200 protein-coding genes, 5 tRNA genes and 10 pseudogenes (1 of these 215 running past the window's edge) are annotated in these 229958 nt (G+C 65.3%); 80 read left to right on the top strand and 135 right to left on the bottom strand.

The genetic code is table 11. From position 1 onward, the window contains the following. Nucleotides 1-1907: the 3' portion of a TonB-dependent receptor gene (locus CSW59_RS04915; RefSeq protein ID WP_099442975.1), read on the top strand. The gene continues 616 nt to the left of window position 1, outside the view; only the last 1907 of its 2523 coding nucleotides appear in the window; the start codon falls outside the window, past its left edge; its stop codon occupies nucleotides 1905-1907. Here the strand turns inward: CSW59_RS04915 and CSW59_RS04910 are convergent. The 4 genes from CSW59_RS04910 to CSW59_RS04900 all read right to left on the bottom strand — a co-directional run bounded on the left by CSW59_RS04910 (nucleotide 1885) and on the right by CSW59_RS04900 (nucleotide 4683). Continuing rightward, on the bottom strand, nucleotides 1885-2490 hold the full coding sequence (locus CSW59_RS04910) for a TetR/AcrR family transcriptional regulator (protein ID WP_099442974.1): 606 nt from the start codon (nucleotides 2488-2490) through the stop codon (nucleotides 1885-1887). The two genes, CSW59_RS04915 and CSW59_RS04910, sit on opposite strands and share 23 nt — an antisense overlap. 157 nt (nucleotides 2491-2647) lie before the next feature. Next, nucleotides 2648-3880, bottom strand: coding sequence for a polysaccharide lyase family 1 protein (locus CSW59_RS04905; RefSeq protein WP_099442973.1), 1233 nt, complete (start codon nucleotides 3878-3880; stop codon nucleotides 2648-2650). A 164-nt stretch (nucleotides 3881-4044) separates the two neighbouring features. Next, nucleotides 4045-4191, bottom strand: coding sequence for a hypothetical protein (locus CSW59_RS20725; RefSeq protein WP_161495017.1), 147 nt, complete (start codon nucleotides 4189-4191; stop codon nucleotides 4045-4047). Continuing rightward, nucleotides 4192-4683 carry a hypothetical protein gene (locus tag CSW59_RS04900; RefSeq protein WP_099442972.1) on the bottom strand — a complete coding sequence of 164 codons (492 nt, stop codon included), beginning with the start codon at nucleotides 4681-4683 and terminating at the stop codon, nucleotides 4192-4194. A gap of 226 nt (nucleotides 4684-4909) precedes the next feature. On the opposite strand from CSW59_RS04900, the gene CSW59_RS04895 reads away from it, so the two are divergent. Continuing rightward, complete coding sequence (locus tag CSW59_RS04895; protein WP_201722716.1) at nucleotides 4910-7393, top strand: TonB-dependent receptor; 2484 nt, start codon at nucleotides 4910-4912, stop codon at nucleotides 7391-7393. Nucleotides 7394-7535: 142 nt separating this feature from the next. On the opposite strand, the gene CSW59_RS04890 is transcribed toward CSW59_RS04895, so the two are convergent. Then, a complete protein-coding gene (locus CSW59_RS04890; protein WP_099442971.1) occupies nucleotides 7536-8495 on the bottom strand; it encodes an alpha/beta hydrolase in 960 nt (319 codons plus the stop codon). Between the two features lie 133 nt (nucleotides 8496-8628). On the opposite strand from CSW59_RS04890, the gene CSW59_RS04885 reads away from it, so the two are divergent. Then, entirely contained in the window at nucleotides 8629-9804 is a 1176-nt protein-coding gene (locus CSW59_RS04885; protein ID WP_099442224.1) for an IS481 family transposase, read from the top strand. Nucleotides 9805-10180: 376 nt separating this feature from the next. Further along, nucleotides 10181-11086: a LysR family transcriptional regulator gene (locus tag CSW59_RS04880; RefSeq protein WP_099442970.1), complete on the top strand. Its 906-nt coding sequence runs from the start codon at nucleotides 10181-10183 to the stop codon at nucleotides 11084-11086. Nucleotides 11087-11101: 15 nt separating this feature from the next. On the opposite strand, the gene CSW59_RS04875 is transcribed toward CSW59_RS04880, so the two are convergent. From CSW59_RS04875 to CSW59_RS04865, 3 genes are all read right to left on the bottom strand, one after another. Beyond that, complete coding sequence (locus CSW59_RS04875; RefSeq protein ID WP_099442969.1) at nucleotides 11102-12694, bottom strand: adenosine deaminase; 1593 nt, start codon at nucleotides 12692-12694, stop codon at nucleotides 11102-11104. A 67-nt stretch (nucleotides 12695-12761) separates the two neighbouring features. Further along, the gene (locus CSW59_RS04870; RefSeq protein ID WP_099442968.1) at nucleotides 12762-16004 is read right to left on the bottom strand and encodes a TonB-dependent receptor; all 3243 of its coding nucleotides are present in this window, start codon (nucleotides 16002-16004) and stop codon (nucleotides 12762-12764) included. 202 nt (nucleotides 16005-16206) lie between these two features. Next, complete coding sequence (locus CSW59_RS04865) at nucleotides 16207-17259, bottom strand: purine nucleoside permease (RefSeq protein WP_099442967.1); 1053 nt, start codon at nucleotides 17257-17259, stop codon at nucleotides 16207-16209. A gap of 320 nt (nucleotides 17260-17579) precedes the next feature. Here CSW59_RS04865 and CSW59_RS04860 point away from each other — a divergent pair, with 320 nt between their 5' ends. Next, complete coding sequence (locus tag CSW59_RS04860) at nucleotides 17580-18542, top strand: MBL fold metallo-hydrolase (protein ID WP_099442966.1); 963 nt, start codon at nucleotides 17580-17582, stop codon at nucleotides 18540-18542. Between the two features lie 139 nt (nucleotides 18543-18681). Here the strand turns inward: CSW59_RS04860 and CSW59_RS04855 are convergent, their stop codons facing one another. Genes CSW59_RS04855 through CSW59_RS04845 form a run of 3 tightly spaced genes read right to left on the bottom strand, consistent with a single transcriptional unit; the run spans nucleotide 18682 to nucleotide 22204 of the window. Further along, nucleotides 18682-20028 carry a DUF3526 domain-containing protein gene (locus CSW59_RS04855; protein ID WP_099442965.1) on the bottom strand — a complete coding sequence of 449 codons (1347 nt, stop codon included), beginning with the start codon at nucleotides 20026-20028 and terminating at the stop codon, nucleotides 18682-18684. Next, nucleotides 20025-21473, bottom strand: a complete 1449-nt coding sequence (locus tag CSW59_RS04850; protein ID WP_099442964.1) for a DUF3526 domain-containing protein — start codon at nucleotides 21471-21473, stop codon at nucleotides 20025-20027. Before CSW59_RS04850 ends, CSW59_RS04855 begins: the two co-directional genes overlap by 4 nt. Continuing rightward, nucleotides 21470-22204, bottom strand: coding sequence for an ABC transporter ATP-binding protein (locus CSW59_RS04845; protein WP_099442963.1), 735 nt, complete (start codon nucleotides 22202-22204; stop codon nucleotides 21470-21472). The genes CSW59_RS04850 and CSW59_RS04845 overlap by 4 nt, the downstream gene beginning before the upstream one ends. Nucleotides 22205-22343: 139 nt before the next feature. On the opposite strand from CSW59_RS04845, the gene CSW59_RS04840 reads away from it, so the two are divergent. Then, a complete protein-coding gene (locus CSW59_RS04840; protein ID WP_099442962.1) occupies nucleotides 22344-24425 on the top strand; it encodes a TonB-dependent siderophore receptor in 2082 nt (693 codons plus the stop codon). Between the two features lie 116 nt (nucleotides 24426-24541). Here the strand turns inward: CSW59_RS04840 and CSW59_RS04835 are convergent, their stop codons facing one another. Further along, nucleotides 24542-25639, bottom strand: a complete 1098-nt coding sequence (locus CSW59_RS04835) for a CapA family protein (protein WP_099442961.1) — start codon at nucleotides 25637-25639, stop codon at nucleotides 24542-24544. Between the two features lie 292 nt (nucleotides 25640-25931). On the opposite strand from CSW59_RS04835, the gene CSW59_RS04830 reads away from it, so the two are divergent. From CSW59_RS04830 to CSW59_RS04820, 3 genes are all read left to right on the top strand, one after another. Further along, entirely contained in the window at nucleotides 25932-28823 is a 2892-nt protein-coding gene (locus CSW59_RS04830) for a TonB-dependent receptor (protein WP_099442960.1), read from the top strand. Between the two features lie 231 nt (nucleotides 28824-29054). Then, entirely contained in the window at nucleotides 29055-30941 is a 1887-nt protein-coding gene (locus CSW59_RS04825) for a CocE/NonD family hydrolase (RefSeq protein ID WP_099442959.1), read from the top strand. A gap of 19 nt (nucleotides 30942-30960) precedes the next feature. Continuing rightward, nucleotides 30961-31863 carry a LysR family transcriptional regulator gene (locus CSW59_RS04820; RefSeq protein WP_099442958.1) on the top strand — a complete coding sequence of 301 codons (903 nt, stop codon included), beginning with the start codon at nucleotides 30961-30963 and terminating at the stop codon, nucleotides 31861-31863. A 32-nt stretch (nucleotides 31864-31895) separates the two neighbouring features. On the opposite strand, the gene CSW59_RS04815 is transcribed toward CSW59_RS04820, so the two are convergent. After that, complete coding sequence (locus CSW59_RS04815; protein WP_099442957.1) at nucleotides 31896-32519, bottom strand: response regulator transcription factor; 624 nt, start codon at nucleotides 32517-32519, stop codon at nucleotides 31896-31898. Nucleotides 32520-32527: 8 nt separating this feature from the next. Next, nucleotides 32528-33520: a sensor histidine kinase gene (locus tag CSW59_RS04810; protein WP_099442956.1), complete on the bottom strand. Its 993-nt coding sequence runs from the start codon at nucleotides 33518-33520 to the stop codon at nucleotides 32528-32530. 463 nt (nucleotides 33521-33983) lie between these two features. Between CSW59_RS04810 and CSW59_RS04805 the strand changes: the two genes are divergently transcribed. The 7 genes from CSW59_RS04805 to CSW59_RS04775 all read left to right on the top strand — a co-directional run bounded on the left by CSW59_RS04805 (nucleotide 33984) and on the right by CSW59_RS04775 (nucleotide 40478). Next, a complete protein-coding gene (locus CSW59_RS04805; protein ID WP_099442955.1) occupies nucleotides 33984-34820 on the top strand; it encodes an alpha/beta fold hydrolase in 837 nt (278 codons plus the stop codon). A 309-nt stretch (nucleotides 34821-35129) separates the two neighbouring features. Then, nucleotides 35130-35786, top strand: coding sequence for an isochorismatase family protein (locus CSW59_RS04800; RefSeq protein WP_099442954.1), 657 nt, complete (start codon nucleotides 35130-35132; stop codon nucleotides 35784-35786). Between the two features lie 50 nt (nucleotides 35787-35836). Then, entirely contained in the window at nucleotides 35837-36094 is a 258-nt protein-coding gene (locus CSW59_RS04795; RefSeq protein ID WP_099442989.1) for a DUF1427 family protein, read from the top strand. 86 nt (nucleotides 36095-36180) lie between these two features. Beyond that, nucleotides 36181-38040, top strand: coding sequence for an amidohydrolase (locus tag CSW59_RS04790; protein WP_099442953.1), 1860 nt, complete (start codon nucleotides 36181-36183; stop codon nucleotides 38038-38040). A 1-nt stretch (nucleotide 38041) separates the two neighbouring features. Then, entirely contained in the window at nucleotides 38042-38458 is a 417-nt protein-coding gene (locus CSW59_RS04785) for a DoxX family protein (protein ID WP_099442952.1), read from the top strand. After that, nucleotides 38455-39141, top strand: a complete 687-nt coding sequence (locus CSW59_RS04780) for a YoaK family protein (RefSeq protein WP_099442951.1) — start codon at nucleotides 38455-38457, stop codon at nucleotides 39139-39141. The genes CSW59_RS04785 and CSW59_RS04780 overlap by 4 nt, the downstream gene beginning before the upstream one ends. Next, entirely contained in the window at nucleotides 39138-40478 is a 1341-nt protein-coding gene (locus CSW59_RS04775; RefSeq protein ID WP_099442950.1) for an alginate export family protein, read from the top strand. Before CSW59_RS04780 ends, CSW59_RS04775 begins: the two co-directional genes overlap by 4 nt. Here CSW59_RS04775 and CSW59_RS04770 read toward each other — a convergent pair. After that, entirely contained in the window at nucleotides 40475-41035 is a 561-nt protein-coding gene (locus CSW59_RS04770; protein WP_099442949.1) for a gluconate 2-dehydrogenase subunit 3 family protein, read from the bottom strand. The two genes, CSW59_RS04775 and CSW59_RS04770, sit on opposite strands and share 4 nt — an antisense overlap. Next, nucleotides 41035-42782 (bottom strand): annotated as a pseudogene (locus CSW59_RS04765) (GMC oxidoreductase). The gene CSW59_RS04770 and the pseudogene CSW59_RS04765 overlap by 1 nt, the downstream one beginning before the upstream one ends. 176 nt (nucleotides 42783-42958) lie before the next feature. On the opposite strand from CSW59_RS04765, the gene CSW59_RS04760 reads away from it, so the two are divergent. Further along, nucleotides 42959-43786 (top strand): DUF1080 domain-containing protein, encoded by an 828-nt coding sequence (locus tag CSW59_RS04760; protein ID WP_099442948.1) that lies wholly within the window; start codon nucleotides 42959-42961, stop codon nucleotides 43784-43786. 15 nt (nucleotides 43787-43801) lie between these two features. Here CSW59_RS04760 and CSW59_RS04755 read toward each other — a convergent pair whose 3' ends face one another. From CSW59_RS04755 to CSW59_RS04735, 5 genes are read right to left on the bottom strand one after another with little or no spacing between them, the layout of a single operon-like run. Then, entirely contained in the window at nucleotides 43802-44164 is a 363-nt protein-coding gene (locus CSW59_RS04755; protein WP_099442947.1) for a cytochrome c family protein, read from the bottom strand. Between the two features lie 27 nt (nucleotides 44165-44191). After that, entirely contained in the window at nucleotides 44192-45247 is a 1056-nt protein-coding gene (locus tag CSW59_RS04750) for a sugar phosphate isomerase/epimerase (RefSeq protein WP_099442946.1), read from the bottom strand. Beyond that, the gene (locus tag CSW59_RS04745) at nucleotides 45247-46377 is read right to left on the bottom strand and encodes a Gfo/Idh/MocA family protein (RefSeq protein ID WP_099442945.1); all 1131 of its coding nucleotides are present in this window, start codon (nucleotides 46375-46377) and stop codon (nucleotides 45247-45249) included. Before CSW59_RS04745 ends, CSW59_RS04750 begins: the two co-directional genes overlap by 1 nt. Further along, nucleotides 46377-47342, bottom strand: coding sequence for a sugar phosphate isomerase/epimerase (locus CSW59_RS04740; protein WP_099442944.1), 966 nt, complete (start codon nucleotides 47340-47342; stop codon nucleotides 46377-46379). The genes CSW59_RS04745 and CSW59_RS04740 overlap by 1 nt, the downstream gene beginning before the upstream one ends. A gap of 19 nt (nucleotides 47343-47361) precedes the next feature. Beyond that, nucleotides 47362-48609, bottom strand: a complete 1248-nt coding sequence (locus CSW59_RS04735) for an MFS transporter (protein WP_099442943.1) — start codon at nucleotides 48607-48609, stop codon at nucleotides 47362-47364. Between the two features lie 178 nt (nucleotides 48610-48787). Between CSW59_RS04735 and CSW59_RS04730 the strand changes: the two genes are divergently transcribed. Continuing rightward, nucleotides 48788-49795, top strand: coding sequence for a LacI family DNA-binding transcriptional regulator (locus tag CSW59_RS04730; protein WP_099442942.1), 1008 nt, complete (start codon nucleotides 48788-48790; stop codon nucleotides 49793-49795). On the opposite strand, the gene CSW59_RS04725 is transcribed toward CSW59_RS04730, so the two are convergent. From CSW59_RS04725 to CSW59_RS04695, 7 genes are all read right to left on the bottom strand, one after another. Further along, nucleotides 49792-50568: a DUF1080 domain-containing protein gene (locus tag CSW59_RS04725; RefSeq protein ID WP_236632154.1), complete on the bottom strand. Its 777-nt coding sequence runs from the start codon at nucleotides 50566-50568 to the stop codon at nucleotides 49792-49794. The two genes, CSW59_RS04730 and CSW59_RS04725, sit on opposite strands and share 4 nt — an antisense overlap. A 138-nt stretch (nucleotides 50569-50706) precedes the next feature. Next, on the bottom strand, nucleotides 50707-50913 hold the full coding sequence (locus CSW59_RS04720; protein WP_099442941.1) for a hypothetical protein: 207 nt from the start codon (nucleotides 50911-50913) through the stop codon (nucleotides 50707-50709). Nucleotides 50914-51049: 136 nt separating this feature from the next. Continuing rightward, complete coding sequence (locus CSW59_RS04715) at nucleotides 51050-51871, bottom strand: MBL fold metallo-hydrolase (protein ID WP_099442940.1); 822 nt, start codon at nucleotides 51869-51871, stop codon at nucleotides 51050-51052. After that, nucleotides 51868-52656, bottom strand: a complete 789-nt coding sequence (locus tag CSW59_RS04710; RefSeq protein ID WP_099442939.1) for a TatD family hydrolase — start codon at nucleotides 52654-52656, stop codon at nucleotides 51868-51870. The genes CSW59_RS04715 and CSW59_RS04710 overlap by 4 nt, the downstream gene beginning before the upstream one ends. Beyond that, nucleotides 52653-53663: a DNA polymerase III subunit delta' gene (locus CSW59_RS04705; RefSeq protein WP_099442938.1), complete on the bottom strand. Its 1011-nt coding sequence runs from the start codon at nucleotides 53661-53663 to the stop codon at nucleotides 52653-52655. Before CSW59_RS04705 ends, CSW59_RS04710 begins: the two co-directional genes overlap by 4 nt. Continuing rightward, complete coding sequence (gene tmk / locus CSW59_RS04700) at nucleotides 53660-54286, bottom strand: dTMP kinase (RefSeq protein ID WP_099442937.1); 627 nt, start codon at nucleotides 54284-54286, stop codon at nucleotides 53660-53662. Before tmk ends, CSW59_RS04705 begins: the two co-directional genes overlap by 4 nt. A gap of 41 nt (nucleotides 54287-54327) precedes the next feature. Further along, a complete protein-coding gene (locus CSW59_RS04695) occupies nucleotides 54328-55314 on the bottom strand; it encodes a septal ring lytic transglycosylase RlpA family protein (RefSeq protein WP_099442936.1) in 987 nt (328 codons plus the stop codon). A gap of 128 nt (nucleotides 55315-55442) precedes the next feature. On the opposite strand from CSW59_RS04695, the gene CSW59_RS04690 reads away from it, so the two are divergent. The 7 genes from CSW59_RS04690 (at nucleotide 55443) to CSW59_RS20535 (ending at nucleotide 63780) form a co-directional block, all read left to right on the top strand. After that, nucleotides 55443-55532 (top strand) — tRNA-Ser (locus CSW59_RS04690). 514 nt (nucleotides 55533-56046) lie between these two features. Next, nucleotides 56047-56913 (top strand): DUF2726 domain-containing protein, encoded by an 867-nt coding sequence (locus CSW59_RS04685; protein WP_161495016.1) that lies wholly within the window; start codon nucleotides 56047-56049, stop codon nucleotides 56911-56913. Between the two features lie 449 nt (nucleotides 56914-57362). After that, nucleotides 57363-58655 (top strand): metallophosphoesterase, encoded by a 1293-nt coding sequence (locus CSW59_RS04680; protein WP_099442934.1) that lies wholly within the window; start codon nucleotides 57363-57365, stop codon nucleotides 58653-58655. Further along, complete coding sequence (locus tag CSW59_RS04675; RefSeq protein ID WP_099442933.1) at nucleotides 58652-59752, top strand: GTPase-associated system all-helical protein GASH; 1101 nt, start codon at nucleotides 58652-58654, stop codon at nucleotides 59750-59752. The genes CSW59_RS04680 and CSW59_RS04675 overlap by 4 nt, the downstream gene beginning before the upstream one ends. Nucleotides 59753-59761: 9 nt before the next feature. After that, nucleotides 59762-60787 carry a hypothetical protein gene (locus CSW59_RS20540; RefSeq protein WP_255408966.1) on the top strand — a complete coding sequence of 342 codons (1026 nt, stop codon included), beginning with the start codon at nucleotides 59762-59764 and terminating at the stop codon, nucleotides 60785-60787. Beyond that, nucleotides 60787-61722 carry a hypothetical protein gene (locus CSW59_RS04670; RefSeq protein ID WP_099442932.1) on the top strand — a complete coding sequence of 312 codons (936 nt, stop codon included), beginning with the start codon at nucleotides 60787-60789 and terminating at the stop codon, nucleotides 61720-61722. Before CSW59_RS20540 ends, CSW59_RS04670 begins: the two co-directional genes overlap by 1 nt. Next, complete coding sequence (locus CSW59_RS20535; RefSeq protein WP_143754946.1) at nucleotides 61723-63780, top strand: hypothetical protein; 2058 nt, start codon at nucleotides 61723-61725, stop codon at nucleotides 63778-63780. It begins immediately after the preceding gene. A gap of 275 nt (nucleotides 63781-64055) precedes the next feature. Here the strand turns inward: CSW59_RS20535 and mobF are convergent, their stop codons facing one another. The 7 genes from mobF to CSW59_RS04640 form a co-directional block, all read right to left on the bottom strand. Beyond that, on the bottom strand, nucleotides 64056-66797 hold the full coding sequence (gene mobF / locus CSW59_RS04665) for a MobF family relaxase (RefSeq protein ID WP_099442931.1): 2742 nt from the start codon (nucleotides 66795-66797) through the stop codon (nucleotides 64056-64058). Continuing rightward, the gene (locus CSW59_RS04660) at nucleotides 66797-68608 is read right to left on the bottom strand and encodes a type IV secretion system DNA-binding domain-containing protein (RefSeq protein WP_201722715.1); all 1812 of its coding nucleotides are present in this window, start codon (nucleotides 68606-68608) and stop codon (nucleotides 66797-66799) included. Before CSW59_RS04660 ends, mobF begins: the two co-directional genes overlap by 1 nt. Continuing rightward, complete coding sequence (locus CSW59_RS04655) at nucleotides 68605-68985, bottom strand: hypothetical protein (protein ID WP_099442930.1); 381 nt, start codon at nucleotides 68983-68985, stop codon at nucleotides 68605-68607. Before CSW59_RS04655 ends, CSW59_RS04660 begins: the two co-directional genes overlap by 4 nt. A gap of 247 nt (nucleotides 68986-69232) precedes the next feature. Next, the gene (locus CSW59_RS04650; protein ID WP_099442929.1) at nucleotides 69233-69718 is read right to left on the bottom strand and encodes a hypothetical protein; all 486 of its coding nucleotides are present in this window, start codon (nucleotides 69716-69718) and stop codon (nucleotides 69233-69235) included. A gap of 53 nt (nucleotides 69719-69771) precedes the next feature. Continuing rightward, on the bottom strand, nucleotides 69772-69954 hold the full coding sequence (locus CSW59_RS04645; protein ID WP_099442928.1) for a helix-turn-helix domain-containing protein: 183 nt from the start codon (nucleotides 69952-69954) through the stop codon (nucleotides 69772-69774). Between the two features lie 95 nt (nucleotides 69955-70049). Then, nucleotides 70050-70685, bottom strand: a complete 636-nt coding sequence (locus CSW59_RS20530; RefSeq protein WP_143754945.1) for a hypothetical protein — start codon at nucleotides 70683-70685, stop codon at nucleotides 70050-70052. A 17-nt stretch (nucleotides 70686-70702) separates the two neighbouring features. Continuing rightward, a complete protein-coding gene (locus CSW59_RS04640; RefSeq protein ID WP_099442986.1) occupies nucleotides 70703-71935 on the bottom strand; it encodes a site-specific integrase in 1233 nt (410 codons plus the stop codon). Between the two features lie 215 nt (nucleotides 71936-72150). On the opposite strand from CSW59_RS04640, the gene CSW59_RS04635 reads away from it, so the two are divergent. Genes CSW59_RS04635 through CSW59_RS04625 form a run of 3 tightly spaced genes read left to right on the top strand, consistent with a single transcriptional unit; the run spans nucleotide 72151 to nucleotide 74028 of the window. Beyond that, complete coding sequence (locus CSW59_RS04635) at nucleotides 72151-73065, top strand: class I SAM-dependent methyltransferase (protein WP_099442927.1); 915 nt, start codon at nucleotides 72151-72153, stop codon at nucleotides 73063-73065. Next, on the top strand, nucleotides 73062-73802 hold the full coding sequence (locus CSW59_RS04630; protein ID WP_201722713.1) for a pseudouridine synthase: 741 nt from the start codon (nucleotides 73062-73064) through the stop codon (nucleotides 73800-73802). The genes CSW59_RS04635 and CSW59_RS04630 overlap by 4 nt, the downstream gene beginning before the upstream one ends. After that, nucleotides 73795-74028, top strand: a complete 234-nt coding sequence (locus tag CSW59_RS04625) for a sulfurtransferase TusA family protein (protein ID WP_099442926.1) — start codon at nucleotides 73795-73797, stop codon at nucleotides 74026-74028. Before CSW59_RS04630 ends, CSW59_RS04625 begins: the two co-directional genes overlap by 8 nt. On the opposite strand, the gene CSW59_RS04620 is transcribed toward CSW59_RS04625, so the two are convergent. Together CSW59_RS04620 and CSW59_RS04615 are read right to left on the bottom strand one after the other, a co-directional pair. Beyond that, entirely contained in the window at nucleotides 74000-74986 is a 987-nt protein-coding gene (locus CSW59_RS04620; RefSeq protein ID WP_099442925.1) for a YihY/virulence factor BrkB family protein, read from the bottom strand. The genes CSW59_RS04625 and CSW59_RS04620 overlap by 29 nt on opposite strands. A gap of 137 nt (nucleotides 74987-75123) precedes the next feature. Next, nucleotides 75124-76248: a CaiB/BaiF CoA-transferase family protein gene (locus CSW59_RS04615; RefSeq protein ID WP_099442984.1), complete on the bottom strand. Its 1125-nt coding sequence runs from the start codon at nucleotides 76246-76248 to the stop codon at nucleotides 75124-75126. A gap of 228 nt (nucleotides 76249-76476) precedes the next feature. Between CSW59_RS04615 and CSW59_RS04610 the strand changes: the two genes are divergently transcribed. The 3 genes and pseudogenes from CSW59_RS04610 to CSW59_RS21750 all read left to right on the top strand — a co-directional run. Further along, nucleotides 76477-77802 (top strand): diguanylate cyclase domain-containing protein, encoded by a 1326-nt coding sequence (locus CSW59_RS04610; protein ID WP_099442924.1) that lies wholly within the window; start codon nucleotides 76477-76479, stop codon nucleotides 77800-77802. Nucleotides 77803-77883: 81 nt separating this feature from the next. Next, entirely contained in the window at nucleotides 77884-78534 is a 651-nt protein-coding gene (locus CSW59_RS04605) for a DsbA family oxidoreductase (RefSeq protein WP_099442923.1), read from the top strand. Nucleotides 78535-78556: 22 nt separating this feature from the next. Continuing rightward, nucleotides 78557-78633, top strand: a pseudogene (locus tag CSW59_RS21750) (hypothetical protein); the annotation flags it as partial. 266 nt (nucleotides 78634-78899) lie between these two features. Here the strand turns inward: CSW59_RS21750 and CSW59_RS21175 are convergent. From CSW59_RS21175 to CSW59_RS04590, 4 genes and pseudogenes are all read right to left on the bottom strand, one after another. Beyond that, a pseudogene (locus tag CSW59_RS21175) lies at nucleotides 78900-79045 on the bottom strand (hypothetical protein); the annotation flags it as partial. A gap of 119 nt (nucleotides 79046-79164) precedes the next feature. Then, nucleotides 79165-79240: pseudogene (locus CSW59_RS21745) on the bottom strand (hypothetical protein); the annotation flags it as partial. Nucleotides 79241-79283: 43 nt separating this feature from the next. Next, the gene (gene mfd, locus CSW59_RS04595; protein WP_099442922.1) at nucleotides 79284-82751 is read right to left on the bottom strand and encodes a transcription-repair coupling factor; all 3468 of its coding nucleotides are present in this window, start codon (nucleotides 82749-82751) and stop codon (nucleotides 79284-79286) included. 24 nt (nucleotides 82752-82775) lie between these two features. Further along, nucleotides 82776-83069 carry a succinate dehydrogenase assembly factor 2 gene (locus tag CSW59_RS04590; RefSeq protein WP_099442983.1) on the bottom strand — a complete coding sequence of 98 codons (294 nt, stop codon included), beginning with the start codon at nucleotides 83067-83069 and terminating at the stop codon, nucleotides 82776-82778. A 197-nt stretch (nucleotides 83070-83266) separates the two neighbouring features. Here CSW59_RS04590 and CSW59_RS04585 point away from each other — a divergent pair, with 197 nt between their 5' ends. Further along, the gene (locus tag CSW59_RS04585) at nucleotides 83267-84907 is read left to right on the top strand and encodes a DEAD/DEAH box helicase (protein ID WP_099442921.1); all 1641 of its coding nucleotides are present in this window, start codon (nucleotides 83267-83269) and stop codon (nucleotides 84905-84907) included. Between the two features lie 65 nt (nucleotides 84908-84972). Here CSW59_RS04585 and CSW59_RS04580 read toward each other — a convergent pair whose 3' ends face one another. Then, nucleotides 84973-85656, bottom strand: a complete 684-nt coding sequence (locus CSW59_RS04580; RefSeq protein WP_099442920.1) for an HTTM domain-containing protein — start codon at nucleotides 85654-85656, stop codon at nucleotides 84973-84975. Beyond that, entirely contained in the window at nucleotides 85653-86090 is a 438-nt protein-coding gene (locus CSW59_RS04575) for a hypothetical protein (RefSeq protein WP_099442919.1), read from the bottom strand. The genes CSW59_RS04580 and CSW59_RS04575 overlap by 4 nt, the downstream gene beginning before the upstream one ends. Before the next feature lie 153 nt (nucleotides 86091-86243). Here CSW59_RS04575 and CSW59_RS04570 point away from each other — a divergent pair, with 153 nt between their 5' ends. Next, nucleotides 86244-86534 carry an aa3-type cytochrome c oxidase subunit IV gene (locus CSW59_RS04570; RefSeq protein ID WP_099442918.1) on the top strand — a complete coding sequence of 97 codons (291 nt, stop codon included), beginning with the start codon at nucleotides 86244-86246 and terminating at the stop codon, nucleotides 86532-86534. Here the strand turns inward: CSW59_RS04570 and CSW59_RS04565 are convergent. After that, complete coding sequence (locus CSW59_RS04565; RefSeq protein WP_099442917.1) at nucleotides 86529-87686, bottom strand: DUF563 domain-containing protein; 1158 nt, start codon at nucleotides 87684-87686, stop codon at nucleotides 86529-86531. The two genes, CSW59_RS04570 and CSW59_RS04565, sit on opposite strands and share 6 nt — an antisense overlap. 63 nt (nucleotides 87687-87749) lie before the next feature. Then, nucleotides 87750-89204, bottom strand: a complete 1455-nt coding sequence (locus CSW59_RS04560; protein ID WP_099442916.1) for a coniferyl aldehyde dehydrogenase — start codon at nucleotides 89202-89204, stop codon at nucleotides 87750-87752. Between the two features lie 194 nt (nucleotides 89205-89398). Here CSW59_RS04560 and CSW59_RS04555 point away from each other — a divergent pair, with 194 nt between their 5' ends. Next, nucleotides 89399-90460, top strand: a complete 1062-nt coding sequence (locus tag CSW59_RS04555) for a GGDEF domain-containing protein (RefSeq protein WP_099442915.1) — start codon at nucleotides 89399-89401, stop codon at nucleotides 90458-90460. 135 nt (nucleotides 90461-90595) lie between these two features. Continuing rightward, the gene (locus tag CSW59_RS04550) at nucleotides 90596-91411 is read left to right on the top strand and encodes an enoyl-CoA hydratase/isomerase (protein ID WP_099442914.1); all 816 of its coding nucleotides are present in this window, start codon (nucleotides 90596-90598) and stop codon (nucleotides 91409-91411) included. Here CSW59_RS04550 and CSW59_RS04545 read toward each other — a convergent pair. The 11 genes from CSW59_RS04545 to CSW59_RS04495 all read right to left on the bottom strand — a co-directional run bounded on the left by CSW59_RS04545 (nucleotide 91408) and on the right by CSW59_RS04495 (nucleotide 100046). Beyond that, nucleotides 91408-91803 (bottom strand): DUF6165 family protein, encoded by a 396-nt coding sequence (locus CSW59_RS04545; protein WP_099442913.1) that lies wholly within the window; start codon nucleotides 91801-91803, stop codon nucleotides 91408-91410. The genes CSW59_RS04550 and CSW59_RS04545 overlap by 4 nt on opposite strands. Then, nucleotides 91803-92774 (bottom strand): glycosyltransferase family 9 protein, encoded by a 972-nt coding sequence (locus CSW59_RS04540; protein ID WP_099442912.1) that lies wholly within the window; start codon nucleotides 92772-92774, stop codon nucleotides 91803-91805. The genes CSW59_RS04545 and CSW59_RS04540 overlap by 1 nt, the downstream gene beginning before the upstream one ends. 42 nt (nucleotides 92775-92816) lie before the next feature. Continuing rightward, nucleotides 92817-93017 carry a hypothetical protein gene (locus CSW59_RS04535; RefSeq protein ID WP_099442911.1) on the bottom strand — a complete coding sequence of 67 codons (201 nt, stop codon included), beginning with the start codon at nucleotides 93015-93017 and terminating at the stop codon, nucleotides 92817-92819. Beyond that, nucleotides 93017-93409: an iron-sulfur cluster assembly accessory protein gene (locus CSW59_RS04530; RefSeq protein WP_099442910.1), complete on the bottom strand. Its 393-nt coding sequence runs from the start codon at nucleotides 93407-93409 to the stop codon at nucleotides 93017-93019. Before CSW59_RS04530 ends, CSW59_RS04535 begins: the two co-directional genes overlap by 1 nt. Before the next feature lie 117 nt (nucleotides 93410-93526). After that, nucleotides 93527-93901, bottom strand: coding sequence for an SUF system Fe-S cluster assembly protein (locus CSW59_RS04525; protein WP_099442909.1), 375 nt, complete (start codon nucleotides 93899-93901; stop codon nucleotides 93527-93529). Nucleotides 93902-93909: 8 nt separating this feature from the next. Then, a complete protein-coding gene (locus tag CSW59_RS04520) occupies nucleotides 93910-95178 on the bottom strand; it encodes an aminotransferase class V-fold PLP-dependent enzyme (protein ID WP_099442908.1) in 1269 nt (422 codons plus the stop codon). Beyond that, a complete protein-coding gene (gene sufD / locus CSW59_RS04515) occupies nucleotides 95175-96203 on the bottom strand; it encodes a Fe-S cluster assembly protein SufD (RefSeq protein WP_099442907.1) in 1029 nt (342 codons plus the stop codon). Before sufD ends, CSW59_RS04520 begins: the two co-directional genes overlap by 4 nt. Continuing rightward, nucleotides 96200-96949: a Fe-S cluster assembly ATPase SufC gene (gene sufC / locus CSW59_RS04510; RefSeq protein ID WP_099442906.1), complete on the bottom strand. Its 750-nt coding sequence runs from the start codon at nucleotides 96947-96949 to the stop codon at nucleotides 96200-96202. The genes sufD and sufC overlap by 4 nt, the downstream gene beginning before the upstream one ends. After that, the gene (gene sufB / locus CSW59_RS04505; protein ID WP_099442905.1) at nucleotides 96950-98419 is read right to left on the bottom strand and encodes a Fe-S cluster assembly protein SufB; all 1470 of its coding nucleotides are present in this window, start codon (nucleotides 98417-98419) and stop codon (nucleotides 96950-96952) included. It abuts the gene before it with no gap. Continuing rightward, nucleotides 98419-99573: a cysteine desulfurase family protein gene (locus CSW59_RS04500; RefSeq protein ID WP_099442904.1), complete on the bottom strand. Its 1155-nt coding sequence runs from the start codon at nucleotides 99571-99573 to the stop codon at nucleotides 98419-98421. The genes sufB and CSW59_RS04500 overlap by 1 nt, the downstream gene beginning before the upstream one ends. Beyond that, nucleotides 99570-100046, bottom strand: coding sequence for an Rrf2 family transcriptional regulator (locus CSW59_RS04495; RefSeq protein WP_099442903.1), 477 nt, complete (start codon nucleotides 100044-100046; stop codon nucleotides 99570-99572). The genes CSW59_RS04500 and CSW59_RS04495 overlap by 4 nt, the downstream gene beginning before the upstream one ends. Nucleotides 100047-100228: 182 nt before the next feature. On the opposite strand from CSW59_RS04495, the gene CSW59_RS04490 reads away from it, so the two are divergent. Together CSW59_RS04490 and CSW59_RS04485 are read left to right on the top strand one after the other, a co-directional pair. Continuing rightward, on the top strand, nucleotides 100229-100879 hold the full coding sequence (locus CSW59_RS04490; protein ID WP_013079273.1) for an alpha/beta hydrolase: 651 nt from the start codon (nucleotides 100229-100231) through the stop codon (nucleotides 100877-100879). 128 nt (nucleotides 100880-101007) lie between these two features. Beyond that, nucleotides 101008-102288 (top strand): NAD(P)/FAD-dependent oxidoreductase, encoded by a 1281-nt coding sequence (locus CSW59_RS04485; RefSeq protein ID WP_099442902.1) that lies wholly within the window; start codon nucleotides 101008-101010, stop codon nucleotides 102286-102288. Nucleotides 102289-102331: 43 nt separating this feature from the next. Here CSW59_RS04485 and CSW59_RS04480 read toward each other — a convergent pair whose 3' ends face one another. Next, nucleotides 102332-103435 (bottom strand): anhydro-N-acetylmuramic acid kinase, encoded by a 1104-nt coding sequence (locus CSW59_RS04480; RefSeq protein WP_099442901.1) that lies wholly within the window; start codon nucleotides 103433-103435, stop codon nucleotides 102332-102334. A 42-nt stretch (nucleotides 103436-103477) separates the two neighbouring features. Here CSW59_RS04480 and CSW59_RS20910 point away from each other — a divergent pair, with 42 nt between their 5' ends. The 5 genes from CSW59_RS20910 (at nucleotide 103478) to CSW59_RS04460 (ending at nucleotide 107398) form a co-directional block, all read left to right on the top strand. Next, complete coding sequence (locus CSW59_RS20910; protein ID WP_024265744.1) at nucleotides 103478-103528, top strand: hypothetical protein; 51 nt, start codon at nucleotides 103478-103480, stop codon at nucleotides 103526-103528. 97 nt (nucleotides 103529-103625) lie between these two features. After that, nucleotides 103626-104951 (top strand): tyrosine--tRNA ligase, encoded by a 1326-nt coding sequence (tyrS, locus tag CSW59_RS04475; protein ID WP_201722712.1) that lies wholly within the window; start codon nucleotides 103626-103628, stop codon nucleotides 104949-104951. A gap of 129 nt (nucleotides 104952-105080) precedes the next feature. Beyond that, entirely contained in the window at nucleotides 105081-105542 is a 462-nt protein-coding gene (locus CSW59_RS04470) for a peroxiredoxin (RefSeq protein WP_099442899.1), read from the top strand. Nucleotides 105543-105777: 235 nt separating this feature from the next. Continuing rightward, a complete protein-coding gene (locus CSW59_RS04465) occupies nucleotides 105778-106929 on the top strand; it encodes a peptidoglycan DD-metalloendopeptidase family protein (protein ID WP_099442898.1) in 1152 nt (383 codons plus the stop codon). Then, nucleotides 106910-107398 (top strand): polymer-forming cytoskeletal protein, encoded by a 489-nt coding sequence (locus tag CSW59_RS04460; RefSeq protein ID WP_099442897.1) that lies wholly within the window; start codon nucleotides 106910-106912, stop codon nucleotides 107396-107398. Before CSW59_RS04465 ends, CSW59_RS04460 begins: the two co-directional genes overlap by 20 nt. 67 nt (nucleotides 107399-107465) lie before the next feature. Here the strand turns inward: CSW59_RS04460 and prfB are convergent. The 3 genes from prfB to CSW59_RS04445 form a co-directional block, all read right to left on the bottom strand. Further along, a protein-coding gene (gene prfB / locus CSW59_RS04455; protein ID WP_099442896.1) for a peptide chain release factor 2 occupies nucleotides 107466-108588 on the bottom strand; the annotation gives its coding sequence in 2 pieces (ribosomal slippage) (nucleotides 107466-108518 and nucleotides 108520-108588; 1122 coding nt in all). Between the two features lie 67 nt (nucleotides 108589-108655). Then, nucleotides 108656-111022, bottom strand: coding sequence for a penicillin-binding protein 1A (locus tag CSW59_RS04450; protein WP_201722711.1), 2367 nt, complete (start codon nucleotides 111020-111022; stop codon nucleotides 108656-108658). Between the two features lie 125 nt (nucleotides 111023-111147). After that, nucleotides 111148-112347, bottom strand: a complete 1200-nt coding sequence (locus CSW59_RS04445; RefSeq protein ID WP_099442895.1) for an N-acetylmuramoyl-L-alanine amidase — start codon at nucleotides 112345-112347, stop codon at nucleotides 111148-111150. Nucleotides 112348-112751: 404 nt separating this feature from the next. Between CSW59_RS04445 and CSW59_RS04440 the strand changes: the two genes are divergently transcribed. From CSW59_RS04440 to CSW59_RS04425, 4 genes are all read left to right on the top strand, one after another. Further along, nucleotides 112752-112970 carry a hypothetical protein gene (locus CSW59_RS04440; RefSeq protein ID WP_099442894.1) on the top strand — a complete coding sequence of 73 codons (219 nt, stop codon included), beginning with the start codon at nucleotides 112752-112754 and terminating at the stop codon, nucleotides 112968-112970. Next, entirely contained in the window at nucleotides 112894-115599 is a 2706-nt protein-coding gene (locus CSW59_RS04435) for a ribonuclease E/G (protein ID WP_099442893.1), read from the top strand. Before CSW59_RS04440 ends, CSW59_RS04435 begins: the two co-directional genes overlap by 77 nt. A 139-nt stretch (nucleotides 115600-115738) precedes the next feature. Then, nucleotides 115739-117175, top strand: coding sequence for a M48 family metallopeptidase (locus CSW59_RS04430; RefSeq protein ID WP_099442892.1), 1437 nt, complete (start codon nucleotides 115739-115741; stop codon nucleotides 117173-117175). A 27-nt stretch (nucleotides 117176-117202) separates the two neighbouring features. Beyond that, nucleotides 117203-117943: a DsbA family protein gene (locus CSW59_RS04425; RefSeq protein ID WP_099442891.1), complete on the top strand. Its 741-nt coding sequence runs from the start codon at nucleotides 117203-117205 to the stop codon at nucleotides 117941-117943. A 3-nt stretch (nucleotides 117944-117946) separates the two neighbouring features. Here the strand turns inward: CSW59_RS04425 and CSW59_RS04420 are convergent, their stop codons facing one another. Then, a complete protein-coding gene (locus CSW59_RS04420) occupies nucleotides 117947-118771 on the bottom strand; it encodes a thiazole synthase (RefSeq protein WP_099442890.1) in 825 nt (274 codons plus the stop codon). Between the two features lie 129 nt (nucleotides 118772-118900). Further along, nucleotides 118901-119101, bottom strand: a complete 201-nt coding sequence (gene thiS / locus CSW59_RS04415; RefSeq protein WP_099442889.1) for a sulfur carrier protein ThiS — start codon at nucleotides 119099-119101, stop codon at nucleotides 118901-118903. Nucleotides 119102-119180: 79 nt separating this feature from the next. On the opposite strand from thiS, the gene aroQ reads away from it, so the two are divergent. The 4 genes from aroQ to aat all read left to right on the top strand — a co-directional run bounded on the left by aroQ (nucleotide 119181) and on the right by aat (nucleotide 122214). Continuing rightward, the gene (aroQ, locus tag CSW59_RS04410) at nucleotides 119181-119621 is read left to right on the top strand and encodes a type II 3-dehydroquinate dehydratase (protein ID WP_099442888.1); all 441 of its coding nucleotides are present in this window, start codon (nucleotides 119181-119183) and stop codon (nucleotides 119619-119621) included. A 64-nt stretch (nucleotides 119622-119685) separates the two neighbouring features. Further along, nucleotides 119686-120195 carry an acetyl-CoA carboxylase biotin carboxyl carrier protein gene (gene accB / locus CSW59_RS04405; protein ID WP_099442887.1) on the top strand — a complete coding sequence of 170 codons (510 nt, stop codon included), beginning with the start codon at nucleotides 119686-119688 and terminating at the stop codon, nucleotides 120193-120195. Nucleotides 120196-120200: 5 nt separating this feature from the next. Continuing rightward, the gene (gene accC / locus CSW59_RS04400; protein WP_099442886.1) at nucleotides 120201-121547 is read left to right on the top strand and encodes an acetyl-CoA carboxylase biotin carboxylase subunit; all 1347 of its coding nucleotides are present in this window, start codon (nucleotides 120201-120203) and stop codon (nucleotides 121545-121547) included. Between the two features lie 13 nt (nucleotides 121548-121560). After that, a complete protein-coding gene (gene aat / locus CSW59_RS04395) occupies nucleotides 121561-122214 on the top strand; it encodes a leucyl/phenylalanyl-tRNA--protein transferase (RefSeq protein WP_099442885.1) in 654 nt (217 codons plus the stop codon). Here aat and CSW59_RS04390 read toward each other — a convergent pair. After that, a complete protein-coding gene (locus tag CSW59_RS04390; RefSeq protein WP_099442884.1) occupies nucleotides 122151-122810 on the bottom strand; it encodes a DUF2155 domain-containing protein in 660 nt (219 codons plus the stop codon). The two genes, aat and CSW59_RS04390, sit on opposite strands and share 64 nt — an antisense overlap. A 5-nt stretch (nucleotides 122811-122815) precedes the next feature. After that, nucleotides 122816-123211, bottom strand: coding sequence for an NADH:ubiquinone oxidoreductase subunit NDUFA12 (locus CSW59_RS04385; RefSeq protein WP_099442883.1), 396 nt, complete (start codon nucleotides 123209-123211; stop codon nucleotides 122816-122818). Nucleotides 123212-123492: 281 nt separating this feature from the next. Here CSW59_RS04385 and CSW59_RS04380 point away from each other — a divergent pair, with 281 nt between their 5' ends. Both CSW59_RS04380 and CSW59_RS04375 read left to right on the top strand, forming a co-directional pair. Further along, entirely contained in the window at nucleotides 123493-126210 is a 2718-nt protein-coding gene (locus CSW59_RS04380; RefSeq protein WP_099442882.1) for a ribonucleotide reductase, read from the top strand. A 158-nt stretch (nucleotides 126211-126368) separates the two neighbouring features. Next, nucleotides 126369-127262, top strand: a complete 894-nt coding sequence (locus CSW59_RS04375; RefSeq protein ID WP_099442881.1) for a pentapeptide repeat-containing protein — start codon at nucleotides 126369-126371, stop codon at nucleotides 127260-127262. A gap of 99 nt (nucleotides 127263-127361) precedes the next feature. Here the strand turns inward: CSW59_RS04375 and aspS are convergent, their stop codons facing one another. After that, nucleotides 127362-129200: an aspartate--tRNA ligase gene (gene aspS, locus CSW59_RS04370; RefSeq protein WP_201722710.1), complete on the bottom strand. Its 1839-nt coding sequence runs from the start codon at nucleotides 129198-129200 to the stop codon at nucleotides 127362-127364. Between the two features lie 120 nt (nucleotides 129201-129320). Beyond that, the gene (gene tpiA, locus CSW59_RS04365; RefSeq protein ID WP_099442880.1) at nucleotides 129321-130082 is read right to left on the bottom strand and encodes a triose-phosphate isomerase; all 762 of its coding nucleotides are present in this window, start codon (nucleotides 130080-130082) and stop codon (nucleotides 129321-129323) included. A gap of 139 nt (nucleotides 130083-130221) precedes the next feature. Here tpiA and CSW59_RS04360 point away from each other — a divergent pair, with 139 nt between their 5' ends. Continuing rightward, a complete protein-coding gene (locus CSW59_RS04360) occupies nucleotides 130222-132183 on the top strand; it encodes a peptidyl-prolyl cis-trans isomerase (RefSeq protein ID WP_099442879.1) in 1962 nt (653 codons plus the stop codon). Beyond that, nucleotides 132183-133718: an anthranilate synthase component I gene (gene trpE, locus CSW59_RS04355; protein ID WP_099442878.1), complete on the top strand. Its 1536-nt coding sequence runs from the start codon at nucleotides 132183-132185 to the stop codon at nucleotides 133716-133718. The genes CSW59_RS04360 and trpE overlap by 1 nt, the downstream gene beginning before the upstream one ends. Nucleotides 133719-133743: 25 nt before the next feature. Here the strand turns inward: trpE and CSW59_RS20905 are convergent, their stop codons facing one another. After that, nucleotides 133744-133953, bottom strand: coding sequence for a hypothetical protein (locus tag CSW59_RS20905; protein ID WP_099442877.1), 210 nt, complete (start codon nucleotides 133951-133953; stop codon nucleotides 133744-133746). Between the two features lie 115 nt (nucleotides 133954-134068). Between CSW59_RS20905 and CSW59_RS04345 the strand changes: the two genes are divergently transcribed. The 5 genes from CSW59_RS04345 to lexA all read left to right on the top strand — a co-directional run bounded on the left by CSW59_RS04345 (nucleotide 134069) and on the right by lexA (nucleotide 137952). Continuing rightward, on the top strand, nucleotides 134069-134665 hold the full coding sequence (locus CSW59_RS04345; RefSeq protein WP_099442876.1) for an aminodeoxychorismate/anthranilate synthase component II: 597 nt from the start codon (nucleotides 134069-134071) through the stop codon (nucleotides 134663-134665). Nucleotides 134666-134675: 10 nt separating this feature from the next. Next, complete coding sequence (gene trpD / locus CSW59_RS04340; RefSeq protein WP_099442875.1) at nucleotides 134676-135701, top strand: anthranilate phosphoribosyltransferase; 1026 nt, start codon at nucleotides 134676-134678, stop codon at nucleotides 135699-135701. Next, on the top strand, nucleotides 135698-136486 hold the full coding sequence (gene trpC / locus CSW59_RS04335) for an indole-3-glycerol phosphate synthase TrpC (RefSeq protein WP_099442874.1): 789 nt from the start codon (nucleotides 135698-135700) through the stop codon (nucleotides 136484-136486). The genes trpD and trpC overlap by 4 nt, the downstream gene beginning before the upstream one ends. A 38-nt stretch (nucleotides 136487-136524) precedes the next feature. Next, nucleotides 136525-137130, top strand: coding sequence for a lysophospholipid acyltransferase family protein (locus CSW59_RS04330; protein ID WP_099442873.1), 606 nt, complete (start codon nucleotides 136525-136527; stop codon nucleotides 137128-137130). A gap of 120 nt (nucleotides 137131-137250) precedes the next feature. Next, complete coding sequence (gene lexA / locus CSW59_RS04325; protein ID WP_099442980.1) at nucleotides 137251-137952, top strand: transcriptional repressor LexA; 702 nt, start codon at nucleotides 137251-137253, stop codon at nucleotides 137950-137952. 119 nt (nucleotides 137953-138071) lie between these two features. Here lexA and CSW59_RS04320 read toward each other — a convergent pair whose 3' ends face one another. Together CSW59_RS04320 and CSW59_RS04315 are read right to left on the bottom strand one after the other, a co-directional pair. Beyond that, entirely contained in the window at nucleotides 138072-138827 is a 756-nt protein-coding gene (locus CSW59_RS04320; RefSeq protein WP_099442872.1) for an oxaloacetate decarboxylase, read from the bottom strand. Between the two features lie 32 nt (nucleotides 138828-138859). Further along, nucleotides 138860-141012 (bottom strand): annotated as a pseudogene (locus tag CSW59_RS04315) (ComEC/Rec2 family competence protein). A gap of 178 nt (nucleotides 141013-141190) precedes the next feature. On the opposite strand from CSW59_RS04315, the gene gltX reads away from it, so the two are divergent. Both gltX and gltA read left to right on the top strand, forming a co-directional pair. After that, nucleotides 141191-142618 carry a glutamate--tRNA ligase gene (gltX, locus tag CSW59_RS04310; RefSeq protein WP_099442870.1) on the top strand — a complete coding sequence of 476 codons (1428 nt, stop codon included), beginning with the start codon at nucleotides 141191-141193 and terminating at the stop codon, nucleotides 142616-142618. A gap of 67 nt (nucleotides 142619-142685) precedes the next feature. Further along, nucleotides 142686-143966 (top strand): citrate synthase, encoded by a 1281-nt coding sequence (gene gltA, locus CSW59_RS04305; RefSeq protein WP_099442869.1) that lies wholly within the window; start codon nucleotides 142686-142688, stop codon nucleotides 143964-143966. A 76-nt stretch (nucleotides 143967-144042) separates the two neighbouring features. Here gltA and CSW59_RS04300 read toward each other — a convergent pair whose 3' ends face one another. The 17 genes from CSW59_RS04300 to rpsB all read right to left on the bottom strand — a co-directional run bounded on the left by CSW59_RS04300 (nucleotide 144043) and on the right by rpsB (nucleotide 160947). After that, a complete protein-coding gene (locus CSW59_RS04300) occupies nucleotides 144043-144306 on the bottom strand; it encodes an EscU/YscU/HrcU family type III secretion system export apparatus switch protein (RefSeq protein WP_099442868.1) in 264 nt (87 codons plus the stop codon). Further along, the gene (locus CSW59_RS04295; protein WP_099442867.1) at nucleotides 144303-146045 is read right to left on the bottom strand and encodes a flagellar hook-length control protein FliK; all 1743 of its coding nucleotides are present in this window, start codon (nucleotides 146043-146045) and stop codon (nucleotides 144303-144305) included. Before CSW59_RS04295 ends, CSW59_RS04300 begins: the two co-directional genes overlap by 4 nt. Nucleotides 146046-146109: 64 nt before the next feature. Further along, nucleotides 146110-147282 carry a lipid-A-disaccharide synthase gene (lpxB, locus tag CSW59_RS04290; protein WP_304441813.1) on the bottom strand — a complete coding sequence of 391 codons (1173 nt, stop codon included), beginning with the start codon at nucleotides 147280-147282 and terminating at the stop codon, nucleotides 146110-146112. After that, nucleotides 147279-148121: an LpxI family protein gene (locus CSW59_RS04285; RefSeq protein ID WP_099442865.1), complete on the bottom strand. Its 843-nt coding sequence runs from the start codon at nucleotides 148119-148121 to the stop codon at nucleotides 147279-147281. Before CSW59_RS04285 ends, lpxB begins: the two co-directional genes overlap by 4 nt. Before the next feature lie 9 nt (nucleotides 148122-148130). After that, nucleotides 148131-148922, bottom strand: a complete 792-nt coding sequence (gene lpxA / locus CSW59_RS04280; protein WP_099442864.1) for an acyl-ACP--UDP-N-acetylglucosamine O-acyltransferase — start codon at nucleotides 148920-148922, stop codon at nucleotides 148131-148133. Beyond that, nucleotides 148919-149398, bottom strand: coding sequence for a 3-hydroxyacyl-ACP dehydratase FabZ (gene fabZ / locus CSW59_RS04275; protein ID WP_099442863.1), 480 nt, complete (start codon nucleotides 149396-149398; stop codon nucleotides 148919-148921). Before fabZ ends, lpxA begins: the two co-directional genes overlap by 4 nt. Beyond that, nucleotides 149395-150420, bottom strand: coding sequence for a UDP-3-O-(3-hydroxymyristoyl)glucosamine N-acyltransferase (gene lpxD, locus CSW59_RS04270; RefSeq protein WP_099442862.1), 1026 nt, complete (start codon nucleotides 150418-150420; stop codon nucleotides 149395-149397). The genes fabZ and lpxD overlap by 4 nt, the downstream gene beginning before the upstream one ends. 54 nt (nucleotides 150421-150474) lie before the next feature. Continuing rightward, complete coding sequence (locus CSW59_RS04265; RefSeq protein ID WP_099442861.1) at nucleotides 150475-151122, bottom strand: OmpH family outer membrane protein; 648 nt, start codon at nucleotides 151120-151122, stop codon at nucleotides 150475-150477. 5 nt (nucleotides 151123-151127) lie between these two features. Further along, complete coding sequence (gene bamA / locus CSW59_RS04260; RefSeq protein ID WP_099442860.1) at nucleotides 151128-153488, bottom strand: outer membrane protein assembly factor BamA; 2361 nt, start codon at nucleotides 153486-153488, stop codon at nucleotides 151128-151130. A 17-nt stretch (nucleotides 153489-153505) separates the two neighbouring features. Continuing rightward, nucleotides 153506-154702: an RIP metalloprotease gene (locus tag CSW59_RS04255; protein WP_099442859.1), complete on the bottom strand. Its 1197-nt coding sequence runs from the start codon at nucleotides 154700-154702 to the stop codon at nucleotides 153506-153508. Between the two features lie 20 nt (nucleotides 154703-154722). Next, complete coding sequence (dxr, locus tag CSW59_RS04250; RefSeq protein WP_099442858.1) at nucleotides 154723-155919, bottom strand: 1-deoxy-D-xylulose-5-phosphate reductoisomerase; 1197 nt, start codon at nucleotides 155917-155919, stop codon at nucleotides 154723-154725. Continuing rightward, nucleotides 155907-156752, bottom strand: coding sequence for a phosphatidate cytidylyltransferase (locus CSW59_RS04245; protein ID WP_099442857.1), 846 nt, complete (start codon nucleotides 156750-156752; stop codon nucleotides 155907-155909). Before CSW59_RS04245 ends, dxr begins: the two co-directional genes overlap by 13 nt. Beyond that, nucleotides 156712-157491, bottom strand: coding sequence for a polyprenyl diphosphate synthase (uppS, locus tag CSW59_RS04240; RefSeq protein ID WP_099442856.1), 780 nt, complete (start codon nucleotides 157489-157491; stop codon nucleotides 156712-156714). Before uppS ends, CSW59_RS04245 begins: the two co-directional genes overlap by 41 nt. Nucleotides 157492-157538: 47 nt before the next feature. Beyond that, nucleotides 157539-158105, bottom strand: a complete 567-nt coding sequence (gene frr, locus CSW59_RS04235; RefSeq protein WP_099442855.1) for a ribosome recycling factor — start codon at nucleotides 158103-158105, stop codon at nucleotides 157539-157541. Between the two features lie 27 nt (nucleotides 158106-158132). Continuing rightward, complete coding sequence (pyrH, locus tag CSW59_RS04230) at nucleotides 158133-158876, bottom strand: UMP kinase (protein ID WP_099442854.1); 744 nt, start codon at nucleotides 158874-158876, stop codon at nucleotides 158133-158135. 177 nt (nucleotides 158877-159053) lie between these two features. Further along, nucleotides 159054-159992 (bottom strand): translation elongation factor Ts, encoded by a 939-nt coding sequence (tsf, locus tag CSW59_RS04225; RefSeq protein ID WP_099442853.1) that lies wholly within the window; start codon nucleotides 159990-159992, stop codon nucleotides 159054-159056. Nucleotides 159993-160104: 112 nt separating this feature from the next. Beyond that, a complete protein-coding gene (gene rpsB, locus CSW59_RS04220; RefSeq protein WP_099442852.1) occupies nucleotides 160105-160947 on the bottom strand; it encodes a 30S ribosomal protein S2 in 843 nt (280 codons plus the stop codon). 459 nt (nucleotides 160948-161406) lie between these two features. Here rpsB and CSW59_RS04210 point away from each other — a divergent pair, with 459 nt between their 5' ends. Continuing rightward, on the top strand, nucleotides 161407-162045 hold the full coding sequence (locus CSW59_RS04210) for a haloacid dehalogenase-like hydrolase (protein WP_099442851.1): 639 nt from the start codon (nucleotides 161407-161409) through the stop codon (nucleotides 162043-162045). Between the two features lie 644 nt (nucleotides 162046-162689). Here CSW59_RS04210 and dnaE read toward each other — a convergent pair. After that, nucleotides 162690-166121, bottom strand: a complete 3432-nt coding sequence (gene dnaE / locus CSW59_RS04200; protein WP_099442850.1) for a DNA polymerase III subunit alpha — start codon at nucleotides 166119-166121, stop codon at nucleotides 162690-162692. 23 nt (nucleotides 166122-166144) lie between these two features. Further along, the gene (gene sidA, locus CSW59_RS04195; protein WP_099442979.1) at nucleotides 166145-166234 is read right to left on the bottom strand and encodes a cell division inhibitor SidA; all 90 of its coding nucleotides are present in this window, start codon (nucleotides 166232-166234) and stop codon (nucleotides 166145-166147) included. Nucleotides 166235-166385: 151 nt separating this feature from the next. Between sidA and CSW59_RS04190 the strand changes: the two genes are divergently transcribed. Further along, a complete protein-coding gene (locus CSW59_RS04190) occupies nucleotides 166386-167342 on the top strand; it encodes a nucleoside hydrolase (protein ID WP_099442849.1) in 957 nt (318 codons plus the stop codon). Nucleotides 167343-167346: 4 nt separating this feature from the next. Here CSW59_RS04190 and CSW59_RS04185 read toward each other — a convergent pair whose 3' ends face one another. From CSW59_RS04185 to CSW59_RS04050, 27 genes are all read right to left on the bottom strand, one after another. Next, nucleotides 167347-168051: an ABC transporter ATP-binding protein gene (locus tag CSW59_RS04185; RefSeq protein ID WP_099442848.1), complete on the bottom strand. Its 705-nt coding sequence runs from the start codon at nucleotides 168049-168051 to the stop codon at nucleotides 167347-167349. Beyond that, nucleotides 168044-169324: a lipoprotein-releasing ABC transporter permease subunit gene (locus CSW59_RS04180; RefSeq protein WP_099442847.1), complete on the bottom strand. Its 1281-nt coding sequence runs from the start codon at nucleotides 169322-169324 to the stop codon at nucleotides 168044-168046. Before CSW59_RS04180 ends, CSW59_RS04185 begins: the two co-directional genes overlap by 8 nt. Continuing rightward, the gene (gene proS, locus CSW59_RS04175) at nucleotides 169324-170655 is read right to left on the bottom strand and encodes a proline--tRNA ligase (protein WP_099442846.1); all 1332 of its coding nucleotides are present in this window, start codon (nucleotides 170653-170655) and stop codon (nucleotides 169324-169326) included. Before proS ends, CSW59_RS04180 begins: the two co-directional genes overlap by 1 nt. A 436-nt stretch (nucleotides 170656-171091) precedes the next feature. Next, nucleotides 171092-171352, bottom strand: coding sequence for a DUF1467 family protein (locus CSW59_RS04165; RefSeq protein WP_099442845.1), 261 nt, complete (start codon nucleotides 171350-171352; stop codon nucleotides 171092-171094). Further along, nucleotides 171352-171771 (bottom strand): methylmalonyl-CoA epimerase, encoded by a 420-nt coding sequence (mce, locus tag CSW59_RS04160; RefSeq protein WP_099442844.1) that lies wholly within the window; start codon nucleotides 171769-171771, stop codon nucleotides 171352-171354. Before mce ends, CSW59_RS04165 begins: the two co-directional genes overlap by 1 nt. Nucleotides 171772-171878: 107 nt before the next feature. Further along, complete coding sequence (locus tag CSW59_RS04155) at nucleotides 171879-173558, bottom strand: ribonuclease J (protein WP_099442843.1); 1680 nt, start codon at nucleotides 173556-173558, stop codon at nucleotides 171879-171881. Further along, nucleotides 173558-174343 carry a type III pantothenate kinase gene (locus tag CSW59_RS04150; RefSeq protein ID WP_099442842.1) on the bottom strand — a complete coding sequence of 262 codons (786 nt, stop codon included), beginning with the start codon at nucleotides 174341-174343 and terminating at the stop codon, nucleotides 173558-173560. The genes CSW59_RS04155 and CSW59_RS04150 overlap by 1 nt, the downstream gene beginning before the upstream one ends. Continuing rightward, nucleotides 174340-175092 (bottom strand): biotin--[acetyl-CoA-carboxylase] ligase, encoded by a 753-nt coding sequence (locus CSW59_RS04145; RefSeq protein ID WP_099442978.1) that lies wholly within the window; start codon nucleotides 175090-175092, stop codon nucleotides 174340-174342. The genes CSW59_RS04150 and CSW59_RS04145 overlap by 4 nt, the downstream gene beginning before the upstream one ends. A 1-nt stretch (nucleotide 175093) precedes the next feature. Then, a complete protein-coding gene (gene nuoN, locus CSW59_RS04140) occupies nucleotides 175094-176539 on the bottom strand; it encodes an NADH-quinone oxidoreductase subunit NuoN (protein ID WP_099442841.1) in 1446 nt (481 codons plus the stop codon). A 7-nt stretch (nucleotides 176540-176546) separates the two neighbouring features. Beyond that, on the bottom strand, nucleotides 176547-178049 hold the full coding sequence (locus CSW59_RS04135; RefSeq protein WP_201722709.1) for an NADH-quinone oxidoreductase subunit M: 1503 nt from the start codon (nucleotides 178047-178049) through the stop codon (nucleotides 176547-176549). Further along, the gene (gene nuoL, locus CSW59_RS04130) at nucleotides 178046-180121 is read right to left on the bottom strand and encodes an NADH-quinone oxidoreductase subunit L (RefSeq protein ID WP_099442839.1); all 2076 of its coding nucleotides are present in this window, start codon (nucleotides 180119-180121) and stop codon (nucleotides 178046-178048) included. Before nuoL ends, CSW59_RS04135 begins: the two co-directional genes overlap by 4 nt. Nucleotides 180122-180129: 8 nt before the next feature. Beyond that, a complete protein-coding gene (gene nuoK / locus CSW59_RS04125; RefSeq protein ID WP_013079344.1) occupies nucleotides 180130-180435 on the bottom strand; it encodes an NADH-quinone oxidoreductase subunit NuoK in 306 nt (101 codons plus the stop codon). After that, the gene (locus CSW59_RS04120) at nucleotides 180432-181049 is read right to left on the bottom strand and encodes an NADH-quinone oxidoreductase subunit J (RefSeq protein WP_099442838.1); all 618 of its coding nucleotides are present in this window, start codon (nucleotides 181047-181049) and stop codon (nucleotides 180432-180434) included. The genes nuoK and CSW59_RS04120 overlap by 4 nt, the downstream gene beginning before the upstream one ends. An 83-nt stretch (nucleotides 181050-181132) precedes the next feature. Further along, nucleotides 181133-181624 carry an NADH-quinone oxidoreductase subunit NuoI gene (nuoI, locus tag CSW59_RS04115; protein WP_047405879.1) on the bottom strand — a complete coding sequence of 164 codons (492 nt, stop codon included), beginning with the start codon at nucleotides 181622-181624 and terminating at the stop codon, nucleotides 181133-181135. A gap of 10 nt (nucleotides 181625-181634) precedes the next feature. Continuing rightward, the gene (locus CSW59_RS04110; RefSeq protein WP_099442837.1) at nucleotides 181635-181859 is read right to left on the bottom strand and encodes a hypothetical protein; all 225 of its coding nucleotides are present in this window, start codon (nucleotides 181857-181859) and stop codon (nucleotides 181635-181637) included. Beyond that, nucleotides 181856-182095 (bottom strand): hypothetical protein, encoded by a 240-nt coding sequence (locus CSW59_RS04105; RefSeq protein WP_099442836.1) that lies wholly within the window; start codon nucleotides 182093-182095, stop codon nucleotides 181856-181858. The genes CSW59_RS04110 and CSW59_RS04105 overlap by 4 nt, the downstream gene beginning before the upstream one ends. Then, complete coding sequence (nuoH, locus tag CSW59_RS04100) at nucleotides 182095-183156, bottom strand: NADH-quinone oxidoreductase subunit NuoH (protein ID WP_369825741.1); 1062 nt, start codon at nucleotides 183154-183156, stop codon at nucleotides 182095-182097. The genes CSW59_RS04105 and nuoH overlap by 1 nt, the downstream gene beginning before the upstream one ends. Nucleotides 183157-183159: 3 nt before the next feature. Next, a complete protein-coding gene (nuoG, locus tag CSW59_RS04095; RefSeq protein WP_099442834.1) occupies nucleotides 183160-185223 on the bottom strand; it encodes an NADH-quinone oxidoreductase subunit NuoG in 2064 nt (687 codons plus the stop codon). Between the two features lie 5 nt (nucleotides 185224-185228). Further along, nucleotides 185229-186548, bottom strand: coding sequence for an NADH-quinone oxidoreductase subunit NuoF (gene nuoF / locus CSW59_RS04090; RefSeq protein ID WP_099442833.1), 1320 nt, complete (start codon nucleotides 186546-186548; stop codon nucleotides 185229-185231). Nucleotides 186549-186551: 3 nt separating this feature from the next. Next, complete coding sequence (locus tag CSW59_RS04085) at nucleotides 186552-186815, bottom strand: hypothetical protein (RefSeq protein ID WP_099442832.1); 264 nt, start codon at nucleotides 186813-186815, stop codon at nucleotides 186552-186554. Next, nucleotides 186812-187036, bottom strand: a complete 225-nt coding sequence (locus CSW59_RS04080; protein ID WP_099442831.1) for a hypothetical protein — start codon at nucleotides 187034-187036, stop codon at nucleotides 186812-186814. The genes CSW59_RS04085 and CSW59_RS04080 overlap by 4 nt, the downstream gene beginning before the upstream one ends. A gap of 1 nt (nucleotide 187037) precedes the next feature. Beyond that, nucleotides 187038-187727 carry an NADH-quinone oxidoreductase subunit NuoE gene (gene nuoE / locus CSW59_RS04075; protein WP_099442830.1) on the bottom strand — a complete coding sequence of 230 codons (690 nt, stop codon included), beginning with the start codon at nucleotides 187725-187727 and terminating at the stop codon, nucleotides 187038-187040. A gap of 3 nt (nucleotides 187728-187730) precedes the next feature. Beyond that, on the bottom strand, nucleotides 187731-188066 hold the full coding sequence (locus CSW59_RS04070) for a nuclear transport factor 2 family protein (RefSeq protein WP_099442829.1): 336 nt from the start codon (nucleotides 188064-188066) through the stop codon (nucleotides 187731-187733). Continuing rightward, nucleotides 188063-189313, bottom strand: a complete 1251-nt coding sequence (locus tag CSW59_RS04065) for an NADH-quinone oxidoreductase subunit D (RefSeq protein WP_099442828.1) — start codon at nucleotides 189311-189313, stop codon at nucleotides 188063-188065. Before CSW59_RS04065 ends, CSW59_RS04070 begins: the two co-directional genes overlap by 4 nt. 4 nt (nucleotides 189314-189317) lie before the next feature. Next, nucleotides 189318-189947 carry an NADH-quinone oxidoreductase subunit C gene (locus tag CSW59_RS04060; protein WP_099442827.1) on the bottom strand — a complete coding sequence of 210 codons (630 nt, stop codon included), beginning with the start codon at nucleotides 189945-189947 and terminating at the stop codon, nucleotides 189318-189320. Next, complete coding sequence (locus tag CSW59_RS04055; protein WP_099442826.1) at nucleotides 189944-190543, bottom strand: NADH-quinone oxidoreductase subunit B family protein; 600 nt, start codon at nucleotides 190541-190543, stop codon at nucleotides 189944-189946. The genes CSW59_RS04060 and CSW59_RS04055 overlap by 4 nt, the downstream gene beginning before the upstream one ends. Further along, the gene (locus CSW59_RS04050) at nucleotides 190513-190890 is read right to left on the bottom strand and encodes an NADH-quinone oxidoreductase subunit A (RefSeq protein ID WP_099442825.1); all 378 of its coding nucleotides are present in this window, start codon (nucleotides 190888-190890) and stop codon (nucleotides 190513-190515) included. Before CSW59_RS04050 ends, CSW59_RS04055 begins: the two co-directional genes overlap by 31 nt. A 314-nt stretch (nucleotides 190891-191204) precedes the next feature. On the opposite strand from CSW59_RS04050, the gene CSW59_RS04045 reads away from it, so the two are divergent. The 3 genes from CSW59_RS04045 to CSW59_RS04035 all read left to right on the top strand — a co-directional run bounded on the left by CSW59_RS04045 (nucleotide 191205) and on the right by CSW59_RS04035 (nucleotide 192492). Next, a tRNA-Asp gene (locus CSW59_RS04045) sits at nucleotides 191205-191281 on the top strand. A 66-nt stretch (nucleotides 191282-191347) separates the two neighbouring features. Next, nucleotides 191348-191424: transfer RNA gene (locus CSW59_RS04040), tRNA-Asp, on the top strand. A gap of 78 nt (nucleotides 191425-191502) precedes the next feature. Then, a complete protein-coding gene (locus tag CSW59_RS04035) occupies nucleotides 191503-192492 on the top strand; it encodes an LLM class flavin-dependent oxidoreductase (RefSeq protein WP_099442824.1) in 990 nt (329 codons plus the stop codon). A 7-nt stretch (nucleotides 192493-192499) separates the two neighbouring features. Here CSW59_RS04035 and CSW59_RS04030 read toward each other — a convergent pair whose 3' ends face one another. The 7 genes and pseudogenes from CSW59_RS04030 to clpX all read right to left on the bottom strand — a co-directional run bounded on the left by CSW59_RS04030 (nucleotide 192500) and on the right by clpX (nucleotide 200453). Further along, the gene (locus tag CSW59_RS04030) at nucleotides 192500-193654 is read right to left on the bottom strand and encodes a glycosyltransferase family 4 protein (protein ID WP_369825743.1); all 1155 of its coding nucleotides are present in this window, start codon (nucleotides 193652-193654) and stop codon (nucleotides 192500-192502) included. Between the two features lie 236 nt (nucleotides 193655-193890). Next, nucleotides 193891-193965: transfer RNA gene (locus CSW59_RS04025), tRNA-Val, on the bottom strand. Nucleotides 193966-194076: 111 nt separating this feature from the next. After that, nucleotides 194077-194355: an HU family DNA-binding protein gene (locus CSW59_RS04020; RefSeq protein ID WP_013079364.1), complete on the bottom strand. Its 279-nt coding sequence runs from the start codon at nucleotides 194353-194355 to the stop codon at nucleotides 194077-194079. 143 nt (nucleotides 194356-194498) lie between these two features. Further along, nucleotides 194499-196897 (bottom strand): annotated as a pseudogene (gene lon / locus CSW59_RS04015) (endopeptidase La). A gap of 352 nt (nucleotides 196898-197249) precedes the next feature. Then, the gene (locus tag CSW59_RS04010; protein WP_143754944.1) at nucleotides 197250-197891 is read right to left on the bottom strand and encodes a hypothetical protein; all 642 of its coding nucleotides are present in this window, start codon (nucleotides 197889-197891) and stop codon (nucleotides 197250-197252) included. 3 nt (nucleotides 197892-197894) lie between these two features. Further along, nucleotides 197895-199052, bottom strand: a complete 1158-nt coding sequence (locus tag CSW59_RS04005) for an alpha/beta fold hydrolase (protein ID WP_099442821.1) — start codon at nucleotides 199050-199052, stop codon at nucleotides 197895-197897. Between the two features lie 138 nt (nucleotides 199053-199190). Then, nucleotides 199191-200453 (bottom strand): ATP-dependent protease ATP-binding subunit ClpX, encoded by a 1263-nt coding sequence (gene clpX / locus CSW59_RS04000; RefSeq protein ID WP_099442820.1) that lies wholly within the window; start codon nucleotides 200451-200453, stop codon nucleotides 199191-199193. Nucleotides 200454-200790: 337 nt separating this feature from the next. Between clpX and CSW59_RS03995 the strand changes: the two genes are divergently transcribed. After that, nucleotides 200791-201465 carry an HAD-IB family hydrolase gene (locus CSW59_RS03995; RefSeq protein ID WP_099442819.1) on the top strand — a complete coding sequence of 225 codons (675 nt, stop codon included), beginning with the start codon at nucleotides 200791-200793 and terminating at the stop codon, nucleotides 201463-201465. Nucleotides 201466-201545: 80 nt separating this feature from the next. Here the strand turns inward: CSW59_RS03995 and CSW59_RS03990 are convergent, their stop codons facing one another. The 6 genes from CSW59_RS03990 to CSW59_RS03965 form a co-directional block, all read right to left on the bottom strand. Continuing rightward, nucleotides 201546-202178 (bottom strand): ATP-dependent Clp protease proteolytic subunit, encoded by a 633-nt coding sequence (locus CSW59_RS03990; RefSeq protein ID WP_099442818.1) that lies wholly within the window; start codon nucleotides 202176-202178, stop codon nucleotides 201546-201548. 177 nt (nucleotides 202179-202355) lie between these two features. After that, a complete protein-coding gene (gene tig / locus CSW59_RS03985; protein WP_304441814.1) occupies nucleotides 202356-203714 on the bottom strand; it encodes a trigger factor in 1359 nt (452 codons plus the stop codon). Nucleotides 203715-203897: 183 nt separating this feature from the next. Further along, nucleotides 203898-203982, bottom strand: a tRNA-Leu gene (locus CSW59_RS03980). 44 nt (nucleotides 203983-204026) lie between these two features. Continuing rightward, nucleotides 204027-205478 (bottom strand): NAD(P)H-hydrate dehydratase, encoded by a 1452-nt coding sequence (locus CSW59_RS03975; RefSeq protein ID WP_099442816.1) that lies wholly within the window; start codon nucleotides 205476-205478, stop codon nucleotides 204027-204029. A gap of 10 nt (nucleotides 205479-205488) precedes the next feature. Then, a complete protein-coding gene (locus tag CSW59_RS03970; RefSeq protein ID WP_099442815.1) occupies nucleotides 205489-206058 on the bottom strand; it encodes a histidine phosphatase family protein in 570 nt (189 codons plus the stop codon). A gap of 4 nt (nucleotides 206059-206062) precedes the next feature. Beyond that, entirely contained in the window at nucleotides 206063-207613 is a 1551-nt protein-coding gene (locus tag CSW59_RS03965) for an acetyl-CoA acetyltransferase (protein WP_099442814.1), read from the bottom strand. 237 nt (nucleotides 207614-207850) lie between these two features. Here CSW59_RS03965 and CSW59_RS03960 point away from each other — a divergent pair, with 237 nt between their 5' ends. The 3 genes from CSW59_RS03960 (at nucleotide 207851) to CSW59_RS03950 (ending at nucleotide 212125) form a co-directional block, all read left to right on the top strand. Next, a complete protein-coding gene (locus CSW59_RS03960) occupies nucleotides 207851-208189 on the top strand; it encodes a P-II family nitrogen regulator (protein ID WP_013079372.1) in 339 nt (112 codons plus the stop codon). A 45-nt stretch (nucleotides 208190-208234) separates the two neighbouring features. After that, the gene (gene glnA / locus CSW59_RS03955; protein WP_099442813.1) at nucleotides 208235-209644 is read left to right on the top strand and encodes a type I glutamate--ammonia ligase; all 1410 of its coding nucleotides are present in this window, start codon (nucleotides 208235-208237) and stop codon (nucleotides 209642-209644) included. A gap of 300 nt (nucleotides 209645-209944) precedes the next feature. After that, nucleotides 209945-212125 carry a TonB-dependent receptor gene (locus CSW59_RS03950; protein ID WP_099442812.1) on the top strand — a complete coding sequence of 727 codons (2181 nt, stop codon included), beginning with the start codon at nucleotides 209945-209947 and terminating at the stop codon, nucleotides 212123-212125. Between the two features lie 59 nt (nucleotides 212126-212184). On the opposite strand, the gene CSW59_RS03945 is transcribed toward CSW59_RS03950, so the two are convergent. After that, the gene (locus CSW59_RS03945) at nucleotides 212185-212604 is read right to left on the bottom strand and encodes a putative quinol monooxygenase (protein ID WP_236632153.1); all 420 of its coding nucleotides are present in this window, start codon (nucleotides 212602-212604) and stop codon (nucleotides 212185-212187) included. 171 nt (nucleotides 212605-212775) lie between these two features. Here CSW59_RS03945 and CSW59_RS03940 point away from each other — a divergent pair, with 171 nt between their 5' ends. From CSW59_RS03940 to CSW59_RS21740, 4 genes and pseudogenes are all read left to right on the top strand, one after another. After that, entirely contained in the window at nucleotides 212776-214248 is a 1473-nt protein-coding gene (locus CSW59_RS03940; RefSeq protein WP_099442811.1) for an amidohydrolase, read from the top strand. Beyond that, nucleotides 214248-215600 (top strand): amidohydrolase family protein, encoded by a 1353-nt coding sequence (locus CSW59_RS03935; protein ID WP_099442810.1) that lies wholly within the window; start codon nucleotides 214248-214250, stop codon nucleotides 215598-215600. The genes CSW59_RS03940 and CSW59_RS03935 overlap by 1 nt, the downstream gene beginning before the upstream one ends. A gap of 117 nt (nucleotides 215601-215717) precedes the next feature. Beyond that, nucleotides 215718-217820, top strand: a complete 2103-nt coding sequence (gene parE, locus CSW59_RS03930; RefSeq protein ID WP_099442809.1) for a DNA topoisomerase IV subunit B — start codon at nucleotides 215718-215720, stop codon at nucleotides 217818-217820. Between the two features lie 53 nt (nucleotides 217821-217873). Continuing rightward, nucleotides 217874-218129: pseudogene (locus CSW59_RS21740) on the top strand (hypothetical protein); the annotation flags it as partial. Nucleotides 218130-218199: 70 nt separating this feature from the next. Here the strand turns inward: CSW59_RS21740 and CSW59_RS21165 are convergent. From CSW59_RS21165 to CSW59_RS03915, 3 genes and pseudogenes are all read right to left on the bottom strand, one after another. Then, nucleotides 218200-218340: pseudogene (locus CSW59_RS21165) on the bottom strand (hypothetical protein); the annotation flags it as partial. A 125-nt stretch (nucleotides 218341-218465) separates the two neighbouring features. Next, nucleotides 218466-218541, bottom strand: a pseudogene (locus CSW59_RS21735) (hypothetical protein); the annotation flags it as partial. A gap of 17 nt (nucleotides 218542-218558) precedes the next feature. Beyond that, complete coding sequence (locus CSW59_RS03915; RefSeq protein ID WP_099442808.1) at nucleotides 218559-219281, bottom strand: EcsC family protein; 723 nt, start codon at nucleotides 219279-219281, stop codon at nucleotides 218559-218561. Nucleotides 219282-219467: 186 nt separating this feature from the next. Between CSW59_RS03915 and CSW59_RS21160 the strand changes: the two are divergent. Next, nucleotides 219468-219579 (top strand): annotated as a pseudogene (locus tag CSW59_RS21160) (hypothetical protein); the annotation flags it as partial. Nucleotides 219580-219879: 300 nt separating this feature from the next. Here the strand turns inward: CSW59_RS21160 and CSW59_RS03910 are convergent. Beyond that, nucleotides 219880-221100, bottom strand: a complete 1221-nt coding sequence (locus CSW59_RS03910; RefSeq protein ID WP_099442807.1) for an STAS-like domain-containing protein — start codon at nucleotides 221098-221100, stop codon at nucleotides 219880-219882. Between the two features lie 170 nt (nucleotides 221101-221270). Between CSW59_RS03910 and CSW59_RS03905 the strand changes: the two genes are divergently transcribed. The 4 genes from CSW59_RS03905 (at nucleotide 221271) to CSW59_RS03890 (ending at nucleotide 226405) form a co-directional block, all read left to right on the top strand. Further along, on the top strand, nucleotides 221271-221960 hold the full coding sequence (locus CSW59_RS03905; protein WP_099442806.1) for a chromosomal replication initiator DnaA: 690 nt from the start codon (nucleotides 221271-221273) through the stop codon (nucleotides 221958-221960). Nucleotides 221961-222160: 200 nt separating this feature from the next. Beyond that, on the top strand, nucleotides 222161-224389 hold the full coding sequence (locus tag CSW59_RS03900) for an RNA degradosome polyphosphate kinase (RefSeq protein ID WP_099442805.1): 2229 nt from the start codon (nucleotides 222161-222163) through the stop codon (nucleotides 224387-224389). 83 nt (nucleotides 224390-224472) lie between these two features. Beyond that, nucleotides 224473-225966 (top strand): Ppx/GppA phosphatase family protein, encoded by a 1494-nt coding sequence (locus CSW59_RS03895; protein WP_099442804.1) that lies wholly within the window; start codon nucleotides 224473-224475, stop codon nucleotides 225964-225966. A 157-nt stretch (nucleotides 225967-226123) separates the two neighbouring features. After that, entirely contained in the window at nucleotides 226124-226405 is a 282-nt protein-coding gene (locus CSW59_RS03890) for a hypothetical protein (RefSeq protein WP_099442803.1), read from the top strand. A 9-nt stretch (nucleotides 226406-226414) separates the two neighbouring features. On the opposite strand, the gene CSW59_RS03885 is transcribed toward CSW59_RS03890, so the two are convergent. Beyond that, nucleotides 226415-228130: a response regulator gene (locus CSW59_RS03885; protein WP_099442802.1), complete on the bottom strand. Its 1716-nt coding sequence runs from the start codon at nucleotides 228128-228130 to the stop codon at nucleotides 226415-226417. 152 nt (nucleotides 228131-228282) lie between these two features. Then, nucleotides 228283-229452, bottom strand: coding sequence for a ribonuclease D (rnd, locus tag CSW59_RS03880; protein ID WP_099442801.1), 1170 nt, complete (start codon nucleotides 229450-229452; stop codon nucleotides 228283-228285). Between the two features lie 136 nt (nucleotides 229453-229588). On the opposite strand from rnd, the gene CSW59_RS03875 reads away from it, so the two are divergent. After that, a partial coding sequence (locus CSW59_RS03875; RefSeq protein WP_236632152.1) for an AIR synthase related protein occupies nucleotides 229589-229958 on the top strand: 370 nt, incomplete at its 3' end.

The raw sequence follows: 229958 nt of genomic DNA, 5'->3' as shown, positions 1-229958 counted from the left end.
CGGCCGGCTACACCACCTATGACGGCTACGCCAAGAACGCCTCGAACTCGAGCGACAATCTAGGCGGCTACAAGAAGGCCGCCATCAGTGGATCCCTTGAGTGGGAGCCGACGGACGCGTTTTCCGCCACCTTGGCCGGGTTTTATACGGACTCCAAGGCCGAGCCGACGCCTACCAGCCTGCTGGATCCCAAAACCTTCAACTGCGGGACCACTAACGCGGCGACAGGCCTCTTCACCCTCTATTGCGGAAAGCTGAAGCCGGGCTCGAGCGCGAACATCTCGTCCAACGTTCCAGACACCCACGCCAAGAACGCCCAGGTCTCACTGGACATGAAATGGGACTTCGATTGGGGCTCGTTGGTCAGCGTCAGCGGCGCCAACGCGTCCCAGAACATTGGCTACACGGACTACGACGTCTCGGGGACCGGGCAGCTCGCCGGCGTCTGCACGCTCGGCGCCAGCTGCGCCACCAATCCGACCTACGCGCGGACCCTCCAGCTCAACGCGTACTCCTCGGTTCGGGAGAAGGTGCGAACGGTCAGCCAGGAAATCCGTCTGCAGTCGCGCGACGACGCCAAGTTCAAGTGGATGTTGGGTGGGTACTATTTCAACTCGACCATCCCGCTCTACGCCAGCGGCCTATCGTTCGACTCCTCGAGCCTGGCCTCGAACGAGCGCTTCATCAGCTTCAACCAGCTGTCTCCCGCAGCCAGCGGCGTAGGAGCCTACAACGCCCTGGCCAATCTCTATGCCTCGGCCGATCCCGTGAACAAGCAGATGTTCGCCAGCTACACCAAGTCTGCGACCCGTACGACATCTATATTCGGATCGGTCGGATATAGCCTTGGCAAGATGAACTTCAGCGCCGAGGCGCGCTATAACGCTGACAGCAAGTGGTCGCAGAACTTCTCGACCACGGCCTATAAGACAATCGCCGGCGTGAATATACCGAGCGCAGGCGCGTTCGCCACTGCGGGCACGAAGTACCACGAAACCTTCAAGAACGTCACACCCCGCTTTAGCCTCGACTATCAGTACAGCCCGACGATCTTCTTCTATGGAACGGCGGCCAAGGGCGTTAGATCCGGCGGCTTCAATCCTAATGCCGTGGGCGGCACGGCAGGCATCCTCGCCAGCGAAGTCGCCTACAAGGAAGAAGAGAACTGGACCTACGAGGCTGGACTGAAGAGCCGCCTGTTCGACCGCCGGCTGCTCTTCAACGCGGCCGTCTTCCATACCGATTGGAAGAACGTTCAGAGCCGCGCCTATACCGCCAACCCCTCCCTCGTGGTGCCGACCGCAGTGATCCTCAACGCCGGCGCCATCAAGTCGAACGGCGTCGAGCTCCAGACCGACTGGCTGGCCAGCGACACCATCAGCCTGGGCGGATCGTTCACCTACGCCGACCCGAAGTTTCAGGGCGGCGCCTATGACTCTTCGTCCTCGATCTATTGCGTGACCTCGACGGGTACAGCGGCCCCGGGGTGCAGGATCACCACGGTCAGGCTGGCCAACGGAGCGACGGCGACCGTTCCGCTGATCTCCGGAAACCGGCCGACCCGCTCGGTGAAGACTCAATGGAATCTCCACGCCACCACCAAGCACGCCGTCTGGACTGACTGGATCGCCGAAGGTCGGGTGGACGTGAACTACACAGGCTCATCATATGTCAACCTGACGAACACCACCGAAATCGGCGCGAGAACGCTCACCAATGTCCGCCTGACCTTCAGCAAGGACGCGTATAGTATGGCGCTGTGGGCGACAAACGTGTTCGACAAGGCGTACGTCGCCAATTCATACCTTCAGTCCAGCCGGGTCGGCTATCCGTCCGCTCTGAACATTCCCGAGGTCTATGCCGGCGAAGGGCGCCGGATTGGCCTTACTGTGTCGGCAAGCTACTGACGGCTTGAGAAGGAGCGTGAAAATCGCGTCGCGCTCCTTCGTCCACCAGTCCCAGAATGGAAACGGCCATGCGCCAAGCTCGTCGCATAGCCTCATCCCGCTCACTATCGGAAAAGAGCGTCACAGACGCATTGAATAGGGATCCCAGCAGAGAGATATCGATCATGTCGACGTCAGGCCGGCAATGACCGAAACGTTTTGCCGCGAGCAGTGCGCGCTCGAATGGCTCCCTGTGTCGGGCCATCGCGCTTCGCATGGCTGGCAGATTGGGATCCATGCCACGCCAGTAGCGAACCATGGGGGCTTGGTTTGAGACTTCCTCCGCCGCTAGCCGCAGAAGACGAGCCAACCCATCAGGTTTGTCGACACAGGCGGCGGCGCGCTCTTCGTATCGAGCAACCATCACCTCCATGATCTCAACCATAAGAGCGTCTCGATCGTCGAAAAGCCTGAAAAGCGTGGCGCGAGAAACACCTGCTTCCGCCGCGACGAGCTCCAGAGAGGCGTTCACGCCATCCCTACGAAACACCTGCTCGGCCGCCGCGACAATTCTCGCGCGCGTTGCATCTTTGCCCGACTTCAAATCCTAGCCTCCGGTCTTCAGACAAGGTTGGTAGCAGCAATTCTTGCCACGACCACCCGCACCGTAAACTGGTAGCCATGGCCGGCTTTGGGCGCATCAGAAACCTCCAGCACATGGGACGCTTTCATGCGGCGATAGCGCGGGTCTAGTTCGGCCTTCAAGCTTTTGGATAGCCGCCCACTTCGGCCTCGTCGTCGATCACCTTGCCCTCACCCGTTTTGACCTCGCGGACGATCCGCTTGTCCACGGCGTCACGATCCCACGGCCGCGCGCCAGCGTTGCTCAGCACATGTCCAGCGACTTGGCTGGACGGCTTCAGCCTCAGGCCCTCCGGCCAGAAGGGCACCTTGCCCAGGAGCTTGATTTTGGGGAACGGGTCGGTGTTCAGGATCCGCACCGGCGGCATCTCGGTCCCATCGGCGTAGTAGGCCGGATTGTCGTGGGCGTAGAGCTCCAGGTCGCCCTGCCCCTCGACGATTAGGAATGGCAGGTCCGGCCGGGTCGACGCCCCGCCCTTCACGACATTGCCGGCGATGACCAACTGGCCCTTGCGCCAAGCGTGACGCACCCACTCCGAGGCGTTCAGCGCGTAGTGCATGCAGCGCGTGCCGGGATTGTAGATGTAGTTGTTGATCGTCACCGCCTCGACGCCGCCCTTGAACAACTGGTTGCGCTCGCGGTTGTGAGCATAGAGGTTGCCGACGATCAGCACCTGGTAGGCGTTGTCGTGGATCAGACTGCCCTTGGAGTGCTCGCCCTTCAAATGGCTGGCGTTCGACAGGCCTTCGGCGACGATGTTGTTGCTGAAGGTAATGCAGTGCGAGGTCCCGTCGCGCCAGCCGGCCGGATCCTCGCCTCCGGTGAAGCGCGGTCCCGAGGCCGACAGGTTCTCATCCGTGGCCCAGCTGACCGAGCAGTGGTCGACGATGACGTCGTGAGCCTTCCAGCAGGTGATACCGTCGACCTCCCATCCGCTCTTGAACGCCTCGCCGTCTCGGCCGGCGCGCACGCGTATATGGCGGACGATGACATTGTGACTCTCGATCGCCAGGCTGCCCCGGATCAGGGTGATGCCCGGCGACGGCGCGGTCTCGCCCGCTATCGTCAGGAAGGGCTCGACCACCTTGATGCTGTGACGCTTGAGGTCGATCACTCCGCCGACGTCGAAGACGATGGTGCGCGGGCCCTTGGCGGCGACGGCCTCGCGCAGAGAGCCCGGGCCGTCGCCCTCCAGGGTCTTGACCCGGATGACCTTGCCGCCTTCGCCGCCGGGCGTTTTGCCGGCCCAACCCAAGCGCTCGAACTTCGGCTTGCCAGGCGCCGCCAGCGCGAGACCGGGCGTCGACGAGAAGGCCGCAGCGGTCAGGAAAGTATCGCGTCGCGTTATCATGCCGCTTCTCCTCATGCGCCGCTCGACCGCCAGGCGATCGCGTTGGCCAACCAACGCTATTGAAGCGGTTTGACCATGTCCGGCAGGCGATGCACCAGCACACGCGCCTTATCTTTGCGAGCAATGATGCTGGCCGCGCCGTTCTTGCGGTCATGGTCGCGGCTTTAGGCGGCGATGACCTCTACGTCCTGACCGTCGATCAGGAGACCGTTCAACGGCTGTCCCTCGACTTGGTGCAGCACGCTCAGGGCCATATCGTCTGGCAGACCGGCAAAGGTCGAATGGGCGCGAACATAGTTCCAGTTGCCCATCTACGGCGCCCGCAGTCCGCCGACTTGGCCGGAATAGCTGAAGAGCCCCAAGGCCGACAGTTGCTTGGCCACACCGTCAGCGAGTCCGTCTTCCTGGACCATCGCCAGCAGCGGCGTGCCCGCCTGGATGGCGGTCAGCACCTCGGGCGGCAGCTCGCCCGGCACAAGCTTCGGCTTGCCATCCTTGGTGGGCTGGGCCTCGAGACCGGTCTGCTCGCCAACCTGGCGACGCACGATCTCGTCGGTCTTCAGGCCCGAGGCGACGATGGCTGTGTAGCGGGCAACAGGCTTGAAGTCCTCGACCACCACATTCGGCAGGGCCACGAGCTGCTCGCGCAGACTCTTGGCGATGCCCGAGACGCCGATCCTCGTCGTCTTGGCGGGCTTTAGCGCGGTCGCCGTCACCCAGATCTCTCGATCCGAGACGACCTCGCTGGTCGGGATCAGTCGCGGAAGCCCGCTAAAAAGCGCCAGCTGTTCGTCGCTAAGCACTTTGGTCTCGCCCTCGAAGAGGCGAAGGGCCCGCCAACCGGCGGTCTCTCCGCGCTTGTAGCGTCGAGTATGCCGTGCCCTTGCTGAGCGCGAAGGATCAGGAAGAGGCCTGGCGCAGTCAGCCGGTTCTTCAGCTCTGCTAATGGCTGCCCCAGCTAAATACATTTATTCCTATCGGATTTAAAGGGTATTGGTCCCTTCGTATTTTCAAACGAGGGGATCGGACATGTCTTTCAGCCAGCGTAACGATGCGACCAGGGCGCTGCTACTCGCGGCGCTGCTGTGCGGCGGCGCCAGCGGGGCCTATGCCGGCGTGATCGCGGACGCGACGGTTGCCGTTGCTGAGTCAACGACCGCCGAAGACACTGCGGCTGATCGCTCGAACGTCGCTGGGGCCACGGTAGAGGCTCTGACAATTACCGCCCGCCGCCGGTCCGAGACCGTGCAGTCGGTGCCGTTGGCCGTGTCGGTGGTCGGCGGCGACCGCCTGGACGGGACGGGGTCGTTCAATGTCGGCCGCCTGCAGCAGCTTACCCCGACCCTGCAGTTCTACTCGTCGAACCCGCGCAACACGTCGGTAAACATCCGGGGTTTGGGCGTGCCGTTCGGCCTGACCAGTGACGGCTTCGAGCAAGGCGTCGGAATTTATGTCGATGACGTCTATAACTCGCGGGTCGCCACCGCCACCTTCGACTTCCTGGACGTCGATCGGATCGAGGTCCTGCGCGGTCCGCAGGGCACGCTTTACGGCAAGAACACGACCGCTGGCGCGATCAACATCACCACCCGCCAGCCGACCTTCGACTTCGAGGCCAACGCTGAGGTTTCGCTGGGCAATCTTGAGTACAAGCAAGCCAAGGCGGCCATCTCCGGGCCGCTAAGTGACAAGGTCGCGGCGCGCTTGGCCGTGTCCAGCACCCACCGGCGCGGCACGATCTACAACGTCGCCAGCCGCCGCTACATCAACGAGCAGGACAATCTGGGCCTGCGCGGCCAGCTGCTGTTCAAACCCAATGAGAACCTGTCGGTCACGCTGGCCGCTGATTACAGCGCCCAGGATCCTGAGGGTTACGCTCAGATCTATGTGCGCACCGGCGCCACGCAGCGGGCGTTGAACCGTCAGTACGCGGCCCTGACTGCGGCCCTGGGCTATGCGGTCCCCAGCACCAACGCCTTCGACCGCGTCACCGATGTCGACGCCGAGCTCAACGCCGGCAACAAGATTGGCGGCGCATCGGCCAGGGTGGTCTGGAGCGTCGCCGGCGGCACGCTGACCTCGGTTTCGGCGTGGCGCTTCTGGGACTGGGAGCCGCAGAACGACCGCGATTTCCTGGGCCTGTCCATAGTGGCGAAGTCGCAAAACCCGTCGCAACAGGACCAATATAGCCAGGAACTACGTTTCAACCGCTCCTGGGACTCTCATGACTTGGTGGTCGGCGCATTCGCCTTCCAGCAGCGCATCGACACCCAGGGAACCGAGCAACAGGGCGTCTCGGCTAGCCGTTGGAACATCGCGCCCAGCAACGCCTTGTCCAACGACCCTAGCGTCTTGGCGGGCCTGACGGCGTTCAACACTCAGTGGTTGAAGAGCAAGAGCTTCGCGGTGTTTGGCCAGCTCAGCTGGAAGGTCACCGACGCCTTTGCCCTGACCCCGGGCGTCCGCCTGAACTACGACGAGAAGTCCGGCTACTACGAGCGCAAGGTCTTTGACGGTCAGGGATTGCCTGTGCTTCTGACCGACACGGGCGCGCGCCGAGCCGCGCAACTGGCCGTCTATACGCCGCAGGTGAGCGCTCCCAGCTTCGACGACTGGAACTTCACCTACGACCTTTCAGCCAGCTACCAGCTAAACCGCGATGTGCTGGCCTACGCCACCTACGCCAAGAGCTTCAAGACGGGTGGCATCAACCAGAACGGCCTTCCGACCGACGCGGCGGGCAAGCCGATCGAAGCGGCAGGGTCGATCAAGCCCGAGGACATCAATCACTTCGAGGGCGGCCTGAAGACCCAGTGGCTGGACCGCACTCTGACGGCCAACCTCGCGGTGTTCCGCAGCGACATCAAGAACTACCAGGCTACGGTGACCAACGGCCAGCTCGGCGTGTTGCGCGGCTACCTGGCTAACGCCGGAAAGGTGCGTACCCAGGGCGTGGAGCTGGATTCGGCGTATCAACCGAACGCGCGGTTCTCGACCTACCTCAACGCCGCCTACACGGACGCCAAATATGTGCGCTTCGTGGATGCGCCTTGCCCGCCTGAACTCTCCGGGGGAACGGTGGCGACGGGGACCCAAACGCCCGGTGCGGCCGGCGTGGCGGGGGCGCTCAGCCCGGCCAACTGCGACGTGTCGGGACAGCGGCTGCCGGGCGTCTCGAAGTGGAGCGTGGCCCTGGGAGTCGAGGCCAATGTTCCGGGCGACTTCCTCGGCAAGGCTGGTGAGTTCTATGTCGGCTATGACGGCAGCTACCGCAGCAAGTTCTCGTCCAATCCTTCGCCCTCGATCTACACCTGGGTCGATGGTTATTCGATCGCCAACTTCCGGGCTGGTTTCCGAACTCATGAGGGCCTTAACCTCTATGGCTGGGTCCGCAACGCCTTCGACGAGAACTACTTCGAGTTCTTGGCCGTGGGTCCCAGCAACACTGGTCTCATCGCTGGCCAGCCGGGCGATCCGCGCACCTGGGGCGTGACCCTACGGGCTTCGTTCTAGGCCATGTCTCCGCGCGTCAAACTGGCTGCCTCCGCTGGCCAGCCGTTTGGCGCGCGATGCTGATCCAACGACCAGAATGATCGGGGGCATCCAGGCTTAGAGAGCCTAGAGCGCCCTTCCCCTCGAATCGCGCGGCAGGCAATCAGCCGAGCGCTGCCCTGAAAAAATGGGTCATCTTGTCGAAGGGGATGATGTCCACGCGATCATAGAGATCGGTGTGAACGGCGCCGGGGATGATCATCAGTTCCTTGGGTTCGGCCGCAGCGGCGTAGGCGGTCTCGGCGAAGTAGCGGGAGTGCGCCTTCTCGCCGTGGATAAACAGGATCGGGCGCGGTGAGATCTCGGCGATGTAGGTCAGGATCGGCATGTTCATGAACGACAGCGGCGTCGTCACCGTCCAGGCGTTCTTCGAGTTGACCGCCCGCGGATGATAGCCACGCGGCGTGGCGTAGTAGTCGTGATAGTCGACCACGAACTGAGGCTCGCCGCCGCGCAACTCGGCGTTATAGGGCGGCTGGTAGGCCGGCTCGCCTTTCTCGGCATCGATCCAGCGCTGGCGGCTCAGTTGCTCTAGCATCTGGGTCCGCTGCGCGGGCGTGAGGCTGTCGTTGTAGCCCTTCGACATCACGCGGGTCATGTCGTACATGGTGCTGGCGACGACGGCCTTCACGCGCTTGTCGACCGCGACGGCGTTCAGCGCCATGCCGCCCCAGCCGCAGATGCCGATCATGCCGATCCGCTCGCGATCGACGTTCGGCAGCAGGCCGATGAAATCGACGGCGGCGCTGAAGTCCTCGGTGTTGATGTCCGGCGAGGCGACATCGCGCGGCTCGCCGCTACTTTCCCCAGTGAACGACGGATCGAACGCCAGGGTCACGAAGCCGCGCTCGGCCATGGTCTGGGCGTAGAGGCCCGACGACTGCTCCTTGACGGCTCCAAAGGGACCGCTGACCACAAGCGCCGCCAAGCGGCCCGCCGGGGCGGCCTTGGGCGTGTAGAGATCGCCGACGAGGGTCAGGCCATAGCGGTTCTTGAACGTCACCTTGCGGTGATCGACGGCGGCGCTCTTGGGGAAGGTCTTGTCCCACTCTTTGGTCGGCATGGGCGGTTTCCTGTTGGCTTGGCGGGCGCCCCCGGCCTGGGCCAGGTGTTCAGACCGGGGACATGCCTGACGGTTGTTCGGGGAGATAGCTGACACATCATCGGCTGGATGAGGCTCTTGAGGAGTGCGGTCCATGCCTTGGCGCGAGGTGTCGGCGATGGAAGAGCGGCGGGCGTTTGTCAGGCTTGCGCTGCTGGAGGGAGCCAACCGGCGGGAGCTATGCCGTCGGTTCGGGATAAGTCCGGACGTGGGCTACAAGTGGCTGGCGCGGGCGGCGGCGGGGGATGAGGGGCTGGCGGACCGCTCGCGTCGACCGCGTGAGAGCCCAGGACGCAGCTCATCGGAGATCGAGGCTGCGGTGCTGACGGCGCGGGAGGCGCATCCGGCCTGGGGGGCGCGCAAGCTGAAGGCCTGGCTGGAGGCGCGCGGAACGGCCGCGCCCGCGGTGTCGACGGTGCACGCGATCCTGCGCCGGCATGGGTTGATCGAGGCTTTCCCGCCCTCACCGGGCAAGGCCTGGAATCGGTTCGAGAAGAGCCATCCCAACGAGCTTTGGCAGATGGACTTCAAGGGCTGGATCAAGCTGACCAACGGCGAGCGCTGCCATCCGCTGACGATCCTGGACGACCATTCGCGCTTTTCGCTTGGCCTGCAGGCTTGCGCCGACCAGCGCGGCGCCACCGTCAAGGCTCACCTGGAGCGGGCTTTCCGCCATCACGGCCTGCCTCAGGCCTTCTTCGTCGACAATGGACCGCCCTGGGGCGAGGCCAGTGGCGAGCGTTGGACGCGACTGGCTGTCTGGCTGCTCAAGCTGGGCGTCCAGGTGCTCTACAGCCGCCCCTACCATCCTCAGAGCCGGGGCAAGATCGAGCGCTTCCACCGCTCCCTGGCCGCCGAGGTCTTCGACCTGCAGCCCTTCGACAGTTTCGCTCAGGTCCAGCGCGCCCTGGATCGCTGGCGCGAACTCTACAATCACGAGCGTCCCCACGAAGCGCTCGACCAGGCTTGTCCCGCCAGTCGCTATCGGACCAGCCCAAGATCCATGCCCCGCCAAGCCCCCCAGCCCCAGTACGACAGCGCCGATATCCTCCGCACCGTCTCCACCACCAAGGCCTACGTCCAGTTCAAGGGCCGCTTCTGGCGGGTCCCTAAGGCCTTCCAAGGCGAAACCCTCGCTCTGCGCCCCCTGGAACGCGACGGCCTCTACGGCGTCTTCTTCGCCTCACACCAGATCGCAACCATCGACTTGACCCTTCCCAAAAGTGTCCGCCATGTCTCCGAACAGGTGTCCGCTATCTACCCGGTCTGAACACCAGGGCGGGCAATGATATGAGGGCCAGGACCGATAAGGCGGCGCTTCGGACAAAGGACTGGCGCGATAGCATTGCGGCTCCGTAGGTTCGGTCGCGCGGAATGGCGACTTCGACCAAGGTGGAAGTCGGCTTCCCCAGGCATAAGTGGTCACTGGTCGAACAAGGCGATGAATGCCGCTCAGCCTCGACGAGACCCGACCTCCGGCTTCAATGAATAGATTTCATTACTGCGGTGAATGATGCGAGAGTCGCGAGCGGTCGCGCGGGGATTCACTCTCGGCGCGCCGCCGCCATGAGACGACCGCGCCTTGCGGGCGCGTCAGGCTATCAAGCAAGGCGGTCTAGAAACCCACGCTCCGGAGGCGCGCGAGTATGCAGTTTCGCCGATCGGACCTTGCCGATCTTTCGGCTTTCTTAGAGATCGCCCGGCGTCGCAGCTTTCGCAAGGCTGGCTTGGAACTGGGGATCAGTGCGTCGGCGTTGAGCCACGCCCTGCGCGGTCTGGAAGAGCGCCTGGGCGTGCGGCTGCTCAACCGTACGAGCCGAAGCGTCACCCCGACCGCCGCCGGCGAGGCGCTACAGCAGGTGATCCAGGGGCCTTTCGAACAGATCGGCCAGGGCCTGGATGTGATCAACCACTTCCGCGATGCGCCGATGGGACGCGTCCGCATCAACATTCCCACCGAGGCGGCCGCCCACCTGGTGGGCCCGGTCATGGCCGAGTTCATGCAGCGCTATCCGGACGTCGAGATCGAGATTTCGGTTAGCAATCGGATGATCGACGTCATCGGCAGCGGCTTCGACGCCGGAATCCGTTATGGCGGGACAGTTCCCGAGGACATGGTCGCGCAACGCCTTTCGGTCGATGTCCGCTGGCTGGTCGTCGGCTCGCCTGACTACTTCGAGTGCCATGGCGTTCCGCTTACTCCCGAAGATCTCTTATCTCATAATTGCATCCGCATCCGGATCGACGATGACAGCATCTATCGCTGGGAGTTCGAGCGGGGTGACGAGCGGGTCGAGATCAACGCGCCGGGCGCCTTGATCGTCGATCAAGGGGAGGTTGGACTGGCTGCCGTGTCGAGGGGCGCGGGCCTATTCTATGTCGCCGAGCCGATGGTCCGCGACGCCCTCGCCAACGGCGCTTTGAGGGCCGTTCTGCAAGACTGGTCACCGGTCGGCTCCGGGTTCCATATCTATTATTCATCGCGCCGACAGGTTCCGGCGGCGCTGCGCCTGTTCATAGAGCTGGTGCGCGAGCTCCAGCCCATGGGCTAGCCGCCGCTCCCCGTCCTACGGCGCCAGCTTCGCGACGATCGTCCTCAGCTCGATCTCGAACGCATCGAAGGCTCTCTCCAGGCGCCACTGATCGCGCGCCTTGGGACTTACCGTCAAGATGGCCTCGCAGGGCGCTGAGGGCGTAGGGCCCTTCAACGAGGCGCAAGGGCCATCCCAAAGGCTGACGCCCTGCAGGAACGAGTAGGTCAGACTGTTGCGTGACATCTGTTTGAGCTGGCTGTAGCGAACACCTTGTTCCACGACCGCGCGCATGTACTCGTTGGTGAGATCGCTGCGCGAGACCCCCAGATCGTCGGTCGAGAGGGTCACCGGCACACCCGCGGCCAGATAGAGCGACAGCGGGTGATCCTTGCCCTTCACGCCCAGGATCACGTCGTTGCTCGTCAGGTTGATCTCGACGGCCACCTTGTCGCGCGCCATACGCGCCAGGAGCTTTTCGGGGTTATCCTCATAGGCGATCGCCACGCCGTGACCTATCCGACGGGCGCCGGCGATCTCGACGGCTTCGGTGATGTGGAAGCGCATGTCGCGCGGCGGTGTCAGGCCCATGGCTAGCTCGCCGGCGTGCAAGGTCAGCGGCACATCCGGATAGAGCGCCTTGAAGAAGGCGAAGAGGCGCATGTGCAGGCTGTAATCTCGCAGCGACACCGGGCCGTCCTCGGGTTCGAGGATGTTGATCCCGACATAGCGCGGATCGGCCTTCACGAGGGCGAAGGCGGCGGCCATCTGGCCAAACACCACTTCAGGCGGTCGCTGACGGGAGATAGACAGCAGGTATCGCAGAGTCACCGCGCAAGCTGGCTCGGGCTTGGCTGCCCCGCAGCGATTGAGGGCCGCGATCGCTTTGTCGTTGGAGTCGGCCAAAACCGTGGCGGCCGCCGTGGCCTTGGCGATCACGGGTTCCAACCGATCGAGCCGTTCACGGAGAAGCTTTACGTCCAGACGATCAGGCGGCGAACCGTCGGCGGTCTTGATCCACGGGTCGACCCAGGGCAGCGCCGCCGACGCCTCGATTATGGGACGCGAGGCGCTCGAGCCCGCCATCAGCTCCAGATAAAGCGTATTGTCGAGAGCCGCCTGCCGCAGCGCCTCGGCCTGTATCCGCACGCCGCGATCGACACCGCCTCCCCTCCCCGAGCGCCCGAAGGTGCGGAAGAACCGGCGATGGCCGGAGATTTCCGGATCTCCGACGCCCTGGTCGAAGCGTCGCGTCGAGAGCGCGTCGATGATGTCGCTGTAAAGATCGGGATCGCGCTCTGGGAGTCCACGCAGCGGCGTGAGATCCGCATTACCCGCGCAGGGCCCCGGCTCCAACGACTGGGTCGACTTCGAGAAGCATCCGCCGGCGTCCGCCGCCCAGGCGATGAAGTCCTCTGCATAGGTACCGCCGCCGGCGTGGTTATGCAGGTCCGCCCCCTTGGGCAGCTTGGTCAAAAGAATGCGCAGCAATGGCCGCGAGGTCGCCGCCCGATCGAACAGCGCGTCCAGATCGGCGTCTGGCGCCGTTTGGGCCCTGGCCGGCGCGGCGAACACCAGACACGCGGCGGCTAGTAAGGCCGTCAGGCTAATCTTGTGCGCGGACGTCATATGTTCCTCTTGGGCTCGAAAACGGCCTCGACGCTTGCGCCGAGGCCGTCGCTTCAAGTCAAGCAGATCAGAACTCGAAGCGAACCCCAAGTCGCGCGCGCCACACGCCCAGTTGGGCGTTGGGTTGCAGGGTCGGCTTGGTGAAGGCGGTGTAGTTGTACTGGTTGCAGCTTGCGCCGGCTTGCTGGGCGCAGGCGACGTTCACGACCGAGGTCAGCGGGTTGTAGGTCCGATAGGAGCCCCAATCGCTGTTGATCAGGTTCAGGAGATTCTCGACGTCGCCGAACACCTTGAACCGCGCCCCGCCCAGGAAAGGCGCGGGCAGCTCCTGCTCAACATGCAGATCGACCTTGAAGTAGTCAGGCGACTTCTCGGTGTTCTTCTCGATGACCCCCTGCTTCAGGCCGTTGGCCTGCACGAAGTCACGGAAAGCCTCGTAGACGGCTGTCGAGGCGTAGGTGACCCTGGAGTCGGCCGTGATGCTGGACACGTTCGGCACGTACAGCAGGTAACGGTTGGAGCCTCCGGTCGTGCCGAACAGGGTCGAGCGGCTGTTGGACGTGGTTGTGTTCATTGTCAGGCTGTAGGGCGAGCCCGAGCGCAGCTCGCCGAACAGATTGAAGCTGGTCTTGTAGTCGCCAAAGAAGGCGTGGCTATAGTCGAGATTGAACTTCCAGTTATCCCGAACCTCATAGCTGGAGGTGCCGTAGGCGGGCTGGTTCGGATCGACCATCGGCTGAGCGCCGTAGGTGCCGCTGGCCGTCGAGCCGCCCGAGGCGTAGGTGCCCATGTCCGACAGCGACTTGATGTCCGAGTAGGTGTAGCTGACGCCCGCGTCGAGACCGAAGTCGAAGGACTTGCTGGCCCGCGCCACGGCGATCAGCGACCTGCCACGATCGGTGTGCTTCATGGCCAGATCGCTGTTGGCGGTGTTGGTGTAGGTGTCGGCGTAGATCGGACGGCCGTCCGGCGCCGTGCCTACCTGGGTCAGGCGGAAATCGGTGTAGTAGGCGGCGCTGTCGGTCTTGCCGTAGAACAGATCGCCCCCGAAGCGCCATCCGTCGCCCAGCGTCGAGCCGAGGTCGGCCACATAGTCGAGCGAGAGGTTGGTCTTCCACTGGGCGGGGAGCTTGAAGCTCGGCAGCATGAACGAGGTCGGCGAAGCGCCCAGGGCGGCGGTGTTCGTCTGCAGGTAGCCCGAGACCAACGGGTCGATCTTGTTGCCCTGCACATTGTTCAGCGCCGCCGCGCAGATGGCCGCCGCGTTTGGCACGCTGGCTGGGATCGTGCAGCCCGTGCCGCCCACGGCGCGTCCCACCGTGACGGTGTTGGTGTACACGCCGGCCGCCGAGAAGCTGTTGCCGACGAAGACGTCGGGCGAACCGCCGTTGAACAGGCCAAAGCCGCCGCGGACGGTCAGGCGGTCAGAAGGACGCCAGGTCAGGCCGACCCGCGGCTGGACGACTAGATCGCCGTCGATATTGGCGTTGTTGGCAAAGCCGTAGCGGTTGACGAAGGCCTGCTTGAGCGGGGCCTCGTCCTTCATCTTGTAGCCGTCTGCCCGCACGCCCACGGTGACGTTCACCTCCGGCGTGATGTCCCAGCTGTCCTGGGCGCCGAAGGTCAGCTGATCATAGTCGAAGCTCGCACTGGCGTCCGAAAGCGTGCCGGTGATCGAATACTGGTACAGGAGCTGACCCGCCTGCCGCGCCTGGAAGTCGGCCAGGGAGTCGAAATAGTAGGTCCCCAGCGAATTGGCGACGAAGGTGTTGGAGATCTTCAGCCGGCTGTAGGCGGCGTGCAGCTTGAAGGCGTGATCACCGAAGTTATAGCGGGCGATGAACTCGGCGCCGTATTGCTTTTGGCCGACGACATCGGCCTGACTGAACGCCTCGGTGCCAAAGATCAGACGCGGGGTCCCCGTCTGGGTGCACTGATTCAAGGAACCGACCGCGAGGGGGTCGAGGCAGACGGTGATGTCGCTATAGCCCGGCGAGCCGAACGAAACTGGGATCTTCATCGACTCGCGATAGTTCGCGCGCAACTCGGTGCTGAATGCGTTGGTCCACTTCGAATTCAGCTGCAGGACGTGGGTCTTAACCCGCTCGGGTTCGTGCGTGGCGTAGGACCCAAGGCCCAGGCTCGGCGAGGTGTTCGACGAGCTGCCGCCGCTCAGCGCCACGGTCTCGCCCTTGTTCTGGATCGTGGAGTAGGACAGGCGCTGATTGTCGCTGATGTTCCAGTCGAGCTTCAGCGTCCACTTGCGATCCATCTCGGGACGGCTGGTGAGCACGCCGAGCGTGTCGTAGCCGTAGATGCTTTTGGCGATAGACGTGACCTGGTCGATCTGGCCCTGGGTCAGGTTGGGAACCGCGTTGCCGGAACCAGGCGGGCCGAAGACGGACGGAACGGTCTCGTTCAGCTTCTCGTAGGCGAAGGCGAAGAACAGCTTGTCCTTGATGATCGGACCGGACAGGAACGCGTTGCGCGTCTTGGAGGTCATGTCCTGCGAGAAGGCGGCGCCCTTAGACTTGTCGCCCATCAGGCTGTCGTTCGAATAGGTGTAGCCTGCGGCGCCGGTGAAGCGGTTGCCGCCCGAGCGCAGCACGACGTTGATCGAACCGCCCTGGAAGTCGCCCTCGGAGACGTCGTAGGGCGCGATCTTGACCGAGAGCTGCTCGATGGCGTCCAGCGGGATCGGGCCACGCGCGCTCGGCAGCCCGCCTTGGTTCAGGCCGAAGTTGTCCGAGAAGCGAACGCCGTCGACCGAGAACCGATTGGTCCGGCCGTTCTGGCCGGCGATAGAGACGCCCCGGGTGCTGGGGTTGAAGGACGCGAACGGGTCACGCCGCGCGATGTCGCGGATGTCTCGCGACACCGAGGCGACGCTGGCGATGCTGTCGCGGTCGAACACCGAAACCAGGGGCCCCGAACGTTCAGCGCGAGCGGCCGTGACGACCAGCGCCTCGACCTCGGCGTCGCCGACGACGACCGGCAGGTTGTAGGGCTGGCCCACGGACAGGAAGACGTTCTGGGAGGTGACCGGCGTGAAACCCGGCGCGGTCACCGTGACGGTGTAGGGGCCGCCGGGGCGCAGACCGGTCAGGTTGAAGGCGCCGGCGCTGTTGGTCGTCGCGGTAGCTGTTGTGCCCGAGGGCTGGTGCACGGCGCTGACGCTCGCGCCCACGGCGGCGTTGCCTGCGGCTGTCACCGAACCACGGATCGAGGAAGTCGTTTCCTGTGCGACAACCGCCGTAGCGGTGGCCGACAAGGCGAGCGCGATGGCGCTCGCGGCATAAAGATGTCGCATCTTAGTCCCCCTGGATGGTGGTGCGCCGCGGTTCCCCCCGGGGCCGCACCGAACTGAAGCCGTTTCGCCGCCCGATCACCCGGCGCGCCAATGCGCGGCCAGCCCCGAGATCAGGGTTTCTGGCCGCTTCCTCCTCGATACGGGACGCTTGTCGCGTCCTCGCGGCTAAACCGACGCTCTGTCGGTTCGCCGTTCTAAAATCTCAGCGCGCGACGCTTGGAACCGTGTCGCGATAGACGCTCCAATTCGCCGTGAGGGCGTCGACGACCTGACCGGCCAAAGCGTGCGCGGCGTAGGCCGCCGCGTCGCCGACACCGGCGTAAGGGCGGTTCATGCTCTCGACCGCGTTTTCACCGGGCGCCTGTTGCGAATAGTTGCTGGCCGTGCGGAGCACGAGCAGTCGGCTATAGTCGGCTTTGCCGACAGTCGTGAGACGGCGCAGCGCGTTGGCCACCCCGGTGTCCTCCATGGCGGTCATCACGAACTGGCTCTTGCCGCCGCTGTAGTCGCTCGCCAGCTTGGCGTAGCGCTTGGTCAGCATCGCGCCGTGCCAGTAGGCCTGTCCGGAGATCTCATCCCCGGTCAGCACGAACGGCGGCTTGTAGCCATTGGGATAGCTTGAGAACGAGGCTCGGGCCTTGCGCAGAGCCTCGGTGTCGGGCAGCGGCGTGGCCTTGGTCAGTTCATAGGCCCAGTCACGCAGACCGATGTTGAGAGGGTAGTAGACGCTGTCGGGTCGGCCAGGACGCGGCGGCTGGAACGGCGGATAGCCGCCGGTCCACTCAGCGGGCGCCTCGCGCGGATCCACCCACTTGCCGAAGTCGACATCAATAACGTTGCCGATCCACGCCGCCGAGCCTGGCGAGGCCTGGTCTGGGTTTACCCCGGCGATGGCGGCCACCACCCAATAGGCCTTGGAAAGATCAAAGCGCGGATCGGTCCCTAAGGCGAAGGTGGTGATGGCGGCATGGTTGGTGCCCACGCCGGTGCGTACGATCAGGACACCCTTGGCGGGGTTGTAGCCCAGTGGCGCGACGCCGTTCGGAAAGTCGAACGTCTGCGGGGCCTGCGCCATCCAGGCCTTGTCCTCGAGCGCATAAGCGGTGACGACGACGACACGGATCGGAATGGGCGCGACGGCGCTGGCTGTTGTCGGCGGCAAGACGGGCGCCTGAGCCAGGGACGAGGTCGTCGCCATCCCCGCAAGGGCCGCCGCCAGTAGCGTTCGGCGTATCAGCGCGACCAAGCTCGACATAATCCTACCCCAAAACTAACCGTTCGATCACTATCGGATACGCCCTAACGGCTTCGCGACGGAGCGTTGCAAAATCGACATGACGTGTTCGCCAGGGATGCAAGGGCGCGGGGGCAGCCTGGGTCAAGCAAGCCCGGAAATGAAATAAAGCCTTACTTTAGTGTGACACCAGACTGAGCATCTTTGGCGTCGCCTGCCGCTTTGGGCGGCGGCCCTTCCGCCGCCCTCTACGGGCGCTTCAAACATGGCTGGCGCCTTAAGTTGCAACGCACCACGGTCGCGGCCATAGCTTGGGCTGCGAGCGAGTCGAGTGGAGCGGGATGAGACGTCGAGCCAATCTGCGCGCCTTGCTTCCAGCGCTTCTGCTGCTCACGGGCGCCGCGCCGCCCTCGCCCGCCTTCGACCTCGTGGCCCTCGGCGTCAACGGCGGTATCGAGGAGCCGACAAGCGCCTATCACATCACCGCGCGCGGCGCGCGATCGGGGGTAATGTGCGACGCCGGTACGCTCGCCGCGGGCATCGACCAGGCTCAGCGCCGCGGAGGCTATCCTCGCGCCGCGTCTCGCCAAGAGGTCATGGCCTCCATTAGCGCCTACCTGATCACCCACGCCCACCTCGACCATGTCGCGGGCCTCGTCCTAGCCTCTCCGAACGACACGAAGAAGGACATCATGGCGCTGGCTCCTGTGAACCAAGCGCTCGCGGATCACTATTTCAACTGGAGCGCCTGGCCCAATATGGGCGATCGCGGCGCTGCGCCCCGTCTTGCTCGATATCACTACCGCGACCTCGAACCCGGCGGTCCGCCCACGCTGATCGCCGGGACGGCGATCAGCGTCACCGCCTACCGGCTGTCACACGCCGGCTCACCGTCGACGGCGTTTCTGCTCCAAAGTGGATCAGACGCCCTGTTGTGCCTAGGCGACACCGGCCCGGACGCGGTCGAGGGGTCTACCCACCTGAATGACCTCTGGCGCGCGGTGGCGCCCCTCGTACAGCAAGGGCGGCTACGCGGAATCCTGATCGAGGCGTCCTATCCCGACCCCGTCCCCGACAATCAGCTCTACGGGCACCTGACTCCGTCATGGCTCGGCAAGGAGCTTCAGGCCTTGCGCGGCATGGTCGGAAACGACGCTCGTATGAAAGCGTTGCCGATCCTCGTCACGCACATCAAGCCGTCGGAAGCGCCGCCATCCAATCGGGAGACCGTGAGCCGACAGCTTCATGACCTCGGCTTTTTCAACTTCATCATCATGGAGCAGGGTCGGCCGTACGCGCTCTAGACCGGCGTTTTCTCCCCCTACCCTTCCCGTACCGACGCATCTGCTCAGGTAAAAAGACCCAGCACAAGCTGGGCCTTTTGGGGATCTTCCGAAAGCGCGAAGACTGGTGACGTCATTTTGCCCCGGACCTGGAATTTTCTCAGCGCCTTGAGCGCAGGACGCCAAGCGCTCCCACCAGACAGGTCATGAGGACCACGCCGGCGAGCAACGCTCCCGGCCAGCTACCGTCTTCCGAGGTCGGCTGGAAGGCCGGCGCACGATCGAAGTCGGCGCGATCGAACGGCTTGTCCCTAAAAAGATAGGGGTAGTAAAAGCGCCGCAACTGGCCGTGGAACGCTCGGATACCATCCTGATAGGCGATTTGAGCCGCCGGATCGGTGGCCGCCAAGCGATGAAGGGCCAACTGCGTGGCGACGCCGGGCGTGACCATGCCCAGCCGCTCGCTCCAGGCCGCTCGTTCCAGAACACCATCATGATAGCGACGGGCCAAATCGCCGGCCGCCTCGTCGCCCACCTGATGGAAGGCGAAGTACCATTTCCAATGGAACGCCTCGGTCAGCGGCGCGGTGTCCTTCCATTCGGGATGGGTGCGGAAGAAGGCGTTCATGGTTTCGGACTTTGGAACGTCCCAGGCGCGGTGAACGGCGGTACGCTGCTTCACGCCCAGTTCCATGCCCTGACGGAGAGGTATGGCGCTGTTGATGACGACATGGCCGATCGCGGGCAAGATCAGGGTCAGCGCCATCCAGGCTGCCGCCAGAGTCATGGCGTTGGCCAGCGAGCTGCGGGCCGCCCGCGCCACGACGAGGCCAAGCACGATCCAGAACGCGAGATAGGCCAAGATCACGGTCAGGACGGCCGCGACCTTCCAGGCTGCGGTTCCAGCTACTGCGGCGCCGACGAGGAAAGGGATCGCCAAGGCGATGAACAGCCCCGCTCCACGCACGGCGACGCGAGCGCCCCAGAATCCAAACGTCGACCCGACTGAGGCCTCAAGTGCGCGAAGGCGACCGGCCTCGCGTTCTCCGGAGTGCAGGTCATGGAACAGAAGAATGACGAACAGTGGCGCCAGATAGACCAGCACAAAGGCGAAGTCGAAGCGTCCGGGCAAGGCCGCTTCCGGATTGCCGATCTCGCCCTCATAGAGCTGAGCCTCAAGGCCCAGAGCCCGCACACGCAGGACATAGGGCGACACGTCCCGCGTTCCTATCGCAGCGAACGCGAGATCCGATGGCGGATCCCAGGTCGCATGGAAAGTGTAGTAGGCGGCGTCTCCCGGATCTCGCCCCTTGGACGCCCAGGCGGCGACCGCCGCGACATCCGCCTTCTGTTGGGGGCCGATCCGGGCGATGGCCGCCTCCTGACGTGCGACCTCGACGAGGCCCGCGCCAATCGCGACGGCAGTGAGCAGAAAAAGGCAGGCGATCGCCAAGGCCGCCGATCTCAGGCTGAGCAGGAAACGCGCTTCTCGAAGGAGGCTGGTCATGCGGCGCTCCTGTTCAGACGACGACCTGCCTGCGCGGCGAATAGGGCTCCAGCCACGACCCAGAAGAGAAGGGCGGCCAGCGCCGGCAAGGCGCGCCCCATGACGTCCGCAGCAGAGGGCCGTGCCGGGTCGAAATGCGGCATGGCGCGCCAATACTCAGCCGAGATTCGGCTTCGTGCCTCAGCCGAAGCGCTCTTGCTCTTGGCCGCGTCGTCGGCGGCCGTCACCGCCGTCGCCTGCAGACGGTTGAGCCGCTGCACGAGATCGTAGCGATACGCTTCTGCCTGCTCTAGGAACAGGCGATAGGCGAAGAGATCGGTCTCCGAAAGAGTCATGGACAGGCGCCGGATCGCCACGGTCGGACTGACCACGACCAAGGCGTCCATCACGCGACCTTGCGCCTCCATCGCCGCGAAGGCCTGGTTGGAGTAGCGATTGAAGAGGCTTGAGGTCAGCTTCTCGCCCTCCAGCGCCAGCAGGCCGCGATAGTTGACAGGCAGGTCTTCGACCCGTTCGACGCCATACGCTTTGAGCGTTTTTTGTTTGAAGGCCGCGAAATAGGGATCATTCGGGTTGTGGCTGTCGCCCATGGCGCGCAGGTCCCGTTGCACGGCGATATCGGTCTCGACTCGGGTCGGAAGCGGCGCGAGAGCGGCGGCGATCTCCGGCGAGACACGCGGCGTCAGCACCACGGCGAACGTCCAGGCGCCGACCAGAGCGATCAAGGCCGAGCGGCTGCGGCGCGCGGTGGCTGAAACGGCGATGATCAGAAGGGTCCAGAACGCCAGATAGGCGAGATAGCCGCCGGCGCTCAAGGCGACGGCTGAAAGCCTCGCGGCGCTGCTCACGCCTAGCCACAGCAGCAGGGCGAAAGCGGGCGCCGAGATAACGAGCGCGGCCGCGCCGAGCGCCAGGCCCTTGCCAGCCAGGAGCGCGCCGCCCGACACCCCCGCCAGCAGCGACTGCCGCAAGGTTCCACGCTCACGTTCCCCCGCCACCATGCCCGCGCCGATGAAGACCAGCAGCAGCGGCGCGATGACCTGCAGAACCAGCGCGGGCGACAGTTGCCCGAACCGCACCAACAACGAGGACTGCCGCGCGTCGCCGAAGTTGGCGCTGTTCTGGCGGTGTCCCTCGAGGAAGATCATGTTCCCGGTGTAGGCCTCCACGCCCGGATCCATCGCGGCCAAGCCGCTTGCGGGCCGGATCGCGAAATGGCCGAAGTGCACAACGCGATGGGGATGGCGGTTGGGTTGAGCCTCGAAGTCCTCGTCGGCCGCGTGCTGCAGGCGCTCGCGCAGGGCCGCTTGATCGGCTTGGTAGGCTTGCGACGTCAGGGCCGCGGCGAAGGTCAGCAAGGCGACCAGGATCAGCCCCGTGAGCGCCACGCGGCTACGAACGAGGTGGCGCAGCTCGTTATGCGCCACCGACAGGATCACGCTCATGCGGCCCGCACCCTCGCGAAACGATCGTGCAAGGCCCGCAGATCAAAGCGGTCGGGTCCCTCGGCGACCATCTCGTCGCCGATGCGCCCCTTCTCCAGGAAACCGATCCGATCGGCGATGTCGGCGACGCCGATCAGGTCGTGGGTGACTATGAGGATCGCCGCCCCCTCCCCGCGCAGGCGCGACACCAGGGCGTTGAAGTCCGCCGTTGCGCCAGGATCGAGGCCCGACGTCGGTTCGTCCAGCAGCAGCACCGAGGCGCGGCGCAGCAGCGCCAGGGCGATGGCCGTCTTTTGCCGCATTCCCTTGGAGAAGCCCGATACGGGGCGGCTCCAAGCCTCCTCCGCCAAGCCGACGGTCCGGAACGCCGCCTCCATCTCGTCTTGCTCGGGCCGCAACCGCGCCAGTCGCAGGAAATAGTCGACGTTCTCACGGGCGCTGAGATGATCGTAGAGGGCGACGTTCTCAGGGATGTAGGCGATAGCGCGACGCACGCCCACCGGCTCAGCCGAAGGATCAAGCCCAACGACACGAACACGGCCGGAGGTCGGTGAAACGAACCCGAGGATCGCCTGCAAGGTCGTTGACTTGCCCGCGCCATTGCCGCCCAGCAGGCCGTAGACCTCTCCGGCGGCGACCCCAAGCGACAGATGGTCAATGACCTGGCGGTCTCCGTATCGCACCACGAGGTCTTCGATCTGAATCGCCTTGCCTTCACCCTCTGTCGTCACGCCACACCCTCAAAACCGCTCGTGGCGCCACTTGCGCAGCCACGTGATGTTATACCGTAACAATTGCCTTGACCTGTAGGCAACCCCTCGCCTATCGACCGGCGCGTTAAAACCGCCGTTCTCCAGCGAGACCCATAGCATGACTTCCAAGGCTCTTCTGTTCGCCCTCTGCGCCAGCGTTCCCCAGTTCGCTCTCGGCGATCTGGCCGCAGCGCAAACGAGAGACGACGAGGTCGAAGGCGTCGTGATCACCGGCTCGCGGGCCGCCAGCGCCAGCATCAACGGGATCGTCATCGACCCACTTCGCCTGCCCCAGAGCGTTCGGGTGCTGGACGAGACCCTGATCGCCGACATGGGCATCACCAACCTCTCCGATATCTTCGATCTCGCGGGCGGCATGGCGCGCCAGAATAGCTTCGGCGGCGCCTGGGACGCCTACGCCATCCGAGGTTTCTCGGGCGACATCAATCAAGGCCCCGACCTGCTGGTAAACCGTTTCACCGCCAATCGCGGCTTCAACGCCCGTCGAGACGTCGCCACCGTGGAGCGTTTCCAGGTCCTCAAGGGTCCGGCCTCGGCCCTCTCGGGCAAGGGTGAACCTGGCGGTTCGATCAACATCGTCACCAAGGCCCCGCAGGACACCGCTCACGCCTCGGGCGAGCTTTCGTACGGCAGCTTCGACACCAAGCGGGTGGTCGGCGATGCGGGGGGGCCGCTTGGACATGGCGTCTCGGCGCGCATGATCGCGGTCTATCAGGACACCGACGGTTGGCGCGACTATGTCGGCAGCGATCGGCTGTTGCTGGCGCCCTCGCTGGCCTGGAAGCCGTCCGACGACCTGCGGTTCCTCTATCAACTGGAAGCCAACACCGTGCACTTCGTGCATGACCGCGGCTTGGTCGCGGTCGGCGGCAATGGCAAGGCCCTGCCCCGCGAGCGGTTCCTGGGCGAGCCGAACGACGGCGATATCACCCAGAAAACGCTCCAGCATCAGCTGAGCGCAACCTACAACTTCAGCCCCAGTGTCGCGGTCGAAGCGGGCGTGCAGTATCGCGACGGCTCGTTCAGGGGCCAATCCACCCACAACAGCGCCCTGATCGGGACGCAGCTGCGCCGTCAGCTTCGCATCCACGACTATACTTGGGACGATCTGTCGGGCCGGGTCGAACTGAGCTTCGACGGGCGCCTGGGTGGGCTGGAGCACCAGTTCCGCGCCGGCGCGGACGCCTTCTCCTACGAGCAGCACCGCATCTTTTATCGGTTCAACCCGACGGCGGCTTCGCCCTATGCGATCGATATCCTCAAGCCGGTCTATGGCCAGGCCAAGCCAGTAGCATCGCTGAACCAGAACCTCCTGGAGGAACTGAGCGGCGAAAGCCTGTACATGCAGGATCTAGTGACCCTCAGCAGCCAGTTCACGCTGCTGGTCGGCCTGCGCCAGGACTGGGTCCGGCAGACCAACACCAACTACCGCAACGGCGTGGTCACTCGGCAGTCGCCTTCACAGGCCTCGCCGCGCGCCGCCCTGACCTGGGCGCCCAGCGAGAGCGTCTCGGCCTATGTCAGCTGGGGGCGCTCGTTCCGCTACAACCAGGGCGCGGACGCGGCCGGCGGTGCGTTCCCGCCCGAGAAAGGCGAGGCCTGGGAAGCGGGTGTGAAGTGGGATGCGGCGGGTCGCCTGACCGGCACGGCCTCGCTGTTCCGCATCGACAAGGAGAACATCCTGGTCAACGACCCGTCCAATAGCGGCTTCTTCATCCCGGTCGGCGGGGCACGGAGCCAGGGCGTGGAAGTCGAAGCCAATCTACGCCTTCCAAAGGGCGTTACGGCCACCGCCGTCTACGCCTACACCGACACCGAGGTCACCCGCGACACCCGCGCCAACATGCTGGGCAGCCACCTCAGCAATATCCCCCTGCACTCCGGCGCGCTCTATGCCAACTGGCGATCGAACGGCGAAGAGCCCGGGTCGGTCACGCTCGGCGGCGGCGTGGTCTATACGGGCGAACGCGCGGGCGATGATGTCAATTCGGGCTTCAAGCTTCCGGACTACGTCACGGTGCGCGCGAACCTCGCCTACCGGGTTTCGAAGGCTGTTTCTCTGCACCTCGACGTCGAGAACCTGTTCAACACCTACTATCTCGAAAGCTCGTACAGCGACCTCTGGATCACCCCCGGCGCGCCTCGCACGGTCACCGGCAAGTTGCGCGTGAGCTTCTAATCTCGCTCTGTCCCAACCCCGCACCTCCTCGCGCCCTGCGTGGAGGTGCGGCCTGTGGATCGCGGACCTGAGGCATTGGTCGGCGGATCCGCGACAAGGGGCTTGTAGCAGCGCCCTTACCTGATGATCGCTTCTCCGCTAGAGCCCAAACGCAGCGACGGTCCCAATACGGCGCTACGGGCGGACAGGCCGTCGAGAATGGCCTGACGTTCCGTCGCGCTGGCGAGCCGTGGAAAGCCGCGCGTCTCCATGTCGGTCGGGCCGCCGCGACCGATCTCATTGAGGACGATCGGCTCAAAGCGCAGATCGACCATGCGGCCGCCGTCAAAGACGCATTCCGCGAAGACGCTCGACCAAGCCGACGGCGGATAGGCGCCTTGCGGTTTCTCTGTCTGAAAGATGAAGTTGCCTAGACCGTAAAGCAGCGGCGCACCCTTATAAATCTCCCCACCTTGAAGCAGGGGCGCGCCGTGACCGACGAAGGCAGCGGCGCCAGCGTCGACGCAGCGGCGCGCCAGATCGCGTTGCCAGGCCGGCACATCCACGATCGCAGGCTCCCAGTCGTGATTATGCTGATAGGCGATCACCACTTGAGCCGCGCTCCGCGCCTTGGCGATCGCGGCGAGCACGCGGGCAAGATCCTCTTCGACAGGATCACCGGTCGGTCCGCGACGCAGCTCATTAACACCCGGACGGCTCGGGGTGGCCGCGCCACCCTCCCGCACCTTGCCGGTCGCGAAGGCGACCAGCGCCACCGCGCCGGCCGGCGCCTTGCGATAGCCCGGCGCAGCGGCGGCGGCGAGGTTCGCGCCAGACCCGGCGAACGCCAGCCCCTGACGCTCCAGCGCCTCTATCGTGTCGAGAATGCCGCCGGATCCCAGGTCGAACGCATGGTTGTTCGCGGTGGCGACAAGATTGACGCCCATTTCGTCGAGCACCCGCAGGATCCCGGGCTCGCCCGCGTGCACTGTCAGGCTTTCACGGGTCGGCGCGCCAGCGCGGGCCCCGCGGATCACGGTTTCAAGGTTGGTGAAGCACACATCGTTGCGCCGCAGCCGCGCCTGCAGAGCTTGGCGACCCGGCCACGCGTCGTCATCGACGACGTGTTCAATCAAGGCTTGGCCTAGAAAGGCAACTCGCAAGGGACGCGATTTGGCGGTCGCCGGAACCGCCAGCAATCCCATCCCCGCGACCAATAGGTTCCTACGGTTCATGCGCTCTCCTCGACTTAACTCCTGATCATAGGTCGGGAGTCTTCGAGGCAGCCAGCCCATGACGGCAGGACATGTCGCGATGCTGGACACGGATGACCGCCGGGCGGCGCCGGAGGCATGGGTGAGCCCCATAATTAACATGCATAAAGGTTACACACCCTATGCGCTACGCGCATAAGTCGATCAGTCGACCCAATGTCATTGCGCGTTGAAATGACCGCCACCTAGGCTTTGTCGTGTCGAGGGGAACCGCGCGGTCGGCGCGGTAGATGGACGACAACGAGGGGGTAGAATGAACGTGTTGAACCCGCGCGCCCTGCGCGCCGGAGCCGCTTACGCCGCCTTGATGGCGGGGATGATCACCGCGCCAGCCATGGCTCAAGTCGCTGCGCCGGCCGCGACGCCGACCACCGACGTGGTCGAGGAAATCATCGTCGTCGGTTCGCGCATTCAGCGCAAGGATGCAGACTCCGTCGGCGTCGTCACGACCCTGACCGAGCAGGACATCAGGCAGTCCGGCGCCGGTTCGGTCGGCGAACTGCTGCAGAAGCTGCCGTCGGCGGGGGTCAGCCTCAGCACCAACGGCACGCAAGGCACCTCATACGGCGCCAGCTCGATCAACCTCCGTTACCTCGGCGGCGCCGAGGGGAGCGGCAACCGCGTGCTGGTCCTGGTCGATGGCCACCGTTGGGTCGACGGGGTCGGTCAACGCGGCTTCCGCGACTTCGTAGACCTCAACACCATGCCGCTGGGCATGATCGAAGGCGTGGAGGTGCTGAAGGACGGCGCCTCGGCGATCTATGGCGCGGACGCGATCGCCGGCGTGGTCAACATCAAGACCGCACGCGATTTTAACGGACTGAAGGTTCAGGCCAAGTACGGCGGCACGACGCACGGCGACGGCCAGACCTATTCGGGCGTCGCCAATTTCGGCAAGCGTTTCGACAAGAGCGCGCTTCTGGTGTCGCTCAGCTACGTCAAGGACAAGCCGATTCTGACCTCGTCGCGCGATCTGACCCGCGTCACCCTGGTCCCGGCAACATCTCCGGGCACCAGCCCGAACGGCCTCTTCATCCTGCCGGGCTTGTCGAACAATACCTATTTCGGCACGGCCTCGGGCTTTGCATCGTCCAGCGCGCCGGTAGCCTTCAACGCGGGCGCGACGATCGGCGCAGGCGGTCTCGCCGACAACGCCTTCCATACCGCAGCCCTGCCCGGCGACTACTACAACACCCAGGCTCAGGGCATCTATTCGACCGGCCCCAGCGAGCGCTACGGCGTCTACGCGCGCTGGACCTCGGACATCAGCGACAACGTCCGCTTCAAGGGCGAGGTGCTGTTCAACCAGCGCAAGTCCGATCAGCTGTTCTCGCCGGTCCTGCTCGATATCGGCGGCTCGGCCGGCACGATCCGCGGCTTCGCGATCCCCGCGAGCCAAGCCTACAACCCGTTCGGTACTGCCAACGGCGTCCCGACCGCCAACGCGCTCACCTTCGCGGCCAACTCCGCCTGGCGCATCCGCAAGGTGATGACCGACGTCGGCAACCGCGACAACGTGCAGGACGTAAAGACCTACCGTGTCGCCGGCGGCTTCGACGGCGAGCTGAACCTTCTGGGTCGCGACTGGAAGTGGGACGTCTACGCTCTCTATTCAAAGAACAAGATCGACAGCGAGGCGCGCAACGGCGTCAACTACGACAAGCTGGCCCTGGGACTGGGCGCAGCCTGCGCTACCACGGCCGGTTGCGTGCCGATCAACCTGTTCTCCGGCATGACCGCCGAGCAGGCCGCCTACATCCGCTACACGGCGCGCGAGTCCAACGAGACCGAGATCTATGATCTGACGGCCAACATCACCGGTGAAGTGTTCCAGCTGCCAGCTGGTCCGCTGGCGATCGCCGCTGGCCTCGAGCATCGGAAGAACAAAGCTTCGGATAGCCCAGATCCCTATGTCAACGCTCTGCCCACCAACATCCCGACGCCCGCAGCGGGCACGGCCTACGCCAGCAACACCACCACCACGGCTCAGACACGCAGCGCGACCAAGGGCCAATACAGCCTCAACGAAGTCTATGTCGAAGCGGCCATTCCGCTCCTGAAGGACGTTCCGCTGGCCAAGGCGCTCGATATCAGTCTGGCGGCTCGCTACTCGGACTACGACACCGTGGGCGGCGACAGCACCCTGAAGGCCGGTGTGGGCTGGCGCCCGATTCAGGACATCCTGGTTCGCGGCACCTACGCGCAAGGCTTCCGCGCGCCGTCGATCCTGGAACTCTATCAGGGCGGGCGTCAGACCAGCTTCCAGGGAACCGATCCCTGCAACGGCGGCGCCTCCGCCAATCCGAACCTGCCGGGCTGCGCCGGTGTGCCGACAGGCTACAACCAGGCCAACTTCAATCTGAACGGCCTGATCGCGGGCACGATCTCGGGCAACACCAAGCTGAAAGCCGAGACGGCCGACACCTACAGCGCCGGCGTCGCCATCAAGCCGCGCTTCGCCCCGGGGCTCAGCCTGACCGTCGACTGGTACCAAATCACGGTCCACGACGCGATCGCCAGCCAGTCGGCCACCCAGATCCTAAGCCTCTGCGCTCAGCGCGGCGGTGTATTCTGCAACCTGGTCACTCGCGACCCTTCGACCGGCGCCATCACCAATCTGCTGCAAGGCGTCCAGAACCTGGCCGAGGTTAAAACCTCGGGCGTCGACAGCACCCTGCGTTATGAGTTCAGCACCGATCTGGGCCGTTTTGCCGCCGTGCTCGACACCTCGTATCTGGAGAGCTTCAAGACCACGAGCCCGAACCCGGCCGGCGGCGCGGCCATTGTCGACGAACGTGCCGGCAAGGGTGACCAGCCGCGGTCGACCTATCCGCACTGGAAGGGCCAAGCGTCGTTCAGCTGGACCGGCGGCGCATGGAACGCGCTGTGGCGCGGTCGCTACATCGGCTCGACGACCGATGTCGCCAACGCGGTCAAGGACGCCAAGACCAAGGCGATCTTCTACAACGATCTTGAGGGCGGATATCAGTTCGACAAGCGTGACGCCTCAATCAGCATCGGCGTGAGCAACATCTTCGACAAGGCTCCGCCGGCTTCCTACGCGAACGCGCCGATCAACTACGACATCTACACTTACGATGCGCGCGGACGCTTCGGGTACGTCCGGGTCTCAGCCAAGTTTTAGACCCTGACGAGAGGCGGCCGGGGCTCCCATCCCTCGGCCGCCTCGACCTTTCTCGCTGGCAGGACGCGCCATGAGCCACTCCATAAATCTTCAAGCACCGCTACGCGGCATGCGCCTGCGCTCCCTGACCTCTACCGGCAGGTTCAAACGTGGGGGAGCTCTGAACGTCCCGACACTCTTGGATTTGCCCACCCTCGCCTTCGTCGGTCCCCCTCTAGCGGACGCGCGCCTATGAGCGAGAGCGGCAACCGGCGGAACGAAACATTCGTTCCGCCTTCGGATGTTCACGTCACACGAGACGTGATGGTCATGATGCGGGACGGCGTTCGCCTCGCGACCGACATCTACCGTCCAGCGGTCAACGGCAAGCCAAGCGATTTCGCGCGCCCGGTGCTGCTGGAACGGACTCCTTACGACAAGACCGGCGTCAATCATGGCGACCGAACACGTAGGAACCCCACGCCTAGATCAAAGCCGGAAATCGCCGTCGACTTCGTGCGCGGCGGCTATGTGGTGGCGCTTCAGGATTGCAGAGGCCGCTACGCTTCTGAGGGGGTGTTCGAGAAGTATCTGAACGAGGGAAGAGACGGGGCGGACACGATCGACTGGCTGATTCATCGCCCCTGGTGCGATGGCAAGGTCGGCACGCTGGGACTGTCCTACGGCGCGCACGTGCAGAGCGCCCTCGCCTGCCTTGATCCGCCGGGCCTGGCGGCGATGTTCCTCGATTCCGGCGGCTTTTCCAGCGCGTATCACTCCGGTATCCGCCAGGGTGGCGCGTTCGAGCTCAAGCAGGCAACCTGGGCCTATAAGCACGCCCTACTGAGCCCGGCGACCCGTGCCGATCCAGCGCGCCGAGCCGCCTTGGAGGCTCAGGATCTCAAGGCCTGGTTCAAGGCCATGCCCTGGTCGGAGGGCCACTCGCCGCTCGCCGCCGCGCCGGAGTACGAGGCCTATCTCCTGGATCAGTGGCGCAACGGCCTATTTGGCCCCTACTGGAAGCAGAACGGCATCTATGCGCGCGGCGCGTATGAGGCGTATTCCGACGTGCCCGTCGTGCACATGAGCAGCTGGTTCGATCCCTATTCGGTGACGGCGATCGAGAACTTCCTGGGTCTGTCGACGCGCAAGCACTCGCCGGTGAAGCTAATCCTGGGTCCGTGGACTCATGGACAACGATCAGTCACCTACGCGGGTGATGTCGATTTCGGCCTCGCGGCGCCCTTGGACGGAGCCTTGGCCGAGGATTACGTGTCCTTGCGGCTGGCTTGGTTCGATGCCTGGCTCAAGAGCCCCAAGGGGGGTGATCCTCTCCCGCCGGTGAAGCTGTTTGTCATGGGCGGCGGATCTGGGCGAAAGACCCCGGAAGGGCGGCTGGATCATGGCGGCGCCTGGATGGACGCTGCGGCGTGGCCGCCGGCTGGCGTCGTGATGACGGACTGGTTCCTGCAGGTCGACGGCGGGTTGACGCCTGGCCCTCCGCAAGCGGAGTCGGCCTTCCAGGAGTACACGCACGATCCACGGCGTCCCGTACCAACCATCGGGGGCGCCATCGCGTCGGGCGCGCCGGTCATGGAGGCTGGGGCGTTCGATCAACGCGAAGCGCTCGGCATATTCGGCTGCGAGGCCCCCTATAGAGCCCTCGCCGACAGGCAAGATATGCTCGTGTTCCAGACGCCACCACTGGAGCAGGACGTCGTGGTGGTGGGACCGATAACGGTAAAGCTTCACATTTCGTCCGACTGCGTCGATACCGATTTCATGGTCAAGCTGATCGACGCCCACCCTCCCTCGGAGGACTATCCCGAGGGCTATGCGATGAACCTCTGTCACGGGGTTCTGCGAGCGCGTTATCGTAACGGTTTCGATCAAGAGACCCGGCTGGAGCCTGGACATGTCTACGCGCTCACGATCGACGCGTTCCCGACGGCCAACCGCTTCGTAAAGGGGCACCGGATCAGGCTCGACATATCGTCGAGCAACTTCCCCCACTTCGACGTCAATCCGAACTCTGGCGAGCCCGAGGGGTATGGGCTTTCTCCCCGCGTCGCAACAAATCGAGTCTATATGGATGCGACGCACCCATCGCGCGTGCTTTTGCCGATCCTGGCGCCTTAGCGGTTCAACGGACGGGTGAATGAAGCTCAACCTGCGTAGTCTGGAAGCCTTCCGGGAAACCATGCTGAGCGGCTCAGCGACAGCGGCGGCGGCGCGCATGGGCTTGAGCCAGCCGGCGGTCAGCCGTTTGATCGCCCAATTGGAGCAGGATGCGGGCTTTGATCTGTTCTATCGCGAAAAAGGACGATTAGCGCCCACCCCAGAAGCCCTCATCATTTACGAAGAGATCGACCTGGCGTTCGGCGGCCTGGAGCGCGTGGACACCCTGGTGAGGGATCTAGCGTCGTTCAACACCGGCGCCCTGAAGATTGTCGCCCCGCCCAGCCTGTCCGAAGGCGTCTTGCCGCGCATCCTCAGTCGCTTCATGGAGCGCTTTCCTAACGTGCGCGTCTCGATCGACTCGCGCAGCACCGAGACCGCACGGGCGATGGTGGCCAACCGCACCGCCGATTGCGGTTTCGTGAAGTTGCCCATGGACCGCGCCGACATTTCCACGGTCCTTCTATCTTCTAGCGAAACCGTGTGCGTCCTGCCCGAGGCTCATCCGCTCGCGGCGCACCCCGAACTTACACCTCAGCTCCTGCGCGGCGAGCCTTTGGTCCTGCTCGGCTATGGCACCCGCACCCGGCGCCAGATCGACGATGCGTTCCGGGCTTGCGGCGCGCGTCCAGAGGTCAAGCTGGAGACCCACACCGTCGGGTCGGCTTGCGCCTTCGCCGCCGCCGGACTGGGGGTGGCGATCGTCAATGCACTGCTCGCCACGAACTACCGCAAGCCCGGCATGACGATCCGCGTCTTTCGCCCGCAGATCCTGCATGACTATGCGTTTATGACCTCGGCGCTGGCGCCGCCGGGGCGCTTGGCCAATGCGCTTCTGGAACAAGCGCGCGGCTATTTCGCCGAGACTGATCAACTCGCCTAGAGCCCGCGCGTTTTAACGCCCTATGGCGCGACCTAAAGCGCGATGATCCCTCGCCGATGGGCGATGGTGACCGCCTGTGTGCGGTCGGTGACGTCGAGCTTGCTGAAAATGCTCCGCATGTGGCCCTTCACCGTGTCCTCGGAAAGCGAGAGCGCGCGAGCTATCTCCTTATTGGCCGCGCCCTGCGCTACGCGTTTGAGGACGTCGATCTCGCGCTCGCTAAGCGGCTCGGCGATCGCATTGACGGCGATGTCGTGGGCGACGTCGGGATGCAGGTAGCGCTGTCCATCTAGCACGGTGCGGATGGTGTCGATCAGCTCTCGCCGAAGACTGCTCTTGAGCAGATAACCCGAGGCGCCGGCGCGAAGCGCGCTCAAGGCCCTCACATCTCCGGCGTAAGTCGTCAGGACGATGATCCGTGCATCGGGGGCCCGAGCTCGGATGGCCCCGATCGCCTCCACGCCGTCGACATCGGGCATCTGGAGATCCATCAGCACCACGTCTGGACGCAAGCGCTCGAACTGCGCGATCGCGTCTCGACCATCCACGGCCTCGCCCACCACCCGAATGTCTGGCTCGGCTTCGAGCACGGCGGCAACACCTTCCCGCAGTAGCGGGTGATCATCGACGATCAGGACCGATACGACGTCCCTCATTGCGCGCCTCACTTCTTCTCACCGCGACGAGGACCAACCAACCATCCTGGCCAGCCGATCCGGCGACGGGCATAGGCCATCGCGCTCGGCACGACGAGCTCCACGTCTGCTCCCCTCTCGGGAGTGGCGCGTACGGTAAGGCTAGCGCGAATCTTTCGCGCCCGCTCGCGCATGCCAGCCAATCCGAAGTGACCATCGCGCGCGGCGACCTCCAGAACCGCCGGATCAATGCCGACGCCATTGTCCCGGACATTGATGCGCAACCGCTTGCTCTCAAACGCCACAATCATCTCGATGAGCGACGCGCGGGCATGACGATGGGCGTTGAAAAGCGCTTCGATAACGATGCGCTCGACTTCGTCGGCCACGAGGGGGTGAAGGTCGATCGGACGTCCGATCGCCGTCGTAACGACTTCGGCCGAGTTCTCGGAGCGCATCGAGGCGGCGACATCTCGCAAGGTCGTCATCAGATCTCCGCCAACCGAGACGCGCAGGCTGCGGAAGCGATCGCGGGCCTCGACAACGACAGCCTCGGCGCGGTCGAGCGCTCGTTCCAGCTGGTTGCGGGCTGGTAGATCCGCCGGCACTTGGCGGGCGGCCGACTGGAAGGTGAGAATGAGGCCTTGGACGCCCTGCAAAAGCGTGTCGTGCAGCTCGCGCGCGATCCGTTCGCGCTCGGCGATCCGTTCGCGCAACCTGGCCTGGAGGCGCTCAGTGAGACGCCCCATGCGCCACTGGAACGCCACGACGAGCAGGGCCAGACTCAAGGCCACGCACAGCAGCTGGAATAGTCGGCTTTGGACAAGGGCTGGCGGCAGATCCAAGACCACGCGGGCTGGATCGAGCGAAGGGATCCCTGCGGGCGCGCCGTCTCCAACGATCCAGCGCGTATGCTTGTACTGACTGAGCGCATGCTGAGGATCCAGCGCCAAGACGGGTGACGCCAGCACCAGGGCGATCAAGAGCGCCGCCCAGCCAATCCTCGCAGACCCGTTCGCCATGAGCGCCTTCTACCACAGGCGCTATGCGTAAACGCCGACGCTTGCGGCATTCAATATCGACCGGGTTAGGCCGAGCCCACCCTTTCGGTGGGGCGAGGCGTCGCCAAAGCCCGTTCTGATGAAGATCAGCCGCCCATTCGTGTCGGCTCTGGATAGCCCGCCCGACATTTACACTTCCGCCCAGGCGCGTGACGCTTTGCTGCAAGAACGACCCATGCCGACAAGACCCGCGACGCCTCCGTTTGGCGCTTGAGCCTCGATCGCCGCGATCTTCTCCATTCCGCTCTGAACCTTCCTCCCGGGGGACAAGAAGATGACTGATCACGATCAAGACGAAACGGGCGCAACGCGGCGCCGCGTCCTAGCCACCGCCACGAGCTTTGCAGCCTTGGCGGCCCTGCCCTCCACCTCCCTGGCGCTGGTCACGCCCGCGCCTTCAACCCAAGGTAAAGGAACTCACGACATGAGCAGCGGTTACGTCACGACCAGGGACGGCGTGCAGATCTTCTACAAGGACTGGGGTCCCAAGACCGCCCAGCCGATCGTGTTCCACCACGGCTGGCCGCTGTCGTCGGACGACTGGGACGCCCAGATGATGTTCTTTGTGCTCAAGGGCTATCGCGTCATCGCCCATGACCGCCGGGGCCACGGCCGCTCGACCCAGACCGACAGCGGCAATGAGATGGACACCTACGCCGCCGACGTCATCGCCCTGACCGACCATCTGGACCTGAAGAACGCCTTCCACGTCGGCCACTCGACCGGCGGCGGCGAGGCGATCCACTACGCCGCCCGCGCCAAGCCCGGCCGCGTGGCCAAGGTCGTGCTGGTCGGCGCGGTGCCGCCGATCATGCTGAAGACCCCGGCCAATCCGGGCGGGCTGCCGATGGAGGTCTTCGACGGCTTCCGCGCGGCCCTGCTGGCCAACCGCGCCCAGTTCTTCCGGGACGTCCCGGAGGGGCCGTTCTACGGCTTCAACCGTCCTGGCGCGAAGGTCAGCCAAGGCCTGATCGACAACTGGTGGCGCCAGGGCATGGCCGGCGGCGCCAAGGCTCACTACGACTGCATCAAGGCCTTCTCCGAGACCGACTTCACCGACGATCTGAAGAAGGTCGATATCCCGGTGCTGATCATGCACGGCGAGGACGATCAGATCGTCCCGATCGCCGATAGCGCCGAGCTGGCCATCAAGCTGGTCAAGAAGGGCACGCTGAAGACCTATCCGGGCCTTCCGCACGGCATGGCCTCGACCCACCCGGACGTCATCAACGCTGACCTGCTGGCCTTCTTCAAGGCCTAAGGACTTCGGGGCGCCGCCATGTGCCAGGTAAATCTGACGCGGACTATGAACCGCGATCGCACACATGACGGCGCGCCTTGGCGCGTGCTGGGGCTCGTCACGGTCCGTACGCCGGAGGGCGTGCTCTTCGGACGGCTGGAGACCCGCGCGTCGGACACCGAGACGACAATCAAAGAGGCTCAATTTCGGAAATAATGAGTTTCATTCATTTCCATTTATGAGCCGGTTGTCACCCGGCACAGTTCCCTCATCAGACACCGAACACGGCGGCCCAGGGCACGGTCCGCTGACACTAGAAGGATCAAGACCATGACCCTGCAAGCCAAGGCCGCCGCGGGCGCGCGCCTCCTGACTCCCGCCGATCACACCCTGATCATGATCGACTTCCAGTCGCAGATGGCTTTCGCCACCAAGTCGATCGACGCCAGCCTGCTGCGCACCAACGCCGCCCTCGTCGCCAACGCCGCCGCCGGCTTCGGCGTCTCGACCATCCTGACCACGGTCGCCGAGAAGAGCTTCTCGGGTCCGATGTTCTCGGAGGTCACCGATCCTTTCCCGGGCAAGCGCCTGCTGGACCGCACCTCGATGAACACGTGGGAGGACGCGCCGGTCATCGCCGAGGTCAACGCCATCGGCAAGTCGCGCATCGTGCTCGCCGGTCTTTGGACCAGTGTCTGCATCGTTGGTCCGGCGTTGTCGGCGCTCGAACAGGGCTTCGAGGTGTTGGTGATCACCGATGCCTGCGGCGACGTCTCCTCGGAGGCCCACGAGCGCGCGGTGACGCGCATGGTCCAAGCGGGCGCCCAACCGATCACGGCGCTGCAATACCTGCTGGAAATGCAGCGCGACTGGGCGCGGAGCGAGACCTACGACATGACCACGGGCGTGGCCAAGCAGTTCGGCGGCGCCTACGGCCTGGGCATCACCTACGCCAAGGCGATGTTCGGCGCCTCGGAAGGCCATTGATCCATCAGGGCGAGGCCTTCGCGCCTCGCCCGTTCCCGCTGGAGGCCGTCATGAAACCCTACCTGCTTTCGATCGGCGCCGGCCTTCTGGTGGGCGTGATCTACGCCCTGATGGGCGTGCGCTCGCCCGCGCCACCGGCCATTGCGCTGCTGGGCCTTCTCGGCATGTTGCTGGGCGAGCAAGCCGCGCCTATCGCCAAGCGCCTGCTGACGAGGGCGCCGGTGAGCGCCTACCTCAAGACGCCCGAATGCGCTGGCCAGGTGCTCGGCCCCCAGGCCGTGACCAAGACGCCTGAAGACCAGGCATGACGCCGCTCAACCGCCGCCAGGCGCTGGCCTTGGGCGCGGCGCTCCTTCCTCATTCCCTTCTCGCCGATCCTCGGAGGTCCGGCCCCATGTCCGCTCAAGCCGATCTGCTGCTCGTCAATGGCAAGTTCACGACGCTCGACCGGAGCAATCCGCGCGCCGACGCCGCGCTGATCCGGGACGGCAAGTTCGCCGCCGTCGGCGAGGAGCGCGAGGTCCGCACCGCCGTCGGACCGAACCCAACGGTGATCGACCTTAAAGGCCGGCGCGCGATCCCTGGCCTGATCGACAGCCACATGCACATCATCCGGGGCGGGCTGAACTACAACATGGAGCTGCGCTGGGACGGTGTTCCGACCCTGGCCGACGCCATGGCCATGCTCAAGAAGCAAGCGGCCAACACCCCGCCGCCGCAGTGGGTGCGCGTGGTCGGCGGCTTCACCGAGCACCAGTTCGTCGAAAAGCGCCTACCGAGCCTGGACGAGATCAACGCCGCCGCACCCGAGACGCCGGTGTTCATCCTGCACCTCTACGACCGCGCGCTGCTCAACCGGGCCGCGCTTCGCGCTGTCGGCTACACCAAGGACACGCCCAATCCGCCGGGCGGCGAGATCCAGCGCGACGCTTCTGGCGAGCCCACGGGCCTGCTGCTGGCCCAGCCGAACGCCACGATCCTGTACGCCACCTTGGCCAAGGGCCCCAAGCTGCCGCCCGAATATCAGCTAAACTCCACGCGCCACTTCATGCGCGAGATGAACCGCCTGGGCGTGACCGGCGTGATCGACGCCGGCGGCGGCTTCCAGAACTATCCCGATGACTACGCGATCATTGAGAAGCTACATGCCGACGACCAGTTGACCCTGCGGATCAGCTACAACCTGTTCACCCAGAAGCCGAAGGCCGAGTTGTCGGACTTCCAGTCCTGGTCCAAGCAGGTGCGACCCGGCCAGGGCGACGACAAGTACCGCCACAATGGCGCGGGCGAGATGCTGGTCTACAGCGCCGCCGACTTCGAGGACTTCCGCGTCGAGCGCCCCGAGATGCCCGCCAACATGGAAAGCGACCTCGAGCCGGTCATTCGCCACCTAGTCGAGAACCGCTGGCCCTGGCGTCTGCACGCCACCTACGACGAGACCATCTCGCGGGCGCTGGACGTCTACGAGAAGGTCAATCGCGACATGCCGTTCGACGGTCTGCACTGGTTTTTCGACCACGCCGAAACGATCAGCGAACGCAACATCGACCGGATCGCGGCCCTAGGCGGCGGCATCGCCGTGCAGCACCGCATGGCCTATCAGGGCGAGTACTTCATGGAACGCTATGGGACCAAGGCGGCCGAGGCGACGCCCCCAATTGGCAAGATGTTGAGGGCCGGGCTCCCGGTCGGCGCCGGCACCGACGCGACGCGCGTGGCCAGCTACAACCCCTGGGTCTCGCTGAACTGGCTGGTCAGTGGCAAGACGGTTGGCGGCGCGCGCCTCTATCCGCCGACCAACCGCGTCGACCGCGAGGAGGCGCTGCGCCTGTGGACGAGCGCCAACACCTGGTTCTCCAACGAGGAAGGCAAGAAGGGTCAGATCGCCGTCGGCCAGCTTGCCGACCTGGCGGTGCTTTCGGACGACTACCTCACCGTTTCGGAAGACGAGATCCCGCACCTGTCATCGGTGCTGACCCTGCTCGGAGGCAAGGTCGTCCACGGCGAAGGCGATTTTCACAAGCTGGCGCCGGTCCTGCCGCCACCCATGCCGGACTGGTCGCCTGTGCGAACCTTCGGCGGCTACCAAGACCGATCGCGATCCCAGGCGCGCGCCCTAGCCTCGGCTTGCGGCTGTGCTAGCGCGTGCAACGTGCACGGCCATGACCACGCGGCGGCCTATGCCCGTGAGGCGCCGACCGTCGATGCACGCTCGTTCTGGGGCGCTATGGGTTGCGGCTGCTGGGCGGTGTGAGATGACGCCGCCCGCGCCCATCCGCGCGCTGTTGCGCGCGCCGGCCTTCGGCGTCTTGGCGCGCGCGATCCTGACCCTGCCCTATTGGTGGAGCGGGATCGCCAAGATGGCCGACTTGAAGGGCGCCCTGGCCGAGGCCGCCAGCCTTGACCTCAAGCCTGCCGCCTTGATCGTCGCGGCCACCATCTCCGTCCAGCTCGGGGGCGCCGTGGCGCTGATCCTGGGCCGCGGCGGCTGGCTTGCCGCCGGCGCGCTGGGCGTGTTCACTGCGCTCGCAACTTTGATAGCACACCCCTATTGGGCCATCGCCAGCCCCACCGAACACTTCCACGCCCTGAACACCTTCCTCGAGCATATCGGCCTGATCGGCGGCCTCATGCTGGCGGCGATCCTCGTGGAGAAGGAGCGTCGGGCATGACCGATAGCCGGCTGAACGTCGCCACGGGCATGGGCATGGCTTTCGTCGGCGGCTATGTCGACGTGGTCGGTTTCGTTCTTCTGTTTGGGTTGTTCGTCGCTCACGCCACCGGCAATCTGGTCATGCTGGGCGTCGCCCTGGCGGGCGGCGCTGGCGGCCTGGCCACCAAACTCTTGGCCTTGCCCGTCTTCCTCGGCGCCGCATCCTTGGCCTATGCTCTTGTCCGCTGGCGCAGGGCCCGAGACCTTCAGTGCGAGACGCTGGTGCTTGGACTGCAGGCGATGCTGCTGACCGCGTTTGCGCTCCTGACGATCGCGGCCTCACCGGGGGGCGCGGCCGATAGTCCCGACGTTATGATCGCAGGCCTGGTTGGCGTCGCGGCGATGGCGGTGCAGAACGTCGGCACCCGGGTCGTTTTCGGGCATCTTGCGCCGACCACCATGATGACGGGCAATGTCACCCAGATGGCCATAGATATCGTTGATTTCGTAGCGGCGCGCGGACAGCCCGATGACGCTCTCAAGGCCCGCCTGCTCAAAACTTGGCCGCCCATCGCCGCCTTCGCGCTCGGCGCGGCCGGCGGCGCTGCGGGGGTGCTGATCGCCGGAGCCTGGAGCCTGATGCTCGCGGTGGTCGCAGTCGCCGGCCTAGCGGCGCTCCACGCGACACCCCACCGCCGATGAGTATCAGCGCGGCCCTGCTCGCTGCCATCATGGCCGGCCCGATCGCGCCGCCCCCATTCAAACCCGTGCGATCCGACGAGGACTACGGCTACCTGAGCGACGTGCAGGCGCGGATGGGTTTGGATGCGCTGCGCTACATTCCGCTGGGCGGGGACGCCTATGTGGGTTTCGGCGGAGAGGCCAGGTTGCGGATCGACGCCGTCGGCGCGCCGCGCTTTGGCCTAGGCGGCGCTAAAGCCGACACCTTCGCCCTTGGCAGATTGCTGCTCAGCAGCGACCTGCATTTGGGATCGAAGGTTCGGGTCTATGGCGAGCTGGGCTTGCATCGTGATTACGGCAAGCGCGAAAGGCCCTCCGCGACCGATCGCGATCGCCTCGACACCCAGGTGCTGTTCGTGGATGTATCACCCGTCCCGGGCTGGCGCGTTCGCTTGGGCCGACAGGAGCTGCAACTGAACCCAACACAGCGTTTCGTCGCCGTACGTGAAGCGCCGAACATCCGACAGAGCTTCGACGGCGCCCGGATCACACGATCGGTCGGTTCGCTGAAGCTGGACGCCTTCTACCTGCAGCCCGTGGCCATCTCATCGGGCGCTTTCGACGATACGCGCAACCGCGCCCAGCGCTTCTATGGCCTTTATGCCTCGACCCGGCTCTCTCCTCGCCAGGCCCTGGACCTCTACGCTCTGGGGCTGGAACGGGACGCCGTGCGCTTTGGCGCGATAACCGGCGACGAGCGCCGCACCAGCCTCGGCGCGAGATTGTCAGGCGGCCAAGGCCGTATCGACTATGAGGCGGAGGGCGTCGTGCAGGGCGGCCGTTTCGCTGGGCGGCGTATTCAGGCCTTCGCGGCCTCAGCCGGCGGAGGCTATACGCTGGACCGACCATGGAGGCCGAGGTTGGGCGTGCGTCTGGACCTGGGCTCGGGGGATCGCGATCCGACGGACCGTCAGCTTGAAACCTTCAACCCGATGTTCCCTCGTGGCGGCTACTTCAACGAAACGGGCCTCGTCAGCTGGGGGAATCTGGCGGCCGCGCGCGCTAGCATCGGCGTCACGCCGCGAAGGGCGATCAGCCTTGAGGCCAGCTATACGGCGCGTCGCGTTTGGAGCGCCGCCGACGCCATCTATCTGCAACCCTTGGCGCCACTCGCCACCGCTCGTGTCGGACAATCAAAAGCGGTCGGTGACGCCGTGCAGCTGGATGGGGCTTGGCAGGTGACCCGGAACCTAAGGCTGCAAGGACAGCTGGCGCGCCAGAACGCGGGGCCGGCTGTCCGCGCCTTGGGCGGACGTTCGGCCGATCTGGCGGTCCTGTTCGCGCAGTTCAGGTTCTAGCGCGTCGCCCAGGCGCGCCCGACCTCCGCTAGGGGAATGCAGCCATTATAGGCGCCCGGCACCGGATCGTACTGCAGGGCCATCGTGGCGCCGGTTTCCGACGTGAAGTAGCCGATCGTCACCCAATCCTCGAGGGACGAGAAGAAGTGCGGCCGACCGGGACTCTGGCCAGTGCCGGTCGCGACTTCCTGGTCATAGGTAGTCAATAGCGCGACCTGCTGCTCGGGTTTCAGCGCCACGAACACATCGCCATGGGCAGCACGCGCATCGGCGTCTATGCGCGTCAAGCCGCCGATCAGAAGCTCCTTCTGGGCCTTGTCGCAATAGTTGGTGAGCGCCCGGTCGATGAACTGCGGTACACCGGCGGCGCGAGCGCCCGGCGTGTCCGTGGTCGGAATGATCCACTCGGAGACCACATCGAGAACGCGCGCCTGTTCAGTCGTAAGCGCGGTCGGCGTCCACTCAAGCGGCGCCGCAGCGGCGCGGCTGGCCCATCCGGTCGCGGCGGCGCCAACGGTGAAGGCCAAGCCCTTGAGGGCGTCGCGTCGGTGCAGCATCACAGGTCTCCCCGCTTGCGGGCCTTGACGGCATGGTCGACCGCTCTGGCCGTCAGCGCCATATAGGTCAGGGACGGATTCACGCAGGAGGCCGAGGTCATGGCCGCGCCGTCCGTTACGTACACATTCTTGCACTCGTGAACCTGGTTGTGGGCGTTCAGCACCGAGGTCTTGGGATCGCGCCCCATGCGGGCGGTGCCCATCTCGTGGATGCCCAGACCCGGCGCAAAGCCGCCGTCATAGCCACGGACGTTCTTGAAGCCCGCCGCCTCCAGCATCTCAACCGCAGCGCTCTGCATATCCTTGCGCATGGCGAGTTCATTCTCGCGCATGGTCACGTCCATAGTTAGGGTCGGCTGGCCGAACTCGTCCTTCACGTCGCGGTTCAATGTGACGCGATTGTCCTCGTAGGGCAGGATTTCGCCGAAGCCGCCGAGGCCCATCGTCCAAGGACCCGGCTGGGTCAGAGCTGCTTTGCGCCCCGCCCCGAAGCCTCTTTGGGCGCCTGCCTTCGCGCCAAGGTCACGATCCCAGCCGGAACGGCTGGCGCCGCCTTGATAGCCGAACCCGCGCAGGTAGTCCGAACGCTTGGTGGCGGCGTCGCCTAGGTTGCGGAAACGTGGCACATAGATGCCGTTCGGGCGACGGCCCGAGTAGTACATCTCGGCGAACTCAGGCGCTTCGCCGCTGGCGCCGACGCCCAGATGGTGGTCCATCACGTTCCGACCTAGCTGGTCGCTACCGTTCCCGAAACCGTTGGGGAACCGCGAACTGGTGGAGTTCATCATGACCCAGGTCGAGTTCAGCGCCGAGGCGCACAGGAACACGACGTCCGCATAGAACTCCTCGTCCTTGCGGGTGGTCGCGTCCAGAATCCGTACGCCGGTGGCCCGTCCCGCCTTCTCGTCATAGATCAGCTCGGTGACGATAGAGTTGGACCGGATCACCAGGTTGCCAGTCCGCTCGGCCGCGATCAGCCCACCCGAGTTGGAGCTGTAATAGCCACCGAACGGACAGCCGCGGATGCACATGTTGCGGTACTGGCACTTGGTGCGGCCAAGGCTCAGCTGCTCCTCGGTCGGATCAGTCAGGTGAGCTGTGCGGCCCATCGTGATTCGCCGATCGGGGAACTGCGACTCGGACCGCGACTTGAAGGCCTTCTCAACGCAGTTCATCTCCATCGGCGGCTGATAGACGCCGTCAGGAAGCTGCGGCAGGCCCTCGGCCTGCCCCGAGACGCCAATGAAGCGCTCAACGTGATCGTACCAGGGCGCCAAATCCTCGTATCGGATCGGCCAATCAACAGCGATGCCTTCCCGAGCGTTCGCCTCGAAGTCGATCGGGCTGTGCCGATAGCTCTGACGCCCCCAAGTCAGGGAGCGCCCCCCACGTGATAGCCCCGAATCCAGTCGAACCGATTGGTCTCGGTGTAGGGGTTGGTGTCGTCCCGGACGAAGAAGTGCTGGGTGTACTCCGTCATGGTGTAACCCGTGCGGCGCTGCACCTTGTAACGGGCTTCCAGCTCTTCCGGCGGCAACTGGCCGCGAGGGTACTTGGTCTGCCAGGGATCGAGGGTGGCGGTGGGATAGTCCTCGAGGTGGCGGACCATGCGTCCACGCTCTAGCACCAGGACCTTCAGCCCCTTTTCCGTGAGTTCCTTGGCGGCGATGCCGCCGGTCATTCCGCTGCCCACAACAATCGCGTCGTAGGTGTTCTTACGACGCGCTCGACCGTTCAGGTTGGCCATGTTCGCTCCCTCTGCGGTCCGCTCGCCAGACCACGCCGGCTTGCTTCCGCAACGCGACGCCAACTCTGGATGGAACCCCTCATTCTTGTCTGGAGGCTTCCATGAAATGGGTTACATTGCAAGAAAGCTCGACATTCGATCGTGAAAAGTGGGCGTTCGGGAGGAAAGAAACCATCATGACCATCTTGTCCGCTTCGGCGCGCCGTTACGGTTTGGTCGCCATCGCGCTTGGCCTGGTCGCCGCCAGCACGCCCACCCTCGCCCAGGACCTGAAGGCGGGTCCCTGGCGACCACTTTTCGACGGAAAGAGCCTGGATAGCTGGATACCGAAGATCGCCAAGCACCCTGCTGGCGAGAACTATAAGCAGACCTTCGTGGTGCACGACGGCGCGATCAGGGTGTCCTACGCCGGCTACCAGACGCTGGACGGCCAGTTTGGGCACCTTTTTTACAAGGCGCCGTTCAAGGCTTATCGCCTGCGATTCACCTATCGCTTCCTGACCGAGGGCGGCCTCCCCGACACCCCAGGCTGGGCGCGTAGCAACAGCGGGATCATGTTCCACAGTCAGAGTCCCGAGAGCATGACCGTCGACCAGCCCTTCCCGGTTTCGGTCGAGTTCCAGCTTCTTGGCAAGGAAGGTGATTCGGCCCGGCCGACCGGCGCGGTCTGCACGCCGGGAATCACCATCGCGATCGACGGCCAGAAGGTGAAGGAGCACTGCACACCGTCGGCCAATGCCCCGACGGTGCCGAACGGAACCTGGGTCAAGGCGGAACTGGAAGTGCGGCCCAACGGCGAAGTGTTCGAGAAGATCAACGGCGTCGTGGTGCATCACTACGCCGATCTGACCCTCGATCCAGAGGATACCGTCGCTGGCGGCGCCAAACCTTACATCCTGGCGCGCGGCGCTCAGCCGGTCACCGAGGGGTACATCGCCCTACAGAGCGAAGGTCACCCCATCGAATTCAAGGATATCGAGATCCAGGAGCTGACGGCGCGTTAGCGCCGTCAAGAAGGCCTATTTCTTCAGCGTGCCGAGGTACTGGATCACCGCGGCTCGCTGCTCGGCGTCCGGCGCGCCCAGCAGCATCTTCGTGCCCGGCACGGCCTTGCCCGGCGCCTTGATGAAGGCGTCGAGCTGGGCGGGCGTCCAGGTGATACCCGAGGCCTTCAGCGCGTTGCTATAGGCATAGCCCGGCGCGGTTCCAGCCTTGCGACCGACCACTCCTGCCAACGGCGGCCCCATCTTACCTGGCGCGGGTTGGACGGAATGGCAGACCGTGCAGCGCTGCTTGAACACTTGCTCACCCGAAGGCGGCGCGGCGGCGGCGCTGGTTGCGAGGCCGGCGAGAACGGCGACGAGGCTAAGCTGGAACTTCATCGGATACTCCGGTGGGGAACGGCTGAACTATAGGCCTAGGAGGCGGCGGTTGCGGCCGGGATCCGAGGCGCCGCCGGCGAAATCGTCAAACGCCTTGTCCGTGACCTGGATGATATGATCGCGGATGAACGGCGCACCTTCGCGGGCGCCCTGCTCCGGATGCTTCAACGCGCACTCCCACTCCAGAACCGCCCAGCCGTCATAGTCGTACTGCGCGAGCTTCGAGAAGATCGCCTTGAAATCAACCTGCCCGTCACCCAGCGAGCGGAACCGGCCGGGGCGCTCGGCCCACCCCAGATAGCCGCCATAGACGCCAGCCTGGGCCGAAGGACGGAACTCGGCGTCCTTGACGTGGAACGCCTTGATGCGCTCGTGATAGCGGTCGATGTACCCGAGGTAGTCGAGCTGCTGCAGCACCAGATGGCTAGGATCGTAGAGGATGTTGGCGCGCGGATGGCCGCCGACTTCGTCCAGGAACCGCTCGAAGGTCGCGCCGTCGTGCAGGTCTTCGCCCGGGTGAATCTCGTAGCAGGCGTCGACGCCGTTCTCTTCGAACACGTCCAGGATCGGCTTCCAGCGCCGGCCAAGCTCAGCGAAGGCTTCTTCAACTAGCCCCACTGGCCGCTGCGGCCAGGGGTAGAAGTAGGGCCAGGCCAGCGCGCCCGAGAACGTCGCATGGGCGTTCAAGCCAAGACGTCGGCTGGCGACGGCCGCGGCCTTGACCTGCCCGACCGCCCATTCCTGGCGCGCCTGGGGCTTGCCGCGCAGCTCCGGCGGCGCGAAGCCGTCGAACAGCTCGTCATAGGCCGGATGCACGGCGACCAACTGGCCCTGCAAATGGGTCGATAGCTCGGTGATCTGCAGCCCATGATCGGCCAGCAGTCCAGCGATGTCGTCGCAATAGGCCTGGCTCTCGGCGGCGCGCGCCAGGTCAAAGAACGAGTCCGCCCCGCCCGTCGGCATCTGCACGCCGACATAGCCGAGATCGGCGCCCCATTTGGCCATCGTCTCCAGCTTGTCGAACGGCGGCTTGTCGCCGATGAACTGGGCCAGAAAAATGCCGGGTCCCTTGAGCGTCTTCATCACGCGTCTCCTTCCAGCGTCACCCAGCCGGCGTCCTCACGGCTGGCGGCGACGGCGCGTTCCACGAAGGCCATACCGCGAACGCCCTCGGCGATGTCGGGAACCAGCGGTCCCTCCCTGCCTTCGATGACGTCGGCGAAGTCGCGATAGATGTTGGCGAAGGCCTCGATAAAGCCCTCGGGGTGGCCAGTTGGCAGGCGGGTGACCGCGCGGGCCGCCGCGCTGAGATAGCCCGAACCGGCGTGCAGCGTCTGGCTGGGGCCGTCCAGCCAGTCCAGGGTCAGGACGTTCGGATCCTCGTGCGACCAGGTCAGGCCGCCCTTCTCCCCATAGACGCAGAGCTTGAGGCCGTTGCGCGCGCCCGCGCTGATCTGCGAGGCGATCAGAACGCCCCGCGCGCCATTGTCGAAGCGCAGCAGCACGTTGCAGTCGTCATCCAACGGGCGCCCCGGCACGACGGTGGCGACGTCGGCGCAAAGCCGTTCGACCTGCCGCCCCGTCACGAACTCGGCGATGTTGAAAGCGTGGACGCCGATATCCCCGATGCAACCGCCCACGCCGGACTGGCTGGGATCGGCGCGCCAACTGGCCTGCTTATTACCCGCCTCGCGCTCCAGCGGTTTCGAAAGCCAGCCTTGCGAGTACTCGACAACCACCTTTCGCACCGCGCCAAGGTCGCCGCGCGCCACGATCTCGCGGGCTTCTCGCACCATCGGATAGCCGGTGTAGGTGTAGGTCAGGGCATATTGCTTGCCCGACGCCGCGACGATGTCGGCCAGTTCCTTCGCCTCGGCGAGGTTCAAGGTGGCGGGCTTGTCGCTGATGACGTGAAAGCCTCCACGGAGGGCGGCGCTCGAGACGTCGAAATGCAGGTGGTTGGGCGTCACGACCGACACCAGCTGAACGCCATCAGGGCGCGCGCGCTCAGCCGCGATCATCGCCTGGTGGTCCGGATATACCCGGTCTGGCGCGACGCCCCAGGCCGCGGCGGCCTGGGCGTTCTTGGCCGGGTCGCGGCTGAATACGCCTGCGACCAGACGGATGCGTCCGTCCAACTCGGCGGCCATGCGGTGCACCGGTCCGATGAACGAGCCGGGGCCGCCCCCGACCATGGCCATCCGCAAGCTCATCAGGCGACCACCTTGGCCAGATAGTCGAAGCTGATCTTGGCCGACTCCAGGCGCGCGCCCTTAAAGGGCGGCTCCTGCTCGTAGAAGAACCCGCGCACGCCGGCCTCATAGGCGGCGGGCAGGAGCTTGGGCCAATTGATCATGCCCGAGCCAACCTCGGTCGGATCCTGGCGTAGCTCGAAATTGGGCTTGGTCGTCGGCTTGATGTCCTTGACGTGCATGTGGGTGAAACGCCCCGCGTGCGCCTTGAGCATCGCGAACGGATCCTGACCGGCGGCCGTCACCCAGCCCGCGTCGAGTTCGAAGATCACCAGGCTCGGATCGGTGTGCTTGAGCAGGATTTCCATGCCGTTGGTGTCGGCGCCCTTGGCGTCCTTCACAGGCGTGAACTCGAAATTGTGGTTGTGATAACCGGTGACAATCCCGGCCTTCTTCAAGACGGCGGCCTTTTCGTTCAGGAAATCGGCGTTCCACTTCCAGTCATCAGCGGTCATTTGCATGCCGGCGTCGCGAAGGCCCACGCCGGACATGCGATCGGGAATGTACTGAATGGGCATGATCGCGGTCTTCACCCCAACCACATGAAGGTCGTCCGCCAGCTTGGAGAGATCGCCGCTGAAGCTGATAGCGGCGCCCTTGGGCGGGACGTGGGCGCTGGTGCAAGCCAGGCCCGCGCGATCAAAGGCGGCGCGCAGCTCAGCCGGGGTGCGGCCGAGATACCCAGCCAGCTCCACCGTCTTGAAGCCGATCTTGGCGACCGTCGCCAGTTGAGCGTCCAGCTCCTTCGCAAGGTCCGGACCCAGACTATAGAGCTGGATGCCGAGCGGCAGCTTACGGCGCTGGAAGAAGGTCGTTTCGGCCGCGCCAGCGGCGCCAGTCCAACTCGCGGCCAAGGCGGCGGCGCCGGCGGCGATGAGCCCGCGCCTGGAAAGGGCCGTTCGGGTTTCGTCAGCAATCGTACGCACGAGGCTTTCCTTTCAGGCTTTAGGGTTGCGCCGGGCTGGCCGCGCCGAGGGACTCGTCGTTCTCGGTTTCGGCGACCGGCCCCCGCGAAGGCGGACGGAAGAAAACGGCCATCAGCAGCACGGCCACCAGCGCCATCCCGGTCGGAACCATGAACAGGCTCGTGTAGTCGACCGCACCATTGGTGCTGAGACGGCCAATCAACGCCGGGAACAGGAAACTGGCCGCGACATTACCAACGCCCAGGATCAGCAGGTTGAACAAGCCTTGGGCGCTGGAGCGGACGTCCTTCGGGAAGACCGCATCCACGAAGATGTAGACCGTCGCGAAGAAGAAGGCGTAGCAGATCCCGTGCAGCAGCTGGACCGCGACAATCACGGGGATGCTGTCGGCGAAGAAAGCGAAGACGGCGAAGCGGGCGGCGTGGCCTAGGACGCCGATGATCATCGTGATCTTCCAGCCCAGCCGAGCCAGAACGCGCCCCAAGAAGAACATGGTGAGAATCTCGGCCACCTGACCAAGGCTCAGCACGACCATAGAGAGGTTGCCGGCGATCCCGACCCGATTGGTCAGGAAGGCGTCGGCCATCACGAAGTAGCCGTTGTGGATAACGGAATCTATGAAGGTGACGATGAACAGCACCAGCACGAACGGCGCGCCCAGGAGCTTGAAGGCTCGACGCCAAGCAAGCTTATCGACCCCGGCCTCGTCCTTGCGCGGCGGCGTGTGCGGCAGGGTCAGCGAATAGGCGGCGAAGACGAATGACAGGATCGCCGCGACCAGGAAGATCCAGCGGGTCTGTTCGGCGGTAGCGTGCGCGCCAAGCAGGAAGACGAAGGGCCAGCTGACCAGCACCCACCCCACCGTGCCGCCCATCCGCACCGGGCCGAATTGCCCCGCCGGATCTCGCAGGTTCGCGAACGCTATCGAGTTGGTGACCGATAGGGTTGGCACATAGACCAGGCTGAAGATCAGGTAACAGATGAAGAACGGCCAGAAGGTGGTGGAGAAGGCCGTGCCGATCAGGGCTAGGCCGCCAATGAGATGGCTGGCGGCTAGGAACCGCTCGGCTGAAAAGTTGCGGTCGGCGAACTGATTGGAAAAGAAGATGCCGACCAGGGCCGCGACGCCCCAAGCGCTGCCGACCAGCGACTGCTGCCAGGGCGCGAAGCCCAGCATGCCCATGTACGGAAAGATCTTGGGCGCCCAGGCGCCCCAGATCGCCAGCTGCAGCACCATCATCAGGAAGAGCCGGAAGCTCGTCGTCATGGTCCTGGTCCTCCCCGACCGGTTCTGGGCGGCGCTTCGGCCGCTTTGGCCCCGCCCGCTCTGATGTAATCGAAATCATCGATAACAGGGGTCGTGCCGGCGGGCAACTGGGTCCAGGGAGTTCCGGCGCTCCAGCTTCGCCTTGCCAAGCCTCGGAGCAAACGCCAGTGTCGCGCCAATGGCGACCATTCAAGATGTTGCGCGGGCCGCGGGGGTGTCGACGGCGACGGTCTCGCGGGTGTTCAGCGCCCCAGAGTTAGTGATTGAGACCACACGCCAGCGGGTCATGGCGGTCGTCGCCCAGCTTGGCTACGAGCCAAATTTCGCGGCCAAGAGCCTTCGCACCCTGCGGACTGAGAAAATCCTAGTCACTGTGCCGGATATCTCCAACCCGTTCTTCTCACAGGTGATCCGCGGGGTCGAGGAAGCCGCTCTCGCGGCTGGCTACTCAGTGCTGCTGGGCGACACCCGACACGAGGAGGCGCGCGAGGAGCAATACGCCGCGATGTTCCGGCGCAAAGAGGCCGACGGCTTGATCTTCCTGGGTCATCGTCTGCCCGAAGCCCTCGCCGACATGGTCGCCTCCAAGGGCGCGAGAACGCCGATCGTCAACGGCTGCGAGTTCCGCCCTGGCCTGGCGGTCTCCAGCGCCCACATCGACAACGAAGGCGCCGCAGCCGAGGTGATGGAGCATCTCTACGGCTTGGGCCACGCTCGCATTGGGGTGGTCACCGGGCCGCTGGCGAGCCCAATCAGTAGCGACCGATTGTCCGGCGTGCTGTCGGCCGCGCAGCGCCACGGCCGAGCCAGCGCTCTACGCATCTCGATTGGCGACTTCTCGATCGAGTCGGGTGTGCGCCAGGCGGGTGAGTTGCTGGACGAACTGGGGCGTCCCACGGCGATCTTCTGTTTCAGCGACGAGATGGCGATGGGCGCGCTGGAGGCCATTCGTCGCCGAGGGCTCTCCTGCCCTAAGGACGTTTCCTTGGTCGGCTTCGACGACATCCGCTTTGCCCGTCATCTCGACCCGCAACTCACCACGGTGAGCCAGCCCATGGAGGAGATCGGCCACGAAGTGGTGCGCCTGTTGCTAGATATCCTGTCCGGCCGCGCCACGACCTTGCAGAACGTCACCCTCCCGCATGAGCTTGTCGTGAGAGCCAGCACGGCGCCGCCGGCGGTCTAGGGTCTGGGCGGCAGCTCCCGCACCCAGATGTTGCGGAAGCTGATCGGCTTGCTGGGATCGCCATGAGCTTGCAGCTTGATCGGCGCTGCGCCGTGCGGCCTGTAGGCGGGCCTGCCGATGTAGACTGTCTCGCCGGCCAGAACCGCATTGTCCTGCACGAGTACGCCGTTGTGCAGCACTGTGACTGTCGCGGGTGAGGCCAGTATTCCGGCGGCGGTGAAGCGCGGCGCACGCCAGACGATGTCGTAGGCCTGCCACTCGCCGGGCTTGCGGCTGGCGTTGGCCAGGGGGGGATGCTGCTTGTAGACGCTGGCGGCCTGGCCGTTCACGTAGGTCTGGTTCTCGAAAGAATCGAGAATCTGAACCTCGTAGCCAGCATCGCGTGGTCCGGTGGAGGCTAGGAAGACACCGCTGTTACCGCGCCCCTGTCCGCTCCCGTCGATATCGGCTGGAATGCGCCACTCAAGATGCAGCTGATAGTCCTGGAACGCGCGTTTCGTCTCGATATTGCCCTTGGACTTATCGACCGTGATGACGCCGTCAGCGACCGTCCAGGCGGCTGGCGACTTGTCCGCGCTCGACACCCATTGGTCCAAGCCCTGCCCGTCGAACAGCACGATGGCGTCGGATGGAGGACCGCTGGCGGCGGCTGGGGCCACGAAGGCCGGCTTCGGAGCCCATACCTCGGTGTCCTCCGGTCGGCTCTGAGCGAACGCCGAAGACGACGCGACCCCAACCAAACCTAAGGCGCTCATGAAAACCCGGATCATCATGCGCAAGCTCCAGCGACTCCAGCCGGCTTAGCGGATAGGAACTCGACCAATCTGTCGACCCTGCTTCGGCGGCATGAGCGCGCCGAGCCCCGCCGGCCTACTGGGGCCTCAGGGTTTTCGAAGAGCAGTAGCCTGCGCTCAGGCCGCGAAGCGGGCGTCCAAGGCCTCAAGGCGAATCAGGACACGATCCAGGGTCGAGCGCTTAACCGGCTTGCCGTCGCGCAGCTTGGTCCAGGTGGTCTCGCTGATCGCGTAGCATTCGAACAGATGCTCGCGTGTGACGGCGGGCAGCCGGGCGCGCAGGCGCTGGAAGATTTCTCGGGAAGCAGTGACAGTTTCAGCCATGGGACAGCGCAGAACAGTTACGCACGAGAAGATGTCTCTAACGCGTCCCTATGACGGCCTTGTTGGTCGACCATATTTCAGAGCTGTTACGCAAGGCCAGGTTTCGAACGAAATCGTGACACTCTGCAATCAGCGGTTATGTTGCGGACGCTCGCAACTGCAAGCGCATGCCGTCAAAGCCCGGCTCGACCCCGGGCGGCAGGCGAGCAGCTAACGCGTTGTAGTCCAGGTCGATGTGTAAGTTCGTCAGAATCGCCCGCTTCGGCTTGGCGCGAGCGATCCATTCCAGGGCAAGTTCGACGTGCGCGTGGGTCGGATGCGGCGTCCATCGCAGGGCGTCGACGATCCAGACCTCCAGATCCGCCAGATCAGCCCAGCTGCTTTCCGGGATAGCGCGAACGTCCGGCGTATAGGCCACGTCGCCTATCCTATAGCCGACGGCGCGAACCTCGCCGTGATCAACGTCGAAAGTATGAACGGAAATGTCCCCGCTGGGGCCTGAAATCTCGAAGTCACGCCCCAGGGGCGGAAGGAGCCTAGGCTCACAGATCGCCGGGTAGCCGCCCTGGCTGTGAAAAACGTACTCGAACCGCTTCAGCAAGCCGTCGTGGGTCGCCTGGTCCATATAGGTCGGGATCCGGACGCGCTGGTTCAGGAAAAACGGACGCAGATCGTCGATCCCGTGCGCCTGATCGGCGTGGTCGTGCGTGAACAGCGCCGCGTCGATCCGCCGGACGCTGGCGGCGGCAGTCTGAAGCCGCAGGTCGGGCGCGGTGTCGATGATGACCGTCGTCTGGTGGGTCCGGCCGCCCTCGCCCAAGCGCCGGACCAGCAGCGAACAGCGCGAGCGATGGTTCTTCGGCTCGGCCGGATCGCAGTCTCCCCAGTTGCCGTCGGCGCGAGGCACCCCGCCGGAAGAGCCAGAGCCCAGAATGGTGAACTCCAGCGTCGCGCTCATGGCCGGGAAATCCGATCGAACAGGGCGAAGAAGGCCTCCTCGGTGCGTTGTTCGGTCTCCGACCGACTCCACCCCCGGATTTCCGCCAGCTTGTCGTAGATATGCGGCAGATAGGCCGGTTCGTTGCGGCGACCGCGCATGGGGACGGGCGCCAGGTATGGGCAGTCGGTCTCGACGATGATCCGGTCGGCCGGCATGTCGCGAATAACCGCCCTCACCTCCTCGGCCGCCTTGAAGGTGGCGATGCCCGACACCGAGAACCAGGCGCCCAGGTCGGCGGCGCGCCGAGCCAGCTCGGGACCGCTCGTGTAGCAGTGCATCAGGATCTTGAACGGCCCCGCCCGGTACTCGGTCTCCAGAATCTCGCCCATCGCGTCATCGGCCTCGCGGGTATGGACCACGAGTGGCAGGCCGCTTTCTCGGGCGGCGATGCAGTGTTGGCGGAAAACCTCGGCCTGAACCTCACGCGGCGACAGGTCGTAGTGGAAATCGAGACCGCATTCGCCGATACCGATCACGCGCGGACGACTAGCCAGCTCGACCAGACGCGCCGCAGTCAGCCCGGGATCTTCCTTGGCCTCGTGCGGGTGCGTTCCGACCGTGCACCAGATGTCGGGCTCGGCCGTGGCGATTTCATGCACCGCCTCGAAGGACGAGACCTTGTCGCAGATGGTGACCATCAGGCCGATCCCCGCCTCGCGGGCCCGGGCGATCACGGCGTCTTTGTCCTCGGCGAACTGCGGCGCGTGGAGATTCACATGGCTGTCGATGAGCATACGGCTCACATCGCCGCCTTGGCCGCCGCGCGCAAGTCCGAGATGACGCTCCAGAACACGTCGCCCCGGTCAAGGTTCACGGCTTCGGCCTCTCCGGGCACGTTTGACAGGCGCTCCCAGGCGGCCGCCCAGCGATCCAAGCCAGGGGAGTTCTTGCCATCGGCGGCGACCTTGGTCGCGAAGATCCGCACCTGGTCGGCCATGCGGTCCATCAGCAGCTCGAACCGCGCCGCGCCCTCCCCGCCCCGGAAGGTGTCGGCCATGGCCAGCAACGCGCCCTCGTCGATCTTGGGCAGGGCCCGCAGTATCTCATTGGCCGCGTCGTCCATGGCGATCGCGCCAACGGCGGCCAGCTGCAGCGCCTTTCCCGGCGCGCCGTGGGCCATGCGCGCCAGACGCTCTGCGTCCTTGTACGGCAGGTCGGCCATCCGCTCAACCATGTCGGCGGCGGCCGGAACACCGGGCGCGGGAACCGGCAGGCGTCGACAGCGCGAGCGGATGGTCGGCAGAAGCTTGCCTGGCGCATGGCTGATCAGCAGGATCACCCCGCGCGACGGGGGCTCCTCCAGCGTCTTCAGGACCGCGTTGGCTGCGTTGACATTCAAGTCGTCGGCGGCGTCGATGATGGCTACTCGGTAGGGCGAGACCGCTGGCGAGTTGGCGAAGAACTCCGGCAGCCTGCGCGCTTCGTCGACTGGGATCGCCTTGCGGGCCTTTCCGTCGTCGGTCAGCCGCTCAAGGATCATCAGGTCGGGATGCGAGCGCGCGGCGACCTGTCGGCTGACGACATCCGACGGCGCCGCGCCTAGAAGACCCAACGACGGTTCGGGGCGCGCGCCCAGCAGGCGCCTCGCCATGCGATAGGCCAGGGTCGCCTTGCCGACGCCCTCGGGCCCCGTCAGGAGCCAGGCATGGTGCAGACGGCCTCGCTCCAGCGCATCCAGGAACGCCGCCTCGGCCGCCGCTTGGCCTTCAAGCCTGTAGACGTCGCGGGGATGCGCTGGCGCTTGCATCAGCGTTCGAGCCTTTGGTCGACCGCGTCGCCGATCGCGGCGGTCACCGCGTCGATCTCAGCATTGGCTTCGATGACCACGCACCGCTCGGGCTCCCGTCGCGCGATCTCCAGATAGCCGGCGCGAAGGCGCTCGTGGAAAGCCAGCCCCTTCGACTCGAAGCGCGCGGCGCCGCCCCTGGCCTCGGCGCGTTGAAGGCCAATCTCGGCGGGAAGATCAAGGATGAGCGTCAGGTCTGGGACAGCTCCGCCCAGGACGTGGTCCTCGAGCGAGGCGATTAGGCTGGCGGGTGCGTCGCCGCCGGCGCCCTGGTAGGCGCGGGTCGAGTCGGCGAAGCGGTCACACAAGACAATGGCGCCGCGCGAGAGGGCCGGTCGGATCACCCGTTCAACGTGGTCACGGCGGGCGGCATACATCAGCAGCGTCTCGGTGACCGGAGACCAGCGGTCGGCGGCGCCGTTGACCAGCAGCTCGCGGATGGCCTCGGCGCCCGGACTTCCGCCGGGCTCGCGGGTCACGACGACGTCATGGCCGGCGGCGGTAAGCCGTTCGGCCAAACGGCGAATCTGAGTGGACTTTCCAGCCCCCTCGCCGCCTTCGAAACTGATAAAGAAACCTTGGGTCACCGGCCTCCATTCGACCGGATCGCGAGGCTTGTCCAGAGGGTCTAGGGACGAAGAACCGTAGCGCCCGAATAGCCCAGGGCCTCTACCCGCTGGCGCAGACTCCACGCCTCGCCCTCATCCTCGCCGGCGGCGACCACCACGCGGTACAGCGTGCCGCTGGGACGCTCCAGAGGCTCGATCGTCACGTTGCCGGCCAGCGCCAATTGCTGGACGGCCTTCTCGGCGTTCTCCCGGCTAGCGAAAGCGCCGGCCTGGATGCGGAAACCCGCCCCGGATGCGATCGTCGCCGGAGGCGAGGGCTTCACCGGGTCAGGCGGATTGATCGGCGGCGCCGAAAGGGCCTGCGAAGCCAACCGCTCCGGCTCGGACCTGGCCGGCAGGACCTGCACGCGCTGCGACGGCTCCTGGATATCCGCGAAACTGCGAGGCGGCGCTTCGGCTCGGACAGGCGCCTGAGCGTACTGGCGCGGCGGATCGAACACGCTCTTGGGCGCGGGCCCAATATATTTGACCCGAACCTTGGCGACGCCCTGACGACGATAACCCAGCTCCTCGGCGGCGGCCTTGGAAAGGTCGATAACGCGATCGCCCACAAAGGGTCCGCGATCGTTGACGCGTAGGATCATCCGGCGCCCATTGTCGAGGTTGGTGACCTCTACAAGGCTCGGCAGCGGCAGCGTCTTATGCGCCGCCGATGGGATATCCATGTCGAAGATTTCGCCATTAGCGGTGCGACGATTGTGGAATTGCTCACCGTACCAGGAGCCGGTCCCGATGACGTTGTAGTCGCGATCTTCCTTTGGATAGTACCAGACGCCGTTGATCTGGTAGGGCTTCTCGGTACCTCGAAGCGGCTTTCCGTTGGGGCCGACCATATCGCTGGGGCGCGGCGCTGCGTTGCGCACGCCGATCATCGGGCGGCCGACATCGTACTTGGGCGTAGCGCAGGCGGCTAGACTGAGGGCCACGAGGGCCACGAGCCCCTGCGTGCGAAGAATCCGCCACAAACGATAGGTGTCCTGGTCCATGCGCTTGCCGTCCAGACGAAGGGCCCGCCCCTTTGACTCAAATTATGGTGACCGAATTGTTTTGAAGTCTGGTTAAGGCGTTTGCGGTCTGGTTAAGGCGAAGAGGCGCTGATATAGCCGCCTGCTCCGGACAGGTGGCCGAGTGGTTTAAGGCAGCGGTCTTGAAAACCGCCGTAGGTGGAAGCCTACCGTGGGTTCGAATCCCACCCTGTCCGCCAAAATTCAATAATTATTCAATAAACTCAAAACCTTACTCCCGACACCTAGATCTTACCCCCACTTCTAAGCCCTAAGATAATTGTTGTTGAAGCTGGAGCTTTGATGCGTTCGGCGGCTGGCGGACCTGGGTTAAAAGCCGAGATGATGGCTCTGTCGGCGAATCGATTGTCCGCCAAACTGGCCACCAAAAATTAAGAGCAGTGCGACCAACGGGCGGGTGCTAAACCGCATGGCGCTTCCATACCTAACCTACCGTCCGGGTCAGAGTGCCTCTCGGTAAGCGCAGCCTTAGTAATATCCTTTAAGTTGCGCCAAAGCTTGTCGTTCTAGCTTCGGCCAATGGTCCGTTCCCGCGCCGCAGTCTTGGCTGTCTTGTTCGTCATAGTTTCCGTACATGGTGACGCGAACGCCAAAGCCCCGAGGCATCGTCACACAACCCATGCCGCCGGCAGGACATCGGGCCAGGGAAGCAACTTTGGCGCCGTCAGCAAGGCGGCGCCGGAGACGCAGGCGGTGGCGTCCGCCAAGCGGGAGGGACCGGACACCGGCCGAAAGCGATGGTGGCGACTCTTCGGTATCGCAGCCTGGGGTGGCTTCATCATCTATGGGGCGCTGTTGACCGGTCTGCGGTTGGCGCACCGGATTTCAGCGCGCCAGCGCGCAGAGGGCGAGATCGAGGCGCTGAGGAAGGCTGGCACTGCCTGGCGGCGGCGCGCGGAGACGGCCGAAGCCGAGGTGCGGACGTCAAAGGGACGGATCAGCGAGCTCCAGCAGGATAATGCCCGGCTGCGCGCCGATCTTGCGCGCCAGGTTGAGGCGGACCAGCGTTTCACTGGCATCCACAAGGAAGTCGAACAGATCCAAGCGCGAATGGACAATGTCGCGGCCGAAAGAGCCGGGGCGATCCTAGACCAACATCTAGCGCATCTGCAGGCGGCCCAGCCTGGCGCGCTCATCAAGGCCAAGGTCCTCAATGGCAAGGAGCGCTCAATGTTCAGGTCCATTCTGAACTGGACCCTGGGGCGCAAGCTGAGACTGCTAGCCCAAGTCAGCATGGGCGAGTACCTGGACACGACCACTGGCGCGAAAGACCTCCGATGGGCCTATAACGACCGGCGCACGGACTTCCTGATCTGTGATCAAGATTGGGTGCCGATGCTGGCGGTCGAATACCACGGCAGCGGGCACTGCTTAGGGCGCAACTGGGAAAGGCGCGACGCGATCAAGGCTAGGGCCCTGCTGCTGGCGAATGTCGGCCTTGTAATCATCGAGAAGGATGATGGGCGGCGAGAAGTCGGTGCCAAGCTAGACGCTGCGTACGCCCGGATCGAGGCGAGCCGTGCTGGACCGCTGGAGGCCCGACCAGTGCCCGGGCACTAATCTTGACGCCGGGAGGGCCTAGACCTTCGACTGGCGCTCTTGCGATGCTTTAGTAAACATGGCTCAATCATGCCCCCTCCCTGGCCGATCCACAGGATCCCTGTCACCGGCGGCGGCGCGCCAAACGCTGACTCTCGCGCACGTCCGAGAACGCGACATTGATCCGCGCGTCGAGAAGACAGACATCGCCCCGTTCCGGACCTTCGGAATCAAACTACACTCTAGTTATGGCGTTCGATCCAGAAGGCAGTCTGCCTAGCGAGCTACAGGACCTAGCTGTGCGTAGACGCGTTTTTGGCCATCGGCTCTGGCACGGCATCAAGGCTTCAGCAGCCTCGTGCCCCCCAATTCAGGTAAACCGAAGCGCTTATCCAGGCAACAGCGCACTTCCTACGGGTTTTGAAGCAAGCTAGTCTCCTCGCCCGGATTCCGGCGCCCAGGGGAACCTCTTGCTACGGCTTGCCCACCTTTCTGATATCCACTTCAGCAATCATGCATCCAAGATCGGCTTCAATCCCGATCGTGACGTTCGATCTGAACTAAAACGCGACCTCGCTGATCAGGTAAAAAAGCGCGGCCCGCTCGACGCCATTCTTGTAACCGGCGACATCGCGTTCGCAGGCAAGCGAGAGGAATATCAGGACGCTGCGGCGTGGCTCGATGAACTGTGTGACGCAGGTGAGTGCTCAAGGTCGTCGGTGTTCGTATGCACCGGCAACCATGACATCGACCAAGCTGTACTGAAGGCAAACTCAGCTATCCAGGATATGCACGACGCTATCCGGCGCGGCCCGACGCATTACGACCGCGACTCAGCACTGATGCGCCGCTTAGAGCAACCCGAAGTACGCAACCTTCTCTACGCTCCCCTCCGCGAATACAACGAGTTCGCCGCACGCTACGAGTGCTCGTTCTTCGGGGGCAACGAGTCTTTTGCCTGGGACCGCGACCTTCAGCTCAATGACGGATCGATACTCCGCATTCGGGGACTGAACTCTGCGCTGCTGTCAGGTCTATCGGACCGAGAGAAGTCGCTTTTTTTGGGCACGAATGCGTGGACGATGCCCAGGCACGATGGTGTCGAGTACCTTTGCATGTCGCATCACCCGCCAAACTGGTTGCAGGATGGCCGGGAGTTTGAGGTCGGCCTCGATCGAGCGAGGATCCAACTCTTCGGGCACGAACACGATCAACGCATTACGCCGGCTCGAGACTACGTAAGACTCTACGCGGGATCTGTGAACCCACACCGCTCCGAACCAAGTTGGCAGCCAGGATATAACATCCTGGAGATTTCTATCGAAACAGGTGACGGCGTGCGGAACATGGTTGTCGATGCTCACGTCCGCGTATGGCGGGGGCCGCCACCGCTATTTCGAAATCATGACGACAAAGACGGCACCCCCTATCATAGGACCGTGATCAAGCTGGCCGACTGGTCGCCGCCATCAGCGTGGCGTCCAGAACCGGTCGTGTCACAGGAAGAGCCTACCGTGCCGTCGCCCCCTGGCGAATCAACGAAGCCCGCGACGACGATGACCGTTCGAGAGCTGGTCCATCGGTTCTTCCGGCTGAGTCTGTCGCAAAAGACGGAAATCGTCGGCCGTCTCGACCTAGCTAAGGAAGAGGACAACGCGTTGCCAGACGTCGAACGCTACAAGCTCGCGCTTCTGAGGGCGAAGGAGGCAAACCAACTGAACGACGTCGGCGAGCTGATCGAGGAAATGGAGAAGCGCGGATGACAACCGCCCCGATGCAACGCCTAGGGATGATCTACAACTCTCTCGGCCTAAACACGTCCCCGGAACTTGTTTCCGCAAGATCCACCTCCGCGATGGCGATGTTGGCAGGCCTTCAGAAGGCTCAACTGGTCCCGCTCGCACGCGCGGCACTTCGGCTGGCAAAGCCGGAGGAGCTGGAATTCATTGCGACCGGGCTAAGTGGAGACGACCCCGCCTTCAACCCTGCCAGCGGGGACGCCGAGATCTCGGCTGTGGCATCGGCGATGCTTTGGCATTTGATCGATACCGTGGGGCAATTTCGCGGATTGGCTGCCCTGGCGGTTGTCACCGCCGGCTTCGGCGGCGCCCGTTCATACATAGACCCTGGGCTGGCGGATCATGCCAACGCAACCCTGGCTTCCCTTCAACAATCTGCGCGCCCGCGCCCGAGTAGCGCTACATACCGTAAGCAGCCGGTGACGAAGGAAGACTTCGAAGGACTTGAGACCCAGGGGAACAACAACAACTTCCAAGCGGCAGCCCCTCACCTCAAGAAGCTGATCGCAGCCAACCTCAACTACACCATGAACGGCTTGCAGGACTTAGCAGGCCAGCTCCAAGGCATCCTGAACCATCAAGCACGCCTCGAAGAGGAAATGAAGATTCATTGGTGGCTTGTGGGAAGCTGGAGCCGCGAGCAAGACAAGGCTTTTTCAGACATCCCGCTTCCGGAGGCCGCACTGCTTTCAGGAAAGGAGCTGGCGGACCTCACATTCACCGAAATTGGATTGTCCAGCGCCCCAGGCATTCTGGATCTCCAACTTCAAAAGGGGCGAAAAGGCATTTCAAAGGCACTTCCGTTGGCGGATATTGTGCTGGCAACCCCACTAGCCACGAGAGCAGATTGGACGAGCGAACTATTAGCCGAAGCGACAACTGCCGCTTTGACGCCATCGGCTTTTGCCGCTGCTCTCGCCGTAGATAGCAATGATGACCCAGATTGGCGCCCGCGATTCCAACGATTGACAGCAATTGATCCAAATACGGCGCTTCTACCGTTGAACGCCGCGATACAGTTCTACCGGGAGCAACTGCTCCTGTGGCAGCTCCGGAGCTAGCGCGAGCGAATGTCCGAGGTTGCCGAACGCAGATGCAGACAACCAGGATGCGGGGGTCCCGCGTCCGGAGTGTGCATCGAGAACCTCTCCTTCGACGAATGCCCGAACCTTGTACTCGCCGGGCTTGATGACAGCGGGTCCGAACAGGGTGCAATTTCTAACGAGTCACAGACACCCGAAGCCGGACTTCACCAAGATCTGGTCCGAACGGGAAACGCCGCAAACCTAGATGTTCGAGGCTGCGACGCGCTACTCCGAGCACGATCGGGCATAGTGATTGCAGTAGTGGCTGCTCCAGAGGTGGGAAAGACCACTCTGTTGGCGACACTCTACGAGCTGGTTCACAGGGGCATGCTTCCGGGATTTGGGTTTGCAGGAAGTGAGACGCTTCGAGGTTTTGAGGAACGTTGCTTTCTTTCACGAACGAAATCCGAACGGTTTCAACCCGATACGCCGCGTACACCTGCCCGTGCGGAGCTCACATTCACCCATATTCGCATCGCACGTCCCGGCGCTGTTTATGACTTGGTCATGGCTGATCGTTCGGGGGAGCATTTTCAGCGAGTTCTCAACACACCCGGTGCCATCACATCATTCGAAGAGCTTAGTCGCGCGGACGTCATTATCCTTCTTGTCGATGGCGAACAGCTTGTGAAAAGCCCTCACCGCCCGCGGTCTGATGCGCGCCGCCTATTCATGTCTCTGCAACAAGCAAATCTGGTCCGCAATCGCCCGATTTTACTCGTTGCGACTAAGCGTGATCTCGTTGCTGAAAATGACATTACCAGACTTGAGGAGGAACTTGCTGACCTTCAAGCGGACCTAGATCAGCGAGAGCCGGGCCTAAATTTGCAATCCATGGCGACAGGCGCGCGCGCCCGCCTTGGTGGAGAGTTCGGCGAAGGTTTCGACAAGCTTGTAGCGGCGCTCTTTCCGGTGAAGTCGAGCGGAACTTTCACGCTGCAGGTTCCGAGCTATGACGGCACGGATACACTGGAAGAACTAAACCGCCCGCTTCGCTCAAGGATCTCATAATGACCGGCCAACTTCTCATCGCCGGTATGCCAAACTCCGGCAAGAGTACATTCATTGCTGCGCTGAGGTATCTGGTCACTTCGCGAGAAACCCAAACTGCACTCGAACAGACTCGCCTCTCGGACAATGAGGCCCACTTCAATCTCCTCGAAGAGCGCTGGCTGGCCGGCGAGCGGATGAAGCGCACTCAGAACCCATCAGAAGCATGGGTGACGCTCCACGTCCGAGATAGGGAGAGCGGTGCGGAAGCGGACATATCCATACCCGACTTGAAGGGCGAGCGATTCGAACAGCCCGCCGCCGCTGGCTTTTGCGATCACTCGCTCTATGACGCGCTGGTAGCGTCAGATGGCCTTATGGTGTTCACGAATGCCGACCGCAGTGCTGACGATACAATGATCGGAGAGATGGACGATGTCGTCAGTAGCCTTGAAGCGGGCACTGGACCGGCCGAACCGTCGACTGACGATCAAGCATCATCTCCTCTAGTCGCCCAACCGACACAGCAAACAGAGCCCCCGGCCCCAGCGGCATCCATCGCGCCGGCACGGTTCGACCCTTACGACATGCCTGAACAGGTAAAGGTGGTCGAACTCCTGCAGATGATGAATCGACGGCCTCAATCAGGACGGCGAAGGAAGCTTGTGGTGGTAATTTCTGGATGGGACGCGGCGGAGGAGGCCAGCAAGTTGACGCCAGAGGCCTGGTTGGCGAAGTACCGCCCCATGCTGTCTCAGTTTCTCGAATACAATTCCGATCTATGGGCTCCGCAAATCTACGGCGTCAGCGCCCAGGGCGGCGTCCTGCCACGCGACCGAGCAAAGCTGGTCGCTATCAGAAAGCCGGCAGAACGCATCAAGATAGTTGGACACGGTGCTCAGACGCATGATCTGACGGCACCGATACGATGGCTGATGGCGCCTGAGGCGAAGTAAATGACCGGGCGCACGACTGCGCAGTTTGAGATTGATCAGACTCTGCACGGCTACCGTCAGGGTCACCGCTGGCTCACCGGATCGGTCCGCTTTGAGGGCGAGACCGAAGCAACGCTTCTCGCCCTAACTGACCTGCTGACTCAAGACTTGGACGCCAACGAGTCGTCCTACCTGTCGGGTTTCCCTCTGAAGGCGGTGAACAAATACGCCCTAACGCGAACATGGGCTGCCCATGAAGCTCATCGGCCCGGCAGCGTTTGGAGTCACTCCATAGTCCTCGACTATGCGGCGCTCACGCTTCTTGACGACCCCACGATCCTTCTCCCCCTGTTTCGTCGCCCCGACGGCGGACCAGACCAAGGCTATCAACAGCGCATCCCGTCCACGGACCTCGGATCCGCTTTGACTCGACCAGGCCTATTGCCGACACGCGATTCTGAGCAGAGAGCGATTGAGGCGCTACAGCAGATCTATGGGTCTCAGGCTCGGCGCACTATCTCTCTTCAGGCGAGCAATGAAGAAGACGATGAATCTCTCTCCCTCGAAATCTGGCGCCAAATGTGGCCCGGCCTCCGACGTGATTTCGCTTTCTTTACCAAGGTACGCGGTGAAGTGCCCGAAGTCTCCGCCAATTGCATTCTTCAATTTCGGACTGATTGGCAAGGGAGAACCAGCTTAAGCGATCCGGGACCGGAGCTTAAGGCGTTCCATATTCTCGCTGATGATCTACAGCTACCGGGCCCAACGGAGTTACGACGCTACCTTGGGCGGTACGCATTCGACGCTAAGGAACCACGCCGAGCAGTGCCGGCGCTTGTTCTTATGCATGAATGTCGGTCAGACCCCGCGCGGGTTGCGGCTGAACTCGCGACTCGGTTTGTGCCCGGGACAGCTCCTGCTCGGCTCAAGCGAGACGTTTTACTTCAAGTCACCAATTCCGATGACGTTATGCGCGTGGCCGATGTCATTAGCGCGTTCAAGAACGACCCAATCGCCGCCACTCCCGATGAAATCAAGCAGCTAGCCAACTCCTCTCTAATGCGATCAGCAACGTCGATCGCAACTCTTCTGCAATCGACCTATCCAAGCTCCCCCGGCGAACTTGGTGATGCCGTAATGCACGCGATCACAGAAAACTCCCCTCTAGAGGAGCTCGCTGCCGCAAACATGACTGGAGAGATGCGACTTCGGGCGCTTCATCTGCGCCCGCAACTTGCAAATAGTGAAGTATTTTGGACCAATGCCGACGGTCAGCGCGCAGAGCTTTTGGAAAATGCTCTTGAGATCGTCCCCCACCCTGTAGGCCTGATCTTGGCTCTGGGTAACCGTATCACTGCGCCCGAAGCAGAGCGAATTCTGGGACGCTTTGGCGAAGACGCAGAACTCGCTCTATTCGAGTGCGCCCGAGCCAGTCTGCCAGAACGTGACGCTTGGTCGATCGTGCAGATCTTGGCGCGGCGCCCAGGCTTCCTTGTCAGAGAATCCTTTGCTGAACGCCCGGTCGGCCTCTCTGTCTTGGACGCCATATTGGCGACCCTGTCTCCGCATCTTCAATTCCAGCCTGATGTCGTGGGGCGATGGTTCCAGCGCGAACGCCCTACACCTTCGGCGATCGATACCGCCCCATACTTTGCCGCTGTCGCGACGACAACGGCGATCTCCGTGCCGCCCCCGCTTTCGACCGTTCTGCTTATCGCCAGCTTCGACGCCGTCTATCGTGGCCTTGAACGATGGAGCCTACCCGGATCCGCTCGGGAGTTCGTTGAAGCTCAAATCGGCCGAAGGTCCAAAGAATGGCGCCTGGTCGACAAGCTGGTCGCAGCATTAGTAGATTATTACGGCGGACCTAAGGATGTCCATCAAGATGTTCTTCTCGTCACGCAAGATAACGACGCTATTAGGGACATTGTTTCTCGAGTCGATGACAAGGGTGGAAAGGGCGCTTTGGATCGACTTCTCTTGCGCCTGGAGAATGATCAACGACCTGAACTAGCCACACAAAGAAGTTACGTGCGCGCCGTGATTAAGCAACGTAACTCAGCAAAGTGGCTCTGGTAGAAAGCGGCTGCACTGCGCCAAGTATCATCAACCGCAGGGCCCAAACTGCCAGGGGCTCGGCGGCGGCGCAGCCGTAGAGCCCGGTCGCGCGCTTGAGCGCGCGAGGCGCCCGAACCTATCGGCCGCAGACGAATTTCCTACCATCGCGCTCCGGCTTAGACCCGCCAGCGGCGGACGCTTGGGGGAGTTAGATTACGTTTCGCTCTAAAACTTCTAATTCGGCAGCGGACCTTTCCAAGGTCTGAGAAGAGTCAAAGCTCCCTGTTCAGGCTCTACTAGCGCGCAGAAATATTTTCGAAGCCGCCCAACGCGTTGGAGCTTTCCGCTCTCCGCTCCGCCACCCCCACCGCCAACTTCCCCCTATCGTCGGTGTAGACCACGGCCTCGCTCCGCGCCCTCGACAGGGCCACATACATCGACGCCTGATCGACGAGGTTCGCCCGCCCGCTCTCCGCATGGACCATGACCCGCTCGGCCGTGCGCCCCTGGGCGGCGTGGGCGGTTTGGACGTAGGCATGGCGGAGATGCTGATCACGCGCCAGGTCGAGGGATAGGATCTCAGCGCGCCCATCCGAGCGGAGTACCTCTACCGAACGAGCGTTGAGCACGCGCGTCACGTCGGCCTGCCCGCCATTCGCGCGCCCGTTCGCTGGGTCATTACGGGTGAACTCGACCCGGTCCCCCTCACGTAGCTCCCGCGTCTCGCGGGTAAAGGCCTCGGCCTTGCCCCATTGCCCCGGCGCCCAGTCAAGCGCCCTACCCGTCTCGCCGACTAGAGCCAAGCGCCCCCGCTCAGCATCGACCCCCGCGACCGTGAACGCTTCGCCGCGCCGAACGCCATGGGCTTGGTCGCGCTGGGTGAACACCACCACCCCGCCGACGCCATAGCTATCGGCCTGGCGCGCCTCTGCCTTGGTAAGGTCCTTGGCGACCAGAACCGAGGCGACGATCGCGCTCTTGCCGAGCGCCCCCTGCGCAATCAGCTCGCGTCGGATCTCGGCGTTGAGCGCTTCGCGGCCTTCGCGTGAGGGATCAATGACGACAGTCCGCGCGCGCTCCTGCGAGGACAGCCGCGCATAGTCCGCCGCCAAGCTGGCGCGGCGCGCCTCGGGCGTCGCCGCCTCGATGATCCGCCCGCCGCCAGCGTCCAGGGCCTCAAAGGCGCGGCGGATCTGGCCTTCAAGCGTTGCCTCCACCGCCTCCTTGGTCTTGGCGTTTGTCTGCCGGACGATCTCGGTCAGCCGCGCGGTCTCCATGCCCGCGCCCTGCAACTGCGCGAACGCCGCGCCGGCGCCGACAGAGCCGAGTTGCTTAGTGTCACCGACCAGCACTGTGCGCGCGCCAACCGCTTCCGCCCGCCCCAGAAGCCGCGCCATATCGCGGGCTGAGACGAGGCTGGCCTCATCCACCACCCACACCTCGCGACGCGGCGCGTGGGCCTCGCCGCGATCGGCCTCTGTCTTGAGATGCCGCGCCAGTGTCTGGCTTTCTAAACCCAGCGCCTGGCCAAGCGTCTGAGCCGCCGACGCCGACGGCGCCATGGCCCGGACCTCATAGCCAGCCGCATCGGCGGCCCTGGCGAAGGTCGCCAGGACCGTGGTCGTCTTGGCCGTGCCGGCGTACCCCTGCACAGCGACGACCTGGTTGCGGCTGGCCAAGATCGCCCGCGTTGCTGCCTGCTGGTCAGCGGTCCAGGCGTGGCCATGATCCTCGGCCGCGAGCACCGTGCTGGCAACGATACGCGCCGCCTCCACCGGACCCGCGATCGGCTGCGCCATGCCTCGGCCGCGATACTCGGCCCGGAGCAAAGCAAGTTCGTCGCCGATGTTCTGGCGCGTTGTGAACCCCGCGCCCTCCGCGCCGCGTCGATCGCTGTGAGTTCTGGCCTCGAGATCCCCGACCTCTGCCGCCCTGCCGATCGCGCCTAACACCTCGGCCTGTCCCGCCCGCCCCATGAGCCGGCGGCCAGCCTCTTTCTCAAGCTCGGCGGCGCCGAACACAGATTGGCGCTCGCCAAGCTTCTCGGCCGCGAAACCCACGGCCGCGCGCGCGGCCGCCTCGGCTTCGCCTTGCTGGGCGAGGCGATCCTCCACGGTCCGCCGCTCGGCCCGGGCCGTGGCCTGATCCATCAAGGCAAAGCGCGCCTCACGATCAAAGCCCGCCGCGTCCGCGCTCGCCCGCCAGGCCGTGACAAGATCGGCCCGGTCGTGCGCCTCTTTGGCCATGCGGGTGTCGAGGGTCGCCATTTGGCGCTCAGCGGCGCTGGCGGTCTCGCGGGTCTTGCCGCGCTCGGCCAGGTGCGCCTCGATCTGCGCGGCGCGATGGCTGAAGGCCTTGAGCGCCGTCTCCGGTACGCCGGCCAGCTCGAAGGTCGACTCCTTGCCCACGGCGAGCGCGTAACCCAGCCGCTCGGCGGCGGCGGCCAACTCCTGTCGGTAGATCTCGCCAGCGGCCTTATGGAGCTGGAAGAAGGTTCGTCCCTCCTGGCTGCGCCAAGTCCCCTCACGGTCACGCGTCGCATTGAGAATGACGCTGTGCGTGTGGAGCTGCGGATCTTGGGCGCGGCTGGTCTCATGGCGGAAGGTCGCCGCCGCGAGGTTGCCGGTCTTCACGTGGGCGACCTCCGCGCCTTCGCGCACCCGGGTCGCCGCGCCATGGCGCTCGACATAGGCCAAGGCTCGGCGCGAGGCCTCATCATGGGCGGCGATCAAGCGCGTATCGCCCGCGACCAGAGCCATGACCGAGACCGACTTGGGCGCGCTGAAGGTCAGATCCCAGCCTGGCCGATGCTCGCGCTCCCCGCCCCGGTGCGTGCCCAGGACTTGGCCCGTGGGCAAAACACCATCCAGCAGCGCCTTGAAGGCGTCGCGATCGACCTCGCCTGAAAGACCCAGCGCCTTGGCGGCCTCGCCGCGCCATTCGCTGGGGGCAAGGCCACCCTCTGCATAGTAGTCGTCCGCCTCGTAGTAGCTGGCGGCCTGAGCCGAACTCGAAAGGCCGCTGATGGTGGCGACCATCACACAGGCCCACCGTCCGGGACGACAGCGTTGCTCTGACCCCGGCTCGGTAGCCGCCCCCAGAAGGTCGCGGCAATATCGCCAGGGATGAACGCCGGATGGCGCGCTGTTCCTCGAGCGGCGATGTGGCGGTTGTTGAGCACGATCCGCGCGGCGGGACGTCCGTCGGCCAACTGCAAGACGCCGTGGAAGCGCGGCAGCTTGAACTCGCTGTCGATCAGCGCAGGCCGGATCTGGCGATGGGCGGCGAGCGAGGTTCGGCCCTTGCCGACTTCAAAGGCCAGGGACTCGGTCGCGCCGCGCACCTCCACCTCGACATCGCCGATGGTTTGGCTCGCCCATCGGCGGCTGTCGCTGTCGGTCATCTGAAGAAAGAGCTTGGTGTTGCAGCAGCCCAGGAGAGCCTCAGCGGCGTCCTTGCCGTAGCGGTCACGCATCTGCCCGATGGCCTGGAAGGTGATGACGACCGCCGCGCCGAACTTGCGCCCCTGGGGCAGGAGGCGCGTTAGCTGATCGACAGCCGGCATGTCCGGAAGCTCGTCGAGCATCATCCAGACGCGGCGATCGGAATGCGGCTCAAGACCAAGGATCGCGCCGCAAGCGCACTCCAGCCAGCAGGCCAGCAGCGGCCGCATGGCTTCGAAATAGTCTTCCTTGCGCGGCACGAAGACCCAGGGCTTGGCACCTTCGTGCGCATCTAGTCCCTTGATGAAAGCCTTGAAACTGAAGCGCTGCCCATCGCCGGACTCCGCCTTCAGGTACTGCAGCAGGTTCACGACCTCGGCCAACATGAAGAGCACCGAGGCGGTGGCGCGGTCGGCGTCCTCCTCGAAGGTCCGCGCCGACGAGGTGTTGGCCAGCCAGTGACGCAGCTCATCCTTGCTGGCGAGGCAGAGCATCTCGATCAGAGCGGCGGGCTCGCCCCGCCCCTCACGCCAAAGCTGGCGCATGACGTTGGCGACCAGAGCGCGCGCCGCCAGTGTCCAGACGTCGTCGGCCGCATCACCCCTGGCGGTGACGAGCTGGGCGGCGATGCGGTCGGCGTCGGCCGGATGGGAGATCTCGTCGAACGGGTTCCAATAGGCGCCGCGCGCGTCGAAAGGATTGAGGATCACATCGCCGCGTTCTGGCCGGAAGTAGTGAGCCACGAACTCGCCGGAGGTGTCGTAGACGAGTGCGGTCTCTCCCCGCGCCTCCAGGCCGTCGAGCCACTGACGCAAAGCCGTGGTCTTGCCGCTACCAGGGGAGCCGATGAAGGAAGCGTGGCGGGTCTCAAGATCCGTAGGGATCGCAACCTCGCCAAGACGGAGCGCTTGCTCGCCCGCCGACGGCTCGGTCATTCTGGCCAAGGCCCGGGCGCTCAACACGTCCGCGCCCCGGATGACCCGATCGCGAGCGGCGCGACGGCCCCAGCGATCCATCACCGCCGACCAGGCGAGACTGGCCAAGGCGCCTAACACCGCGCCAAGGCCAAACCCTCGAAGGCTCGCGCGGACCAGTGATGACCAGGCGCGCGCGGCGGCCGGCGTTGCGATGATCTCGCGGGCAGCGACATCGAAGGCGCCGCGCCGACCGGTGATCTTCACGGTCGGCTGGACCGGCTGGCCGTCGGCGAGCCAGAGCTTGAGGCGCGCCTCGACATAGGCTGTTCCCAGCATCCGCTGAGGGCCGCTGGTCTCGCGCACGATCAGCGCCGCCATAGACAGCGCTACGATAACAAGCGTGATCTTGGCATAGCCGGCCCAGCGTTGAAGCGCGGCGCCAAGTCCATGGGCGACGAGCCCCTGGCCCGTCTTGATCGGCGCGCTCATGACCCGCCTCGCGCGAGGTCGCGCTGCCTTCGGTAGGCCTCGCCGGCGGCTTCGGCGACCGCGTCGTCCAGGACTTTGGCGTCGCGCGCGCCGGCGAGGGCGGCCTGACGTGCGTAGCTGTAGGCCGCTGCCGCGCTGTAGAGCGCTCGATCGGCCAAGCGCTCCAGCCGCTCAATTCTGGCCAAAAGTTCGCCGATCAGGGCCGCGATCGGCTCCTCCGCCGCTCCCGGTTCCGAAGCGCCGGCTAGCGCCGCTAAGCCAGCTTCCATGGCTCGGGTGCTGGACTGGTAGAGGCTAACGCCATGAGCCTCGGCATGACGCCGGAGGAAAGCGATCTGCGCCCGCGTGAGGCGGAGCGAGACAGGCGTCCGGCTCATCTCCGCCGCTCCCGACGCATGCGGTGCGCTTTCGCTGGGAAGCCCATAGCGGCGGGAGGTTCGACATTAGGCGGCGAACCTGCGCTTGCGGACCGAAAGCGCAAAACCCCCGCCTGCCCTTGGGGGCACGCGTGCGACGGGTGTGTCCTCCTTTCCCCAAAGTCAGAACCGTTGTGAGGCGCGTTTGGGGTTACCGGGTAACCGGCCCAGCCAAGAGATGTCGTGGAGCGAACGGATGCTTGCCGGCTCATTTCGATCTCCCGATCGAAGATCCTGGCTTCAAGGTTGCGCCGATGGCCCATGCCCGCTCGACGGCGTCCGCAAGGGGCTGGGGGAGCGGCTCCATATGCCATCGGGGGAAGGAGAAGGCGCCACGCCGGAGACTCCCAAATTCCACCCTGTGGTAGGTGACGCGATCCTCCCACTCGTGCCGATCGACATCCCAAAAGACGAGCGAGTTGGCCGGAGCGCCCATTACGCGGAGCGCCAACGAGGCGAGACCCTCTATGTCGCCGGTCGGGTGCTGGGGGGAGCCGGGGATGTTGAGGAACGCCACGTGATGCTTGTCGCCGATGGCGCAGCGGACCATGTGGCAATGGCAGACGCCGCCATGCCTGGTCATGAAGCGGATGACTTCATGCTCGGGCAGCTTGCGGCGAGGTTTGAAAAGGCTGGAAACCTTCATCGACGCGCCTCGCTGCGGGCGATGAGGCGCGAAGTATCGGTCGGACATGACATCGTCTGTCCTCTCCTATTAGCAGATGGGCGGCTTGGGATAGGTGGCGACTAGGCGTAGAGGCTGCGGAACCAGCGCTCGGCCTCCTCGGTCGCTATCAGCGTTTTTGAGCCGATCTTCAGCGTCTTGATCTGCTGGTCGCGGACCAGGAGGTAGAATTTAGACCTGCCGAGCCCGTAGACCCGGCAAAACTGGTCAACCGTGATCGCTCTCGGTTGCTCGTAACTATACATCAGCGTGCGCTCCCATTCGGGTGGAACCACACAGATGAGAGACTAGCCAAGGAGAGCGCGCATTCGGGTGCAGCAAGCTGCGTCCAAGGGAAAAATCAGCCCCAGAGGCCGGCTCTGATTTCAGCGACGTCGCGAGCAACGGTGTCTAGTGCAACTTCCTGATCTGAATCTTCCCGGAAAGCTTTCGCGATCGCTCTATTGGTCATCCCCGCACGACTTAATACATAGGGCTTCAGAGCTTCTATGCGTTTCATTTTCTGCACTTCAAGCTGCCGCCCCCTCACGTCACCGCCTTCCTGCTGCGCCGTCTTCTGATTTTCGAGCGCTTGAGATCTAACCAAGACATCCTTGTCATCAGTTATAGAAGAAAAAAGTGAAATCGCGGACGCGAATCCATACGTAAATGAAGCAAATCTCACGTTGTTTTCATCCAATCTTGCGATCTGCATAAATACTTCGTCTATGCAGTTTGCAATTTTGATGAATTTTCCCGATTCTGACTTATCAGTGCACCTGCTATCTATGAGCGAGCGCACCAACAGCTCCCCAACATTCTCCATTGAGTAATGACTCTCAATGACCTTCCGCCGAGAAGCTACAATGCTTCTGCAGTAATTTGTAATTTTTACATAATTACCACTCTTTTCGGCATCATCTAATAGCCTATAAATATCAGAGGTTATCCCATGTAACTTAGAATTACCGCCTCTTGGTAGAATTTTTCTAGTCACCCAAACGCTCCTCGCGTTTATTGATTGGAAGTAGCTTGAGACCATCTAATCATAAGAGATCTTCGTTTCTCAATAAGCTCGCCGCGTCGATACGCAGCCTCCACCTTGTTGCTGATGGTGTGAGCGAGGGCCATCTCGACCACCTCGCTGGGGAAGTCCGTTTCCTCAGCCGCCCAATCTCTGAATGTGCTTCGGAAGCCATGGACCGTGAGGTCACTTCGCCCCATGCGCTTGAGCAGAGCCAAGAGCGCCATGTTGCTCAACGCGGCCCCCGCCCTCTGACCGGGAAAAACTGGAGCAGCTCGTGAACTGGCTTCGGACCGGCGCAAGGCTACATCTTCGGCGCGCTTGCGCGTCAACATCGCCTCCAGGATCTCCAGCGCCCTAGGCGGGAGCGGGACGCGATGTTCCTTAGCCGCCTTCATGCGACCCGCTGGAACCGTCCAGATTTGTTGCTCAAGGTCGATCTCCGCCCAGGTCGCGCCGATCACTTCGCCTGTTCTAGCCGCCGTCAGGATGGCGAACTCGAGCGCCAACGGCGCTGTCCCGGATTGTGCCTGAAGCGCCGCCATGAACTCGGGCATCTGGCGGAACGGCAAGGCCTTGTGATGCTGAACAGCGCGAACCTTGGTCTTCGCCGGTAAGAGCTTTTGAAGGTGACCGCGCCAACGGGCGGGATTTTCGCCCTCACGGTAACCCCGCACCTTCGCCCAATCCAAGATGGCTTCAATCCGCCCACGGACGCGGCTGGCGGTCTCCGGTTTGGACTTCCAGATCGGCTCGATCGCTTTGAGCACCAGCCCGGTGTCGATGTCAGCAACCGAGATACGTCCCATGACCGGGGCCACATAGGTTGCGATGGTCACGCTCCACTGCTCGGCGTGCTTGCTGTTCTTCCAGCCTGCGCGGTTGGCCTCAATATAAGATTGGGCGGCATGGGCGAATGTAACGGCCTTCGCCCGCTCAAGACGCCGTTCGCGCCTCCGCTCCAGGCGCGCGTCAATCGGATCAATGCCCCGGGCCTTCATGCTCCGAGCCTCGGTTGCAAGCTCTCGCGCCTCGGCGAGGCTTATCGCATTGACGCCTCCGAGCCCCATTTGCCTGTGCCGACCATCAAGGCAGTATTTGAAGACCCAAGACTTGCTTCCGCCCTTGGCGATTTGCAGGTAGAGACCCGCTCCGTCGCAATAGAAGCCCGGGCGCGTCATTCGCTTAACCCCAAGCGCGCTCAATCTGGAAATCGAACCCATGAGCTCGCAAATCCTCTTTAAAATATCTATCTCAAAGCGCCGCATTGAGACGGATTGTTAAGAACGACTGCGGCTGAAGGCAGACTACTAGCGCTTTGTAATTACGCAATATTTCGGACGCCAATGGACAGGGGCGGACGAGTATGGATATTAGAAAAATTGGACACCCTGTCCGCCACACCTCTTTCGTGGCGAAAAACCCTTTCAGGACAAGCATGTCGGCGAACCGAACCGCGCTTTATGGCCAGGCCGACCACGATCTGGCGCCGTCCGCGCCGGACGCGATTCAGCTTTCGCCTTTGATGGTCGGGTCAAGCGACATCGCCGCGATCGAGGCCGAATCTCTTAACGCCGTGACCGTTCGCGCGCCCGCTGGCGCGATTGAGCGACGCTTCGTCTTGGCCCATGCGCTTCGCGCCCTGGCGCCGGGTGCTCGTCTTACGGCCTTCGCGCCGAAGGATCGCGGCGGCCTGCGGCTGAAGAAAGAGCTCGAATCGTTCGGCTGCGAAGTCGGTGAGAGCGCCCGTCGCCATAACCGCATCTGCATGGTCGTGCGTCCCAGCTCGCCTAAAGGGCTGGACGAGGCCATAGCGGCCGGCGCGCCTCGCCAGATCCCCGAAAACGGCCTCTGGACCCAGCCGGGTGTCTTCAGCTGGGATCGCCTGGACACCGGCAGCAACGCCCTGCTGCAGGCGCTTCCTGAGTTTTCAGGCGCCGGTGCTGACTTTGGCGCAGGCATCGGCCTGCTGGCGCTGAATGTGCTGGCCTCTCAAAAAGTGACAAAGCTGACTTTGGTCGAGCTGGACCGCAGGGCGATCGACGCCTCCAACCGTAACGTCGCCGATCCGCGCGCCACCTTTGTCTGGGGCGACGTCCGCCAAGACGTGGCGGGCCTTAAGGATCTCGACTTCGTCGTCAGCAACCCGCCGTTCCATGAGGGCGGCGGCGAGGACAAGGCGCTGGGCCAAGCCTTCATCCGCGCGGCGGCCGGCGCGCTGCGCAAGGGTGGCGCGCTGTGGATGGTCGCCAATCGACACCTGCCCTACGAGGCGATCCTGGCCGAGAGCTTCGCCAAGGTCAGGCTGGTCGCGGAAGGCGGCGGCTACAAGGTCTTCGAGGCGCGCAAGTGAGCAAGGCGCTGATGGCCCGCCTGGATCGGCTGCTCGCCAATCTGGGCTACGGCAGCCGCAAGGAGGTTCAGGCCCTGGTCACCTCCGGCAAGGTGATCATCGACGGCAAGCCTCTGAAGGACGCCGGCGTCCGGATCGCCGTCGACGCTACCTTGCCCGAGCGCATGACCATTCGCGGCGCCCCTGTCGATCCGCCGGCGCCGCTGGTTTTGATGATGCACAAGCCCCTGGGTGTGGTGTGCTCGCACAAGGAGGACGGCGAAAAGATCTACGATCTGCTGCCGCGCCGTTGGCGTCTGCGCGATCCAGCCTTGTCGACGGTCGGTCGGCTAGACAAGGAGACCAGCGGCTTGATCCTGATCACCGACGACGGCGACTTTCTGCACCGCGTGATCTCGCCCAAGCGCCATGTGCCCAAGACGTATCTGGCCAAGCTCGACCGACCTCTGGCGGGCGCCGAGCGCGACATCTTCGCAGCCGGGACAATGATGCTCGATGGCGAGGACAAGCCTTTGCTGCCAGCTCGCCTTGAGGTCGTCGACGAGCGCACGGCGCGCCTGACGATCACCGAAGGCCGCTACCATCAGGTCCGACGCATGTTCGCGGCGGTCGGCAACCACGTTATCGACCTGCACCGCGAACGGATCGGCGGGCTGTTCCTGCCTAACAACCTCGAGCCCGGCCAGTATCGCATCCTGCCCGCCGCCGAGGCGGAGGAAGTCTTCGGCGATGCTTGAGCCGATACTGGTCGACGCCCGCGGCCATCATTGCCCCGTGCCGACGCTGAAGCTGCGCAAGGCCCATGAGGCCGCCTCGCCGGGCGCGGAGCTGGTGCTGCTCGCCACGGATCCGATGGCCCGGATCGACGTCCCGCATTTCGCCACTCAGATCGGCGCCGCCGTGCTGGAGATCACCGACGAGGACGGCGGTGTGATCAGGTTTCGGATCCTGAAGGCCGTTTGAGCGTGATGGCGTTCGGGCCTTCCAGCAGGGCCCTTGGCCGCTCGTCCAGCGCGATCTCGACCTCTGTCGCCAGGGCGCCGCCGAAGAAGATGGCGTTCACGCTCCACGACAGCCAGATCAGGAAGATGATCACGGCCGAGATCGACCCGTAGGTAGCGCCCAGGTGGACGATCTTCTCGACGTAGAAGGCGCTGGCCCAGGACATAAAGACACAAAGAGCCGCCGCGGCGACGCCGCCGGAGGTCGAGGCCCGCCAGCCCACCGGCTCGCGTGACATGGCGTAGCGATAGACCAACGTCATGCCGACCACGATGCCGAAGCTGGCCCAGGTCCACTCGCTTTGGATCCACGAGACGCCAGCCAGCGGCCGCAGGTTCAGGGCCGAGCCAAGCAGCCGCAACGTCAGAAAGACGCCCGACATGAAGAACAGCAGACCGAAGGCGGCAATCAGGACCAGCAGCGCCATCAGGTTGAAACCGAAGAAGCCGCGCTGGTTCTCCTCGTCATGGATGAAGGACAGCCCCGCCAGCAAAGCCTTGAAACCGCGATGCGCGGCATAGGCGCCGACGACCAGAACGACCGCGCTCTGAAGCGAGACCGCCCCGCCAGGCGCATGGGCTAGACGCCCGAACTCGTCCTGGAACATGCCGCGCGCCCCGGACGGAATCAGCTCAGCCAGGTTGGCGGCCTGTCGCGCGGCGGTCTCCGGCGTCAGGAACAGGCTGTAGAGGCCGATTAGAATCGCCAGGCCCGGAAAGACGGCCAGAAGGGCGAAGAACGAGACGCCGCCGACATAGAGCATGACATCGCGGCCCCAGAGCCGCGAAAGGGCCAGCCCCAGTACGCGCAGGATTTCACGGGCCCAATGGATCGGATCAAGGTCGAGGTCGCGCCAGCGGATCTGGTGGAGCGGGTCTTTCATGCGGCGGACCATGGCGGCGCCGCCCCCGGAAGTCAAAGACGCGCCGTCCCGAAGAACGACGCGCCTTTCAAGGCTTGGCCTGAAACCGATCGCCACATCGAGGGACGGATGGCGCGGAGACCGATCGACGCTGTCACGCTAGGTCCGCGCGCCTGAACCGGACCTGAACGAGGTCACAGAGCCCCAGAGGCCTTCAATCCCGCGACGGCCTCGGCCGTAAAGCCCCAGTCAGCCAGTGCTTCGTCGTTGTGAGCGCCGATCTTCGGAGGCCCCTGGATCACGCCAGGCGTCGCCGAGAATCGAGGCGCGGGCGCCGGCTGGTGACACCCTCGACCTCGACAAAAGGTCTGGCGCGCGGCGTTGTGGGCGTGCTGGGGCGCCTCGTCCATGGTCAGGACCGGCGCGAAGCAGACATCGGTGGCGTCCATGACCGCGCACCATTCGTCGCGGGTCTTGGTCTTGATGACCGCGGCCAGCTTCTCGCGCAGCTGCGGCCACTCCTCGCGGCTCATCTGGTGCTGGAACTGGGGGTCGGAGATCCCCGTCTTTTCCAGCAGAAGCAGGTAGAACTGCGGCTCGATTGAGCCGATCGAAATCCACTTGCCGTCGGCGCACTGATAGGTGTCGTAGAAGTGCGCGCCGCCGTCGAGCAGGTTGGTCCGCCGCCCCTCGTTCCACATCCCGCCGGCCTTGAAGCCGTAGAACATCGCCATCAGTGAGGCCGCGCCGTCGCTCATGGCGCAGTCGATCACCTGCCCCTGCCCCGTGGCGCGGGCATGGATCACCCCGGCCAGCAGGCCAAAGGCGAGATAGAGCGCACCGCCCCCGAAATCGCCGACCAGGTTCAAGGGCGGCACGGGCTTATCCTCGGTCCCGATCGCGTGCAGCGCCCCGGTGATGGCGATGTAGTTCATATCGTGGCCAGCAGCCTTGGCGTAGGGGCCCGTCTGGCCCCAGCCAGTCATCCGGCCGTAGACCAGCTTGGGATTACGCGCCAAGGCGACGTCCGGACCAAGGCCAAGGCGCTCCATCACGCCAGGACGGAAGCCCTCGATCAGCCCGTCTGCCTTTTCCAGGAGCTTCAGGCACGTCTCGATCGCTTCGGGGTTCTTCAGATCCAGCGCCACCGAGCGACGCCCCCGCGCCGTCACATCGGCCGGCGAGCCCCGCCCCTGCCCCTTGCGGTCGATCCGCACGACGTCCGCGCCCAGGTCCGACAGAAGCATGCCGCAGAACGGCCCCGGACCGATGCCGGCGAACTCGACGATCTTCAGTCCCGAAAGCGGCCCCTGGCCCATGGCGTCGTCTCCCATCCGGCTCTCACGAAGCGGCCGGTCCGTCATACTAGAGCGGGCCTGACGTTCGGTCAGGCAAGCCCTTGCGCTCACACCGCCAACGATCTTCGATTCACCCCCAGCATGCGGCGTTGCACGGCTTTGACCGCGCCCCCTGTCTGCTATGTTGCCCTCACGAATCTCGAAGGTCGCGACACGGTTGGCGAAGCGGTCATTCGGGCGGAGGTTGTTTTGGCGGCAGACGCCCGGATTTTGATCGTGGCGCGCGACGACGTTCGCGCTGGGCCGTTGGCCGAGGGGCTGGACCGGCTGGGCTGGCGCACCATCACCGCGCGCGGTCCCTATGCGGCCGTAGCCGCCCTGGGCGACCTGCCGATCGAGGCGGTGATTGTCGATCTGGCTACCGCCGGCCCCGACATCCAGACCCTGTCGCGCCGCCTGAAGGCCGCCGTCGCGCCGCGCCGCCTGCCTGTCATCGCGATCGGCGATCCCGAGGCCGACTATCGCGACCAAACCTTCGACCTGACGCTGTCGCCGCCGCTGCACCCGTCGCAGGCGGCCCTGCGCCTCGAGACACTGGTCCGCACGGCCATCGCCGAGGAGGAGTTCGAGCTGCGGCTCGAGACCTTCGGCGACCGCGGCCGACGCCTCGACCTGCCCGAACAATCCGAAGCGCCGTTCCACGTGTTGGCCGTCGGCGAACCGGCGCCACAGTTTCTGGCCCTCTCGAACGCCCTGCAGCGCAGTGGCGCTGAGGTGATCGGCGCGTTCACCGCCTACACTGCCTTCGACTACCTGCACGAGCGCCCGTTCGACGCGGTGGTGCTGTGGGCCGGCGACAGCCAGCAAGAAGCGCTTTCGATCGCGGCCGGCATGCGCCGCAACACGCGCCTCTACCACATCCCGGCCCTGCTCTATCTGAAGGCCGAGAGCTATGTGACCATGTCGGACGCCTTCCATCGCGGCGTATCGGACGTGGCCTCGCCGGAGACGCCCGAGACCGAGACCGCCCTGCGCGTCATGGAGCTGGCCCGTAATTTCCGGCGCGGCGAGGCGATCCGAGGCGCGCTGGAGAAGGCCCGCAGCTCGGGTCTGATGGATGCGGCCACCGGCCTTTTTACTCGCGACCTGTTCGCCGCCCACCTGGCGCGGCTTTCGACGGCCGCCCGCGAGCGGGCCAGGCCGCTCTCGATCTGCGTGCTGCGGGTCGCCGACAAGCCCGACACCACCTGGGCCCGGCAGAACGGCTGGCTGGACCGCGCCATTCCGCAGATCGGCTCGATGATTGGACGTCTGGTCCGCGTCGAGGACACACCGGCGCGTCTTTCGACCGAGGTCTTCGCCCTGGCCTTGCCGGCGACCAACCAGAACGCCGCCCGCGCCGCCGCCGAGCGGATCGCCGCCGTGATCGGCTGCACCGCCTTCGACGCCGGCGAGGACCGCGCACCGTTCGTCTGCGAGTTCGACATCGGCGTGGCCGAAGTTCAGGCGGGCGAAGGCGCGGTGAAGGCGCTGGAGCGCGCGGCGGCCGCCGCCCTCAAACGCGAGGTTGGCTGACCCGCCGCGCTTGGGCGCGCACGCTCGTCGGCCTATATGCGGTCGGTCCGATCGCGGACAGAGTTTCCCGAGGAGGACGCCGTGAGCCAGCCCCCATCCCAGCCGATGATCATCGACGTCGTCGCCGATGTCGTCTGCCCCTGGTGCTATCTCGGCTGGCGGCGCCTGAAGTCGGCCCTGGCCCTGCGACCGACGCTGGAGGCCAAGTTGATATGGCGACCTTATCAGCTGGATCCGTCGCTGCCCGAGGAAGGCGTCGACCGCAAGGCCTACATGGCCCAGAAGTTCAAGGATCCCGCGCGGCTGAACGCCGTCCACGCCGCCCTGGTCGAGGGCGGCGCCGAGGAAGGCATCACCTTCGATTTCGAGGCTATTGATCTGGCTCCCAACACCAACGCCGCCCATCGCCTGATCCGCTGGGCCCTGACGGCCGGCGTGCAAGACCAGGTCGTCGAAGCGTTGTTCAAGGCCTATTTCGAGCAAGGCCTCGACATCGGCGATCCCGTCGTGCTGGCCGACATCGCCGAAGCCGCGGGCATGGAGCGTTTGGTGGTGCTGCAACTGCTCTCCGAAGGGGCCGACATGGAAGCCGTGGCGCGCGAGCACGCCATGGCGGTCCAGGGCGGCGTGACCGGGGTGCCGTTCGCCATTTTCGCCGGCAAGGTCGCCGTGGTCGGGGCTGAGACGCCCGAGCGGATCGCCGAAGCGATCGACCAGGCGCTGGCGGCTTGATCCACGTTCCCCCTTCCCCTTGATGGGGAAGGGTCGGGGATGGGGTGATCGCCGAGCTGGCGGCCGCGCGCTGCATCGACCGCTGAGTTCACCCCCCCATCCGCCAACGGAGGGGACGTGTTTCATCGGCTTCACGCGGTTTCCCGCTGAAGGGTGGAAAGGGACGCGGAGCGCCGGACATCCGTCCGGAGAAGATTAAATAATACCGTTTCGACGAAGCCCGAACGCTCCGCGCGATCGTTATCCGCCAGCGTCCCGTCGGGTGGCCCTGTTCAGGCCTTACCGGGACCTGGGCCTCCCGTTTCCGAGAGTCCCAACGGTCGGAGAGGACGGGCTTTCAGCCAAACACGCCCTTTTGCCTCCAACCACGCCGACGGCGGGCGGGTGAGCCCAGCAAGCTCAGCCCCGGACCGTCCGAGTATCCCCCTCGAACCTGTCCCCGCTCGACCGCCCCCCGCCGCCACGATGGTCGCTGGCCATGCGCCCTTTCCTCGCGACGAGGTGGGACCAGTATGGGGGTGGTTTCAACGCGGATGATCCAGCGGCGTGTAAAATTGGGAAGGGGTTGATTTCGTTGGGTTCGATTCCGGATACGCGGATCATAGAGCGCCGCGAACGCTCGTACTTGCCCCCTCCGCGCCTACGGCGCTCCTCCCCCGGAGGGGGAAGAAGGGGCGCGTTCCTTCCGCCCCCTCTGGGGGCGGACGACCACGCGGAGCGTGGTCAGGTGGGGGCCTGCGGCGGCCGCCCTACCCCTTCGCCAGCTTCGCCAGCTGGGTCAGGATCTTCTCGGCCGCGTCGAGACGCTGGGCCGGGGTTTCCCATTCGCCCTTCACAACCACCTTCTGGTCGGGGCGCACCTTCCAGATCAGGTTGTTCTTGGCCACGAACTGCATGAGCTCCAGCGGGTTGGCGAACTCATCGTTGCGGAAGCTGGCGACCGCGCCCTTGGGGCCGACGTCGATCTTGGCGACATTGGCCTCGCGGCACAGGCCCTTGATGGCCACGACCTTCAGCAAGCTGTCGGTCTCGGGCGGCAGCGGGCCGAAGCGGTCGATCATCTCGGCGGCCAGGGCCTCGCGGTCGGCGGCCTTCTCGGCCTCGGACAGGCGGCGATAGAGCGACAGGCGCACGTTCAGATCCGGCACGTACTCGTCGGGGATCATCACGGCAGCGCCGGTGTTGATCTGCGGCGACCAGCCTCGGTCCTCCAGCAGGGCTTCCTGACCCTGGCGCTGGCGCAGTTCGGCCACGGCGTCTTCCAGCATCTGCTGGTAGAGCTCGACGCCGATCTCCTTGATGTGGCCGCTCTGCTCGTCACCGAGCAGGTTGCCGCCGCCGCGCTGGTCCAGGTCATGGCTGGCCAGCTGGAAGCCGGCGCCCAGGCTGTCCAGCGACTGCAGCACCTGCAGGCGCTTCTCGGCCGACAAGGTCAGCGACTTCTCGACCGGCGTGGTCAGATAGGCGTAGGCGCGGGCCTTGGACCGGCCGACGCGGCCTCGGATCTGATAGAGCTGGGCAAGGCCGAACATGTCGGCTCGGTGAACAATCAGAGTGTTGGCCGACGGGATGTCCAGGCCGCTCTCGACGATCGTGGTGGCGAGCAGCACATCGTACTGGCCCTCGTAGAAGGCCGTCATCACGTCTTCCAACTGGGTGGCCGCCATCTGGCCGTGGCCGACGACGTACTTCACCTCGGGCACCTGGGTGCGGAGGAACTTCTCGATGTCCTCCAGATCCTTGATGCGCGGCACGACGTAGTAGGACTGGCCGCCGCGATACTTCTCGCGCAGCAGGGCCTCGCGCAGGGTCACCGGGTCGAACGGGCTGATGTAGGTGCGCACCGCCAGGCGATCGACCGGCGGGGTGGCGATGATCGACATCTCCCGAATGCCGCTAAGCGCCATTTGGAGGGTTCGAGGGATCGGCGTGGCGGTCAGGGTCAGCATGTGCACGTCGGCGCGAAGCTCTTTCAGCTTCTCCTTATGCTTGACCCCAAAGTGCTGCTCCTCGTCGACGATGACGAGGCCCAGGTCCTTGAACGACACCTGCTTGGACAGGATGGCGTGGGTGCCGACCACGATCTCGAACTGGCCGTTGGCCAGGCCCTCGCGGGTCTCGGCGGCTTCCTTGCCGGTGACCAGGCGCGACAGGCGCGTGACCTTGACCGGCCAGCCCTGGAAGCGGTCCTTGAAGGTCTTGTAGTGCTGGCGAGCCAGCAGGGTCGTCGGGCAGACGATCGCCACCTGCTTGCCGCTCATCGCCACCACGAAGGCCGCGCGCAGAGCCACCTCGGTCTTGCCGAAACCCACGTCGCCGCAGATCAGGCGGTCCATCGGCTTGCCGGACGACAGGTCTTCCAGAACGTCGTGGATGGCGCTGAGCTGGTCGTCCGTCTCCTCGTAGGGGAAGCGGGCGCAGAACTCGTCGAAGACGCCGTGCGGCGGATCGGTCTCTTCCACATGTTTCAGCTGACGGGCGGCGGCGATCTGGATCAGGCCCTCGGCCATGACCCGCAGACGCTCCTTGGCTTTCGCCTTGCGGCCCTGCCAGGCGGCTCCGCCCAGCTTGTCCAGCTGGACGTTGTCGGCGTCAGCCGCGCCGTAGCGCGTCAGAAGGTCGATGTTCTCGACCGGCAGATAGAGCTTGGCCTCGCCGCCATAGAGCAGGTCCAGGCAGTCGTGCGGCGCACCCTGGACGTCGAGGGTCTTCAGCCCCTCATAGCGGCCAATGCCGTGGTCGATGTGGACGACGAGATCGCCGGGCGTGAGCGCGCTGGCCTCGGCCAGGAAGTTGGCGGCGCGGCGCTTCTTGCGCGGGCGGGCCAGGCGATCGCCCAGAATGTCCGTTTCGGAAATGACCGCCAGGCTCTCGGTCTCAAAGCCGTGGTCCAGCGGCAGGACGACGCGCTGGGGGACCTTGGGATCATTGGCCTTGGCCGCCTGCCAGTAGCCGGCGAACGGGATCTTCTTCAGGCCATGGTCGGCCAGCATGGTCCCCAGACGCTCGGATGAGCCCTCGGACCACGAGGCGAACAGGACACGCTTGCCCTCGGCGGCGAGTTTCTTGGCGTGGTCGGCGGTGGCCTCGAACAGGTTGACGCTGTCCTGAGCGCGCTCGGCGGCGAAGGTGCGGCCAAGCTTGGCGCCGAGATCAACGACATCCAGGCCCTGGGGCTGGAACGGCGTGAACTGCCGGTGCGTGCGGTCGGATAGCTCGCGGTCCCACTCGGCGGCCGTCAGGTACAGGGCCTGCGGCGACAGCGGGCGGTAGGCCGACTTGCGATCGGCGCTGGCGCGGGCCTCATAGGCGTCCTGGATCATCGCCAGGCGCTCGTCGCGCGCCTCGGCGGCCTGGTGGTCGACGCCGATCAGGGCGCCGGCCGGCAGGTAGTCGAACAGCGTCGCCATCCGCTCGTAGAGCAGCGGCAGCCAGTGCTCGAGGCCCGCGCGGCGACCGCCCTCGCTGACCGTGGCGTAAAGCGGATCATCGCCCGGCGCGCCGAACGCGGCCACATAGCCCTTGCGGAAGCGCGAGATGGCGTCAGCGTCCAGCAGCGCTTCGCTGACCGGCAGCAGGTCGATTTCTCTCAGCTGCTTGGTCGAGCGCTGGGTCTCGGGATCGAAGGCGCGGATGCTCTCCAGCGTGTCGCCGAACAGGTCCAGGCGCACCGGCTCTTCGGCGGCCGACGGATAGACGTCGATGACGCCGCCCCGGATCGCAAACTCGCCGCGCTCGGACACGGTCGAGGCGCGGGCGTAGCCGTTGACGGCGAAATAGGTCTCCAGGTCCTTGATATCGACGACACCGCCGACCTTGGCGCTGTAGCTGGCGCGCAGCAGAACGTCCTTGGTCGGCACGCGCTGCAGCAGAGCGTGGGCGGCGATCACCAGGATGGCGGGCTTGTTGTCTCCGAGTCCGCGCGCCAGGCGCGACAGGGTCGACATACGCGTGGCCGAGACGCCAGCCGACGGGCCGATCCGGTCATAGGGCAAGCAGTCCCACGACGGCAGGATCACCGCCTCGATCTCGGGGGCGAAGAACTTCAAGGAGTCGACGAAGGCGCCGGCGCGGGCGGTGTCGCGGGCGACGAAGGCGGTCAGGCCGCCGCGCGCCCGGGCGATGTCGGCCATGACCAGGGCGTCGAAACCTTCCGGCGCGCCGGCCAGGGTCAAGCCGCCGGCGGCCTTGGCGATCTGTTTGGCGTCGTAGGCCATCGGGTCTCTTGATCTAGAAAGCTGTCAGGCGCCGTCGCCGGCCGGGCGCGACGCGTGCGCCTCGAACCTGAAGGCGCGGATCAACGCCATGACGTCGGTCTCGAACTGCTCGGGCGTCGGCTCCTGACCAACGATCCAGGCGTAGATCTCGCGATCCGACTGCTCGAGCAGCGTTTCCAGCGTGTCGAACTGCTCTGGCGTCAGGTTCGGGCCATGGATGTCCGCGAACGGGCCCAGGATCAGGTCCGCTTCCCGGAAACCGCGATGCCAAGCGCGGAAACGAAGGCGCCGAAGGCGAGAGTCGTGGTCGATGGTCATGCTGGGCGGGATATAGAGCGGCGGTCGCCGACGCGCCAGCGGCATGGCCGCCGTATGGTCTGCAAATACCCCCTTCCCGCCTTGCGGCGATTGACTTTGGCGACTTTCGGCCTATTTATCCGCACCTTCGGAGCAGGTCTGGCGAATCCGCGCCGCCCGCTCGCCCAAGCACGGGCGGCTCCGCAGATCAGCGTGTAATGACTGAATTCTCCGACCTCGGGCTCTCGCCCACGACCCTGCAAGCGGTCGCCGACACCGGCTATACCACTGCGACCCCCATCCAGGCCCAGGCCATTCCGGTGGCGCTGGCTGGCCAAGATGTCCTCGGCATCGCCCAGACGGGCACCGGCAAGACCGCCGCCTTCACCCTTCCCCTGATCGACAAGCTGCAGTCGGGCCGCGCCAAGGCCCGCATGCCGCGCGCCCTAGTCATCGCCCCGACCCGCGAGCTGGCCGACCAGGTCGCCTCCAGCTTCGAGAAGTACGCCAAGGGCACCAAGCTCTCGTGGGCGCTCTTGATCGGCGGCGTCTCGTTCGGCGACCAGGAAAAGAAGCTGGACCGCGGCGTCGACGTCCTGATCGCCACGCCCGGTCGCCTGCTCGACCACTTCGAGCGCGGCAAGCTCTTGATGACCGGCGTGCAGTTCCTGGTCGTCGACGAAGCCGACCGCATGCTGGACATGGGCTTCATCCCGGACATCGAGCGCATCTTCAAGATGACGCCGCCCAAGAAGCAGACCCTGTTCTTCTCGGCGACCATGCCGCCGGAAATCACCCGCCTGACCAAACAGTTCCTGCGCGATCCGGTCCGGATCGAGGTGGCCCGTCCGGCGACGACCAACGCCAACATCACCCAGCTGCTGGTCAAGGTGCCGACCTCCGACCCGAAGGCCAAGCGTCTGGCGCTGCGCGCTCTGATCGAGAAGGCCCAGATCGAGACCGGCATCGTCTTCTGCAACCGCAAGACTGAGGTCGACATCGTCGCCAAGTCGCTGAAGGTGCACGGCTTCGACGCCGCCCCGATCCACGGCGACCTCGATCAGAGCCAGCGCACCAAGACCCTGGCGGACTTCCGCTCGGGCGCGCTGAAGATCCTGGTAGCCTCGGACGTCGCCGCGCGGGGCCTCGACATCCCCGCCGTCAGCCACGTCTTCAACTACGACGTCCCGCACCACGCTGACGACTATGTCCACCGCATCGGCCGCACCGGCCGCGCCGGCCGGACAGGCATTACCTACATGCTGGTCACCCCGGCCGACGACAAGGGCTTCGACAAGGTCATCAAGCTGATCGGCTCGACGCCGGACGAAGAGAAGCTGGACCTCGACTACTCGAACGCCGTCACCATCAAACGCGAGGGCGACCGCGACCGCAAGCGCGGCGGCCGCGACCGTGATCGCGGCGGCCGCGACCGTGATCGCGGCGAGCGTAGCGAACGTACGTCTCGCGGCAGCAGCCGCACGCGCGGCCGCGCCGAGGAAACCGCCGTCGAGGCTCCGGTTGACGCCGTCGCGGCTGAAGCCCCCGAGACGGTGGTCACCGAGCCGCGTCCGCCCCGCGAGCGTAAGCCGCGCCGCGAACGCGAACCGCGTCCCGTCGCCCCGGTCGTCGATGCCGAGCGCCCTGCGCGCGCCGAGCGTCCAGAGCGCTCTGAACGGCCAGAACGCGCTGAGCGCCCTGAACGTTCGGAACGCTCTGAACGTTCGGAACGTTCGGAACGCCCCGAGCGTCCCGTTCGTGGCGTCCAGCCGGTCCGCGACCGCGACGATGACGATCGCCGCGTCGTCGGTTTTGGCAACGACATCCCTGCCTTCCTGGCCAAGCCGCCGCGCAAGTAGCGTCGGGCCGAGGCGAACCAAGCAGAGGGCGTCGGACGGCATCGTCCGGTGCCCTTTCGTTTTGGCTAGTGGATGAGCCGCCCCTGCAGCCACAGGATCGCCGGATAGACCGACAGCCAGGTCCAGAAAAAACGGTTCAGCCCAAACAGGCACGCATTGGCCAGGTGGAAGGTCCCCGCCACAACCAGGGCCACGATCAAGGTCGGCTTGCTCAGCATGGCCAGCGGGAAGACGAGCTCGAACCCCATAACCGCCCACGACATCACCGTCAGCAGCCGAGGCCGATCGGCCAGGGCGCGCAGAGATTCGGCGACCGGATAGGCCGAGAACTGGAAGACGTCGCGCAGCGCCCTGCCCGACCGCCACTCGGGGTTCACGACCTTCACCCAGCCTGAGATAAAGTAGGACAGCACCAGCTGAGCGCCCAGATAGCCAAAGAACAGCTCCCTGAACGGTGTGCTCGGCGCCAGGCTCGCCAAGGTCAGACACCACAGCGCCAACAGCCCCATCCGGTCGCTGCCGCCATTGTAGGGCCCCTGGAAGCGGTGAAGGATCAGCAGCGACAAGGCCGCCATCGCCACCAGGGGCCAGGGCGACGCCACACCCAGCAGGACGAGAACACACAGAACGGCTCGGGCCAGAAACAGGGCCCGCTCGTCGCGGAAGCCACGCAGATGCTCTAGGCTCTGCTGGAGCAGGGCCAGGGCCAGCAGAGCCTGCGTCAGGCGGATGGCGTCCGGCAGCGTCATTGGACGTCGATCTCCGCCAGCGCGCGCGGCCGGGCCTCGAACAGCACCTCCCGCGCGATCGCCTCGCCCTCGCGCGCTACGAACACCAGTCGAAACGCCAGCCAGCCCTCGACCTTGTCTGGGCCGCGCGCCAGATCCGCCGCGATCCGCTTGAAAATTTCGTCCTCGCTGTGCGCCGTTGGGGTGTCGATCAGGCGCTCGGCGCAGCTGACCAGGAACAAACTCTCGTTCCAGCGCGGGTTCCAGAGCAGGCGCGCCGCCATCGTTGCGGACGAAACATGCGCTGGCCGAGGTCGAAACTCGCGCCAAGCGTCGGGCTTCACGTTCGCCCCGCCCGTCACGGCGTACTCCACGCGCGGCGACGGGGCGATGACGTCGAAGAAATTCCAGGATGGGATCAGGGCCGGCAGCAGAAGCTGCAGCGGATTGGGCATGGTCCCTGCTCCAGAACGGCCGAGGAATCGCTTGATCCTAAGCTTAACCTGGGGGCGCTTCGATAGCGCCCTTGGCGGAACGCGAGTATCTTGGTGGACGTTTTCGACATGCGGCGCCTACAGGCCGCAAACCAGCTTAGGGAGGACCGCGCCATGGCCGCCACCCAGCCTGACGCCTTCGAACACGATACCGCCGAACGCGAGGCGATCCTGATCGCCCACGAACGCACCTATCACGCCTTCGCCATCATGGTCCGCTGGGCCATGCTGCACACTGCGGTGGTGATCAGCGCCCTGACGGTGTGGTTCGCCACGCCCGGTGGGTTCTTGGGCGCGCTCGTCACCGCCGCCGTCGTCTTCGTCGCCGGCTACTACGGCATCGTCCGCCGGGAGGAGCAGCAACCGCTCGACCTTTGGGTCGAAGGCCGCAAGGGCATCCTATAGCGCCGCGTCCACGAACCCTAGCAGGTCGCCCAGAGGCGGCTGATAGGCGTACTGGAACCCAGGGTGCACCCGGATCAGGGAGGGCGCCTTCGAGGGCGAGCATGGCGACGCGCAGACATAACCGCGCCACTCCACGCCGACCTGCTGACAGGCGCCGCGCACCCACTGGCTCGAGAAGTTCAGAGGCTGGATTTCGATGACGCGGGCGCCAGGCGGCAGGAAGATGGCGTTGGCCAGCGCCGCGCCGCTGGGGGCGACCACCACCTCGGCGTCACGCATCAAAGCGACCTGCTCGGCCACGCTCAGGCGCTCGGGTCGCACAACGGTAAAGCCGCGTCGGCGCAAGGCCCACTCAAACCGCCACTCGCCGATCATGTATCGGTTGACCTGACCGCGACGCGAAAAATAGACGCGCCGCGCTCGCCGTGTACTGGCGGGAAGCACGGCGGCCCGCCCACGCGCGCCCAGCTCGGCGACCAGCCCATCGACCCGATGCAGGAAATGGTTCATGGCGTCCGAATAGATCACCCGCCCCAGTCGCACGATCGGTTCGGCGAACTCGCGCACCGTGAGGTTCGGGAAACAGATCGAGATCAAATCCCGCTGCCAAGGTTTCAGCTTGGGGGCCACGACGAGCGTGTCCTCCAGCAGGCCGGCCTTCTCCAAGGCGCGCAAGCCAGCCAGACCGTCCAACAGGTAGTGACCATAGTTGAACAGGCCGCCCCAGGGCATGAACACCGCCCCACGCTCTGCATAGGGCGCGTCGTCCGGCGGCGTGAAATTCAGCTCGCCCGAAAAGCCCGGCGTGGTCTGGAAGTTCGGATAGCCGTGGCGCACCTCGTAAGAGGCCGCATCGAACACCTCCCCCTTAACGTCGACGATCACGCCATGCTGGGGGACCCACCAGCTTTCGCCAACCGCGCACAGCAGCGGCGGAACTATCGGCGGCGCGCAGCTCATGTCGCCGCCCCACCAGGCGCTGGCCTCGGGTCCCGCCAGGACTTCCGGCGCGGCCGGATGGCCGGGCGGGGTCAGCTCGGTGGCCGTGCGCGCCCGCTCTCCAGCCGCGAACCGCGCCCTGAAGGTCGCGAAATCGACCTCTGGCAAGACCTCGAGTTCATGGACGACGCGTACGGGCGAAGGAGCGCTCATGCGGCCCTTCAAGCACGACGCGCCGCCGCGAACCACCCCCGCCCTGCATCGAAACGCCGTCGATCAGCGCTTTATCTGGCCCGCCAGATACTTGCGGATCGCCTCGCCATAGGGCGGGCGCAGACCCAGCATCGGAGCGATATCCTTCTTCAACTGCTGGAACACCGCCTTCTTGTGGCTGAACTCCAAGAAGCCGTCGTGACCGTGATAGGCCCCCATGCCGGCCGGACCGATTCCTCCGAACGGCAGTTCTTCCTGGGCGACGTGGAAGATCACGTCATTGACCGTGACCCCGCCGCTGGTGGTGCGCGCCAGCACGCGGTCTTTCTCGGCCTCGTCGGTCCCGAACCAATAGAGGGCCAGCGGCCGGTCATGAGCGTTCACATAGTCCACGGCCTCATCGACCGTCCGATAGCTCTTCACCGGCAGGACCGGACCAAAAATCTCCTCCTGCATGACCTTCATGTCGTCGGTGGGATCGAGAATTAGCGTCGGGGCGATCTTGCGATGCTCCTGCTGAGACAGGTCCTCACCGGCCGGATTGATCTCGACGACCCGTGCGCCCTTGGCCCGGGCGTCGTCGATATAGCTCTTCACCCGATCGTAGTGCCGCTGAGCCACCAGCGCCGTGTAGTCGGGATTGTCCTTCAGCGTCGGGAAATAGCGGCCGACGGCGGCCTTGGCCTCGGCGACGAACGCCTCCACGTCCTCTTGAGGCGCCAGCACATAGTCCGGCGCCAGGCAGATTTGGCCCGCGTTCAGGGTCTTGCCGTTCATGATCCGGGCGGCCGCAGTCGCCAGGTCGGCGCCACGCGACAGGATCACCGGGCTCTTGCCGCCGAGTTCCAGGGTGATCGGCACCAGGTTCTCGGACGCCGCCCGCATGACGTGGCGGGCCACCGAGGTCGCGCCCGTGAACACCAGGTGGTCGAAGGCGAGACCGGAGAACGCCTGCCCGACCTCGGGTCCGCCGACGAAGACGGCGACCTCTTCCTCGTCGAAGGCCTTGGCGAACATCGCCTTCAGCAGGTCCGACGTGGCGGGGGTGTATTCCGACGGCTTGATCATCGCCCGGTTGCCGGCCGCGAAGATACCGGCCAGCGGCGCGAAGGTCAGGTTGACCGGGAAGTTCCAGGGACTGATCACCCCGACCACGCCCTTAGGCTGGTACTGCACGGTCGCCTTGGCCCCGAACAGACCCAGGATCGCCGGAGTGGTCTTGCGCCTCTGCGGCCGCATCCACTTGGCGACGTTCTCACGCGCAAACTTCAACGGCCCGATCGAACCGGCGACGTCGGTCAAGGCGGTGGCCTCGGGCGAACGCGAGCCGAAATCGGCGTTCACCGCCTTGGCGATCTCCGCCTGGTGGCCGATCAACAGGTCGATCGAGCGATTCAGCCAGTCGATGCGCTTTTCGAGGCTGGGCGGCCCGTCGCGAAGATGCGCGGACTTCTGCCGATTGAGCGCGGCATTCATGGTCGCCTTGTGGGCGTCCAGAGGGTTCATTGGAGCGTTCATGTCTCGCCTCCCGTGGCTGGCGCGGCGCTTGTCGTCCGTCACTCATCTTATCATCGTTCACAATGCGCGAGCGTGCGTTCGCGCGCAAGCGAACGTTGTTCGTTCTTAACGGGTCGTAAGAACTCTGCCGTCTAGTGTTGCTGTCCATGCGATCGGCCCTTCCCCAACGGAATGAGCCGGACGGGGGAAGAGAGATGTCGGAAGTCGAAACCGCTCTGCGCGGCCCGGAAGCTTACAAGGTCGCCTCGCGCGCGCTTGAGCTCATGGAGCGTCACCAAGTTTGGCCGACCGCGCTGAATTTCGAGCTTTGGACGCACTATGTCGCCGATCCCGACGGCGCTCTCGCCCGTGAACTGACCCGACTGATCTCGATCGGCGAACCGATGACCGAATTGGTCAGCGAGGAGTTGGCGGCGACCTATCTGCCCAAGGCGCGCCTGAACGACCAGATTCGCGACGCCGGGGACATCCTGTCCAAGGAACTGGAAGCCGTCGCCAAGGCCATCCAAAACGCGCAGAAGTCGAACGCCGCCTTCGGCAAGGAACTCGCCGGGGCCACCAAAAATCTCGACAAGTCTACCGACGTCGAGGCGATCAAGGTGGTCGTCTCGAACCTGGCTGACGCCACCCGCCGCGTGCACCGCGAGAACCAGTCGCTGGAAGCGCGGTTGGCGGACTCGACCTCGGAGGTCGAGCGCCTGCGCGAGCACCTCGAGCAGGTCCGCCGCGAGGCCACGACCGATGGCCTGACCAACCTCGCCAACCGTAAGGCCTTCGACGAGGAACTGGACCGGGCCTGCGCCGAGGCCGACCAGCAAGGCACGCCGCTGTGCCTGGCCGTGCTCGACATCGACCATTTCAAAGGGTTCAACGATACCTGGGGCCACCAGACCGGCGACCAGGTGATCCGTTATGTCGCTTCGGTGATCGGCCGCGTCGCCGCGCCGCCGCGCTTCGCCGCCCGCTACGGTGGCGAGGAGTTCGCGATGATCTTCCCGCGCGAGACGTCGGCGGTGATCGCCGCGACGCTGGAAGAGATCCGGGTCGAGGTGTCCTCGCGCATGCTCAAGCGCCGCTCGACCAACGAGGACCTGGGCGCGATCACCATCTCGTCGGGCTTCGCCGAGCGCCGTCCGGGCGAGAGCGGACATTCGATCATGGAGCGCGCCGACGCGGCCCTCTACGCCTCCAAGCGCAACGGCCGCAACCGCGTGACGGCGGCAGAGGGAATGCCCGCTTCGGCCAACGCGGCCTGATCACATAGATCAAGATCCAGACGAAACGCCGCCGATCTCGCATCGGCGGCGTTTTTCGTTGAAGATTCCGCTAGCCTTCCCAAGGGGCAAAGGCGCCTAGACTTCCCTCAAAGAGACCAAGGGAGGTTCAAGGCCGTGGACTATCAAAAGATCCGTGTCTCGACCCAGGACGGCGTCGCCACCATCACGATCGCCGATCCGACCACGCTGAACGCCGCCAGCCTGGAAGTCGCCCGCGAGCTGACCCATGCCTTCTCCCAAATTGCGTACGGGGGCGCGGCGGGCAAGGTCGAGGCGCGCGCGGTCATCCTGACCGGCGAAGGCCGGGGCTTCTGCTCGGGCGCCAATCTGTCTGGCGGCGGGGCTGCCGGGCGTGAGCTGGACGTCGACGGCAAGCCCGACGCCGGCTCGGCGCTGGAGACGATCTACAACCCCCTGATGACGCTACTACGCGACTTTCCGCTGCCGATCGTGACGGCGGTGAACGGGCCAGCGGCCGGCGTCGGCTGCTCGATAGCCTTGATGGGCGACATCATCGTGGCGGCCGAAAGCGCTTACTTTCTGCAAGCCTTCCGCCGCATCGGCCTGGTTCCCGACGGCGGCTCGACCTACCTGCTGCCGCGCCTGATCGGCAAGGCGCGGGCCATGGAGATGATGCTGCTGGGCGACAAGGTGCTGGCGGCGACGGCCCTGCAGTGGGGCTTGATCAACCGCTGCGTGCCGGACGCCGAACTGATCGGCGCGGCCACGGCGATAGCCCAGGAACTGGCGCGCGGGCCGGCGGCGCTGGGGACGATCCGTAAACTCGTCTGGGACAGCCTCGACGCCGACTGGACCGGCCAGCTGCACGCCGAGCGCAAGGCTCAGAAGGTCGCCGGCAAGACCGAGGACTTCATCGAGGGCGTCACCGCCTTTCTCCAGAAACGCGTAGCGGCGTTCAAGGGGCGCTAGCTGGCCAGGTAAGGCTTGTAGCTCTTTTCCTCGACGATGTCGGAGCCGGCCGCTTCGTTGATCGCGCGCTTGATGGCGGCGCGGCGGTCGTTGTCGATATAGACGCGGCGGGCCAGGGCCACGAAGTCGGGACCGAAGTCCTGGCGGCGCTCGCAATCGCGCTTGCCGTCCTCGATGTCCCACAGGGCGGCGTTGACGGTGGTGAGCTCGTCGGTCAGCCGGGTGATCTGCGCGGTGTCCGGTAGGTGCTCGCGCGCGGTGGCCTCCAGCAGGGCCAGCTCCTTGCGGACATTGGCCTCCTTGGCCGGGTCGCCGATCCGCTCGGCCTTGACCCGCAGGATGGTGATCTTGTCGACCAGTTCGCCCGCCGAGATCGGCGCGAGGATGGACATCAGGCGGCTCCGGAAACCAGCTTCTCGAGGGCGATCCAGGCCGCATCGACCGGCAGGGCGCCCATGCCGCTTCCGTAGTCCTCCGCGACCAGCATCTCAAGCCGCGCGGCGGCGGGACGGAACTTCACGGCCTTGCGGCGATCCTGCTGCAGGGAGAGCAAGCGTGCCCCGCCGGCCGCGAGCATGTGACCGGGGCCGGCGTCGTTGGCGACGCCCGCAGCCAGCTGTCCAGCTAGGGCGATGACCAGCAGCGGCCCCTTCACGGGCAAGCCGTCGGTCCGATTGCGCTCGGGCTGCAGAGCCTGCGGAACCTCACGGGCGGCGATCGCCGCGTCGTCGGCTTCGTCCGGCCCGAAGAAGAACACCGGGGTCCAGCCCTTGGCGCCGATCCTGCGCGCCAGGTCGAGATAGTTCGCCAGCGGCCAGCGCTTGTCCTGGCCGCCTGCGCCCGGCGCCAAGCCCACATAGGTCGGACCGGCGGGTAGCAGGATTTCAGCGGCCTTCTGGGCGTCGGGGTTGGTCAGGGCCAGGGGCCTGGGCGCGCCGTGCCCGTCCGTCGCCAGCGCCAGCAGCCGCGCCAGGCGGTCGGTCACCGCCACCGGCCAATCCTGGCTCCGCGCCTGCCGCGCCGCCGAGACGAAATGGCCCGCCGCGCCACGCTGGGCGACGCCGCTGCGGCGCAGGTTCTCCTGGGTGTCGATGACGAGGTCGAACTTACGGCCGTCGAAGGGCTTGGACCACGGCAGGCTGTCGAACGCCTTGGCGCCGTTCGCCCCCTCCAGGATCACCTCGTCGACATAGCCGGCGACGACCACTTTCAGCGGCCCTGTGTAGACGGTCTCGCCCTTGGCGGCGCACCAGCTGATCCGCGCGTCGGGGAACGCCGCGCGCAGGCCGGCGATGAAGGGCAGCTTGATCAGCCCGTCGCCGATCACCTCGCCCATCGAATAGATCAGAACCGTCTGGACCATGGCCGGGCTTAGGCCGCGCGGTGCTCTGCGGTCAATGCGCGATCAGACCGCGACCGGACACTCGGCCGGTATCGCCACGAAGGTCCCCTCGGCCCGGCGCTTTTCGAAGTGCTTCTGGGCGCAGCCGCCCGAGCACAGCAGGCCGGTGTCCGACCAGTAGAGCGGCGCCTCGTCCTCGTGGCGGAAACTGGGCGCGCCCCAGGGCAGGCCGCATTCGACGCAGGACGGGGTCTTGGCCAGCATCAGTCTTGAGCCTCTGCGGCGGGCTGGATCGTGACGCTTTCGCCGCAACCGCAGGCGTCGGTTTCGTTCGGGTTATGGAACACAAACTTCGAGGACAGCTTGCTGACCTCGTAGTCGATTTCCGTGCCGATCAGGAAGAGTACGGCCTTGGGCTCGATCAGGATGGTGACGCCCTTGTCCTCGACGACCTCGTCGATCGGGCCCTTCGTCTCGGCGTATTCGAAGACGTATTCCTGGCCGGCGCAGCCGCCGTTCTTCACGCCCACGCGCAGGCCGACATAGGGCTTGTCGGCCTTGTCCATGATCTCCTTCACGCGCGCGGCCGCGGCGTCGGTCAGGGTGACGACCTTCGGACGGGGGCGGCGGGGACGGATGGCGACTGTCGGTTCCATGGGCTCGAACTCCCTTTTTCCGACCTCCCCGGCGAATGCCGGGGTCCAGATCCATCCGGAACGGTTCCGGCCTTCACCTGGGTCCCGGCATTCGCCGGGAAGATCGGAAGAAAGATACTAGAACATATTCAACTGCAGCTTGGCCTCGTCGCTCATGCGCGAGGAATCCCACGGCGGCTCGAAAACGAGGTCGACCGTGCACGACTTCAGGTCCGGGATCTCCAGGACCGCGTCCTTGACCCAGCCCGGCATCTCGCCGGCCACCGGGCAGCCTGGCGCGGTCAGGGTCATCTCAATGGCCACGTCCTTATCGTCGGAAACGTCGACCTTGTAGATCAAACCCAGCTCATAGATGTCGACCGGGATTTCCGGGTCATAGACCGTCTTCAGCTTCTCGATCAGCTGATCGGTCAGCCGGTTCAGCTCGTCTTGAGACAATGCTGAAGGGGCTTCGGCGGAAACGGGCTCGGGCGCGGCGGCGGCGTCGGTCATGAGGCGGCTCAACTGAAGAAACTGCGGGCCTTGGCCAGCGCGTCCACGAACGCGTCAGCCTCGGCCTCGGTGTTATATAGGGCGAACGAGGCCCGGGCGCTCGACGTCACCCCGAAACGGCGCATCAAGGGCTCAGCGCAATGCGTACCGGCGCGCACGGCGACGCCGTAACGGTCCAGAACCTGGGCGATATCGTGGGCGTGGGCGCCCTCGACCGTGAAGGACAGCACCGCGCCCTTGCCGGGCGCCTCGCCCAGGATCCGCACACCGTTGACGCCGCGCAGCCGCTCGGCGACGCGTTCATAGAGGGCGTGCTCATGAGCGAAGACAGCGTCGCGGTCCAGGCCATTCAGCCACTCGATCGCCGCGCCCAGGCCCACAGCCTCAAGGATCGCCGGGGTGCCGGCCTCGAAGCGATGCGGCGGGTCGGCATAGGTGATCCGATCCAGCGCCACCGAAGCGATCATCTCGCCGCCGCCCTGGTACGGCGGCAGGGCCGCCAGGCGCTCGGCCTTGCCGTAGAGCACGCCGATCCCGGTCGGGCCGTACAGCTTGTGGCCGGAGAAGACGTAGTAGTCGACATCCAGGGCCTTCACGTCGACCCGCGTGTGGACCACGCCCTGGCAGCCGTCCAGCAGCACCGGCGCGCCGGCCGCATGGGCCAGGCGGACGATCTCGGCCACGTCGTTGACCGTGCCCAGCACGTTCGACATGTGGGTGACGGCGACCATCTTGGTCTTCTCGGACAGCAGGCCCTTGTAGGCCTCCATGTCCAGGCGCCCGTCATCCAGCACCGGGATGAACTTCAGGACGACGCCCTTGCGCTCGCGCAGGAAGTGCCAGGGCACGATGTTGGCGTGGTGCTCCATCTCCGAGAGCACGATCTCGTCACCGGCGTTCAGGCTCAGGCCAAACGATGATGCGACCAGGTTCACCGCCTCGGTCGCGCTCTTGGTCCACACGACCTCGTCGCGATCCGCGTTGATGAAGCGCGCGACGGTTTCCCGCGCCTTTTCATAGGCTTCGGTCGTTTCGTTCGCGAGGGTATGCAGGCCGCGATGGACGTTGGCGTACGAGGTCCGGGCCAGGCCCATCATGGCGTCCAGCACCGCGTCAGGCTTCTGGGCGCTGGCGGCGCTGTCGAGATAAATCAACGGCTTGCCGTGGACTTCTCGCGCCAGGATCGGAAACTGGGCGCGGATCGCCTGCACATCAAAGTCCCTTCCCCCTTGCGGGGAAGGGGTTGGGGATGGGGGTGTCAGCACGGCGCTGGTCATGCCTCGCTCCCCAGCTTGCGGGCGACCCAGGCGGCGGCGACTTCGCGCGCGCCCTCGTGCTCGATCCGCTCGATGACCTCGCCGACGAAGGCCACGGTCAGCATGGCCTTGGCGTCAGCCTCGGGGATGCCGCGTTGCTTGGCGTAGAACAGCACCTCGTCGTCCAGCGCGCCGATCGTGTTGCCGTGGGCGCAGGAGACGTCGTCGGCGAAGATCAGCAGTTCGGGCTTGGCGTCGATCTCGGCCTTGTCCGACAGGATCAGGGCGTGGTGACCCATCCGCGCATCGGTCTGGTCGGCGCCCTTCTCGACGACGATCCGGCCCTGGAAGACGCCGCGCGCCTGGTCCGTCACCATGCCCTTGGTCAGCTGGCTGGTGACGCCGTCGAGGCCGCTATGGGTGACGACGCTGGTCAGATCGGCGTGGCGCTGGGCGTCCAGCAGATAGGCGCCGTCGAGGCGGACCTGGGCGTGGGCGCCGGGATGGCGGACGCGGGTCTCGATCCGCTGGCGACGCGCGCCGGAGGTCAGGACGGTCTGGGCGAACTTGGCGCCGGGGGCCAGGATGACGTCGGCGGTGACGACGTTGACCGCCTCGGCCTCGTCGTCGACCAGCACGATCCGCTCCAGCGAGGCGCCCTCGCCCACGGCGATGTCGAGCACGACGTCGGAGACGTAAGCCCCGGCGCGGCCTTCATGGCTTTCCAGCAGGACGAGGCTCTCACCCGGCTTCACCACCAGGGCGTGGCTGGCGCCCTGCGAAGCCTTGTCGGCCAGGGCGACGAAGCGCAGGGCGACGACGCCCGAGGCGGCGTCGGACGCGGCCACGCGGCGGCCGTTGACGAACACGGTCTCGGCGTCGGCCAGTCCGGCGAACGGACCAGCCGGAACCTCCCCGTCATGCGCCGGCGCGACCGGCGGCAAGGTCTTCAGCAGACCCCGCAGGTCGGTCCAGCGCCAGTCCTCGTCGCGCCGCGACGGCAGCGCCGAGAGGTCGCCGGTCTTGAGGGCGGTCGAAAGGGTCAAGCCGCCGCCCCCACGATGCGGTCATAGCCCTCGGCTTCCAGCTGCAGGGCCAGTTCCGGACCGCCCGAGGCGACGATGCGGCCGGCGGCCAGCACGTGGACCTTGTCGGGTTTGATGTGGTCCAGCAGGCGCTGGTAGTGGGTGATGACCAGCATGCCGCGCTCAGGGCTGCGCAGGGCGTTGACGCCTTCGGAGACGATCTTCAGGGCGTCGATATCCAGGCCGCTGTCGGTCTCGTCGAGAATGAGGAACTTCGGCGAAAGCATGGACATCTGGAAGATTTCCATCCGCTTCTTCTCACCGCCCGAGAAGCCGACGTTCAGGCCGCGCTTGAGCATCTCGAAGTCGATCTTCAGCGCCGCGGCCTTCTCCTTGGCCAGCTTCAGGAAGGCCGGGGCGGCGATCTCGTCCTCGCCCCGCGCGCGGCGCTGGGCGTTGAGGGCGGTGCGGATGAAGGTCAGGGCCGGAACGCCCGGAATTTCCAAAGGATATTGGAACGACAGGAACAGGCCCTTGGCCGCCCGTTCGTTGGGCTCAAGCGACAGCACGTCCTCGCCGTTGAGCGTCGCCGAGCCTTCGGTGACCTCATAGCCGTCGCGGCCGGTCAGCACATAGGACAGGGTCGACTTGCCGGCCCCGTTCGGGCCCATGATCGCGTGGACCTCACCGGCCGGCACGTCCAGCGTGACGCCCTTCAGGATCGGCTTGTCCTCGACGCGGGCGTGAAGGTTCTTGATGGAAAGCATTTAACCGACGGATCCTTCGAGAGAAATCGCCACAAGCTTCTGAGCCTCGACGGCGAATTCCATGGGCAGTTGCTGCAGCACGTCCTTGACGAAGCCGTTGACCAGCAGGGCCACGGCTTCTTCTTGGTTCAGGCCGCGCTGCTGGCAATAGAACAGCTGGTCGTCCGACAGCCGCGTGGTGGTGGCCTCGTGCTCGAACACCGACTGGCCGTTGCGGGCCTCGATATAGGGCACGGTGTGGGCCGCGCAGTCCTTGCCGATCAGCAGGCTGTCGCACTGGGTAAAGTTGCGCGCCCCCTTGGCCTTGGGGTGGGCCGAGACGAGGCCCCGATAGGTCGAGGTCGACTTGCCGGCGCTGATGCCCTTGGCGACGATCCGCGAGCGGGTGTTGGCGCCCAGGTGGATCATCTTGGTGCCGGTGTCGGCCTGCTGATGGCCGTTGGTCACGGCGATCGAGTAGAACTCGCCGGAGCTGCCCTCGCCGCGCAGCACGCAGGACGGATATTTCCAGGTGATGGCCGAGCCGGTCTCGACCTGGGTCCAGGACACCTTGCTGCGATCGCCGCGGCAGTCGGCGCGCTTGGTCACGAAGTTGTAGATGCCGCCCTTGCCGGTCTCCGGATCGCCTGGGTACCAGTTCTGGACGGTCGAGTACTTGATCTCGGCGTCGTCCAGCAAAACAAGCTCGACCACGGCCGCGTGCAGTTGATTCTCGTCGCGCATCGGGGCCGTGCAGCCTTCCAGGTACGAGACGTAGGCGCCCTTGTCGGCGATGATCAGGGTGCGCTCGAACTGGCCGGAATCCTTGGCGTTGATCCGGAAATAGGTCGACAGCTCCATCGGGCAGCGCACGCCCGGCGGAATGTAGACAAACGAGCCGTCCGAGAAGACCGCGCTGTTGAGGCAAGCGAAATAGTTGTCCGAGGTCGGCACCACGCTGCCCAGGTACTGGCGGACCAGTTCCGGATGCTCGCGGACCGCCTCGCTCATCGAGCAGAAGATGACGCCGACGGCGGCCAGCTCCTTCTTGAAGGTCGTGACGACGCTGACGCTGTCGAACACCGCGTCGACGGCGTAGCGCGGCGCGCCTTCGACGCCAGCCAGGACTTCCTGCTCCTTCAAGGGGATGCCGAGCTTGGCATAGACGGCCAGGATCTCGGGGTCGACCTCGTCCAGGCTCTTGGGGCCCTCCTTGGTCGAGGGCGCGGCGTAGTAATAGCTGTCCTGGTAGTCGATCTTGGGGAAGTTCACCTTCGCCCAAGTCGGCTCTTCCAGCTCAAGCCAGCGGCGATATGCTTCCAGCCGCCAGTCCAGCATCCATTGCGGCTCGTCCTTTTTGGCCGAGATGAAACGGACGATGTCCTCGGAGAGGCCCTTGGGGGCGAACTCCTGCTCGATATCGGTCGTGAAGCCGTGCTCGTACTTCTCGAGCGCGGCGACGGTTTCAACAGTCTCTTTGACCGCGGCCACTAAGCCACCTCCCGGCGCCGAGCGCCGATACGCTTCCAGGCGGCGAGCCAGGCGTCGCCGCACTTGATCCAATCGTCTTCCGTACTCGCCCAGCCGCCACTGATACGCAGGGCGAACGGAGCGAGATCAGCGCGGCCCATGGCTTCCACCACGCGGCTGGCCTTGACCTTGCCCGAACAGCAGGCGCTACCGGCGCTGACCATGATCCCGGCCAGATCCATGTTCATGACCTGGACCTCGGAGCCAAAGCCCTCGCCCGCCAAGCACAACGTCTGGGGGAGGCGATCAGCGCCTTCGCCCAGCACGACCGCGCCTTGCGCCTTGACCCGCTGCGCCAAGGCGTCGCGCCATTGGGCTTGTTCGGCCAGCGAGGCAAGGCCTTCCTGGGCCGCCACGGCGGCCGCGCCGAACGCGGCGATGCCCGCGACGTTCTCGGTGCCGGCCCGACGGCCGCGCTCCTGACCCCCGCCATGCAGGCGGCGGGTGACGGTGGCGCGGGTCCCGGCGACCAGAGCGCCGACGCCCTGCGGCCCACCCAGCTTGTGGGCCGAGAGCGCCATGGTGTCGGCGCCGAGAGCCGAGAAGTCGATCGCGATCTTGCCAGCGGCCTGGACCGCGTCGACATGCAGCCAGCCGTCGTGGGCGCGCACCAGGGCGGAGACCTTATCCACAGGCTGGATGACGCCCGTTTCGTTGTTGGCCAGCATCAGGCAGACCAGGGTCTTGCCGGGTTTTTCAAGCGCTTGCGCCAGCCAATCGAGATCGGCGACGCCGTTGTTATCCACAGGCAGAATCTCGACCGGCAGGCCGCCACTCTGAGTGTTTTGGGCCTTGGCCGTCTCGGTGACCGCGTCGTGCTCGATCGTGCTGATGATGATGCGTTCGACGCCGGCGGCCCGGGCGCTCTCGATGGCCAGCGCATTGGCCTCCGTGCCGCCGCTGACGAATGTGACCGAGCCGGCGGGCACGCCGACCACGGCGCCGACCTGCGCGCGGGCGCGCTCGACCACGTCGCGGGCGGCGCGGCCGGCGGCGTGGACCGACGAGGGATTGGCCGGGCTCTCGAGCGCGCGCAACAGCGCTTCCCGCGCTTCCGGCCGCAAAGGCGCGGTGGCGTTGTAGTCGAGATAGATAGAAGAGCGGGAGGCGTTCACTCGGCCGCGATCTCCATCGGGCGGGCCGCTTTCTCGCTATTTGGCCGCAGCTCGCCCGCCAGCACGTCGGCGACAGAGACCGAGGCGAGGTAGCCGTGGATCTGACGCCCCATCTCTTCCCAGAGATTATGCGTCATGCAGCGCTCGCCACCCGCCATGCAGCCCTTGGCCTGGCCCTTGGTGAAGTTGCAGCGCGTGGCGCGCAGCGGCTCGTCCACCGCCAGAACGATGTCGGCGATGAAGGTCTCGGTCGCGGCCTTGGACAGGCGATAGCCGCCGCCGGGCCCTCGGGCGCTGATCACCAGCCCCTTTCGGCGCAGGCGCGCGAAGAGCTGTTCCAGATAAGAAAGCGAGATCTGTTGGCGCGCGGCGATCTCGGCCAGGGCTACGGCGCGGCCCTCGCCTTCGTCCTGGCGCTTGGCCAGGTCGGTCATCGCCATGACCGCATATCGCCCTTTCGTACTCAGGCGCATCAGCCTTACCCCTTGCAGATTCCGCGCGCATCGGCTTTTGCGTGTGCTACAAGCCGCGACTTCGCGCGCGGGCCGTCGGTCCGCTTGCTGGCTGCGATTTAGGAAGACCAAGCGCAGCGGTCAAGTATTCTGACGAGGCAAATCGTCGGAAGTTGGACCGCTGTCGAGCTGAAGGGGACGACATGCCTGATGTGATTTTGACCGGCGCGTCTGGACGGATCGAGGGTCGCTACTCTCCGGGCAAGACCGAGACGGCCCCGATCGCCCTGATCCTGCACCCACACCCCAAGGCCGGCGGTCACATGAACCATCCGGTTTCGGTGCAGCTGTATCACCTCTTTATGAAGCGCGGTTTCGCGACCCTGCGCTTCAATTTCCGCGGCGTGGGCCGCAGCCAGGGCGAGTTCGACGCCGGCATCGGCGAGCTGGCCGACGCGGCCACGGCGCTGGACTGGCTGCAGACGTCCAACCCGGCCGCCAGCCAGACTTGGGTCGCCGGCTTCGACTTCGGCGCCTATATCGGCATGCAACTGCTGATGCGCCGCCCCGAGACGGACGGCTTCATCTCGGTCTCGCCGCCGACCAACATGTACGATTTCAGCTTCCTGGCCCCCTGCCCGGCCTCGGGCTTGTTCCTGACGGGTTCGGCCGACACCATCACCCCGCCGGTCGAGGTGGAGCGGGTGGTCACCAAGCTGCGCACCCAGAAGGGCATCACGATCGACTACGAAGTCATCGACAAGGCCAGCCACTTCTGGACCGAGCACCTACCCAGCGTCGAGAAGAGCGTCAGCGACTATCTCGACAAGCGCCTGGCGGAAAATCCGATCTAGACGTTCATAAAGGCCTCCCTCCGGGGAGGCCTTTTTCGTTCGCGGCTCGTGCAGAGCTACACCTCTTCCTTGAAGAACAACGGTCAGCTATATTTTCACCGATTGATGAATAAAAGGGCGAGACGGTGATGCACTACGACATCGTCATCGTCGGCGGCGGCGCCGGCGGACTGGAGTTGGCCTCGCGGTTGGGCCGCCGGCTGGGGGGACGTCACGGCAAGCGCCGCGTGCTGCTGATCGACCGCTCCAGCTTTCACATCTGGAAGCCGACCCTACACGAGGTGGCCGCCGGCACGCTGGACGTCCACCAGGAGGGTGTCTCCTACGCGATCCTGGGCCGCTCGAACGGCTTCAACTTCCTGTTGGGCGAGCTGACGACCTTCGACCCGGCCGCCAAACGCCTGACCCTGAAGGCGATCACTGGCGACGATGGACAGGTCCTGGCGCCCGAGCGGGCCATAACCTTCACCTTTGGGATTCTGGCCATCGGTTCGGGCTCGAACCTCTTCGGCACGCCCGGCGCCGAGCAGGCCTACCTGCTGGAGCGCACCGAAGACGCCGAGGCCTTCCACGCACGGCTGCTGGCAGCCTTCACCAAAGCCTCGTTCTCGGCCGAAAAGATCATGCGTGTGGCGATCGTCGGCGGCGGCGCCACCGGGGTCGAGCTCTCGGCCGAGCTGATCGAAGCCCACCGAGAACTCTTGGGCAGTCTTGGCGACGAGCAGCGCTTCCGCCTGGACATCACGGTGGTCGAGGCCGCGCCACGGGTCCTGGGCGCCCTGCCCCAAAAGATCGCCGACAAAGCAACCATCGCGCTGGAGCGCAAAGGCGTGGCGGTAAAGACCGACGCCAAGGTCCTGGCGGTCCATGCCGATCGCCTGGAGACCAGCCAAGGCGACATACCCGCCGACCTGATCGTCTGGGCTGCGGGGATCAAGGCCGCTGAGACGAACCAGGGCTTTGGCCTCGAGACCAACCGCGCCAACCAGTTCTTGGTCAACGACCGCCTGGAGACCTCGGCGCCCGACATCTGGGCCCTGGGCGACTGCGCCGCCGCGCCGTGGAAGGACGGCAAGATCGTCCCGGCCCGCGCCCAGGCCGCCCACCAGCAGGCCAGCTATCTGCAGCGAGCCATCGTCGCGCGTCTGCACCAGGGCAAACTGAACACGCCCTTCGTCTATCGTGATTTCGGCTCGCTAGTGTCCCTCGGCGACAACAAAGGCGTCGGCGCGCTGATGGGCGGGCTGGGCGGCCCGAACTTCTTCATTGAAGGGCTGCTGGCCAAATGGGCCTACATGTCCCTGCATCTCGACCATCACCGCGCGATCCTGGGCGTCGGCCGCACGGCGACCTTGGCGCTGGCGCGGTTGCTGCAACAGCGGGTGTCGGGGCGCCTGAAGCTGCACTAGGGTCCGTACGCAATCCTCCCCATAGCGGGGGAGGATTTCTCTCTTACGGCAGAACTATTCTTCCGCCGGTCATCGGCGTCTTCACGCCCGTGGTCCCCGGGAAGCTGATCGGCAGGCCCTTGGCCGTGCGGGCGGCGAGGTAGGCGAAGGCTTCGGCCTCGATGCTGTCGCCGCGCCAGCCGAAGGCTTCGGCGGTCTTGACCGGCACGGGCGCGCGTTCGGTCAAGGCGCGCATGATCTGCGGATTATGACGCCCGCCGCCGCAGACGATCAGGGCGCTGGGCCGCGCACCGTGGTCGAAGGCCTTGATCACCGCCTCGGCCGTGAAGGCGACCAGAGTGGCGGCGGCGTCCTCGGCCGACAGCGGCTCGACCAGATCCAGCGGGAAGTCGTAGCGGTCCAGCGACTTGGGCGCGGGGCCGGCGAAGTAGTCGCTGGCCAGGAAGGCGTCGAGGATGGCTTGGTCGACCCGGCCGGCGGCGGCCAGACGGCCGTTCTCGTCGAACCGGCCCAGCCCACGCTCCTGCAGCATCAGGTCGATCATGCCGTTGCCGGGACCGGTGTCGAAGGCCAGCAGATCGTCGCCCTCTCCAATCAGGGTGATGTTGGCTACCCCGCCGACATTCAGAGCCGCCACCGGCGCGGCCAGGCCCGAGGCCCGGGCCCGAGCGGCGTGGTAGATCGGGGCCAGCGGCGCGCCCTGCCCGCCAGCCGCCACGTCGGCCGCGCGGAAGTCGAAGGCCACCGGCCGACCGGTGGCCTTGGCCAGGCGCTCGGCGTCCAGCAGTTGCACGGTCCGGCCGATCCGCTCGGGCGTCGGGCGCTCGTGCAGCACGGTCTGGCCGTGGACGCCCAGCAGGTCGAAGTCGCTCCAGGCCAGGCCGTGCTCGGCCAGAAAGCTTTCCGCCGCGTGCAGGTGCTCATCGGCCACCGCCCGGGCGGCCTCGGCGAAGATCTCGGGCGCGGGCTTGTCGCGCGGCCAGCCTCGGGCGACCTCGGTGGCCACCAGCAACAGGTCCCGGGTCTCCTCCCGCAGCTTGCGCTCGCCGGCGGGACCAAAGGCTTGGATGTCGTGGCCGTCCGTTTCCAGCACCGCCATGTCGACCGCGTCCAGCGAGGTGCCGGTCATGAATCCCAGGATTTTCATGGGACCGTTGACTGCCACGGCGGCGAAACGCTAGCTAGGCCCATGATCGACGCTTTCGTCCTGGCCCGCCCCTATTACCGCCCGCTGCCATAGCGGGAGGCCGACCAGACACGTCGCTTAGCCCCCGCCTCGCCGGGGTCGCTTTCTTGCTAGTCGATCATGCGCTCCGGCATCCTCCCCGGAGTCTGAAATGAAAGCCTCACAATCCAATCCCGCCGTGCTAGACGGCCCGCCAAGTCAAATAGAGAGTCGATCCATGTCCGCCGCGTCGTCCTTCAAGTCAGAGTTCCTGCGAACCCTGGAGGCCCGCGGCTACATCCACCAGATCACCCATCCGGACGAACTGGACGCGGCCGCCACGGCCGGGATCGTCACCGCCTATATCGGCTTCGACGCCACCGCCCCGTCCCTGCACGTCGGCAGCCTGATCCAGATCATGCTTCTGCGCCGCCTGCAGCAGGCCGGTCACAAGCCGATCGTCCTGATGGGCGGCGGCACGACAAAGGTCGGCGACCCCACCGGCAAGGACGAGAGCCGCAAGCTGCTGTCGGACGCCGACATCCAGGCCAACATCGCCGGCATCAAGCAGGTCTTCGCCAAGTTCCTGACCTTTGGCGACGGACCGACCGACGCGATCATGGTCGACAACGACGCCTGGCTCTCGAAGTTCGGCTACGTCCAGTTCCTGCGCGAATACGGCGTCCACTTCACCGTCAATCGGATGCTGGCCTTCGACTCGGTCAAGCTGCGCCTGGAGCGCGAGCAGCCGATGACGTTCCTTGAGTTCAACTACATGCTGATGCAGGCGGTGGACTTCCTGGAGCTGAACCGCGCCCACGGCTGCGTGCTGCAGATGGGCGGCTCGGACCAGTGGGGCAACATCCTGAACGGCGTCGAGCTGACTCGCCGCGTCGACCAGAAGAGCGCCTTTGGCCTGACGACGCCGCTCCTGGCCACCGCCTCGGGCGCCAAGATGGGCAAGACGGCGGCCGGGGCGGTGTGGCTGAACGCCGAGCAGCTGAGCCCCTACGACTACTGGCAGTTCTGGCGCAACACCGAGGACGCGGACGTCGGCCGCTTCCTGAAGCTGTTCACCGACCTGCCGCTGGACAAGATCGCCGAGCTGGAAGCCCTAGAAGGCGCCCAGATCAACGAGGCCAAGAAGGTGCTGGCCGACGAAGCCACCCGCATGGCCCACGGCGAGGAAGAGGCTCGCAAGGCCCGCGACGCCGCCGAGAAGGCCTTCGAACAGGGCGCGCTGTCGGCCGACCTGCCGACCTTCGAGGTTCCGGCGGCCGACCTGGAGGCGGGCATCGTGCTGGCGGCCCTGTTCGCTGACGCGGGCCTGGCTGGCTCGCGCGGCGAGGCCCGCCGCCTGGCACAGGGCGGCGGCCTGAAGGTCAACGACAAGGCCGAGGCTGACGCCAACCGGACGATCACCGCCGCCGATCTTGTCGAGGGCGTCGTCAAGCTCGCCGCCGGCAAGAAGAAGATCGTGTTGGTGAAGCCCGTTTAGTTAGTTGACTGTCATCCCGGCCGCAGCGTAGCGGAGAGCCGGGACCGCCAACGACTCATGAGCTTGCGGTGGTCCCGGATCGCGCTTCGCGCGTCCGGGATGACAGCTTTCTAGGTGGAGAAGCGTTCGATGCTGCAACCCGGCGACAAGGCCCCCGATTTCGACCTGCCGACCGACACCGGTCGCGTCAGCCTGTCAGCCCTGAAGGGCAAGAACATCGTCCTCTATTTCTACCCGAAGGACGACACCGCCGGCTGTACCTCCGAAGCGCTGCAGTTCTCGTCGGAAGTCGAGGAGTTCCAGAAGCTGGGCGCGGTGATCATCGGCGTGTCCAAGGACAGCGTCGCCTCGCACGCCAAGTTCCGCGTCAAACACGACCTGACCATCGAACTGGCCGCTGACCCCATGGGCGATGTGGTCGAGGCCTATGGCGCCTGGGTCGAGAAGAGCATGTACGGCCGCAAGTATATGGGCATCGACCGCTCCACCTTCCTGATCGACCGCGAGGGCGTTGTCCGCGAGGTGTGGCGCAAGGTGAAGGTGCCGGGCCATATCAAGGCGGTCATGAACGCGGCCAAGGCCATTAAGTAAGTTCTCCTTTTTCGGGAACGCTTGCGCGACGCGGGTGTTGTATCCGCGCCTCAACCTGTGGCCTTTCCACGGCTTACGCGGTTAACGCGTGGTCGTGCTGCTCAGAAAACGTTAAGGATCGAGGCGCAAAATGCCTTTTCGCGACTCGCGTCCTTTCAGGGCGCGAAGAGTCTTGCACGTTGACGTTTTATCGTCCCATATCCCCCGGACCTGAAACGGGGGGTTTCCTGGGACGATGGCGATCAAGCGCTTCAAGCGACTGCGGCAATCTCTCGAAGCATTGTTCCCTGAACGGCATCTCTACGTCCGCTCTGGCGGTGAGATGCGCGGTTATGTTCTGTCCACGAACAAACAGTTGGTCGGCGCGGGCTGCGTGGCGGTCGGCGCGCTCTGGATGGGCGTCTGCACGGCGGCGATGCTGATCAGCGCCCTGTCAGTCAGCTCGACCGACCAGCAGGTGATCAAACAGAAGGCTTACTACGAGCGCCTGAATGCTGACCGGCAAGCCCGCCTGAACAGCGCCGTGGCCCAGCTATCGGCCACCAATGGCTCGCTGGACGAGCTGGCGACGTCCGTCGAGAAGCGCCACGCCGCCCTCGCTCTCCTGGTCTCCGACTTCAAGGGCGTCCCCGGGGCCGCTGAAGCGCTGACAGTCGCCAAGCCGCGCCTGCTGGCCGCTAGCCCCGTCGAACGCATCCAAGCCACTCGCATGGATCAGGAGCGCCTGATCGACGCCGCCGAAGGCTTCGCCAAGAGCCGCGCCGAACGCCTGCGTCTGGCGATGCGTATGGCGGGCCTCGACGCTGGCGCGTTCACCGGCCGCGGCGTTTCGTTGGGCGGCCCGCTGATCGAGGCCAAGGACCCCCGCGCTCTTGCCGCGGTGCTAGACGTCGACGAGGACTTCGCCAGCCGTATCCAGCACGCCGCCAACGACATGTCGGACATGCGCAGCCTGGGCGCTGCGGTGAAAAAGCTGCCCCTGTATCGCCCGACCAGCAATCCCGCCCTGTCGTCCAGCTATGGCGTGCGATTCGATCCGTTCACGCACCGGCCAGCCTTCCACTCGGGCCTGGATTTCCCCGGAGCCATGCGCACGCCGATCATGGCCACCGCGCCCGGCGTCGTCTCCTACACTGGGGTTCGCGCGGGCTATGGCAACACGGTCGAAATCGACCACGGCGGCGGCTTCAAGACCCGCTACGCGCACCTGTCCTCGATCGGCGTCCGCGTCGGCCAGCGCGTGGCGATCGGCACGCGGATCGGCGGCATGGGCTCGACGGGTCGATCGACCGGCCCGCACCTGCATTACGAAGTCTGGGTCAATGGCAAGGCCCAGAATCCCAATCGCTTCTTGAGGGCTGGTGAGTATGTTCAGCAAGCAAGCTAAGTCGGGCCCCAAGGCCGCCAACCGCGCCGAGGCGCCCCCTAGCCTTCCCCCCGGGAATGCGGCGGACGCCCAGCGTCGCGCGACTCCGAGGGTTGCCTCCCTGCTCTCCGCCGACCTGACGATTGAGGGCGCCATCGAGGGCGAAGGCGAGCTGCAGCTCGACGGGATCCTGCGCGGCGATGTGCGCGTGGCGCGTCTCAGCGTGGGCGAGACCGGCCATGTCGAGGGCTGCGTCCAGGCCGACCTCGTTGAGGTGCGTGGCCGTATCGTCGGCTCGATCACCGCCAAGCAGGTCCGCCTCTACGGCACCGCCTATGTCGACGGCGATATCACTCACGAGCAGTTGTCGATGGAATCGGGCGCCTACTTCCAAGGTCGCAGCCTCAAGTTCCAGCGCCCGCCCGCCCCCATCCAGCCGACGCCGGAGCCGGAAGTGCTGGCGATCACCGCGACTCCGGTCGAAGCCTGAGATACAAAAAAACGCCCCGGATCGCTCCGGGGCGTTTTGCTTTCTCAGCGGTCGACAGCCAGAAGCCTCACGCCTCGGCGGCGTCGCGCGTGGCGCCGACCCGCTGGGCCAGGGCCGCGCCCATGAACGCGTCGAGGTCGCCGTCCAGCACACCTTGGGTGTCGGAGGTCTCGACGTTGGTCCGCAGGTCCTTGACCATCTGGTAGGGCTGCAGGACGTAGCTGCGGATCTGGTGACCCCAGCCGATGTCGGTCTTCTGGTCTTCCAGCGCCTGCTGAGCGGCCTCGCGCTTTTGCAGCTCGGCTTCGTACAGACGCGCGCGCAGCATCTTCCAGGCCTCGTCGCGGTTCTGGTGCTGCGAGCGGCCAGCCTGGCAGGCCACGGCGATGCCGGTCGGAATGTGCGTCAGACGCACGGCCGAGTCGGTCTTGTTGATGTGCTGACCGCCGGCGCCCGAAGCGCGATAGGTGTCGGTGCGCACGTCGGCGGGATTGATCTCGATCTCGATGGTGTCATCAACCACCGGATAGACCCAGGCCGAGGCGAACGAGGTGTGGCGACGGGCGCTGCTGTCATAGGGGCTGATGCGCACCAGCCGGTGCACGCCCGCCTCGGTCTTCAGCCAACCATAGGCGTTGGGCCCCTTGACCAGCAGCGTGGCCGACTTGATGCCAGCCTGGTCGCCGTCGGTCTCTTCGATCAGCTCGGTCTGCATGCCGTGGGCGTTGGCCCAGCGGGTGTACATACGCAGCAGGATGCCGGCCCAGTCGCAGGACTCGGTGCCGCCGGCGCCGGAGTTGATTTCGATATAGGCGTCGTTGCCGTCGGCTTCCCCCGAGAGCAGGGCCTCGAGCTCGGCGCGGCCGGCCCGGTCCTTCAGAGCCTTCAGTTGGGCGCGGGCGTCGTTCAGCGACTCCTCGTCGCCTTCCATGTCCGCCAGTTCGGCGTACTCGACGGCGTCCTTCAGATCGCGCTCGATCGACTGCACCGCCTCGACCTTGGCGGCCAGCGCGGCGCGCTCGCGCGAGACAGCTTGGGCCTCGGACGGACGGTCCCACAGGGTCGGGTCCTCGACCCGGGCGTTCAGCTCATCGAGCTTGCGGAGAGCGACGTCCCAGTCAAAGACGCCTCCTGAGCAGTCCCACGGACTGCTCGATGTCGGCCGCGGCGGCCTCAACATCCGGTCTCATCACGTAACTCCGTGACAGTGTTGAAGGGCGCAGGCTCTAGCCTGCGTCGCCTCCCCGCGCAACGACATCAATAGAGGCCGCTCAGCGGATCGACCTTCTGAACGGGCTTGCCGGGCTGGGCCGGCGGCTGCGGAACCGGCGGAAGGCCGGGCGTGAGCTCATTGTAGGGGATCGGCCCGGTCGGCGCGATCTCCACCTTGGGCTCGGTGCCGGGTCGGAAGGCTTCGCGTACGCCGCGCACAAGAGCGAACTTGGCGTTCTTTGGCGGCTTGAAGTCAGCGACAGGCTGACCTTCCAGCGCGACCTTCATGAAGTCCATGAACACCGGGACGGGGCCCGCCGCGCCCGTCTCGCCCTCGCCCAGCGAGCGGTTGTCGTCGAAGCCGAAGAAGACACCAACGACGAGGTTGGGCGAATAGCCGACGAACCAGGCGCTTCGGTAGTCGTTGGTCGTACCGGTCTTGCCGGCCAGCGGGCGGCCCAGCGAGCTGACGGCGGCGGCGGTGCCGCGCTGGACCACGCCCTGCAGCATCGAGGTGATCTGGTAGGCCGTCACCGGATCCATGATCTGCTCGCCCGGCGCTGGGAAGCGCGGGCTTTCATCGCCATTGAAACCGGCGTCGCAACGCTCGCAATCGCGCTTGTCGGCGCGGAAAATGACCTTGCCCTCGCGATCCTGGACGACCTCGATCAAGTGCGGCTCGACGCGGCGACCGCCGTTGACAAACGGGGCATAGGCGGCGGTCAGCTTGAAGGGCGTGGCCTCCCCCGCCCCCAGCGCCATGGCCAGCACCGGATCCATGTCCTTTACGACCCCGGCTCGCTTGGAGAAGTCGATGATCTTCCTCATGCCCACAGCCTGAGCCAGGCGCACGGTCATGGCGTTGATCGACTTCTCCAGACCCTTGCGCAGGGGTTGCGCGCCATAGAACTCCTTGTCGTAGTTCTCGGGACTCCAGTCCTGGCCGTTGGCGCCCTTCAAGGTGATGGGGCCGTCGACGACGACGCTGGCCGGCGTGTAGCCGTTCTCCAGGGCGGCGGCGTAGACGAACGGCTTGAACGCCGAGCCTGGCTGGCGCTTGGCCTGGGTGGCGCGATTGTACTTGGATAGCGAGTAGCTATAGCCGCCGACCAAGGCGACGATACGGCCGGTATAGGGCTCCATCGCCACCAGCGCGCCGTTCACGGCCGGAATCTGACGCAGGCGGTAGCCGCCGCTGGCGGCCTTCTCCACGAAGACGAGATCGCCAGCCTTCAGGCCCTTGCCGGCCTTGGCCCAGGCCATGTCCTCGCCAACAATCTGGCCCTCGCCCTCGCCCTTGACCAGGCGGACCTGGCCGCCATTCGAGGTGACGAGGGCGCGGCGCCAGGCCGTGCGCTCCGACGGGATCAACTTGGCAAGGGCCGTCTTTTCCCAATTGAGGTCGGTCGGCTCCACATGCCCCCAGGCGCCGCGCCAGCCGTGGCGGCGATCATAGCGTTCCAGCCCGTCCATCAGCGCGATCCGCGCGGCCGTCTGCAGGCGCGGATCCAGCGTCGTGCGCATGTAGTAACCGCCCTCAGTCAGGCGGGGGCCGAGCGTGGCCATGCCGCGCTGACGGACTTCCTCGACGAAATAGTCAGCGTCGCGATAGGCCGCGCGCTTGGGACCAGGCTGGACGACGAGGTCCTCCGCCATGGCCGCTTGCGCCTGGGCCTTGGTGATCCACCCCTGCTCGGCCATCTGGCCCAGCACCCAGTTGCGGCGGCCCATCGCCTTGGCCTTGTTGCGGATCGGATGGTAGTTGTCCGGCCCCTTGGGCAGCGACGCCAGATAGGCGCTTTGGGCCAGGGTCAGCTCTGGCAGGGACTTGCCGAAATAGTTGTAGGCGGCCACGCCGACGCCAAACGAGCGATAACCCAGCCAGATTTCGTTCAGATAGAGCTCAAGAATCTGCTGTTTGGTCAGCGACTGCTCCAGACGGCCCGCCAGGATCGCTTCCTTGAACTTGCGACCGACTGTGGCGTCGCTGGTCAGCAGGACATTCTTGGCCACCTGCTGTGTGATGGTCGAGCCCCCTTCAAGACGCCGACCGCGGATGGCGTTGCCGACATTGTTGATCATGGCGCGCGAAAGGCCGCCGACATCCACGCCGCCGTGGCTGAAGAAGTTGCGATCCTCGGCCGCCAGGAAGGCCTGGACCAGCTGTGGCGGGATCTGGTCGTAGGGGATGAAGATGCGGCGCTCCTTGGAGTACTCGCCGATCAGGGTGCCATCCCAGGCGTAGACGCGCGTGGCGGTGGGCGGACGATAGTCCTGCAGCTCACCGGCGTCGGGCATGTCGTGGAAAAGCCAGGCCGCATAGATCGCGATCGCGAATCCGGCGACGGCGATGACCGAGAGCACCGCCACGCCCGCGATGGCCATCCATCGTTCGGTGGGTTTCAGATCCACGCGACCTCCGTAGGGCGGGCGTCCTGACCCACCACACACCTAGACTTCGATTGTTCGGCGCAGGGCGCGAACGATCGCTTCTGTGATTAGAGCGCGGCGCGCGAAAGGGGAAGCGGACCTTTAGGTCAGGACTTGCGGACGTCCGCCGAGAAGTAGGCCTCGATGGAGTCACCCACCGCGTCGACCAGACGAGCGCGACTGGCCTTGTTGGTCAGGAAGGCCTCGTCCTCCGGATTGGTGATGAAGCCCATTTCCAGCAGGACGGCGGGCACGTCCGGCGCCAGCAGCACGAAGAAGCCGGCGTCGCGGTGGCTGCGGCGCAGCAGCGCCGTCTCCTCGCCGACATTGGCCAGCAGCAGTTGGGCGAAGGCGGCGGAGCGATTCTTGGTCGCGCGCTGCGACAGGTCGAGCAGGATCTGACTGACCGCGCGGTCGCGCCCAGGCAGATTGGCCTTCATCAGCCAGTCGCTCTTGTCGAGGACCAGGCCGACCCGCTCTGCCCCCTTTTCAGACAGGGTGTAGACCGAGGCGCCGCGCGTGGCGGTATCCGGACCGGAATCGGCGTGCAGGGAAATGAAGAGGTCGGCGTCGGCCCGGCGGGCGATCTGCACCCGGCCTTCCAGCGGTACGAAGGTGTCGGTTTCGCGGGTCAGCACCACCTGATAGCGGCCGGTCTTCTCCAGGCGCGCCTTTAGGGCCTTCGCCGTGGCCAGGGTGACATCCTTCTCAAAGGCGTTGGCGCCCAGAGCGCCCGAGTCCTTGCCGCCGTGTCCGGCGTCGATGACGATGACCTTCTTAAGGCGCAGGGGCGCGGCCTTGATCGGCGCACTCGCCTGGATCAGACGCGGCGCGGCCTGCGGAGAGGCCGGCGCGCCCGCAGCGTCCACGGCCTTAAGGTCGATGACGTAGCGGTAGGCCGTGGCGCCGTCGCCCGGCGGCAGCAGGAAGCGGCGGCGGACCTCGACCTTGCCGGCCAGCTCCAAGCGCAGACGCGCGCCACCGGCGGCCTCGTCGATCAGCCAACGCTTCACAAGCCCCTGACCAGAGCCTTGCAGGTCGCCAGAAATGGTGACGTTCGGCAGCGCCAAGACCAGACGCTGGTCCGCCGCGCCATCGGAAATCAGCTTACCAGCGGCGGCGCGATCCAGATCAATGACCACGCGGGTTTCCGTTCGGTCGCCGCCGAAGCGGACCTTCTGCACACCCGAGGGCGCGACGGAGCCTTGGGCGGTCGCGACGGCGACGCCAGCGGTGGTCAGGCCGCCGACGATCAGGGCCGCCCGAAACCAGCCCATGCGAGCCAAACTGATGAGAACCTTACGCATACCCACCCGCGCTAGCCGGATTTGGTGAACCGATCGTCAATATCGGCCCGAGGCGGTAGCCAAAGGGTTAAGTCCTGATGCGCGTGGAAAGCTTTTCTTTTCCGCGCCAATGTGGCTACAGTCCCGCCGCGTGCGAAGTTCCGTGATCGTCACGACTGCGTGCGGGCTGTCCCTGGTTTCGAAAGAGGTCCTGAACCCCTTCCGTCGCCGGGGCGGCAGACTACATCGTTTCGAGATGCGGCCGACCGTGCGGGCAAGACGCCTACCGTAACGCCGTATCGAGGGGCCCGCGTCGGGCTCAAACGCCGCTCTGGCGACGACGCGCCATCCGATCCGCGCCATCTGGCGCGACACACGAACCATCCAATCCGCGCCCCGCGCGGTAGGGACAAAACGAAACCCCCATGGGCTGCGCCGCACCCGACCGCCTTTGGCACCCGACCCTTCGCAACCGCGCTGGCGGGGCAACGGTCGGCGACGCGCGCGCTCTTCATTCATATCGGCGACCGGGCCTAGCGCCCGCCGCGCGCCGTGGAGACTTCCTTAATGTCGAAGAAGATGCTGATCGACGCAGCACACGCCGAAGAGACGCGTGTGGTCGTCGTGGACGGAACCCGGGTTGAAGAATTCGATTTCGAAAGCCAGACCCGCAAACAGCTTCGTGGAAATATCTATCTCGCCAAGGTGACCCGGGTTGAACCCAGCCTGCAGGCTGCGTTCATCGAGTATGGCGGTAATCGCCACGGCTTCCTGGCGTTCAACGAAATCCACCCCGACTACTACCAGATCCCGGTCGCCGACCGCGAAGCGCTGATGCGCGACGATTCCGGCGATGACGAGGATGACACCCCGATTTCGCGTCGCGCCACGGGCGGCGACGACGAGGACGACGTCAACGGCGGCGATCACGCGATCGACGACGATGACGACGATGACGTCGAGGAAGAGCTGGCGCGCCGTAAGCGCCGGCTGATGCGCAAGTACAAGATCCAGGAAGTGATCCGCCGCCGGCAGATCATGCTGGTTCAGGTCGTCAAGGAAGAGCGCGGCAACAAGGGCGCGGCCCTGACCACCTACCTCTCCCTGGCCGGTCGCTACGGCGTACTGATGCCCAACACCGCCCGCGGCGGCGGCATCAGCCGCAAGATCACGGCCGTCACCGACCGCAAGCGCCTGAAGAGCGTCGTCCAAAGCCTGGACGTTCCGCAAGGCATGGGCCTGATCGTCCGCACGGCCGGCGCCAAGCGCACCAAGGCCGAGATCAAGCGCGACTACGAATATCTGCTGCGTCTCTGGGAAAACATCCGCGAGAACACGCTGCACTCGATCGCTCCGGCGTTGATCTACGAGGAAGAAGACCTCGTCAAACGCGCCATCCGCGACATGTACGACAAGGACCTGGACGGCATCTGGGTCGAAGGCGACGCCGGCTACAAGGAAGCGCGCGATTTCATGCGCATGCTGATGCCGAGCCAGGCCAAGAAGGTCTTCAACTATCGCGACCCGACCCCGCTGTTCGTGAAGAACAAAATCGAGGACCATCTGGCCCAGATCTACTCGCCGGTCGTGCCACTGAGGTCCGGCGGCTATCTGGTGATCAACCAGACCGAGGCCCTGGTCGCGATCGACGTCAACTCGGGCAAGGCCACGCGCGAGCGCAACATCGAGGCCACGGCCCTCAAGACCAACTGCGAAGCGGCCGAGGAAGCCGCCCGCCAGCTGCGCCTGCGCGACCTGGCCGGCCTGATCGTCATCGACTTCATCGACATGGATGAAGCCAAGAACAACCGCACGGTCGAGAAGGTCCTGAAGGACGCACTCAAGGACGACCGCGCGCGCATCCAGATGGGCAAGATCTCTGGCTTTGGCCTGATGGAGATCAGCCGCCAGCGTCGCCGCACCGGCGTCCTGGAAGGCACCACCCACGTCTGCGAACACTGCGAAGGCGCCGGTCGCGTCCGCTCGGTGGAGTCCAGTGCTCTCGCCGCTCTGCGCGCGGTCGAAGTCGAGGCCCTGAAGGGTTCGGGCAGCGTGATCCTGAAGGTCTCGCGGTCGGTCGGCCTCTATATCCTGAACGAAAAGCGCGCCTACCTACAGCGTCTGCTGGATACGCACGGCCTGTTCGTGACCGTTGTGGTCGACGATAGCCTGCACGCCGGCGACCAGGAAATCGAGCGCACCGAGCTTGGGGAACGCATCGCCGTCGCGCCTGCGCCCTATGTCGATGAGGACGACGACTTCGACTACGCCGCCTTTAACGACGAGGCCGAGGAAGACGACGAAGAAGTCCTTGAGAACGAGGACGACATCGAACGCGAAGACACCGATGACGACGACGCCTCCAGCCGCAAGCAGGCGCGCGATGACGACCGTGGCGACCGCAAGGGCCGCCGCCGTCGCGACCGCCGTCGCGGCCGTCGCGACGACCGCGAGACCGAAACAGAAGTCGACGCCGAGGCCGAGGCCGAAGGTGACGAGGAAGACGCCGATGACCGCGCCGAGTTCGGTGACGAGGACGAGGACGCCCGCCGCCGTCGCCGCCGTCGCGGCCGTCGTGGCGGCCGTCGCGGCGGTCGCGAAGACGGCGATCGCCCGACTGACGCCTACATCTGGATCCGTCCGCGGGTCCCGTTCGGCGAAAACGTCTTCACCTGGCACGATCCGGCGACCCTGGTCAGCGGCAACGGCGGCGAAGGCCGTCGCTCAGCGCCGGAAGCTCGCGCCGAAGCCCAGGCCGAACGTCCGGAACGCATCGAGCGCGAGGAGCGTCCCGCTCGCGAACGCGGCCGTCGCGGCCGTGACCGCGGTCGCCGCAACCGCGACGAGACGCCGGCTGTCGACGCGGCCGTCGCCGAAACGGCTTCGCCCGTCGAGGTCGTGACCGCCGCAGAGCCGGGCGAGGCCTTCGAGGCGCCAATCCTGGCTCCGCCCGCGATCTCCGCCCCGCCCGCCGATGTCTGGGTTGAGCTGCCCGAGACCGAGGAAGCGCCCAAGAAGCCCAAGCGCACGCGCTCGCGCAGCAAAAAGGCTGTCGCCGAGTCCGCCGAGGCGGTCGAAGCCGTCGCCGAGGTCGTCGCTGAGACGGTCGCTCTGGCTCCGCCGGAGCCCGAGGCCGCTCCGGCCATCGAATCCGCGCCAGCCCCGGAACCGGAAGTCGCCGCCGAAGTCGCTCCGGCGACTCCGGCCCAGCCTGATCCGGCCGAGATCACGACCCCGCCCGAAAAGCCGCGCCGCGGCTGGTGGCGCCGGTAGTTGAACGGATCGGCCCGCGTTTTCGGGTGAGAACGCGGGCCGAAATCGTCGCAGGGACGAGTGCGGCCCTTGTTCCCTCGCCCAGATAATCCAAGTTAGATTGCTGGAGTTCGCGGGGGCGCGATCTGGAGATCATTCGATGACCTCGCGTCGAGGGCATGCCAGAAAACGCGGAGTTCGAAGCCGTCTTGGCGTCGCGCTATCGGCGCTGTCGATCTTGGCCTCGGGCCTCTCGGCGCCCCAGGTCGCCTTCGCCCAGGACGGTGGCCCGTCTCTAATCCGCGACACCGAGATCGAAGAGATCCTGCACCAGGACGCCAACCCGATCTTCGCGGCGGCGGGCCTGGATCCCAAGAACGTCCGGATCCTGATCGTCGGCGACAAAAGTCTGAACGCTTTCGCGACCCAGGGTCTGCAGATGGGCCTGAACACGGGTCTCATCCTGCAGACGGAGAACCCGAACCAGCTACGCGGCGTCATCGCCCACGAAACCGGACACCTGGCCGGCGGCCACCCGATCCGGTCGGACGAGATGATGCGCGCGGGCCTCAAGCCCATGATTCTGACCATGGGCTTGGGCATTCTGGCGGCTCTGGCCGGTTCCCCCGACGGCGGCGCGGCCCTGATCGTCAATTCCCAATACGCCGGCGCCCTGGGCGCCCTTGGCTATAGCCGCGAGCAGGAGTCGCGCGCCGACCAGGCTGCGGCCGGCTTCCTGGAGGCCACCGGCCAGTCAGGACGCGGCCTCGTCGAGTTCTTCGACAACTTCCGCTACCAGGAAGTCTTCGACCAAGCCCGCCGCTTCGCCTATTTCCGCAGCCACCCGCTGTCGTCCGAACGGATCGAGGTGCTGCGCAGCCGCGTCGAGCGTCAGCCGCACTACATCGCGGTCGATACGCCTGAGGACCTCGCGCAGCACGAGATCATGAAGGCCAAGCTGGAGGGCTTCCTCAACCCACAGGTCGCCTTGATGAAGTACAAGGAGACCGACGCCAGCTTTCCGGCCCGCTACGCGCGCGCCATCGCCTACTACCAGATGAAGGACCCCGACCGGTCCCTGAAGCTGATCGACGCCCTGATCGCCGATCACCCGGATAACCCCTACCTATGGGAGCTGAAGGGCCAGGTGCTGTTCGAATTCAATCGCATCGCCCAGGCCGAGGAGCCCCAGCGAAAGTCGGTTCAGCTCAAGCCCGACGCCGCCCTGCTGCGGGTCAATCTGGGCCAGACTCTGATCAATCTGGACGAGCCCGCCAAGGTCGAGGAAGGCGTCAAGGAGCTGAAGCGCAGCCTGCTCAACGAGCCTGACAATACAGTGGCCTGGCGCTTGCTGGCTCAGGCTTACGACAAGCAGAACAAGGACGGCGAAGCGCGCCTCGCCACCGCCGAGCAATACTTTTCGCTCGGCGCCGTGCGCGAGGCCCGGGTCTTCGCCATGCGGGCTCGCGAACTGTTGCCCAAGGACACGCCCGACTGGCGCCGCGCCACCGATATCGTCCTGGCGTCGCGTCCCTCCAACCAGGACCTGAAGGACCTGGCCAAGGACGGCGCGGTCCAATCCCATCTCGGCCGATAGACGGCCCTACTCTAATTTGAGACTTCGATGACCCTGCTCCGTCGCGCCGCGCCCCTTGCTCTGCCGCTGGCTCTCTCCAGCCTCGTTCTCGCCGGCTGCGACCAGGCCAAGCCCGACAAGGCGTTCGGCGAGAAGGTCCGCGCCTACCTGCTCGAGCACCCCGAGGTGCTGATGGAGGTGAGCCAAGCGCTGCAGGAAAAACAGGCCAGCCAGCAGCTGGTCTCGGCTCAGAAGGCAATCGGCCAATACCGTCAGGCCATCGAGCGCGATCCGCGCGACGTCGTGATCAATCCGGCCGGGACGATCACCGTCACCGAGTTCTTTGACTACCGCTGCGGCTACTGCCGCCATGCCGCGCCTGAGATCATCGACCTTGTCCAGAAGAACCCGGACATCCGCCTTGTGCTCAAGGAATTCGTGATTTTCGGCCGCGACAGCGAGGCCGCAGCGCGCCTGATGCTAGGCGCCAAGGACCAGGGCAAGAGCCTGGAGCTCCACAAGGCGCTGATGGCCGAAAACGCCTTGGACGCGGCCGGGGCTCTGCGCATCGCCAAGGGGCTGGGGATCGACCTCGACAAGGCCAAGGCCGTTGGCGAGAGCGAGGCCGTGAGCCAGCACCTGGCCGACACCGAGGCCCTGGCCAAGACTCTCGCCCTGCAAGGCACCCCGGCCTTCATCGTCGGCGACACCCTGATCCCCGGCGCCGACATCAACGCCCTGAAGCTGGCGATCGAGCAGACCCGGGCCAGCAGGGCGAAAGCGGGCTGATCGCTAGATCAGTCCCGCCAGCGGTGAGCTGGGATCGGCGTAGAGACGCTTCTGCATACGGCCGGCCAGATAGGCCTCGCGGCCGGCGATGACGGCGTGCTTCATCGCCTTGGCCATGCGGATCGGGTCCTTGGCCTCGGCGATGGCGGTGTTCATCAGGATGGCGTCGCAGCCCAGCTCCATGCCGATCGCCGCGTCCGAGGCCGTCCCCACGCCGGCGTCGACCAGCACGGGCACCTTGGCGTTCTCGACGATGATCCGCAGGTTCACGCGGTTCTGGATGCCCAGGCCCGAGCCGATCGGCGCGCCCAGCGGCATGATCGCCACCGCGCCCGCCTCTTCTAGCTTCCGGGCATAGACCGGGTCGTCCGAGCAGTAGACCATCACCTGGAAGCCGTCGGCGACCAGCAGCTTCAGCGAGCGCAGGGTCTCTTCCATGTCCGGGAAAAGGGTCTTGGGGTCGCTAAGGACCTCGAGCTTGACGAGATCCCAGCCACCCGCCTCGCGGGCTAGGCGCAGGGTGCGCACGGCGTCCTCGCCGGTGAAGCAGCCCGCAGTGTTCGGCAGATAGGTAAACTCGCTCGGCTTGACGTAGTCGACCAGCAGCGGCTGGCTTGGATCGGTCAGGTTCACGCGGCGCACGGCCACGGTGACGATCTCGGCCCCGGCCGCGCGGGCGGCGGCGGCGTTGGTGGCGTAGTCCTTGTACTTTCCCGTCCCGACGATCAGGCGCGAGCGGAAGGTGCGGCCGGCGACGGTCCAGGTTTCTTCGGTGTCGCCAGAAACCTGAGGCGTCGAGACGGTGTCGGGGGAAACGTGCGCGTTCATGCGGTTGGTTTACGCCCCCGTCCGTTCCCTGTCATCCCGGGCGAAGACCCGGGACCGCAACAAACTCGGCGCATCCCGAGGTCCCGGCTCGGCGCGCTTCGCACTTGGCCGGGATGACAGCCGTTAGGATCAACCGCCGCCGATAAAAGTGACGATCTCGATGCGGTCGCCATCGCTCATAGCCGTGTCGGCATAGGTCGAGCGCGGGGCGATCTCGAGGTTGCGCTCGACCGCCACCTTACGGGCGTCCAAGCCCAGCGACGCCACCAGATCGGCGATCGTGCGCACCTCGCCCACGTCCCGTTCTTCCCCGTTCAATAGAAGTCTCATATCGCCTCCGAAGCGAGCCCTGCTTGTGACCTGAGGGAACCGGCTATACAAGACCTCCCGGAATCGACGGCGGAGCCGCATGGTAAAACCGATCCACGTGCTGAACGGACCCAATCTCAACCTGTTGGGAACCCGCGAGCCCGAGATTTACGGCAAGGACACGCTCGAGGATGTCCGGACGCGCTGTGAGGCGCGGGCGGCTTCGCGCGGCGTTTCGGTGGTCTTCCGCCAGTCCAACCACGAGGGCGTGCTGATCGACTGGGTGCAGGAGGCGCGTGTGTCGGCCTCGGCGCTCATTCTCAATCCGGCCGGTTACGGCCACACCTCGATCGCGCTGCTGGATGCGCTCAAGACCTTGAGCATTCCGGTGATCGAGTGCCATTTGTCCAACCCGGCGGCGAGAGAGGAATTCCGCCGTCATACTTATGTGTCGCTGGCGGCCACGGGGATCGTCTCCGGGTTCGGCGCGGCGAGCTACGAATTAGCGATCGAGGCCGCTTTCGGCCTGATCGGCGTTTAACGAGAACCTCGCCCCAGCGCTTTTCCGCGGCGCGCGGCGTTTCAGAACAACAAGGTAAGCTTCCATGTCGAACCCCAAGGCCCCCGCCGATCCGGTCGAAGCTCCGGCCATCGACGCCCGTCTGGTCCGCAAGATCGCGGACATCTTGAAGGACACGGGCCTGTCCGAGATCGAAGTCGAGCATGCCGGCCTGAAGATCCGCGTCGCTCGTGAGCTGACCGCCGCGCCGGTCAACTACGTTCAAGCCACGGCTCCGGCCTACGCCCCGGCGCCTGCCGCGGCTCCGGCTCCAGCCGCCGCGCCCGCCGCCGAAGCCGCTCCGGCGCCGGCCGCCGCTCGCGGCGACACCGTGAAGTCGCCGATGGTCGGCACCGCCTACCTGTCGCCCCAGCCGGGCGCCGACGCCTTCGTTAAGGTCGGCGACACCGTCGCGGCCGGTCAGACCCTGCTGATCGTCGAAGCCATGAAGACCATGAACCCGATCTCGGCCCCGAAGGCGGGCAAGATCGTTGAGATTCTTATCGCCGACGCCCAGCCCGTCGAGTTCGGCGAGCCGCTCGTCGTTATCGAGTAACGATCATGTTCGACAAGATCCTGATCGCGAACCGGGGCGAGATCGCGCTCCGGGTTCACAGAGCCTGCAAGGAAATGGGCATCGCCACGGTGGCCGTCCATTCCGAGGCTGACCGCAACTCGATGTGGGTGCGCCTGGCTGACGAGAGCGTCTGCATCGGCCCGGCCCCCGCCGCCAAAAGCTATCTGAACATCCCGTCGATCATCGCGGCCGCTGAGATCACCGGCGCCCAGGCGATCCACCCGGGCTATGGCTTCCTGTCCGAGAACGCCCGCTTCGCCGAGATCGTCGGCGCGCACGGCTTCACCTTCATCGGTCCCAAGCCCGAGCACATCCGGATGATGGGCGACAAGATCACCGCCAAGCAGGCCGTGAAGGACGCCGGCATCCCGGTGGTTCCCGGCTCGGACGGCGGCGTGTCGACCGAGGAAGAGGCCTTCGAGGCCGCAGAGAAGATCGGCTTCCCCGTGCTGATCAAGGCCGCCGCCGGCGGCGGTGGTCGCGGCATGAAGGTCGCCCAGACCCGCGAAGATCTGGCCGAAGCCGTCTCGACCGCCCGTTCGGAAGCCCGCGCTGCGTTCGGCGACGACACGGTCTATATGGAGCGCTATCTCCAGAAGCCGCGCCACATCGAGCTGCAGGTGATCGCCGACAGCCATGGCAACGTCGTGCACCTGGGCGAGCGCGACTGCTCGCTGCAGCGTCGTCACCAGAAGGTGCTGGAAGAAGCCCCCTCGCCCGCCCTTTCGGCCGAAGGTCGCGCCAAGATCGGCAAGGTCGTCGTCGATGCGGTCAAGGCCATCGGCTATCTGGGCGTCGGGACCATCGAGTTCCTGTGGGAGAACGACGAGTTCTTCTTCATCGAGATGAACACCCGCTTGCAGGTCGAACACCCGGTCACCGAAGCCATCACCGGCATCGACCTGGTGCGCGAACAGATTCGCATCGCCGCCGGCCTGCCGCTGTCGTTCACCCAGGAAGACGTCGTCTTCGAAGGCCACGCCATCGAGTGCCGGATCAACGCCGAGAACGCGCGGACCTTCACGCCTTCGCCGGGCACGATCACCGACTTCCATGCACCGGGCGGTCTTGGCGTGCGCCTGGATTCGGCGATCTACACCGGCTATGCGATCCCGCCCTACTACGACAGCCTGATCGGCAAGCTGATCGTGCATGGCCGCGACCGCGCCGAGTGCATCGCCCGCCTGAAGCGCTGCCTGGCGGAAATGGTCGTGGGCGGTGTGGAGACCACGATCCCGCTGTTCCAGGACCTCCTGGTCCAACCCGATATCCTGGCCGGGGACTACAACATCCACTGGCTGGAGCGCTGGATCAAAGCCCAGGAAGCCTAAGGTCCGGGTGGCGATGGAAGACGCCTTCACGGTCGATGACCTGATCGCCTGCTACGCGCGTGGCGTCTTCCCCATGGCCGACGCCCGCGAGGACGAAAGCCTCTTCCTGATTGATCCCGAGCGGCGGGGCGTCTTGCCGCTCGGGGATTTCCATATTCCCAAGCGCCTAGCGCGCACGGTCCGCAACGGTCCCTATGAGATCCGCATCGACACCGCCTTTGACGCGGTGATCGAAGGCTGCGCGGCTTCGAAGCCGGGCCGCGTCGACACCTGGATCAACCACCCTATCCAGCGCCTTTATGGCCAGCTCTACGCGCGAGGCCTGGCCCATAGCGTCGAGACCTGGTTGGAGGGTGAGCTCGTCGGCGGGCTTTATGGGGTCTCGCTGGGCGGCGCTTTCTTCGGAGAGAGCATGTTCTCGACCGCGAGAGACGCCAGCAAGGTGGCGCTGGTGCACCTGGTCGCGCGGCTGATCGCTGGCGGATACCAGCTCCTGGACACCCAGTTCCTGACAGATCATCTGACGCAGTTCGGGACCATCGAGATCAGCCGCGCCGACTATCGGAAGCGCCTGGCCAAGGCCCTGGCCGTCCAGGGCGACTTCTACGGCTTGGCGGGCGGCGCGACCGGGATCGACTGCTTGCAGGCGATCAGCCAGGCGTCATAGACGGGATGCTGCAGCGGGTTCAGGCCCGGCGAGCTGGCGTACATCCACCCCTTGTAGATTTGGCGTCCGGCGGGTGCGGGGCGACCGGCCTGCGCCTTGGGTTGGGTGTCGACGATCACATAGGCGGTCGTTTCCGGCGCGACCTCGTCAGACGCCGCCGTCTCGCAGGCGCGGACCGTGAAGACCAGGGTCTTGTAACGGATCGGCTGCCCGACCGGGACCTCGAAGCGCATGGTCTCGGTCGTGACCTTGTCCAGCGCCTGCATGATCGCAATGGCGTAGCGCTGCCGCTTGGCGGGCTCAGGCGGCTTTACTGGCGCGGCGGGAGCCGGCGGCTTCTCGGGCGTCGCGACGGTCGGCGTTGGCGCGAGTTGCGCGTTGGGCGTCGCCGTGGCGGGCCCGCCTTGCGGAGGTTGCGATGGGCGCAGTTCTGGCTGGGAGGCTGCTGGACGTGCGGACTGAGCAACCGGCGCCTGAGGCGCGCCCGGCGGGGTTTGAGCGGATTGCGGCGTTGTCTGGCGAGCGATCGCCGCGCTGGCGCCAACCAAACCGGCCAGCGCCGCGGCAGCGGCGATCCAGGACGCCCGGCGGGCCATCCGTCTTATTCCGGCGACCAGGCTTGGTAATCGCTGGTGGCGGCCGCGCGCTCACCGCCGCGGGTCAGAGAGCCCTTCGGACGCCAGGCGTGGACGGTGCCGGTCAGGTTCGGGAGGTGATCCTTCTCCCAGTCGCGGCGTTTCAACGGCGCCTCGGTCGGCGGTTCGTCGAACGTATAGTGCAGCCAGCCGCTCCAGTCCGGCGGGACCTTCGAGGCTTCGGCGTAACCGTTGTAGATCACCCAGCGGCGCTTGCGCTGATCGTAGCTGTCGCTGTTATCGCGCGCCTCGAAGTAGCGGTTGCCCTGCTCATCCTGGCCCACGAAGACGCCGCGACGGCCGATGTGGAAACGCTGACCCAGGGTCGCGCCGTTCCACCAGGTGAAGATCGCTTTCAGCACTAGGTTCGCACCCGAAACTTAAGAGGGCTCAAGACAGGCCGCGACCAGCGCGGCGAAGCGGCGCGACTATAGGGCTCCGGGTCGTCAGCGTCCAGCGCCGCGCCACCCCTGCCAACTTCAACATCTTGTGGATTAGCCCCCATGCACCCGCAACATCTATTGAGAGGCGCGGCAAGAGGCTCTAGCGTAGGTGCGACCTTACGCGCATCCCGACCGCGTGGAATCACGCGTTAAGGATTTGGTAAGCCTAAAAGCTGGCAGACGGAACCAGGAAACGTCCCATGCGCACGCCCGCCAAAGCCGCCGGAACGCTTCCCGCGATGGAATGGCGCGACCTTGAGCGCGCCGACAGCATCATCGTGGTCGCCGCCCCCGCGACCTGGACGGACGCGCGCGTCGAGGCCTGGCTCGACTGGGCCGGAACGATCGAGGCCAAGGCGCCGCTGGGCGGCGGTCCGGCCCGCTATGCCGAGCGCGTCGCCAAGATCGGCCTCGCGCGCGGTCTGTTTGGCGACAAGGCGGACGCTGCGGCCTTCAAGGACGCACTGCTGGCGACCATGCTGGCCGGGTATGCGACGCCCGCGGGCGGCCAAGCTGGCCTCTCGCTGCTGCCCGACATCAGCGAGATCGAATTCCAGACGACGACGCATCAAACCTTGGCCAGGCGTCGCGCGGCGGCTCTGGCCGCGCAGGCCTCCGGCCGGCTCGACGCGGCCCTGGCCCAGGTGGCGGACGCCGTAAGGCGGTGCCAGGGCGACGCACGCGCTTGCTCGGACGTTCGCAAGAACCCCGCTCTCGCCCGCGCGGCGCGCAAGGCGCGCGAACTCGGCGCCGACGACCGCACGATCCTCGAAGCCATCGCTACCGCCGACGCCCCGCGCGCGCCGCTGACGGACCTGGCGCCGCCCGCCGAAAACGACATGGTCGCCTCGGCCTCGCGGCAGGGCGTGGCCGCTGGCGACGATGCCGCCGGCGTGGCCGCTCACCTTGCCTGGGAAACGGGCGCCCTCACCCTGACCTTCTCGCCGCAGGACGCTGAGATTCTGGCGCACGGTGTGGCGGTTGGCGCAGCCATCGACGCCAGCGCCTTCCTCGACGCGGAGGGCTTCGACGTCGAGCGCTTCACCGAGGTCTGCCACCTGTGGGGCACGGCGCTGGAACTGGATCGCGGCGACCAGCAGGCCCGTCTGTCGCTCGCGGGCGTCGGTGATTGCCTGCTCAGCCAAGGCCTGTCCCAGACCAGCCAGGAAGGCCGGGACGGCGCCGCCGCGCTATGGGCCCTGGCCGTCGGCGCGGCTCTGTCGGCCAGCGCCGAGGCCGCCACCGCTCTTGGTCATGACCCGGCCTACGCTCAGGATCGCCAAGGCGTGCTGAAAACCCTGGCCGAGCGTCGGGTCCGCGCCGCCGCCTTGCGCTCCGAACTCGCCACCGAAGCCGCCACGGCTCTGGCCACCGCTCACGGCCTTGCTAAGAAGCACGGTCTTCGCTCGATCGCCCTGGTCGGCCCATTCGAGGACGCCGAAGCCACCCTGCGCCTGGGCGGCGCGCCCGTCGGCCCGGCCGGCGCGATGTCGCCGGTGTCGGTGGCCCAGACGGCCGACGGCCTTCTGCTGCCGACCTTCAGCCCCGCCGCCATGGAAGCGCTGTCGACCGAAGGCGCGGATCTCGACGCCGCCCGTCGCCACGCCTTGGGCCACGGGACCCTGGCCGAGAGCCCCGCGATCGACCACACCATGCTTCAGGCGCGCGGCTTCACCGCCCACGAGATCGAGAAGGCCGAGAACGCCCTGCGCGAATGCCGAGGCCTGCGCGCGGCCTTCGTCCCGGCCGTCGTCGGCGCCGGCTTCCTGCGCGACGTCCTGGGAGCCTCGGCCGAGGATGTCGCGCGCCGCGACTTCGACACCCTGGCCTTCGCAGACTTTACCGAGGACGAGATCCAGGCGGCCGAGCGGTACGCTCTTGGCGCCGGCCGCCTGGGCGACTGCCCGGCCCTCAATCCCGAACTCCGCGAGGCCTTCCGCTCGGCGGAAACGCCAACCTTCGCCGACCGCCTGGCCATGCTGACGGCGGTGGAGGGCTTCGCTTGCCTGCCCACCACCGTGCCGCTGCCCATCGCCTTCGACGCCCGTCCAGCCGATGCTGTCCGGGCGCAGGCCGCCGCCGCGCGCGCCGGCGTTCGCGCTCTGCGCCTGCAGCGCGCAGCCCCGCCGGCCGAGTTCAAGCTTGAGATTCCCGAGGAACCGGCCGCCGAGCCGCCGCGCGCCGCCCCGATGCGCGAGCCGATCGTCACCGAGCGCGTGGTCGAGAAGATCGTCGAGCGCGACCGCGCGCGCCGCCGCCTGCCCGACCGTCGCAAGGGCTATATCCAGAAAGCGGCGGTGGGTGGCCACAAGGTCTATCTGCACACCGGCGAGTATGAGGACGGCGAGCTGGGCGAGCTGTTCATCGACATGCACAAGGAAGGCGCGGCCTTCCGCAGCCTGATGAACAACTTCGCGATCGCGGTGTCGCTGGGCCTGCAGCATGGCGTACCGCTGGACGAGTTCGTCGACGCCTTCGTCTACACTAAGTTCGAGCCAGCGGGCCCCGTGACGGGCAACGACTCGATCAAGTCGGCGACCTCGATTCTGGACTACGTTTTCCGCGAGCTGGGCGTGTCGTATCTCGGCCGAGACGACCTGGCCAACGCCGATCCCAGCGAGTTCAACGCCGACGGCCTGGGCGCGGGCAAGCAGCTCGTTGACGACGACGACGGTGAGCTTGATCCCGTTCCCGCCAGCCGCTTCATCTCGAAGGGCTTCTCGCGCGGCGCCACGCCAGACAACCTCGTCTTCGCCGCCTTTGGCCGTCGCCGTGTGGAAGGCGTCGAGCGCCCCGGGGTCGAAGGCGAGATGTGTCCGTCTTGCGGCGACCTCTCGCTGGTCCGCCGAGGCGCGATCGCGGTCTGCGACACCTGCGGCGCGCAGACCGATCAAACCGGACCCATAGCCTCGTCCTGAGCCTGCCGGCTTATCGACCGCCCATTGAAATCGGCGGCGCGCACCCGCCTGCGCCGCCGTTAAAACCCCGTCATTACCGCGATTTAAGTGGCTTCCGGCGCCTACCGGGTCCAAACCGTAACTCACACAGTCGCGTTATGGACTGCACGGAGAAATTGATGTTTCGCTTTGGCGCCTCCATCGCCGCCTTGTCGCTGAGCCTGCTGGCCATGACCGGCCAGGCGCAAGCCGCGACCGAGGACCGGGATGTCGCCAAGCTGACCTCCTTTGGCGGCACCTGCGCCAACTGTGATCTGGCTGGCCGCAAGCTGATGAACGCCAAGTTCGCCGGCGCGAAGTTCGTCAAGGCGATCCTGATTGGCGCTGACCTGCGCGGCGCCATGTTCTACGGCTCAGACTTCGGCTGGGCAGATCTCAGCCGAGCGGACCTGCGCGGCGCCGAGATGCGCGGCGCCAACTTCACCCAAGCCAATTTCACCGACGCGCGCATGTCTGGCGTCGAAAGCAGCGGCGCCGACTTCACCCAGGCCATCCTGGTCCGCGTCGATCTGTCCGCTGCGGAGATGCACGGGGTGAAGATGTCTGGCGCCAATCTGCAGAGGGCGCGCTTCGCCAATGTTGAGCTGATCGCGGCGAACCTCTCCGGCGTCAACGCCCGCGACGCCGACTTTTCGAACGCCGACATCAATCACGCCAATTTCCAGGGCGGCCGCTTCGACGGCGCTGTTTTCCGCAACGCCGACCTGACGGGTTCGAATCTGCGTGGCGCCATCTTTTCCGGCGCGGATTTCCGCAACGCCGATCTTTCGATGGTGACCCTCAGCGGCGCGGACCTGTCTGGAGCCCGAGGTCTGGACCAGGATCAACTGGACGACGCCTGCGGCGATGGTGGCACCCGCCTGCCCTCAGGCCTGACCGTTCGCCCTTGCAACGGCGTCCGCGGCTCGCAGCAGTTCATGCTGTGGCGAGAAATGCCCAAGGTCCCGTCGGCCGCGCCGGCGCCACCGGCGCCACCGGCCCCACCCAAGGCCCCCAAGGCGCCCAAGTGGTGAGGCGCTGAAGCACTAGCCGGCCGGCTAAGAAAAGCCCTCCGGTCGAAGGACCGGAGGGCTTTTCTTTTGCGGTGACCGCCGGTCCTAGACCGTGATCGCCTAGACCTTGATGGGGGGCGCGGTGCGGATGTGCAGCTCCTTGAGCTGCTTATCGAGCACGTTAGCCGGCGCGTTCATCAGCAGGTCCTGGCCCTGCTGGTTCAGCGGGAAGGCGATGACCTCGCGGATGGCCACCTGGTCGGCCAGCAGCATGACGATGCGGTCAATGCCGGGCGCCAGACCGCCGTGCGGCGGCGCGCCGTAGCGGAACGCGTTCAGCATGCCGCCGAACTGCTCCTCGACGACCTCGGGCCCGTAGCCGGCGATCTCGAAGGCCTTGAGCATGATCTCGGGCTTGTGGTTCCGGATCGCGCCCGAGCACAACTCATAGCCATTGCAGACGATGTCGTACTGGTAGGCGCGGATGGTCAGCGGATCCTGGGTCTCCAGGGCCTCCAGACCGCCTTGCGGCATCGAGAACGGGTTGTGGCTGAAGTCGACCTTCTTCTCGTCCTCGTTCCACTCGAACATCGGGAAGTCGACGATCCAGCAGAACTTGAACTGGTCTTCGTCGACCAGTTTCAGCTCCGTGCCGACGCGCGTGCGGGCCAGGCCCGCGAACTTGGCGAACACAGCGGGATCGCCGGCCACGAAGAAGGCGGCGTCACCGGCGCCCAGGCCCAGCGACTCCATCAGCGCTTGCGTCGGCTCGCCCAGGTTCTTGGCGATCGGACCGCCCCAGCCGCCCTGGTCTTCCGACCAGAAGACGTAGCCCAGGCCCGGCTGGCCTTCGCCCTGGGCCCAGCTGTTCATGCGGTCACAGAAGGCGCGGCTGCCGCCGGTCGGGGCCGGAATCGCCCAAATCTGGTTCTTGGCGTCGGCGCCCAGGATCTTGGCGAACAGGCCAAAGCCGCCGTCACGGAAGTGCTCCGAGACGTTCGCCATCTTGATCGGGTTGCGCAGGTCCGGCTTGTCGCTGCCGTACCAGGCCATCGACTGGGCGTAGGTCAGACGCTCGAAGCCCTTATGCTCGAACGTCGCGCCGAAGTCGTTGGTGAAGGTGTTGGTCTGGCTGATCGGCGAGACGCGGCGACCATTGCCGAACTCTTCGAACACGCCGTGCATCACGGGCTCGATCGCCGCAAACACGTCTTCTTGCGTCACGAAGCTCATCTCGACGTCGAGCTGGTAGAACTCAAGGCTGCGGTCAGCGCGCAGGTCTTCGTCGCGGAAGCACGGGGCGATCTGGAAGTAGCGGTCGAAGCCCGAGACCATCAGTAGCTGCTTGAACTGCTGGGGCGCCTGCGGCAGGGCGTAGAACTTCTCCGGATGCAGACGCGAGGGCACCAGGAAGTCGCGCGCGCCTTCCGGCGAGCTGGCGGTGAGGATCGGCGTCTGGAACTCGTTGAAGCCCTGCGCGAACATGTGGTTGCGGATCGACTGGATCACGCGCGAGCGCAGGACGATGTTCTTGTGCAGCGTCTCGCGACGCAGGTCGAGATAGCGGTGCTTTAGGCGGATCTCTTCCGGATAGTCCGGCTCACCGAAGACCGGCAGCGGCAGCTCGGCGGCCTCGCTCAGCACCTCGACGGCCGAGACGCGGATCTCGATCTCGCCGGTCGGGAGGTTAGGGTTCACCACGCTGGCGTCGCGGGCGATGACCTCGCCGTCGACGCGGATCACGCTCTCGGCGCGCAGGCGCTCGACCACGTTAAAGCCCGGCGTCTCGGGGTGCAGGACCAGCTGGGTCAGGCCGTAGTGGTCGCGCAGGTCGATGAAGACCAGACCGCCGTGGTCGCGCTTGCGGTGGATCCAGCCCGACAGGCGCACCGATGAACCGGTGTCGGAAGCGCGAAGGGCGCCGCAGTTGTGGGTGCGATAGGCGTGCATCGAGGTCATGAAAGTCTTGAATACGCGGTGATTTGCAAGGCGCGGTAAGGCGCACGTGGGCGCCGCGATGTCAAGGATTCTGGGACAAACCATGCGCTCGCACGGCCTGTCCCAGCATACCCTACGCCGTCAGACGGCCTCTATGATTGCCAGGAAATCCTTGGCCTTCAGTGACGCCCCGCCGACCAGGGCCCCGCCCACCTCGGGCGCGGCCAGGATTTCGCGGGCGTTGTCGGGCTTCACCGAGCCGCCGTAGAGGATCGGTGTCGCGCGACCTTGCCCGCCGAAACGCGCCGCCAGCTCGGCGCGAATGGCGGCATGCATCTCGATGATGTTTTCAACCGAGGCGACGTGGCCAGTGCCGATGGCCCAGATGGGCTCGTAGGCAACATTGAAAGCCTTGCCTTGGAGCCCGTCTGGCAGCGAGTTGCGCAACTGGCCGACCACGAAGCTCACCGCTTCGCCCGCCTGGCGCTGCTCCAGGCTTTCGCCAACACAGATCACCGGCTCTAGCTCCGCGACCAAAGCCGCCTCGACTTTTGCGGCCACCTGCTGGCAGGTCTCCCCGTGATCCGTCCGGCGCTCGGAATGGCCGACAATAACCATGGTTCCGCCCGCGTCGCTGATCATCTCGGCCGAGATGTCGCCGGTGTGGGCGCCGCTGGCTTTCGGATGACAGTCCTGACCGCCGACCAGGACGCAAGAGCCCTCGGCCGCCTGCGCCAACCGGTGCAAAAGCGTGGCCGGTGGGAAGATCGCGACGCGCGCCGCCGGGGGGCGCTGCTCCAGCGCCGCAGCGACAGCGCGCGCCTCGTCGAGCGCGACCGAAAGGCCGTTCATTTTCCAGTTTCCGGCGATCAACGGCCGGGGCGTCGTGCTTGAAAGGGTCATGAGCGCCTTCTTGGGGACACGCTCGCTTGGGAAGTCAAGCCCGCGCCGCTTGCCCCCGCGCCCGCGGCTCTACTATACCCGCTGCTCTCGACCGCTTTGCTCGTTGCGTTGGCGGTCCGACTGGAAGGTTGTCGCCCTCATGCTCGCCGGTTTCCGCTCCTTCGCCAAATCGCCCTTCGCGATCGTGCTGTTTGGCCTATTGATCGTCAGCTTCGCCATCTTCGGCATTAGCGACGTCTTCAAGGGCCCGCGCGGTTCGGGCGTGATCGACGCCGGCCCGCGCGAGATGTCGGCCCAGGACTTCAAGCTGCGCTTCGACAACTACCGTAAGGAGATCGAGCGCAGAAACGGCGAGGCGCTGACGCCGGATCAGGCTGTCGAGCGCGGCCTCGACAACCAGATCGTCCAGGAGCTGGCGCTGCAGGAATCGATCGCCGCCGCCATCGCCAAGATGGGCGTGGTTCCCTCGGACAAGCTCATCGCCAAGGTGGTCCACGACCAAATGAGCTCGCTGCCGCCTGGCCAGCGTCCGTTCGACCCGATCACCGGCAAGTTCGACCCAAAGCTCTACGCCGCCCTGCTGGCCCAGAATGATCTGACGCCGCAGACCTACGAGGCCTCGCTGCGCGACGAGATCGCCCAGGGGCATTTCTTCTCGGCGGTCGCCGAAGGTCTGAAGGCCCCGCGAATCTACGCTGCCCTGCAGGCCGCCTATGGCCTGGAGACGCGCGATATCGCCGCCTTCGCCGTCAATCCGGCCTCGGTCGAAAAGCCGGCGCCGCCGACCGACGCTCAGCTGACGGCGTTCATGAAAGAAAATGCCGATCGTCTGACCCGCCCCGAGACCCGGGTTCTGTCGATCATGCGCGTAAGCGCTCAGGCGCTGGAGCCGACCGTCGCCCTCAACCCGGCTGACGTCCAAAAGGCCTTCGATTTCCGCAAGGACAGCCTGGCCAAGCCCGAAACCCGTTCGCTGATCCAGATCGTCGCGCCGGACGCCAAGGCCGCCGCCACGATCTCGCAACGCCTCGCCAAGGGCGAGGACCCGGCCGCTGTCGCCAAGGCCTATGGAAAATCCCCGGTTGTTCTGGCTGACAAGCCGAAGACCGCCCTGCCTGACCGCAAGGTCGCCGACGCCGCCTTCAGCCTGGCCGCCGGTCAGGTCAGCGGCCCGATCAACGGCGAGCTGGGCGTCTCGGTGGTCAGGGTCACCAAGATCACTCCGGGCGTCGTGGCGACGCTCGACAGCGTTCGCCCGCAGATCGAGGCCGAGGTTCGCGCCCAGACGGCCCAAAGCAAGGCCTATGAGCAGACCCAGGCCTATCAGGACGCCCACGACGCCGGCGCCGATCTTGTCGCCGCGGCCAGCAAGGCCGGCGCGATGGTCGTCACGACCGCGCCGATCACCGCCCAGGGCGCCGACCAGATGGGCCAGCCCTCACCGGGCCTGACGCCTGACATGATCAAGACCGCGTTCGGCCTGCCGGAAGGCGGCGAAAGCGAACTGATCGAGCTGGGCAAGGGCGAGTACTACGCCGTCAAGGTCGAGAAGGTGGTCGCGGCAGCCATGCCGCCCCTGGCCGAGATCAAGCCCCAACTGAGCGCCATCTGGATGAGCCAGGAGATGGGCAAGCGGCTGAAGGCCAAGGCCGATGCTCTGGCCGCGCGCGTCAAGAAAGGCGAGTCGCTGGAAGTCGTCGCCGCATCCGCCCAGTCCAACATCCAGCGCGTGCCGGGCCTGTCGCGCCAGAACGCCCAGCAGCACATGGGCCTGGGCCAAGCCTTCCTGGGCGCTGCCTTCAGCGCCAAGCCGAACGAGGTGTTCACCGCTCGCGCCGGCCAGCAGGGCGAAGCCTATGTGGTCGCCAAGCTGGAAGCTGTTCGCGCCGCGCCGACCAACGACGTTGCGCGTTACACCGTGCTTGCTCAAGCCCAGGCCGCTAACGGCCTGATGCGCGACCTTGGCGAGGCTTCACGCGCCGCCGCCAAGGCCCAGCTGAAGACCAAGACCAACCTGACCCTGGCCCGCCAAGCCATCGGCGTCGACACCGACGCCCTGGCCAAGGCGGAAGCCGCCAAGGGTGGAAAGAAAGCCGAGTAATGAGTCTGGAACCCGCCTTCGACGCCTTTTCGGAAGCCTATGACTCCGGGCGGCAGCAGGTTGTCTGGACGCGTCTGATCGACGATCTGGAGACGCCGGTCTCGGCTTATCTGAAGATCGCCCAGACGCGCCCCTACAGCTTCCTGTTCGAAAGCGTCGAGGGCGGCGCCTGGCGCGGTCGCTACTCGATCGTGACCATGAACCCAGACCTCGTCTGGCGCTGCCGCGGCGACCAGGCCGAAATCGCCGAGGGCGACGACATCGCCGCTGGCCGCTACACGCCTCAGCCGGGAGGGACGTTGGACAGCCTGCGCGACCTGGTCGCCCGCTCGCGCATGGAGCTGCCCAAGGGCCTGCCGCCCATGGCTGCCGGCGTGTTCGGCGCTCTGGGTTACGACCTGGTCCGACTGGTCGAGCGCCTGCCCGATGTCAACGAGGACACCCTGGGCCTGCCGGACGGGATCATGACCCGCCCGCAGATCGTGGCGATCTTCGACGCCATCGCCCAGGAGATCATCCTGACCACGGCGGTGCGGCCCAAGGCTGGCGTCTCGGCCAAGGAGGCCTATGAGGCCGCCCGGTCGCGGATCGAGACGGTCATGGCCGACCTCCAACGCCCGCTGGCCCACGACGCCCCGCGCGCCCCGCGCGGTCCGATGGACTTCACCACGCCGGTCAGCCGCGCCGACTACCATCAGGTCGTGGCCAAGGCGAAGGACTACATCGCCGCCGGCGACATCTTCCAGGTGGTGGCCAGCCACCGCTTCCGCAGCGCTTTCGACCTGCCGCCGTTCGCTCTGTATCGCTCGCTGCGGCGAACCAACCCGTCGCCGTTCCTGTTCTTCCTGAACCTGGACGGCTTCAACCTCGTGGGCTCCAGCCCCGAGATCCTGGTGCGCCTCCGCGACGGCAAGATCACCATCCGCCCGATCGCCGGCACCCGCCCGCGCGGCGCGACGCCTGAAGAGGACGCGGCCCTGGAAGCCGAACTGCTGGCCGATCCCAAGGAGCGCGCCGAACACCTGATGCTGCTGGACCTCGGCCGCAACGACGTTGGCCGCGTGGCCATGCTCAATCGGGCTGGCCGCAACGCACCCGCCGAACGGCCCAAGGGCCCGAACGTCCGCGTGACCGAGAGCTTCAAGATCGAGCGCTACAGCCACGTCATGCACATCGTCTCGAACGTCGAGGGCAACGCGCCCGAGGGCGTCGATCCGGTCGACGTGCTGATGGCCGCCCTGCCCGCCGGCACGCTCTCGGGCGCGCCCAAGGTGCGGGCCATGGAGATCATCGACGAGCTGGAAGTCGAAAAGCGCGGCATCGGCTATGCCGGCGCGGTCGGCTATTTCGGCGCCGACGGCTCGGTCGACACCTGCATCGTGCTGCGAACGGCGCTGGTCAAGGACGGCATGATGTATGTGCAAGCCGGCGGCGGCATCGTCGCCGACAGCGATCCGGACGGCGAGTACGACGAGACCCTGCATAAGTCCCGCGCCCTCAAGCGCGCGGCCGAGGAGGCCTGGCGATTCAGCTGAGCCTTAGGGCTGATTAACAACGTCCTCAGGGATCCCCGAGTCGGTCCTGCGGCAGGTGCTGGGTGACTGCCGGCGGCGCCAGCACCATCACCGTGGCGAAGCTGATCGCGCAGATCGCAGCGAAGGCCGCAGCGGCCAGGACCGGTCCCAGCTTCTGGGCGCGCGTCTTGGGCCGCAGCAAAGCGCGGACATAGGCGGCGGCGACAGGGTCCAGGGCGGAATCACGCGGGTCCATGCGCCCATCATGCTCAAGACCGCGACCGCTGTAACCGTTACTGAAAGCCGCAGGCGAAAATGGCGCTACACATCCGCCCGCCTCGCGCTAGAACCGACCTCCGAAAGGCGGCGTCATGATCCTCGTCATCGATAACTACGACAGCTTCACCTACAACCTCGTCCACTATCTGAACGAGCTGGGCGCGGAGACCGAGGTCTACCGCAACGACGCCCTGACGGTGCAGGAGGCCCTGGGCCTGAAACCCGCCGCCGTGCTGCTGTCGCCGGGCCCCAAGGCGCCGGACCAGGCGGGCATCTGCCTGCCCCTGCTGCGCGGCGCGCCGGAAGACCTGCCCATCCTAGGCGTCTGCCTGGGCCACCAGGCCATTGGCCAGGCCTATGGCGGCGAGGTAATCCGCGCCAAGCAGGTCATGCACGGCAAGGTCAGCAAGGTCCGCCACAACGACAAGGGCATCTTCAAGGGCCTGCCCAACCCCTTCACCGCCACCCGCTACCACAGCCTCGCCGTCCGCCAGGAAGACCTGCCGCCCGAGCTGGAGGTCACCGCCTGGACCGACGACGGCGAGATCATGGGCGTGCAGCACAGGACGCGGCCTGTGTTCGGCGTTCAGTTTCACCCGGAATCCATCGCCACCGAAGGCGGCCATCAGATGCTGGCGAACTTCATGGACCTGGCGGGCGTGAAGCGCGACACGGCGGTCTGGGTCTAGGTCCGCCGCCATGTCCGACGCTTTCAAGCCCCTGCTGGCAAAACTGGCCGACGGCCAGACCCTGGACGACGAGGACGCCGAGGTCTTCTTCGCCGCCTGCCTGCGCGGTGAGCCGACCCCGGCCCAGGTCGCCGCTGCGGTGACCGCCATGCGCTTGCGCGGCGAGACGGTCGGCGAGATCGCCGCCTGCGCTCGCGCCATGCGCCGCGCCGCCGTGCATCTGGAGCATCCGTACGAGGTCATCGACGTCTGCGGCACCGGCGGCGATGGTCTCCACACTCTGAACATCTCGACCGCCGTGGGCTTCGTCGCGGCGGGCGGAGGCTTGAAGGTCGCCAAGCACGGCAACCGCGCCATCACCTCCAAGTCCGGCACCGCCGACGTGCTGACGGCTTTGGGCGTCAATATCGACGCCACGCGCGCACAGCAGCGCCGGGCGCTGGACGAGGCGGGCATCTGCTTCCTGTTCGCCCAGGCCCACCACGGCGCCATGCGGCACGTCTCGCCGATCCGCCAGGAGTTGGGCTTCCGCACCATCTTCAACCTCTTGGGTCCGCTGACCAATCCGGCCGGCGCCAAGCGCCAGGTCGTCGGCGTCTCCGCGCCGCGCTTCGTCGAGCCGATCGCCAAGGCCCTCGGCGCCCTGGGCGCCGAGCGCGCCTGGTCGGTGCACGGGTCGGGCCTGGACGAGCTGACCACCACCGGCGAGACCGAGGTCGCCGAGTGGCACGATGGTCGCATGCATCTCTTCACGATCACGCCTGAGGCCGTCGGCCTGCCGCGCGCCTCGCTTTCGGACATCACCGGCGGCGATCCAGCCTTCAACGCCGCCGCCCTGACCCGCCTGTTCGACGGCGAGAAGGGCCCCTATCGCGACATCGTGCTGCTGAACGCCGCCGCCGCCTTCCTGGTCGCCGACAAGGTCGAGACCCTGGTCGAGGGCATAGAACTGGCCGCCGACGTCATCGACGACGGCCGCGCCAAGGCCGCCCTCGCCGGCCTGGTGGCCGCCACCAATACGGAAGTTCAAGCGTGACCGACATCCTGGCCAAGATCGCCGCCTACAAGCGCGAGGACGTCGCCGTCCGCAAGGCCGCGCGCTCGCAGACTGAAATCGACGCCGCCGCCAAGGCCGCCTCGGCCCCGCGCGGCTTCAAGGCGGCGCTGGAGGCCCATCACGCGCCCGGCAAGCTGTCGCTGATCGCCGAGATCAAGAAGGCTTCGCCCTCCAAGGGCCTTATCCGAGAGGACTTCGATCCGCCGGTTCTGGCCAAGGCCTATGAGGCCGGCGGCGCGGCCTGCCTATCGGTGCTGACCGATGGCCCCAGCTTCCAGGGCGCGGATGACTATCTCGTGGCCGCCCGCGCGGCGACCGCCCTGCCCTGCATCCGCAAGGACTTCCTGGTCGATCCCTGGCAGGTGGCCGAAAGCCGCGCGCTGGGCGCCGACGCGATCCTGGTGATCCTGGCCATGATCGACGACGTCCTGGCCGCCGAGCTGATGTCCGAGGCCAAGCGCCTGGGCATGGACGCCCTGGTCGAGGTCCACGACGGGGCCGAGATGGCCCGCGCTGGCGCGCTGGGTTCGGATCTGGTGGGAATCAACAACCGTGACCTGAAGAGCTTCGTCGTCGACCTAGCGGTCACCGAACGCCTCTCCGCCCAGGCTCCGAAGGACGCCCTGCTGGTCACCGAGAGCGGCATCTTCACCCACGCCGACGTCGTGCGGATGGAATCGACCGGCGCCAAGGCCATGCTGGTCGGCGAGAGCCTGATGCGACACCCTGACGTTACGGCCGCCACCCAAACCCTGATAGGCTGAGCTTGAGCCAAACCTCGGCTCAGCCTGGAAAAGACCGCATGAACTGGCTCGCCCGCGTGGTGAAATGGGCTCTCTCAGCGCATTTCAAGCTCCGCGGCTGGCGTGTCGAGGGCGCGCCGCCGGAGACTCGGAAGTTCGTCGTCATCGCCGCCCCGCACACCAGCAACTGGGACTTCGTCTATTTCGTCGGCGCGGCTGACGCCCTGAATCTGAAGCTCAGCTTCATCGGCAAGGCGTCGCTGTTCAAGCCGCCGTTCGACCAGATGATGCGCGACCTGGGCGGTATCCCGCTGGACCGCGAACGCTCTAAGGACATGGTCAGGGCCATGGTCGAGGAATTCGCGCGCCGCGACGAATTCATGCTGACGATCGCGCCCGAAGGCACGCGCGGCAAGGCGCGCCAGTGGAAGACCGGATTTTACCACATCGCCAGGGGCGCGGGCGTGCCGATGGTCCTGGGCATGATGGACTACCGCCGTAAGGTCGTAGGCCTGGGTCCCGCCATCTATCCCACGGGGGATTACCAAGCCGACATGCGTCAGATCATGAGCTTCTACGAAAGCTGCACCCCGAAGTTCCCGGAGCTGGCGACGCGCTTCGAAGACCTGTTTGATTCGGCGCCGAAGTCCTCGGAAGACGCTTGAGAGCCCCGTAATTCCGGGCCTGAACACAGCGGGAACAGCGTCAACTTGACATTAAGGAAGAACGCCTAGAGAACATCGTTGAAGGTTTGCGGTTTGTTCCGCGCTCCAGCCGAGGTCGACATGCTCACCCGCAAGCAGCACGAACTGCTCATGTTCATCCACGAGCGGATCAAGGAGACCGGTGTCTCCCCGTCCTTCGACGAGATGAAGGAGGCGCTCGACCTGGCGTCGAAGTCGGGCATCCACCGCCTGATCACGGCGCTGGAGGAACGCGGCTTCATCCGACGCCTCGCGCATCGGGCGCGGGCGCTGGAAGTGGTCAAGCTGCCGCAGCAGGCGACAACCGCAGCTCCGCCCAAAGGCCGGGGCGCTTTCCGTCCGCAAGTGTTCGAAGGCGGCGGCGCTCCGCCTCCATCAACGTCGGCTCCGGCCGCCAATGACAGCCGCGAATTGCCGATCCTGGGCCGCATCGCCGCCGGCACGCCGATCGACGCCATCCAGCACGAGCGCGAGCGCCTGCCGGTGCCCGAATCCATGCTGGGCAGCGGCGAGCACTATGTTCTCGAGGTGCAGGGCGACTCGATGATCGAGGCCGGCATCCTCGACGGCGACTACGTCATCATCAAGAAGGGCGACACCGCCACCTCGGGCGAGATCGTCGTCGCCCTGGTCGGCGAGGAAGCCACCTTGAAGCGTCTGCGCAAGAAGGGCGGCTCGATCGCCCTAGAAGCCGCCAACCCCAAGTACGAAACCCGCATCTTCGGTCCCGATCAGGTCGAGGTGCAGGGCAAGCTGGTCGGGCTGATCCGGCGCTATCACTAGGGCGGATACTGTCCTCCCGGCCGAAGCGCAGCGAAGAGCTGGGACCGTCACAAACTCGGCGTTTCCGGCGGTCCCGGATCGGCTCTTCGAGCTGTCCGGGATGACAGTTGGTGTATGGCCTAAAGCCGCCCCTCCTCCGCCAGGCGCTTGGCGGCGGCGTCGAAACCCTTCCAGGCGGCGGCCGCCAAGGCTCCGCCTGTGCTGACTCGGCGCACGCCCAGCGCAGCCACGCCGTCGACCGTCATGTCGGGGCCCCACAGCAGCACATTGACTGGCTTGGGCGAGACGGCCTGAACGACAGCTCGGATCTCCTCAGGATCAGTTACAGCGGGGGCGTAGAGGCAGTCCGCGCCAGCCTCTGCATAGGCTTTCAGGCGCTGAATGATTTGATCCAGGTCGCGCGCGCCGCGAAGATAGCCCTCTGCGCGGCCAACCAGGACAACATCCTGGCCCGAAGCGTCGATCGCCCGCCGCGCCGCTTTCAGGCGCTCCCCCGCCGTCGCCAGGTCGTAAAGGGCCGAACCCGACCAGTCCTCGATCGACAGGCCCGCGACGCCAGCGTCGATGGCCAGGACCACGTTCTCGGCCACGCCTTCAGCCGTGTCAGAAAAGCCGTTCTCAAAGTCGGCGTTCACCGGCAGTTCCGTCGCCGCGCACAGCAGGCGCAGGTGAGCGACCACCTCGTCGCGGGTGATCTGGCCGTCGTCCTTGCCCATCGACCAGGCCGCGCCAGCGCTGGTCGAGGCTAAGGCCTTGAAACCCAGCCTTTCCAATCGGCGCGCACTCCCGGCGTCCCACGGATTGGGCAGGGTGAAGCAGCCCTCGGCGTGTAAGGCGCGAAACGCGGCGCGGCGGGCGGCGAATGGGTTGGTCATGGCGAGGCCTCCAGACTTGAGCGTATCGACACTTAGCGGCCTTCGACGTCATCCGCTGTCAGCAGACGGCTCCAGGGACGATAGCCGCGCAAGGGCTGCGCCCAGACGACCCGCCAGCCATCCGGCCGATGATATAGCTCGGCGGCGCCGCCCCGCGCGAAGTCCTCGGCGTTCAACAGGACCGTGTCGACGCACAACGGCGGTGTCCGCTCCGGCGCGGGGCCTCTGAGAACCACCACCTCACTATTGACGCAGAGACTCGACAGGATCTCCGCGTCGGGCGCCCGCCGGCTCCAAGCCAGCGATAGAAGAACCGGCGCGCCCAGTCCTGGTGCGCAGACCCGCTTGTCGCAGGCGTAGAGGTTCCAGGTTGCGGGCGTGAGACCTCGTCGGCGCGCCCACAGCTCCGCCCCGAACCGTTTGGCGTCCGTACGCAGAAGCACGGCGGCGTCGCCCGAGCGCACGGCGGCCGTCGCGCCGTCGGCGGCGATCCAGGCGTCTGGCGGCGCGGGCCTCGGCCACAGCGCGACGGCAAGCGCCATGGGCGCGCCAACCCAGCGCAGCCTTCCCTTCCAGAGACACAAGATCATCAGTCCCAAGAAGGCTATGACCAGCACCATCGGCGGCGCGCTGGCGACAATCCGCTGCGCGCCGTGGGCGTCCGCAAAGCCGTTGGCGACTCCGATCATCGCATCGACGCCCCAGCCCGCCACGGCCAGGAACGGCGCGCCGAGACCGAAGGGTTCCAGCAGCGTCCCAATCGCCAGGAACGGCATGATCACGAACGAAGACAGCGGCGCGACCGCAAGATTGGCCGGCAGCCCCCAGACGGCGACGCGGTTGAAATGCTGCATGGCGAACGGCGCGGTGGCGAGGCCCGCCACCAGACTGGCGCCGACGCTGGCCGCGAGCCAAGTGATGCCCGCCTGCGGCCAACGAATCCACCAGGGTGTGGAGATCTCCCTCAGAGGACGAGGCCAAGCCTCGGCGAGGGCGACCAGGGCTGCGGTGGCGGCGAACGACATCTGGAAACCCGGCTCGCCGGCAGTTTCCGGCTTCAGCGCCAAGATCAGCAGCGCCGCCACGGCCAAGCCATGCAGGGTTATGGCGCGCCGATCGAACAGAATAGCCAGGAAGGCGACGCTGGCGGTGATCGCGGCTCGTTCGGCTGGCGGCGGCGCACCAGAGATGACCAGATAGCCGAGCACCGCGATCAGGCCGGCACTAGCGGCGATCTTCTTGCCTGGCGCCCGTAGCGCCAACCACGGCCAGGCGGCGACGCCCAGGCGCACCGCGCCGAACACGAAGCCGCCGACAATCGCCATATGCAGGCCCGAGATCGACAGGATGTGCGCCAGGCCCGAAGCCCGCATCGCGTCGGTCTGCTCTTGCGTGATCCAGGCTTCGTGCCCGGTCACCATGGCCGCGCCGATGCCGCCGCTGGTCGGCCCCATACGGTCCATGATCCGCTGAGCGAGGCTCCAGCGGAAAGCATTGATCGCCATCACGATCCGCAGCCGAAGCGGCGGCGGATCCAGCCACCCAACGCCGAGCTCTCCAATCGCGAAGCCCACCCCGCCGATCGAATCGAACCAGGCATCGCGCGCGAAATCGTAGGACCCCGGCGCGGCTGGCGGCGGCGGCTGACCCAGCATGGCCTTGAGGCGGATCGCTTGCCCGGGCGCGGGCGTCTCGTTCTCGCCGATCGTCACCCGGATCCGCCTCGGCGTTCGCTCCGGCGGCATGCCGGAGATCGAGACCGGCGCGATAAGCAGGCGCTGGCCGCCAGCGCCGGGGCTAACGACATCGACGACGAAGCCATCCACGCGGCGCACCACCCGCTCGCCGCCCATGATCGGCGCGGCGACCCGGTCGCTGCGCACCTTAGCCGCCAGCGCGCCCGCCGCGCCGAACGCCACCAAGCTGGCCATGGCGACGATCCAGGCCGCCGATCCACGGTGACGCAGCGCTCCCCACGTCGCCGCAAGCACGAGCGCCGCAGCGCCGAGCCCCCACAAAGACGGCTCGCGTCCAGCCTCCAGATAGGCCGCCGCGCCCAACCCAAAGGCGACCGGCGCCCACAGAAACGCCCTGGCCTCGTTATCGCGCAACTCCGCCAAGCCGAGCGCCGCCAGCGCACGGATGGAAAGCCGGTTGCCCCCCACCGGACGCGGGATATCAACAGCTTCCGTGCCTAACACGCGGAAACCACGGGATTTTTGACGACCTGACCAACTTCGCCGCAGCGCGCGAAACCGCTAGGCCTCGCGGGAACCGCCATGCTAAGACGCCCCGCCCAAGCCGCGTCGCGGCTCGCGTTTTTCGACGCCGCTCCGGCGTCCAGCCTTGCAGCCTTGAAGTCCATGTCGAACCCCTCACCCACTGGCCCAAATCCCACGGGCGTCGTCACGCGCTTTGCCCCCTCGCCCACCGGCTTTCTGCATATCGGCGGCGCCCGCACGGCGCTGTTCAACTGGTTATATGCACGCCATACGGGAGGGAAGTTCCTTATTCGCGTCGAGGACACCGATCGCGAGCGTTCAACCGAAGCCGCGGTCGCCGCGATCTTCGAGGGCCTGGACTGGCTGGGCCTGAAGTCCGACGACGAAGTGATCTTCCAGCACACCCGCGCGCCCCGACACGTCGAGGTGGTGCACGAGCTGCTGGCCAAGGGCCGCGCCTATCGCTGCTGGATGACCGTCGAGGAACTGGAGGTCGCGCGCGAGAAGGCTCGCGCCGAAGGCAAGGCGATCCGCTCGCCGTGGCGTGACTCCCCTGAAGGCGACCTGTCGATCCCGCACGTGATCCGCTTCAAGGGCCCGCTGGACGGCGAGACCCTGGTCAATGACCTGGTCAAGGGCCCGGTGACCTTCCGCAACATCGAGCTGGACGATCTGGTCCTGCTGCGGGCGGATGGCGCACCGACCTACAACCTCGCCGTGGTCGTCGACGACCACGACATGGGCGTCACCCACGTGATCCGGGGCGATGACCACCTAAACAACGCCGCCCGCCAGACCCTGATCTATCAGGCGATGGATTGGGCCGTGCCCGCCTTCGCCCACATCCCGCTGATTCACGGCCCCGACGGCGCCAAGCTCTCCAAGCGTCACGGGGCCCAAGCCGTGGGCGAGTTCGCCGACCTCGGCTACATCCCCGAGGGTATGCGCAACTACCTGGCGCGCCTGGGCTGGGGCCACGGCGACGACGAGGTCTTCAACGACGAGCAGGCGATCAGCTGGTTCGATGTGGCGGACGTGGTCAAGGCGCCGGCGCGCCTGGACTGGGCCAAGCTGAACCACACCAACGCTCAGCACCTGCGCAAGGCCGACGACGCCCGATTGACGGACCTGGCCCTGGCCGCCGCCCAGAAGCGCGACGAGCCTCTCCCCGACGACGCGCGCGAGCGCATCGCTCGCACCGTCCCGGAAGTGAAGGAAGGCGCCAAGACCATCCTGGAGCTGGTGGATCACTGTGCGTTTGCACTGAAGACCCGCCCACTGACCCTGGACGAAAAGACGCAGAAGCAACTGACCGAAGAAACCGTCGAGCGACTCAAGCGCCTGCGTGATCAGCTGGCGTCCGCGCCGGCCTTCGACGCCGCCACGCTGGAGACCGTGTTGAAATCATTCGCGGAATCCGAAGGCGTCGGCTTTGGCAAGTTCGGTCCCGCCCTGCGCGGGATCCTGACCGGCGGCGCTCCGGCGCCGGATCTGAACAAGACGATGGCGGCCCTGTCCCGCGAAGAGAGCTTGGGGCGACTTGACGACGCCCTGGCGCCGCGCGCATGAGGCGCTATAACGCACCCGCGAAAACGAAAGTTGGACTGCTCGTTCCAATTTATGAAGGGGTCTAAGTATGACCGATAAAGCCACGCTGACGATCGGCGACAAGAGCTACGACCTGCCGATCCTCAAGGGCAGCACGGGTCCGGACGTTCTCGATATCCGGAAGGTCTACGCTGAAAGCGACCACTTCACGTTCGATCCGGGCTTCACCTCGACGGCGTCTTGCGAGAGCAAGATCACCTATATCGACGGCGACGCCGGCATTTTGCTGCACCGCGGCTATCCGATCGACCAGTTGGCCGAAAAGTCGACCTTCCTTGAGGTCTGCCACCTTCTGCTGAATGGCGAACTGCCCACGGCCGACGAGTTCGCCAAGTTCGAGCACAACATCACCTACCACACGATGCTGCACGCGCAGTTCGACCGGTTCTTCGAGGGCTTCCGCCGCGACGCCCACCCGATGGCCGTGATGACCGGCGCCGTCGGCGCCCTGTCGGCCTTCTACGCCGACAGCATCAATGTCGACGACGCCCGCGAGCGCGAGATTAGCGCCCATCGCCTGATCGCCAAGATGCCGACGATCGCCGCCCGCGCTTACAAGTACACGATCGGCCAGCCGTTCGTGTCGCCGCGCAACGACCTGTCGTACTCGGAAAACTTCCTGCGCATGTGCTTCGCCGTGCCGGCCGAGGACTGGAAACCGAACCCGGTGCTGACCCGCGCCATGGACCGGATCTTCATCCTGCACGCCGACCACGAGCAGAACGCCTCGACCTCGACCGTCCGTCTGGCCGGCTCTTCGGGCGCGCACCCGTTCGCCTGTATCGCCGCCGGCATCGCCTGTCTGTGGGGTCCGTCGCACGGCGGCGCCAACCAGGAAGCGCTGGAGATGCTGGAGACCATCGGTTCGGTCGACAACATCAAGGACTATGTCCAGGGCGTGAAGGACCGGAAGTACAAGCTGATGGGCTTCGGCCACCGCGTGTACAAGAACTTCGACCCGCGCGCGAAGGTCATGCAGAAGACTGCGCACGAAGTGCTGGGCGAACTGGGCCACAACAACGACCCGCTGCTGCAGGTCGCCCAAGAGCTTGAAAAGGTCGCTCTGAGCGATCCGTACTTCGTCGACCGCAAGCTCTACCCGAACATCGACTTCTATTCGGGCATCACCCTGCGCGCGATGGGCTTCCCGACCAACATGTTCACCGTGTTGTTCGCCCTGGCCCGCACCGTGGGCTGGATCAGCCAGTGGAAAGAAATGTTCGAGGACCCGACCCGCAAGATCGGTCGTCCGCGTCAGCTCTACACCGGCGCCACCCAGCGCGATTACATCCCGGTCGAGAAGCGCTAAGCGCTAAACGCTACGCCGAGGATCAAGGATCAGGCCCCGCTTCGGTGGGGCCTTTTTCGTTTCAGAGCCCGAGGTTTCAAGGCTTGAGCAGGAAGCCCAAGACCTCGGCGACCGCGCGGTAGAGGCTCTCTGGAATCTCCTCGTCGATCTCGATCGTCGAGAGGGCCTGGGCGAGCACGGGATCTTCTTCGATCGGCACGCCATGTTCTCGCGCCGCCTCGATGATCTTCTCGCCGACCCAGCCCTGACCCGAGGCGATCACTCTGGGCGCGGCGGGGTCCTCGTGCAGCAGAGCGACCGCGATGCGCGGACGCGCCGAAGGTCCGACGATCCCGCTCATGAGGCTTGGTCTACGAAGTGGCCCAGGGCGCTGGCGTCTCTGACTGGAGGCGCGCCCGAATGGACGGCGACCTCGGGCGTAAGTTCGGCCTGCCGCAGCGCCGCGCCCAGAGCCTCCTCGCCAGCGCGAAGGCGGGCGATGGTCTCGGCCCGTTCGGCCCAAAGCGACACCCGCGCCCGGTTGCCGGCCAGGGTCACCAAGGCGTGTACGGGCCCCAGCGGCTCGACGTCGATCGAGAACCGCGCCCGATAGGTCCTTTCAGTTGGCCCGACCGGCGCACCGCCCGCTCCACCTCCGTCCTTTGTGATTTCAAACTGAGCCACCGCCACGCCCTGAGGCGTCACGAAAGGGACATCGAGGTTCAGACGCATCGGTTGCGGCCGCGTCTCGCCCGTCTCCGCATCGTGATGCACCTCGCGAAGCGAAGCGATCTGCATCAGGTCCTGCCGCGCCAGAGCTCCATTGGCGCCCTTCAGGAGCCGACGAACGATCTCCTCCGCTGCGGCGAGCGGCGGCAAGTCGGACGGCGCAGGCCGCTGCCCCGCCATGGGACCGTCAACGAAGGGCGGCGGCGGGGTCTTCGGTCGCTCGGAGTCGGCGGCGACCGCGCCATAGCCACGGGCCGCGAGCGGAGCGGCGCCAAGGCGCGCCGCCGTCCGCGTCTCTTCGAGCGGAGGCGAGGCCTCGAACAGTCCCAGCAGGCCAAGCGCTTGAATCTGCGGCTTGGCCGAGAGCAGCGTCGCAGGTCTAGACGGGGCCAGAAAGACAGCGAAGCGCGGCTCGACGGCTTCCTCTTCCATAGGCGCGACGAAGGTCGGCTTCGTTGCCGGCGATGGGTCCTGGAGCTCCGACGATTCTGGCTGCGCCTGGGGCGCCTTAGTCACGCCCGCGAAATCCGCCTTCTCGTCCGCAGGCTCCCAGGATGGGGCCAGTGGCGACGACGATCTCTCTGCGACGTCCTCGTTCCAACTCTCAGGAACGGGGGTCGAAGTTGCTCGGACCTCCGCCTTCGCCGTCGGCGCGGATCGATCAGCTTCGGCCGCAGAACCAGGCGCGTCTTGCTCGCGCGATTGCGCCTCTGCGGTTGGAGGCGGCTCGGTCCGCGCTAGCCAGGTGCTGAGCGCTCCCTTGAAGACTAGCAGCGCCGCCTTCAGGTCAGTATCGACGGACGACGTCTGGACGGCGCCCTCCTGCGCCGACGGCGCCCTTTTCGCCAATCGCGCCTCCAGGAAGACGCCGGACTGCTCCACGGCCTCCTTCAGCCCTCGCGAAGTGGACATCTCGAACGCGCGAGGAAGCCGAGCCAGGAGAACCGCGCCAGCCGCGCGCACCTCTTCGGGCGTCTCGGGGCGTTCCAGCACCGCATGAATATCCGCCATCAGCGGCGCCAACCCAGCTTGGCGCGGAACTGCCTCCGTCGCGGCGATCCGCACAGCGCGCATCAGGCGGGTCTCCTGAAGCTGCGGCTTCGGCGGCGCGGCGCTGGGCGCGCCGCCGCCTGACGAAGACGACACCGCCGCGCGTCCAGCGTCCTGAGCTAAAGTCTGACCGAACGAGTCCACGACCTGACGAGACTTGCCCGCCTCTGCCGCCGGCTGCCCGACGAGTTCGCCCAAGGTGTTGGTGACATTCGCCAGGGCCGCGCGAGCCATGGCTTGCAGAACGACCGAATGGGGTTGGCTCCCGGGCGGCGCGGCGGGAGGGATCGGTGTCACGGGCGCGGTCGGGTCTATGGCCACGACGACGGCTCCACGAGGAACGTTATCCAGAGACTACGACGTGGATGTAAACCGTCAGTTAACCTTAAATTCGATCGCGCGCCCGAAGGAAGTCGATCATCGCCGTCGCCGCAGTCTCGGAAGGATCGGGCATGCCACGTCCCATCTTATCCAATGCGTCATACTGCTCCGCTGCCTGACATGCGCGACGTTCGGGATCATCAAGCAGCCGTCCCGCGGCTTGGGCCAAGACCTCGCCCTCGCAGGCGTGCTGAATGAACTCCGGCGCGATGGCCCGCCCGGCGGCGATATTGAACAAGGTGATCCAGCGCGGCTTCATCAGGCGCTTGAGGATGGCGTAGGTGATCGCGCCGGTCTTGTAGCCTACGACCATCGGCCGACCAGCCAGGGCAAGCTCGGTGGTCACCGTGCCGCTGCAGGCGAGCGCCACGTCACCAGCGACAAAGGCGTCGTCCTTGAGCTGTTCGTCTTCGATCACGTGAGCGCGGAAGGGCCAGCCCGCCACCCGGGCCTTCACGGCTTCCACGACCGTATAGGCGGCGGGCACGACCACGGCCAGTTCCGGTCGATCAGCCTTGAGCCGCTTCACGGCGTCTTCGAAGACCGGCATGACGCGCTCGATCTCGGACGGACGGCTGCCCGGCAGAACCAGCAAAATCGGGGTTTCGGGACCGGCGTTGATCGCAGCACGCAGACGACTGGCGTCCGCCTTGTCGAAGCGCTTCGCCAGCGCCGAGTTGCCGACGAAGACGTTCTCCAGCCCCGCCGCGTCGAAATAGGCCTGATCCATCGGCTGGATGGACAGCAGCAGATCAACGGACCGGGCCAAGTCAACAGCGCGGCCAGGATGATAGGCCCAGACCTGCGGAGCCACATACTTCACCAAAGCGATATTGGGATTGGCCTTCCGCAAGGCCTTCGCCAGCCGGATATTGAACCCCCAGCTGTCGATCAGCACCGCAACATCGGGCCTTTCACGAACCGCCAGGGCCACGGTGTCGGCGAGCCTAGCCTTAACCGTCGGATAGGCCTTTAGCCCCTCCCAGATGCCCAGGATCGACAGCTGAGCGATATCGAAGGGGCTTTGAACCCCCTGCTCGGCCATCTTGATCCCGCCGACGCCGACGAAGGTCACGCGCTCGCCGAGCCGGGCTCGTAACGCCTTGGCCAGCGACGCGCCCAAGGCGTCGCCCGAGGCTTCGGCCGCGACCAGCATGACCTTCAAAGACGCGCTCACGCGTCACCTCTTGGATCGACCCCCAGCACGAAGAGACCCAGTTCGTCGGCGGCCGCGATCACGGCGTCGCGATCGACAACCAGCAGACGGCCGGCCTCACCGACCACGCCCGCCAGGCCCGCCCGCGCGGCGCGATGAACCGTGGCGACACCGATGGTCGGCAGATCGACCTTTGTCTCTTGAATCGGCTTGGGCGCCTTGGCCAGCACACCACGAGGGCGCTCGGCCGAGCCACGTATGGCCTGGGGAAGATCCGCCACCCGACGCAGCATGGCGTCGGTGCCCTCCTGGGCCTCGACCGCGAGCACCAGGCCGTCGCAGACGACAGCGCCCTGACCCACATCCAGCCGCCCGATCTCGCGCGCCACCATCAGCGCCTTGTCGATATCGGCCATGTGCTGGGCCGCAGGATAGAAGCGGCCCAGGCGGCCCAAAGGCAGGGTCATCTCGCCCACCACCTCATGCGCCCCTTCGATCTCGAAGCCTTCCTTCTCGAACTCGTCCAAGACGCGGCGCAAAAGGGCGTCGTCGCCCTGGCGCGCGGCCATGATCAGCCCCGGCACGACCTTGAGGCCGCGCGCGTCGGGCAGCAGGGTCGCGAAGTCCGGGCGCTTCACATTACCGGCGAAACAGACGACCTCGCAGCCCTCGGCCTTAAGCGCCTTGAACACCTTGCCGAATTCACCGAGACCGACGTCGATCCCCGGATAGCGGGCCAGAGCAGGATCGGCGAAGCTCTTTAGGCGCATGACCGCGAATGACCGTCCCGCCGCCTCGCAGCGCGCGGCGAGTTCGACGGGCAACGCTCCGCCACCGGCGATCAAACCCAGCTTACGCATGACTTTAGCCTAGACTTCCCGCTCGGGCAGGCACAGGGGCCGATTAGCGTCGGCACGGATGAAGTCGACGATTTCCATGACCTCGGGATTGCCGGCGTGGATCTCGGCGACGTCCTCCAGGCGCTCCTGGAAGGTGCCTTCGTCGGCGAACAGCAGGCGGTAGGCGGCGCGTAGGGCGTTGATCGTCTCGCGTGAGAAGCCGCGACGCTTGAGACCGACCAGGTTCAGGCCTTCGAGGTGAGCGTGGTTGCCCCAGACCGAACCGTACGGGATGACGTCCTTGGTCACGGCGGCCAGGCCGCCGATGAAGCTGTAGCGGCCGATGCGCGAGAACTGGTGCGCGGCGGCCAGGCCGCCCATGAAGACGTAGTCGCCGATGGCGACGTGACCGCCCAGGGTCGCGCCCTTGGCCAGCACCACGAAGTCGCCGACCGAGCAGTCATGCGCGACGTGCGAGCCGACCATGTAGAGACCGTCGGCGCCGATCGTCGTCACACCCTTCCCCGAGGCCGTGCCGGTGTGCATCGTCACGTGTTCGCGGATGATGTTGCGCGGGCCGATGATCAGCTCCGTGCGCTCACCCTTGTGACCCAGGTGCTGGGGCGGTCCGCCCAGATTGGCGAACGGATGCACGACGCAGCCCTCGCCGAGCGTCGTCGCGCCTTCCACGACGACGTGCGACAGCAGGCGCACGCCGGCGTTCAGGGTCACGTCTGGGCCGACGATGCTGTAGGGGCCGATCTCAACGTCCGAGGCAATCCTGGCCTCGGGCGCAACGATGGCGGTGGGGTGGATCGTCATGCCTTGGGTCCCGTCTCGACGACCATGGCGGCGAACTCGACCTCGGCGGCGACCTTGTCACCGACCTTGGCGACGCCCTTGAACTTGAAGATCGACGAGCGAGCGCGCACGACCTCGACCTCCATCCGCAGCACGTCGCCGGGGCGGACGGGCGTGCGGAAGCGGGCGTTGTCGACGGACATGAAGAAGATCGTCTTGCCCTCGGTGTCGACCTCCAAGGACTTGCTCATCAACACCGCACCGGTCTGAGCCAGGGCCTCGATGATCAGAACACCGGGCATGACCGGGTTTCCGGGAAAATGCCCCTGGAAGAACGGCTCGTTGACCGTCACGCACTTGATGCCGACGATCGACTTGTGGGCGTTGTAATCCTCGGCGCGGTCGACCAGCAGAAACGGGTAGCGGTGCGGGATGCGCGCCAGAATCTCGGCGATGTCGATGTCGGTTTGCACCGCTTGGTCGGCGTTCTGGCTCATTCGTCGCCCCTTGTCGTTCGGCTGCCCGCTCTGCGCGACAGCCAGGCCGTCTCTCTGAGCCACCGCTTGAGCGGCCGCGCCGGAAAGCCCGTCCATGTTTCACCCGCCGGCACGTCCTTGAACACCGAGGCGGCCGCCCCGACGCTCGCGCCCGAACCGATATTCAAATGGTCGGCCACCCCGGCCTTGCCGCCGAACGCGACCCCGTCGCCTACGGTCGTGCTGCCCGAAATGCCGGTAAAGGCCGCTAGTACGCAATTGCGCCCGACACGGACGTTGTGGGCGACGTGCACCAGATTGTCGATCTTGGTGTTCTCCCCGATCGTCGTGTCGGCAAAGGCGCCGCGGTCAACGCAGCTATTGGCGCCGATCGTAACGTTGTCCTGTATGACCACTCGCCCCAGCTGGGGCAGATCGACCATGCCGCTCGGACCAGCGGCCGCGCCGAAACCAGCCTCCCCGATCACGGCGCCGGCCGAGATCGAGACCTTGTCGCCGATCAACGCGAAGCCGATCACGACGTTCGGGCCGATCACGCAGTCGCGACCGATGACGACGCCAGGACCGATCACAGCCCCTGGAGCGATCCGCGTCCCGCGCCCGACGCGAGCCCCCTGCCCGATCGTCACGCCCGGCGACAGCACAACACCATCCTCCAGCAAAGCTTGGTCGTGGAGCAGACAAGCCGTTGGTTCATGCCGACGGGGCGCGTGAAGAAGCGCCACGGCTGCGGCCCATGCCGCCTGAGGATGTCGGGTGATCAACACCGCGCAGGTCGGCGGAAGAAGGTCGCGATGTTCCGAACGCACGAAACACGCCCCCGCGCGCGTCGTGGTGGCGGCGTCTTTGCGCTTGGCGTCAGAGAAGAAGGCAATCGCCTTGGCGTCGGCAGTGTCCAACGGCGCGGCGGTGACGATCTGGCGGTCGCCCAAGGCCGCGTCCGCCAGTTCGGCGACGCCAACCCGGGCCAACTCGGAAAGCGATGCCGGACCCAGGCTATCGAAGAAACGCGGGTCCGGCATGGCTCCTCACGGCGAATACAATTCCCCTAGGTAACCCCAAAGGAGACGATTCGCTTACTTATTGGTCGGTTGCAGAGCTTGAGCGCCCGGGACCTGCTGGTCCAGGCGTTCGCGGTCGAAAGTCAGGGTCTTGATGCGGGCGTCCAGCGCCGCGATCACGCCAGGGGTGATGTCCATCGCTTCATTCGCCAGCATCACGGAGTCGCGATCGAGCAGCAGGCTGCACTTCTGGGTCTGATAGACCTGACGGATCGGCGTATCCATCTCTTGATAGACGCGCGACAGCGCCTTCTGCTCGGTCGCCTCGACCTCGCGCTGGCGCAGCTGCGCCTTGCGCTGCCAGGCGTTGGCCTTGACCTGCAGGGCCGCGCCCTGCTGCTCTTGGGCGTCCTGGGCCAGGGTCGCGCGCTTGGACTCAAGAGCCTTGGCTTCGTTCTCCAGAGTCGTGCGCTCGGTGCTCAGTTCAGCCTGAACTTGCTGTGCGATGGTTCTCAGGCGCGCGTCCACCGCCTTGCCGACCAGCGATTGGCCAACCGCGCGCTTGTCGGAGAAGATGCAAACGCCAGTCAGAGCCGGGCCGTGGGTCACGGCCGGAGCCGCCGGAGCGGCGGCCGGAGCGGCCGGAGCCGTTTGAGCCGAAGCGCTGGTCGCGATGGCGAGGGCGACAACGCTGGAAGCGGCCGCAGACAGGAACTTGGACATGTTTGTTAGAACCTTGTGGAGGTGGAGAACCGGAACGTTTCGGTTCGGTCGTAGCTTTCCTTGGCCAGAATGCGGCTGATATCGAACCGGATGGGCCCCATGGGAGACTTCCAGTCGATGGAGACACCCGCCGAGGCACGCAGGCCAAGGTTATCCTTGATGTTCGGGTCGAAAACGCCGGCCGAGCTTTGGCGATCCTCATCATCCAGAAGACCAGCCGTACCGACGTCGCTGAACAGCGCGGCCTTGATGCCGTACTGCTCAGGCAAGAAGGTCGGAACGGTCAGCTCGAACGTGCTGATCGCATAGAGCTTCGCCCCAAGCGAGTTGTTCGTGCTCGAGACATCGCGCGGACCAATGCCGGCGATCTCAAAGCCACGGAACGAGGTCCCGCCGCGATAGAAGCGGTCGTTGATGCGGACATTGTCGCCGCCCCAGCCCTGGATGTAACCGACCGAGCCGGTGGCGCTGAACACCAGGTCCTTGGTGAAGCCCCAGTACCAGCCGGCGTCGGCTTCGGTTTTCAGGTACTTCACGTCGCCGCCGATGCCGGCGAGGTCCTGGTTCAGATCGGCGAACCAGCCGCGGGTCGGATTGATCGGGTCGTTCCGCTTGTCGATGCGCAGACCATAGCCGATCATCGAGGTGATGTAGGCGCCGCGCTGCAAGCAGAGGATCTGCGAGACCGAGCCGCTGGTGCAGAGGCTGTCAGCGACGCTGACATCGTCCTGGCGGATCGTATAGCGCAGGCTCATCGACGCATCGTTGGTCAGCGGGAAGCCAAAACGGATGTCGCCGCCGATCGACTTGGTGTCATAGGCCGCGTAGTCCGACAGGTCATAGCGGAAGGTGTACAGGTTCACGCCGGCGACCAGATTGCGCCCCAGGAACCGGGGCTCGGAGAAGCCGAAATCAATCTGTTGACGCAGAGAGCCGACCGACGCGCGTGCGCGGAAGTTCTGGCCGCGTCCGCGGAAGTTCCGCTCGGTGATGCCAACATCCAAAACCAGCTTGTCGACCGAGCTATAGCCGGCGCTGAACGACAGCTCGCCCGTGGGCTGCTCTTCGACCTTGACCCGCAGGCTGGTGCGGTCCGGAGCCGAGCCGGGCGCATCTTCGATCTCGACTTCCTTGAAGAAGCCCAAACGGCGGATGTTGTTCTTCGATCGGTCAACCAGAACGCGGTTGTAAGCGTCCCCCTCGGCGACCTCCAGCTCGCGGCGCAGGACGTAATCGAGCGTGCGAGTGTTGCCGACGATGTCGATGCGGTCGACATAAACGCGCGGGCCCTCACGCACCTGGAAGACGACGTCGACCGTCTTGGTCTCGCGGTTCGGCACGTAGCGCGGGCGTACGTCGACGAAAGCGAAGCCGGCCGCGCCTGCGGCGAAGGTCAGGGCGTCGGTCGCCTGCTCGATCTTCTCGTCCTCATACAGCTGACCGGCGCGGATCGGCAGGATCTGGGCCAGCAAGTTTCCGTCCAGCTTCTTGAGCTCGGTATCGACCGTGACCTTGCCGAACTTGTACTCTGGACCTTCGTCCAAGGTGTAGGTGACGGCGAAGCCGTTCTTGTCCGGCGCCAGCTCAGCGACCGACGAGACAACTCGGAAGTCGAAGAAGCCACGGTTGCGGTAATGCTTGCGCAGCTGCTCGCGGTCGTACTCGATCCGATCGGGATCATAGTTGTCGTTGCTGGTCAGAAACTTGTACCAGTGGCTCTCCTTGGTCACGACGACGTCTCGGAGGTCATTGTCCGAGTACTCGGAATTGCCGAGGAAATTGATACCCAAGACGCCGCTCTTGGGGCCTTCGCTGATCTCGAACACCAGGTCGACACGCTTTTGCGGCAGCTCGACCACCTTGGGTGTCACGGTCGCCGAGATGCGGCCGGAGCGACGATAAAGCTCGATGATTCGCTGGACATCCGCCTGCACCTTGGCGCGGGTAAAGATGCCACGGGGGCGAATCTGAACTTCGTCTTTCAGCTTGTCTTCCTTGAGCGACGAGTTCCCCTCGAAGACCACCTGATTGATGATCGGGTTCTCGACCACCTTCACGACGAGATCGCCGCCGACCATTTCTATCTTCACGTCGGCGAACAGATCGGTGCGCGCCAGGGTCTTCAGCGCCAGGTCGAGGCGCTGGGAGTCGACCGTGTCACCCGGCTGAATCGGCAGATAGGACAGCACCGTGCCCTGCTCGATGCGTTCGTTGCCCTGGACGACAATGCGCTGCACCACCCCGGTCTGGGCGGCCTGAGCGAACGCCTGCTGCGGCGCTGTCAGGGCCGTCGAGCCGAGGAGAAGCGCAACGCCGGTGGCGAACGCGGCGCTTTGGGCGCGGAATCTGTTCATGTGACCAATCATGGACGGAGGGCGGGCGTTCACGTGAACATGCCGCCGATGAATTTAAACACGTCGTAGCGGTTGAGGTCGTTCCACGCCGCGAACAGCATGAAACCCAGGATCAAGGCAAGCCCCGCGCGAAATCCGGCCGCTTGGAAATCCGCCCTCAAGGGACGACGGGCAATGGCCTCATAGGCGTACATCAGCAGATGACCGCCATCGAGGACAGGGATGGGCAGCAGGTTCATAAAGCCAATGCTGACAGAAAGGCTGGCGATCAACAGCATGGACGAAACGAAGACGCGTAGCGCCATGGTCGCCAGGTCCGGCGCGCCGGCGGCGCTGGCCTTGGTGACGGCGCCGGCCGTATGGCCAATACCGATAATGCCGCTGATCTGGTCCGCGGGCATTTGGCCGGTGACCAGACGGCCGAGATAGAACCCGATCGTCTTGATCATGTTCCAGACCTCGACGGTGGCGTCTGGGATCGCGGTCAGGACGCTGGACTTTTCAAGCCGCGACACGCTGGCCAGCACCACACCCATGCGGCCTTCCTTGACCCGACCGCGAATGTCGTCGCGGCTTTCGGCAAGAGCCGGCACGACCGTCACGCGCTGGATGCGCCCGGCCCGCTCGATGGTGAGATCCACCGGCATCTTGGCGCGGAGTGAAATGTAGGCGCTGACATCGCTCGCGCCCCGGATCGGCGTCTTGTCGGCTTTCAGCAGAATATCGCCAGGCAGAAGACCCGCCTGGGCCGCCGGCGAGTTGGGCTGCACCTCGCGCACGGTCGCCTGGCCCTGCGGATTGCCGATCATGACCAGGAACACAGCCATGATCAGGATCGCGAGAATGAAATTGGCCATCGGGCCCGCAGCGGCGATTAAGGCCCGCTGCCAGACCGGCTTGAAATGAAAATAGCGATTCACGGCCGCCTCGCCCTCGCGGGCGATGATGGCGCGCTTCATGGCCGACAGGTCGTCCTGGTCAGGTACGCTGGCGGCGTTCTCGTCGCCGGCGAAACGGACGTAGCCACCCAACGGAATCGCCGCGATGCGCCATTCGACGCCTTGCTTGTCGCGCCAAGACACCAGGGCCCGACCGAACCCGATCGAGAAACACTCGATCGCCACTCCGCAGGCCCGAGCCACCCAGAAGTGGCCTAGCTCGTGGATCGTCACCACGATGGACAATACGAAGATCGTCGGAACGATGTAGAACAGCACGTCGGTCATAGAATGGCCGGGTCTCCCGATCAGCGCCGATGCTTTTGCGTGACAACCTCGGCCGCAATGCGGCGAGCGCTGGCGTCGATCATCATCGCATTGTCGACGGCGTCACCTTCCGCAACGGAGAGCCCATCTAGGCTATTCATGCGCTCAAGGGTTCCCGCCACTGCGGCGGCAATATCGAGAAAGCCAATCTCCCGGTCAAGGAAAGCGGCGACGGCCACTTCGTTTGCGGCGTTCATGGCGGTCGGCGCGCCCCCGCCCAGCCTTAGCGCCTCGCGCGCGATGCCGATCGAAGGAAAGCGATCAAGGTCCGGGGTTTCGAAGGTCAGTTGGCCATAAGCGGCGAGATCGAGACGCGGCGCCGGCCAGGGCAGTCGATCAGGCCAGGAAAACGCACAAGCAATCGGGCTGCGCATGTCCGGAGGGCCCAGCTGAGCGAGCGTGGAGCCGTCAACGTATTCCACCAGGCTATGGATCACGGACTGCGGGTGGATCACGACGTCGACACGGTCTTCTGGCGTTCCGAACAAGTAGGAGGCTTCAATCATCTCGAGCCCCTTATTCATCATCGTCGCGGAATCGACCGAAATCTTGGCGCCCATCGACCAGTTGGGATGGGCGACGGCCTGCTCTGGCGTCGCGGCGAGCATTGCCGCCTTGTCCCAAGTGCGGAAAGGCCCCCCAGAGGCCGTGAGGATCAGCCGTGCGACCCGATGCGCGCAGTCGGGTTGCAGCACCTGGAAAATCGCCGAGTGCTCGGAGTCGACGGGAATCACCGAGCCGCCCGCCGCCTTTGCGATCGCCAACAGCGCGGGACCCGCGCAGACAAGGCTTTCCTTGTTGGCTAGGGCGATCACCGCGCCGGTCCGAGCCGCCGCCACAGTAGGGGCCAGACCCGCCGCGCCAACGATGGCCGACATCACCCAGTCCGCCCCCATGGCGGCGGCCTCGATAATCGCCGCGGAGCCTGCGGCGGCGCGAACGCTGCTACCGGTCAAGGCATGACTCAGCGCTTCAAGTTTGGTCTCATCCTGGATGACCGCGACTTGCGGACGCCAGCGTAGGGCCTGCTCGACCAGGCGGTCGACATTGCCTCCAGCCGTCAGCGCCAGGATTTCGACCGGCGCGCCGGACTCTTCAAAAAGGCTCAAGGTCGAAAGGCCGATCGATCCGGTCGAGCCCAGCACCACCACCTTGCGTGGCGAGGTCAATGCGCCCATCCCCAGTGATCGACGAGGCGCACGGCGGCGATGACGATGGCCGCAAACATCAAGCCGTCGACGCGGTCCAGAAGACCGCCGTGGCCCGGAATGATGTCGCCGCTGTCCTTGACGCCAAAGCGGCGCTTAAGCATCGATTCCCAGAGGTCGCCGGCCATGGTCGCCAGGCCGCCGAGGAAGCCGACCAGCGCTGCTGCCGGCCAGACCAGCTTCAGCTGGGCGAAATGGGCCACCAGGACGGCGCCGATCGTCGCGGCCACCAGACCGCCCACGAACCCTGCCCAGGTCTTGTTGGGCGAAATCTGCGGCCAGAGCTTGGGTCCCTTGAAGATGCTGCCTGCGACGTAGGCGAAGATGTCCGCGAACCAGGTGACCACGAACAGCAGCAGGGTCCACCAGAGACCATCCGGCAGGGAGCGCACCCAGACCAAGGCGATCACGGCGGGCGCGATATAGACGACGCCATAGGCGGCGTCGGCCCGGCGCTCGACGGCGCCGCGCGCGATCAGTCCGGCCAGGAAAGCCCCAACCAACACGACGGTCCAAGCGATCAGGAACTGATGCAGGAAGGCGGCGATCACCGCCATGGCGCAAAAGACGCCGACGACGGCGCCGACGGCGCGCGGAGCCTTGGGGGCGCTAATCTTGCCCCACTCCCGCGCCAGCAAGGCGACGCAGACCAGCGCGAGCGCCAGAATCCAAAAGCCGCCCAACCAGACGGCGGCCACGACCGTAGGCACGAGCACGGTGGCTGACACCACGCGCATTCGAAGATTGCCCCAGTTAAAGCGCTTAGCCGGCGACGGCGACGTCATCGGCCGCGACCCCTCCATAGCGTCGATCCCGACGGCGATATTCAGCGATCGCGGCCGCGAGGGCCTCAGGGCCATAGTCAGGCCAAAGCACATCCTGGAACACCAGTTCGGCGTAGGCGCTGTCCCAGAGCAGGAAGTTCGAGATTCGGCGCTCGCCACTGGTTCGCACGATCAGATCGGGCGCCGGGGCGGCGGCGGTCGACAACAGCTGGCCGAAGGTCTCCTCGGTCAGGTCCTCAGGGTTGGCCTCGCCCCGAGCCACCTTCTCGGCGAAGGCGCGCGCAGCGTCGGCGATGTCGGCCTGGCCGCCATAGTTGAAGGCGACCTGCAGCACGAACTCGGTATTCTCGGCAGTACGCCTCTCCGCTCGCTCGATCACCTCGGCGATGTCAGCGGACAGGCCAGTGCGACGGCCGATGATGCGCACCCGGACCCCAGCCCGCGCCAGCCGCTCCAGATCCGACTCCACGTAGGCCTTGAGCAGACTCATCAGCTCAGAGACCTCATGGGCCGGCCGACGCCAGTTCTCGGTCGAGAATCCAAAGACCGTCAGTACGCCGACGTTCTGGCTCTGGGCGCCTTCTACGGTCCGCTTGAGAGCGTTGACCCCGGCCCTATGACCAAGGACGCGCGGCATCCCCCGCTGCTTCGCCCAGCGGCCATTGCCATCCATGATAATGGCCACATGCAGCCGCTGATCGGGCGCGCCTCCTCCGGCGCGCGCCGAAACGTCCTGCAAGCCGGTGGTCGGCGACATCCGCTTCAACCTTCCCTCGTCCTCTCCCCACACAACAGGAAGGACGATTAGACCTGCATGATCTCTTGCTCTTTGGTTTTCAAGGCCTCGTCGACGCGCTTGATGGCTTCGTCGGTCATCTTCTGGACCTCGGTTTCCATCTTCTTGCGCTCGTCCTCGGAGATGGCGCCGTCCTTCTCCGCCTTCTTCAGATCGTCGTTGGCGTCACGACGAACGTTACGAACGGCGATCTTCTGCTGCTCAGCGTACTTTCCGGCGATCTTCTGGAGGTCCTTGCGGCGCTCCTCGGTCAGCGGCGGGATCGGGATACGCAGGTTCTGGCCTTCGACGACCGGGTTCAGGCCCAGGCCCGAAGCGCGGATCGCCTTTTCGACCGAGACCACGACACCGCGATCCCAGACGCTGACATTGATCTGGCGCGGCTCGGGCACGCTGACCGAGGCCACCGCGTTCAGCGGGGTGGTCGAGCCGTAGGCCTCGACCATGATCTGGTCCAAAAGACTGGCCGAAGCGCGGCCAGTGCGCAGGCTGCCAAACTCTTCTTTCAGAGCGGCGACGGCCTTGTCCATGCGATCGCGATAGCGCGACAGGACAGGTTTTTCGGCGGCGGCCATGACGGGCTCTCCTCGCTTATTCGAAAACTAGGCGGCGGCGCGGTCGCTAGCGACCACGGTATGGGTCCCCTCGCCTCGCAGGACGTTCAGCAGATTGCCGCGCCCCTTGATCGAGAAGACCACGATCGGAATGTTGCTGTCGCGCATCAGCGCCACGGCCGAGGCGTCCATGACGCGCAGGTCCTTGGCCAAGACGTCCATATAGGTCAGGCGGTCGTAACGCTCGGCCTTCGGATCCTTCTTGGGATCGGCGGTGTAGACGCCGTCGACGCTGGTGCCCTTGAACAGAGCGTCGCACTGCATCTCGGCGGCGCGAAGGGCGGCGGCCGTATCGGTCGTGAAGAACGGGTTGCCAGTGCCGGCGGCGAAGATCACCACGCGGCCCTTCTCCAGGTGGCGCTGGGCGCGCCGGCGGATATAGGGCTCGCAGACCGTCGCCATCGGAATGGCCGACTGCACGCGCGTCTCGACACCGATACGCTCAAGAGCATCCTGCATGGCCAGGGCGTTCATGACTGTGGCCAGCATGCCCATGTAGTCAGCGCTGGAGCGTTCCATGCCCTTGGCCGCCCCGGCCATGCCGCGGAAGATGTTGCCGCCGCCGATCACCAGGCAAAGCTCGACGCCTGACTTGACGATCTCGGCGACATCGTCGGCCACCGATTGCACGGTCTTGGTGTCGATGCCGTAGGGCGTATCGCCCATCAGGACCTCGCCCGACACCTTCAGCAGAATGCGGCGATATTTCTGGGGCGCGCTGGTATCGGACATGGACCGCTATTCCTGAGTCGTCGGCACGCACATTACGTGCGTTGTACAGAACTGAGATGTGTTTTGCCAACCGCCGCGCACGCGCGGATCGACAGGCGCAAAAAGGGCGCGGCGCGCGTCAAAACGCGCCGCGCCCTGAATGTCTGTCGGGCGCCGAGCGGCGTCCGACGTCAGGCCTTAGCCTTGGCCGGTCATCGAAGCGACTTCGGCGGCGAAGTCGTCTTGCTTCTTCTCCACGCCTTCGCCCAGGGCGAGACGGGTGAAGCCCTTCACCGAGATCGGCGCGCCAAGGGTCTTGGCGGTCTCGGCGACCAGCTGCTCGACCGTCTGGTCCGGGTTCATGACGAAGGCTTGCTTCAGCAGCACGACTTCTTCCAGGAACTTGCGGATGCGGCCTTCGATCATCTTTTCGACGACCGCCGGCGGCTTGCCCGATTCCAGGGCCTGCTCGGTGAAGACAGCCTTTTCACGCTCGATGGCGGCCGGGTCCAGATCGTCCGGCGACAGCGACAGCGGCGCGGTGGCCGCGACGTGCATGGCGATCTTGCGACCCAGCTCGCGCAGGGCGGCCTTGTCGCTGGTCGACTCGATGGCGACCAGCACGCCGATGCGGCCGAGGTCCGGCGCGGTGGCGTTGTGGATGTACGAGGCGACGACGCCGTTCTCGACCGTCCACTTGGCGGCGCGACGGACCATCATGTTCTCGCCGATCGTGGCGATCAGGTTGGTCAGGTGGTCCTGAGCGGTCTCGCCGCCGGCGAGCTTGGCGGCGGTGATCGCTTCGACCGAACCGTCGGTGCCGAGCGCGGCGCCGGCGATCTGACGGGCGGCGCCCTGGAACAGGTCGTTGCGCGACACGAAGTCGGTTTCGGCGTTCACTTCGACCGCCGTAGCGGTTTCGCCCGCGCCTTGGTCGACAACGGCGATGGCCACTAGGCCTTCGGCAGCGGCGCGATCGGCCTTCTTGGCGGCCTTGGACAGACCCTTAGCGCGCAGCCAGTCGATGGACGCTTCGATGTCGCCGTTGTTCTCAGCCAGCGCCTTCTTGCAGTCCATCATGCCGACGCCGGACTTTTCGCGCAGTTCCTTGACGAGGGCGGCGGTGATCTCAGCCATCGAAAATCTCCAGATTCAAACGGTTAGCGACCGAGCTTATTAGCCCGGTCGCATGTCAGGGTCGCGACGGTCCCCGCGCCGGGCGACCGCCCGGTCGGGGACACGTGGGAAATCAGCCTTCGGCCGATTCCGGGGCCGCTTCGGCGACCGGAGCAGCTTCGGAGGCCGGAACAGCTTCGGCGGCCGGAGCTTCCGGAGCCAGCTCGCGAGCCAGGGCCGGCTCGACCGGAGCGACCGAAGCGCCCAGATCAACGCCCGAGGCGGCTTGACCGGCGGCCAGGCCGTCCAGGACGGCGTCGGCAATCAGGTCGCAGTAAAGCTGCAGGGCGCGAGCGGCGTCGTCGTTGCCCGGGATCGGATAGGTGATGCCGTCCGGATCGCAGTTGGTGTCGAGGATGGCGACGACCGGGATGTTCAGCTTGCGGGCTTCCAGGATCGCGATCGCTTCCTTGTTGGTGTCGATCACGAACATGATGTCGGGGATGCCGCCCATGTCCTTGATGCCGCCCAGCGACAGTTCCAGCTTGTCGCGCTCGCGCGTCAGCTGAAGCAGTTCCTTCTTGGTGCGGCCTTGGGCTTCGCCGGCCAGAACGCCTTCCAGCTCGCGAAGACGAGCGATCGAGCCCGAGACGGTGCGCCAGTTGGTCAGGGTGCCGCCGAGCCAGCGGTGGTTCACGTAGTACTGGGCGCAGCGCTTGGCGGCCGTAGCGACCGGGTCGCTGGCCTGGCGCTTGGTGCCGACGAACAGCACGCGACCGCCGGCGGCGGCGACTTCACGGACCTTCACCAGGGCTTGGTGCAGCAGCGGGATCGTCTGCGACAGGTCGATGATGTGGATGTTCGAACGCGAACCGAAGATGTAGCGGTCCATCTTCGGGTTCCAGCGGTGCGTCTGGTGACCGAAGTGAGCGCCGGCTTCCAGGAGCTGACGCATGGAGAATTCGGGAAGAGCCATCGGGCCTTATATCCTTTTTCCGGTTGAACCTCCGTGGACCCCCCCGTTCCAGACCATTCTGGAGCGAGACCGGAACGGCGACGCCGGGATGTCTCCCCGAAGCAGCCGAACGTCCACGTGTGGAATGGCCGCGCAAATAGTCGCTGCGGAACGAAAAAGCAAGCCCGCGCATCGCCTCGTCGCCGGTGAAATATGATCGCTGGCGCCTTCAGGCGGTCGCGGGCCCACGTCGTCCTAGAGCGTGACGCCGAAAGTGGGAACCGGTTTCGGCACGGGTCACGCTCTAAGTGTTTGATTTAGAGTCTTGTTATCGCGTCAAAACGATTCCGTTTTGACGCGCAAGGCTCCAGAGGCAGAAGCCGCCAGCGTGGTCGCGATCGTCCACAGGAACGGGGGAACATTGTCGCAAATCTTCCACGCGAGCGTGGCTCACTGAAGGAGGCGACACGAGGCAGGACGATGCTCGCGGTGTTCGACATGGATGGCACGCTGCTGAGCGGCGACTCCACGGCGCTATGGCTGTGGGAACGCGTAAAGCGATCGCCTCCGCGCCTTCTGGCCATGCTTGCAGTCGCCCCGGTCGCAGGACCGATGGTCGCCCTCCCCTTCATGCGCCGTTTCGGCGCTTCGATTCTGCTCTGGATCGCCACCGTCGGTCTTTCGGAACAGCAGCTGCTCGCGTCTTGCGACGCCTTCGCCGACAAGCCACGCCACCTCGCCTGGAAAGCTCAAGCCTTGGCCGCGCTGGACAGCCACGTCGAGGCGGGCGACCGCGTCGTGGTCGTCACCGCCGCGCCGATCTGTCTAGCGAACGCGCTGCTGCGCACTCTCGACCGCCCAATGGACGTGCTCGGCACATCGTTGAAGCCCGTCCTCGGCGGTTGGATCGCGGACATGCACTGCCGCAATCAGCGCAAATGCCAGGCCCTGACGGAAGCGGGCCATGGCGTGCAGTGGGCCTATGCCTATACCGACAGCATGGACGATCTTCCGATCCTCCGCGCCGCCGACAGGCCCGTGATCGTCAAAGGCGGCAAAGCAGCGGAGCGGCGGCTCTTCCGTGCGGGTCTTCTGAATGGCCGCGCTGCGGCTTGGTAAGATTGGCGGACATAAATGGGCGGTCTCGCAGACCTTCCACGCCAAGATCGCCCAGCCTGACCTCATGTCCCCGGCGCGGCGGCGTCGCCAGCCTCGAAACGGTTTCACCTGCCTCGAAGAAGCGCGCGCTCACCCCGATGCAAATCAGCCACTGGAAGGCCGATCCCCTGGCCGTGGGCCACCCTCGGTCCCACAATCGAGCGGAACATCTCGTCAGAAGAACCTTCCATCGACCTGCTGCGGGTTCAAGCCGAACACATCGATCTCGTCGAGGCAGCGCACGTTCACCGCAATCATCTGCTGACCATCGGGCGTGACGCCACGGCCGAACGATTGGATGCCACACGTCCCGCAGAAAAGGTGCGAGATCTTATCGGTATTGAACCGGTACTCAGTCAGGGCGTCTCCCCCCGCCTACAAAGCGAAGGCGTGGGCTCCGGCGAAGGCAAGGATCGAGCCAAGCTTGCCGCACCGAGTACAGTTGCAGGTAATCAGATTATCCAGCGCCACGTCGACGGTGAACCGCACCCGCCCGCACTGACACCCGCCTTCGCGCCTCGCCATCTCTAACTCCGTCGACGACTGCCAGCCTCAGGCAAGTGGCTCAACCGTCGTGATGCCACCCCAGAAATAGGAATATTTTCCTAAACATCTTCTAGAAGCGCCACGCCAGGCGCGGTCTTCAACGCCCCGCGCAATGCCGCGTCGAGACTGTATCTGCCGGGCAACCTCAGCTCGATCTCCCGCCCGCCGCCGATTGCGGCGACGAAGGTGACCTCTCCGCCCTTCTGAGACTGGGCGGGCTCTAGCCGGCGCTTCAACGCGTCGATCTCGGCCGCCGAGGGCGACAGGTGCACGCGAAGGCCAGCGACGACGTTCTCGATCGCTTTCTCGATGGGCTCGGCGTCGTCTCCGAAGAAGCGGACCTCCCCATCACGCGCCTTAGCGCGGACCTTGATCGCCACAGCCTTGCCCGGCTCCAGCACATCGCGGCACTTCCGCAACGATTCCGGCGGGAACAGCACCTCGTATTCGCCAGTCGGGTCCGACAGCGAGACGAAAGCGAACTTTTCGCCGCTCTGCGAGGCCCGCTCCTGCCGACGACGGACCATGCCGCACATCCGGAAGGCCTCCATACCGGCTTCGGCCTGCACCATGGCCTCGGCCAGCATGGCCGTGCGCCGCCGACGCAGCATGCCGACCATGTCTTCCAAGGGGTGGCCGGTCAGGTAGAAGCCGACCGCTGACAGTTCCTCGTCCAGCAGGTCAACCTGGTTCCAGTTCTCGGTCTTGGCCAAGCGCGGACGCCCGGCGCCGGAGTCAGAACCAAACAGACCGCCCTGCCCGCCTTGGCGGTCGGCGTGGCAACTCTGGGCGTGGGCGATCAGCACATCGGCCGAGGCCGCGATCTGGGCGCGGTTCTTGTGGAACGTGTCGAACGCTCCGGCGCGGGCCAGGTTCTCGATCGCCCGCTTATTGACCTGACGCGGGTCAATGCGTTCGACGAAGTCGAAGATGTCGCGGAACGGTCCGCCTTCCTCGCGCACCGCGACAAGGTGCTTCATGGCTTCAAGACCGACGTTGCGGATCGCGCCCAGCGCGTACAGCACCTCGCCGTTCTCGACCTCGAAGTCGGCGCCCGACCGGTTCACGTCGGGCGCGCGGACCGTGATGCCGAAGCGGCGGGCGTCCTGGTGGAAGACGGCCAGCTTGTCGGTGTTCGACAAGTCGAGACTCATAGACGCGGCGAAGAACTCAACCGGCGCGTTCGCCTTCAGCCAGGCCGTCTGGTAGGAGATAAAGGCGTAGGCGGCGGCATGCGACTTGTTGAAGCCATAGCCGGCGAACTTGGCCACCAGTTCGAAGATCGAGCCCGACTGCTCCTCAGGGACGTTCTTTTCCTTGGCGCCGGAGACGAAACGGATCTTCTGGAGATCCATCTCCTCCTTCTTCTTCTTACCCATGGCGCGGCGCAGAAGGTCGGCTTCGCCCAGGCTGTAGCCCGCCAGGATCTGGGCGATCTGCATCACCTGTTCCTGGTAGACGATGACGCCATAAGTCTCCTTCAGCACCGTCTCCAGCGACGGGTGCAGGGTATCGACGGGTTTGCGGCCAAACTTGCAGTCGACGAAGGTGTCGATGTTGTCCATCGGGCCCGGTCGATATAGCGAAATCAGCGCCGTGATCTCCTCGATCGAGCCACAACGCATCTTGCGCAGCGTGTCGCGCATGCCCTGACTTTCGAGCTGGAACACGCCGACCGTCTGGCCGGAGGCAAGCAACTCATAGGTCTTGGCGTCATCGAACGGCAGCTTGCCGAGATCAATTTCGAAGCCGCGCTTCTTCAGGTGCTTCACCGCCCGGTCCAACACCGTCAGGGTCTTCAGGCCCAGGAAGTCGAACTTTACCAGGCCGGCGCTCTCGACCCACTTCATGTTGAACTGGGTGGCGGGCAGGTCCGAGCGCGGATCCTTGTAAAGCGGCGTCAGTTGAGTCAGTGGCCGGTCGCCGATCACCACGCCGGCGGCGTGGGTCGAGGCGTTACGGAACAGGCCTTCCAGCTGCAGCGCGACGTTCAGGCAGTTGGCGACGTTGGCGTCCTCGTCGCGCGCCTGCTTGAGGCGTGGCTCGATGTCGATCGCCTGGGCCAGGGTCACCGGCGCGGCGGGGTTGTTCGGCACCATCTTACAGAGGCGGTCGACCAGGCCCAGCGGCAGCTGCATCACCCGGCCGACATCGCGCAGCACGGCGCGAGCCTGCAACGAGCCGAAGGTGATGATCTGGGCCACGCGATCGCGGCCGTACTTCTCCTGCACGTAGGAGATCACCTCTTCGCGTCGCTCCTGGCAGAAGTCGACGTCGAAGTCGGGCATCGAGACCCGCTCGGGATTGAGGAAGCGCTCGAACAGCAGGCCAAAGCGCAGCGGATCAAGATCGGTGATGGTCAGCACCCAGGCGACCAGCGAACCGGCGCCCGACCCCCGTCCAGGACCGACCGGGATGCCATGCGCCTTACCCCATTTGATGAAGTCCGACACGATCAGGAAGTAGCCCGGGAAGCCCATCTTCTCGATGATGTCGAGCTCGAACTCGAGGCGCTTCCAGTAGTCGTCCTCCGGGGCGGACAGCGTCAGCCCGTCGAGGCGCATCTTCAGGCCCTCGCGCGCCTGGTGACGAAGCTCCTCGGCCTCGTTGCGGCCGTCGCCGGTCGGGAAGCTGGGCAGGATTGGCGCGCGCTTGTGCACCATGAAGGCGCAGCGACGGGCGATATCGAGGGTGTTGTCGCAGGCTTCCGGCAGGTCGGCGAACAGCTTGCGCATATCGGCCGGCGGCTTGAACCAGTGCTCGCCCGTGACGCGCCGCCGCTCGTCCTGGCCGACAAAGGCGCCGTCGGCAATGCAGAGCAAGGCGTCGTGCGCCTCGTAGAACTGCGGCTTGGCGAAATAGACATCGTTGGTGGCGACCAGCGGCACGTCGTTGTCGTAGGCCCAGTTGACCAGGCCCGGCTCGGCGGCCGCCTGCTTGGGTAGGCCATGGCGCTGGAGCTCGACATAGAAGCGATCGCCGAAGACGCGGTGCATCTCAGCCAAGGCGGCCGAGGCCTCCGCCACCTTGCCGGCGGCGAACAGGGCGTCGACGGGCCCATCGGTCCCGCCCGACAGCAGGATTAGGCCGTCGCTATATTCGACGACCTTGGCCCAGGGCACGACCGGCTCGGGCAATTCCGCGCTATCGAGATAGGCGATCGAAGAAAGTTCGGAGAGGTTGAGATAGCCCTGCTCGTTCTGGGCCAGCAGCATCACGGTCGGCGCTCGCGCCCAACGCTCGGTCGGGCCGCCGCCGATGCCGACCACGGGCAGAGCGCAGCCGATGATCGGCTGAACGCCCGCGTCCTTGGCATAGGACGAGTATTCGAGCGCCCCGAACAAGTTAGCGCGGTCCGCCAGACCCGCCGCGGGCATGCCCCCGGCGGCCGCCAGCTTGCCGATCTGATCGGCCTTGATCGCGCCTTCCAGCAGCGAATAGGCCGAGCGGACCCGCAGGTGGACGAAACCGTCAGCCTCCCCGTCCGCCATGACCGATCCTCCGCCTACACGACTCAGGCCACCAGCTGGGCGACCGAGCACATCATCCAGACGAAGCTTACGACGGAAACAAGCGCCAAAGACTCTCTCGCGACACGGATCATCGGAACCTCCACAGATTTCTTGTTTTGTTCCATATTCTTCTTTTGTTCCGTTCACAAGATGTTCTTGTGCGGGTGACACATTTTCCGCCAAGCGCCGCGCTGCTGCTTCCGCCCTATGGCCAATTCCAGCGGATCACGCCAAACCGTCGCCATGCGCCTGATCATCGACACAGACACCGCCGGCGACGACGTGTTCTCGCTGATGCTCGCCCTCACCCGCCCCGGCGTGGAGGTCGAAGCGATCACCATCGCCCACGGCAATGTGGGCTTCGTCCAACACACCGAGAACGCACTGGTGACGCTGGAGCGTTGCGGCAAGGCCGGCGCGCCGGTCTATCTCGGCGCCGAGCGCCCCTTCACCCGCGCCCCGCTCGACGCGGCCTATGTCTTCGGCCACGATGGCATGAGCGACAGCCATTTCCCGAAGGCCGCGCAACGTCCGGCCGACGGCCACGCGGTCGATGAACTGGTGCGGCGGATCATGGCCGCGCCTGGCGAGATCACCCTGCTTGCGCAGGCCCCGCTGACCAATATCGCTCTGGCCTATCTGCGCGAGCCGCGCATCGCCAAGGCGCTGAAGCATCTGTGGATCATGGGTGGCACGGACAATGGCGTCGGTAACGTCACGCCGGCGGCTGAGTACAACCTCTATGTCGATCCCGAGGCGGCTAAGATTGTCATCAACGCCGGCTTCGACATGTCGATCGTGACCTGGACACAGACGTTGCAGGACGGCCTCTTCACGAGCGCGCAACTGGCGGAGCTTGAGGCGTTGGGCACGCCGAAGGCCAAGTTCTTCACCGACGTGAACCGCGCCTCCCTCGCCTTTGCCCGCGAAACGGAAGGCCTGGACGGCAGCCTCCACCCCGACGCCCTGACCTGCGCCGTCGCCCTGGACGAAAGCCTGATCCTGGAGAGCGAGCGCTGCGTGGTCGACGTCGAGACCATGGGCGAGCTGACGCGGGGGTATCTCAGCGTCTCGCACGCGATCCTGCCCGACATCGAGATCGCCGACCCGGCGCTGAAGCGCCGGGCGCCGAACGCGCGGGTGATCAAGCGCATCGACCAGGCCGGCTTCTTCGCTGCTATGAAGCAGGCGCTTCTCTAGGCCGCTACGAGAAGGCCCGCGCCTCCAGGTGGCCGTCCTTCAGCGCCAGCACGCGGTCCATATAGCGGGCCAATTCCATATTGTGCGTGGCGATCAGGGCGGCGACACCTTCCTGGCGCGCGACGTCATAAAGCGATTGGAACACGGCCGCAGACGTCGCAGGGTCGAGGTTGCCGGTGGGTTCATCGGCCAAGAGGAGCTTCGGCCGGTTGGCCAACGCCCGGGCGATCGCTACGCGCTGCTGCTCGCCGCCCGACATCTGAGCCGGCTGATGGTCGAGGCGATGCCCAAGGCCCAGCCCTTCCAGGAGCTCCTTGGCCCGCGTCTCGGCCTCGCGCTGGCCTTTGCCGGCGATCGAAAGCGGCAAGGCCACGTTTTCCAGCGCGGTGAACTCGGGCAGCAGGTGGTGGAACTGATAGACGAAACCCACCGTGCCCAAGCGAATACGGGTGCGAAGACGCTCGGACAGCTTGGAGCAGTCGCGCCCTTGAAGCGCCACCGCACCAGCGTCCGGGTGCTCAAGCAGACCGGCCGAGTGCAACAGTGACGACTTGCCCGAGCCCGAAGGACCGATCAGCCCGACGACCTCGCCGGGATAGACCTCGAGATCGACGCCGCGAAGCACCGGCAGCGAGCCCGCCTCGGTCTTGTAGACCCGCTCGACCCCGCGCAGGGACAAAATGGGCGAGGGCTGTATCGGATCACTCATAGCGAAGCGCCTCCACCGGATCGAGGCGCGAGGCCCGCCAGGCGGGCGGCAGGGTCGCAAGCAAGCTCATCAGGGCCGAGGCCGTAACGATGCCGGCGACCTCAACCCAGTCGATCTTCGCCGGGATGTGCGAGAGCATGTAGACATCGGCGCTGAACACGGCCGTGCCGGTCGCCCATTCAACGAAGTTCTGGATGGGCGTGATGTAGGTGCAGAACAGTGCGCCCAGGGCCAAACCGCTCAAGGTGCCGGCCACCCCAATCGAAGCGCCGGCCATCAGGAAGATGCGCAGGATCGCGCCCTGCCCTGCACCCATGGTCCGCAGGATGGCGATGTCCTTGCCCTTGTTCTTCACCAGCATGACCAGGCTGGAGATGATGTTCAGCGTGGCGATCGCCACGATGCACCCCAGGATCAGCCGCATCACCTTCCGCTCGACCTGGAGGGCATTGAAGTAGCTTTGGTTCTTCTCGACCCAGTCCGTGACCAGCGCGCCAGGGCCGCTGGCCACTTCGACGGCGTGCTTATAGTCTATGGCCTTGTCGGGATCGTCGACCTTGATCTCGACATAGTCGATCGAGGTGTCGCGCCCGAAGAACAGCTGGGCCTGCTCCAGCGGCATGTAGACGAAGGCTTCGTCGAACTGGCTCATGCCGACGCTGAAGACGCCGCCGACGATATAGTTCTTCTCTCGGGTCGAGCTGCCGAACGCGGTCGCGGGCCCAGACGGAGAGATCAAGGTGATCGCGTCGCCGGGGCGCACGCCCAGGCTCAGCGCCATGCGGTCACCGATCAGGACGGTGTCGCCGCCGTATTCGCCCTCGCCAAAGCCGGCCAGTGAGCCCTGCTTGATGTTTCCAGCGATTAGCGACATCTGCCGCAGATCCGAAGGCGTGACGCCACGCACGATCGCGCCGGTCACCTGGGTCGGACCGATGACCATGGCCTGGGCCTCAACCATCGGTGCGGCCTGAACAACGCCCGGTGCGGCCTTGATCCGCCGGATGATCGTGTCTCGGTCGGGTCCGTTGATCAGCGGCGACTGGGCGTAGAGATGACCGTTGAAGCCGAGGATCCGGCCCAATAGTTCGGCCCGAAAGCCGTTCATGACGCTCATCACGGTGATGAGGGCGAAGACCGCCAGCATCACCGCGCAGAACGAGATGATCGAGATCAGCGCCACGCCGCCGTTCTTGCGCTTGGCGAACAGATACCGGCGAGCGACCGAGCGCTCCCAGCGGCTGAAAGGACCGGCGGCGTGGGCGTCTGCCATCAGGCGGTCTTGCTCTTGGTCAGGCCGTCGAGGACGGACTCCAGCGAGGCGGTGTGACGCTCGCCGGTCTTGCGGTGCTTGATCTCGACGACACCCTCGGCGATGCCCTTGGGGCCGACGATCAGCTGCCAAGGCAGGCCGATCAGGTCCATGGTGGCGAACTTGGCGCCGCCGCGGGCGTCGGTGTCGTCGTACAGCACGTCTCGGCCAGCGGCCTTGAGCGCGTTGTAAGCGGTCTCACAGGCCGCGTCGCAGGCCGCGTCGCCCTGGCGCATGTTGACGATGCCGACGTCGAACGGCGCGACGCTTTCCGGCCAGATGATGCCACCCTCGTCGTGGCTGGCCTCGATGATCGCGCCCAGCAGGCGCGAGACGCCGACGCCATAGCTGCCCATCTGCACCGGGACCTGCTGGCCGTCAGGCCCTTGGACGGTGGCCCTCATCGGTTCGGAGTACTTCGTGCCGAACGAGAAGATGTGGCCGACCTCGATACCGCGCGCAGAGAGGCGATCACCTTCCGGCAGGGCGTTGAAGGCGGCTTCGTCGTGCATTTCCTCGGTCGCGGCGTACAGCGCGGTGCGCTCGTTGACGATCGGCTGCAGATCGCCGTTGATCCAGTCGAGGTCCGGCCCCGGAGCCGGCATCTCGACGAGGTCCTTATGGCAGAAGACGGCGCTTTCGCCGGTCTCGGCCAGGACGATGAACTCGTGGCTGAGGTCGCCGCCGATCGGACCCGTGTCGGCCCGCATCGGCACGGCCTTCAGGCCCATCCGCGCGAACAGGTTCAGATAGGCCACGAACATACGGTTGTACGACTTGCGCGCGCCGTCGGCGTCGAGGTCGAAACTGTAGGCGTCCTTCATGAAGAACTCGCGGCCGCGCATCACGCCGAAGCGCGGACGGCGCTCGTCCCGGAACTTCCACTGGATGTTGTAGAGGTTCTTGGGCAGGTCCTTGTAGCTCTTGACCGAGGCGCGGAAGATATCGGTGACGACTTCCTCGGCCGTGGGGCCAAACAGCAGCTCACGCTTGTGACGGTCGGTGATGCGCAGCATCTCGTCGCCGTAGTCGTCATAGCGACCACTTTCGCGCCACAGCTCGGCCAGTTGGATGGTCGGCATCAGCAGCTCGATGGCGCCGGCGCGATCCATTTCCTCACGGACGATCTGCTCGATCTTGTTCAGGACCCTGAGGCCAAGCGGCAGCCAGGCATAGATGCCCGCCGCTTCCTGGCGGATCATGCCGGCGCGGAGCATCAGCTGGTGCGAAACGATCTGGGCGTCGGACGGTGCTTCCTTCAGCACCGGCAGGAAATAGCGCGATAAGCGCATCAGCTTGGAAACTCCGGGAATTCAAGAGGGGGTTGAGATACCCCCTCCCCCGACAGCTTGGCAACGCGATAGAGCCTGCCCGGTTCAGATCTTTGATCTGAACCGGATCAGCGGGCTCGCCCCACCAAACTTGGAAGCGCGACTATCGCAGAAACCGGCCACCACTGTCTGCGGTCGCGCTTCGGGCCAAAGTAAGGCTCCAGCGAGGCAAAAAGAGAGGCCGCGCGGATCGCCGCGCGGCCTTTCGAGTCATCGTCGGGGAAGACGCCACAGAGCGAGACCGGCAAGGCCGATCTCCTGAGACTAACCTACCCCTCGAACATCTGTTGGGGCACAGCCATCCAAGGGAAGCGCTAACAATGAGCCCATTCGCCCAAGCCTTGGGCGATTAGCGGCAAACTGCTCGCCGCTCGCCCAAGGCTTGTGCAACCGCACGTCAGGCGGCGGCAGGCAGATCCGGAAGCGTCACCAGCTTGAAATGCACCACCAGGAACAACAACGCGAACACGACGGCCGAGACCCAAGTGGTGGTGATGAACTTGCGCTTGAGGTTTGGATTGATCGGCACACCGGGATCGACTCCCGGCGGTGGCGTCACGCCAGCCTCGTGGAAGCTGCGCGAGCCCAGCGGCAGGACGGCGAACAGCACCGTCCACCAGATGGTCAGATAGACGGCGAACCAGGTGATCGGGCTCATCAGTGATGCGCTTCCTTAGGCGTTTCCATGAGCTCGACCAGCAGGCCGCCCATGTCCTTGGGATGAACGAAGATGATCAGCGTTCCGTGCGCGCCTATACGGGGCTCGCCCAGCACTGTCGCGCCCTTGGCGACCAGGGCGTCGCGGGCTTCGTAAATGTTTTCGACCTCGAAGCAGATGTGATGCTGGCCGCCCTTGGGGTTCCTGGCCAAGAAGCCATGGATCGGCGATTTCTCGCCATAGGGCTCGATGAGCTCGATCTGGCTGTTGGGCAGGTTGACGAAGCAGACCCAGACTCCCTGCTCAGGCATCGCCCACTTATCGGTGACCGAGGTGGCGCCCAGCAGATCGCGATACATTTTCACCGACTCGTCGATGGAGGGGGTCGCGACGCCCACGTGGTTGAGCTTGCCGATCATCCTAGAGAACTCCCGCTGCTTTTCTGGTTGTTGGCGAATGGCCTAGCACCAGTGTTGCAGCGCGAAAAGAGCGCGCCGCCGCAGCGTTTGCGCGGCGGCGCATCTTGTCAAATCCGCAGAACGGTCGTCTCAACGACCGGCTTGCGCTCCCAAATGCGGAAAGCGGCCTTCTTCACCGCACGGGAGATGGCGCTCTCGATCGCGTCGTCGAGTTCGCGGGCGTCCCCCTGCAGCTTCTTGTAGGCGGTCTCGGCCTCTTCAGCGAGATCGTCCAGCGCGTCGTCCAGGGAATATTCCTCATCGCCCGTAAGGCCGATGCCGCGCACCTGCGGACCCGAGACGATCTTGTTACGACCGTCCAGGACGATCGACACCGCCAACATGCCATTGAACGCCGCGTGCCGCCGCTCGCGCAGGGCCTCGCCATTCTCGGGCGTCACCACGCCGCCGTCGACATAGAGGCGCCCCGCCGGCACCTCGTCGATGATCTCGGCCCTACCGGGTGCGAGGCGAACCATGTCGCCATTGCGCGGGCTGACAGCCTGCGGGACCTGCAGATCCTTGGCGAAGGCAGCGTGCTCGATCAGGTGACGGCGTTCGCCGTGGGTCGGTACGGCGATCTCCGGACGCACCCACTGGTACATCTGGCGCAGTTCCTCGCGGCAGGGGTGACCCGAGACGTGGATGCCGGGCGTGTCGCGCTCGGTGTGCAGGCGCACGCCGCGATCGGCCAGCTTGTTCTGCAGGTTGCGGATCGGGATCTCGTTGCCCGGGATCACCCGGGAACTAAAGATCACGTGGTCACCGGCGCCCAGCTTGACATGCGGATGGCTACCATCGGCGATGCGCGACAGAGCCGCGCGCGCCTCGCCTTGGCTGCCGGTGCACAGGAACAGAATCTCGTTCTCAGGCAGATGCTTGGCCTGGTCATCGTTGATGAAGGGCTCGATGCCCTGCAGCAGGCCGACCGAGCGCGCGGCGGCCGCCATGCGGTGCATCGAACGCCCCGCCAAACAGACCTTGCGGCCACAGGCCTGGGCGGCGCGGATCACGGTGTCCATCCGCGCCACGTTCGAGGCGAAGCAGGCGACGGCGATCTTGCCCTTCAGGCTCTTGATCAGGTTGCCGAGGGCCTCGCGAACATCGGCCTCCGACCCCGCCGTGCCTTCCACGAAGACGTTGGTGCTGTCGCAGACCATGGCCAGCACGCCCTCGTCGCCCAAACGGCGAAGCGCGGCGTCGTCGGTCGGAGCGCCAAGCTGGGGCTCAGGGTCGATCTTCCAGTCGCCGGTATGCAGGATCGTGCCGAGCGGCGTCTTGATCGCCAGGCCGTTCGGCTCGGGAATCGAGTGCGTCAGGGTGATCAGCTCCAGCGCGAAGGGACCGAGCTCGAAGGTCCCACCCAGCGGGATTTCGGTGATCGGCACCTGGTCCAGCAAATCGGCGTCGCGCAGCTTCTCGCGCAGCAGGAAAGCCGTGAACGGCGTAGCGAAGACCGGCGCCTTCAGGCGCGGCCACAACCAGTGCACGGCGCCAAGATGGTCTTCGTGCGCGTGGGTCAGGACGATGCCGAGGATGTCGTCGGCATAGGGCTCGATGAACTCGGGATCCGGCAGGATGATCTCGACGCCCGGGGTCGTCTGGTCGCCGAACGTCACGCCCAGGTCGACGACGATCCACTTGCGATCGTGCGCTGGCCCGAAGCCGTACAAATTGAAGTTCATGCCGATCTCGTTCGACCCGCCGAGCGGCAGGAAGACGAGTTCGTCGTCTTTGGATTTTTTCATCAGGTCTCGGAAATGGTGTTTCGGCGGTAGATTTCTAGAAGACCCCGGATGGTCAGATCGGGATCGAAGTGGTCGATGCTGTCTGTGGCGCCCTCGAACAGGGAGGCGACGCCGCCGGTGGCGATAACGGTCATGGGCTCGTCGCGTTCGGCCTTGATGCGCGAGACGAGGCCCTCGATCAGAGAAATATAGCCCCAGAAGACGCCCGATTGCATGGCGGACACCGTGTCCGTCCCCACGATCCTGTTACCGGCAGGGCGCTGGATGGCGATCCGAGGCAGTTTCGCCGCCGCTTCGTGCAGCGCCTGCATCGAAAGATTGATGCCGGGCGAGATAATCCCGCCTTCGAAGGCGCCGTCCGCCGCCACGATATCGAAGGTCGTCGCCGTGCCGCTGTCGATCACGATCAGCGGCCCCGGATAAACCATGGCCGCCCCGATGGCGTTGACCAACCGGTCAGCGCCCGCCTCGGACGGCTTCTCGATCCGTATGTCAATGCCCAGCTTAGCGTTCTCGCCGATCACCAGCGGCTCGACATTGAAATAGCGGCGGGAAAGATTTCGCAGGTTGAAGATCGACTGCGGCACGACGCTGGAGATGATCACCGCGTCGATGGCCCGAAAGCCCAGGCCTTGCATCGACAGAAGTTGCGATAGCCACACGACGTATTCGTCGGCGGTGCGGGTGCTCTCGGTCGCCGAGCGCCACTGGGCCACCCACGACTGGCCGTCGTGGATGGCGAACATGGTGTTGGTGTTGCCCTGTTCAATGGCAAGCAGCATCAAGCGCCTCCGAAAAACACGTCGCCGGCCGTGATCCGTCGAAGATGGCCGTCGGCGAGACGGAGCCTCAGCGCGCCGTCGGCGTCCAGTCCCTCGGCGATCCCTTCGACAGTCTCGTTCCCGAGCCGGGCGACGCAAGGCTCGCCCAGACCGTGCGCGCGGGCTGTCCAGGCGTCGGCGATTGCGGGGAAGCCCAGCGTGTTCCACACGCCGAACCAGCGAGCGAACGTTTCGGCCAGCACCTCGATCGCTTCGGTCGGGGACGGCGGCAGGGTCTCGCTGTAAGTGGCGATCGAGGTCGCCGGCCGCTCGGAATCAATCGGCCTGCGCTTCAGGTTCACCCCGATCCCGACGGCGAGCCACAGGTCGCCGAGCGGCGAGGCGCCGGACTCGACCAGGATGCCGCTGACCTTCAGTCCGCCCAGCAGGGGATCATTGGGCCACTTCAGGCTGACCAGCGAGGTCGGTACGTACTTGGCCAGCATGTCGGCCACGGCCAAGGCCGCGACGAACGAGACCTGAGCGGCCTGGGCCGGCGGCTTGTCGGTGCGGAAAAGCAGCGTGGCGGCGAGGTTGCCCTCGCCCGTCTCCCAGGGACGGCCGCGACGGCCCCGCCCGGCGGTCTGGCGCAGGCCGACCAGCCAAACGGGGCCGGCCTCTCCCGCCTCGGCCCGTCGACGGGCCTCGGCGTTGGTGGAGTCGATCTCGTCGAGAACGACGATGGGGACGACGACGGGCGCTGCGCCCGTCACGTCACGCGTGACCAAAGGCGGCCGCGGCAGCCTTGGCGGCCGGGTCCAGCCACACCAGGGCCACCAGCACGATCGGGAATGAGAAGATCGCTGCGGCGAAACCGACGGCGCGGGCCGACAGTGACGGGGCGTCGACAGCGCCCGCAGGCGCGTCGAACCACATCGACTTGATCAGACGCAGGTAATAGAACGCCGCGACAACAGAGCCAACCAAGCCAAGCACGGCGGCCCACTGCATCATCACGTCGCCCGTACCCAGGGCTGCCTTGAAGACATAGTACTTAGACCAGAAGCCCGAGAACGGCGGCAGGCCCAGCGCCGACAGCGAGAACGCGGTCATGGCGATGGCGACGCCCGGGCGTTCCTTGATCAGGCCCGCCATGTCCTCGATCGTCTCCATGGGCTTGCCGTCGCGGTTCAGCGCCTGCAGGCAGGCGAAGAAGCCGGTGACGTCCACCATGTAGAGGACCATGAAGATCAGCATCGACTGCAGGCCGATCTCGCCGCCGGTCGCGACGCCCAGCAGGGCGTAGCCGACATTGGCGATCGAGGAATAGGCCCACAGGCGCTTCAGGTTGGTTTGGGCCAGGCCCGCGAAGGCGCCGACGAAGACCGAAATCAGCGCCGCGATCACCAAGATCTGACGCCATTGATCGACGGCTCCGGGGAAGGCGTCGCCCAGAACACGCGCGAACATCATCATAGCAGCCAGCTTCGGCGCGGCGGCGAAGAAGCCGACGACTGGGGTCGGAGCGCCCTCATAGACGTCCGGCGTCCACATGTGGAACGGCGCGGCCGAGACCTTGAACGCCAGGCCGCAGATCAAGAACACGAGGCCAAACAGCAGGCCCACGCCGTTGGAGCCGCCGTGGGCGGCGGCCAGGGCGATCTGGCTGAAGTGGGTCGAGCCCGTGAAGCCATAGATCAGCGAGCTGCCGTACAGCAGCAGGCCCGACGACAGCGCGCCCAGCACGAAGTATTTCAGGCCCGCTTCCGACGACTTGGCGTCGTCGCGGCGCATGGCGGCCAGGACGTAGAGCGCCAGCGACTGCAGCTCGACACCGACATAGAGGCTGATCAGGTCGCCAGCCGAGGCGGTGACGCCCATGCCGACGGCGGCCAGGATCACCAGGACGGCGAATTCGAACTTCTGGTCGCCACGTTGAGCGAGCCAGCGGTCGCCCAGCACGACAGCGACAGCGCTCGACAGATAGATGGCGACCTTGGCGTAGGTCGCCGCAGCGTCCGCGGCATAGACGCCGCCAAAGGCTCGGCCATGTGGGCCGAGGACGGCCGTGGCGGCGGCCGCGACCAGCGCGGCGACAGCCGCGAGCGTGAAGATGGCGCCTACCTTGCCGCGGAAGGCGCCGGCGACCAGCAGGACGAGCGCCGCGACCGCGAGAACGATCTCAGGCAGCACGAGCGAGAAGTTGGCGAAAAACGTCATAGGCCCCTCACCCGCCCAGGGCGGCGCGCCAGGCGCCGACCAACGCGTCGACGGAAGACGCGGTCAGGTTGAACACAAGATTGGGATAGATGCCCAGCACCAAGGTCATGATGATGAGCGGGACGAACAGCAGGATCTCGCGAGCGTCCAGATCCTTGATGGCCTTCAGCTCGGGATTGGTGATCTCGCCGTACATGACCCGACGATACAGCGTCAGGGCGTACATGGCCGACAGGATCACGCCAGAGGCCGCCACCAGCGCCGTCCAGGTCGACGCCTTGTAGACGCCGGTCATGGTCAGGATTTCGCCGACGAAGCCCGAGGTGCCCGGCAGGCCGACATTGCCCATCGTGAACAGCAGGAACACGAAAGCGTAATGCGGCATCCGGTTGGTCAGGCCGCCGTAGAAGGCGATCTCGCGGGTGTGCATGCGGTCATAGACGACGCCGACGCAGAGGAAGAGCGCGCCGGAGATCACCCCGTGGCTCAGCATCTGGAAGATAGCGCCCTGCTCGCCAGCGGCGTTGCCCGAGAAGATGCCCATGGTCACGAAGCCCATGTGGGCGACCGACGAGTAGGCGATCAGCTTCTTGATATCGGTCTGACGGAACGCGACCAGCGAGGTGTAGACGATGGCGATCGCGGACATCGCGAACACCAGCGGCTGGAACATCTCCGAGGCGTGCGGGAACATCGGCAGGCTGAAGCGCATGAAGCCGTAGCCGCCCATCTTCAGCAGGATGCCCGCCAGGATGACCGAACCGGCCGTCGGCGCTTCCACGTGCGCGTCGGGTAGCCATGTATGCACCGGCCACATCGGCATCTTCACCGCGAACGAGGCGAAGAAGGCCAACCACAGCCAGGTCTGCAGCCACGGCGCGAACTTGTAGTGCATCAGGTCGGGGATCGACGAGGTGCCCGAGATCGAGATCATCGCCAGGATCGCCGCCAGCATCAGCACCGAGCCGAGCAGCGTGTAGAGAAAGAACTTGTAGGCCGCGTAGACGCGACGCTTGCCGCCCCAGATACCGATGATCAGGAACATCGGAACCAGGCCAAACTCGAAGAACAGGTAGAACAGCACCAGGTCCAGCGCGGCGAACACGCCGATCACCAGAGTCTCCAGGACCAGGAAGGCGATCAGGTACTCGACGACACGCTTTTCGACCGACTTCCAGCTGGCGACAATGCAGATAGGCAGCAGGAACGCCGTCAGCAGCACGAACAGCACCGAGATGCCATCAACGCCCATGCGGTAGTGGATGCCGGCGAACCAGGCAAAGTCTTCCACGAACTGGAAGCCCGGGTTCTTCGGGTCGAACTGGACGGTCAGGATGATCGACAGGCCGAACGTGACCAGGGTGGTCACGAGCGCGATCCACTTGGCCAGGGTGTCGGTCTTTTCACCGGCGCCATGCAGCGCGCGCGCGGCGAGGATCACCGCGACGCCGACGATGGGCGCGAAGGTCGTAAGGCTGAGAAGGCCGCTCATTAGCTCCGTCCCCCTCAACGGAAGGCGTACAGGGCGAAGGTCAGCAGGCCGGCGACGCCGAGCAGCATGACAAACGCGTAGTGATAGACGTAACCGGTCTGCAGCTTGCCGGTGCGCTTGCCGACCTCATACGAGACCGCGCTGACGCCATCCGGGCCGAGGCCGTCGATGATCTTCTGGTCGCCGCCCTTCCAGAACAGGTCGCCGAGGAACTTGGCGAAGCGCACGAAGGTGGCATCGTAGAGTTCGTCGAAGAACCACTTGTTGTAGAAGAAGACGTACAGAGGGCCCTTTCGCTCGGCCAGCTTCAGGCCCAGGCGCTCATTGCCCTTGATCAGGTAGACATAGACCGCGATCAGCAGGCCGATCAGCGAAGCGATCAACGGGCTCCACTTCACCCAGGTCGCCACCTCGTGCGCCTCATGCAGCACATGGTTAGTCGGGGCAGTGAAGATCGCGCCTCGCCAGAACTCTTCCTGGTGGTGGCCAACGAAGTAGCCCGTGAACACGAAGCCGGCGGCGACGGCGCCGATCGAAAGAACGACCAGCGGGAGCAGCATCACCCATGGGCTCTCGTGCGGCTTGTGGTCATGGCCATGGCCATGATCGTCGCCGTGAGCGTGGTCGTCATGGCCATGAGCATCATGAGCATCATGAGCATGAGCGTCGTGGCCGTGGGCATCGTGGGCGTTATGGTCGTCATGGCCCCAGCGCGCCGTGCCGTTGAAGGTGAAGAAGGCCAGGCGCCACGAATAGAACGAGGTCAGGCCAGCCACCAGCACGCCGATCACCCAGGCGAACATCGCGATCGAGTTGTGGCCACCGGCGGCGAAGGCCGCTTCGATGATGGTGTCCTTCGAGTAGAAGCCAGCGAAGCCCAGGTGCAGCGGCGGGAAGCCGAGGCCCGTGATGGCGATCGTGCCGATCGTCATGGCGATGAAGGTGACCGGCAGCAGCTTGGCCAGGGCGCCGTAGCGACGCATGTCCTGCTCATGGTGCATGCCGTGGATCACCGAACCGGCGCCCAGGAACAGCAGGGCCTTGAAGAAGGCGTGCGTGAACAGGTGGAACATGGCCGCCTGATAGGCGCCGACGCCGGCCGCGAAGAACATGTAGCCCAGCTGCGAACAGGTCGAGTAGGCGATCACGCGCTTGATGTCGTTCTGGGTCAGGCCGACCGTGGCGGCGAACAGAGCCGTCACCGCGCCGATCACCGTGACGATGTTCTTGGCCACGGGGGCGTATTCGAACATCGGCGACAGCAGGCACAGCATGTAGACGCCGGCGGTCACCATGGTGGCCGCGTGGATCAGGGCCGACACCGGGGTCGGCCCTTCCATGGCGTCCGGCAGCCAGGTGTGCAGGAAGAACTGCGCCGACTTGCCCATCGCGCCGATGAACAGCAGGAAGCAGGCGATATCCATCAGCGGCCAGACGTGGCCGGCGAATTCCCAGGTCTTGCCGGCATGGCTGGCGATCTGCGGGAACAGCTCGGCGAACTGGATCGTGCCGAACGCCCAGTAGGTCGTCATGATGCCAAGAGCGAAGCCGAAGTCGCCAACGCGGTTGACGACGAAGGCCTTGATGGCTGCGGCGCTGGCCGAGGGCTTCTTGAACCAGAAGCCGATCAGCAGGTACGAGGCCAGGCCCACCCCTTCCCAGCCGAAGAACAGCTGCATGAAGTCAGCGGCGGTGACCAGCGACAGCATGGCGAAGGTGAACAGCGACAGGTACGCGAAGAAGCGCGGCTTGCTGTCATCCTCGGCCATATAGCCCCAGGAATAGATGTGCACGAGGGCCGAGACCGTCGTGACCACGATCAGCATGGTCGCCGAGAGGGCGTCGATGCGGATCGCCCAGTTGGACTGGAAATCGCCGATGTGGATAAACGGCAGCAGATTGACCGTGAAGGCCTCCATGTGCCCCCAGGTCCACTGGCTGAACGTGTACCAGGACAGCGCGCACGAGAGGATCAGCGCGCCGGTGGTGACCGACTGCGAAGCCACGTCGCCGATGCGACGGCCGAACAGGCCGGCGATGGCCGCAGCGATGATCGGCGCGAAAACGAGAATGGTGACAAGCGTCTGCATGACGTCGCTTAGCCCTTCATCATGCTGGCGTCGTCAACCGCGATATCGCCGCGGTTGCGGAAGAAGGTGACGAGGATGGCCAGACCCACGGCCGCCTCGGCGGCGGCCACGGTCAGCACGAACATCGCAAAGATCTGGCCCGCCACGTCGTGCAGGTAGGCCGAGAACGCCACGAGATTGATGTTCACCGCCAGAAGGATCAGCTCGATCGACATCAGGATGACGATGATGTTCTTGCGGTTCACGAAGATGCCGAAGACGCCGATCGTGAACAAGATCGCGGCGACGACGAGATAGTGCGGAAGGCCGATCATTCGGAGATCCCTTCACCCGGCTTGATCTGGACCAGCGTCATGCCGGTCTTGGGCGTGCGGGCGACCTGCTTGCCGATGTCCTGGCGCTTGACGCCCGGCTTGTGGCGCAGGGTCAGGACGATGGCGCCGATCATGGCGACCAGCAGCACCAGGCCCGCCAGTTGGAAGAAGAAGATGTAGTCGGTGTACAGCACGCGACCGATCGCTTCGGTGTTCGGGACGCCGCCCGGCGAGGCGTTCGGCAGGCCGTTCTTGGCCGCCGCGCCGTTGGTCGCCACCGTCGCGGCGACGAAGACCATCTCCAGCGTCAGGATACCGCCGACCAGACCGCCGATCGGCAGGTACTGGGCGAAGCCTTGGCGGAGCTCGGCGAAGTCCACGTCCAGCATCATGACGACGAACAGGAACAGCACCGCGACCGCGCCCACATAGACAACGATCAGCAGCATCGCGAGGAACTCCGCGCCCAGGAGGACGAAGAGGCCAGCGGCCGAGAAGAAGGCGGTGATCAGGAAGAGCACCGAGTGCACGGGGTTTCGAGCCGACACGACGAGAAGACCCGCCGCGATGGTCACGAAAGCCAGCATATAGAAAGCGATCGCCTGCAAGGCCATTGGCCCAGGTGCTCCCCTGAAAACTTAAAGTCCAATGGCGGCTCGCCGTGACGACGCGCCGCCTCCCAGGATTCGCCCCGTCTTTAACGGTAGGGCGCGTCCAACTCCAGATTCTTCGCGATCAGGCGCTCCCAGCGGTCGCCGTTATCGAGAAGACGTTCCTTGTCATAGTAGAGCTCTTCGCGGGTTTCGGTCGCGAACTCGATGTTCGGACCTTCCACGATGGCGTCGACCGGGCAGGCCTCCTGGCACAGGCCGCAGTAGATGCACTTGACCATGTCGATGTCGTAGCGGGTCGTGCGGCGGCTGCCGTCCTCGCGCGGTTCGGCCTCGATCGTGATGGCCTGGGCCGGGCAAACCGCTTCGCACAGCTTACAGGCGATGCAGCGCTCTTCGCCCGACGGATACCGCCGCAGAGCGTGCTCACCGCGGAAGCGGGGCGACTGCGGGCCGCGCTCGTTCGGATAGATCACGGTCTTCTTCGGCGCGATCATGTACTTCATGGCCAGGCCAAACGCGCCCGCGAAGTCCAGAAGGGCCGCGCCCTTGACCGCCTGAGTGATGCGCTGGAACACCAGAGCTCTCCTAACACTTTTCCTTAGGAAAGGGACGGACGTCCCTGCCCTGCTCTTTCTGCTGCCGCCTCAGGGTCTGCTCGAGGACACATTTCTTGGTCTTGGCGTCTTCCTTGCGGCGCGCCTCGACCTTGTCCTCCAGCGTCCGCTGCGGCGGTCGCGGAATATTCGGCCCCCAGGTCGAACAGCCGGCCAGGAGGCCAACCATCGCGATCCCGAGAAGACCCCGCCTCATTTCCCCGCCCGGGGAACGACGCAGGTGTAGTTCGACAACTGGGCTGGATCACCGCCGTCCTGCTTGGACTGGATGACCCCGCCGTCAGCCTTGCACTTGTCGCCCGCGCGCCTCAGATCGTCGTAGCTGACGACCCCGTCGCCCAGAGAATAGGAGCGGCCTGGCGCCGAAACGGCCTGGCAGGCCGTCAGGGTCAGGCAGCTCAGGCCCAGGGCGATCAGCGCGCTCCGGCGCATCAGCCCCCCGGACCGAACACACGCCAGGCGGCGACCGCGGCGACCAGCACCAGCGACGTCGGCAGGAAAACCTTCCAGCCCAGACGCATCAGTTGGTCGTAGCGGTAGCGAGGCACGATGGCCTTCGCCATGGCGAACATGAAGAACCAGAAGATGATCTTGGCGTAGAACACCAAGGCCAGCAGCAGATTGACCAGGAACGGCGGCCAGCCGGCGGTGAAGCCGATCGGGAAGCCCGGGTTCCAGCCACCGAAGAACAGCACGCTGATCATGGCGCACATCAGGACGATGTTCGAATACTCGGCCACCATGAACAGCAGGTACGGGGTCGAACTGTACTCGACCTGGTAACCGGCCACGAGTTCGGATTCAGCTTCCGGAAGATCGAAAGGCGGACGGTTCGTCTCGGCCAGGGCCGAGATGTAGAACATGCCCATGGAGACGACCATGATCGGCAACAGGACGATGTTCTTCAGGCCGCCGCCGAAGACGTTCCAATTCCAGAACCAGCCCGACTGCTTATCGACGATGGTCGACAGGTTCATCGAACCAGCCAGCAAGATCACCGTAATGATGATCAGGCCGATCGAGACTTCGTACGACACCATCTGCGCCGCCGAGCGCAGAGCGCCCAGGAACGGATACTTCGAGTTCGAAGCCCAGCCGCCCATGATGATGCCGTAGACGCCCAGCGAACTCATAGCCAGCAGGTAGAGGATGCCGACGTTCAGGTTCGAGACGACCCATCCCGGCGCGAACGGCACCACGGCCCAGCCGACGAAGCCCAGGATCAGGCTGATCAGCGGCGCCAGGATGAAGACCACCTTGTCGGCGCCGGCCGGGATCACGATTTCCTTCAGCACGAACTTGAAGAAGTCGGCGAAGGACTGCAGCAGGCCGAAAGGACCAACGACGTTGGGCCCTTTGCGCATCTGGACGCCGGCCCAGATCTTGCGGTCGGCCAGCAGCAGGAAGGCCAGGCTCAAGAGAACCCAGATCACGACCAGCAGGATGCCGCCGGTCGTCAGGCCAAACCAGAGGAGCGGATTGGTCGAGTCCACGATCTACTCCGCGGCGATCTTCGCGGCGCCGGAAGCCACGGCCGCGCATTCGGCCATGGTCACGCTGGCGCGCGCGACAGGGTTGGTCAGGTGGAAGGCCTTGATCGGGCTCTCGAACGGCGCGTCCGAGACCTCGCCGGCGCCGCCCAGGGCGCCGACATCGAACACGGTCGGGACCGAGCCCGGCGCGTAGTCGATCTGGCCGAAGGTGGGGTGGTCGGCGAACAGCTTGGCGCGCAGTTGGTCCAGGCTGTCATAAGGCAGCTTGTGACTGAGGACTTCCGACAGCGCCCGCAGGATCGACCAGTCTTCCTTGGCCTCGCCCTTCGGGAACACCGCGCGCTTGCCCATCTGAACGCGACCTTCGAGGTTCACGTAGAGGCCGTTCTTCTCGGTATAGGCCGCGCCCGGCAGGATCACGTCGGCCTTGTGCGCACCGGCGTCGCCGTGCGTGCCGAGGTAGATTTTGAAGGCGCCCGTGGCCGAGGTTTCGCACTCATCGGCGCCCAGCAGGAAGAGGACGTCCAGGGCGCCCGGCTTCAGCATGTCGGCGGTCGACAAGCCGCCCTCGGCCGGGACGAAGCCCATGTCGAGGCCAGCGACACGCGCGGCGGCGGTGTGCAGGACGTTCCAGCCGTTCCAACCTTCGCGGACGACCTTGATGGTCTTGGCGAGGCCGGCGGCGGCCTTGAGGATCGCCGCACTATCGGCGCGGGCCAGAGCGCCCTGGCCGATGATGATGGCGGGACGCTCGGCGGCCTTAAGCGCGGCGACAAAGTCGCTCTTGCTCTTGGCCAGGCCCGACAGGGTCTGGGCGCCAGCGCCCAGATAGTCGTAGCCGAAGGTCAGGTCGGCCTGCTCGCCGATCACGCCAAAGCGGGTCTTGCCGGCGATCCACTGCTTGCGGAAGCGCGCGTTCAGGACCGGCGCCTCGAGGCGCGGATTGGCGCCGACGAACAGCACCACATCGGCGTTTTCGATGCCGGCGATCGTCGAGTTGAACAGCCAGCTTTCGCGCGGGCCGTAACCCAGGGCCGTACCATCCTGGCGGCTGTCGAGGTTTTTCACGCCGAGAGCCGTGAACAGGTCCTTGGTCGCCTTCAGGCTTTCGGCGTCCTGCAGATCACCGGCGATGACGCCGATGCGCTCGGGCTTAGTCGCCTTGATCTTGCCGGCGACGGCCGCGAAGGCCTCGGCCCAGGTGGCCGGCTTCAGCTTGCCATCGGCGCTACGAACGTAAGGACGGTCCAGGCGCTGACGCTGCAGGCCGTCGACGGCGTAGCGGGTCTTGTCCGAGATCCATTCTTCGTTGACGTCCTCGTTGATGCGCGGCAGCACGCGCAGCACGGCGTTGGCGCGCGCATCGACCCGGATCGACGAGCCCAGGGCGTCCATGACGTCGACGCTTTCGGTCTTCTTCAGCTCCCAGGGGCGCGCTTCAAAGGCGTAGGGCTTGCTGGTAAGCGCGCCGACCGGGCACAGGTCGATCACGTTCGCGCTGAGCTCCGACGTCACCGCCGCGCCCAGATAGGTCGTGATTTCAACGTCTTCGCCGCGCGAGATCAGGCCGATTTCCGGCGAGCCGGCGACCTCGGTGATGAAGCGGACGCAGCGCGTGCACTGGATGCAGCGCGTCATCACGGTCTTGATCAGCGGGCCCATGGCCTTTTCTTCGACGGCGCGCTTGTTCTCGTCGTAGCGGCTGTCGTCGCGGCCATAGCCCATGGCCTGGTCCTGCAGATCGCACTCGCCGCCCTGGTCGCAGATCGGGCAATCCAGCGGGTGGTTGATAAGCAGGAACTCCATCACCCCTTCGCGGGCCTTCTTGACCATCGGAGTCTTGGTGAAGATCTCCTGGCCCTCGGCGGCCGGTAGGGCGCACGAAGCCTGCGGCTTCGGCGGGCCGGGCTTCACCTCGACCAAGCACATCCGGCAGTTGCCGGCGATGGACAGGCGTTCGTGGTAGCAGAAGCGCGGAATCTCTTCCCCAGCCAGTTCCGCGACCTGCAGAACCGTCATGCCGGGTTCGAACTCGACTTCGACGCCGTTGACCTTGGCGATAGCCATTCTTGTTACTCCGCCGCGATCAGCTTGGCGCCCTGCACGTGCAGGCGACCGCTACGATAGGAAGCGATCCGCTCTTCCACCTCATGGCGGAAGTGACGGAACAGGCCCTGGATCGGCCAGGCGGCCGCGTCGCCCAGGGCGCAAATGGTGTGACCCTCGACCTGGGTCGTGACATCCAGAAGGGTGTCGATCTCTTTCGGATCGGCCTCGCCGGTCGCCATGCGCTCCATGACGCGCCACATCCAGCCGGTGCCTTCACGGCACGGCGTGCACTGGCCGCAGCTCTCGTGCTTGTAGAAGTACGACAGGCGGGCGATGGCGCGGACGAGGTCGGTGGACTTGTCCATGACGATGACGGCGGCGGTACCCAGGCCCGAGCGCAGGTTGCGCAGGGCGTCGAAGTCCATCGGCAGGTCTTCGCACTGCTCGGCCGGGATCATCGGCACGGACGAACCGCCCGGGATGACGGCCTTCAGATTGCCCCAGCCGCCCCGGATGCCGCCGCAGTGGTCTTCCATCAGCTGACGGAAGGGAATGCTCATGGCTTCTTCGACGTTGCAGGGCAGGTTCACGTGGCCCGAGACGCAGAAGAGCTTGGTGCCGGCGTTGTTCGGACGGCCAAAGCCGGCGAACCAGGCCGCGCCACGACGCAGGATCGTACCGGCGACGGCGATGCTCTCGACGTTATTGACCGTGGTCGGCATGCCGTAGAGGCCAGCGCCGGCCGGGAACGGCGGCTTCAGGCGCGGCTGGCCCTTCTTGCCTTCCAGGCTTTCCAGCAGGGCCGTTTCTTCGCCGCAGATATAGGCGCCAGCGCCGTGGTGGACGTAGAGATCGAAGTCCCAGCCGTGGACGTTGTTCTTGCCGATCAGCTTGGCCTCGTAGGCCTGCTTGATCGCCGCTTCCAAGCGCTCGCGCTCAAAGACGTACTCGCCGCGGATGTAGATGTAGCAGGCGTTGGCCAGCATGGCGCGCGAGGCGATCAGGCAGCCTTCGATCAGGAGGTGCGGGTCATGCCGCATGATCTCCCGGTCCTTACAGGTGCCCGGTTCGGATTCGTCGGCGTTGACCACCAGGTAGTGAGGACGACCTTCCTTCACTTCCTTGGGCATGAACGACCACTTCAGGCCGGTCGAGAAACCGGCGCCGCCCCGGCCGCGAAGGCCGGAGTTCTTCATGTTGTCGATGATCCAGTCGCGCCCGGCGTCCAGGATGTCCTTGGTGCCATTCCAGCAGCCGCGCTTCTTCGCGCCCTCGAGGCCCCAATCCTGGAGACCGTAGAGGTTCGTGAAGATGCGGTCCTTGTCTTCGAGGATACCGACCATGACTCAGCTTTGCGGATCGAATGGATGGGCGCGCACATAGCGCGTCCGACGGAGGATGACATAGGCGAAAAGCGACCAACCCACGCCAATCGTGACGAGGCCGGCCCAAGCCGCCCAAAACGGTGCGCCCTGCACGGAGCGGCCCCAGATCAGGAGCAGCGCGCCAGCGAGGCAGGCCAAGAGACCCAGGCCACGCTCGCGGCGGCCAACGCTCTTGACGGTGTTGAAATAGGCCGTCCGACGGGTGTCGAGAGCGTTGTCGGTCACGACGCGCCCTCCTCGCCCTTGGTCGCGCGCATCCAGCCCAGGATGAACCAGACATGCGAGCCCAGACCGGCGACGATCGCGCCCAGGAAGACCAGCCGCAGCCAGTCGATCCGGAGCGACACCGCGCCATAGATCGAGACGCCGGCCAGCACGAAGCACACCGCGTTGATGACGAGCATCGCGGTCAGGCGCTTCTTCTGGAGGGCGGCGTCAGCGGTCATGTCAGGCGGCCGGCTCCGACTTGACCTTAGAAGCCTTCGGCTTCTCGGGCAGGTTCGGAATCTTAATCTTCTTGGCGGCCGAGCCGTCGTACAGCTTCGGGTCCGTCAGGGTCTGAATCCTACCCTTGGGCTCCGAGGCCACGCGGCCGTCATAGCTGCCCGGCTTGGGCGACTTGCCAGCGGCGAAGTCGTCGAGGATCTGGGCCAGACTCTCCGGCGTCAGGTCTTCGTAATAGTAGTCGTTGATCGCGGCCATCGGGGCGTTGCAGCACGCGCCCAGGCACTCGACCTCTTCCCAGCTGAACTTGCCGTCGGCCGAGACGTGATGGGCTTCGCCGATCTTGTCCTTCAGCACCGCCTTCAGGTCCAAGGCGCCGCGCAGCTGGCACGGCGTGGTGCCGCACAGCTGCACGAAGGCGACCTTGCCGACCGGCTGCAGCTGGAACATCACGTAGAAGGTGGCCACTTCCAGCACGCGGATGACCGGCATCTCGAGCTGCTTGGCGATCTCCTGGATCGCGGGCTCGGAGATCCAGCCTTCCTGCTTCTGGGCCAGCCACAGCATCGGGATCACCGCCGACTGCTTGCGGGCGGCGGGATATTTGGCTTTCCACCAGTCGGCCTTGGCCTGGCTTTCCTTCGAGAAGGCAAAGCTGGCGGGCTGTTCCTTGGCGAGACGACGAACGGACATGCGTCAGGCTTTCACGAAATCGACGCGGGCGATCTTGTCGCCGGCGAAGGTGTAGATGGCGGCGACCTCGAAAGGCGTCGCGTCGGGCGAACGGAAGACCCGCTCATGGTCGATGACCCTGTTGCCGATCACCACGCGTGACAGCAGTTCGGCGCGGTTCTGCGGAAACTGGGCGAACAGACCGACATGCCGCTCGCGGAAGGCCGCGACACCGTGCAGGTTGGGCTCGGCGTTCAGATCGGCGACGACCATGTCCTCGGCAAAGTGCCGGCACAGCGCGTCGACGTCCTGGGCGTTGTAGGCGTCGAGTTGCGCCTGGGCGATAGCTTCCAGGCTCATCGATCGACCTCGCCAAACACGATGTCGAGCGAGCCCAGGATCGCCGAAACGTCGGCCAGCTGGTGGCCGCGATTCATCCAGTCCATCGCCGCCAGGTGCGAGAAGCCCGGGGCCTTGATCTTGCAGCGGTACGGCTTGTTGGTGCCGTTGCTGACCACATAGACACCGAACTCGCCCTTGGGCGCCTCGACGGCCGCGTAGACCTCGCCCTCGGGCGTCTTGAAGCCCTCGGTGTAAAGCTTGAAGTGGTGGATCAGCGCTTCCATCGAGCGCTTCATCTCGGCGCGACGCGGCGGGCTGACCTTGTTGTCCTCGGTCAGCACGGGGCCCGGCGTGCCGCGCAGCATCTGGACGGCTTGCAGGATGATCTTCGTCGACTCGCGCATCTCCTGCATGCGGCAGAGATAGCGGTCGTAGCAGTCGCCGTTCTTGCCCAGCGGAATGTCGAACTCGAACTCGTTGTAGTTCTCGTACGGCTGGTTGCGGCGCAGGTCCCAGGCGATGCCCGAACCACGCACCATCACGCCCGAGAAGCCCCAGGCCCACGCGTCTTCCTTGCTGACCACGCCGATGTCGACGTTGCGCTGCTTGAAGATGCGGTTGTCGGTGATCAGACCTTCGATGTCGTCGCAGATCTTGGGGAAAGCTTTCGCCCAGGTCTCGATGTCGTCGATCAGCTCGGGCGTCAGGTCCTGGTGGACGCCGCCCGGGCGGAAGTAGTTGGCGTGCAGACGAGCGCCGCAAGCGCGCTCGTAGAAGATCATCAGCTTCTCGCGCTCCTCGAAGCCCCAGAGCGGCGGCGTCAGGGCGCCGACGTCCATGGCCTGGGTCGTCACGTTCAGCAGGTGGTTCAGGATGCGGCCGATCTCGCAGAACAGCACGCGCACGATCTGGCCGCGACGCGGCACCTCGACACCGAGCAGCTTCTCGATGGCCAAGCAGAACGCGTGCTCCTGATTCATCGGCGCCACGTAGTCGAGGCGGTCGAAGTACGGGATGTTCTGCAGATAGGTGCGCGCTTCCATCAGCTTCTCGGTGCCGCGATGCAGCAGGCCGATATGCGGATCGACGCGTTCGACGATTTCGCCGTCCAGCTCCAGCACCAGACGCAGCACGCCGTGCGCCGCCGGGTGTTGCGGGCCGAAGTTGATGTTGAACTTGCGGACAGGCGTCTCCGGGATGGCCGGAGCAGTCGGTTCGTCGCGGAAGAAATCGGTGGATGCCGCCGGAGCGTTCGTACCAGTCATGGCTCTATGCCTTCTCCGCCTTCTCGTCGCCCGGCAGGGCGTACTTGGCGCCTTCCCACGGAGACAGGAAATCGAAAGCGCGGAACTCGGTGATCTTCACGGGTTCGTAGACGACGCGCTTGAGTTCGTCGTCATAGCGGACCTCGACGTAGCCGGTCATCGGGAAGTCCTTCCGAAGCGGATGACCGTGGAAGCCGTAGTCGGTCAGAATCCGGCGCAGATCCGGGTGACCTTCGAAGAACACGCCGTACATGTCGAACGCCTCGCGCTCGAACCAGTCGGCGACAGGGAAGACCGGCGTCGCGCTGGGAACCGGCGTGTCCTCGTCGGTCTGCACCTTCAGACGGATGCGGACGTTCTTCACCATCGACAGCAGATGATAGACCACGTCGAAGCGGCGCTCGCGCTCCGGATAGTCCACCGCCGTCAGGTCCACCAGCTGGTGGAAGCGGCACTCGGGATGATCACGCAGGAACTCCAGCGCCTGGACGACGCGGTTTGCCGGACCCAGCACCGTCAGTTCGCCGAACGCCACGTGATACGCGGTGATAGCGCCGGCGCTGTTGGCCACGACGGTCTGACCGAGCGTCTCTAGCGGCGAAAGCGCCGATTCAGTGGCAACCACGTCGGTCATCGCTCGATCGTCCCCGTACGACGAATCTTCTTCTGCAGCTGCAGAACGCCGTAGACCAACGCCTCGGCCGTGGGCGGGCAGCCCGGCACGTAGATGTCGATCGGCACGACGCGGTCGCAGCCGCGCACGACGCTGTAGCTGTAATAGTAGTAGCCGCCGCCATTGGCGCAGCTGCCCATCGAGATGACGTAACGCGGCTCAGGCATCTGGTCATAGACCTTGCGCAGAGCCGGAGCCATCTTGTTGGTCAGGGTGCCGGCGACGATCATCACGTCCGACTGACGCGGGCTGGCGCGCGGCGCGAAGCCATAGCGCTCCAGGTCATAGCGCGGCATGGCCGAGTGCATCATCTCGACCGCGCAACAGGCCAGACCGAACGTCATCCACATCAGCGAGCCCGTGCGGGCCCAGGTGATCAGGTCGTCGGCGGCGGCCGTGATAAAGCCCTTGTCGGCCAGTTGCTGCGACACGCCGTCAAAGAACGGGTCGTGCAGCTTGGGGTCATAGCCCTCGACCGTGGAACGGCCGCCCGAAAGCGCCGGAACCGGCGAGGTGGCGGGAACGATCACTCCCATTCGAGGGCGCCCTTCTTCCATTCATAGATAAAGCCAACGGTCAGAACGCCCAGGAAGGTCATCATCGACCAGAATGCGAACTGGGCTACGTCATGCGGCAGTTTCATCAGCGTCACCGCCCACGGGAACAGGAACGCCACTTCCAGGTCGAAGATGATGAACAGGATCGACACCAGATAGAACCGGACGTCGAACTTCATGCGCGCGTCGTCGAAGGCGTTGAAGCCGCATTCGTACGCGGACAGCTTTTCCGGGTCGGGCGCCTTGGGCGCGAGCACGGCCGCGGCCAGGAGGAAAACGATCCCGATGGCCGCCGCGATCCCTAGGAAGATCACGATCGGCAGGTACTGAAGAAGGAAGGCGGTCATGACAGGCCTTGGCTTGAATCGAGCGGGTTGTAGCCCACTGTCGCAACGGCTTCAAACACCCCGGAACACATTGAGAAACGATCGCAACTAGAGGCAGTTTACCTAACGGCGGTTCACCAACGCTTGGACGCGCGATCCTCGCCTGCAAAGGCCTTCACCTGCGCCTTGAGGCCTATTTAAACCAGCGAACGCGCCAGCTCTCCACACGCGTTTTGTCGCTTCGTCGATATGGCCGTTGACACGAGTCTTCGAGCGACATATCAGACGCGCCTCGCCGATCGGCGGGTCGCACTTTCGCCTCGGCGAAGGGTTATGCGGATGTAGCTCAGTTGGTTAGAGCGCCGGCCTGTCACGCCGGAGGTCGCGGGTTCGAGCCCCGTCATTCGCGCCACCCTTTCTGGGATGGAAAGCACCCTCCTCTCGGTCTACGGACGACCGTCGCGCCTTGGCGCACGACGCGGATGTAGCTCAGTTGGTTAGAGCGCCGGCCTGTCACGCCGGAGGTCGCGGGTTCGAGCCCCGTCATTCGCGCCACCGTCCGGTGGCTCCCGCACATCATGAGAAGCTCTCGCAGCGCCTTGAGTTGCGGGCGTTACGCGCCATCTAGCTTTGATGGCCGCGTATCCTCCCTTTTCTATCCTCGACTTGGCGCCCGTTCCGCAAGGAACCAACGTCGGAGAGGCTCTCCACAACAGCCTGGATTTGGCACAGCACGGCGAGCGCCTTGGCTTCCATCGCTACTGGCTGGCGGAACATCACAATATGTCAGGCATCGCCAGCGCGGCGACGGCCGTGGTCATCGGCCACGTGGTCGGCGGCACCTCGACGATTCGAGTCGGCTCCGGCGGCGTGATGCTGCCGAACCACGCGCCCCTGATGGTCGCAGAGCAGTTCGGAACATTGAACGCCCTCTATCCTGGCCGCATCGACCTAGGCCTAGGACGCGCGCCAGGAACGGATCAGGCGACCATGCGGGCTCTACGCCGCTACGCCGGTGCGGTCGATTCGTTCGCGCAGGACGTCGTCGAACTGCAGCAGTGGTTCAAACCGGCGTTGGCCGACCAGGCTGTCAGAGCCGTCCCCGGCGAAGGTCAGGACGTCCCGATCTGGATTCTGGGCTCCTCGACTTGGGGAGCGCAGCTGGCCGCCGCGCTTGGCCTGCCCTACGCCTTTGCCGCCCACTTCGCACCCGACGCCCTGCTGGACGCCCTTCTCCTCTATCGTCGCCACTTCAAGCCTTCGGAGGCATTGGAAAAACCCTACGCCATGGTCTGCATCGGCGTGTGCGCGGCGGATAACGACAAGGAAGCACTCCGTCTGGCCACCTCGACCCAGCAGCAATTCCTAGCCTTGCGTCGCGGCCGGCCCGGGCTTCTGCCTCCCCCTGTCGACGACATCCGCGAACACGCATCGCCCTCCGAACTCGCGGGCCTGGACCACACCTTCCAGTACTCAGCGATCGGGTCGCCCGACACGGTGAGGCGAAAGATCGAGCAAGTGCTGGACCTGACCGGCGCGAACGAACTGATGGCGGCCTCGCAGATCTTCGACCACGGGGCGCGCAAACGCAGTTATGAAATCATGGCGGAGCTGCGCGGCTGACGCTGACCTAATGTCCGCGCACTTGGGACAGGCCATCGAAGGCCGCGCGTCCCGTTAGCCCGCCATAGATGAAACAGAGCTGCCGGAAGACGGCGTCCCAGCCATGACGCTCAACGGCGCGCCGGCGCGCAGCGGCGCCCACCGCAGCAATGTCGCGCGAGAACAGAGCCTCGACCGCCTCGGCGAAAACGGCCGCCTCTGAGCGCCCGGCCAATTGTCCGACGGACTCATCGACCGATTCTGCCACGCCACCAGCAGCGACACCGATCACGGGTAGGCCGCACGCCATCGCCTCCAACACGATGAGGCCGAAAGGCTCGTTGTCGTTGGCGTGGACGAAGGCGTCGCAACTGGCCAGGATACGCGCCAGCTCAACGGGCTCGCGCACATAGTCGATACTGATCGTACGATCGCTGGCAGGCGCGCCACCACCGGCGCCGACGAACAGCAGCTTATAGGGGGCGCCGAGCCGCTCGACGGCGCCGACTAGGATATCGAGGCGCTTCTCTCGGGCGGGGCGGCCAGCGAAAACCAGCAGCTTCTCGTCGGGCGACACGCCGAGCCGTCGGCGCAGGGCTTCGCGATCCGCCCGTCCAGGGTGGAACAGCTCGGTATCAACGCCAAGCGGTAGGCCGATGGCGTTGTGGACGCCCGCCTCGATCAAGCGCCCCGCGATGAAGCGGCTCGGCGCTACGGCCTGATCGAACTGTCGATAGACCGCAGCCCAACGCTTCTGAACCGGCTTTTCGGCCCATTCGCCGATATGCAGAGCCGCCAATTTCCCAAGATCGGTGTGACAAAAGCCGACGACGGGGACGCCCAACGCATCGCCCGCCCTCAAGGCCGCCAAGCCGGGCGTGTAGGGATCACCCGCTTCGATAATGTCGGGACGCTGCCGGACCAGCCGCTCCATCCAAGCCGCCTTGACGACAGGCCAGCGATAGCCCGCCCCAAACGGCAGTGGCGCCGCGTAAATCGAGACCCGCCCATCGCCGTCATAGGAGTCGCGCGCGCCAGGCACCACGAGGGTATGTCGCACGCCCGGCCGATTGGCGGCTAACCAAGCGCGCTTGGAAGAAAGATAGCGACGCACGCCACCACTGCGCGGCGCGTAGAGCATGGTTGTGTCGACGAGGCGGACCGTGTCGCGCGGCGGGGCGATCTCGGCGGAAAAACTACTGAGGCCGAACGGCCGATCCGTTCTCGTATCCGTCACGCCGAATCCTCATCGTTAAACCGGGCCTCCCCATTCGGCCTCGGATTGATAAAGGTTTTGCGACAGCTGGGGTTCCTCGCCGCGCCCGGACGTTTTTCGGGCGAGGCTTGGACCGCCTGAAGCCTCGACTAGGCATAACTCGACTTCCCTGCGGACGCGCTGGGAAAGATCAATGGCGAAAGTGGTGGGCAGTGAGGGGATCGAACCCCCGACCCTCTCGGTGTAAACGAGACGCTCTACCGCTGAGCTAACTGCCCTTCCGAAGCTGCCGCTTCTAGCGGGCGCGCGCGACCAGGCAAAGCCTGAAATACGAAAGGCGGAACGTCAGCCCCCGCGACGCCCCGCCTTCCCTTTAAGCGGAAACTGGATCAGCCGTTCAGAGACGACTTGAGGCCTTCGCCGACCTGGAAACGCGCGGTCTTCGACGCGGGACGATTGACCGTCTCCCCCGTCCGCGGATTTCGAGCCGTGCCCGCTGCGCGGGTCACGGCCTTGAACGTGCCGAAACCGACCAGGCGCACGTCCTGGCCCGACTTGAGAGAGTCGGTGACGGCGTCGATGAAGGCTTCCAGCGCGTCCTTGGCTTGGTTCTTGTTGATGCCCGCCTTCTCGGCGATCGCCGTGACGAGTTCGGCTTTTGTGGTCATGTGTTTCTCCCAGCCTGAGCTGCGACGTGTTTTTGCTTACGGCGCTGAGCTCGCTCGGGATTATGGCGGCAGAAAATGCCTCGTCAAACGAGAGCGGCGCGGGAAACTCCCGCGCCGTATAAGTTATCATCAATAAGTTACGCTTAGTGGGTCAGGATGGCGTCACTGTCGCCGTCATCCTTCTTCGCACCCGCAGCAATCGGCTCCTCGGCCTCATTCCACTCGACCGGCGTCAGCGGCCCGGTCAGGGCATGCTTGAGCACCTCGTCGACCGTCGAGACCGGGATGATCTCTAGGCCGTCCTTGACGCTCTGAGGCACGTCAGCGAGGTCTTTCTCGTTCTCCTGAGGGATCAGCACGGTCTTCACGCCGGAGCGCAAAGCCGCCAGCAACTTCTCCTTCAGGCCGCCGATGGCGGTGACACGGCCGCGCAGCGTGATCTCGCCGGTCATGGCGATATCCTTGCGGATCGGGATACCGGTCAGCACCGAGACCATGGCCAGGGCCATGGCGATACCGGCCGACGGACCGTCTTTGGGCGTGGCGCCGTCCGGCACGTGGATGTGAACGTCGGTCTTCTCGAAGATCGGCGGCTTAATGCCGAACTGCGTCGCCCGCGACCGGACGTAGCTATTGGCGGCCGAGATCGACTCCTTCATCACGTCCTTGAGGTTACCGGTGATCTGCATACGACCCTTGCCCGGCATCTTCACGGCTTCAATGGTCAGGATATCGCCGCCGAATTCCGTCCAGGCCAAGCCCGTGACGATGCCGACCTGATCGACCTCATCGGTCTCGCCGTAGCGGTACTTCTTGACGCCCGCGTACTTGGCCAGGCGCTCGTCGTCGATCGTGATCGAGGCCAGCTTCTCACGCGCCAGGTCACGGACCGTCTTACGCGCCAGGGCGCCCAGTTCCCGCTCCAACGACCGCACGCCGGCTTCCCGGGTGTAGTAGCGGATCAAGTCGCGGATCGCCTTGTCCGGCACGATGAACTCGGCCGGCTTCAGGCCGTGATCCTTGGACAGCTTCGGCAGGATGTGCCGCTTGGCGATCTCGAGTTTCTCGTCCTCGGTGTAGCCGGGGATGCGGATGATCTCCATGCGGTCCAGAAGAGGCTGGGGCATGTTCAGGCTATTGGCCGTCGTGACGAACATCACCTGCGACAGGTCGTAGTCCACCTCCAGATAGTGGTCGCCGAACGTCGAGTTCTGCGACGGGTCGAGCACTTCCAGCAGGGCCGAGGCGGGATCGCCGCGGTAATCGCTGCCCATCTTGTCGATCTCGTCCAGCAGGACGAACGCGTTCGTGGTCTTAGCCTTCTTCATCGACTGGATGACCTTGCCGGGCATCGAGCCGATGTAGGTGCGGCGGTGACCGCGGATCTCGGCTTCGTCACGCACGCCGCCAAGACTCATGCGCACGAACTCGCGGCCGGTCGCCATGGCGATCGACTTACCCAGCGAGGTCTTGCCGACGCCCGGGGGCCGACGAGGCACAGGATCGGGCCTTTCAGCGAGTTGGTTCGAGCCTGGACGGCCAGATACTCGAGAATCCGCTCCTTCACCTTTTCCAGACCGTAGTGATCGGCGTCGAGCATGCCCTCAGCTTCGTTGAGGTCGATCTTCTTGGTCTTGGCCTTGCCCCACGGGATCGACAGCAGCCAGTCCAGATAGTTCCGGACGACTGTGCTCTCAGCCGACATTGGGCTCATGTTGCGCAGCTTCTTCAGCTCGCCCTCGGCCTTGGCGCGCGCTTCTTTCGAGAGCTTGGTCTTTTTGATGCGCTTTTCGAGGTCGATTAGTTCGTCACGCGCATCATCCGGGTCGCCCAACTCGCGCTGGATCGCCTTCATCTGCTCGTTCAGGTAGTACTCGCGCTGGGTCTTCTCCATCTGACGCTTCACGCGCGAGCGGATCTTCTTCTCGACCTGCAGCACCGAGATCTCGCCTTCCATGAGGGCGAAGACCTTTTCCAGGCGCTTCACGATGTCGAAAATCTCCAGAAGGTTCTGCTTGTCTCCGATCTTGACGGAGAGGTGCGCGGCAATGCTGTCGGCCAGCTTGCCCGGCTCGGCGATCTGCGGGATCGACGCCAGGGCTTCCGGCGGCACCTTCTTGTTCAGCTTGACGTAGTTTTCGAACTGCTCGACGACCGCGCGCGACAGCGCCTCAGCCTCGGGACCGGCGCCCTCGTCTTCGCTGACCTCGCCGATCTGGGCCTCGTAAAAAGACTCCTGGTCGGTGAACTTGACGACGGCCGCGCGAGCCTTGCCCTCCACCAGCACCTTCACGGTGCCGTCAGGCAGCTTCAGCAGTTGCAGGACGGTGGCCAGCACCCCGACGTCGAAGATGTCGCCCGGCGCCGGATCGTCATCCGCCGAGTTTTTTTGCGTCACGAGCAGGATCTGCTTGTCGCCGCGCATCACTTCCTCGAGGGCGCGCACGGATTTGTCGCGGCCCACGAAGAGCGGCACCACCATGTGCGGGAAAACAACGATGTCCCGCAGCGGCAAGACAGGAAGCGTACGTAGTTCGGACATGTGCTCAATACTCCCGGCCGCGGCGGAGGAAGCGCCTTGGCCATGCGGGCCGCCGTCACGTCAGACGATGCGCCTGAGTCGATCGACCCGTCCGCCCTGGACTGGGCGGAATGTCGTTATTTATGTGGACGTTTTACAACCGGGTTCAAGCTTACTCGCCTCACAGCGGCAACAGGTCGCGCATGTCCGGTCAAGTTGAAGTGGATATACCCCGCTTGGCTCTATAGCGGGCAAGTTCGCCTAAAGACTGTCGGGAAGAGGACTTTCGCTCGCCCAAGCTTTGCGTGGCGCGAAAGCCCCACCGGCCGTCCAAGAGGTTTACGAAGCCGGTTTATCCACGAAAAAGGTGCGCCTAAAGGCGGGTGAGGACCATCTTCACGATCCCGACATAGGCGAGAAACAGCAAGGCCACGGCCCAGGCTGGCGTGCAAGGCCACACACAAGACAGTCCGAACAAGATGCCTGCGCCGATCACGCCGATGACGAACAGGATGAACGGCACGGCGGTCCGGGACAGGATCCCATTCGCCAACCGCAGCGGCCAATCGCGCTTGGCGCTGACTTCGGTCGGGCTGACGATGAGTTCGACAGGCTTGCGGACCAAGAACCCGGCGGCCTGATTCCAGAACGCCTCCCGAAGCGCCGCGCCATGTCCGCCGCGCGCGAATTTGACCTCCTCAAGGTTTTTGCTGTCGTTGGCCCTGCTGCCATTGAAAGGCTTGAAGCCATCGAAACCATCGAACCCTGCCGATCCCAAGTCTGCGTAAGGCAGCCACTGGATGAACTTGGGAAAAGCGGCGACGATGTAGTCGTTGGTCGCGACATAGTTCATCACGCCATCCACCTGCCCTCGATCGAGGAAGGTTTTCCATTCATAGTCACGCCGCACCACGCTGCCGGCGAAGACCAGGCGATCGAAGCGGATTGCGGGAGAGAGGGTCATCGCTCCGGCCAGCAGCGCCGTGCCATTGCTGTGCCCCATGTAGGAGAACACTGCTTACGGATAGAGCGCTCTGGCGCGAACATACTGGTCCATCAGCCATTCGACACGGCGGCGACGCAGAGCCTTGAAAACGAACGGGCCCATCGGAAAGAAGCCATAGCTAGACGTCACGGTCCGGCACTGCGTCTGTCCGCCACCCAACTTCTTCGCCCGCCCGGCGATCTTCTTCGTCCAGAAGCCGTAGTCACGTATGCCGTGGATCACGAAGACGACGCGCCTGACTTTCTCTCGCTTGTCAGCGGCGTCGGCCAGCTCCTCGTCAAAATCGTCCAGTCCGTCGCTCAGGTTGTCGGCCACCTCGTCGGCGCGATCTTTCCTCTTGAGGGCTGCGGAATCCCCGGTGAGGGCGAGGGCGAATATTCTCTTACGCTCCTCCCCTACGACCGGCTCGTCTAGCCGGATCATCGAGGCGTGGCCCGATTGCGGCGCCTCAAGGTAGATGAAATCGTCACCAGCGATCAGATCGACATTGTCCTTGGGCGACACGATGTCGTCAATCGTGCCCAGGACCTGCACCACCAGCGGCAGCTTTCGATGCTTCGCCATGGCCAACCACTTGAGCCGCAGGCCGGTGATGAACGGCGCGCCGCGACGCATCTCCAGGATGTAGCCGGTCGTTCCGATCCATCGCTGAAGCAGGCCGTAGGTGAAGAACTCCCAGACCGCCAGCGCAGCAAACAGCAGCCTCTGGAGGGGGCTTATCGCGACACTGTCCGACCATCCGCGATTGATCGCAGCCATTAGGACGATGCGTTCGACCTTGTCCGCCCAAGGGTGCAGTCGCCTTCCGATATCACCGCGCTCCCGCGCCCCGGCAGCCCGAAGCCAGGCCGCGCGAGCGACCAAGGCGCCGGCGCTGTGCCCCACGATCACGATCTTGGAATAGCCATGTGCGCGATCCAGGCAGGCGATGTCGATCGCAAGCCGCTTGGCGACCTGAAGAGGCTTAGCGAAGCTGAGCAGGCCACTGCCCAGCTCGGCGATGAACTGGTCGGCGGTCGGCTCCAGCCGCCTCGCCTCTTCCGACATGGAAAGCATCTTGGCGCCGGTTGCATTCCAGCCATGCGCCAGCACGATCAGGGTATCGCCTTGACCTTCGCCCGGCAAAAACTGGCCATGCAAGGCGCGCCCCTCGACCTCGAACGTCTCCATAGCGCTCCTCGGCCATCTCGAAGAACAGGGTTCATTAAGGCGAGAGCGACGTCAATGCACCCATGGAGTGCATCGACATAAAGAGAAACGCGCCCGCATCACTACAGGCGCGTTGCTCATATCGTAGTCAGAGAGCGATCAGGCCGAGGCCGCGCCGCCCTTCTTTTCCGCGTAGATCAGTAGCGGCTGAGCCCGGCCTTCGACGACCTCGGCATTGACCACCACTTCCTCGACGCCCTCATAGTTGGGCAACTCGAACATGGTCTCCAGCAGGATGCCTTCCATGATCGAACGCAAGCCGCGCGCGCCGGTCTTGCGGGCGATGGCCTTCTTGGCGACCTGATGCAGGGCGTCCTCGGTGAAGGTCAGGCCGATGTTCTCCATCTCGAACAGGCGCTGGTACTGCTTGACGAAGGCGTTCTTCGGCTCGGTCAGGATCTTGACCAGGGCGGCCTCGTCGAGGTCCTCCAGGGTCGCGACCACCGGCAGACGGCCGATGAATTCCGGGATCAGACCGAAGCGCTGCAGATCGTCGGGTTCGACGTTCCGCAGGATCTCGCCAGTCCGGCGCTCTTCCGGATCGGTGACCTTGGCGCCAAAGCCGATCGACTTGGCCGCGCCGCGCGCCGAGATGATCTTCTCAAGCCCGGCGAAGGCGCCGCCGCAGATGAACAGGATGTTCGTCGTATCGACCTGCAGGAACTCCTGCTGCGGATGCTTGCGCCCGCCTTGCGGCGGCACGGAGGCGACGGTGCCTTCCATGATCTTCAGCAGAGCTTGCTGCACGCCCTCACCCGACACGTCGCGGGTGATCGACGGGTTGTCGGACTTGCGGCTGATCTTGTCGATTTCGTCGATATAGACGATGCCGCGCTGGGCGCGCTCGACGTTGTAGTCGGCGGCTTGCAGCAGCTTCAGCACGATGTTCTCGACGTCCTCGCCGACGTAACCAGCTTCGGTCAGCGTCGTGGCGTCGGCCATCGTGAACGGCACGTCGATGATTCGAGCCAGGGTCTGGGCCAGCAGGGTCTTACCCGTACCGGTCGGACCGACCAGCAGGATGTTCGACTTGGCCAGTTCGACGTCGTTGTTCTTCGAAGCGTGGTTGAGGCGCTTGTAGTGATTGTGGACGGCGACAGCGAGGACCTTCTTCGCGTGGCCTTGCCCGATTACGTAGTCGTCCAGGACTTCGCAGATTTCGCGCGGCGTGGGCACGCCGTCCTTAGACTTCACGAAGGCGATCTTGTGCTCTTCGCGGATGATGTCCATGCAGAGCTCGACGCATTCATCACAAATGAACACCGTCGGTCCCGCGATGAGCTTGCGCACCTCATGCTGGCTCTTTCCGCAGAAAGAACAGTAGAGAGTGCTTTTCGTGTCGCCGCTCGCGGCTTTCGTCATGATCGCTTCTCACACTATGGCGACATACGGCTTAACGCCGAGACGCCCCTCCGAGCGCATAAGCCGCCACCGAAGCAGCCAGGATATACGCCGGGAGTTGTCTAATCCTTGACATTCCCCGATCCGGGCGCGCTTCACAAGCCTTGGCGGCGCCTTTCCCGCCTCAAACGCTTCAACGCGGCCGATCGTGTCATGACCTCGCCATCTAAATTGGGCGATTGGCGCTCGGGCGCAAGCGTTGCGCGTGTTTGGCCTTACCGCCACCCGCCGAAGCCCTTATTACAGAGGGTGGAATCGTGTGGAACCGAAGCGCGCCGCGCAACGGCATGGAAGGTTGATGGCCAAGCGTTCGTTGATGTCGAAGGGGTTAAGCGCCTCGCGCCCGATGACCGGCGAAATGGGTCACGAGCGAGCGTTGGTCGCGTTCGACTTCGACGGCACCCTGACGGTCAAGGACAGCTTCAACGCGTTCCTGAAATGGCGCGCCGGACCTCGGCGTTGGACGCGCGGTGTGTTGCGCCTGACCCCCGCCTTGCTGACCTACGTCTTCGACCGCAATCGCGGCAAGCTCAAGGCGGCCGCGGTTCGCGAGTTTATGAAAGGCGCGACTGTCGCCGAGATCGAGGCCGACGCGCGGGCCTTCGCGCAGGCCTTCGCCCCCTCCCTGCTGCGCCCGGACGCCGTGGCGGTCTGGCGCGCCTGGCGCGCCAAAGGCGCGCGGATCGCGATCGTCACGGCCTCACCCGAGATCACGGTGGCGCCCTTCGCTCGAGGCCTGGGAGCCGACGTCCTGATCGGCACGCGACTGATGTGTTCAGAGGATGGCCGCATCCTTGGCGGACTCGACGGCGCCAACTGCCGCGCCAAGGAGAAGGTCGTCCGGCTGCGTGAGGTCTTCGGGCCAGATGTCCATCTGACGGCCGCCTATGGCGACACCTCGGGCGACACTGAAATGCTCGCGATAGCCGACGAGAAGGGCTACCGAATCTTCCGGGGCAAGCCGATCACCTGAGCCGATTAGTCGCAGTCTTAGGACAAGAAAAAAGCCGCTGATCGAAGGATCAGCGGCTCTTCGTTTGAGGAGAGAGACGCCTATTCGGCGCCGGCCTCCGCCGCTTCGCGGCTGTCATAGACGTGGTCGACCAGGCCCCAGGCCTTGGCTTCGTCCGCGCTCATGAAGTGGTCGCGGTCCAGCGTGCGCTCGACCTCTTCATAGGTCCGACCGCAGTGCTTGACGTAGATTTCGTTCAGGCGACGCTTGGTTTTGATGATGTCCTCGGCGTGGCGCTCGATATCCGAGGCCTGACCGCGGAAGCCGCCCGACGGCTGGTGGACCATGATGCGGGCGTTCGGGAGGCTGATGCGCTGACCGGCGGCCCCGGCGCAGAGCAGGAGGCTGCCCATCGAGGCGGCCATGCCCATGCACACCGTCGAGACCGGGCTCTTAATGTATTGCATGGTGTCGTAGATCGCGAGACCAGCCGTCACCACGCCGCCCGGCGAGTTGATGTACATGGCGATCTCTTTCTTGGGGTTCTCGGACTCCAGGAAGAGAAGCTGCGCACAGATCAGGCTAGCCATGCCATCCTCAACCGGACCGGTCAGGAAGATGATCCGCTCCTTCAGCAGCCGCGAGAAGATGTCGAACGCGCGTTCGCCGCGGCTGGTCTGCTCGACCACCATCGGCACGAGGTTCATGGCCGTCGAAACCGGATCGTACATCATGGGGTATCACCCTTTTCGTGTGTCTTGGCCGCGCGAAACGAATCAGTCCCCACGCGCCGTCGACAACGCATATCGCGTGGCGCTTAACAGGTTGCAAGGCGCGGGCGAAAACCTCCGGACACGAAAAAGGCGCGGCTCTTTCGAACCGCGCCTCGTTTCGTCAGCCTCGATCGGCGCTTAGCCGCCGTAGCCTTCCGGCAGATCGTCTTCTTCCAGGAGCTCGTCCTTGGAGACTTCCTTTTCCTCGACCTTGGCCTTGCCGAAGATCAGGTCGACGACCTTGTCTTCGTAGATCGGGGCGCGCAGGGCCGCCTGCAGATCGGCGCGCTGGCGGTACATGTCGAACACCTGCTGGGCTTGCGCGCCGTACTGGCGAGCTTCGCGCATGATGGCGTCGGTCAGTTCCTGGTCGGTGACGACGACCTCGTTCTTGCGGCCGATCTCGGCGAGCACCAGGCCCAGGCGCACGCGGCGCTCGGCGATCTTGCGGTACTCGTCCTTCAGCTGGTCTTCCGACTTCTCGGCGTCTTCCGGCGGCAGACCGCCGCGAGCCTTGTCGGCCTCGACCTGTTGCCAGATGCCGGCAAACTCAGCTTCCACCATGCGCGGCGGCAGCGGGAAGTCGTGCTTGGTGTCCAAAACGTCCAGCAGGGCGCGCTTCAGCTTGAAGCGCGAGGAGTTGTCGTAGCGGCCCGACAGGTTCGAACGCAGCAGGTCCTTCAGGGCGGCCAGGTCCGACAGACCCAGGCGCTTGGCCAGCTCGTCGTCGGCCTTGCCGTCGACCGGGGCGCGGACTTCTTGAATCTTGGTGGCGAACTCGGCGTCCTTACCAGCCAGATCCTTGGCTTGGTATTCTTCCGGGAACTTCACCTTCACGACAACCTCGTCGCCGGCCTTAGCGCCGACCAGTTGGTCTTCGAAGCCTGGAATAAACTGGCCCGAACCCAGAACCAGCTCGGCGCCCTCAGCCTTGCCGCCGGCGAACTCGACGCCGTCGATCGTGCCGACGAAGTCGATCAGCAGTTGGTCGCCGTCCTTGGACTTCACGGACTTGCCCGTGCGCGGCTCGTAGGTGCGAGCCTGCTTGGCCAGCTCATCCAGGGCCTCGTCGACCTCAGCGTCGCTGACCTTATAGACCGGCTTGACCAGCTCGATCGACGTCGGGTCGATCGGCTCGAATTCCGGCATCACTTCAACGGCCAGTTCGAAGGCCAGATCTTCGCCGCCGGCGATGACCTTTTCCATGTCCGACGACGGGTTCAGCTCGGGCTGACCCGCCGGACGCAGCTTGTTCTCTTCGAGGACCTTTTGGGTGGTCTCGTTCAGCGCCTGCTCGACGACTTCGCCCATCAGGGCCTTGCCGTACAGGCGGCGCACGTGAGCCGTCGGCACCTTGCCGGGACGGAAGCCCTTCACGTTCATCTGCGGAGCGACTTCGGCGATCCGCGCATCCAGGCGCGTAGCCAGTTCACTCGCGGGCACCGTGACGCCAAAAACGCGGCTAAGGCCTTCGCCCGACTTTTCAACGATCTGCATCGACATTCTTAATTCTCGGGTCGAGGCGCCAAGCGCCCGATCTCCGCCCTGGGGTCCAAAAGATCGACGCCGCCCGCGAGGCCGGGGCGGCGAAAGAGCGCCCTTATGTCACGACGTGCGCGAGCATCCAAGAGCGCGATCGGTCAAAACTCGCGGGACGCAAGCCGCGTCCCGCGAGATGTCTGGTGCGGATGAGAGGACTCGAACCTCCACGCCTCTCGGCGCTGGAACCTAAATCCAGTGCGTCTACCAGTTTCGCCACATCCGCGTGCGACGGGAATTACGGACTTGGAGCGCGCCGCGCAAGCCCACTCAGCGTTTCGCGTGGAGTTCCGCCAGCACCGCAGGCGCCAAGCCTGGCAGATCCTCGGCGATCAAGCCCGGCCCATGGCGCGCCCCGCATTCGGCGTGGATCCACGCACCAGCGCAGGCTGCCTCGAAGCTTTCCATACCTTGCGCGATCAGCCCGCCGATGAAACCGGCCAGCACATCACCCGAACCAGCAGTCGCTAGCCAGGGCGTGCCGTTCAGCAGCACCGAAGTCCGGCCGTCCGGAGCGGCGACAACCGTGTCGGGCCCTTTCAGCAGCACCACCGCTCCGGCTCGCCGCGCGGCCTCCCGCGTCGCCGTGACCCGCTCGGACGACTTGGCGAGCAGGCCTGGGAAGATGCGTTCGAACTCGCCCGGATGGGGCGTCAAAACATCGTCGCGGTCCAGACAGGCGAAAAGGTCCTCCGCATCGTGTCGAAAGCTGGTCAGGGCGTCAGCGTCCACCACGAGCGCCGCGCCGGTGCGCGCCAGGGCCTGGAGATTGCGGGCCGTGGTCTCCCCCACGCCCGCGGCGGGTCCGATGATCACGGCGTCAGCCACTTCGGCCGCAACGGCGAGATCGGCGTCGGACTCGAAAGGCGCCAGCATGATCGCCTCCAGATGCGCGGCGTTTATAGCCAGAGCGCCAGGCGGCGAGAGCACCGTCACCGCCCCAGCTCCGACACGCAGGCCACCGCGAGCGGCGAGCCGCGCCGCGCCCGTGCTCCAGGCCTCGCCGCTAACGACTTTCAGCCGTCCCCGGCTGTGCTTGTGCGCATCGAACGCGGGCCAAGGAAAACGAGCAAGCCATAGGTCAGGATCGTTCTCAAACAGGTCTGGAGCCTCGATGTGCCCCAATCCGATGTCCGCCACCACCACGTCGCCACAGGCTCCACGCCCATCGGCCAGGACATGAGCGCGTTTCCGACGATGAAAGGTTAGGGTCATCTCCGCGCGGAACGCGAGGCCTCCCAAGGCGCGGCCGGTGTCGCCATGAACGCCCGAGGGCGTGTCGACCGCGACGATGCGCGGGGCGCTGTCTCGTGCGGACCGCGCCAGCGTCGCCACCTCGCCCTCTAAAGGACGCGTCAGCCCAGCTCCGAACAGAGCGTCTATGTAGAGCTGTCCCGACGAGGGAGATGAAGACAGCGGTCGCACCTCGCCCTTCCAGCGCGAAGCGGCCCAGCGCGCGGCGTCGGTCGCTGGAGGATAGGCGGCTTCGACGACGACCGACCAGCCGCGCTGCTTGAGATGCCGCGCGGCCACATAGCCATCGCCGCCATTGTCACCGGGCCCGCACCAGATCACGACCGGCTGACGTGGGTATCGAGATCGGATTGCGTCCGCGACCGCCTGCCCAGCCCGCTCCATGAGGACTTGGATCGGCGTGCCGCTGGCGACGGCGGCGCGATCCGCGGCGGTCATCTGGGCGACGGTCAGAATCTCTCGCGCCACGGCGACTCCTTCAAAGCACCTGGCTCTGAGCTTCGCGCCCTTTCTCGATCAGGATCAAGCGGCCGCCCTCCGCGCGGAAAAGCGTGCGCGAGCAATGGTCGGGACGGAAGACGACAACCTCGTCCCGCTCTGTGGCCGTAGCGACCGCAGCGTTCAGGGCGACGAAGTGACTGAAAACAGCTGCGCCGTCATGATCCAAGATGGCGGAGGTCACGCCCCGCGCCCACGCAGCATAGTCAAGATCACCAGCAATCTCGGTCCAGCGCCCCGAAAACGCCTTCCGCAACCAGTCCGGACGCTCGGTCGCCGTTAGCGCCCGCGGCGTCGGAATCTCGCCGACGCGAGGGTCGATCTCGATCTCCACCCCCAAGGCTTCAGCCAGAGGCGCGGCGGTCTCCTTGCAGCGACGCAGGGGCGAAGACACCACGCGGCTTGGTCGGAACGCCGCCGACAGGCCCATGATCTCGCGGGCGACCGCCCTCGCCTGCTCCAGCCCCGTCGCATCCAAACCAGGATCATCATCGGCGCCTCCCCAGGTCGAGGCAGGCCGGCCATGCCGGATAACATGAATGCCGCTCATGCGCTTAATCCGGCCTGAAGAGATTGCGGACGCCGTCTGGGTGCGCCCCAACCGTGCCTGTTCGGCCAACACCTTCGTGGCGCTCCAGATCAAGCAGCACCGCAGGATCGTCCGGCGTCTGGGCCACGAAGCGGCGGTCCTGGGCGTCTCGCCCGATGACGATCCCCATCCGCACACCCTCACGCCCATGCACGATCGTGTAGGTCTCGATCCGCGCACGGCCTTCCGGCCTCTCGACGATCTCTGGGTGAGGCAAGGCGTCGATCCTGGACTGCAGAACCGAAGGCGACTGCCGCTCCCAGCGCCCCTCCACAGGCTTGGTCGAATAGACGCCTACGGACTGCTTGGTCAGGAACCAGCCGTTGGCGGTCGAAAGCCCATAGACGCCCGGCTGACGGCGCAGGCGCGTGACCATTTCAGCGATCGCGTGAAGCGCATAGTTGTTTCCGGGGCCACCGAAATAAGGCAAGCCGCCGGTTACGGTCAGGCCTCTTGGATCATCCAACGCCAAGCCCAATTCCTCGGCTCCGATCCGGACCGCCGAGGGAAAACAGGAATAGAGGTCGATCAAAGAAAGGTCGGCCGCTGTAATCCCAGCCATTTCGAAGGCCAGCTCCCCTGTCAGCCGCATGGCGGGACTGGAATGGTAGTTCTGCCGCTCCAGCGGGTACCACAGGTCCGAGGCGTCGGCGCAGCCATGTAGGAACACCCACTTGCTCTGCGGTATGCCCAGCTCGCGAGCCTTGCCGACGCTGGCGATCAGGACGGCGGCAGACTGGTCAACCTCCATGATGGCGTTGAGATACTTGGCATAAGGAAAGCCGACCATGCGGTTGCGATCGGTCACGGTGACCAGCTCGTCGGCCGAACGCTCGACCGGGAACCAAGCATAGGGATTGGCGGCCGCCACCTTCGTGAATGGCGCGAAGAAGGCGCCCAGCGCCTTCTGATGCGCTTCGATCGAGACGCCATCACGCGCTCTTAGGGCGTTCTCGAACAAGGGATAGGTGTTAACCGGATAACCCAACCCGTGTGCGGCCTCCTGTGGAGTCACCCCGGGGCGCGGGTCGCCGATCCGTTTCGGTTTGCTGTCGATATCGTCCGCCCAGCCCTCGAATCCGAGCCCGCCTTTCATCCGCTTCATCAGCGAACCCAGGAACTCCGCGCCCCCGATCAAGGCCAGTTGAGCCTCGCCTTGCGCGATCCGCTCACAGACGACGTTGACCGCCTGCTGGGGACTGTTGCCGCCAGTCTCGGTGTAGACGCTCCAGCTTGGCTTCGCCGAAAGCGCTCGCGCCAACGACGCCGAGGGATCGCTCAGTCGCGGAAGCGGTAGCTTAGACAACCCTCCCGGAGCGTCGATGCTGAACGCCACGACCGCCAAAGCGTCTAGATCGGCAAGAACAGACCCCTTGAGCCCAGCATCCAGTGCAGCGCGTTCCGCCGCAACTTTCAGCAGTTCAAGCGGAGATGGCGAGTTTCCCGCTTCTCCGCGATATGTGAATTGGGCCGCACCGATCAAAACCGGCGTGTCGTCGCGCATATCCACCCCCATTCAAACGCTCGTTGGAGGCGATCCTAGGCGCGAAACCGAGCGTCGCAAGGCCATTTGGCCGCCATTCCGGAAATGCACCAAAAGTCGGCGCCCTTAGCGTAATTTTTGAACAGCCACTCCGAAGTCAACCGATCGGTCAGTTTTGTCGCCGCCACTCGCTTGCGGGCTAAGGGGCGCCGTGATGGTTGCGCGCTCAGAGAAGGCGGTTCGCCGCCGACGGGCCCGAAAGTGGAACCGATGAAGAAGATCGAAGCCATCATCAAGCCGTTCAAGCTGGATGAGGTGAAGGAGGCCCTGCAGGACATGGGCGTCCAAGGCATGACCGTGCTCGAAGCCAAGGGCTATGGCCGCCAGAAGGGCCACACCGAGCTCTATCGCGGCGCCGAGTACGTCGTGGACTTCCTCCCCAAGATCAAGGTCGAGGTGGTCGTCGAGGACAGCCAACTCGATCCCGCGCTTGAAGCCATCACCCGCGCCGCCCGTACGGGCCGTATCGGCGACGGCAAGATTTTCGTCTCGGAAATCGCGGAAGTGATCCGCATCCGAACCGGAGAAAACGGTCCGGCCGCTGTCTAGGCCTGACCGACAACACCTACGAGAGTTCTACAAAGGGGATACGGAATGACCACCGCCAAGGATATCCTGAACCTGATCAAGGAAAAGGACGTCAAGTACGTCGACGTCCGCTTCACCGACGTTCGCGGCAAGCTGCAGCACGTCACGTTCGACATCGACCTGGTCGACGATGACTTCCTGAATGACGGCACCATGTTCGACGGCTCGTCGATCGCCGGCTGGAAGGCCATCAACGAGTCGGACATGAAGCTGCGCCCCGACCTGTCGAGCGCGATCATCGACCCCTTCTATCAGCAGACGACGCTGGCCCTGTTCTGCGACGTCGTGAACCCGGATGACGGCACCCCCTACAACCGCGACCCGCGCTCGATCGCCAAGGCCGCGCTGAACTACGTGAAGTCGGCCGGCGTGGGCGACACCGTCTATTTTGGTCCGGAAGCCGAGTTCTTCATCTTCGACGACGTCCGTTGGTCGACTGCGCCGAACAACACCGGCTACTCGTACGACTCCAGCGAACTGCCGGTGAATTCGGCCAAGGAATATCCGGAAGGCAACATGGGCCACCGTCCGGGTCCGAAGGGCGGCTACTTCCCGGTGAACCCGGTCGACAGCTGCCAGGATCTGCGCGGCGAAATGCTGGCCGTCATGGGCGAGCTGGGCATGAAGCCGGAAAAGCACCACCACGAGGTGGCGCCCGCCCAGCACGAACTCGGCCTGAAGTTCGACACCATGGTCGTCATGGCCGACCGGATGCAGCTCTATAAGTACGTCATCCACAATGTCGCGGCCGCCTACGGCAAGACGGCCACCTTCATGGCCAAGCCGATGTTCGCCGACAACGGTTCGGGCATGCACGTTCACCAGTCGATCTGGCAAGATGGCAAGCCGCTGTTCGCTGGCGACAAGTACGCTGGCCTGAGCCAAGAATGCCTGTGGTACATCGGCGGCATCATCAAGCACGCCAAGGCGATCAACGCGTTCTCGAACTCGACGACGAACTCGTACAAGCGCCTGGTGCCCGGCTACGAAGCCCCGGTGAAGCTGGCCTACAGCTCGCGCAACCGCTCGGCCTCGATCCGCATCCCGCACGTCGATTCGCCCAAGGCCAAGCGCCTGGAAGCCCGCTTCCCCGACCCGATGGGCAACCCGTACCTGACCTTCGTCGCCCTGCTGATGGCCGGCCTGGACGGCATCATCAACAAGATCGACCCGGGCGCTCCGGCCGACAAGAACCTCTATGACCTGCCGCCCCGCGAGCAGAAGAAGATCCCGGAAGTCTGCGGCTCGCTGCGCGAAGCCCTGGAAAGCCTGGACAAGGACCGCGCCTTCCTGAAGGCCGGCGGCGTCATGGATGACGATTTCATCGACAGCTACATCGAGCTGAAGATGGAAGAGGTGATGCGTCTGCAACTGCACCCGCACCCCGTCGAATTCGACATGTACTACAAGTGCTAAGGGCGACAGCCTAAAGACAGACGAAGGGCCGGAGAGCGATCTCGGCCCTTTTTCGTTGCGCGCCGAAAGAAGAGCGGCCGCGATGACCGAGAATGATTTATTACTTATAAGCAGCAGCTGAACAAAAATGTCGCAACTTCGCAACAGAAGCGACGCAATCGCCCCTTTCCGATCCAAATCGCGTGGCGCGAGATATCCGCGAGGCCGAAACTTGGCCTATCGCAGCGCAAACGGAATCGCCGCCAAAGCTCAAGCCACAACGAGTGACGCGGCGCCGCAAGATCACAACAGGATCTCTCCATGCCCAAGCTCAACAGCTCCCTTCGTCGCGCCCTGACGCTGTCATGCGGCCTGACGGCCCTGGCCTCCGCAATGGCGGCCGCCCCGGCGGCTTTCGCTCAGGACACCAAGGTCGGCGAAATCATCATCACGGCCCAGAAGCGTAGCGAGAACCTGCAGGACGTGCCGGTCTCCGTGGCCGCGATCAGCGGTGAAAAGCTGCAATCGACCTTCGCCGCCGGCGAGGACATCCTGGCCCTGTCGGCCAAGGCTCCGGGCCTCTACGCCGAGTCCTCGAACGGCCGCGCCGCGCCGCGCTTCTACATTCGCGGCCTCGGCAACGCTGACTTCGACCTGGCCGCCTCGCAACCGGTCTCGATCATCCAGGACGAAGTTGTCCTCGAGAACGTCGTGCTGAAGAGCTCGCCGATCTACGACATCGAACAGGTCGAAGTGCTGCGCGGCCCCCAGGGTACTCTGTTCGGCCGAAACACGACTGCCGGCATCGTCAAGTTCGACACGATCAAACCGTCGGATGAAACCAAAGGCCGCGCCTCGGCCTCCTATGGCAGCTACAACACCTTCACCTTCGACGGCGGCCTCGGCTGGGCCATCGTCCCGGGTAAGATCGCGGCCCGCGCTTCGGTCCTGCTCCAACGTCGTGACGACTGGATCGACAACACCTACACCAAGAAGCCCAACACGCTGGGCGGCTTCAACGAAAAGGCAGCCCGTCTGCAGCTGCTGTTCACGCCAACCGATAAGCTGTCGGCCCTGTTCAACGTCCACACGCGCGACCTGGACGGCACAGCCGCCGTTTTCCGCGCCAACGTGCTGACCAAAGGCTCTAACAAGCTGAACGGTAACTACAAGCGCGATGAGGTCGCCTACGACAACACCGCCAATAACCCGCAGAACTACAAGGGCGCCGGCGCCTCGGCGAACATCCAGTACGACTTCGACGGCGCTAAGCTGACCTCGATCACCGCTTATGAGAACACCCACGGCTCCAGCCTGGGCGATATCGACGGCGGCAATCCGACAGGCCCGGGCTTCATCCCGTTCCAGTCGAACACCCGTGACGGCATCAAGAACCTGTTCCAGTGGACCCAGGAAGTCCGCCTGGCCAGCGATACCGATGGCCCGCTGAGCTGGCAGGTCGGCGGCTTCTACTTCGATACCAAGTACGACATCCGCACCGATCCGTTCTTCATGCCCGCAACCACGCTGCGCCAGAAGAACAAGGCCTGGGCGTTGTTCGGCCAGACCTCCTACGCCGTCAACGACCAACTGACCCTAACCGGCGGCCTGCGCTACACGGACGACGACAAGGACATGAACGTCGTTTCGGGCCCCAACAGGGCTCCGTCAGTGTCGGTGTCTGACTCGAAACTGACGTGGGACCTTTCGGCTTTCTATAAGCTGCAAGAGGACGTCAGCGTCTACGCCAAGGTCGCCTCGGGCTTCCGCGGTCCGTCGATCCAGGGTCGTGACATCGCCTTCGGCTCGCCGGCTTCGGCCGCCAAGTCCGAGACGATCATGTCCTACGAGGTGGGCCTGAAGAGCGAGCTGTTCGACCGCCGCGTCCGCCTGAACGGCGCGGTCTTCACCTACACGATCGACGACCCGCAGTTCAGCGCCGTCGGCGGTGGCAGCAACTCCAACCGCCTGATCAACGCCAAGAAGGGCGAGGCCTATGGCCTGGAACTGGATAGCGAATTCGTCGTCACCCCAAACCTCGTCGTGACCGCCGGCTACAGCTACGCGCACACCAAGATCAAGGACAAGACGCTGGCCGTCGCGGCTTGCGCCGCCTGCACCGTCACCGACTCGCTTACCGCTGCCGGCCTGGCTCTCGTGAATGGCAACCCGTTCCCGAACGCGCCGAAATACACCTTCGACTTCACCGCGCGCTACAGCTACCCGATCGCCTCGGGCGAGCTGTTCGCCTACACGGACTGGAAGGTGCAGGGCTACACCAACATCTTCCTGTACCAGTCGAAGGAGTTCTACACGAAGGGCGACTTCGAGGGCGGCCTGAAGCTGGGCTACGCCAACAAGGAAGGCGGCTGGGAAGTGGCGGCTTTCGCCCGCAACATCACCAACGAAAGCAACATCAAGGGCGCGATCGACTTCAACAACCTGACCGCGTTCGTCAACGAACCGCGCGTGGTCGGCGTGTCGATCGACGCTCGCTTCTAAGGTCGAAGAGACCTCGAAATGACGAAGGCCGCGGAGCGATCCGCGGCCTTTTTCTTTGATCAGAGCTTCAGGCCCTGCCCGATCACGGGCTCGGTTTCGAAGTGCTGGGGAAAGCCCGCGATGATGGGCCGGGCTTTCGCGATTGCCGCCTGCACCGCTGGCAGCTTGAGAGACGCGGCGTGAGCGTCCTTGCCAGTCCAGACCTCTGTGATCCAGAGCGCGTCGGCCTTGGTCGGATCCTTGGCGATCACATAGCTCAGGCAACCAGGCATGCCGTCTGTTCCCTCGGCCAGGATCGCCAGCAAGTCGTCACGCTTGCCTGGCGCGGCCAGCATCTGGCCGATCAGTCCGTACATGGGCTTTCTCTCCTGCGATTGCGCGGCGCCGGAAAAGGCGGCGGCGGCCAGCCCGGTCGCGAGCGCTTCTCGCCTGGCCATCTTCGTGTCCATCATCATATCCCCTCCATTCGTCGCCAGCATCGCTCGACACGCGCCTCATCCTGTCAGCAGCCGGCACAATGGGCGACAATCTGGTAGCGCGGCGCGCGTGCACGTTTTTTGCCTAATACGCGCTCCACCGAACATTGTCCGGCTTGATAAGCCGCGCCTTTTCGTTTGTCCTTCCCCCCTCTTCGAGAGTCGGGGTTTTTCATGATCAGATGGCGTTACGCGGCGACCGCCGCGAGCCTGCTCGCGCTGGGGCTTTCGGCCTGCGCGACCACCGGAACTGGCGCGCCCGCCAAGTCCAGCCAAGCGAACGCCAAGCCCGCCGAGAAAGCGGAGGCTAAACCGCTTCCCAAGGGCCTAGATGGCCAAGCCTCCAGCGGCTTCCCCTCGACCTACAATCCGCTTCCGTCGCGTCCGACCGCCTTCGTAGGCGCGACCGTGCTGACCGCCGCCGGCCAGCAGATCGACAACGGCGTGGTCATCGCCTCGGGCGGCAAGATCGTCGCCGTCGGCGGGCCCGACACCCCGATCCCGGGCGACGTGGTCAAGGTCGACGCCACCGGCAAGTGGATCACGCCCGGCGTCATCGACGCCCACAGCCACCTCGGAGTCTACCCGTCACCTGGCGTATCCGCGCGCTCGGATGGCAACGAAGCCACCGATCCGAACACCGCCCAGGTTTGGGCCGAGCATTCGGTCTGGCCGCAAGACCCAGGCTTCAATCGCGCTCGCGCCGGCGGCGTCACGACGTTGATGATTTTGCCTGGTTCGGCCAACCTGTTCGGTGGCCGCTCAGTGACGCTCAAGAACGTTCCGTCCTTGACCATGCAGGGCATGAAGTTCCCCGAAGCTCCTTACGGCCTGAAGATGGCCTGCGGCGAGAACCCCAAGCGGGTCTACGGCGGACGGGGCCGATCGCCTTCAACCGCGATGGGTAATGTCTTCGGCTACCGCAAGGCATGGATCGACGCGGCCGACTACGCTCGTAAGTGGGATGACTACCGCGCCAAGACCTCAAAGGGGGAAAAGGCGGACGCGCCAAAGCGCGACCTGCAACTCGAAACCCTGGCGGGTGTCCTGAAGGGCGAAATCCTAGTCCAAAACCACTGCTACCGGGCCGATGAAGAAGCGGTGATGATCGATATCGCCAGAGAGTTCGGCTACAAGATCACGATGTTCCACCACGCGATCGAGAGCTACAAGATCGCGCCGCTTCTGGCCAAGGAAGACATCTGCTCGGCTACTTGGGCCTCTTGGACCGGTTTCAAGATGGAGAGCCTGGACGGCATCGACGCCAACGCCGCGATCCTCTGGAAGAACGGCGCCTGCGCCGTGATCCACTCCGATGATCCGATCATGACCCAGCGGCTGAACCAGGAGGCCGCCATCGCCATGGCCGCTGGCGCCAAGCTTGGCATCGACATCCCTCGCGCCGAGGCGATCAAGTGGATCACCGCCAACCCAGCCAAGGCCATGGGCATCGCCGACAAGACCGGCAGCCTCGAGCCCGGCAAGGCCGCCGACATCGTCGTCTGGAGCCGCGACCCGTTCAGCGTCTACGCCCAGGCCGAGAAGGTCTTCATCGACGGCGCGCTGGTCTATGACCGCAAGGACGCGCGCTTCCAGCCCAAGTCCGATTTCGAGCTCGGCCAGCCCGGCCAGGGAGCGTTCAACTGATGATCCGGTCTCTGCTTCTCGCCAGCGCCGCCTGCGCGCTGGCCCTTCCGGCGGCCGCCCAGACGGTGGCCATCGTCAACGCCCGCATCGAGCCGGTCTCCAGCGCCGCGATCCCGAACGGGACCCTGGTCATCAAGGACGGCAAGATCGCCGCTCTCGGCGCCAAGGTCACGGTTCCGGCCGGCGCCAAGGTGATCGACGCCAAGGGCGGCGTCGTCACGCCGGGTTTCATCGCCCCCTCCTCGAACCTCGGGGCCTCCGAGATCAGCGGCGTGCGTGAAACCCGCGACGACGGCACCGGCAATGCGCTGTCGGCCGCCTTCGACATCAGCTACGGGATCAACCCGGCCTCGACCTTCCTGGGCCTGGCCCGTGACGGCGGGATCACCAGTTCGGCGGTGACGCCGGTGCTGAGCGGGAGCGGCGGCGGCGCCCACGAGCACGCCGACGACGGCGTGGTCGAGGAGATGACCGCCGGCGCCCACGGCGACGGCGATCCGCCGCTGTTCGGCGGCCAGGCGGCGTTCATCCGCCTGAAGGCGGGCTCGCCCGACATCGTCGAGGCCTCGAAACTAGCCGTCACTGTCTCGTTGGGCGAAAGCGGCGCTCGGGCGGCGGGCGGCTCGCGCGGCGCCAACCTCGTCTTGATCCGCTCGGCCCTCGAAGACGCCCGCGCCTTCGCCGCCCGCCGCGCGGCCTTCGAGCAAGGCGCCACCCGCGACTTCGGTCTCTCGCGCCTGGACCTTCAGGCCCTGATCCCGGTCGTGCAGGGCAAGACCCCGCTGCTGATCCGCGTCTCCCGCGCCGCCGACATCCGCCAGGCGCTGAAGCTAGCGGCCGAGGAGAAGATCAAGATCGTCCTCGAAGGCGTCGAGGAAGGCTGGATGGTCGCGGCCGAGATCGCCAAGGCCGGCGTGCCGGTCATCCTCGATCCGCAGGACGACCTGCCCGGCAGCTTCGAGACCCTGGGCTCGCGCCTCGACAACGCAGCCCGCCTGCACGCCGCCGGCGTCAGCGTGGCGATCAACGGCTCGCGAGACTTCAACAACCTGCGTCAGGAGCGCCTGAACGCCGGCCTGGCGGTGGCTAACGGCCTGCCCTACTCGGCCGCTCTGGCCGCCGTGACCCTGGTTCCGGCCAAGATCTGGGGTCAGGACGGCAAGGTGGGCTCGCTCGAAGTCGGCAAGCTGGCCGACGTCGTGGTCTGGAACGGCGACCCGCTGGAGACCACCAGCTGGCCGACCAGCGTCCTGATCGGCGGCGTCGAACAGCCCAAGGACGGCCGCCACGAGCAGCTGAAGGCCCGCTACGTCGCCAGCGACCAGGGCGGCTATCCTCCGGCCTATCGCTAAGCCTTCCGCCTTATCGCGAGATCCGCCCCCGGCTTGCTGGGGGCGGATTTCTCTTTTCAGGGGAAGCCGTCGCGGCCATACGAGGCCCCCGCGTTCGAATCGCCTAGACTTCCCCTGATGTCATCCTCCGATAAGACCCCCTCCCTGTTTGGCGACGACGACGCCCTCGCCCCGGTTCCGGCCGCGCCGCTGCAAAGCAGCGTGGAGCCGCGCGTCGAGGCGACGCCGCGTCCGATCCCGCCGCCGCCACCCTCGACCAAGGCCCCCGCCGCCAAGGCCAGCGCGCCCGGCGAGTACTCGGCCGCCGACATCGAGGTGCTGGAAGGCCTGGAGCCGGTCCGCAAGCGGCCGGGCATGTACATCGGCGGCACCGACGAGCGGGCCCTGCACCACCTGTTCGCCGAAGTCCTCGACAACTCGATGGACGAGGCCGTGGCCGGCTTTGCCAAGACCATCGAGGTCAAGCTCGACGCCGACGGCTTCCTGTCGGTCAAGGACGACGGTCGCGGCATGCCCGTCGACCCGCACCCCAAGTACCCCGGCAAGTCGGCGCTGGAGGTCATCATGACCGTCTTGCACGCCGGCGGTAAGTTCACGGGCAAGGCTTACGAGACCTCCGGCGGCCTGCACGGCGTCGGCGCCTCCGTCGTCAACGCCCTGTCCGAGCGCGTCGAGGTCACCGTCTGGCGCGACGGCTTCGAGCACCTCCAGGTGTTCTCGCGCGGCAAACCGCTGGGTCCGATCCAGCAGATCGCGCCGTCGAAGAAGAAGGGCACCATGGTGCGCTTCAAGCCCGACGACGAGATCTTCGGCGACGGGACCAATTTCAAACCCGCCCGCCTGTACCGCATGGCCCGGTCCAAGGCCTATCTGTTCCGCGGCGTGCAGATCAAATGGTCCTGCGATCCCTCCCGCATCCATGACCAGACCCCGCCCGAGGCCACCTTCCACTTCCCCAACGGCCTGGCCGACTTCCTGGCCGAGCGCGCCAAGGGCCTGACCACCGTCACGCCCGAAAGCTTCTCGGGCCGCATCGAGCGCCAGGGCGAGGCCGGCGCGGTCGAGTGGGCCGTGACCTGGACGCCCCAGGGCTTTGGCGAGCACGACGGCTTCATGCAGTCGTACTGCAACACCGTGCCCACCCCCGAAGGCGGCACCCACGAGAGCGGCTTCCGCGCCGCCCTGACGCGGGGGCTCAAGGCCTATGCCGACCTCAAGGGCGAGAAGCGCGGGACGATCATCACCGCCGACGACGTCGTCGCCCAGGCCGGGGCTCTGATCTCGGTGTTCATCAAGAACCCCGAGTTCCAGGGCCAGACCAAGGAAAAGCTCTCCACCAGCGAGGCCCAGCGCTTCGTCGAGGCGGCTCTGCGCGACCCGTTCGACCTGTGGCTGTCCTCCAGCCCCAAGAACGCCCAGGCCCTGCTGGAATTCGTCATCGAGCGGGCCGAGGAGCGCCTCAAGCGCCGCAAGGACAAGGAAGTCACCCGCGCCAGCGCGACCCGCAAGCTGCGCCTGCCCGGCAAGCTGGCCGACTGCGCCGGCGGGGCGGTCGACGGCGCCGAGCTGTTCATCGTCGAAGGCGACAGCGCCGGCGGCTCGGCCAAGCAGGCCCGCGACCGCAAGTACCAGGCGATCCTGCCCCTGCGCGGCAAGATCCTGAACGTGGCCTCGGCCAGCGGCGAGAAGTTCACCGCCAACAAGGAGCTGTCGGACCTGATGCTGGCCCTGGGAGCCCAGGGCGGGAACAAGTATCGCGAGGAAGACCTCCGCTACGACCGCATCATCATCATGACCGACGCCGACGTCGACGGCGCCCACATCGCCAGCCTGTTGATCACCTTCTTCTACCGGACCATGCCGGACGTGATCCGCCAGGGTCACCTGTATCTGGCCCTGCCGCCCCTGTACCGCATCGCCCACGGCGGCAAGAGCGAGTACGCCCGCGACGACGCCCACAAGGACGAGCTCTTGGCCACGGTGTTCAAGGGCAAGAAGCCCGAGATCGGCCGCTTCAAGGGCCTGGGCGAGATGATGGCCTCCCAGCTGAAGGAGACCACCATGGACCCCAAGAAACGCACCCTGGCCCGCGTCACCCTGCCCCGCCACGAGGAAAGCGTCGAGGAACTGGTCGAGACCCTGATGGGCCGCAAGCCCGAGCTGCGCTTCCGCTTCATCCAGGAGAACGCCGAGTTCGCGACGGCGGATCTGGATCTCTAAAATCCTCCCCCCAGCGGGGGAGGTGGCGCGAAGCGCCGGAGGGGGAAGTTCTACTGAGCTTGCCTCTTCCCCCTCCGTCGTCTCTTCGAGCCGACACCTCCCCCGCTGGGGGGAGGATTTTGAACGCACGCGCACCCCCGCCACTTCACGCGGTTTCCCGCTGAAGGGATGGAAAGGGACGCGGAGCGCCGGACATCCGTCCGGAAGAATTGAATAAATACCGTTTCGACGAAGCCCGACGCTCCGCGCGACCGTTATCCGCCAGCGTCCCGTCAGGTGGCCCTGTTTGGGCCTTACCGGGAGCTGGGCCTCCCGTTTCCGAGAACCCCAGCGGTCGGAGAGGACGGGCTTTCAGCCAAACACGCCCTTTTGCCTCCAACCACGCCGACGGCGGGCGGGTGAGCCCAGCAAGCTCATCCCCGGACCGTCCGAGTATCCCCCTCGAACCTGTCCCCGCTCGATCGCCCCCCGCCGCCGCAAATGGTCGCTGGCCATGCGCCCTTTCCTCGCGACGAGGTGGTTAGAGCATAAGGGCGGTTTCAACGCGGATGATAGAGCAGCGTGTAAAAGTGGGAAGTGGTTGAAATCGTTGGGGTCGTTTCCGGATACGCGGATGATGGAGCCCCGCGAACGCTCGTACTTGCCCCCTCCGCGCCTGCGGCGCTCCTCCCCCGGAGGGGGAAGAAGGGGCGCGCACCTTCCGCCCCCTTTGGGGGCGGACGACCACGCAGAGCGTGGTCAGGTGGGGGCCTGCGGCGCTGGCCGGCCCTGCTCCGCCCGCATCCGATACGCCATCACCGCCGTATGCCCCAGCCGCTCCACCAGCCGCCAATTCACAATGGCCCCCAGCGGCGCGCCGACCACGGGCAGGAACTGGGCCAGTTTCGCCAGATCAATGTGGTCGCGGTACTGCTGCTGGAAGGCGCGCCAGTCGAAGTCGTCGAGATGGGTCGGATGGCCCTTCAAGTCCCAGTCCTGCATCGCGTCCATCACCCGCGCGCGGTGCTCGGCGTCCGAGAACGCCAGCTCGAAGATGTGCAGGATGAACAAGCGCTCGGGAAGCTGCGTCCCGTCGTGGCCGAAGATCGCGGCGATCTCGAACAACAGCTTGATCTTGAAGCTCATCAGCAGCGGGAAGTCGGCCGCCGCCGCCAGGAAGCCCCCGGCCCCGGTCACCCCGCCTTCGACGGCGGCCGTCTTCTTCCAGCCGTCGATCGCCTTGGCCGCCCGCGCCCGCCGCTCGTCCAGCGACAGGCCGATCTGAGGCGCGCCGGTCATGAAATCCGAGCCGGTCAGCATGCCCCGCGTCATGCCCTCGATCGCCGTGGTGATGGCGGCGTGGACCTTCTCGGGGATCATCCGGTTGATCCGCCGCTGCGTCGCCCGCGCCAGGCCGTTCAGCGGCCCCGGCGGCCGGAGGATCTCGTCGCGCCAGGCCAGGATGTCGGGGGAAAGAGGCATGGGGGAGTACGTAGTCCTTCTCCCCCTGCGGGAGAAGGTGGCGCGAAGCGCCGGATGAGGGGTCGCACCGCCCTCGCCCGCTCCTTCGCAGCTGATCCGCCGAGAAACCCCTCATCCGACCCGCTGCGCGGGCCACCTTCTCCCGCAAGGGGAGAAGGACTCCATAAACACCGACCTCCCCGGCGAATGCCGGGGCCCAGATCGAACCCGCCGCCGCCGAAGCGCTCGCGAGACCCCATGGCGCGCCCCCCAAAACGTTCCGGATGTATCTGGGCCCCGGCATTCGCCGGGGAGGTCGGGTGTTGGTTAGGTCCGTGAAGCCCCTTCTCACCCGAGAAGGCGCCCTCCTTACATCTCACGGCGAGACGATCGCAGGGCTGTCCAAGTCACTCAAGGCATACCCTCGGGCCGGCCAAGCCGGTCCCGGGGGACGACGCTCCGCGTCGCCGCCGCGCGGCCGCCCGGGGGGCGGTGTCGGCGGACTGACTTGGTCAGTCCTGCACGCTGCAGCCTCCAAGAGATTTAAGGACGGGACCGCGCGGGGGGCGCGGTGTGCGACGCAGGCGTGCTGATGACGTCGCGGAGTCAAATGCTCCACTTAAAGCGCTTTTCGCTGCGATATTGCACGACCAATTAGCCCTGAAACAGTATCGTTTGCATTGATAATGCTAATCTTCTGGGAGAACTTTTTCTCACCTAAAGATATAAAAAGCATCCCAAAAACCTCATCAGCAAAGCTACTTGAAATAACATCAACTCCATCAAAATCTACATAGAGTTTCTCATCATCTAAATTGGTTAGATTTTCGATTATATTTCGAACCGGCTTCGCTATCTCACGACTTCCAAAGGAAGTAGCCTCATCCCTCATCTTTATATGGGTTCCCTGCACCTCGCTCTGGAACTTTTTCTCGATGTAATCAAAGCCAGGATCATGAGGACGACCACCAAAAACTAAAGCATTTTCAAGCAATTCCTCATAATCCATCCGAATTCTCGCACGGACCATTGTACCGTCGTACGGAACAGCATGACGCCCGACATGAACCTCCCCGTGGCGGGCCGATAAGGTGAGATTCCCAGAAATAATACTGAAATCACCACCGCTCACATCGCAACATTTATAAGTTCCGTATAGTCCATTTCCCATATTCGTCTTTTTGTTCTTCGTGACGCCCTCCATGATGGACATTCTCAACGCATCTTCATCGCTAGATATGTCCAACCTTCCAGCTCGAAGACTTTTCTGTACAGTCACACCAGCATCGCAAACAAGCATCTCCACTTGAGATTTAGACGGATAGGACAGCACCTGCACTAACCCTCCAACTCTAGATTGCGCATGACCGAGAACATTGTCTGTTATTTCGTTCAACGCCCATTCAAGCGCCTTCATTTTCGATCGAGTGGCTCCACGCAAAACTCTCAAAAGCGTGTGAACGATCTTATCGACTGCCTTTTCATGCTCCTTGGCATCCGAAAAAGACATAACGGACATATTATTCAGATTCAAATCATCAAATTTCGGATATACACCGCACATATAGTGGGACCAATTAGTATTCAACATCACCTTAGCCAACCTCTTATTAGTCGGCATTTTTAAATTGAAATCGACACCAGATAATCTTCTGTATCTCAGACACACCATTACGATAGGCATCATATATGCAGCAGAAATAAATGACGCACTTTTGAAATTCAAAACTACATCGCGATAACCTTGCTTCTCGATCAAATTGAATATGGCGGCCAATGCAGGTAGCGGCTCACCCTGGAGATTACCGCCGAGGAAGATTTCATTTTTCTCCCGCCACATTGCGGCACTCTCCCTTTAGACTGATCACCAATTTACACCTTAGACGGCGCACGCTCCCCCATCCACACCTCCCGCCCCTCCATCCCCAACCTCTGCCCCCCGCCACCTCCCCAGCGGGGCCATACCGCCCTATATCCTGGTCCTGACGTTCACCACGCTGGGACCTTGCGTTGTCCACCCAGTTCCGACTGCCGCTGACCGCCGCGCCGACCTATGCTCGCGAGGACTTCGCCGTCTCGCCGAGCAACGCCGACGCCGCAGCCCGGGTCGAGGCCTGGCCGGCCTGGCCCGAAGGAAGGCTGGCGCTGATCGGGCCGGCGGGGGTGGGCAAGACGCATCTGGCCAGGGCCTGGGCGGCGGCGCATGACGCCGTGGTGATCGAGGCCACCGGCGATGAGGCGCCCGACCTGCCCGCCCTGCGCGGCAAGGCGGTGCTGGTCGAGGACGTCGACCGGCGTTCCGAAGGGACCGCGCTGTCGGACGAAGCGCTGTTCCACATCCTCAACATGGCCGGCGTCGACGGCGGGACCGTGCTGCTGACGGGGCGCACGCCCCCGGTGGGCTGGACGGCGGACGTGCCGGACCTGCGCTCGCGGCTGAATGCGCTGTGCGTGGCGCCGATCGAGGCGCCCGACGACGTGGTGCTGGAGGCGGTGCTGCGGCGGGCCTTCGAGCAGCGGCTGCTGAAGCCCGATCCGGACCTCTATCCGTACCTTTTGCTGCGCCTGCCCCGCTCGGCCGCCGAGGCGATCGCGGCGGCGGACCTGCTGGACGAAGCCGCCGCCCAGCAGCGGCGCGAGCTGAACAAGGCCCTGGCGCGCGAAGTGCTGGGGGATTTCGAGGGGGATGAGGCGGGGTAGGCGTTCCCCCTTCTCCCCTTGCGGGAGAAGGTGTCAGCGCAGCTGACGGATGAGGGGTCGATCGCCCTGTCCGCCGCGAAACCCCTCATCCGGCGCTATCGCGCCACCTTCTCCCGCAAGGGGAGAAGGAAACCCCCTGTCTTCTTCCCGTCACTTGCGTCGTTCACCATGGCGGAACAAAGTCTGCCTATAGTGATCCCATGACCAATCCCGCGACCAAGCCCCTCGACGCCGCCAATGCTCCTCAGACGGACGAAGTCTCCGGGCTGACGCTGGACGGCGAGCTGATGGCCTCGCCCGAGCGGTTCTTCAATCGCGAACTGTCGTGGCTGGCCTTCAACCAGCGGGTGCTGGAGGAGAGCTCCAATCTTCGCCACCCGCTGCTGGAGCGCTTAAGGTTCCTGTCGATCAGCGCCAACAACCTCGACGAATTCTACATGGTCCGCGTGGCCGGCCTGAAGGGCCAGGTGCGCGAGGGCGTGCGGGTGGTCAGCCAGGACGGCCTGACGCCGGGCGAGCAGCTGAACCGCATCAACGCCTCGGCCGCCGAGCTGATGGCCGAGCAGCAGAAGATCTGGCGCCAGCTGCGCACCCAGCTGCGGGACGAGGGGCTGAAGCTGCTCGACGCCAAGGACATCGAGGGCGAGGACAAGGCGCGGGCCGAAGAGATCTTCACCAACCAGATCTTCCCGGTGATGACGCCGCTGGCGATCGACCCGGCCCACCCGTTCCCGTTCATCCCGAACCTGGGCTTCTGCCTGGCGCTGAAGCTGCGCCGCATCGCCGACGACAAGCACCTGTATGCCCTGGCGCCGATCCCCCAGCAGGTGCGGCGGTTCTGGGAGCTGAGCTCGGTGGTCTCGCGCGGCAAGAAGCGCCAGCGCAAGATCGTGGCGCTGGAAAGCCTGATCATCCTGTTCCTGGAGCACCTGTTCCCCGGCTACGAGGTCGAGGGACGCGGCCTGTTCCGCCTGGTCCGCGACAGCGACCTTGAGATCGAGGAAGAGGCCGAGGACCTGGTGCGCGAGTTCGAGGCGCGGCTGAAGAAGCGTCGCCTGGGCCAGGTGGTGCGGGTCAAGATCCAGACCACCATGCCGGCCGACCTGCGCGACTTCATCCTTGAGGGCCTGCGCGCCGAGCCCGAGGACGTGATCCTGGTCGACGGCAAGCTGGGCCTGGCCCAGATGAGCGAGCTGATCCCGCCGGACCGTCCGGACCTGAAGTTCCCGCCGTTCAACGCCCGCTTCCCCGAGCGCATCCGCGACCACGGCGGCGACTGCTTCGCGGCGATCCGCGAGAAGGACATTCTGGTCCACCACCCGTTCGAGAGCTTTGACGTGGTGGTGCAGTTCCTGCGCCAGGCCGCGCGCGACCCGAACGTGCTGGCGATCAAGCAGACCCTCTATCGCACCTCCAAGGACAGCCCGATCGTGGCGGCCCTGATCGAGGCGGCCGACAACGGCAAGAACGTCACGGCCCTCGTGGAGATCAAGGCCCGCTTCGACGAGGAAAATAACCTCAAGTGGGCGCGCGACCTGGAAAGGGCGGGCGTGCACGTGGTGTTCGGCTTCGTCGACTGGAAGACCCACGCCAAGCTGTCGGTCGTGGTGCGCCGCGAGGGCGACAACGCCCTGCGCACCTACTGCCACTTCGGCACCGGCAACTATCACCCGCAGACGGCGCGGGTTTACACCGACCTTAGCCTCTTCACCTGCGACCCGGCCCTGGGGCGCGACGGGGGCAAGCTGTTCAACTTCATCACCGGCTACGCCCAGCCCGGCCGGCTGGAGAAGCTGTCGTTCTCGCCGATGACGCTGAAGCCTGATTTGCTGCGGATGATCGAGACCGAGGCGGACGCGGCGCGGGCCGGCAAGCCGGCGGGCATCTGGGCCAAGATGAATTCGGTGGTCGACCCGCAGGTGATCGACGCGCTGTACAAGGCCAGCCAAGCCGGCGTGCAGATCGACCTGGTCGTGCGCGGCATCTGCTGCCTGCGGCCGGGCATCAAGGGGCTGTCGGAGAACATCCGGGTCAAGTCGATCGTCGGCCGCTTCCTGGAGCACGCCCGCATCCTGGCTTTCGCCAACGGCGCGGCCATGCCCTCGGCGCAGACGCGGCTCTTCATCAGCTCGGCCGACTGGATGCCGCGCAATCTGGACCGCCGCGTCGAGAGCCTGGTCCCGGTCGAGAACCCGACCGTCCACCAGCAGGTGCTGGACCAGATCATGGTCGCCAACCTCAACGACGAGGCCCAGAGCTGGCGGCTGGACAGCGAGGGCGACTACGCTCGCGATCCGGCCTGGAACAGCAAGGGCGCGTTCTCGGCCCACGACTACTTCATGACCAATCCCAGCCTGTCGGGCCGCGGTCATGGGGCTCGCGACCTGCCGCGCGCGTTCGACCACGTGGGACCCAAGCGCAAGGCCTAGAGTCTTGGGGGGAGGCGCGCAAACTCCGCTTCCGCAAGCGGTTGAGGCTTCCCCCGGCGTGGGAATGCGCTAAACCACGCCCCATGCCCTTCCCGGCGCCGCGCGACGCGGCCGTGATTGATATCGGTTCAAACTCGGTCCGCCTGGTGGTGTACCGGCTGGAAGGCCGCGCCATCTGGACGGTCTTCAACGAGAAGGTCCTGGCGGGCCTGGGCCGGGATCTCGCCAAGACCGGTCGCCTGTCGCCCGAGGGCGTGATCCAGACCCTGCAGGCCCTAAAGCGCTTCCGCGCCGTGCTGGAGGCCGTCGGACCGGCCGAGGTCTTCGCCGTCGCCACCGCCGCCGCCCGCGAGGCCATCGACGGCCCAGATTTCATCCGCCGCGTGCGCGAGGAGACCGGCTTCACCGTCCGCGTCCTCTCGGGCGAGGAAGAAGCCCACTACGCCGCCGTCGGCGTGCTGGCCGGCGCGCCCGACGCCACGGGCGTGGTCGGCGACCTGGGCGGGGCCAGCCTGGAACTGGTGCGCCTGTCGGCGACCGGCGCGGGTCTGGGCGTCACCCTGCCGCTGGGCCCCTTCAGCCTGGCCGGCCCCATCGGCGCTGGCTTTGACGGCGAGCGCGTCCGGCGCCTGGCGCGCGAGCGCATCGCCGCCGTCGCCGCCGACTTCCGCACCGACACCTTCCACGCCGTGGGCGGCGCCTGGCGGAACCTGGCTTTGCTTCACATGCGGCTGTCGGGCTACCCGCTGCACGTCGTCCACCAGTACGAGATCGGGGCGACAGAGGCGTTGGAGGCCGCGCGCCTGGTCGCCCACCAGTCCAAGAGCTCGCTGGAACGCATCGAAGGCATGAGCAAAAAGCGCTCGGAGACCCTGCCCTACGCGGCCGTGGTGCTGGAGACGCTGATCGAGCAGCTGGGCCTCAAGCGCATCGAGATCTCGGCCTATGGCGTGCGCGAGGGCCTGCTGTTCGAGGCCATGCCGCCGCGCGTGCGCAGCCTGGATCCGCTGATCGAGGGCTGCTCGGCCCTGGGGGCGCGCCAAGGCGTGGCCGACGATCTGGGCGCGGCCCTGGACGCTTGGATCGCTCCAGCCTTCCGCGAGCTGCCGCCGCTGTTTGGCGAGCGCGACGGCGTTCTGGTCTCGGCCGCCTGCCGCCTGGCCGATGTCGGCGTGCGCCTGCACCCGGACCATCGCGCCGACCTCGTGTTCGAGCAGGTGCTGCGCGCGCCGATCGCGGGCCAGACCCACGCCGAGCGCTGCTTCCTGGCCGCCGCCGCCCACGCGCGCCACGCGACGAACTTCCATCCGCCGGAACTGGCGACGCTGGAGCGGCTGCTCAGCCCCGCCCAACTGAAACGCGCCCGCGCCCTGGGCGCCACAATCCGGCTGGCCTGCGACCTCTCTGGCCGCAGCCCCAGTCTCTTGGCCCACGCCCGCCTGAGCCTGGACAAGGCGAACCTCATCCTGGCCGCCGATCAGGGCTTCGCCGACCTTCTGCTGGGCGAACAGACCAACAAGCGCGCCAATACGGCCGCGCAACACCTGGGACTGAAGTCGAAGATTGTCTCAGATTGATCTCAGGTAGAGATCCGCCGTATTTTATGTTTAATTTGATCTTTATTTCCTCAATACGAGGAACCGGACAACTTGACGCACGTCTAGCGCCTCTTTTCAGCATGCTTTGTTAGGCATGCCCGCTCTAGCCTTCCTGAACGACACAGGGAGACCCCGGATGCTGAAGCATCGTTCCCACTACCTCGACGCCATCGCCCCGCCCCCCAGCGCCTCGCCGCGCTTCGAGCCGCGCGTCGTCCCGCGTCCGGCGAACGATCAGGACACGCCGGTAGCCAGCGCCGCCCGCGTCCTGCAGGCCGATATCGCCCGCGCCTTCTCGGCCAAGGATGGCTGGTCGGTGGGCAAGACCGTGGCCGCCGGGGTGATCTTCCACCTAGGTGTCTTCTGCGCCCTGGGGCTGGCGGCCGGAGCGGCCCTGGCTCAGCTGGCGCGCGGATAGAAGAGGCGCCTAGGGCGTCTCGCCGCCATCACCAAATAGCGCCACATACAGATCCCGCGGCATGACGGGCTTTTCCACCCAGCCCGTCATACCCGCCTCGCGGCAGGCGGCGATCTCCACGGGCGAGGCCGCGCCGGTCACCGCGATAATTGGCGTCTCACGATTGGCGCCGCTTTCGCGGAGGCGGCGCGAGGCCTCCAGGCCGTCCATGCCCGGCATGCGCACATCCATCAGGATGGCGTCGAATGTCAGCTCCTCGGCCGCCGCCAGCGCCGACAGAGCGTCTTCGGCGGTTTCCACCTCGGCGCCGAACGCTTCCAGCATCCGCGCCAGGGTGCGACGGTTGATATCGTGATCGTCTACGACCAGCACCGATAGCGCTCGCCTCGACGTAGCCAGAGCCGCCGCCTCGGCGGCGTCGATGGCTGGCGGCGGCGCGCCTTCGGGCGCGGGCAAGGTCAGCGTGAAGCACGCGCCGCTTCCGCCGCCGTCGGCCGCCTTCAGGTCGCCACCCATCAGACGCGCCAGGTCGCGGCTGATCGCCAGGCCAAGACCGGTGCCGCCGAACGCCCGCGTCGTTTTCAGGCCCAGTTGCTCGTAGGGACTAAACAGGCGGGCGATCTGCGCCTCTGTCAGTCCAGGACCGGTGTCGCACACCTCGATGGACACGAAGCGGCGGCCATCCCGCGTCAAGGGGGTGACCGTCACCATCACCTCGCCGTCGGCGGTGAACTTGATGGCGTTGCTGATCAGGTTGTTGAGGATCTGGCGGACGCGCATGGGATCGCCCCGCACCCATTGCGGGCTGGCGGCGGCGCCGCGCAGCACAAGCCTCAGCCCCTTGGCGCGGGCGGTGTTACGCCAGAACCGAACTGTGTTCGAGATCAGCGCCCTCAAGTCGTGATCCACGACCTCTACGCCCATGCGGCCCGCTTCGATCTTCGACAGATCCAGAAGATCATTGAGCTGGGCGCGCATCATCAGACCGGCGTCGGCGATCAGCGCCGCGGCGGATCGGTCGGCCTCGCTGGCCGCGTCGAGCGAGGCCGCGCCATTGACGATGGCGTTGATCGGCGTGCGCAGCTCGTGGCTCACCATGGCGATGAAGGCCGACTTGGCGGCGGTCTGCGCCTCAGCCGCCCGTCGCGCGGCGCGTTCGGCCAGCAGGGTTCGCCGCGACCAGAGGAAGGTCAGCGAGACCGTTAGACAGAAAAGTCCCACGCCAATCAAGAAGTGCGGCAGGAAGGGATCAATACTGGCCCCCACGACAAATGGCGTGACGACCAGATAAGCAAGATGCGGCGCGACGGCGCACAGGAAGGCGACCAGACAACCTTCGGCGCCCATCAACGCGGTGAAGACCGAGCCCGACAACAACAGGATCGCCCCTGCGGATGTCACCGGGGTTCCCGCCTGCCAGAACGGAATGGCCAGCGCCCCGAAGACCACCCCCATCAGGAAATCGACGGTCAGGTTTAACCAAACGCGTCGCTGGGGCGCCGGGGCGTCCAGGAAACTGCGGATCGCGTAAAGCTCAAGGAGCTGCGCGGCTCCATAGACCAGAACCCACGGCGCCAGAAAGGGCATGCCATGCAGAGTGAGCCCGATCAGGCACAGGGAAACGGCCACGAAGATGCGCAGAGGAACCTGCTGGCGGCGCGAAATCGCTGCGGCGCGATAATCGACCGCTAGACGCCCCCAGAATTCACGCAACTCAACCCCCACAGGCGCGCCTCGCCCTCTACGGCCGCCGTCATACCGTCAAATCAGGTCACACGCCCGGTGGCGAATCGGGAGATGGCCCGATTCGGGTACAAATCAACCCGTCCGTAAGCCCGAGGCAAGCGAAAGCACAGCCTCAGAACGCGACAGGACGATCAGCTCGCCTTGGGCGCGCGACGAACCTCGACCACGCGAACCTTGGCGCCGTCCAGCACCAGGGCCAACTCACCGCGCTTTATCTTCAAGGCGTCGGCCCCGAAGGCGTCGCGGCGCCAGCCGGTCAGGGCCGGGGTGGCGGCGTTATCGTCGGCGGCGATCTTCTCCAGATCCGAAACCGTGGCGATCAGCTTGGAAGCGACGCCGGCCTCTTCGGCCCGCGCCTTCAGCAGCACCTTGAGCAGCTCGACGACGGCCCCGGCGTTCTGGGGCGGCGGGGGACCCGACTTTTCGACCACCGGAGCATAACCTTCGGGATCGGCCAGGGCGACCTTGATCGCGGCCAGCAGATCGGGGCCGAACTTGCTGCCGCCAAAGCCCTTGGGCACGCCGCGCAGGTTGTTCAGGGCCTCCAGGCTGGTCGGCGCCTGGGTCGCCAGCTCGTCGATGGCCTCGTCCTTCAGGATGCGGCCGCGCGGCTGGTCGCGGTTCTGGGCGGTGCGCTCGCGCCAGGCGGCGACGGCCTTGAAGACGGCCAGATACTTGGATTGCGTCTTGCGCGGACGCAGGCGGCGCCAGGCCTTTTCCGGGTCGACATCGTAGGCGGCCGGGTCGGAGATGGCGGTCATCTCCTCCTCGACCCAGGCTAGACGGCCCGAGGTTTCGAGGCGCTCGCGGAGGATCGGGAACAGCGCCGCCAGGTGAGTGACGTCGGCCAGGGCATAGGTCAGCTGCGCCTCGGTCAGCGGCCGGCGCGCCCAGTCGGTGAAGCGGCTGGACTTGTCCAGTTCGATGCGCAGCATCTGGCGGACCAGGGCGTCATAGGCGATCTGCTCGCCAAAGCCCGCCGCCATGCCCGCCACCTGGGTGTCGAACAGCGGCTTGGGCATCGCCTTCAGGTTATTGAAGATCTCGACGTCCTGACGGGCGGCGTGAAAGACCTTCAGAATGCGCTCGTCGCGCATCACGGCCAGCAGCGGCTCCAGGTCGATATCGTCGGCCAGCGGGTCGATGACGGCTTCGTGCGTGGGCGACGCGACCTGGATCAGGCACAACTTGGGCCAGTAGGTCGTCTCGCGCATGAACTCGGTGTCCACCGCGATGAAAGGCTCGCCCGAAAGCGCATTACAAAACGCCGCCAGCTCGGCGGTGGTGGTGATCGGCTTCATCCGCTGCTAATAGCCTCGCGCACCCCCGAGTCTGCAAGCGTCAAGACGCAGGAAGCTGGGCCGGGACGCAAAATTTCCGCGAGTTCGGAGGATGTTCCCGTCCTCCGAGAGACTAAGAGCGAGCGCCAGAGCGACCATGAGCGATCAGCCCAACGGCCTTACCTATGCCCAGGCGGGCGTCGATATCGACGCGGGCAATGCGCTCGTCGACGCGATCAAACCCCTGGCCAAGGCCACTCGCCGTCCTGGCGCAGAGGCAAGCCTGGGTGGTTTCGGCGCGCTCTTTGACCTGAAAGCAGCTGGTTACAATGACCCGTTGCTGGTCACCACGACCGACGGCGTCGGCACCAAGCTGCGCATCGCCATTGATGCGGGCATGCACGCCACAGTCGGCGTCGACCTGGTGGCCATGTGCGTCAACGACCTGCTGGCCCAGGGCGCCGAGCCATTGATGTTCCTGGACTACTTCGCCACCGGCAAGCTGGACATCGAGGTCGCCAAGAGCG

It is taken from the genome of Caulobacter sp. BP25 (assembly GCF_002737755.1).
Lineage (GTDB): Bacteria > Pseudomonadota > Alphaproteobacteria > Caulobacterales > Caulobacteraceae > Caulobacter.
This window is presented reverse-complemented; position numbering and strand designations above follow the sequence as displayed.

Coding starts and splice junctions, on each gene's coding strand:
- CSW59_RS04905 (WP_099442973.1), bottom strand. CDS start 3,880: ATGATAACGCGACGCGATACTTTCCTGACCGCTGCGGCCTTCTCGTCG.
- CSW59_RS20725 (WP_161495017.1), bottom strand. CDS start 4,191: ATGGGCAACTGGAACTATGTTCGCGCCCATTCGACCTTTGCCGGTCTG.
- CSW59_RS04895 (WP_201722716.1), top strand. CDS start 4,910: ATGTCTTTCAGCCAGCGTAACGATGCGACCAGGGCGCTGCTACTCGCG.
- CSW59_RS04890 (WP_099442971.1), bottom strand. CDS start 8,495: ATGCCGACCAAAGAGTGGGACAAGACCTTCCCCAAGAGCGCCGCCGTC.
- CSW59_RS04885 (WP_099442224.1), top strand. CDS start 8,629: ATGCCTTGGCGCGAGGTGTCGGCGATGGAAGAGCGGCGGGCGTTTGTC.
- CSW59_RS04880 (WP_099442970.1), top strand. CDS start 10,181: ATGCAGTTTCGCCGATCGGACCTTGCCGATCTTTCGGCTTTCTTAGAG.
- CSW59_RS04875 (WP_099442969.1), bottom strand. CDS start 12,694: ATGACGTCCGCGCACAAGATTAGCCTGACGGCCTTACTAGCCGCCGCG.
- CSW59_RS04870 (WP_099442968.1), bottom strand. CDS start 16,004: ATGCGACATCTTTATGCCGCGAGCGCCATCGCGCTCGCCTTGTCGGCC.
- CSW59_RS04865 (WP_099442967.1), bottom strand. CDS start 17,259: ATGTCGAGCTTGGTCGCGCTGATACGCCGAACGCTACTGGCGGCGGCC.
- CSW59_RS04860 (WP_099442966.1), top strand. CDS start 17,580: ATGAGACGTCGAGCCAATCTGCGCGCCTTGCTTCCAGCGCTTCTGCTG.
- CSW59_RS04855 (WP_099442965.1), bottom strand. CDS start 20,028: ATGACCAGCCTCCTTCGAGAAGCGCGTTTCCTGCTCAGCCTGAGATCG.
- CSW59_RS04850 (WP_099442964.1), bottom strand. CDS start 21,473: ATGAGCGTGATCCTGTCGGTGGCGCATAACGAGCTGCGCCACCTCGTT.
- CSW59_RS04840 (WP_099442962.1), top strand. CDS start 22,344: ATGACTTCCAAGGCTCTTCTGTTCGCCCTCTGCGCCAGCGTTCCCCAG.
- CSW59_RS04835 (WP_099442961.1), bottom strand. CDS start 25,639: ATGAACCGTAGGAACCTATTGGTCGCGGGGATGGGATTGCTGGCGGTT.
- CSW59_RS04830 (WP_099442960.1), top strand. CDS start 25,932: ATGAACGTGTTGAACCCGCGCGCCCTGCGCGCCGGAGCCGCTTACGCC.
- CSW59_RS04825 (WP_099442959.1), top strand. CDS start 29,055: ATGAGCGAGAGCGGCAACCGGCGGAACGAAACATTCGTTCCGCCTTCG.
- CSW59_RS04820 (WP_099442958.1), top strand. CDS start 30,961: ATGAAGCTCAACCTGCGTAGTCTGGAAGCCTTCCGGGAAACCATGCTG.
- CSW59_RS04815 (WP_099442957.1), bottom strand. CDS start 32,519: ATGAGGGACGTCGTATCGGTCCTGATCGTCGATGATCACCCGCTACTG.
- CSW59_RS04810 (WP_099442956.1), bottom strand. CDS start 33,520: ATGGCGAACGGGTCTGCGAGGATTGGCTGGGCGGCGCTCTTGATCGCC.
- CSW59_RS04805 (WP_099442955.1), top strand. CDS start 33,984: ATGAGCAGCGGTTACGTCACGACCAGGGACGGCGTGCAGATCTTCTAC.
- CSW59_RS04800 (WP_099442954.1), top strand. CDS start 35,130: ATGACCCTGCAAGCCAAGGCCGCCGCGGGCGCGCGCCTCCTGACTCCC.
- CSW59_RS04795 (WP_099442989.1), top strand. CDS start 35,837: ATGAAACCCTACCTGCTTTCGATCGGCGCCGGCCTTCTGGTGGGCGTG.
- CSW59_RS04790 (WP_099442953.1), top strand. CDS start 36,181: ATGTCCGCTCAAGCCGATCTGCTGCTCGTCAATGGCAAGTTCACGACG.
- CSW59_RS04785 (WP_099442952.1), top strand. CDS start 38,042: ATGACGCCGCCCGCGCCCATCCGCGCGCTGTTGCGCGCGCCGGCCTTC.
- CSW59_RS04780 (WP_099442951.1), top strand. CDS start 38,455: ATGACCGATAGCCGGCTGAACGTCGCCACGGGCATGGGCATGGCTTTC.
- CSW59_RS04775 (WP_099442950.1), top strand. CDS start 39,138: ATGAGTATCAGCGCGGCCCTGCTCGCTGCCATCATGGCCGGCCCGATC.
- CSW59_RS04770 (WP_099442949.1), bottom strand. CDS start 41,035: ATGCTGCACCGACGCGACGCCCTCAAGGGCTTGGCCTTCACCGTTGGC.
- CSW59_RS04760 (WP_099442948.1), top strand. CDS start 42,959: ATGACCATCTTGTCCGCTTCGGCGCGCCGTTACGGTTTGGTCGCCATC.
- CSW59_RS04755 (WP_099442947.1), bottom strand. CDS start 44,164: ATGAAGTTCCAGCTTAGCCTCGTCGCCGTTCTCGCCGGCCTCGCAACC.
- CSW59_RS04750 (WP_099442946.1), bottom strand. CDS start 45,247: ATGAAGACGCTCAAGGGACCCGGCATTTTTCTGGCCCAGTTCATCGGC.
- CSW59_RS04745 (WP_099442945.1), bottom strand. CDS start 46,377: ATGAGCTTGCGGATGGCCATGGTCGGGGGCGGCCCCGGCTCGTTCATC.
- CSW59_RS04735 (WP_099442943.1), bottom strand. CDS start 48,609: ATGACGACGAGCTTCCGGCTCTTCCTGATGATGGTGCTGCAGCTGGCG.
- CSW59_RS04730 (WP_099442942.1), top strand. CDS start 48,788: ATGGCGACCATTCAAGATGTTGCGCGGGCCGCGGGGGTGTCGACGGCG.
- CSW59_RS04725 (WP_236632154.1), bottom strand. CDS start 50,568: ATGATGATCCGGGTTTTCATGAGCGCCTTAGGTTTGGTTGGGGTCGCG.
- CSW59_RS04720 (WP_099442941.1), bottom strand. CDS start 50,913: ATGGCTGAAACTGTCACTGCTTCCCGAGAAATCTTCCAGCGCCTGCGC.
- CSW59_RS04715 (WP_099442940.1), bottom strand. CDS start 51,871: ATGAGCGCGACGCTGGAGTTCACCATTCTGGGCTCTGGCTCTTCCGGC.
- CSW59_RS04695 (WP_099442936.1), bottom strand. CDS start 55,314: ATGGACCAGGACACCTATCGTTTGTGGCGGATTCTTCGCACGCAGGGG.
- CSW59_RS04675 (WP_099442933.1), top strand. CDS start 58,652: ATGACAACCGCCCCGATGCAACGCCTAGGGATGATCTACAACTCTCTC.
- CSW59_RS20540 (WP_255408966.1), top strand. CDS start 59,762: ATGTCCGAGGTTGCCGAACGCAGATGCAGACAACCAGGATGCGGGGGT.
- CSW59_RS04670 (WP_099442932.1), top strand. CDS start 60,787: ATGACCGGCCAACTTCTCATCGCCGGTATGCCAAACTCCGGCAAGAGT.
- CSW59_RS20535 (WP_143754946.1), top strand. CDS start 61,723: ATGACCGGGCGCACGACTGCGCAGTTTGAGATTGATCAGACTCTGCAC.
- mobF (WP_099442931.1), bottom strand. CDS start 66,797: ATGGTCGCCACCATCAGCGGCCTTTCGAGTTCGGCTCAGGCCGCCAGC.
- CSW59_RS04660 (WP_201722715.1), bottom strand. CDS start 68,608: ATGAGCGCGCCGATCAAGACGGGCCAGGGGCTCGTCGCCCATGGACTT.
- CSW59_RS04655 (WP_099442930.1), bottom strand. CDS start 68,985: ATGAGCCGGACGCCTGTCTCGCTCCGCCTCACGCGGGCGCAGATCGCT.
- CSW59_RS04650 (WP_099442929.1), bottom strand. CDS start 69,718: ATGTCCGACCGATACTTCGCGCCTCATCGCCCGCAGCGAGGCGCGTCG.
- CSW59_RS04645 (WP_099442928.1), bottom strand. CDS start 69,954: ATGTATAGTTACGAGCAACCGAGAGCGATCACGGTTGACCAGTTTTGC.
- CSW59_RS04640 (WP_099442986.1), bottom strand. CDS start 71,935: ATGGGTTCGATTTCCAGATTGAGCGCGCTTGGGGTTAAGCGAATGACG.
- CSW59_RS04635 (WP_099442927.1), top strand. CDS start 72,151: ATGTCGGCGAACCGAACCGCGCTTTATGGCCAGGCCGACCACGATCTG.
- CSW59_RS04625 (WP_099442926.1), top strand. CDS start 73,795: ATGCTTGAGCCGATACTGGTCGACGCCCGCGGCCATCATTGCCCCGTG.
- CSW59_RS04615 (WP_099442984.1), bottom strand. CDS start 76,248: ATGGGCCAGGGGCCGCTTTCGGGACTGAAGATCGTCGAGTTCGCCGGC.
- mfd (WP_099442922.1), bottom strand. CDS start 82,751: ATGGCCTACGACGCCAAACAGATCGCCAAGGCCGCCGGCGGCTTGACC.
- CSW59_RS04590 (WP_099442983.1), bottom strand. CDS start 83,069: ATGACCATCGACCACGACTCTCGCCTTCGGCGCCTTCGTTTCCGCGCT.
- CSW59_RS04585 (WP_099442921.1), top strand. CDS start 83,267: ATGACTGAATTCTCCGACCTCGGGCTCTCGCCCACGACCCTGCAAGCG.
- CSW59_RS04580 (WP_099442920.1), bottom strand. CDS start 85,656: ATGACGCTGCCGGACGCCATCCGCCTGACGCAGGCTCTGCTGGCCCTG.
- CSW59_RS04575 (WP_099442919.1), bottom strand. CDS start 86,090: ATGCCCAATCCGCTGCAGCTTCTGCTGCCGGCCCTGATCCCATCCTGG.
- CSW59_RS04570 (WP_099442918.1), top strand. CDS start 86,244: ATGGCCGCCACCCAGCCTGACGCCTTCGAACACGATACCGCCGAACGC.
- CSW59_RS04565 (WP_099442917.1), bottom strand. CDS start 87,686: ATGAGCGCTCCTTCGCCCGTACGCGTCGTCCATGAACTCGAGGTCTTG.
- CSW59_RS04560 (WP_099442916.1), bottom strand. CDS start 89,204: ATGAACGCTCCAATGAACCCTCTGGACGCCCACAAGGCGACCATGAAT.
- CSW59_RS04555 (WP_099442915.1), top strand. CDS start 89,399: ATGTCGGAAGTCGAAACCGCTCTGCGCGGCCCGGAAGCTTACAAGGTC.
- CSW59_RS04545 (WP_099442913.1), bottom strand. CDS start 91,803: ATGTCCATCCTCGCGCCGATCTCGGCGGGCGAACTGGTCGACAAGATC.
- CSW59_RS04540 (WP_099442912.1), bottom strand. CDS start 92,774: ATGGTCCAGACGGTTCTGATCTATTCGATGGGCGAGGTGATCGGCGAC.
- CSW59_RS04535 (WP_099442911.1), bottom strand. CDS start 93,017: ATGCTGGCCAAGACCCCGTCCTGCGTCGAATGCGGCCTGCCCTGGGGC.
- CSW59_RS04530 (WP_099442910.1), bottom strand. CDS start 93,409: ATGGAACCGACAGTCGCCATCCGTCCCCGCCGCCCCCGTCCGAAGGTC.
- CSW59_RS04525 (WP_099442909.1), bottom strand. CDS start 93,901: ATGACCGACGCCGCCGCCGCGCCCGAGCCCGTTTCCGCCGAAGCCCCT.
- CSW59_RS04520 (WP_099442908.1), bottom strand. CDS start 95,178: ATGACCAGCGCCGTGCTGACACCCCCATCCCCAACCCCTTCCCCGCAA.
- sufC (WP_099442906.1), bottom strand. CDS start 96,949: ATGCTTTCCATCAAGAACCTTCACGCCCGCGTCGAGGACAAGCCGATC.
- CSW59_RS04495 (WP_099442903.1), bottom strand. CDS start 100,046: ATGCGCCTGAGTACGAAAGGGCGATATGCGGTCATGGCGATGACCGAC.
- CSW59_RS04490 (WP_013079273.1), top strand. CDS start 100,229: ATGCCTGATGTGATTTTGACCGGCGCGTCTGGACGGATCGAGGGTCGC.
- CSW59_RS04485 (WP_099442902.1), top strand. CDS start 101,008: ATGCACTACGACATCGTCATCGTCGGCGGCGGCGCCGGCGGACTGGAG.
- CSW59_RS04480 (WP_099442901.1), bottom strand. CDS start 103,435: ATGAAAATCCTGGGATTCATGACCGGCACCTCGCTGGACGCGGTCGAC.
- tyrS (WP_201722712.1), top strand. CDS start 103,626: ATGAAAGCCTCACAATCCAATCCCGCCGTGCTAGACGGCCCGCCAAGT.
- CSW59_RS04470 (WP_099442899.1), top strand. CDS start 105,081: ATGCTGCAACCCGGCGACAAGGCCCCCGATTTCGACCTGCCGACCGAC.
- CSW59_RS04465 (WP_099442898.1), top strand. CDS start 105,778: ATGGCGATCAAGCGCTTCAAGCGACTGCGGCAATCTCTCGAAGCATTG.
- CSW59_RS04460 (WP_099442897.1), top strand. CDS start 106,910: ATGTTCAGCAAGCAAGCTAAGTCGGGCCCCAAGGCCGCCAACCGCGCC.
- CSW59_RS04445 (WP_099442895.1), bottom strand. CDS start 112,347: ATGCGTAAGGTTCTCATCAGTTTGGCTCGCATGGGCTGGTTTCGGGCG.
- CSW59_RS04440 (WP_099442894.1), top strand. CDS start 112,752: ATGGGCTGCGCCGCACCCGACCGCCTTTGGCACCCGACCCTTCGCAAC.
- CSW59_RS04435 (WP_099442893.1), top strand. CDS start 112,894: ATGTCGAAGAAGATGCTGATCGACGCAGCACACGCCGAAGAGACGCGT.
- CSW59_RS04430 (WP_099442892.1), top strand. CDS start 115,739: ATGACCTCGCGTCGAGGGCATGCCAGAAAACGCGGAGTTCGAAGCCGT.
- CSW59_RS04425 (WP_099442891.1), top strand. CDS start 117,203: ATGACCCTGCTCCGTCGCGCCGCGCCCCTTGCTCTGCCGCTGGCTCTC.
- CSW59_RS04420 (WP_099442890.1), bottom strand. CDS start 118,771: ATGAACGCGCACGTTTCCCCCGACACCGTCTCGACGCCTCAGGTTTCT.
- thiS (WP_099442889.1), bottom strand. CDS start 119,101: ATGAGACTTCTATTGAACGGGGAAGAACGGGACGTGGGCGAGGTGCGC.
- aroQ (WP_099442888.1), top strand. CDS start 119,181: ATGGTAAAACCGATCCACGTGCTGAACGGACCCAATCTCAACCTGTTG.
- accB (WP_099442887.1), top strand. CDS start 119,686: ATGTCGAACCCCAAGGCCCCCGCCGATCCGGTCGAAGCTCCGGCCATC.
- accC (WP_099442886.1), top strand. CDS start 120,201: ATGTTCGACAAGATCCTGATCGCGAACCGGGGCGAGATCGCGCTCCGG.
- aat (WP_099442885.1), top strand. CDS start 121,561: ATGGAAGACGCCTTCACGGTCGATGACCTGATCGCCTGCTACGCGCGT.
- CSW59_RS04390 (WP_099442884.1), bottom strand. CDS start 122,810: ATGGCCCGCCGGGCGTCCTGGATCGCCGCTGCCGCGGCGCTGGCCGGT.
- CSW59_RS04380 (WP_099442882.1), top strand. CDS start 123,493: ATGCGCACGCCCGCCAAAGCCGCCGGAACGCTTCCCGCGATGGAATGG.
- CSW59_RS04375 (WP_099442881.1), top strand. CDS start 126,369: ATGTTTCGCTTTGGCGCCTCCATCGCCGCCTTGTCGCTGAGCCTGCTG.
- aspS (WP_201722710.1), bottom strand. CDS start 129,200: ATGACCTCGATGCACGCCTATCGCACCCACAACTGCGGCGCCCTTCGC.
- tpiA (WP_099442880.1), bottom strand. CDS start 130,082: ATGACCCTTTCAAGCACGACGCCCCGGCCGTTGATCGCCGGAAACTGG.
- CSW59_RS04360 (WP_099442879.1), top strand. CDS start 130,222: ATGCTCGCCGGTTTCCGCTCCTTCGCCAAATCGCCCTTCGCGATCGTG.
- trpE (WP_099442878.1), top strand. CDS start 132,183: ATGAGTCTGGAACCCGCCTTCGACGCCTTTTCGGAAGCCTATGACTCC.
- CSW59_RS20905 (WP_099442877.1), bottom strand. CDS start 133,953: ATGGACCCGCGTGATTCCGCCCTGGACCCTGTCGCCGCCGCCTATGTC.
- CSW59_RS04345 (WP_099442876.1), top strand. CDS start 134,069: ATGATCCTCGTCATCGATAACTACGACAGCTTCACCTACAACCTCGTC.
- trpD (WP_099442875.1), top strand. CDS start 134,676: ATGTCCGACGCTTTCAAGCCCCTGCTGGCAAAACTGGCCGACGGCCAG.
- CSW59_RS04330 (WP_099442873.1), top strand. CDS start 136,525: ATGAACTGGCTCGCCCGCGTGGTGAAATGGGCTCTCTCAGCGCATTTC.
- lexA (WP_099442980.1), top strand. CDS start 137,251: ATGCTCACCCGCAAGCAGCACGAACTGCTCATGTTCATCCACGAGCGG.
- CSW59_RS04320 (WP_099442872.1), bottom strand. CDS start 138,827: ATGACCAACCCATTCGCCGCCCGCCGCGCCGCGTTTCGCGCCTTACAC.
- gltX (WP_099442870.1), top strand. CDS start 141,191: ATGTCGAACCCCTCACCCACTGGCCCAAATCCCACGGGCGTCGTCACG.
- gltA (WP_099442869.1), top strand. CDS start 142,686: ATGACCGATAAAGCCACGCTGACGATCGGCGACAAGAGCTACGACCTG.
- CSW59_RS04300 (WP_099442868.1), bottom strand. CDS start 144,306: ATGAGCGGGATCGTCGGACCTTCGGCGCGTCCGCGCATCGCGGTCGCT.
- CSW59_RS04285 (WP_099442865.1), bottom strand. CDS start 148,121: ATGCGTAAGCTGGGTTTGATCGCCGGTGGCGGAGCGTTGCCCGTCGAA.
- lpxA (WP_099442864.1), bottom strand. CDS start 148,922: ATGACGATCCACCCCACCGCCATCGTTGCGCCCGAGGCCAGGATTGCC.
- fabZ (WP_099442863.1), bottom strand. CDS start 149,398: ATGAGCCAGAACGCCGACCAAGCGGTGCAAACCGACATCGACATCGCC.
- lpxD (WP_099442862.1), bottom strand. CDS start 150,420: ATGCCGGACCCGCGTTTCTTCGATAGCCTGGGTCCGGCATCGCTTTCC.
- CSW59_RS04265 (WP_099442861.1), bottom strand. CDS start 151,122: ATGTCCAAGTTCCTGTCTGCGGCCGCTTCCAGCGTTGTCGCCCTCGCC.
- bamA (WP_099442860.1), bottom strand. CDS start 153,488: ATGATTGGTCACATGAACAGATTCCGCGCCCAAAGCGCCGCGTTCGCC.
- CSW59_RS04255 (WP_099442859.1), bottom strand. CDS start 154,702: ATGACCGACGTGCTGTTCTACATCGTTCCGACGATCTTCGTATTGTCC.
- dxr (WP_099442858.1), bottom strand. CDS start 155,919: ATGGGCGCATTGACCTCGCCACGCAAGGTGGTGGTGCTGGGCTCGACC.
- CSW59_RS04245 (WP_099442857.1), bottom strand. CDS start 156,752: ATGGAGGGGTCGCGGCCGATGACGTCGCCGTCGCCGGCTAAGCGCTTT.
- uppS (WP_099442856.1), bottom strand. CDS start 157,491: ATGTCGCCGACCACCGGCTTGCAGGACGTTTCGGCGCGCGCCGGAGGA.
- frr (WP_099442855.1), bottom strand. CDS start 158,105: ATGGCCGCCGCCGAAAAACCTGTCCTGTCGCGCTATCGCGATCGCATG.
- pyrH (WP_099442854.1), bottom strand. CDS start 158,876: ATGTCCGATACCAGCGCGCCCCAGAAATATCGCCGCATTCTGCTGAAG.
- tsf (WP_099442853.1), bottom strand. CDS start 159,992: ATGGCTGAGATCACCGCCGCCCTCGTCAAGGAACTGCGCGAAAAGTCC.
- rpsB (WP_099442852.1), bottom strand. CDS start 160,947: ATGGCTCTTCCCGAATTCTCCATGCGTCAGCTCCTGGAAGCCGGCGCT.
- CSW59_RS04210 (WP_099442851.1), top strand. CDS start 161,407: ATGCTCGCGGTGTTCGACATGGATGGCACGCTGCTGAGCGGCGACTCC.
- dnaE (WP_099442850.1), bottom strand. CDS start 166,121: ATGGCGGACGGGGAGGCTGACGGTTTCGTCCACCTGCGGGTCCGCTCG.
- sidA (WP_099442979.1), bottom strand. CDS start 166,234: ATGATCCGTGTCGCGAGAGAGTCTTTGGCGCTTGTTTCCGTCGTAAGC.
- CSW59_RS04190 (WP_099442849.1), top strand. CDS start 166,386: ATGCGCCTGATCATCGACACAGACACCGCCGGCGACGACGTGTTCTCG.
- CSW59_RS04185 (WP_099442848.1), bottom strand. CDS start 168,051: ATGAGTGATCCGATACAGCCCTCGCCCATTTTGTCCCTGCGCGGGGTC.
- CSW59_RS04180 (WP_099442847.1), bottom strand. CDS start 169,324: ATGGCAGACGCCCACGCCGCCGGTCCTTTCAGCCGCTGGGAGCGCTCG.
- proS (WP_099442846.1), bottom strand. CDS start 170,655: ATGCGCTTATCGCGCTATTTCCTGCCGGTGCTGAAGGAAGCACCGTCC.
- CSW59_RS04165 (WP_099442845.1), bottom strand. CDS start 171,352: ATGAGCCCGATCACCTGGTTCGCCGTCTATCTGACCATCTGGTGGACG.
- mce (WP_099442844.1), bottom strand. CDS start 171,771: ATGATCGGCAAGCTCAACCACGTGGGCGTCGCGACCCCCTCCATCGAC.
- CSW59_RS04155 (WP_099442843.1), bottom strand. CDS start 173,558: ATGAAAAAATCCAAAGACGACGAACTCGTCTTCCTGCCGCTCGGCGGG.
- nuoN (WP_099442841.1), bottom strand. CDS start 176,539: ATGACGTTTTTCGCCAACTTCTCGCTCGTGCTGCCTGAGATCGTTCTC.
- nuoL (WP_099442839.1), bottom strand. CDS start 180,121: ATGCAGACGCTTGTCACCATTCTCGTTTTCGCGCCGATCATCGCTGCG.
- nuoK (WP_013079344.1), bottom strand. CDS start 180,435: ATGATCGGCCTTCCGCACTATCTCGTCGTCGCCGCGATCTTGTTCACG.
- CSW59_RS04120 (WP_099442838.1), bottom strand. CDS start 181,049: ATGGCCTTGCAGGCGATCGCTTTCTATATGCTGGCTTTCGTGACCATC.
- CSW59_RS04110 (WP_099442837.1), bottom strand. CDS start 181,859: ATGAGGCGGGGTCTTCTCGGGATCGCGATGGTTGGCCTCCTGGCCGGC.
- CSW59_RS04105 (WP_099442836.1), bottom strand. CDS start 182,095: ATGCGCCGGAGCGCGCTGATCGCCCTGGGCCTGAGCTGCCTGACCCTG.
- nuoG (WP_099442834.1), bottom strand. CDS start 185,223: ATGGCTATCGCCAAGGTCAACGGCGTCGAAGTCGAGTTCGAACCCGGC.
- nuoF (WP_099442833.1), bottom strand. CDS start 186,548: ATGGTCGGTATCCTCGAAGACAAGGACCGCATCTTCACGAACCTCTAC.
- CSW59_RS04080 (WP_099442831.1), bottom strand. CDS start 187,036: ATGACCGCTGACGCCGCCCTCCAGAAGAAGCGCCTGACCGCGATGCTC.
- nuoE (WP_099442830.1), bottom strand. CDS start 187,727: ATGTCCGTTCGTCGTCTCGCCAAGGAACAGCCCGCCAGCTTTGCCTTC.
- CSW59_RS04070 (WP_099442829.1), bottom strand. CDS start 188,066: ATGAGCCTGGAAGCTATCGCCCAGGCGCAACTCGACGCCTACAACGCC.
- CSW59_RS04065 (WP_099442828.1), bottom strand. CDS start 189,313: ATGACTGGTACGAACGCTCCGGCGGCATCCACCGATTTCTTCCGCGAC.
- CSW59_RS04060 (WP_099442827.1), bottom strand. CDS start 189,947: ATGACCGACGTGGTTGCCACTGAATCGGCGCTTTCGCCGCTAGAGACG.
- CSW59_RS04055 (WP_099442826.1), bottom strand. CDS start 190,543: ATGGAAGAAGGGCGCCCTCGAATGGGAGTGATCGTTCCCGCCACCTCG.
- CSW59_RS04050 (WP_099442825.1), bottom strand. CDS start 190,890: ATGACCGCCTTCCTTCTTCAGTACCTGCCGATCGTGATCTTCCTAGGG.
- CSW59_RS04035 (WP_099442824.1), top strand. CDS start 191,503: ATGGCCGCGTATCCTCCCTTTTCTATCCTCGACTTGGCGCCCGTTCCG.
- CSW59_RS04020 (WP_013079364.1), bottom strand. CDS start 194,355: ATGACCACAAAAGCCGAACTCGTCACGGCGATCGCCGAGAAGGCGGGC.
- CSW59_RS04005 (WP_099442821.1), bottom strand. CDS start 199,052: ATGGAGACGTTCGAGGTCGAGGGGCGCGCCTTGCATGGCCAGTTTTTG.
- clpX (WP_099442820.1), bottom strand. CDS start 200,453: ATGACGAAAGCCGCGAGCGGCGACACGAAAAGCACTCTCTACTGTTCT.
- CSW59_RS03995 (WP_099442819.1), top strand. CDS start 200,791: ATGGCCAAGCGTTCGTTGATGTCGAAGGGGTTAAGCGCCTCGCGCCCG.
- CSW59_RS03990 (WP_099442818.1), bottom strand. CDS start 202,178: ATGATGTACGATCCGGTTTCGACGGCCATGAACCTCGTGCCGATGGTG.
- tig (WP_304441814.1), bottom strand. CDS start 203,714: ATGCAGATCGTTGAAAAGTCGGGCGAAGGCCTTAGCCGCGTTTTTGGC.
- CSW59_RS03970 (WP_099442815.1), bottom strand. CDS start 206,058: ATGAGCGGCATTCATGTTATCCGGCATGGCCGGCCTGCCTCGACCTGG.
- CSW59_RS03965 (WP_099442814.1), bottom strand. CDS start 207,613: ATGGGGGTGGATATGCGCGACGACACGCCGGTTTTGATCGGTGCGGCC.
- CSW59_RS03960 (WP_013079372.1), top strand. CDS start 207,851: ATGAAGAAGATCGAAGCCATCATCAAGCCGTTCAAGCTGGATGAGGTG.
- glnA (WP_099442813.1), top strand. CDS start 208,235: ATGACCACCGCCAAGGATATCCTGAACCTGATCAAGGAAAAGGACGTC.
- CSW59_RS03950 (WP_099442812.1), top strand. CDS start 209,945: ATGCCCAAGCTCAACAGCTCCCTTCGTCGCGCCCTGACGCTGTCATGC.
- CSW59_RS03945 (WP_236632153.1), bottom strand. CDS start 212,604: ATGCTGGCGACGAATGGAGGGGATATGATGATGGACACGAAGATGGCC.
- CSW59_RS03940 (WP_099442811.1), top strand. CDS start 212,776: ATGATCAGATGGCGTTACGCGGCGACCGCCGCGAGCCTGCTCGCGCTG.
- CSW59_RS03935 (WP_099442810.1), top strand. CDS start 214,248: ATGATCCGGTCTCTGCTTCTCGCCAGCGCCGCCTGCGCGCTGGCCCTT.
- parE (WP_099442809.1), top strand. CDS start 215,718: ATGTCATCCTCCGATAAGACCCCCTCCCTGTTTGGCGACGACGACGCC.
- CSW59_RS03915 (WP_099442808.1), bottom strand. CDS start 219,281: ATGCCTCTTTCCCCCGACATCCTGGCCTGGCGCGACGAGATCCTCCGG.
- CSW59_RS03910 (WP_099442807.1), bottom strand. CDS start 221,100: ATGTGGCGGGAGAAAAATGAAATCTTCCTCGGCGGTAATCTCCAGGGT.
- CSW59_RS03900 (WP_099442805.1), top strand. CDS start 222,161: ATGACCAATCCCGCGACCAAGCCCCTCGACGCCGCCAATGCTCCTCAG.
- CSW59_RS03895 (WP_099442804.1), top strand. CDS start 224,473: ATGCCCTTCCCGGCGCCGCGCGACGCGGCCGTGATTGATATCGGTTCA.
- CSW59_RS03890 (WP_099442803.1), top strand. CDS start 226,124: ATGCTGAAGCATCGTTCCCACTACCTCGACGCCATCGCCCCGCCCCCC.
- rnd (WP_099442801.1), bottom strand. CDS start 229,452: ATGAAGCCGATCACCACCACCGCCGAGCTGGCGGCGTTTTGTAATGCG.